The 226,810-nt window shown below is 58.9% G+C and carries 210 protein-coding genes and 6 tRNA genes (2 of these 216 only partly in view); 116 read left to right on the top strand and 100 right to left on the bottom strand.

Annotated elements, in window-relative coordinates; translation table 11 throughout:
• Positions 1-270: the 5' end (the start) of a 23S rRNA pseudouridine(955/2504/2580) synthase RluC gene (rluC, locus tag ACJ8J5_RS10830; RefSeq protein WP_025302408.1), read on the bottom strand. Its footprint begins 690 nt before the window's first position; only the first 270 of its 960 coding nucleotides appear in the window; it begins with the start codon at positions 268-270; its stop codon lies beyond the left edge, outside the window.
• 552 nt (positions 271-822) lie between these two features.
• Between rluC and rne the strand changes: the two genes are divergently transcribed.
• Entirely contained in the window at positions 823-4,236 is a 3,414-nt protein-coding gene (gene rne, locus ACJ8J5_RS10825; protein WP_342096117.1) for a ribonuclease E, read from the top strand.
• A gap of 60 nt (positions 4,237-4,296) precedes the next feature.
• Here rne and ACJ8J5_RS10820 read toward each other — a convergent pair whose 3' ends face one another.
• Positions 4,297-4,584 (bottom strand): putative quinol monooxygenase, encoded by a 288-nt coding sequence (locus ACJ8J5_RS10820; RefSeq protein WP_025302406.1) that lies wholly within the window; start codon positions 4,582-4,584, stop codon positions 4,297-4,299.
• A gap of 213 nt (positions 4,585-4,797) precedes the next feature.
• On the opposite strand from ACJ8J5_RS10820, the gene pyrC reads away from it, so the two are divergent.
• The 8 genes from pyrC to ACJ8J5_RS10780 all read left to right on the top strand — a co-directional run bounded on the left by pyrC (position 4,798) and on the right by ACJ8J5_RS10780 (position 10,370).
• The gene (gene pyrC / locus ACJ8J5_RS10815; protein ID WP_342096116.1) at positions 4,798-5,844 is read left to right on the top strand and encodes a dihydroorotase; all 1,047 of its coding nucleotides are present in this window, start codon (positions 4,798-4,800) and stop codon (positions 5,842-5,844) included.
• Between the two features lie 75 nt (positions 5,845-5,919).
• Positions 5,920-6,159: a DNA damage-inducible protein I gene (dinI, locus tag ACJ8J5_RS10810; RefSeq protein ID WP_033638037.1), complete on the top strand. Its 240-nt coding sequence runs from the start codon at positions 5,920-5,922 to the stop codon at positions 6,157-6,159.
• Between the two features lie 130 nt (positions 6,160-6,289).
• On the top strand, positions 6,290-6,568 hold the full coding sequence (locus tag ACJ8J5_RS10805; RefSeq protein WP_004927809.1) for a hypothetical protein: 279 nt from the start codon (positions 6,290-6,292) through the stop codon (positions 6,566-6,568).
• 201 nt (positions 6,569-6,769) lie between these two features.
• The gene (bssS, locus tag ACJ8J5_RS10800; RefSeq protein WP_004927812.1) at positions 6,770-7,024 is read left to right on the top strand and encodes a biofilm formation regulator BssS; all 255 of its coding nucleotides are present in this window, start codon (positions 6,770-6,772) and stop codon (positions 7,022-7,024) included.
• Positions 7,025-7,164: 140 nt separating this feature from the next.
• The gene (solA, locus tag ACJ8J5_RS10795) at positions 7,165-8,280 is read left to right on the top strand and encodes an N-methyl-L-tryptophan oxidase (protein WP_173889891.1); all 1,116 of its coding nucleotides are present in this window, start codon (positions 7,165-7,167) and stop codon (positions 8,278-8,280) included.
• 216 nt (positions 8,281-8,496) lie between these two features.
• The gene (locus ACJ8J5_RS10790; RefSeq protein ID WP_025302402.1) at positions 8,497-9,123 is read left to right on the top strand and encodes a LuxR C-terminal-related transcriptional regulator; all 627 of its coding nucleotides are present in this window, start codon (positions 8,497-8,499) and stop codon (positions 9,121-9,123) included.
• A 122-nt stretch (positions 9,124-9,245) separates the two neighbouring features.
• Positions 9,246-9,362, top strand: a complete 117-nt coding sequence (locus ACJ8J5_RS10785) for a DUF2770 family protein (RefSeq protein ID WP_004927822.1) — start codon at positions 9,246-9,248, stop codon at positions 9,360-9,362.
• A 3-nt stretch (positions 9,363-9,365) separates the two neighbouring features.
• On the top strand, positions 9,366-10,370 hold the full coding sequence (locus tag ACJ8J5_RS10780; protein ID WP_414104614.1) for a zinc-dependent alcohol dehydrogenase family protein: 1,005 nt from the start codon (positions 9,366-9,368) through the stop codon (positions 10,368-10,370).
• On the opposite strand, the gene ACJ8J5_RS10775 is transcribed toward ACJ8J5_RS10780, so the two are convergent.
• The gene (locus ACJ8J5_RS10775; RefSeq protein WP_049205122.1) at positions 10,318-11,376 is read right to left on the bottom strand and encodes an AI-2E family transporter; all 1,059 of its coding nucleotides are present in this window, start codon (positions 11,374-11,376) and stop codon (positions 10,318-10,320) included. The two genes, ACJ8J5_RS10780 and ACJ8J5_RS10775, sit on opposite strands and share 53 nt — an antisense overlap.
• Before the next feature lie 441 nt (positions 11,377-11,817).
• Here ACJ8J5_RS10775 and ACJ8J5_RS10770 point away from each other — a divergent pair, with 441 nt between their 5' ends.
• Both ACJ8J5_RS10770 and ACJ8J5_RS10765 read left to right on the top strand, forming a co-directional pair.
• Positions 11,818-12,372, top strand: coding sequence for a cytochrome b (locus tag ACJ8J5_RS10770; RefSeq protein WP_004927830.1), 555 nt, complete (start codon positions 11,818-11,820; stop codon positions 12,370-12,372).
• Positions 12,373-12,395: 23 nt separating this feature from the next.
• Complete coding sequence (locus ACJ8J5_RS10765; protein ID WP_016928208.1) at positions 12,396-12,974, top strand: YceI family protein; 579 nt, start codon at positions 12,396-12,398, stop codon at positions 12,972-12,974.
• 47 nt (positions 12,975-13,021) lie between these two features.
• Here the strand turns inward: ACJ8J5_RS10765 and trhO are convergent, their stop codons facing one another.
• Together trhO and ACJ8J5_RS10755 are read right to left on the bottom strand one after the other, a co-directional pair.
• Positions 13,022-14,089 carry an oxygen-dependent tRNA uridine(34) hydroxylase TrhO gene (gene trhO / locus ACJ8J5_RS10760; RefSeq protein WP_025302399.1) on the bottom strand — a complete coding sequence of 356 codons (1,068 nt, stop codon included), beginning with the start codon at positions 14,087-14,089 and terminating at the stop codon, positions 13,022-13,024.
• A 119-nt stretch (positions 14,090-14,208) separates the two neighbouring features.
• A complete protein-coding gene (locus tag ACJ8J5_RS10755) occupies positions 14,209-14,364 on the bottom strand; it encodes a histidine kinase (RefSeq protein ID WP_225735595.1) in 156 nt (51 codons plus the stop codon).
• A 264-nt stretch (positions 14,365-14,628) separates the two neighbouring features.
• Here ACJ8J5_RS10755 and ACJ8J5_RS10750 point away from each other — a divergent pair, with 264 nt between their 5' ends.
• The 4 genes from ACJ8J5_RS10750 to ACJ8J5_RS10735 all read left to right on the top strand — a co-directional run bounded on the left by ACJ8J5_RS10750 (position 14,629) and on the right by ACJ8J5_RS10735 (position 19,400).
• Positions 14,629-15,549: a Kdo(2)-lipid IV(A) acyltransferase gene (locus tag ACJ8J5_RS10750; RefSeq protein WP_025302397.1), complete on the top strand. Its 921-nt coding sequence runs from the start codon at positions 14,629-14,631 to the stop codon at positions 15,547-15,549.
• A gap of 101 nt (positions 15,550-15,650) precedes the next feature.
• Positions 15,651-15,935, top strand: coding sequence for a YciI family protein (locus ACJ8J5_RS10745; RefSeq protein WP_025302396.1), 285 nt, complete (start codon positions 15,651-15,653; stop codon positions 15,933-15,935).
• Positions 15,936-16,134: 199 nt separating this feature from the next.
• Positions 16,135-17,373, top strand: a complete 1,239-nt coding sequence (mdtG, locus tag ACJ8J5_RS10740; RefSeq protein WP_197780632.1) for a multidrug efflux MFS transporter MdtG — start codon at positions 16,135-16,137, stop codon at positions 17,371-17,373.
• A gap of 473 nt (positions 17,374-17,846) precedes the next feature.
• A complete protein-coding gene (locus ACJ8J5_RS10735; RefSeq protein ID WP_414104613.1) occupies positions 17,847-19,400 on the top strand; it encodes a peptide MFS transporter in 1,554 nt (517 codons plus the stop codon).
• 50 nt (positions 19,401-19,450) lie between these two features.
• Here ACJ8J5_RS10735 and ACJ8J5_RS10730 read toward each other — a convergent pair whose 3' ends face one another.
• The 4 genes from ACJ8J5_RS10730 to ACJ8J5_RS10715 are packed head-to-tail and all read right to left on the bottom strand — an operon-like array spanning position 19,451 to position 21,012.
• Positions 19,451-19,849, bottom strand: a complete 399-nt coding sequence (locus tag ACJ8J5_RS10730) for a VOC family protein (protein ID WP_038875445.1) — start codon at positions 19,847-19,849, stop codon at positions 19,451-19,453.
• Positions 19,840-20,268 carry a YeeE/YedE family protein gene (locus ACJ8J5_RS10725; protein WP_084826413.1) on the bottom strand — a complete coding sequence of 143 codons (429 nt, stop codon included), beginning with the start codon at positions 20,266-20,268 and terminating at the stop codon, positions 19,840-19,842. Before ACJ8J5_RS10725 ends, ACJ8J5_RS10730 begins: the two co-directional genes overlap by 10 nt.
• Positions 20,269-20,270: 2 nt before the next feature.
• Entirely contained in the window at positions 20,271-20,705 is a 435-nt protein-coding gene (locus ACJ8J5_RS10720; RefSeq protein WP_060440216.1) for a YeeE/YedE family protein, read from the bottom strand.
• Positions 20,695-21,012, bottom strand: a complete 318-nt coding sequence (locus ACJ8J5_RS10715; protein WP_048233328.1) for an ArsR/SmtB family transcription factor — start codon at positions 21,010-21,012, stop codon at positions 20,695-20,697. The genes ACJ8J5_RS10720 and ACJ8J5_RS10715 overlap by 11 nt, the downstream gene beginning before the upstream one ends.
• Before the next feature lie 137 nt (positions 21,013-21,149).
• On the opposite strand from ACJ8J5_RS10715, the gene ACJ8J5_RS10710 reads away from it, so the two are divergent.
• On the top strand, positions 21,150-21,944 hold the full coding sequence (locus tag ACJ8J5_RS10710) for an AraC family transcriptional regulator (RefSeq protein WP_060419560.1): 795 nt from the start codon (positions 21,150-21,152) through the stop codon (positions 21,942-21,944).
• Here the strand turns inward: ACJ8J5_RS10710 and leuA are convergent.
• Positions 21,901-23,583 (bottom strand): 2-isopropylmalate synthase, encoded by a 1,683-nt coding sequence (gene leuA, locus ACJ8J5_RS10705; RefSeq protein WP_149572250.1) that lies wholly within the window; start codon positions 23,581-23,583, stop codon positions 21,901-21,903. The two genes, ACJ8J5_RS10710 and leuA, sit on opposite strands and share 44 nt — an antisense overlap.
• A 209-nt stretch (positions 23,584-23,792) precedes the next feature.
• Between leuA and ACJ8J5_RS10700 the strand changes: the two genes are divergently transcribed.
• Positions 23,793-24,170, top strand: a complete 378-nt coding sequence (locus tag ACJ8J5_RS10700) for a MysB family protein (protein WP_414104611.1) — start codon at positions 23,793-23,795, stop codon at positions 24,168-24,170.
• Positions 24,171-24,203: 33 nt separating this feature from the next.
• On the top strand, positions 24,204-24,749 hold the full coding sequence (locus ACJ8J5_RS10695; RefSeq protein WP_414104610.1) for a GNAT family N-acetyltransferase: 546 nt from the start codon (positions 24,204-24,206) through the stop codon (positions 24,747-24,749).
• 6 nt (positions 24,750-24,755) lie between these two features.
• Here ACJ8J5_RS10695 and ACJ8J5_RS10690 read toward each other — a convergent pair whose 3' ends face one another.
• From ACJ8J5_RS10690 to ACJ8J5_RS10680, 3 genes are all read right to left on the bottom strand, one after another.
• Positions 24,756-24,953 carry a YceK/YidQ family lipoprotein gene (locus ACJ8J5_RS10690; RefSeq protein WP_414104647.1) on the bottom strand — a complete coding sequence of 66 codons (198 nt, stop codon included), beginning with the start codon at positions 24,951-24,953 and terminating at the stop codon, positions 24,756-24,758.
• 211 nt (positions 24,954-25,164) lie between these two features.
• Positions 25,165-27,723, bottom strand: a complete 2,559-nt coding sequence (gene mdoH, locus ACJ8J5_RS10685) for a glucans biosynthesis glucosyltransferase MdoH (protein WP_084826418.1) — start codon at positions 27,721-27,723, stop codon at positions 25,165-25,167.
• A complete protein-coding gene (locus ACJ8J5_RS10680) occupies positions 27,716-29,284 on the bottom strand; it encodes a glucan biosynthesis protein G (RefSeq protein ID WP_170310507.1) in 1,569 nt (522 codons plus the stop codon). Before ACJ8J5_RS10680 ends, mdoH begins: the two co-directional genes overlap by 8 nt.
• A 259-nt stretch (positions 29,285-29,543) precedes the next feature.
• Between ACJ8J5_RS10680 and mdoC the strand changes: the two genes are divergently transcribed.
• The 4 genes from mdoC to ACJ8J5_RS10660 all read left to right on the top strand — a co-directional run bounded on the left by mdoC (position 29,544) and on the right by ACJ8J5_RS10660 (position 33,585).
• Entirely contained in the window at positions 29,544-30,674 is a 1,131-nt protein-coding gene (gene mdoC, locus ACJ8J5_RS10675; RefSeq protein ID WP_060419569.1) for a glucans biosynthesis protein MdoC, read from the top strand.
• A 304-nt stretch (positions 30,675-30,978) separates the two neighbouring features.
• On the top strand, positions 30,979-31,203 hold the full coding sequence (locus tag ACJ8J5_RS10670; RefSeq protein ID WP_060440221.1) for a hypothetical protein: 225 nt from the start codon (positions 30,979-30,981) through the stop codon (positions 31,201-31,203).
• Between the two features lie 283 nt (positions 31,204-31,486).
• Positions 31,487-33,208: a potassium/proton antiporter gene (locus ACJ8J5_RS10665; RefSeq protein WP_015377414.1), complete on the top strand. Its 1,722-nt coding sequence runs from the start codon at positions 31,487-31,489 to the stop codon at positions 33,206-33,208.
• A gap of 248 nt (positions 33,209-33,456) precedes the next feature.
• Entirely contained in the window at positions 33,457-33,585 is a 129-nt protein-coding gene (locus ACJ8J5_RS10660) for a hypothetical protein (RefSeq protein WP_016928228.1), read from the top strand.
• Between the two features lie 62 nt (positions 33,586-33,647).
• Here the strand turns inward: ACJ8J5_RS10660 and ACJ8J5_RS10655 are convergent, their stop codons facing one another.
• From ACJ8J5_RS10655 to cho, 5 genes are all read right to left on the bottom strand, one after another.
• Complete coding sequence (locus ACJ8J5_RS10655; RefSeq protein ID WP_256376330.1) at positions 33,648-33,779, bottom strand: hypothetical protein; 132 nt, start codon at positions 33,777-33,779, stop codon at positions 33,648-33,650.
• Positions 33,780-33,848: 69 nt separating this feature from the next.
• On the bottom strand, positions 33,849-34,352 hold the full coding sequence (locus ACJ8J5_RS10650) for a YlaC family protein (RefSeq protein ID WP_043141770.1): 504 nt from the start codon (positions 34,350-34,352) through the stop codon (positions 33,849-33,851).
• 123 nt (positions 34,353-34,475) lie between these two features.
• Positions 34,476-34,775 carry a sigma-S stabilization anti-adapter protein IraP gene (locus tag ACJ8J5_RS10645; protein ID WP_025302380.1) on the bottom strand — a complete coding sequence of 100 codons (300 nt, stop codon included), beginning with the start codon at positions 34,773-34,775 and terminating at the stop codon, positions 34,476-34,478.
• A 184-nt stretch (positions 34,776-34,959) separates the two neighbouring features.
• Positions 34,960-35,056, bottom strand: a tRNA-OTHER gene (locus ACJ8J5_RS10640).
• A 112-nt stretch (positions 35,057-35,168) separates the two neighbouring features.
• Positions 35,169-36,017 carry an excinuclease Cho gene (cho, locus tag ACJ8J5_RS10635; RefSeq protein WP_049205152.1) on the bottom strand — a complete coding sequence of 283 codons (849 nt, stop codon included), beginning with the start codon at positions 36,015-36,017 and terminating at the stop codon, positions 35,169-35,171.
• Between the two features lie 216 nt (positions 36,018-36,233).
• Here cho and ACJ8J5_RS10630 point away from each other — a divergent pair, with 216 nt between their 5' ends.
• From ACJ8J5_RS10630 to ACJ8J5_RS10595, 8 genes are all read left to right on the top strand, one after another.
• The gene (locus ACJ8J5_RS10630; protein WP_080271250.1) at positions 36,234-37,439 is read left to right on the top strand and encodes an efflux RND transporter periplasmic adaptor subunit; all 1,206 of its coding nucleotides are present in this window, start codon (positions 36,234-36,236) and stop codon (positions 37,437-37,439) included.
• Complete coding sequence (locus tag ACJ8J5_RS10625; RefSeq protein ID WP_043141772.1) at positions 37,436-39,373, top strand: MacB family efflux pump subunit; 1,938 nt, start codon at positions 37,436-37,438, stop codon at positions 39,371-39,373. Before ACJ8J5_RS10630 ends, ACJ8J5_RS10625 begins: the two co-directional genes overlap by 4 nt.
• A 3-nt stretch (positions 39,374-39,376) precedes the next feature.
• Positions 39,377-40,744: a TolC family protein gene (locus ACJ8J5_RS10620; protein WP_060447416.1), complete on the top strand. Its 1,368-nt coding sequence runs from the start codon at positions 39,377-39,379 to the stop codon at positions 40,742-40,744.
• 414 nt (positions 40,745-41,158) lie between these two features.
• Positions 41,159-42,661, top strand: a complete 1,503-nt coding sequence (proP, locus tag ACJ8J5_RS10615) for a glycine betaine/L-proline transporter ProP (protein WP_025302375.1) — start codon at positions 41,159-41,161, stop codon at positions 42,659-42,661.
• Positions 42,662-42,759: 98 nt separating this feature from the next.
• Positions 42,760-43,686 carry a LysR family transcriptional regulator gene (locus ACJ8J5_RS10610; RefSeq protein WP_025302374.1) on the top strand — a complete coding sequence of 309 codons (927 nt, stop codon included), beginning with the start codon at positions 42,760-42,762 and terminating at the stop codon, positions 43,684-43,686.
• A 110-nt stretch (positions 43,687-43,796) separates the two neighbouring features.
• Positions 43,797-45,425, top strand: a complete 1,629-nt coding sequence (locus tag ACJ8J5_RS10605; RefSeq protein ID WP_197780640.1) for a GMC family oxidoreductase — start codon at positions 43,797-43,799, stop codon at positions 45,423-45,425.
• A gap of 169 nt (positions 45,426-45,594) precedes the next feature.
• Positions 45,595-45,720: a hypothetical protein gene (locus tag ACJ8J5_RS10600; RefSeq protein WP_414104609.1), complete on the top strand. Its 126-nt coding sequence runs from the start codon at positions 45,595-45,597 to the stop codon at positions 45,718-45,720.
• A gap of 105 nt (positions 45,721-45,825) precedes the next feature.
• On the top strand, positions 45,826-46,095 hold the full coding sequence (locus tag ACJ8J5_RS10595; protein ID WP_025302371.1) for a hypothetical protein: 270 nt from the start codon (positions 45,826-45,828) through the stop codon (positions 46,093-46,095).
• A gap of 67 nt (positions 46,096-46,162) precedes the next feature.
• On the opposite strand, the gene ACJ8J5_RS10590 is transcribed toward ACJ8J5_RS10595, so the two are convergent.
• The 3 genes from ACJ8J5_RS10590 to ACJ8J5_RS10580 all read right to left on the bottom strand — a co-directional run bounded on the left by ACJ8J5_RS10590 (position 46,163) and on the right by ACJ8J5_RS10580 (position 47,554).
• Positions 46,163-46,714: a hypothetical protein gene (locus ACJ8J5_RS10590; protein ID WP_025302370.1), complete on the bottom strand. Its 552-nt coding sequence runs from the start codon at positions 46,712-46,714 to the stop codon at positions 46,163-46,165.
• Positions 46,680-46,961 (bottom strand): hypothetical protein, encoded by a 282-nt coding sequence (locus ACJ8J5_RS10585; RefSeq protein WP_025302369.1) that lies wholly within the window; start codon positions 46,959-46,961, stop codon positions 46,680-46,682. The genes ACJ8J5_RS10590 and ACJ8J5_RS10585 overlap by 35 nt, the downstream gene beginning before the upstream one ends.
• 140 nt (positions 46,962-47,101) lie before the next feature.
• Positions 47,102-47,554, bottom strand: coding sequence for a PaaI family thioesterase (locus tag ACJ8J5_RS10580; protein ID WP_025302368.1), 453 nt, complete (start codon positions 47,552-47,554; stop codon positions 47,102-47,104).
• A gap of 237 nt (positions 47,555-47,791) precedes the next feature.
• Here ACJ8J5_RS10580 and ACJ8J5_RS10575 point away from each other — a divergent pair, with 237 nt between their 5' ends.
• Complete coding sequence (locus ACJ8J5_RS10575) at positions 47,792-49,132, top strand: anaerobic C4-dicarboxylate transporter (protein WP_025302367.1); 1,341 nt, start codon at positions 47,792-47,794, stop codon at positions 49,130-49,132.
• A gap of 176 nt (positions 49,133-49,308) precedes the next feature.
• On the opposite strand, the gene ACJ8J5_RS10570 is transcribed toward ACJ8J5_RS10575, so the two are convergent.
• From ACJ8J5_RS10570 to ACJ8J5_RS10560, 3 genes are all read right to left on the bottom strand, one after another.
• Positions 49,309-49,394 (bottom strand) — tRNA-Leu (locus ACJ8J5_RS10570).
• Positions 49,395-49,404: 10 nt separating this feature from the next.
• Positions 49,405-49,478: transfer RNA gene (locus ACJ8J5_RS10565), tRNA-Cys, on the bottom strand.
• A gap of 548 nt (positions 49,479-50,026) precedes the next feature.
• Positions 50,027-50,920 (bottom strand): LysR family transcriptional regulator, encoded by an 894-nt coding sequence (locus ACJ8J5_RS10560; RefSeq protein ID WP_368906567.1) that lies wholly within the window; start codon positions 50,918-50,920, stop codon positions 50,027-50,029.
• Between the two features lie 104 nt (positions 50,921-51,024).
• Between ACJ8J5_RS10560 and ACJ8J5_RS10555 the strand changes: the two genes are divergently transcribed.
• Both ACJ8J5_RS10555 and ACJ8J5_RS10550 read left to right on the top strand, forming a co-directional pair.
• Positions 51,025-52,212, top strand: a complete 1,188-nt coding sequence (locus tag ACJ8J5_RS10555) for an isochorismatase family protein (RefSeq protein WP_201260719.1) — start codon at positions 51,025-51,027, stop codon at positions 52,210-52,212.
• A 453-nt stretch (positions 52,213-52,665) separates the two neighbouring features.
• Positions 52,666-52,851: a hypothetical protein gene (locus ACJ8J5_RS10550; protein WP_406903145.1), complete on the top strand. Its 186-nt coding sequence runs from the start codon at positions 52,666-52,668 to the stop codon at positions 52,849-52,851.
• A 148-nt stretch (positions 52,852-52,999) separates the two neighbouring features.
• Here the strand turns inward: ACJ8J5_RS10550 and ACJ8J5_RS10545 are convergent.
• From ACJ8J5_RS10545 to uvrY, 4 genes are all read right to left on the bottom strand, one after another.
• A tRNA-Gly gene (locus ACJ8J5_RS10545) sits at positions 53,000-53,075 on the bottom strand.
• Between the two features lie 144 nt (positions 53,076-53,219).
• Positions 53,220-53,768 (bottom strand): CDP-diacylglycerol--glycerol-3-phosphate 3-phosphatidyltransferase, encoded by a 549-nt coding sequence (gene pgsA / locus ACJ8J5_RS10540; RefSeq protein WP_004927937.1) that lies wholly within the window; start codon positions 53,766-53,768, stop codon positions 53,220-53,222.
• A gap of 58 nt (positions 53,769-53,826) precedes the next feature.
• The gene (uvrC, locus tag ACJ8J5_RS10535; protein WP_025302361.1) at positions 53,827-55,659 is read right to left on the bottom strand and encodes an excinuclease ABC subunit UvrC; all 1,833 of its coding nucleotides are present in this window, start codon (positions 55,657-55,659) and stop codon (positions 53,827-53,829) included.
• Positions 55,652-56,308, bottom strand: a complete 657-nt coding sequence (gene uvrY, locus ACJ8J5_RS10530; RefSeq protein ID WP_004927947.1) for a UvrY/SirA/GacA family response regulator transcription factor — start codon at positions 56,306-56,308, stop codon at positions 55,652-55,654. The genes uvrC and uvrY overlap by 8 nt, the downstream gene beginning before the upstream one ends.
• Positions 56,309-57,010: 702 nt before the next feature.
• Between uvrY and ACJ8J5_RS10525 the strand changes: the two genes are divergently transcribed.
• Both ACJ8J5_RS10525 and ACJ8J5_RS10520 read left to right on the top strand, forming a co-directional pair.
• Positions 57,011-57,235 carry a DUF2594 family protein gene (locus ACJ8J5_RS10525; protein WP_004927950.1) on the top strand — a complete coding sequence of 75 codons (225 nt, stop codon included), beginning with the start codon at positions 57,011-57,013 and terminating at the stop codon, positions 57,233-57,235.
• Between the two features lie 121 nt (positions 57,236-57,356).
• A complete protein-coding gene (locus ACJ8J5_RS10520; RefSeq protein ID WP_025302360.1) occupies positions 57,357-57,698 on the top strand; it encodes a GlpM family protein in 342 nt (113 codons plus the stop codon).
• 17 nt (positions 57,699-57,715) lie between these two features.
• Here ACJ8J5_RS10520 and ACJ8J5_RS10515 read toward each other — a convergent pair whose 3' ends face one another.
• Together ACJ8J5_RS10515 and ACJ8J5_RS10510 are read right to left on the bottom strand one after the other, a co-directional pair.
• Positions 57,716-58,147, bottom strand: a complete 432-nt coding sequence (locus ACJ8J5_RS10515) for a hypothetical protein (protein WP_025302359.1) — start codon at positions 58,145-58,147, stop codon at positions 57,716-57,718.
• 170 nt (positions 58,148-58,317) lie between these two features.
• Positions 58,318-58,632 carry a hypothetical protein gene (locus ACJ8J5_RS10510; protein ID WP_127146676.1) on the bottom strand — a complete coding sequence of 105 codons (315 nt, stop codon included), beginning with the start codon at positions 58,630-58,632 and terminating at the stop codon, positions 58,318-58,320.
• A gap of 542 nt (positions 58,633-59,174) precedes the next feature.
• Here ACJ8J5_RS10510 and ACJ8J5_RS10505 point away from each other — a divergent pair.
• Positions 59,175-59,534, top strand: coding sequence for a hypothetical protein (locus ACJ8J5_RS10505; protein ID WP_025302358.1), 360 nt, complete (start codon positions 59,175-59,177; stop codon positions 59,532-59,534).
• Positions 59,535-59,574: 40 nt separating this feature from the next.
• Here ACJ8J5_RS10505 and ACJ8J5_RS10500 read toward each other — a convergent pair whose 3' ends face one another.
• From ACJ8J5_RS10500 to ACJ8J5_RS10485, 4 genes are read right to left on the bottom strand one after another with little or no spacing between them, the layout of a single operon-like run.
• The gene (locus ACJ8J5_RS10500; RefSeq protein ID WP_025302357.1) at positions 59,575-60,843 is read right to left on the bottom strand and encodes an NAD(P)/FAD-dependent oxidoreductase; all 1,269 of its coding nucleotides are present in this window, start codon (positions 60,841-60,843) and stop codon (positions 59,575-59,577) included.
• Positions 60,836-61,096: a (2Fe-2S)-binding protein gene (locus tag ACJ8J5_RS10495; protein WP_025302356.1), complete on the bottom strand. Its 261-nt coding sequence runs from the start codon at positions 61,094-61,096 to the stop codon at positions 60,836-60,838. The genes ACJ8J5_RS10500 and ACJ8J5_RS10495 overlap by 8 nt, the downstream gene beginning before the upstream one ends.
• Entirely contained in the window at positions 61,093-62,217 is a 1,125-nt protein-coding gene (locus ACJ8J5_RS10490; protein WP_167325000.1) for an NAD(P)/FAD-dependent oxidoreductase, read from the bottom strand. The genes ACJ8J5_RS10495 and ACJ8J5_RS10490 overlap by 4 nt, the downstream gene beginning before the upstream one ends.
• On the bottom strand, positions 62,217-63,164 hold the full coding sequence (locus ACJ8J5_RS10485) for a 4-hydroxyproline epimerase (protein WP_147823352.1): 948 nt from the start codon (positions 63,162-63,164) through the stop codon (positions 62,217-62,219). The genes ACJ8J5_RS10490 and ACJ8J5_RS10485 overlap by 1 nt, the downstream gene beginning before the upstream one ends.
• A gap of 389 nt (positions 63,165-63,553) precedes the next feature.
• On the opposite strand from ACJ8J5_RS10485, the gene ACJ8J5_RS10480 reads away from it, so the two are divergent.
• The 5 genes from ACJ8J5_RS10480 (at position 63,554) to ACJ8J5_RS10460 (ending at position 69,851) form a co-directional block, all read left to right on the top strand.
• A complete protein-coding gene (locus ACJ8J5_RS10480) occupies positions 63,554-64,408 on the top strand; it encodes an AraC family transcriptional regulator (protein WP_025302353.1) in 855 nt (284 codons plus the stop codon).
• Between the two features lie 208 nt (positions 64,409-64,616).
• Positions 64,617-65,537 (top strand): dihydrodipicolinate synthase family protein, encoded by a 921-nt coding sequence (locus ACJ8J5_RS10475; RefSeq protein WP_049204282.1) that lies wholly within the window; start codon positions 64,617-64,619, stop codon positions 65,535-65,537.
• A 54-nt stretch (positions 65,538-65,591) separates the two neighbouring features.
• Positions 65,592-67,208 carry an aldehyde dehydrogenase (NADP(+)) gene (locus tag ACJ8J5_RS10470; RefSeq protein WP_414104608.1) on the top strand — a complete coding sequence of 539 codons (1,617 nt, stop codon included), beginning with the start codon at positions 65,592-65,594 and terminating at the stop codon, positions 67,206-67,208.
• 44 nt (positions 67,209-67,252) lie between these two features.
• On the top strand, positions 67,253-68,818 hold the full coding sequence (locus ACJ8J5_RS10465) for an APC family permease (protein WP_025302350.1): 1,566 nt from the start codon (positions 67,253-67,255) through the stop codon (positions 68,816-68,818).
• Positions 68,819-68,837: 19 nt separating this feature from the next.
• On the top strand, positions 68,838-69,851 hold the full coding sequence (locus ACJ8J5_RS10460; RefSeq protein ID WP_025302349.1) for an Ldh family oxidoreductase: 1,014 nt from the start codon (positions 68,838-68,840) through the stop codon (positions 69,849-69,851).
• A 45-nt stretch (positions 69,852-69,896) separates the two neighbouring features.
• Here ACJ8J5_RS10460 and ACJ8J5_RS10455 read toward each other — a convergent pair whose 3' ends face one another.
• The 3 genes from ACJ8J5_RS10455 to ACJ8J5_RS10445 form a co-directional block, all read right to left on the bottom strand.
• Positions 69,897-70,577, bottom strand: coding sequence for a hypothetical protein (locus tag ACJ8J5_RS10455; protein WP_025302348.1), 681 nt, complete (start codon positions 70,575-70,577; stop codon positions 69,897-69,899).
• Between the two features lie 177 nt (positions 70,578-70,754).
• Positions 70,755-71,183 carry a universal stress protein gene (locus ACJ8J5_RS10450; protein ID WP_025302347.1) on the bottom strand — a complete coding sequence of 143 codons (429 nt, stop codon included), beginning with the start codon at positions 71,181-71,183 and terminating at the stop codon, positions 70,755-70,757.
• 180 nt (positions 71,184-71,363) lie between these two features.
• Positions 71,364-72,080: a LuxR family transcriptional regulator gene (locus ACJ8J5_RS10445; RefSeq protein ID WP_025302346.1), complete on the bottom strand. Its 717-nt coding sequence runs from the start codon at positions 72,078-72,080 to the stop codon at positions 71,364-71,366.
• Between the two features lie 334 nt (positions 72,081-72,414).
• On the opposite strand from ACJ8J5_RS10445, the gene ACJ8J5_RS10440 reads away from it, so the two are divergent.
• The 7 genes from ACJ8J5_RS10440 (at position 72,415) to ACJ8J5_RS10410 (ending at position 79,507) form a co-directional block, all read left to right on the top strand.
• Positions 72,415-73,944 carry a 3-hydroxyacyl-CoA dehydrogenase NAD-binding domain-containing protein gene (locus ACJ8J5_RS10440; RefSeq protein WP_414104607.1) on the top strand — a complete coding sequence of 510 codons (1,530 nt, stop codon included), beginning with the start codon at positions 72,415-72,417 and terminating at the stop codon, positions 73,942-73,944.
• A 9-nt stretch (positions 73,945-73,953) separates the two neighbouring features.
• On the top strand, positions 73,954-75,165 hold the full coding sequence (locus tag ACJ8J5_RS10435; RefSeq protein ID WP_060432848.1) for an acetyl-CoA C-acyltransferase: 1,212 nt from the start codon (positions 73,954-73,956) through the stop codon (positions 75,163-75,165).
• A 15-nt stretch (positions 75,166-75,180) separates the two neighbouring features.
• A complete protein-coding gene (gene hemA / locus ACJ8J5_RS10430; RefSeq protein WP_015377390.1) occupies positions 75,181-76,392 on the top strand; it encodes a 5-aminolevulinate synthase in 1,212 nt (403 codons plus the stop codon).
• Positions 76,389-77,561 carry an MFS transporter gene (locus ACJ8J5_RS10425; RefSeq protein WP_043141814.1) on the top strand — a complete coding sequence of 391 codons (1,173 nt, stop codon included), beginning with the start codon at positions 76,389-76,391 and terminating at the stop codon, positions 77,559-77,561. The genes hemA and ACJ8J5_RS10425 overlap by 4 nt, the downstream gene beginning before the upstream one ends.
• The gene (locus ACJ8J5_RS10420; protein ID WP_060432846.1) at positions 77,554-78,273 is read left to right on the top strand and encodes an enoyl-CoA hydratase-related protein; all 720 of its coding nucleotides are present in this window, start codon (positions 77,554-77,556) and stop codon (positions 78,271-78,273) included. The genes ACJ8J5_RS10425 and ACJ8J5_RS10420 overlap by 8 nt, the downstream gene beginning before the upstream one ends.
• 123 nt (positions 78,274-78,396) lie before the next feature.
• On the top strand, positions 78,397-78,963 hold the full coding sequence (locus ACJ8J5_RS10415) for a GNAT family N-acetyltransferase (RefSeq protein ID WP_043141821.1): 567 nt from the start codon (positions 78,397-78,399) through the stop codon (positions 78,961-78,963).
• The gene (locus tag ACJ8J5_RS10410; protein ID WP_147823346.1) at positions 78,947-79,507 is read left to right on the top strand and encodes a hypothetical protein; all 561 of its coding nucleotides are present in this window, start codon (positions 78,947-78,949) and stop codon (positions 79,505-79,507) included. The genes ACJ8J5_RS10415 and ACJ8J5_RS10410 overlap by 17 nt, the downstream gene beginning before the upstream one ends.
• 111 nt (positions 79,508-79,618) lie before the next feature.
• Here the strand turns inward: ACJ8J5_RS10410 and ACJ8J5_RS10405 are convergent, their stop codons facing one another.
• The gene (locus ACJ8J5_RS10405) at positions 79,619-79,921 is read right to left on the bottom strand and encodes a putative quinol monooxygenase (protein WP_147823345.1); all 303 of its coding nucleotides are present in this window, start codon (positions 79,919-79,921) and stop codon (positions 79,619-79,621) included.
• A gap of 384 nt (positions 79,922-80,305) precedes the next feature.
• Here ACJ8J5_RS10405 and ACJ8J5_RS10400 point away from each other — a divergent pair, with 384 nt between their 5' ends.
• Together ACJ8J5_RS10400 and ACJ8J5_RS10395 are read left to right on the top strand one after the other, a co-directional pair.
• Positions 80,306-81,619, top strand: a complete 1,314-nt coding sequence (locus tag ACJ8J5_RS10400; protein WP_025302337.1) for an MFS transporter — start codon at positions 80,306-80,308, stop codon at positions 81,617-81,619.
• Positions 81,620-81,693: 74 nt separating this feature from the next.
• Complete coding sequence (locus ACJ8J5_RS10395) at positions 81,694-82,197, top strand: DedA family protein (protein ID WP_173889920.1); 504 nt, start codon at positions 81,694-81,696, stop codon at positions 82,195-82,197.
• A 220-nt stretch (positions 82,198-82,417) separates the two neighbouring features.
• Here ACJ8J5_RS10395 and ACJ8J5_RS10390 read toward each other — a convergent pair.
• Positions 82,418-82,493, bottom strand: a tRNA-Lys gene (locus ACJ8J5_RS10390).
• A 349-nt stretch (positions 82,494-82,842) separates the two neighbouring features.
• Here ACJ8J5_RS10390 and cycA point away from each other — a divergent pair.
• Positions 82,843-84,243, top strand: coding sequence for a D-serine/D-alanine/glycine transporter (cycA, locus tag ACJ8J5_RS10385; RefSeq protein WP_043141829.1), 1,401 nt, complete (start codon positions 82,843-82,845; stop codon positions 84,241-84,243).
• Positions 84,244-84,291: 48 nt separating this feature from the next.
• On the opposite strand, the gene ACJ8J5_RS10380 is transcribed toward cycA, so the two are convergent.
• On the bottom strand, positions 84,292-85,215 hold the full coding sequence (locus tag ACJ8J5_RS10380) for a DMT family transporter (RefSeq protein ID WP_049204275.1): 924 nt from the start codon (positions 85,213-85,215) through the stop codon (positions 84,292-84,294).
• 67 nt (positions 85,216-85,282) lie between these two features.
• Between ACJ8J5_RS10380 and ACJ8J5_RS10375 the strand changes: the two genes are divergently transcribed.
• Positions 85,283-85,858 (top strand): helix-turn-helix domain-containing protein, encoded by a 576-nt coding sequence (locus tag ACJ8J5_RS10375; protein ID WP_350430459.1) that lies wholly within the window; start codon positions 85,283-85,285, stop codon positions 85,856-85,858.
• A 117-nt stretch (positions 85,859-85,975) separates the two neighbouring features.
• Positions 85,976-86,449: a helix-turn-helix domain-containing protein gene (locus ACJ8J5_RS10370; RefSeq protein WP_414104606.1), complete on the top strand. Its 474-nt coding sequence runs from the start codon at positions 85,976-85,978 to the stop codon at positions 86,447-86,449.
• Here ACJ8J5_RS10370 and ACJ8J5_RS10365 read toward each other — a convergent pair.
• Entirely contained in the window at positions 86,433-87,356 is a 924-nt protein-coding gene (locus tag ACJ8J5_RS10365; protein WP_414104605.1) for a LysR family transcriptional regulator, read from the bottom strand. The genes ACJ8J5_RS10370 and ACJ8J5_RS10365 overlap by 17 nt on opposite strands.
• 68 nt (positions 87,357-87,424) lie before the next feature.
• Between ACJ8J5_RS10365 and ACJ8J5_RS10360 the strand changes: the two genes are divergently transcribed.
• The 4 genes from ACJ8J5_RS10360 (at position 87,425) to ACJ8J5_RS10345 (ending at position 90,263) form a co-directional block, all read left to right on the top strand.
• Complete coding sequence (locus ACJ8J5_RS10360; RefSeq protein ID WP_414104604.1) at positions 87,425-88,042, top strand: LysE family translocator; 618 nt, start codon at positions 87,425-87,427, stop codon at positions 88,040-88,042.
• 78 nt (positions 88,043-88,120) lie between these two features.
• Positions 88,121-88,720 carry an NAD(P)H:quinone oxidoreductase gene (gene wrbA / locus ACJ8J5_RS10355; RefSeq protein WP_141969672.1) on the top strand — a complete coding sequence of 200 codons (600 nt, stop codon included), beginning with the start codon at positions 88,121-88,123 and terminating at the stop codon, positions 88,718-88,720.
• Positions 88,721-88,956: 236 nt separating this feature from the next.
• Positions 88,957-89,271, top strand: coding sequence for a hypothetical protein (locus ACJ8J5_RS10350; RefSeq protein ID WP_016928271.1), 315 nt, complete (start codon positions 88,957-88,959; stop codon positions 89,269-89,271).
• 191 nt (positions 89,272-89,462) lie between these two features.
• On the top strand, positions 89,463-90,263 hold the full coding sequence (locus ACJ8J5_RS10345; protein ID WP_015377376.1) for a DNA/RNA non-specific endonuclease: 801 nt from the start codon (positions 89,463-89,465) through the stop codon (positions 90,261-90,263).
• A 49-nt stretch (positions 90,264-90,312) separates the two neighbouring features.
• Here ACJ8J5_RS10345 and ACJ8J5_RS10340 read toward each other — a convergent pair whose 3' ends face one another.
• From ACJ8J5_RS10340 to ACJ8J5_RS10330, 3 genes are read right to left on the bottom strand one after another with little or no spacing between them, the layout of a single operon-like run.
• Positions 90,313-93,393: a MexW/MexI family multidrug efflux RND transporter permease subunit gene (locus ACJ8J5_RS10340; RefSeq protein WP_414104603.1), complete on the bottom strand. Its 3,081-nt coding sequence runs from the start codon at positions 93,391-93,393 to the stop codon at positions 90,313-90,315.
• Between the two features lie 10 nt (positions 93,394-93,403).
• Positions 93,404-94,489, bottom strand: a complete 1,086-nt coding sequence (locus tag ACJ8J5_RS10335; protein ID WP_197781485.1) for an efflux RND transporter periplasmic adaptor subunit — start codon at positions 94,487-94,489, stop codon at positions 93,404-93,406.
• Positions 94,486-94,914: a DoxX family protein gene (locus ACJ8J5_RS10330; protein ID WP_060432839.1), complete on the bottom strand. Its 429-nt coding sequence runs from the start codon at positions 94,912-94,914 to the stop codon at positions 94,486-94,488. The genes ACJ8J5_RS10335 and ACJ8J5_RS10330 overlap by 4 nt, the downstream gene beginning before the upstream one ends.
• A 144-nt stretch (positions 94,915-95,058) precedes the next feature.
• On the opposite strand from ACJ8J5_RS10330, the gene soxR reads away from it, so the two are divergent.
• Positions 95,059-95,529, top strand: a complete 471-nt coding sequence (gene soxR / locus ACJ8J5_RS10325; RefSeq protein WP_060432838.1) for a redox-sensitive transcriptional activator SoxR — start codon at positions 95,059-95,061, stop codon at positions 95,527-95,529.
• Between the two features lie 7 nt (positions 95,530-95,536).
• On the opposite strand, the gene ACJ8J5_RS10320 is transcribed toward soxR, so the two are convergent.
• Positions 95,537-96,631, bottom strand: coding sequence for a LysR family transcriptional regulator (locus tag ACJ8J5_RS10320; RefSeq protein ID WP_197769773.1), 1,095 nt, complete (start codon positions 96,629-96,631; stop codon positions 95,537-95,539).
• On the opposite strand from ACJ8J5_RS10320, the gene ACJ8J5_RS10315 reads away from it, so the two are divergent.
• Positions 96,618-96,878, top strand: coding sequence for a DUF1471 domain-containing protein (locus tag ACJ8J5_RS10315; protein WP_173889796.1), 261 nt, complete (start codon positions 96,618-96,620; stop codon positions 96,876-96,878). The genes ACJ8J5_RS10320 and ACJ8J5_RS10315 overlap by 14 nt on opposite strands.
• A 157-nt stretch (positions 96,879-97,035) precedes the next feature.
• Here the strand turns inward: ACJ8J5_RS10315 and ACJ8J5_RS10310 are convergent, their stop codons facing one another.
• From ACJ8J5_RS10310 to ACJ8J5_RS10300, 3 genes are all read right to left on the bottom strand, one after another.
• Positions 97,036-97,428: a hypothetical protein gene (locus ACJ8J5_RS10310; RefSeq protein ID WP_254599096.1), complete on the bottom strand. Its 393-nt coding sequence runs from the start codon at positions 97,426-97,428 to the stop codon at positions 97,036-97,038.
• A 27-nt stretch (positions 97,429-97,455) separates the two neighbouring features.
• The gene (locus ACJ8J5_RS10305) at positions 97,456-97,671 is read right to left on the bottom strand and encodes a hypothetical protein (protein ID WP_016928277.1); all 216 of its coding nucleotides are present in this window, start codon (positions 97,669-97,671) and stop codon (positions 97,456-97,458) included.
• 216 nt (positions 97,672-97,887) lie between these two features.
• A tRNA-Ser gene (locus ACJ8J5_RS10300) sits at positions 97,888-97,975 on the bottom strand.
• 228 nt (positions 97,976-98,203) lie between these two features.
• On the opposite strand from ACJ8J5_RS10300, the gene yccA reads away from it, so the two are divergent.
• Positions 98,204-98,863 carry an FtsH protease modulator YccA gene (gene yccA / locus ACJ8J5_RS10295; RefSeq protein ID WP_004928091.1) on the top strand — a complete coding sequence of 220 codons (660 nt, stop codon included), beginning with the start codon at positions 98,204-98,206 and terminating at the stop codon, positions 98,861-98,863.
• Between the two features lie 111 nt (positions 98,864-98,974).
• A complete protein-coding gene (gene tusE / locus ACJ8J5_RS10290) occupies positions 98,975-99,304 on the top strand; it encodes a sulfurtransferase TusE (protein ID WP_004928095.1) in 330 nt (109 codons plus the stop codon).
• A gap of 34 nt (positions 99,305-99,338) precedes the next feature.
• On the opposite strand, the gene yccX is transcribed toward tusE, so the two are convergent.
• Positions 99,339-99,617 carry an acylphosphatase gene (yccX, locus tag ACJ8J5_RS10285; RefSeq protein WP_025302318.1) on the bottom strand — a complete coding sequence of 93 codons (279 nt, stop codon included), beginning with the start codon at positions 99,615-99,617 and terminating at the stop codon, positions 99,339-99,341.
• A gap of 93 nt (positions 99,618-99,710) precedes the next feature.
• Here yccX and rlmI point away from each other — a divergent pair, with 93 nt between their 5' ends.
• Positions 99,711-100,901 (top strand): 23S rRNA (cytosine(1962)-C(5))-methyltransferase RlmI, encoded by a 1,191-nt coding sequence (gene rlmI, locus ACJ8J5_RS10280; RefSeq protein ID WP_025302317.1) that lies wholly within the window; start codon positions 99,711-99,713, stop codon positions 100,899-100,901.
• Positions 100,902-100,961: 60 nt separating this feature from the next.
• A complete protein-coding gene (gene hspQ, locus ACJ8J5_RS10275; protein ID WP_004928104.1) occupies positions 100,962-101,279 on the top strand; it encodes a heat shock protein HspQ in 318 nt (105 codons plus the stop codon).
• Positions 101,280-101,339: 60 nt separating this feature from the next.
• Here the strand turns inward: hspQ and ACJ8J5_RS10270 are convergent, their stop codons facing one another.
• The gene (locus ACJ8J5_RS10270) at positions 101,340-101,753 is read right to left on the bottom strand and encodes a CoA-binding protein (RefSeq protein ID WP_334273920.1); all 414 of its coding nucleotides are present in this window, start codon (positions 101,751-101,753) and stop codon (positions 101,340-101,342) included.
• A gap of 256 nt (positions 101,754-102,009) precedes the next feature.
• Between ACJ8J5_RS10270 and ACJ8J5_RS10265 the strand changes: the two genes are divergently transcribed.
• Entirely contained in the window at positions 102,010-102,675 is a 666-nt protein-coding gene (locus ACJ8J5_RS10265) for a DUF2057 family protein (RefSeq protein WP_060432832.1), read from the top strand.
• A gap of 123 nt (positions 102,676-102,798) precedes the next feature.
• Positions 102,799-103,257: a methylglyoxal synthase gene (locus tag ACJ8J5_RS10260; protein WP_016928284.1), complete on the top strand. Its 459-nt coding sequence runs from the start codon at positions 102,799-102,801 to the stop codon at positions 103,255-103,257.
• A 33-nt stretch (positions 103,258-103,290) separates the two neighbouring features.
• Here the strand turns inward: ACJ8J5_RS10260 and helD are convergent, their stop codons facing one another.
• Positions 103,291-105,345 carry a DNA helicase IV gene (gene helD / locus ACJ8J5_RS10255; protein ID WP_334273921.1) on the bottom strand — a complete coding sequence of 685 codons (2,055 nt, stop codon included), beginning with the start codon at positions 105,343-105,345 and terminating at the stop codon, positions 103,291-103,293.
• Positions 105,346-105,511: 166 nt separating this feature from the next.
• On the opposite strand from helD, the gene ACJ8J5_RS10250 reads away from it, so the two are divergent.
• Both ACJ8J5_RS10250 and yccS read left to right on the top strand, forming a co-directional pair.
• Positions 105,512-105,964, top strand: a complete 453-nt coding sequence (locus ACJ8J5_RS10250) for a YccF domain-containing protein (RefSeq protein WP_089180747.1) — start codon at positions 105,512-105,514, stop codon at positions 105,962-105,964.
• A 26-nt stretch (positions 105,965-105,990) separates the two neighbouring features.
• Positions 105,991-108,126: a YccS family putative transporter gene (yccS, locus tag ACJ8J5_RS10245; RefSeq protein ID WP_334273922.1), complete on the top strand. Its 2,136-nt coding sequence runs from the start codon at positions 105,991-105,993 to the stop codon at positions 108,124-108,126.
• A gap of 4 nt (positions 108,127-108,130) precedes the next feature.
• Here yccS and ACJ8J5_RS10240 read toward each other — a convergent pair whose 3' ends face one another.
• Positions 108,131-108,787: a TfoX/Sxy family DNA transformation protein gene (locus ACJ8J5_RS10240; RefSeq protein ID WP_197811375.1), complete on the bottom strand. Its 657-nt coding sequence runs from the start codon at positions 108,785-108,787 to the stop codon at positions 108,131-108,133.
• A 229-nt stretch (positions 108,788-109,016) separates the two neighbouring features.
• On the opposite strand from ACJ8J5_RS10240, the gene sulA reads away from it, so the two are divergent.
• On the top strand, positions 109,017-109,523 hold the full coding sequence (gene sulA, locus ACJ8J5_RS10235; RefSeq protein WP_025302310.1) for an SOS-induced cell division inhibitor SulA: 507 nt from the start codon (positions 109,017-109,019) through the stop codon (positions 109,521-109,523).
• Between the two features lie 356 nt (positions 109,524-109,879).
• Entirely contained in the window at positions 109,880-110,959 is a 1,080-nt protein-coding gene (gene ompA, locus ACJ8J5_RS10230) for a porin OmpA (RefSeq protein WP_015377358.1), read from the top strand.
• A gap of 105 nt (positions 110,960-111,064) precedes the next feature.
• Here the strand turns inward: ompA and matP are convergent, their stop codons facing one another.
• On the bottom strand, positions 111,065-111,523 hold the full coding sequence (gene matP, locus ACJ8J5_RS10225; RefSeq protein WP_004928138.1) for a macrodomain Ter protein MatP: 459 nt from the start codon (positions 111,521-111,523) through the stop codon (positions 111,065-111,067).
• A gap of 210 nt (positions 111,524-111,733) precedes the next feature.
• Between matP and ACJ8J5_RS10220 the strand changes: the two genes are divergently transcribed.
• The 4 genes from ACJ8J5_RS10220 to fabF all read left to right on the top strand — a co-directional run bounded on the left by ACJ8J5_RS10220 (position 111,734) and on the right by fabF (position 116,260).
• Entirely contained in the window at positions 111,734-113,482 is a 1,749-nt protein-coding gene (locus ACJ8J5_RS10220; RefSeq protein ID WP_334273923.1) for a Lon protease family protein, read from the top strand.
• Between the two features lie 68 nt (positions 113,483-113,550).
• Positions 113,551-114,069 (top strand): bifunctional 3-hydroxydecanoyl-ACP dehydratase/trans-2-decenoyl-ACP isomerase, encoded by a 519-nt coding sequence (gene fabA / locus ACJ8J5_RS10215; RefSeq protein ID WP_004928144.1) that lies wholly within the window; start codon positions 113,551-113,553, stop codon positions 114,067-114,069.
• A gap of 389 nt (positions 114,070-114,458) precedes the next feature.
• Complete coding sequence (locus ACJ8J5_RS10210; protein ID WP_099817386.1) at positions 114,459-114,986, top strand: winged helix-turn-helix transcriptional regulator; 528 nt, start codon at positions 114,459-114,461, stop codon at positions 114,984-114,986.
• Positions 114,983-116,260: a beta-ketoacyl-ACP synthase II gene (gene fabF / locus ACJ8J5_RS10205; RefSeq protein WP_043137608.1), complete on the top strand. Its 1,278-nt coding sequence runs from the start codon at positions 114,983-114,985 to the stop codon at positions 116,258-116,260. The genes ACJ8J5_RS10210 and fabF overlap by 4 nt, the downstream gene beginning before the upstream one ends.
• Before the next feature lie 64 nt (positions 116,261-116,324).
• Here fabF and rmf read toward each other — a convergent pair whose 3' ends face one another.
• From rmf to rlmKL, 6 genes are all read right to left on the bottom strand, one after another.
• Positions 116,325-116,495 (bottom strand): ribosome modulation factor, encoded by a 171-nt coding sequence (gene rmf, locus ACJ8J5_RS10200; RefSeq protein WP_004928150.1) that lies wholly within the window; start codon positions 116,493-116,495, stop codon positions 116,325-116,327.
• Positions 116,496-116,765: 270 nt separating this feature from the next.
• Entirely contained in the window at positions 116,766-117,326 is a 561-nt protein-coding gene (pqiC, locus tag ACJ8J5_RS10195; protein WP_043137613.1) for a membrane integrity-associated transporter subunit PqiC, read from the bottom strand.
• Positions 117,323-118,969: an intermembrane transport protein PqiB gene (gene pqiB / locus ACJ8J5_RS10190; RefSeq protein WP_025302305.1), complete on the bottom strand. Its 1,647-nt coding sequence runs from the start codon at positions 118,967-118,969 to the stop codon at positions 117,323-117,325. Before pqiB ends, pqiC begins: the two co-directional genes overlap by 4 nt.
• Entirely contained in the window at positions 118,956-120,272 is a 1,317-nt protein-coding gene (gene pqiA, locus ACJ8J5_RS10185; protein ID WP_071826107.1) for a membrane integrity-associated transporter subunit PqiA, read from the bottom strand. The genes pqiB and pqiA overlap by 14 nt, the downstream gene beginning before the upstream one ends.
• Before the next feature lie 73 nt (positions 120,273-120,345).
• Positions 120,346-122,250 (bottom strand): ABC transporter ATP-binding protein, encoded by a 1,905-nt coding sequence (locus ACJ8J5_RS10180; RefSeq protein ID WP_025302303.1) that lies wholly within the window; start codon positions 122,248-122,250, stop codon positions 120,346-120,348.
• Positions 122,251-122,255: 5 nt separating this feature from the next.
• Entirely contained in the window at positions 122,256-124,382 is a 2,127-nt protein-coding gene (gene rlmKL, locus ACJ8J5_RS10175) for a bifunctional 23S rRNA (guanine(2069)-N(7))-methyltransferase RlmK/23S rRNA (guanine(2445)-N(2))-methyltransferase RlmL (protein WP_142002247.1), read from the bottom strand.
• 103 nt (positions 124,383-124,485) lie between these two features.
• Here rlmKL and ACJ8J5_RS10170 point away from each other — a divergent pair, with 103 nt between their 5' ends.
• Positions 124,486-125,589, top strand: coding sequence for a YcbX family protein (locus ACJ8J5_RS10170; RefSeq protein WP_004928168.1), 1,104 nt, complete (start codon positions 124,486-124,488; stop codon positions 125,587-125,589).
• A gap of 6 nt (positions 125,590-125,595) precedes the next feature.
• On the opposite strand, the gene ACJ8J5_RS10165 is transcribed toward ACJ8J5_RS10170, so the two are convergent.
• Together ACJ8J5_RS10165 and pyrD are read right to left on the bottom strand one after the other, a co-directional pair.
• Positions 125,596-126,144, bottom strand: coding sequence for a cell division protein ZapC (locus tag ACJ8J5_RS10165; protein ID WP_004928171.1), 549 nt, complete (start codon positions 126,142-126,144; stop codon positions 125,596-125,598).
• 176 nt (positions 126,145-126,320) lie between these two features.
• On the bottom strand, positions 126,321-127,331 hold the full coding sequence (gene pyrD / locus ACJ8J5_RS10160) for a quinone-dependent dihydroorotate dehydrogenase (protein ID WP_019454516.1): 1,011 nt from the start codon (positions 127,329-127,331) through the stop codon (positions 126,321-126,323).
• A gap of 258 nt (positions 127,332-127,589) precedes the next feature.
• On the opposite strand from pyrD, the gene ssuE reads away from it, so the two are divergent.
• The 5 genes from ssuE to ssuB are packed head-to-tail and all read left to right on the top strand — an operon-like array spanning position 127,590 to position 131,901.
• A complete protein-coding gene (ssuE, locus tag ACJ8J5_RS10155) occupies positions 127,590-128,168 on the top strand; it encodes an NADPH-dependent FMN reductase (protein WP_043137622.1) in 579 nt (192 codons plus the stop codon).
• 24 nt (positions 128,169-128,192) lie between these two features.
• On the top strand, positions 128,193-129,158 hold the full coding sequence (locus ACJ8J5_RS10150; RefSeq protein WP_049295343.1) for a sulfonate ABC transporter substrate-binding protein: 966 nt from the start codon (positions 128,193-128,195) through the stop codon (positions 129,156-129,158).
• A 19-nt stretch (positions 129,159-129,177) separates the two neighbouring features.
• On the top strand, positions 129,178-130,326 hold the full coding sequence (gene ssuD, locus ACJ8J5_RS10145; RefSeq protein ID WP_414104601.1) for an FMNH2-dependent alkanesulfonate monooxygenase: 1,149 nt from the start codon (positions 129,178-129,180) through the stop codon (positions 130,324-130,326).
• Positions 130,327-130,336: 10 nt separating this feature from the next.
• Positions 130,337-131,131, top strand: a complete 795-nt coding sequence (ssuC, locus tag ACJ8J5_RS10140) for an aliphatic sulfonate ABC transporter permease SsuC (RefSeq protein WP_414104600.1) — start codon at positions 130,337-130,339, stop codon at positions 131,129-131,131.
• Entirely contained in the window at positions 131,128-131,901 is a 774-nt protein-coding gene (gene ssuB, locus ACJ8J5_RS10135; RefSeq protein ID WP_025302296.1) for an aliphatic sulfonates ABC transporter ATP-binding protein, read from the top strand. Before ssuC ends, ssuB begins: the two co-directional genes overlap by 4 nt.
• Before the next feature lie 52 nt (positions 131,902-131,953).
• Here ssuB and pepN read toward each other — a convergent pair whose 3' ends face one another.
• Positions 131,954-134,572 (bottom strand): aminopeptidase N, encoded by a 2,619-nt coding sequence (gene pepN, locus ACJ8J5_RS10130; RefSeq protein ID WP_173889783.1) that lies wholly within the window; start codon positions 134,570-134,572, stop codon positions 131,954-131,956.
• A 337-nt stretch (positions 134,573-134,909) separates the two neighbouring features.
• On the opposite strand from pepN, the gene ACJ8J5_RS10125 reads away from it, so the two are divergent.
• The 5 genes from ACJ8J5_RS10125 (at position 134,910) to ACJ8J5_RS10105 (ending at position 142,550) form a co-directional block, all read left to right on the top strand.
• Entirely contained in the window at positions 134,910-136,610 is a 1,701-nt protein-coding gene (locus tag ACJ8J5_RS10125; protein ID WP_414104599.1) for a GGDEF domain-containing protein, read from the top strand.
• Between the two features lie 255 nt (positions 136,611-136,865).
• Entirely contained in the window at positions 136,866-138,071 is a 1,206-nt protein-coding gene (gene pncB, locus ACJ8J5_RS10120) for a nicotinate phosphoribosyltransferase (protein ID WP_025302293.1), read from the top strand.
• Between the two features lie 213 nt (positions 138,072-138,284).
• On the top strand, positions 138,285-139,685 hold the full coding sequence (gene asnS, locus ACJ8J5_RS10115) for an asparagine--tRNA ligase (RefSeq protein ID WP_004928205.1): 1,401 nt from the start codon (positions 138,285-138,287) through the stop codon (positions 139,683-139,685).
• 301 nt (positions 139,686-139,986) lie between these two features.
• Entirely contained in the window at positions 139,987-141,114 is a 1,128-nt protein-coding gene (gene ompC, locus ACJ8J5_RS10110) for a porin OmpC (protein WP_281041561.1), read from the top strand.
• Between the two features lie 245 nt (positions 141,115-141,359).
• The gene (locus ACJ8J5_RS10105; protein ID WP_049204255.1) at positions 141,360-142,550 is read left to right on the top strand and encodes an amino acid aminotransferase; all 1,191 of its coding nucleotides are present in this window, start codon (positions 141,360-141,362) and stop codon (positions 142,548-142,550) included.
• Between the two features lie 77 nt (positions 142,551-142,627).
• Here the strand turns inward: ACJ8J5_RS10105 and ACJ8J5_RS10100 are convergent, their stop codons facing one another.
• The 7 genes from ACJ8J5_RS10100 to cmoM form a co-directional block, all read right to left on the bottom strand.
• The gene (locus tag ACJ8J5_RS10100; RefSeq protein WP_414104598.1) at positions 142,628-143,275 is read right to left on the bottom strand and encodes an MBL fold metallo-hydrolase; all 648 of its coding nucleotides are present in this window, start codon (positions 143,273-143,275) and stop codon (positions 142,628-142,630) included.
• Between the two features lie 64 nt (positions 143,276-143,339).
• Positions 143,340-143,888, bottom strand: a complete 549-nt coding sequence (locus ACJ8J5_RS10095) for a YcbK family protein (RefSeq protein WP_025302289.1) — start codon at positions 143,886-143,888, stop codon at positions 143,340-143,342.
• Between the two features lie 180 nt (positions 143,889-144,068).
• Positions 144,069-145,877, bottom strand: coding sequence for a L,D-transpeptidase (gene ldtD / locus ACJ8J5_RS10090; RefSeq protein WP_025302288.1), 1,809 nt, complete (start codon positions 145,875-145,877; stop codon positions 144,069-144,071).
• A gap of 219 nt (positions 145,878-146,096) precedes the next feature.
• On the bottom strand, positions 146,097-150,545 hold the full coding sequence (mukB, locus tag ACJ8J5_RS10085) for a chromosome partition protein MukB (protein ID WP_197835898.1): 4,449 nt from the start codon (positions 150,543-150,545) through the stop codon (positions 146,097-146,099).
• Positions 150,542-151,270: a chromosome partition protein MukE gene (gene mukE, locus ACJ8J5_RS10080; protein ID WP_004928226.1), complete on the bottom strand. Its 729-nt coding sequence runs from the start codon at positions 151,268-151,270 to the stop codon at positions 150,542-150,544. The genes mukB and mukE overlap by 4 nt, the downstream gene beginning before the upstream one ends.
• Positions 151,251-152,573 carry a chromosome partition protein MukF gene (gene mukF / locus ACJ8J5_RS10075; protein WP_004928228.1) on the bottom strand — a complete coding sequence of 441 codons (1,323 nt, stop codon included), beginning with the start codon at positions 152,571-152,573 and terminating at the stop codon, positions 151,251-151,253. Before mukF ends, mukE begins: the two co-directional genes overlap by 20 nt.
• Complete coding sequence (gene cmoM / locus ACJ8J5_RS10070) at positions 152,570-153,355, bottom strand: tRNA uridine 5-oxyacetic acid(34) methyltransferase CmoM (RefSeq protein WP_025302286.1); 786 nt, start codon at positions 153,353-153,355, stop codon at positions 152,570-152,572. Before cmoM ends, mukF begins: the two co-directional genes overlap by 4 nt.
• 151 nt (positions 153,356-153,506) lie before the next feature.
• On the opposite strand from cmoM, the gene elyC reads away from it, so the two are divergent.
• A complete protein-coding gene (gene elyC / locus ACJ8J5_RS10065; protein WP_089180742.1) occupies positions 153,507-154,280 on the top strand; it encodes an envelope biogenesis factor ElyC in 774 nt (257 codons plus the stop codon).
• Between the two features lie 7 nt (positions 154,281-154,287).
• On the opposite strand, the gene ACJ8J5_RS10060 is transcribed toward elyC, so the two are convergent.
• The 6 genes from ACJ8J5_RS10060 to cspE form a co-directional block, all read right to left on the bottom strand.
• A complete protein-coding gene (locus ACJ8J5_RS10060) occupies positions 154,288-155,184 on the bottom strand; it encodes a YcbJ family phosphotransferase (protein ID WP_197815249.1) in 897 nt (298 codons plus the stop codon).
• 149 nt (positions 155,185-155,333) lie between these two features.
• Complete coding sequence (kdsB, locus tag ACJ8J5_RS10055; RefSeq protein WP_025302283.1) at positions 155,334-156,083, bottom strand: 3-deoxy-manno-octulosonate cytidylyltransferase; 750 nt, start codon at positions 156,081-156,083, stop codon at positions 155,334-155,336.
• A complete protein-coding gene (locus ACJ8J5_RS10050) occupies positions 156,080-156,262 on the bottom strand; it encodes a Trm112 family protein (RefSeq protein ID WP_004928237.1) in 183 nt (60 codons plus the stop codon). Before ACJ8J5_RS10050 ends, kdsB begins: the two co-directional genes overlap by 4 nt.
• A 296-nt stretch (positions 156,263-156,558) precedes the next feature.
• Positions 156,559-157,785, bottom strand: a complete 1,227-nt coding sequence (locus tag ACJ8J5_RS10045) for a winged helix-turn-helix domain-containing protein (RefSeq protein WP_049204253.1) — start codon at positions 157,783-157,785, stop codon at positions 156,559-156,561.
• Positions 157,786-157,898: 113 nt separating this feature from the next.
• Entirely contained in the window at positions 157,899-158,120 is a 222-nt protein-coding gene (locus tag ACJ8J5_RS10040) for a cold-shock protein (protein WP_004928241.1), read from the bottom strand.
• 222 nt (positions 158,121-158,342) lie between these two features.
• On the bottom strand, positions 158,343-158,552 hold the full coding sequence (gene cspE, locus ACJ8J5_RS10035; RefSeq protein ID WP_004928244.1) for a transcription antiterminator/RNA stability regulator CspE: 210 nt from the start codon (positions 158,550-158,552) through the stop codon (positions 158,343-158,345).
• A 525-nt stretch (positions 158,553-159,077) separates the two neighbouring features.
• Here cspE and hglS point away from each other — a divergent pair.
• Positions 159,078-160,484 carry a 2-oxoadipate dioxygenase/decarboxylase HglS gene (gene hglS, locus ACJ8J5_RS10030; protein WP_414104597.1) on the top strand — a complete coding sequence of 469 codons (1,407 nt, stop codon included), beginning with the start codon at positions 159,078-159,080 and terminating at the stop codon, positions 160,482-160,484.
• A 2-nt stretch (positions 160,485-160,486) separates the two neighbouring features.
• Here hglS and lpxK read toward each other — a convergent pair whose 3' ends face one another.
• The 9 genes from lpxK to ansB all read right to left on the bottom strand — a co-directional run bounded on the left by lpxK (position 160,487) and on the right by ansB (position 172,790).
• Complete coding sequence (gene lpxK, locus ACJ8J5_RS10025) at positions 160,487-161,467, bottom strand: tetraacyldisaccharide 4'-kinase (protein ID WP_151428743.1); 981 nt, start codon at positions 161,465-161,467, stop codon at positions 160,487-160,489.
• The gene (msbA, locus tag ACJ8J5_RS10020; protein WP_025302279.1) at positions 161,467-163,215 is read right to left on the bottom strand and encodes a lipid A ABC transporter ATP-binding protein/permease MsbA; all 1,749 of its coding nucleotides are present in this window, start codon (positions 163,213-163,215) and stop codon (positions 161,467-161,469) included. The genes lpxK and msbA overlap by 1 nt, the downstream gene beginning before the upstream one ends.
• A 35-nt stretch (positions 163,216-163,250) precedes the next feature.
• Entirely contained in the window at positions 163,251-165,515 is a 2,265-nt protein-coding gene (locus tag ACJ8J5_RS10015) for a ComEC family protein (RefSeq protein WP_442520478.1), read from the bottom strand.
• A 282-nt stretch (positions 165,516-165,797) separates the two neighbouring features.
• Positions 165,798-166,082 carry an integration host factor subunit beta gene (gene ihfB / locus ACJ8J5_RS10010; protein ID WP_004928264.1) on the bottom strand — a complete coding sequence of 95 codons (285 nt, stop codon included), beginning with the start codon at positions 166,080-166,082 and terminating at the stop codon, positions 165,798-165,800.
• A 62-nt stretch (positions 166,083-166,144) separates the two neighbouring features.
• Complete coding sequence (gene rpsA, locus ACJ8J5_RS10005) at positions 166,145-167,818, bottom strand: 30S ribosomal protein S1 (protein WP_004928267.1); 1,674 nt, start codon at positions 167,816-167,818, stop codon at positions 166,145-166,147.
• Between the two features lie 184 nt (positions 167,819-168,002).
• On the bottom strand, positions 168,003-168,692 hold the full coding sequence (cmk, locus tag ACJ8J5_RS10000; protein ID WP_004928270.1) for a (d)CMP kinase: 690 nt from the start codon (positions 168,690-168,692) through the stop codon (positions 168,003-168,005).
• A gap of 262 nt (positions 168,693-168,954) precedes the next feature.
• On the bottom strand, positions 168,955-170,241 hold the full coding sequence (gene aroA, locus ACJ8J5_RS09995; protein WP_173889777.1) for a 3-phosphoshikimate 1-carboxyvinyltransferase: 1,287 nt from the start codon (positions 170,239-170,241) through the stop codon (positions 168,955-168,957).
• 114 nt (positions 170,242-170,355) lie between these two features.
• Entirely contained in the window at positions 170,356-171,441 is a 1,086-nt protein-coding gene (serC, locus tag ACJ8J5_RS09990; RefSeq protein WP_025302275.1) for a 3-phosphoserine/phosphohydroxythreonine transaminase, read from the bottom strand.
• A 302-nt stretch (positions 171,442-171,743) separates the two neighbouring features.
• Positions 171,744-172,790, bottom strand: coding sequence for an L-asparaginase 2 (gene ansB / locus ACJ8J5_RS09985; protein WP_127146691.1), 1,047 nt, complete (start codon positions 172,788-172,790; stop codon positions 171,744-171,746).
• A 148-nt stretch (positions 172,791-172,938) separates the two neighbouring features.
• On the opposite strand from ansB, the gene ycaO reads away from it, so the two are divergent.
• The 4 genes from ycaO to pflA all read left to right on the top strand — a co-directional run bounded on the left by ycaO (position 172,939) and on the right by pflA (position 179,381).
• Positions 172,939-174,702 (top strand): 30S ribosomal protein S12 methylthiotransferase accessory factor YcaO, encoded by a 1,764-nt coding sequence (gene ycaO, locus ACJ8J5_RS09980; RefSeq protein ID WP_060432817.1) that lies wholly within the window; start codon positions 172,939-172,941, stop codon positions 174,700-174,702.
• Positions 174,703-175,162: 460 nt separating this feature from the next.
• Positions 175,163-176,023, top strand: coding sequence for a formate transporter FocA (focA, locus tag ACJ8J5_RS09975; protein ID WP_060432816.1), 861 nt, complete (start codon positions 175,163-175,165; stop codon positions 176,021-176,023).
• A gap of 54 nt (positions 176,024-176,077) precedes the next feature.
• The gene (gene pflB, locus ACJ8J5_RS09970; protein ID WP_414104596.1) at positions 176,078-178,360 is read left to right on the top strand and encodes a formate C-acetyltransferase; all 2,283 of its coding nucleotides are present in this window, start codon (positions 176,078-176,080) and stop codon (positions 178,358-178,360) included.
• A gap of 280 nt (positions 178,361-178,640) precedes the next feature.
• The gene (gene pflA / locus ACJ8J5_RS09965) at positions 178,641-179,381 is read left to right on the top strand and encodes a pyruvate formate lyase 1-activating protein (protein ID WP_015377324.1); all 741 of its coding nucleotides are present in this window, start codon (positions 178,641-178,643) and stop codon (positions 179,379-179,381) included.
• A gap of 47 nt (positions 179,382-179,428) precedes the next feature.
• Here the strand turns inward: pflA and ACJ8J5_RS09960 are convergent, their stop codons facing one another.
• Complete coding sequence (locus ACJ8J5_RS09960; RefSeq protein WP_033637849.1) at positions 179,429-180,580, bottom strand: MFS transporter; 1,152 nt, start codon at positions 180,578-180,580, stop codon at positions 179,429-179,431.
• 163 nt (positions 180,581-180,743) lie between these two features.
• On the opposite strand from ACJ8J5_RS09960, the gene ACJ8J5_RS09955 reads away from it, so the two are divergent.
• Positions 180,744-181,109, top strand: a complete 366-nt coding sequence (locus ACJ8J5_RS09955; protein ID WP_147823326.1) for a DUF1801 domain-containing protein — start codon at positions 180,744-180,746, stop codon at positions 181,107-181,109.
• 53 nt (positions 181,110-181,162) lie between these two features.
• Here the strand turns inward: ACJ8J5_RS09955 and serS are convergent, their stop codons facing one another.
• From serS to lrp, 5 genes are all read right to left on the bottom strand, one after another.
• Positions 181,163-182,455, bottom strand: a complete 1,293-nt coding sequence (gene serS, locus ACJ8J5_RS09950; RefSeq protein ID WP_025302270.1) for a serine--tRNA ligase — start codon at positions 182,453-182,455, stop codon at positions 181,163-181,165.
• 109 nt (positions 182,456-182,564) lie between these two features.
• Entirely contained in the window at positions 182,565-183,851 is a 1,287-nt protein-coding gene (locus ACJ8J5_RS09945) for a replication-associated recombination protein A (RefSeq protein WP_048796507.1), read from the bottom strand.
• Positions 183,852-183,918: 67 nt separating this feature from the next.
• The gene (lolA, locus tag ACJ8J5_RS09940) at positions 183,919-184,530 is read right to left on the bottom strand and encodes an outer membrane lipoprotein chaperone LolA (protein ID WP_414104595.1); all 612 of its coding nucleotides are present in this window, start codon (positions 184,528-184,530) and stop codon (positions 183,919-183,921) included.
• A gap of 197 nt (positions 184,531-184,727) precedes the next feature.
• Entirely contained in the window at positions 184,728-188,366 is a 3,639-nt protein-coding gene (locus tag ACJ8J5_RS09935; protein ID WP_414104594.1) for a DNA translocase FtsK 4TM domain-containing protein, read from the bottom strand.
• A gap of 120 nt (positions 188,367-188,486) precedes the next feature.
• Positions 188,487-188,981 (bottom strand): leucine-responsive transcriptional regulator Lrp, encoded by a 495-nt coding sequence (gene lrp / locus ACJ8J5_RS09930; protein ID WP_004928318.1) that lies wholly within the window; start codon positions 188,979-188,981, stop codon positions 188,487-188,489.
• A 98-nt stretch (positions 188,982-189,079) separates the two neighbouring features.
• Between lrp and ACJ8J5_RS09925 the strand changes: the two genes are divergently transcribed.
• The 8 genes from ACJ8J5_RS09925 to infA all read left to right on the top strand — a co-directional run bounded on the left by ACJ8J5_RS09925 (position 189,080) and on the right by infA (position 197,044).
• Complete coding sequence (locus tag ACJ8J5_RS09925) at positions 189,080-189,478, top strand: hypothetical protein (RefSeq protein WP_414104593.1); 399 nt, start codon at positions 189,080-189,082, stop codon at positions 189,476-189,478.
• A 158-nt stretch (positions 189,479-189,636) separates the two neighbouring features.
• A complete protein-coding gene (gene trxB / locus ACJ8J5_RS09920; RefSeq protein ID WP_049204246.1) occupies positions 189,637-190,608 on the top strand; it encodes a thioredoxin-disulfide reductase in 972 nt (323 codons plus the stop codon).
• Between the two features lie 74 nt (positions 190,609-190,682).
• Complete coding sequence (locus ACJ8J5_RS09915; RefSeq protein WP_414104592.1) at positions 190,683-191,570, top strand: LysR family transcriptional regulator; 888 nt, start codon at positions 190,683-190,685, stop codon at positions 191,568-191,570.
• A gap of 93 nt (positions 191,571-191,663) precedes the next feature.
• Positions 191,664-192,281 carry a glutathione transferase GstA gene (gene gstA / locus ACJ8J5_RS09910; protein ID WP_049204244.1) on the top strand — a complete coding sequence of 206 codons (618 nt, stop codon included), beginning with the start codon at positions 191,664-191,666 and terminating at the stop codon, positions 192,279-192,281.
• Between the two features lie 175 nt (positions 192,282-192,456).
• Positions 192,457-194,223 (top strand): heme ABC transporter permease/ATP-binding protein CydD, encoded by a 1,767-nt coding sequence (cydD, locus tag ACJ8J5_RS09905; protein WP_173889534.1) that lies wholly within the window; start codon positions 192,457-192,459, stop codon positions 194,221-194,223.
• Between the two features lie 2 nt (positions 194,224-194,225).
• A complete protein-coding gene (gene cydC / locus ACJ8J5_RS09900; protein WP_414104591.1) occupies positions 194,226-195,965 on the top strand; it encodes a heme ABC transporter ATP-binding protein/permease CydC in 1,740 nt (579 codons plus the stop codon).
• 29 nt (positions 195,966-195,994) lie between these two features.
• The gene (gene aat / locus ACJ8J5_RS09895) at positions 195,995-196,720 is read left to right on the top strand and encodes a leucyl/phenylalanyl-tRNA--protein transferase (protein ID WP_127146696.1); all 726 of its coding nucleotides are present in this window, start codon (positions 195,995-195,997) and stop codon (positions 196,718-196,720) included.
• Between the two features lie 105 nt (positions 196,721-196,825).
• A complete protein-coding gene (gene infA / locus ACJ8J5_RS09890) occupies positions 196,826-197,044 on the top strand; it encodes a translation initiation factor IF-1 (protein WP_002211347.1) in 219 nt (72 codons plus the stop codon).
• 205 nt (positions 197,045-197,249) lie between these two features.
• On the opposite strand, the gene clpA is transcribed toward infA, so the two are convergent.
• Together clpA and clpS are read right to left on the bottom strand one after the other, a co-directional pair.
• A complete protein-coding gene (clpA, locus tag ACJ8J5_RS09885) occupies positions 197,250-199,529 on the bottom strand; it encodes an ATP-dependent Clp protease ATP-binding subunit ClpA (protein ID WP_025302261.1) in 2,280 nt (759 codons plus the stop codon).
• 27 nt (positions 199,530-199,556) lie between these two features.
• Positions 199,557-199,877 carry an ATP-dependent Clp protease adapter ClpS gene (gene clpS, locus ACJ8J5_RS09880; RefSeq protein WP_004928347.1) on the bottom strand — a complete coding sequence of 107 codons (321 nt, stop codon included), beginning with the start codon at positions 199,875-199,877 and terminating at the stop codon, positions 199,557-199,559.
• Positions 199,878-200,232: 355 nt separating this feature from the next.
• Here clpS and cspD point away from each other — a divergent pair, with 355 nt between their 5' ends.
• The gene (gene cspD, locus ACJ8J5_RS09875; RefSeq protein ID WP_004928349.1) at positions 200,233-200,454 is read left to right on the top strand and encodes a cold shock-like protein CspD; all 222 of its coding nucleotides are present in this window, start codon (positions 200,233-200,235) and stop codon (positions 200,452-200,454) included.
• 87 nt (positions 200,455-200,541) lie between these two features.
• On the opposite strand, the gene macB is transcribed toward cspD, so the two are convergent.
• Both macB and macA read right to left on the bottom strand, forming a co-directional pair.
• Positions 200,542-202,488 carry a macrolide ABC transporter ATP-binding protein/permease MacB gene (macB, locus tag ACJ8J5_RS09870; protein ID WP_414104589.1) on the bottom strand — a complete coding sequence of 649 codons (1,947 nt, stop codon included), beginning with the start codon at positions 202,486-202,488 and terminating at the stop codon, positions 200,542-200,544.
• A complete protein-coding gene (gene macA, locus ACJ8J5_RS09865; protein WP_414104588.1) occupies positions 202,488-203,603 on the bottom strand; it encodes a macrolide transporter subunit MacA in 1,116 nt (371 codons plus the stop codon). The genes macB and macA overlap by 1 nt, the downstream gene beginning before the upstream one ends.
• A gap of 195 nt (positions 203,604-203,798) precedes the next feature.
• Here macA and ACJ8J5_RS09860 point away from each other — a divergent pair, with 195 nt between their 5' ends.
• Positions 203,799-204,752, top strand: coding sequence for a VirK/YbjX family protein (locus ACJ8J5_RS09860; protein WP_414104587.1), 954 nt, complete (start codon positions 203,799-203,801; stop codon positions 204,750-204,752).
• A gap of 14 nt (positions 204,753-204,766) precedes the next feature.
• Here ACJ8J5_RS09860 and ACJ8J5_RS09855 read toward each other — a convergent pair whose 3' ends face one another.
• Positions 204,767-206,428, bottom strand: coding sequence for an ATP-dependent endonuclease (locus tag ACJ8J5_RS09855; RefSeq protein WP_414104586.1), 1,662 nt, complete (start codon positions 206,426-206,428; stop codon positions 204,767-204,769).
• A gap of 187 nt (positions 206,429-206,615) precedes the next feature.
• On the opposite strand from ACJ8J5_RS09855, the gene ACJ8J5_RS09850 reads away from it, so the two are divergent.
• The 5 genes from ACJ8J5_RS09850 (at position 206,616) to ltaE (ending at position 213,413) form a co-directional block, all read left to right on the top strand.
• Entirely contained in the window at positions 206,616-207,512 is an 897-nt protein-coding gene (locus ACJ8J5_RS09850) for a lysine exporter LysO family protein (RefSeq protein ID WP_033646639.1), read from the top strand.
• Between the two features lie 180 nt (positions 207,513-207,692).
• The gene (gene hcp / locus ACJ8J5_RS09845) at positions 207,693-209,342 is read left to right on the top strand and encodes a hydroxylamine reductase (RefSeq protein WP_414104585.1); all 1,650 of its coding nucleotides are present in this window, start codon (positions 207,693-207,695) and stop codon (positions 209,340-209,342) included.
• A gap of 56 nt (positions 209,343-209,398) precedes the next feature.
• A complete protein-coding gene (gene hcr, locus ACJ8J5_RS09840) occupies positions 209,399-210,400 on the top strand; it encodes an NADH oxidoreductase (protein WP_414104584.1) in 1,002 nt (333 codons plus the stop codon).
• A 199-nt stretch (positions 210,401-210,599) separates the two neighbouring features.
• Positions 210,600-212,321 (top strand): ubiquinone-dependent pyruvate dehydrogenase, encoded by a 1,722-nt coding sequence (gene poxB, locus ACJ8J5_RS09835; protein ID WP_049295331.1) that lies wholly within the window; start codon positions 210,600-210,602, stop codon positions 212,319-212,321.
• Positions 212,322-212,396: 75 nt separating this feature from the next.
• On the top strand, positions 212,397-213,413 hold the full coding sequence (ltaE, locus tag ACJ8J5_RS09830; RefSeq protein WP_414104583.1) for a low-specificity L-threonine aldolase: 1,017 nt from the start codon (positions 212,397-212,399) through the stop codon (positions 213,411-213,413).
• 29 nt (positions 213,414-213,442) lie between these two features.
• On the opposite strand, the gene ACJ8J5_RS09825 is transcribed toward ltaE, so the two are convergent.
• The gene (locus tag ACJ8J5_RS09825) at positions 213,443-214,138 is read right to left on the bottom strand and encodes an N-acetylmannosamine-6-phosphate 2-epimerase (RefSeq protein ID WP_414104582.1); all 696 of its coding nucleotides are present in this window, start codon (positions 214,136-214,138) and stop codon (positions 213,443-213,445) included.
• Positions 214,135-215,691, bottom strand: a complete 1,557-nt coding sequence (locus ACJ8J5_RS09820) for a PTS transporter subunit EIIC (protein WP_043137742.1) — start codon at positions 215,689-215,691, stop codon at positions 214,135-214,137. Before ACJ8J5_RS09820 ends, ACJ8J5_RS09825 begins: the two co-directional genes overlap by 4 nt.
• A gap of 167 nt (positions 215,692-215,858) precedes the next feature.
• Between ACJ8J5_RS09820 and ACJ8J5_RS09815 the strand changes: the two genes are divergently transcribed.
• Positions 215,859-216,686 carry a MurR/RpiR family transcriptional regulator gene (locus ACJ8J5_RS09815; RefSeq protein ID WP_025302249.1) on the top strand — a complete coding sequence of 276 codons (828 nt, stop codon included), beginning with the start codon at positions 215,859-215,861 and terminating at the stop codon, positions 216,684-216,686.
• Here the strand turns inward: ACJ8J5_RS09815 and ACJ8J5_RS09810 are convergent, their stop codons facing one another.
• A complete protein-coding gene (locus ACJ8J5_RS09810; protein ID WP_049208096.1) occupies positions 216,687-217,034 on the bottom strand; it encodes a DUF1294 domain-containing protein in 348 nt (115 codons plus the stop codon).
• Between the two features lie 150 nt (positions 217,035-217,184).
• Here ACJ8J5_RS09810 and ACJ8J5_RS09805 point away from each other — a divergent pair, with 150 nt between their 5' ends.
• Both ACJ8J5_RS09805 and ACJ8J5_RS09800 read left to right on the top strand, forming a co-directional pair.
• On the top strand, positions 217,185-218,624 hold the full coding sequence (locus ACJ8J5_RS09805; protein ID WP_025302247.1) for a DUF2867 domain-containing protein: 1,440 nt from the start codon (positions 217,185-217,187) through the stop codon (positions 218,622-218,624).
• Between the two features lie 158 nt (positions 218,625-218,782).
• Positions 218,783-219,793 carry an NAD-dependent epimerase/dehydratase family protein gene (locus ACJ8J5_RS09800; protein WP_004928393.1) on the top strand — a complete coding sequence of 337 codons (1,011 nt, stop codon included), beginning with the start codon at positions 218,783-218,785 and terminating at the stop codon, positions 219,791-219,793.
• Here ACJ8J5_RS09800 and ACJ8J5_RS09795 read toward each other — a convergent pair whose 3' ends face one another.
• Complete coding sequence (locus ACJ8J5_RS09795) at positions 219,794-220,630, bottom strand: N-acetylmuramoyl-L-alanine amidase (protein WP_043137752.1); 837 nt, start codon at positions 220,628-220,630, stop codon at positions 219,794-219,796.
• Between the two features lie 185 nt (positions 220,631-220,815).
• Here ACJ8J5_RS09795 and ACJ8J5_RS09790 point away from each other — a divergent pair, with 185 nt between their 5' ends.
• On the top strand, positions 220,816-222,330 hold the full coding sequence (locus ACJ8J5_RS09790) for a DUF3300 domain-containing protein (RefSeq protein WP_414104581.1): 1,515 nt from the start codon (positions 220,816-220,818) through the stop codon (positions 222,328-222,330).
• 49 nt (positions 222,331-222,379) lie between these two features.
• On the opposite strand, the gene ACJ8J5_RS09785 is transcribed toward ACJ8J5_RS09790, so the two are convergent.
• A complete protein-coding gene (locus tag ACJ8J5_RS09785) occupies positions 222,380-222,703 on the bottom strand; it encodes a heavy metal-binding domain-containing protein (protein WP_004928400.1) in 324 nt (107 codons plus the stop codon).
• Between the two features lie 159 nt (positions 222,704-222,862).
• On the opposite strand from ACJ8J5_RS09785, the gene ACJ8J5_RS09780 reads away from it, so the two are divergent.
• The 6 genes from ACJ8J5_RS09780 to artJ (ACJ8J5_RS09755) all read left to right on the top strand — a co-directional run.
• Positions 222,863-223,405, top strand: coding sequence for a lipoprotein (locus ACJ8J5_RS09780; RefSeq protein WP_049205965.1), 543 nt, complete (start codon positions 222,863-222,865; stop codon positions 223,403-223,405).
• Between the two features lie 264 nt (positions 223,406-223,669).
• Complete coding sequence (artP, locus tag ACJ8J5_RS09775; RefSeq protein WP_142590589.1) at positions 223,670-224,398, top strand: arginine ABC transporter ATP-binding protein ArtP; 729 nt, start codon at positions 223,670-223,672, stop codon at positions 224,396-224,398.
• Positions 224,399-224,430: 32 nt separating this feature from the next.
• Positions 224,431-225,162, top strand: a complete 732-nt coding sequence (gene artJ, locus ACJ8J5_RS09770; RefSeq protein ID WP_049295325.1) for an arginine ABC transporter substrate-binding protein — start codon at positions 224,431-224,433, stop codon at positions 225,160-225,162.
• Positions 225,163-225,171: 9 nt separating this feature from the next.
• Positions 225,172-225,888: an arginine ABC transporter permease ArtQ gene (gene artQ, locus ACJ8J5_RS09765; protein WP_025159684.1), complete on the top strand. Its 717-nt coding sequence runs from the start codon at positions 225,172-225,174 to the stop codon at positions 225,886-225,888.
• Entirely contained in the window at positions 225,888-226,556 is a 669-nt protein-coding gene (gene artM, locus ACJ8J5_RS09760; RefSeq protein ID WP_025302241.1) for an arginine ABC transporter permease ArtM, read from the top strand. The genes artQ and artM overlap by 1 nt, the downstream gene beginning before the upstream one ends.
• A 199-nt stretch (positions 226,557-226,755) precedes the next feature.
• Positions 226,756-226,810, top strand: partial view of an arginine ABC transporter substrate-binding protein gene (artJ, locus tag ACJ8J5_RS09755; RefSeq protein ID WP_015377297.1) — the start only. The gene runs 680 nt beyond the window's last position; 55 of the gene's 735 nt are visible here — the first part of the coding sequence; it begins with the start codon at positions 226,756-226,758; its stop codon lies off the right edge, out of view.

Here is a 226,810-nt window from a genome sequence, read left to right as displayed (position 1 = left end):
TGCGGCCACTTTATCCAGCTTCGCCGACACCGGCGCCTCTTCGCGCTCGGCTACGCGCACCGGTGGTACGCGCACCACGTCGCCGGCCGCCAATTTGTATTCGACCTTGATGCGCCCTTTATTAACCCGCACCTCGCCTTTACGCACGATGCGATAAATCATGCTCTTCGGCACGCCTTTCAGGCGAGCGAGCAGAAAGTTGTCGATTCTCTGACCGGCTTCGTCGTCGGAAATCGTGATGAATTGTACTGCTGGATTGTTCGTTTTCATGGTGCGGGATTCTAAATAGAGCGCGTGAATAGCGCCACATCTTTTTCTGTGCTTAACTGTCTCTCTGACGGCGGGCGAAACACCAGCGGACAATAAGGCAGCAAGCCGATTTGAACGTTTGCGATTTCTTCCGCAGTTAAGGAAAAGTCACCTTGCTATAACGGCATCAGCAGTGGAATAATGCAGTCACTTTCCGCGTTGATTCTCGTTAAACAGGGAAAACGGTGGAATTATAAAATTTGTCTGATTGCGCAAAAACGCAGCAATGGCGTAAGACGTAATGCGAAATCAAACAATTAGCGGGCTGCGGGTTGCAGCTTGGCCGGCAAATGGAATCAGATCTGTCGACGTAAATCAGAGGCTATTCCCCTAGTAAAAGTGCTGTCTTTCACAAAGAAAAGCAGGCTTACCGAGATAATGCGCCCCTATGCAGGCGACAACCGTGAGGTTGACGGCTTTGCGAGAAGACACGGGGCTTTCGGTTTAACTCCGGCCATGAGGTTATTTTGCCCGCAGCTTTGTCGATAATGTAAAAATAACGAGTAAGTTAAGATGAAAAGAATGTTGATTAACGCAACTCAGCAGGAAGAGTTGCGTGTTGCCCTCGTAGATGGACAGCGGCTGTATGATTTGGATATCGAAAGTCCGGGTCATGAGCAGAAAAAAGCGAATATTTACAAAGGCAAAATCACCCGCATTGAACCAAGTCTTGAAGCAGCGTTCGTGGACTACGGCGCAGAACGACATGGTTTCCTCCCTCTTAAAGAAATCGCCCGCGAATACTTCCCTAGCAATTACTCTTCCCATGGCCGCCCGAACATCAAAGATGTGCTGCGCGAAGGCCAGGAAGTCATCGTTCAGGTAGACAAAGAAGAACGTGGCAACAAAGGCGCCGCCTTGACCACCTTCATCAGCCTGGCGGGCAGCTATCTGGTGCTGATGCCGAACAACCCGCGCGCCGGCGGTATTTCTCGCCGCATCGAGGGTGACGATCGTACCGAGCTGAAAGAAGCGCTCTCTTCGCTGCAACTGCCAGACGGCATGGGCCTGATCGTTCGCACCGCGGGCGTAGGCAAATCCGCCGACGCGCTGCAGTGGGATCTCTCCTTCCGTCTGAAGCACTGGGAAGCGATTAAAAAAGCCGCCGAAGGCCGCCCTGCACCGTTCCTGATCCACCAGGAAAGCAACGTTATCGTGCGTGCCTTCCGCGATTATCTGCGCCCGGACATCGGCGAAATCCTGATCGACAACCCGAAAATTCTCGATCTGGCCAAAGAGCACATCGCTGCGCTGGGCCGCCCGGATTTCAGCAGCAAAATCAAACTGTACAGCGGTGAAATTCCTCTGTTCAGCCACTATCAGATCGAATCGCAGATCGAATCCGCCTTCCAGCGCGAAGTGCGCCTGCCGTCCGGCGGCTCGATCGTCATCGACAGCACCGAAGCGCTGACCGCCATCGACATCAACTCCGCACGCGCAACCCGCGGCGGCGACATCGAAGAGACGGCGTTCAACACCAACCTGGAAGCGGCGGACGAGATCGCTCGCCAGCTGCGCCTGCGCGACCTCGGCGGCCTGATCGTCATCGACTTCATCGACATGACGCCGGTACGCCACCAGCGCGAAGTGGAAAACCGCTTGCGCGACGCCGTGCGTCAAGACCGCGCGCGCATCCAAATCGGCCGCATCTCCCGCTTCGGCCTGCTGGAAATGTCACGCCAGCGCCTCAGCCCGTCGCTGGGTGAGTCCAGCCACCACGTGTGCCCACGCTGTAACGGCACCGGTACCATCCGCGACAACGAATCGCTGGCGCTGTCCATCCTGCGCCTGATCGAAGAAGAAGCGCTGAAGGAAAACACCAAAGAAGTTCACGCTATCGTGCCGGTTCAGGTCGCTTCGTACCTGCTGAACGAAAAGCGCGAATCCGTCAGCGCGATCGAAAAACGTCAGGGTGGCGTGAAAGCCGTCATCGTGCCGAACGATGAAATGCAAACCCCGCACTACTCGGTGCTGCGCGTGCGCAAGGGCGAGGAAACCTCTACCCTCAGCTACCTGCTGCCGAAACTGCACGAAGAAGACATGGAGCGTCCGCTGGAAGATGCGCCGATGGAACGCAAGCGTCCGGAGCAACCGGCCCTGGCTTCCTTCTCCCTGTCCGCCGATGTGCCGCCGCCGGCTGAAGAACCCGTCGCCGTTGCCAAACCTGTCGCTGCAGCCGCCAAGACTAAAGCCGCAGCGCCGGCCGCCGCTAAACCGGGCTTCCTGGGCCGCCTGTTCGGTGGTCTGAAGAACTTGTTCGCCGGTGAAGAACAACCTGCCGTCGAAGAAGCCAAACCGGCCGAAACGCCGAAGGCGGAAGGCAACGGTGAGAACCGTCGTCAGGATCGTCGCGGTCAGCGCCGTCAAGGCACCGGCCGTAAAGAGCGCGGTGAGCGTAGCGACCGTGGCGATCGCCCGGACCGCGGCGAGCGTAAAGAGCGCGGTGAAGGCCGTGACAATCGCGAGCGCGATAACCGTGAACCGCGTGAGAACCGTGAAGGCCGTGAATCGCGTGAATCCCGCGATGAACAGCGCCGTAACCGCCGCAACCAGCAGCAGAACACGCCGGTAGCGGAGGAAACCGCTTCGGAAGAAGGTGCTAAAGCGCCGCGCGAAGATCAGCAGCAACGCCGTGAGCAGCGTGCTGAACGCCAGCGTCGTCGTCAGGAAGAGAAACGTCAGGCTCAGCAGGAAGTGAAAGCGCTGGAAAGCGTTGACGCAGTCGAGAGTACCGACGAAGAGCAGGAAGAGCGCCAGCAGCAGAACATGCAGCGCCGTCAGCGCCGCCCTCTGTCGCAGAAAGTGCGTATCCTGTCTGCGGAAGAAGAGCTGCAGCGTGCAGCGGAAGAGCTGTTGGCGCCGAAAGCGCCGGTAGCGAAAGCCGAAGACGCGCAGCCGACCGCCGACGATAGCGTCAAGCTGTTGCCGGAAACCGTTGCCGCACAGCCGGAAGACGATGCCCAGGGCGAAAGCCGCGGCAACGGCGAAGGCATGCCGCGTCGTTCCCGTCGTTCACCGCGTCACCTGCGCGTCAGCGGCCAGCGTCGCCGTCGTTACCGCGATGAGCGTTACCCGCTGCAATCCCCAATGCCGTTGGCGGGCGCGTTCGCTTCGCCGGAAATGGCATCAGGCAAAGTATGGGTAAGCTACCCGGTCGCTCAGGTTGAAGAAGCCGAAGTGCAAACCGAAGCCGTAGAGCAGGCGCCGGTTGTCACCGCAGCGGTTGAACAGCACAGCGTTACCGTGGAAGACACTCAGACCGCGGCCAGCGTCAACGGACCGGCACCCGAAGCCGCCGTTGAAACTGCTAGCGTTACCGTAACGGAAGAAGCTGCAGTCGTAGCACCGGTTGTAGCCACTCCGGCCGAGGAAATCCCGGCGCCGGTGGAAACCGCCCCAGCAGCTGTTGCAGTTGAACAGCCGAAAGTGGAAGAGACTGCCCCTGCAGTGGAAGCCGAGCCGATAGCTGAAACCATAGCTGTAGAGCCAGTGGTTGAACCTGTGCCAACGGAAGACGAGCCTGTGGTCGAAGTTGCACCGGTGGTAGAAGCCACGCCAGCGGAAGAAACGCCAGTGGTAGAAGCCACGCCAGCGGAAGAAACGCCAGTGGTAGAAGCCGCACCTGCGGCAACCTCCGTGGAAGTTGCTCCGGTCGAAAAAGCCCCAGCGCCAACCGCCGCAGAACCTGCACCTGCAGTTGCGCAGCAGCCGGCGCCGGTGAAAGCCGTGCAGGACGCGCTGTACAAACACATCGCCACTGCGCCGATGACTAAAGCGCCTGCGCCAGCCTACGTGCCGGAAGAACGCAAGCACAGCAACTGGCAGCGCCCTTCCTTCAACTTTGAAGGCAAAGGTTCAGCCGGTGGTCACTCGGCAGTGAGCCAGGCCACCGCGCCTGCCACAAAGCCGCAGCCGGTTAACGAATAAGTTAATCTGCACCCCTAAAAAAACCCGCCGACGGCGGGTTTTTTCTTGCCTGTAAAAAGCTCAGGCGATCTTTTTCAGTTTCTTGATGTCCAGAACATCCAACTTGCCGTCAAGTCGACTGACGAACTGCTGAAAATGCGCCGTCTCATTATGCTTATCCAGCGCTTCGCTGCTGGCCCAACGCTCAAAGAACACGAAGGTGCCCGGCTTTTCCAGATCGCGATGCAAATCATATTGCAGGTTGCCCAGCTCCTGGCGGCTCGGCTCGAGAATGTCGTGCACCGCTTCACTGACTGCGGCCTCAAATCCCGCTTTCGCTTGCAGGGTGGCGATAACGCGTACTTCCATTGTTTTCTCCCTTTCCACTTGATGAAAGTCGACGGTATTGGCGTCGGCATCGTTGAAATCCTTGTCACTATGCGCCTGCTGCGCCGTTGATTTCAACTTGTCGCCAACAAACAGATGCATCTGCGGCACTTTCCGCTTATCCTTACACCCCGGCGTGAATAAACCCATTATTCGCTTTTCATTAGACGTATTTGACCGCCGGAGCCTAGCTAGATGACCGCACAACCTCAAGTTCTGAAAATCCGCCGCCCAGACGACTGGCATATCCACCTGCGTGACGATGAGATGCTGAAAACGGTGGTGCCCTATACCAGCCAGGTATTTGGCCGGGCGATCGTGATGCCGAACCTGGTTCCGCCCGTGACGACCGTGGCCGCCGCACGCGCCTACCGCGATCGGATTCTGGCGGCGGTGCCGCAGGGTCACAACTTCACTCCGCTGATGACCTGTTACCTGACCAACTCTCTGGCGGCCAGTGAACTGGTCAGCGGTTTCGAGCAAGGGGTGTTTACCGCCGCCAAGCTGTATCCGGCCAACGCCACCACCAACTCCAGCCACGGCGTCAGCGACGTGACCGGCATTTACCCACTGTTCGAGCAAATGCAAAAAATCGGCATGCCGCTGCTGATCCACGGTGAAGTGACCGATCCTGCCGTCGATATTTTCGACCGCGAGGCGCGCTTTATCGAACAGGTGATGGAGCCTATCCGCCGTCACTTCCCGGAGCTGAAAATCGTCTTCGAGCACATCACCACCAAAGAAGCGGCACAGTACGTGCAGGCAGGCAACCGTTTCCTCGGCGCCACCATCACGCCGCAACACCTGATGTTCAACCGCAACCACATGCTGGTCGGCGGCATTCGCCCACACCTGTTCTGCCTACCGATCCTCAAGCGCAACGTCCATCAGGAAGCGCTGCGTCAGGCGGTTGCCAGCGGCTCGGACCGTTTCTTCCTCGGCACCGACTCCGCGCCGCACCTCAAGCATCGCAAAGAGTCCAGCTGCGGCTGTGCCGGCTGCTTCAATGCGCCGAATGCCATCCCGGCTTACGCAGCGGTCTTCGAACAGCTCGGCGCACTGGAGCACTTCGAGGCTTTCTGCTCGCTCAACGGCCCACGCTTCTATGGCCTGCCGCTCAACGAAGACTTCATCGAACTGCAGCGCGTGCCAACCACCCAACCGGAAGAGATTACCCTCGGCAATGAATACGTGATCCCCTTCCTGGCGGGTGAAACCCTGAACTGGTCGCTGAAAGACTGATATTTTTGCATCGCCCTCTTGCCCTCGCACTCGGTTAACTGTATAAATAAACAGTAAATCGCTTCGGGGGCAATTATGCGTGTTGAAGTCACTATAGATAAAACCCGGCCGCTGCCGTCGGGCGCCATTGAGGCGCTGACCGGTGAACTGGGCAAACGGGTCAATCGCCAGTTTCCAGACGCCGTCGTTCATGTACGTTATGCCGGCGCCAACGGGCTCTCCGTGCTGGGGGGCGCCAAAACCGATCGGGATCTGATCGAGGAAATCCTTCAGGAAACCTGGGAAAGCGCGGACGAATGGTTTAGCGCAGAATAACACTGCAATGCTGTTTTTGCCGGGGGTCGCTCTCCGGCTTTTTTGTTTCTGGCGCCCTGCCCATTCATCGCTTACCCTTACTCTGAAACAAAATCTGCCTCAGCGCTGTATTTAACGCAAAGGAGTAAGCATGGCCCCGGACAAGGTGAAATCCGAAGACGCAATGACGTTTGGCGAACTGCTGGCGCTGATTGCCGATCAGAAAAGGCGCTTGAACGTACTGGAAGTAGCTTTCTCTTATCTGGCCTTCAGCCTGGATGACAAAGCCAACCAACGGCTGATCCACAGCCTGAAGCTGGAATCGCACAGCCAGAATCGTGATGCCGAAACGCAAAAGCATTTCGCCCATTTGGCCGAAGAGCTGGAAAAATGTCTGCATGGTGCATCGCCACCTGCCGACGCGGAATAACGCGCTGCGCTTGACTCGTCCACTGCTGCACCTGCAAATTTGTAGAATAATTGTTCAAATAAATATTTATTTTGCAAATTTCGGTGACAACCCCCTCCACCGATGAAAGCGGATGCGTATACTGTAATTGCTCTCATGATGATGAGCCGCATTGATCCTCGTTAGTCACTCACGGTAGTTACTACTCAATAAGGGGTCTTTATGGACAGAAATGATGAAGTAATTCAGACGCACCCGCTTGTCGGTTGGGATATCAGTACTGTCGACGTTTACGACGCCATGATGATACGCCTTCATTACCTGTCTTCACTAGACCAAACGCCCGAAGAAGCCCAAGTAGACCGAACGCTTTGGCTGACTACAGATGTCGCCCGTCAATTAATCAATATCTTAGAAGCCGGCATCGCCAAGATTGAAGCTACGGATTACCAGGATCTTGATCGCAGAAAACATTGATTTATCGTCTCCTAACCTCTAAGGCGCCGTGACCATTCCCGGCGCCTTTTTCTTTGCCTTTCATCGTTCAATCAGTGCATTGCGCCCGCCAACCTTTTATCATGGGGCGATAAGAAATCGCTATCAGAGAGGGTGGGTACGTGGAATATGATTTGATTGTGGTGGGCAGCGGTTCCGTCGGCGCAGCGGCAGGCTATTACGCCACGCGGGCCGGCTTGAAAGTGCTGATGATCGACAGCGCCATTCCCCCGCACCGCAACGGCAGCCATCACGGCGATACCCGCATCATCCGTCACGCTTACGGCGAAGGCGAAAAGTACGTGCCGCTGGTGCTACGCGCCCAGGCGCTGTGGAATGCGCTGATTCAACAATCCGGCGAGGAACTGTTTCAGTCGTGCGGCGTCCTCAATTTGGGGCCGCAGCACTCCGACTTCATTCGCAATGCTCAGCAGAGCGCGCAAACATTCCGTCTGAATGCGCAAACCCTCAGCGCCGAACAGATCGCTCAACGCTGGCCGGAATTCCGGGCCCCGGAAGGTTATGTCGGCGTGTTCGAGCCCGACGCCGGCTTCCTACATGCTGAGCTGGCGATAGCCACTCTGATCAAGCTAGCAAAAGAAGCCGGCTGCAGCCAGTTGTTCAACTGCCCGGTCAGCGCGGTGGAGCCTATCGATGGCGGCGTTGAGGTCATCACCGGCGAAGGGCGTTTCACGGCGCGAAAAGCGGTGATCACCGCCGGTACCTGGGTCAACGCGCTGTTGCCGCAGTTACCCGTCGCGCCACTGCGCAAAGTCTTCTCCTGGCATCAGGCAGATGGCCGCTACAGCGTGAACAATCGTTTCCCGGCCTTTACCGTCGAAGCGCAAGACGGCACGCACTATTACGGTTTCCCGGCGGATAACGACGGCCTGAAAGTAGGCAAGCACGACGGCGGCCAGCCGATGGATGCCCCCGAGCAGCGCAAACCCTTCGGCAGCTACGCCAGCGACGGCACGGAAGTTTTCTCCTTCCTGCGGCAATTTTTACCGGGTGTAGGCGTATGTTTACACGGCGAAGCCTGCAGTTATGATATGAGCCCCGACGAAGACTTTATTATCGATACGCTGCCGGATTGCGATCGCCTGATGGTTATCAGCGGATTGAGCGGCCACGGCTTCAAGTTCGCCAGCGCGTTGGGTGAGATTGCCGCGCTGTTCGCGCAGGACAAAGCGCCGCCGGTCGACGTCTCCAGCTTTGGTCTGAAACGATTTAGCTAAGCGAAGGATTTCTCTGTCCAGGTTGCCGTCGTGCCCTGGACAGCAAAATTTAGCGGTTACAATTTATTAACCTGCTAACTCTTTTAAATACCAAGTAAAAATCCTGATAACGGAAATTTCTTATATTCAGCATTTGAATTTCCGAATTGAACACTTGCAGTGTAAGTCCTATTTTACAGAAGATATGCTCCATCGGCTTTCAACAAGGACGTCACCATGAAACTACTTGTCGTGGACGAATGCTGCTTCACCCGGGTCGGTATAGCCAGCTACTTTGCTGATAGTGGGATTACGACGATCAAGTGCTGCCACAGCATTGAATACGCTACGCCGCTGTTGGCCAGCTTTCAGCCGAGCCACATTCTGGTGAACCTCAGCAACCAGTGCCGTTATAACGAAGCAGACGCGCAGCTGCTGGCGTTTATGGAAGCCAGCCAGTCTGCCTTGCTGTTTATCTATCTCGATACGCCTTACCCTTACAGCGAAACGCCAATGCGCATCGCCGATAACGCCTTTCTGTTCAATAAAAGCATTCTGCCACTCACTTTACGCACGCTGCGCGAAAATCCGCTGGCGCTGGCCGATGACGGCGAAGAGCGTTCCTTGTTCAGTCCGCAGGAACTGACGGTGATGAAATATTGGATGGCGGAGATGCCCAACTACCGCATCGCGAAAAAGCTGCAAATCAGCTCGCATACGGTGTACGTGCATAAGCGTCACATCACGGAGAAGATCAACGCGCGCAACCGGCTGGAGTTCTACTCGCTGTATAACGTGCTGCGCTATTTCTACCCGCCGAGCACGCCAACAAATTCGACGCCGCTGGCGCTGCTGGCCGTGTAACCTCAAGCCTGCGATAACGCAGGCTTTTTTATCGCCTCTCTTCCCGCACTCACGCGCGGCGCGCTGTAAAAGACGCCGAGAAAAGGACTATAATCAAAGGTCCCTTTCTTCAGGCAGCTGAAATGTTAAACCGAATACTGGCGGCTATCGTCAACAACGTGCGTGAGCACCTGGTGCTGTACCTGTGTCTGTGGCTAGTGCTGCTGGCGTTGGATGTCTATTTCTTCTTCGTCATGTAATCCATGCCGCCGTTATTTCCCCGATTGAGCTTCAACCGCTTCGGCGATCCCGCCCAGGTGCTGGAATTGCAGCAGATGAGCAGACCGCTGCTGCGCCCCGGACAGCGGTTATTGCAGATGCGCTATGCCCCGATCAACCCTTCCGATCTGATCCCGATCCACGGCCAATACGCGCACCGCATCGCCCTTCCTCAGGTGCCGGGATATGAAGGCGTGGGCGTCGTCGTCAACCCGCAGAATGGGCATTCAACGGGCCGCCGCGCGCTGGCGGTAGCGGGTAACGGCAGTTGGCAAACGTTCGTCACGCTGCCTGAAGATCGGGTGATCTGGGTGCCGGACGACATCGACGACGCCTGCGCAGCGCAAATCTATATCAACCCGCTCACCTGCTGGGTGCTGTTGACGCAATGGCTGCCGCTCAACGCCGGCGACTTACTGCTGCTCAACGGCGGCGGTTCCGCCGTTAGCCTGCTGTTGGCGCAGATGACGGCGCTGCGCGGCATTCGTCTGGCGGTCGTGGTGCGCAACACCGCTCATCGCCAGGCGTTACTGGCCGCCGGCACCTGGCGCGTTATCGAAGCGTCGCAGCTGGTGGAAATGACGAATTTTGGCGCCCGTGCGGCCATCGACTGCATCGGCGGCGAAGACGGATTGCAGTTGGCGCGGGCGGTCCGCACCGGCGGCGATTTTGTAGCGCTGGGCCTGCTTAGCGGCCGCCAGGTAGACTGGCGGCGCGTGGTGGACGAGTTAAAGCTGCGGGCTTCGCTGTTCCACTTGCGCAAATGGAACGCACAGGCGGCACCGGCGCAATGGCAGACGGCGTTTTATCAGTTATTCCAGCTGTTGCGACGCGGCCAGCTGGCGCTGCGCCCACCCGCCGCGATTTATCCTTTGCCTCACTACGCAGCGGCGCTGCACCACGCCGCCCAGCCCGGCGTGAATGGCAAAATATTCCTCACTCCGGCGCCGCCGGAGGCTGGCGCGGCGGGCGACCGTCCCCCAGGATAACCGCCAGCCGATAGCCGTCTTCGGTGGTCTCCAGCGCGATGCGCGCCACGATCGTCAGCGGCACCGACAGCAGCATGCCCACCGGGCCGAGCAGCCAGCCCCAGAAGATCAGCGACAGGAACACCACCAGCGTCGACAGCCCCAGCCCGCGCCCCATCACGCGCGGCTCGAGGATATTGCCGATCACCATGTTGACAGCGATAAAGCCACCCGCCACCACCAGCGCATCACCCAATCCGTTGAACAACAGCGCCTGAATCAGCGGCGGAATGGCGGCCAATACCGAGCCAATGTTGGGAATGTAGTTAAGCAGAAACGCCAGCAGCCCCCAGATAAAGGCAAAACGCACGCCGACCGCCGCCAGGAAGATCCAGACGATCACCCCAGTGGCCAGGCTGATGATGGTTTTAATCACCAGATAACGCGTCACGCCGTCCAGCGCCCGCCGCACCGCGGCGAGCCCCTCGTTCGGCTTATCCAGCGCCTGCTGCAGCTTATACGGCAGCAGTTGCACTTCGAACAGCATAAACACCACGGTCATCAGCAGCAGGAAGACGTTGGTCATGGCGCCAGACAGGTGCCCCAGCATGCGGGTGACCAGATTCATCGCCGCGCTGGGATCGACATACTGCAGCATCGCTTCGCTGGAGAGACTGATATTGAAGCGATCGGCGTAATGCTGCAGCTCGCGCAGCTTCTCGATCATCATGCCGCGGTACTGGGGCAGCGAGCGGGCGAACTCGTTCAGCGAAGCACCCAGCATGCCGATAAACAGCATCACGACCACGATCACCGCCGTCACCAGCAGCGTCACACCGACGATACGCGGCACTCGTCGGCGTTCCAGCATCGCCACCAGCGGGTTCAGCACCATGGCGAGGAACACCGCCAGCAAAAACGGCACCACGATGTCGGCGGCGGCTTTCACCCCGGCCAAAATGATCACCAACATCGCCAGCAGGACGGCCAGACGCAGGCTACTGTCGGTCACACGGGTTCGGCCCATGACGTTTCCTTGTTATTTCACTGGGTTAACCGGCCACCAAGAGCCGACTCTTGGCGCTAATGGTAGCAAAGTCCACCGTCACGCCGCAGAGGATTTCGCCTAACCGTTCGAAAAAATTAATCTTTCCGCCCTGCTCTTTGCCGCAAGAAATAGTCATAACGTTTGCCAACAAATAATTCCACCGAGCAACTCATGGACGATTTACGTAAAATGACAAAAGCTGACATTAATAGATAATAAGCCTAATTTTCAACAACTAGCACAACCACCCATGAGGGAAATAATATCATCTTCAACGATTTATCTGATGAAGCCCGAACATCTCAAACAAATTCACTGACTAATATTTCTAAGAAGTAACATAGTTAAATTTATTATTGATTTTATGTTTCCTAAAGTTTAATTATTGCAGCCAGCCAATCGGTAATCGAAGGAAACAGGATGCTCTGGAAAAATACCGCCGATCGTTTCGGCCATGTGTCAGTGTTAATCCACTGGCTGGTGGCGCTGACGGTGTACGGCATGTTCGCACTCGGTCTGTGGATGGTTACGCTGGGCTATTACGACGTCTGGTACCATCAGGCGCCGGAGATCCACAAAAGCATTGGCACGCTGCTGTTCATCGTGATGGTGATCCGCGTGATCTGGCGCTTTGTCTCGCCGCCACCCAAGCCGCTGGCCAGCTATGGTCGCCTCACTCGCGTCAGCGCTATTCTCGCGCATCTGGCGCTGTATGCCGTGCTGTTCGGCATTCTGATCAGCGGCTATCTGATCTCGACCGCCGACGGCCAACCGATCAGCGTATTCGGCTGGTTCGACGTGCCCGCCACCGTCACCGGCATGGCGGAACAGGCCGACACCGCCGGCGCCATACACCTTTACCTGGCCTGGGCCGTGGTAGTGCTTTCGGTACTGCACGGGCTGGCCGCGCTTAAACATCACTTTATCGATCGTGATGTCACTTTGAAACGGATGCTGGGTAGCAGCGCCGATTAACCTTTGGATTTATGGAGATTGCTATGTTGAAAAAGACCGTATTGGGCCTGACCGCAGGCGCCCTGCTGCTGAGCGCCGGTTCCGCACTGGCGGCGGACTACAAGATCGACAAACAGGGCCAGCACGCCTTTATCGAGTTCCGCATCCAGCACCTGGGCTACAGCTGGCTGTATGGCAGCTTTAAAGACTTCGACGGCGGCTTCACCTTCGACGAAAAAGATCCGTCCAAGGACAAGGTCAACGTGACCATCAATACCGCCAGCGTCGACACCAACCACGCCGAGCGCGACAAGCACCTGCGCAGCGCCGAGTTCCTCAACGTGGAGAAGAACAAGCAAGCCAAGTTTGAATCCACCGAAGTGAAAAAAAGCGGCGACGGTTATGCGGTGGTCGGCAACCTGACGCTGAACGGCGTGACCAAGCCCGTTACGCTGGACGCCAAACTGATTGGCCAGGGCAACGATCCGTGGGGCGGCTACCGCGCCGGCTTTGAGGCCAACGGTAAGATCAAGCTGAAAGATTTCGGCATCACCACCGATCTGGGCCCGGCGTCGCAAGACGTTGAGCTGATCATCTCCGTAGAAGGCGTACGCGAGAAATAAATAAAAAAAAGCCCGGTTTGGCGGCCGGGCTTCTCATTTCCTCAGGCTCAGCGGGCTGGGCCTTCTTCTTCCGGTGCCGGAATGTGCATCGTAGTCTGCAACAAGCCTTTTGACTTATTGAAGATCTTGACGCCGTTTTCACGGCCGGCACGGCGCGCGCGTTGCTCTTCGCGCGGCAGCTTCAGCTCTTCGCGGCAAATCTCGCTACAGCACCCTTCAAATTTGGCGGCGCAGCTCGGGCACTGAATGAACAGCAGATGGCAACCGTCGTTCTTGCAGTTGGTATGGGTGTCGCACGGCGCTCCACACTGGTGGCAGTTGGCGATCACATCGTCGGAGATGCGCTCACCCATACGCTCATCGAACACGAAGTTTTTGCCGATAAACTTCAGCGGCAACCCCTGTTCTTTCGCTTTGCGGGTGTACTCGATAATCCCGCCTTCCACGTGGTAGATGTTTTTAAAGCCTTTGTGCAGCATATAGGCGCTGGCTTTTTCACAGCGAATGCCGCCGGTGCAATACATGACAATATTCTTGTCTTTACTGTCCTGCAGCATCTCCACCGCCATCGGCAGCTGATCGCGGAAAGTATCCGACGGCACCTCAATGGCGTTTTCGAAATGGCCGACTTCGTACTCATAGTGGTTGCGCATATCGACGAATACCGTATTCGGATCGTCTATCATCTGATTGACGCGATCGGCCTGCAGATACTCGCCGACGTTGCTTGGGTCGAAGCTCTCGTCATCGATGCCGTCGGCCACGATGCGCTCACGCACCTTGAGGCGTAGTACCCAGAAGGATTTGCCATCGTCTTCGAGCGCAATATTCAGGCGTACCTGATCCAGCGCCGGGTGCGAGGCGAACAGCGCGGCTTTGAACGCGTCGAAGTGATGCTGCGGCACGCTGATCTGCGCGTTGATGCCCTCTTTCGCCACGTAGATGCGGCCGAACACCTTCAGTTTTTCGAACTGAACGTACAGGCTGTCGCGAAACGCTTTGGGATCGTCGATGGAGAAGTATTTGTAAAAAGAAACTGTGGTGCGCGGCTCGGTTTCCGCCAGCATGCGCGCCTTCAGTTCCTCATTAGAAATTCGGTTATGTAACACTGGCATGGTGTACTTTCCTGTCTTTCGGGAGGTGACTGATTATCGCGCGCCGCCTGCCGGCCCGCGCGCGGCGCATATCATACCCGAAAAACCGCCGCCGCGCAGCCCTGGCGCCAGCGCCCCGTTCAGTGTCCGTCGCCTTCGGTAAACGCAGAAGCCACTATGCCGAGCGCCATCATCACGCCGGCGAGCGCCAATATCGCGTTCACCTGCAGATGCGCGCCAACGCTGCCGACCGTCGCGCCCAAAACCAGCAGCCCCGCACTGATCCATGGTGCCAAAATATTTACCCTCTGAATAATTACCAGTAATAATATCGCCATTATCTTTGGCAGGAAAGATTGTGGAAAAATTCGGCATTCGATGCATATTTAACGCCCAAAGAGGGATTTTAATGCGTTGTGTTTTCCCGGATCGCCAGAAAAATGCCACAATAGTCGCAAACAAACGGCAGAAACGAACCTTGCCGCCGAGCTCACCCGGCTGCCAGACCATGCGATGACTCTGTCATTACACTTAAACAACCGTATTCAAACAGAGAACCCATGACTCAAGTTCCTACTTTCAATCGTTCCTTATTGCATCCGCGCTATTGGCTGACCTGGGTCGGCATCGGCTTGCTGTACCTGCTGGTGTTGCTGCCTTACCCCGTCATCTACTGGCTCGGCACCTCGATTGGGCGATTTTCCATGCGCTTTCTCAAGCGACGCGTCGCTATCGCCCAACGCAACCTCGAGCTCTGTTTTCCCGACATGCCGCAGGCCGAACGCGATGCGCTGGTGGTAAAGAATTTCGAATCGGTCGGCATGGGGCTGTTTGAAACCGGCATGGCGTGGTTCTGGCCCAACTGGCGCATCGAGCGCTGGTTCAAGGTCAGTGGCCTGGAGCACATCCAACAAGCGCGCGACAACCAGCAGGGCGTGTTGCTGATTGGCCTGCACTTTTTGACGCTGGAGCTGGGCGCGCGCATCTTCGGCATTCACAACCCGGGCATCGGCGTTTACCGCCCGCACGACAACAAGCTGATGGACTGGCTGCAAACCTGGGGCCGCATGCGTTCCAACAAATCGATGCTGGACCGCAAAGACATCAAAGGCATGATCCGCGCCCTGAAACAGGGTGATATCATCTGGTATGCGCCGGATCACGACTACGGCCCGCGCAGCAGCGTTTTCGTGCCGCTGTTCGCGGTGGACAAGGCTGCCACCACCACCGGCAGCTACGTGCTGGTGCGGATGGGTAAACCGGCGATCGTTCCGTTCACCCCGCGCCGCCTGCCGGACGGCAAAGGGTATGAGCTGATTATGCAACCGGCGGTGGAAAACTTCCCGCTGGATAACGAACTCGAGGCCGCCGCCTTTATGAACAAAGTGGTGGAGAAAGAGATCCTGATGGCGCCGGACCAATACATGTGGCTGCATCGCCGCTTCAAGACCCGCCCGGAAGGCGAGCCTTCGCTCTACTGATCAAGCCAACCCGCCACCGGCGGGTTTTTTATTGCGCGCCTCTTGAGAATCGACGGCGAGGGTGGGATGGTAAAGCCTTTGCCGCCCACCCTGGAGCCGTTATGTACATTGTCAGCCTGACCTACCATCGCCCAATCGCCGACGTAGACAGCCACCTTGAAGGCCACATCGCCTGGCTTAAAAAATATTTTCAGGACGGTACCTTCATCGCCTCCGGCCGTAAGAATCCCCGCACCGGCGGCGTGATCCTGGCCAAGGGCATTGACCGTGCGCAGTTAGACGCCATCCTGGCCGAAGATCCCTTCAACGCCGTAGCCCACTACGAGGTCACCGACTTTAGCGCCACCACCACCGCCGCCGGTTTCGAGGCGCTGACCGGACTATAAAACGCTGTAAATTCCGCGCGCTAAGCGCGGAATAAGGTTTAAACGTCATTTTTAAAACTTTATTTCATTTTTCGCCCAATCTTTGTCCCCTCGTTTGCCGTCGCTGCGCTTGCGGCACATACTTACCAGGCTAACTTTCACGTTTTGCCCCTTCATCTTGCCGCTGGCAAAACGCGTCACCTTTCGGCAGTGGACATTTATGGCTTCGGCAGCAGAACCCGTTAACTGGAAACGCAACCTTTTCGTCGCCTGGCTGGGATGTTTTCTCACCGGCGCCGCCTTCAGCCTGGTGATGCCGTTTCTGCCGCTGTACGTAGAGACGCTGGGCGTTACCGGCCATCAGGCACTCAACATGTGGTCCGGTCTGCTGTTCAGCATCACCTTCCTGTTTTCCGCCATCGCCGCGCCGTTTTGGGGCGCCCTGGCCGATCGGCGCGGCCGTAAACTGATGCTGCTGCGTTCGGCGCTAGGCATGGCGATCGTCATGGCGCTGATGGGCATGGCGCAAACGGTCTGGCAGTTTCTCGCGCTGCGCGCAGTGCTGGGGCTGCTCGGCGGATTCATCCCCAACGCCAACGCGCTGATCGCCACCCAGGTGCCGCGCAACCGCAGCGGCTGGGCGCTCGGCACCCTGTCCACCGGCGGCGTCGGCGGTGCATTGATAGGCCCATTGATCGGCGGTCTGCTGGCCGATCTGTACGGCCTGCGCCCGGTGTTTTATATCACCGCCGCAGTGTTATTCGTCTGCTTCGTACTGACGCTGCTGTATGTCAAAGAACAATTTACCCCGGTGCAAAAACGCGACATGTTGCACGCAAAACAGGTGTTCGCCTCGCTGAAGAACCCGAAACTGGTGCTCAGCCTGTTTGTCACCACCATGATCATCCAGATCGCCACCGGCTCGATTGCGCCGATCCTGACGCTGTATGTGCGCGATCTGGCCGGCGCCACCCACAATCTGGCGTTTATCAGCGGGCTTATCGCCTCAGTGCCCGGCGTCGCGGCATTGATGAGCGCCCCGCGGCTGGGCAAGCTGGGCGATCGCATTGGCCCGGAACGCATTCTGGTCTTTATGCTGATCGTCTCGGTGCTGTTACTGATCCCGATGGCGTTCGTGCAGACGCCGTGGCAGCTCGGGGTACTGCGTTTTCTGCTGGGGGCGGCCGACGGCGCGTTGCTGCCGGCGGTACAGACGTTGTTGATTTACAACTGCACCAATCAGGTGGCCGGCCGTATTTTCAGCTACAACCAGTCGTTCCGCGATGTTGGCAACGTCAGCGGCCCGCTGCTCGGCGCCGCAATCTCCGCCGGCTACGGTTTTCGCGCGGTCTTCGCGGTCACCGCGCTGGTGGTGCTGTTCAACGCCGGTTATTCCTGGTGGTGTCTGCGGCGACGGCCGAGCTATAGGCGGGAAGACACGCTGCAGGAAGAGTCATAGCTGCATTTATCGCCACTTTCCGCCGTTGGTCAGATCAACGGCGCGTTTCCCCTACTTTTAATAATGCTTCCTTCAGGCCTGTGAACTTTCGCCCCGCTCAGAACATTCTTATCTCAACATCTTGTTTATCAACAATTAATTAACTTTCAGCGCATAAAACCCGCTGTCAATCATATTCCCGCCACAACCAACAGAAAAACCAGAAAAGGAGATGCTTGTCGACTTTTCGTCTAAAAAATGGGATACAGGTACTAGACAAAACCAACGACCAGTTATCAAATGGTTAAATAATATCACGCCAGATGTGAACCATCGGCCAAGTGAAAAAAGGTCAGCACGCTTTCCACGGTTTATCAGCGTTGCAGCCGCGGTTTTGTCGGGTAATCCGCATTGGGCGGATCGCCTTCATTAAATACACATACAACCACAGTACGGGCTGCAGCCATGCAGCGCCTTTTTATTGGGAAATCGTTATGCAATCCTCTGTCAATAAGTCAGAAAGCCGGACCTTCTTCGGCCATCCCTATCCGCTGGGTTCTCTGTTCTTCACCGAAATGTGGGAACGCTTTTCGTTCTACGGCATCCGTCCGCTGCTGATCCTGTTTATGGCCGCCACCGTGTACGACGGCGGCCTGGGTCTGGCGCGTGAGAACGCGTCGGCGATCGTCGGCATTTTCGCCGGCAGCATGTACCTGGCGGCACTGCCGGGCGGCTGGCTGGCGGACAATTGGCTCGGCCAACGCAAGGCCGTCTGGTACGGTTCTATCCTGATCGCCCTCGGCCACCTGTCGATCGCCCTGTCCGCGGTGATGGGCACCAACCTGTTCTTCATCGGCCTGATGTTCATCGTGCTCGGTTCCGGCCTGTTCAAGACCTGTATCTCGGTGATGGTCGGCACGCTGTACAAGAAAGGCGATGCGCGCCGCGACGGCGGTTTCTCGCTGTTCTACATGGGCATCAACATCGGTTCGTTCATCGCCCCGTTGATCTCCGGCTGGCTGATCAAATCACACGGCTGGCACTGGGGCTTCGGCATCGGCGGTATCGGGATGCTGGTGGCGCTGGTGATTTTCCGGGTGTTCGCCGTACCGGCGATGAAACGCTATGACCGCGAAGTGGGCCTGGATTCCACCTGGAACAGCCCGGTCGCGAAGAAAAAAGGCGTCGGCGCCTGGCTGCTGGCATTGGCGGTGGTCCTGGCTGCGGTCATCGTACTGATCGCTCAGGGCACCATCGTCATCAACCCGGTCGAGGTAGCCAGCGTGCTGGTTTACGTCATCGCCGCGTCGGTCACCCTGTATTTCATCTACCTCTTCGCCTTTGCCGGCCTGAGCCGCAAAGAGCGTGCACGCCTGCTGGTGTGCTTCATCCTGCTGATCTCCGCCGCGTTCTTCTGGTCGGCGTTTGAACAGAAGCCGACCTCGTTCAACCTGTTCGCCAACGATTACACCAATCGCATGGTCGGCGGTTTCGAGATCCCGGCGGTGTGGTTCCAGTCGATCAACGCCCTGTTCATCATCCTGCTGGCACCGGTGTTCAGCTGGGCCTGGCCTGCGCTGGCACGCAATAACGTGCGCCCGAGCAGCATCACCAAGTTCGTGATCGGTATCCTGTGCGCCGCCGGTGGTTTCGGCCTGATGATGCTGGCCGCTCAGAATGTACTGAGCAACGGCGGCGCCGGCGTATCGCCGATGTGGCTGGTGGGCAGTATCCTGATGCTGACGCTGGGTGAGCTGTGCCTGAGCCCGATCGGGCTGGCCACCATGACGCTGCTGGCGCCGGAGAGAATGCGCGGGCAAATGATGGGGCTGTGGTTCTGCGCCAGCGCGCTGGGCAACCTGGCCGCCGGCCTGATCGGTGGCCACGTCAAGGCCGACCAGCTGGATATGCTGCCGGATCTGTTCGCTCGCTGCTCCGTCGCGCTGCTGATCTGCGCCGCCGTGCTGATCGTGCTGATCGTGCCGATTCGCCGCATGCTGGAAAATACCCAGTCCAAGAGCGTGCAAAAACCGGCGACCAACGCCTGACGGATAACCCGTTTTTATCTCGCAAACCGGCGCTCGAGGCGCCGGTTTTTTTATGCTTGCCAGGCCTGATGTTGCAGGACCACCCGGTAGCCGTCAGGATCTTCAAAGGTTTGCCCCGCCCTATCCCAATAGGGGTTATAGGCGACGACCGCCAAGAATCCCGCCGCCCGCATCCGCTCACACCCGGCTCGCCATTCGTTCTCATCCGGCAGGTAAAACACCAGCAGATGATCCTGCGTCGGCGCCTGCCCGACCCGCACCCCGCGATGCTGCGTGAACTCCAGATGGTAGGCATGCTGCGGATGCCCGATCATAATGCCGTCAAAGCCCTGATGATCGACAAACTCGCCTAGCCTTTCAAACCCCAACCCGCGGCAATACAGCGTGGCAATCTCTTGCAACCGATCGGTCGGGCGCGCAATGCGCAGCACCGCCTTGGCTATCGACATGAACGCCTCCACCTCATGATAATCTCATACAGCGCCATGCCCGCCAGCATCGCCAGCAGGAACGGCCATACCCGTTGTATTTCCGCCCCCGCCAACACCCAGGCCGGGCCAGGGCAAATGCCCGCCATGCCCCAACCGATGCCGAACAGCGCGCTGCCCACCAGCAAACGGCGATCCACACGCCCGGCGGCCGGGATCTGCAGCGGTTCCCCCAACAGGCTCCGCTGGCGTCGGCGCGCCCACATAAAGGCCGGCGCCGCCACTGCAATCGCCCCAACCATCACCAACGCCAGCGAAGGATCCCACTGACCGGTAATATCGAGAAACGCCAGTACTTTGGCCGGATTGGCCATGCCGGCGATAATTAACCCCAGACCGAAAATCACGCCGCTCAGCAGCGCCAACAGAGACTTAAGCATCTTCAGCCTCCCAGCAGATGGCGCATCAGCCACACGGTCGTAAAGCCCAGCAGCATAAACACCGCCGTGGCGGCCAACGATCGCGGCGCCAACCGCGCGACGCCGCACACGCCGTGCCCGCTGGTGCAGCCGCTGCCCAACCGGGTACCCACCCCCACCAACAGCCCCGCGATCGCCAGCCAGCCGCTGCCGGCCGCGATCTCACCAGGAGGCAAAGCCGCCGCAGCAGCATACAGCCAGGGAGAAATCAGCAACCCGCCAAGAAATGCGGCGCGCCAGCCCCGCTCCCGGCCGCCCGCGCTCAATAAGCCGCCGGTAATGCCGCTGATGCCGGCGATGCGGCCGTTGAACAGCAGCAGCAGCGCTACCGCACCGCCGATAATGGCCCCGCCCGCGAGCGCGGAATAGGGCGTGAAGTGTTGCCAGTCAATGGTCATCTCGGTTCTCCGGCTGTGGGCAATACAGTTGATACAGGGTCGTTAGCAGCGCCAGCGCTTTGGCATCGGCCACCGCATAGTAAATTTGCTTGCCGGCTCGCCGGGTGGAGACCAGCCCCTCCTCGCGCAGCACGCCAAGCTGTTGGGACAATGTCGGCTGGCGGATAGCCAGCGCCTGCGCCAGCTCGCTCACTGCCATCTCGCCCTGACTGAGCCGGCACAGCAGCAGCAGCCGATCTTCATTGCCCAAGGTGCGCAGCATCGCGCCGGCCTGCGCCGCCGCCTTGCGCATCGCGTCAATATCCATCCCCCCTCCAATCAGTTTATAAAATTATATAATATCATTTTATAAACTATTCATCTGCCGCGTGCCACAGGCTGGTGTGGAACCGCGCCGCATGGCATGCTGTCATCCCCCTTTTTGCCGCGCGGAGGCCGCTAACGATGCTGCTGTTTCATGACGTTCTGCCGGCCGATCAGCCCGTCCGGCCGTTGGCCAAGGATTATCGCCACGGCGACAGCGAGCCGGATCACTACCATAACTGCGCGCAGCTGATTCACAGCCTGAGCGGCGTAGTGCAGGTCACGACCCGGCTCGGCAGTTGGGTGGTGCCACCCGGCCGCGGCGTCTGGGTACCGGCGAAAATGATGCACAGCCTGCGCATCACCGGCCAGGTGGCGGCCAGGACGCTGTTTGTCGATCCGTTGGCGCGCGCCGATCTGCCGGCCCAATGCCAGGTGGTGCAGGTTTCGCCGCTGTTGCGCGAGTTGATTATCTGTGCAATGGAGATTGCGCCCGGCTATCCAAGCGGCGGGCGCGATGAGCGCGTGATGGAACTGATCCTGGATGAGTTGAGAATGCTGCCGATCCTGCCACTGCACCTGCCCGAACCGCGTGAGGCCTCACTGCTTGCCTTGTGCCGCCATATTCAGGCCACGCTGGCGCAGCCCTGGACGCTGGAACAGGCGGCCGCTCAGCTCAGCGTCAGCGGACGCACCCTGTCGCGGCGCTTCCAGCGAGAAACCGGGCTGCATTTTAGTGATTGGGTGCGGCGCGCCCGTTTGCTGGCGGCGTTGAACGCGCTGGCGACCGGCCGCTCGGTGTTGGAAGTGGCGCTGGATCTTGGCTATGACAGCCCCAGCGCGTTCAGCGCCATGTTCCGCCGGTTATTGGGGGTCGCGCCCAGCGACTATTTCAGCCGGACCGCGCCGACGACAGATAGCGCCCGGCAACGTTAAACAGCGCCTGCAGTGAGGCGCTGGCGGAGTCAACGTCGATGCCAACGCCGTAGGTCGCCTCACCTTGCGGCAGCGCACAGCGGATATAGGCCACCGCTCGGCTATCACTCTGATGCCCCAGCGTGTGCTCGTGGTAATCCTCGATCGCCAGCGGCAAGCCGAAGCGCTGACGCAGCGCATCCACCGCGCTGGAAAGCAGACCGTTGCCGGCCCCCTGCAGACGCAGTGTCTCTCCCTCGCAGGCAACTCGCGCGTTGAAGCTGTAGGCCTCTACCCCATGACTTTCCGTCTGGTAGCTCAACAGCTGCAAGCACGGCTGCTCCACCAACCCATAGGTGTCGCGGAATAAGCGCCACAGCTGTGCGCCGCTCATTTCCTTCCCGCTGCCGTCGGTCGCACGCTGCACCACCTGGCTGAAATCAATCTGCAAACCGCGCGGCAACGCGAGCCCATGATTTTGTTCCAGTAGCCAGGCAGCCCCGCTTTTACCGGACTGGCTGTTGACCCGGATCACCGCCTCATAGCTGCAGCCGACATCGGCAGGATCGAGCGGCAGGTAAGGCACTTGCCACCAGCCATCTTGTCGCAGCCGTTGCGCGGCGAAACCTTTTTTGATCGCATCCTGATGCGAACCGGAGAAGGCGGTAAACACCAGCTCACCGGCATAAGGATGGCGAGGATGCACCGGCAGCTGATTGCACTGCTCCACCACTTCCACCACCTGTTTCAGGCGGCTGAAGTCCAGGCCCGGCGCCACGCCCTGGGTATAGAAATTCAACGCCAGCGTGACCAGATCGACGTTGCCGGTACGCTCTCCGTTGCCGAACAGGCAGCCTTCGACCCGATCGGCACCGGCCAGCAGCGCCAGCTCCGCGCAGGCCACGCCGGTACCGCGATCGTTATGCGGATGTACGCTGATCGCCACATCGGCGCGACGGCTGAAGTGACGGCAGAACCACTCAATCTGATCGGCATACACATTGGGCGTACTCACCTCCACCGTCGCCGGCAGATTGATGATCATCGGCCGCTGCGGCCCCGGTTGCCACACCTCCGCCACCGCCTCGCAGATCTCCAGCGCGAACTCTAATTCAGTAAAACAGAAGGTTTCCGGCGAATACTCGAAGCACCAGGCGGTATCGGGCTGAGCCTCGCAATGCCGGCGAATGCGCCGCGCGCCGTTCACCGCCAGCGCCACGGTTGCGGCCTTATCCTGACGGAACACGATGTCGCGAAACATCGGCGCCGTGGCGTTGTACAGATGCACGATTGCCCGTGGTGCCCCCAGCAGCGCCTCGAAGGTACGATCGATCAGATCGTCTCGCGACTGCGTCAGCACCTGAATCGTGACGTCGTGCGGGATCAGTTGCTCGTCGATCAGCGTGCGCACAAAATCGAAATCCGTTTGCGACGCCGAAGGGAAAGCCACCTCAATCTCTTTGAAACCGCACTGCAACAACAATTGATAGAATTCGCGCTTGCGCGCGTTATCCATCGGCTCCGCCAGCGCCTGGTTGCCGTCGCGCAGATCGCTGGAGCACCAGCGCGGCGCCTGCCGCAGGGTACGCGAAGGCCACTGACGATCCGGTAATGTCACCGGCGGGAACGGTCGGTATTTGCTTGAAGGGTCGATTAACATGGGCTTCTCCTGGCAACTGAGTGAACGATAGCGCCATTATTTCCCGCCATCGCCTCCTCTTCTCCCGCTTTGCGGACAACCGTCGTCGCAAAGCGGACAACAAAAAAATTTGCATCCTGCGCCAGTGAGACAACAATTAGTTTTGACGTTTATCCCACCGCACCGGCAATGCGCCGGGCGCTCTACTCTCATTGTCAACGGAGGCGAACATGAGCCTGTATGCAACCCTGGAAGAAGCCATCGAGGCCGCACGTGAAGAGTTTATCGACACCGCCGAAGGCGGCGGCGATGACGAACCGCCGGTGCCGCAGCAGTTCAATCTGCAAAAGTACGTGATGCAGGATGGCGACACGATGTGGCAGGCCGAGTTCTTCGAAGAAGAAGGCGAAACGGTGGAATGCCTGCCGCTGCGCAGCGGTGCGGCGGCGCAGGCGATATTCGACGGTGACTACGACGAGGTGGAGATCACCGCCGAGTGGATAGACGAAAATACCCTGTACGAATGGGAAGAAGGCGACTTCCAGCTCGAGCCGCCGCTGGATACCGAAGAAGGCCAGACCGCGGCCGATGAATGGGATGAACGTTAACCCGCACCACGTTTTTATCGCCAAGGAGGCAGTATGATTATCCGCCGGGCCCGCCCTACCGACTACCCCGCCATTTTACAGCTGCAGGGGGAAAACGTGCCGGAAGCGCTCGACGAGCGCCACAAACGGCAGGGATTTATCGTATCGCGCATGAATGAGGCGCAGCTGACGGCGATCAACCGCGGCATCGGCATACTAGTGGCCGAACAGGAGAACCAACTGGCCGGGTTCGTTTGCCTGATGCCCGCCGACGTGCAACCGCGGCCGCCGGTGGTGGATGCGATGCTGGCGACGCTCGCCACGCAGTCCTTCGCCGGGCGGGCGCTGAGTGAGCAGCGGGTGTTTCTCTACGGCCCGGTTTGCCTCGACGCCGCCTGGCGCGGCAAAGGCGTGCTGAAACGCCTCTACGCCGCCGTCAAAGCGCACACCAGTCATGACTACGACGTGGGCGCGCTGTTTATCGACGACGACAATCCGCATTCGTTGGCCGCTCATGTGCAAGGGTTGGGCATGACGGCGCTGGTGCCTTTCCATTGTGGGCAGAAAGGCTATCAGCTGGTGGTGTTCGCCACCCGCTGAGCAGGTTTATTCATAGGGGCCGTGCTGCGCATCGAACGGTAGCATAAAGGTGTCCACCACCATCGACAGCGGCACATCTATCACCGTGACATAACGCCAGGACGTATCGCGCAAATCCCACTGCACGCCGGGATAGTACTGGTGGCCATGCCCCGCACCGGGCACGGTGCGGCTGATGATGCTGCCGCAACCGGTTAAGACCATCACGCCGGCCGCCACGCAGGCCAGCCGAAGGTAGGAAGAGAGCTTCACGACATTGACTCTGAGCAAAGGGTTGTTTCGCGAGTGAACAACGCATCGGCCGCAGTCTACCACAGTTCCCTTTCTCCACCGGTACCGGCGCGCGTAAGCAAAAGGTAAAAAAAACGGGGAACGCGCCATGCGCATTCCCCGTCTGAGCGTTACCGTTCAGCGATTAACGTCGGCCCGTTGGGTGTGCCAGCGGGTTGTGCGGCAACTGCTGATAGTGCTCACGCCAGGCAGCGCCTTCCGGCAACAGCCAGACGCGCTGGTGCAGACGAGCCAGCGTGACCGGATCGCTCAGCAGCTCCAGACGTTTGCCCTTCACCAGCTTCTCCGGCCCCAGCTGCAGCGCTTCGTTCACCCGCTCCTCGCGGTTGCGATCGAGGGTAGCGCGCAGATGGTGACGCGCCGTCGCCAACGCCGTCGCCAGCGCGTTGAAGGACGGGTTGACCACCGCATGCATAAAGCCGTTGGTCAGCGCGCGGTTGCGGTTGAGATGCAGGTACTCTTCCGTCGCCAGCAACTCGCGCGGCGGGTTGTACTCTTCCGGGATCAGGAACAGCTTGGCGCGTTTGCTCTTCATGCCCAGCGTCGCGCGGCTCGACAGCACCGACACGAACGGCGACAGGATCAGCGAGAACACGATCGGCGCCAACCACCACAGGAAGCGCAGATCCAGCCACGCCATGCCGCCGGCCCACACCAGGCCCAACAACATCTGCGAACCATGGCGGCGGAACGCTTCGCCCCAAGGCGTATCGTCATCGTCACGCTGCGGCGAATTCCACACCACTTCCCAACCGAGGAAGGCGCTCACCACGAACACGGTATGGAACAGCATGCGCACCGGCGCCAGCAGCACCGAGAACAGCATTTCCATCAGCATCGAAATGAACAGACGGAACGCCCCGCCGTACTCTTTCGCACCCTTGGCCCAGATCAGCACGATGCTGAGCAGCTTCGGCAGGAACAGCAGCACCAGCGTGGTGGAGAACAGCGCTATCGCCAGCTCGGGCCGCCACTGCGGCCAGACCGGGAACAGCTGCCGCGGCTGCAGGAAGTATTGCGGCTCCATCAGGGTGTGCACCACCTGCAATGCGGTGGAGAGCGCCAGGAACATGAACCACAGCGGCGCCGACAGGTAGGACATGACGCCGGTCAGGAACACCGCGCGGTGCACCGGGTGCATGCCTTTCACCAGGAACAGGCGGAAGTTCATCAGGTTGCCGTGGCACCAGCGACGGTCGCGTTTCAGCTCGTCCAGCAGGTTTGGCGGCAGCTCTTCGTAACTGCCCGGCAGATCGTAAGCGATCCACACGCCCCAGCCGGCGCGGCGCATCAGCGCCGCTTCAACGAAGTCGTGCGACAAGATTGAACCGGCGAAGGAACCCTCGCCCGGCAGCGGCGCCAGCGCACAGTGCTCGATAAACGGCTTCACGCGGATGATGGCGTTATGGCCCCAGTAGTGCGACTCGCCCAGCTGCCAGAAATGCAGGCCGGCGGTAAACAGCGGCCCGTAAACGCGGGTAGCGAACTGCTGCACGCGCGCATACAGGGTATCCATACCGGACGCCTTCGGCGCGGACTGGATGATGCCGGCGTTCGGGTTGGCTTCCATCAAACGCACCAGCCCGGTGAGGCATTCGCCGCTCATCACGCTGTCGGCGTCCAGGATCACCATGTAGCTGTACTCACCGCCCCAACGACGGCAGAAGTCGTCGATGTTGCCGCTCTTGCGTTTTACGCGACGACGGCGGCGGCGATAGAAGATGCGGCCGTGGCCGTCGACATCGCGGCACAGCTCCATCCACGCCTTTTGCTCCGCCACGCAGATGTCCGGATCGTAGCTGTCGCTCAGCACGTAGATATCGAAGTGTTCCAGCTGACCGGTGGCGGCAACGGACTCATAGGTCGCACGCAGGCCGGCGAACACGCGTTCGACGTCTTCGTTACAGATCGGCATGATCAGCGCGGTGCGGTGTGCCGGGTTGATCGGCTCATCGCCCTTGATGGTGGAGGAAATACTGTATTTGTCTTTACCGATCAGCAGCTGCAGGAAGCCCATCAGCGCGGTCCAGAAACCGGCCGAGACCCAGCAGAACAGTACGGCGAACAGGATCAGAATGCCGGTTTGCAGCACATAAGGCAGCAGCTGCAGCACCGACTGCATCAGATCCTGATCCAGCATGGCGATAGGATCGATCAGCGCCCAGCCCTGATAAGGCAAGATGGTTTTCATATACCAGGTGGCGATGCCGGTCTGCACCAGCATCAGCACCAGCAGCACATAGCGGCGCATGGAACCGACAACGCGCCAGCGGTTCTCGGCCTCGGCCTCCTCTTTGGTGGCGTGCCGATTGTGCGGCGAACGCCCCAGCAGAGAATCCCAGAAGCGCGCCACCGGGTTGGTACGCCAGGCTTCCGGGAACATGGTGGTTCGTTTGATCGGCGGCGTCGCCTTCAGAATGGCGCGCCCTTCGGCGTCGGTGTCGAAATCGTCATCGCTGACCGCATCCGGCCAGGCGCTTTCGATGCGCGGTTTGACCGAGGCCAACGCCACGTCATCCGCCGACAGGCTGTTGACGTTGGCGTCGGCGGCGCCCATCTGCCGATGGAGCGCCTCCAGTGCCTGAGCGTCATCCGCCGTGTGAGGGTTGAGCGCCTCCGACCGCTCGGCGGTCAGAGGCAGCGCCGCAAGATAATCCTGGGCGGGTTGAGTAGGCTTATTCATTGGCAGGTAGCTGATAGCTCCAGGTTTCCGACAGAGTCTTATCGCCATTGACCAGCGCTGCGCGCATTTCTACCGGCTTCTTGTCGTCTTTTACTTTCAGACGTACCGTCAGGCGCCAGCCTTTGGTCACTGGGTTATAGCGGACGTTGTTTTCTACCATTTCACCGTTGTCGCCGATGCTGATCTGAGAAGCGACTGGAGTGTTGGCGTCCAGCCCTTTCAGCACCGGGCCGACGAAGTCGACCAGGAAGGCCACGCTGCCGTCAGGCTCGCGAATCAGGTTGGACTGCTTCACGTCACCGGTCGAACGCATGGTCCGCGCCACATAGGCGATGTCTTGCGAATGCAGTTTGTCTTCGTCGCGGGTGAAGTTCAGACGGTAGCTCAGCGTCAGCGGCTTTTTGGCTTCCGGCAGCGTATCCGGTGTCCAGAACGCCACGATATTGTCGTTGGTTTCATCCGCCGTCGGGATCTCCACCAGCTCGACCTTGCCTTTACCCCAGTCGCCCTTCGGTTCGATCCAGGCGCTCGGGCGCAGATCGTAACGATCGTCCAGATCTTCGTAATCCTTGAAGTTGCGGCCGCGCTGCAGCAGACCGAAGCCTTTCGGGTTCTCGACGGTATAGGTGCTGACGGACAGGTGTTTAGGATTGTTCAGCGGGCGCCAGATCCACTCGCCGTTGCCGGCATGGATAGACAGACCGTTGGAGTCGTGCAACGCCGGGCGATAGTTCAGCGTCGGCGATGGCTGGTTCGGCCCGAACAGGTACATGCTGGTCAGCGGCGCCAGGCCCAGTTTGCCCACCTTGTCGCGCAGGAACACTTTAGACTCGACGTCCACGGTGGTGTCGCGGCCCGGGATCACCGTGAAACGGTAAGCGCCGGTGGCGCGCGGGGAATCCAGCAACGCGTAGATCACCAGGTGTTTGTCGCCCTGCTTCGGACGCTCAACCCAGAATTCGCGGAAACGCGGGAACTCTTCGCCAGATGGCAAAGCGGTATCGATAGCCAGGCCGCGAGCGGAAAGCCCGTAAACCTGCCCTTTACCCACCACGCGGAAATAGCTCGCGCCCAGCAGGCTCATGATCTCATCGTTTTTGTCGGCGCTGTTGATCGGGTAGATCACCTTGAAGCCGGCAAAGCCGAGGTTTTTCACCGATTCAGGGTCGTGTTTGACCGAACCGAAGTTGAAGTAATCCGGGCTGTACTTGATCTGTTTTACGCTGGTGGAGGTGACTTCATTGATTTTCACCGGCGTGTCGAAGTACATCCCCTGATGATAAAACTCAAGCTTGAAAGGGGTTTTCAGCTTGCTCCAATAGGCTTTATCGTGATTGAACTGAATCTGCTGATAGTCTGCGAACTTCATCTCGCGGAACTGAGAAGGAAGGTTGCTCTTCGGGGCTTCGAAACCTTTCGCGGCCAGATCCTGCGCCTGCTTGGCCACATCATCAATAGAAAAGGCCCATGCCGGCGAACTGAACAGCGTGAACAATACGGTAGCACCTAACCAACGAACGCTCGCGGCGCGTGGTTGTCCGGATAATATATTAACTAGCACATCCCCCCCTATTCGTGTGCTCAAATCATTTAAATCCATATTAATGGATTACTCAGCTTTCCGACAACATGATAAATGGATGGTTCATGTTTACGGCTCATTGTTTAAGCAGCTGATGGAACACCAGCGTAGCAAGCCGCGCAACAAGACGCTATGGAAAAATGCGGGGGGCTATAGTAGGGTTTCGGATAACAATTTAACGTTTGACGACTTATTAAGCGTGTTAATGAGCACCCGATTAAATCACCAGCGGTAATCTATGACTAAAGGCAGCAAACAGCGCGAGTTTTTCCTCGATTCGATCCGAGCCTATTTGATGTTGCTCGGGATTCCGTTTCACCTCTCCCTGATTTATTCCAGCCATGCCTGGGCGGTGAACAGCGCGTCCCCCTCCTTCTCGCTCACGGTGCTGAACGACTTCATCCACGCTTTCCGCATGCAGGTGTTCTTCGTGATATCCGGCTACTTCTCCTACATGCTTTACGAGCGCTACGAGCGCCACCAGTGGCTGAAGGTCAGGCTGGAGCGGGTGGCGATCCCGCTGTTAAGCTCCATCCCGCTAATTACGGTGCCGCAGTTTTTCATGCTGAAATATTTCACCGATAAATTAAACGGCTGGGATGAATTTTCTCTCTATCAGAAAATAAATGTAACAGTTTGGGAATTGGTTTCTCATCTGTGGTTCTTATTGACGCTGTCGTTGTTAACCTGTGCCTGCTTTTATCTGTTCCGTAAAATCAAGCGTCAAACTCGTGAGCATATTCCGGCGTTAATAAACAGACTGCGCGGATTAGGAAACATCTCACTGTGTTTCTTTATTTATGCGGTATGCTATTCGGCCGCGCACCGTATTATTTTAATTGTCGCGCCGCAGCTATTATCCAACGGCCTGTTCAATTTCGTGGTGATGGAGACGATGTTCTACCTGCCGTTCTTCATCCTCGGCGCTTATGCGTTTAAGTACGTGTGGCTTAAGGAGATTTTTCTGCGTCGCTCGCCGCTGGCGCTGCTCGGCTCGCTGCTGCTGTTTATCGCATATATGCTGAATCAAAAGCTGTTGGCGCACAGCAGCTATATGTTCGAACTGGAAGTGGTGATCAAAACCCTAATGGGGATCCTGATGACCAACGTGGTGTTCTCTTTCGGGCATAACCTGCTGAATTATCACTCGCCGCGCATCACCTATCTGGTCAATGCCTCACTGTTTATATATCTGGTGCACCACCCGTTGACCCTGATATATGGCGCTTTCGTGACGCCTTATATCGGCAACAACCTGTTGGGATTCTTGCTGGGCCTGCTGTTTGTGTTCTCGCTGGCCTTCGCTTTATATGAACTGCACAAACGTATTCCGGTGCTGCGCTTCTTGTTCTCCGGTAAGCCGCAATAACCTTGCGCCCCTGCAAACCCGATCGTTTGCAGGGGTTTCCTGTCATCTTGCCGTCGTGCAAAAAGCCTATACTGGTGGTTTGCATGCAAAGCACACATTGCTCAGCCTGGCGCCGTCCGTTAGGGCAAAGTGATACGGCTGAATACATACCCTAATCGTTATAACTGCGATGCATAAGTAGAAATCCGGATCCCTGCCTTACGGTAGTGATTGGGCTCAACACCCCCGAAGGGCTGCGCGATCGTTTAATTCATTCGATGGCGTTAGCTGCATCTCCCTTCCGTCACGACAGAGAGGATTTTGAATGACTGATAAGAAGACCCCGGCTCAGGAAGCCGAAGTGGAAAACGCCACCCTGCTGAAGATCCTCGGCAGGCTGCTGTCCGCGCTGGACGCCTCAATCAGCGGCAAAGAACGCAGCATTTTGGTCACTGAACTCTCCAACTTCAATCTCGACGGCATTTCCGAAACGGAAAGCAAGTTGGCCAGCGAGCTGATCAAACGGGCGCTGGAATCGCTCGACCACTAACCCTACCGCGCCTGCAAACCATTAAGCCTGCCTGCGCGGGCTTAATGGTTTTTCCCTCAGCCACGATCGGCCATTGTTGCCAAAGCCGAAATACAGCAGCCTGATAATGTTGGATAAAAGGCAGGATTCTCTCTCTTCTCCTCACTTTCTTCGGTTAATCACACCAAAGGGCAATAATTGATCGGTTGTTTTCGCAATCAGCCTTGGCGTTTTACCCACTAAACACGCTATCATCGACACACGCGCAGTGCCCCCTATCCCCCAGCCTCAGGAGAACGATATTTTGGATGCCAGCACCATTAACAGTTTGTTCGTCATCGGTGCCGTGCTGGTGGGGGCAAGCATTCTGCTCAGCTCATTTTCTTCCCGGCTCGGCATTCCGATCCTGGTGATCTTCCTGGCGATCGGCATGTTGGCCGGCGTCGACGGCCCCGGCGGCATCGTCTTCAGCAATTATCCGGTCGCTTATCTGGTCAGTAACCTCGCGTTGGCGGTGATCCTGCTCGACGGCGGCATGCGCACCCGGGTCAGTTCGTTCCGCGTGGCACTGTGGCCAGCACTGTCTCTCGCCACCGTCGGCGTGGTGATCACCGCCGGCCTAACCGGCATGGCCGCCGCCTGGCTGTTCAACCTCGATCTGCTGCAGGGCTTGCTGATCGGTGCCATCATCGGTTCCACCGACGCCGCCGCAGTCTTCTCGTTGCTGGGCGGCAAAGGGTTGAACGAACGCGTCAGCGCTACGCTGGAGATCGAATCCGGCAGCAACGATCCGATGGCGGTATTTCTCACCATCACGCTGATTGCGATGATCGCCGCCGGGGAAACCGCGCTAAGCTGGACCTTCCCGCTGCATCTGATGCAGCAGTTCGGCATGGGCATCGTCTTCGGTCTCGGCGGCGGCTGGCTGCTGCTGACGCTGATCAACCACATCAAGCTGGCGGACGGTCTCTACCCGCTGCTGGCGGTGAGCGGCGGCATTCTTATTTTCGCGCTGACTACCGCGCTGGACGGCAGCGGCATTCTGGCGGTGTACCTGTGCGGTCTGCTGCTGGGCAACCGTCCAATCCGCAACCGTCACGGCATCGTGCAAACCTTCGATGGCCTGGCCTGGCTCAGCCAGATCGGCATGTTCCTGGTGCTCGGTCTGCTGCTCAACCCGCATGAGCTGCTGCCGATCGCCATCCCTGCCCTGCTGCTGTCGCTGTGGATGATCCTGTTCGCGCGCCCGCTGTCGGTGTTTATCGGTTTGCTGCCGTTCCGCAGCTTTACCCTGCGCGAACGCGGCTTTATTTCCTGGGTTGGCCTGCGCGGCGCGGTGCCGGTGATCCTGGCGGTGTTCCCGATGATGGCCGGGCTGCCCAACGCCCAACTGTTCTTTAACGTGGCGTTCTTCGTGGTGCTGGTTTCCCTGCTACTGCAAGGCACCACGCTGTCATTCGCCGCCAAAAAGGCCAAGGTGATCGTGCCGCCGGCGCTGACGCCGATCTCCCGCGTTGGGCTGGACGTACACCCGGAAAACCAGTGGGAACAATTCGTTTATCAGCTTTCGGCGGAAAACTGGTGCGTCGGTGCTGCGCTGCGTGAACTGAAAATGCCGCCTAATACCCGCATCGCCGCCCTGTTCCGCGGCAAAGAGCTGTTGCACCCTAGCGGCAGTACCCGGCTGCGCGAGAACGATATTTTGTGCGTCATCGGCCATGAGCACGACCTGCCGATCCTCGGCAAGCTCTTTAGCCAGGCACCGGCAGTGACGCTCGACGAGCGCTTCTTCGGCGACTTTATCCTGCAATCCGACGCCCGTTTGAGCGACATCTCACAGGTTTATGGCCTCAACCTGCAAGACGACGTGGACGAGCAGCAGACGCTGGGGCAGTTCGTCATTCAGCTGATCGGCGGCGAACCGGTGATCGGCGACCAGGTGGAGTGGGACGGCCTGACCTGGACCATTGCAGAAATGGACGGCAATCAAGTCAGCAAGATAGGCGTCAGGATCGTGACCGACTGACGCTGCCGCACAGCGGCGCTATCAGATGAGGGAACTTCTGGCCTTAAGAACGTTCTTAATCACTATCACGATGTATGCGATTCGGTGCCGCTGAATTATATCCCTTTGATATAAAAACTTAACAGCGGCGCCCACAGGGATTAAGGGTGTGAACGGCAAGACTCGATTTCTTTCGGTGATGATGCTCATGGCGCTGGGTGTAGCGGCAGCCGATCTCAGCATCGCCGGTTTGGTCCATAGACTTTTAATTGGATAATTTTAACGTGACGCAGCAGGAACAAGAAAAAGACATTCTGGGGAAAATACTGGTGACGGTGTCCGCGCTTTGCCTGATTCTGGTGGCGGCGTTCCTGATCTGGGGATTCGTGCTGGATTGATGCCACGCGACGCTCAGACATAAAAAAAACCGCCGCGGCGGTTTTTTTTATGGGTCAGGCGATCAGATCTTGCAACCTTCGCAGTCCGCTTCGTCTTCGAGGATTTCAGGGACCTCTTTTACCTTCTGCGCCGCTTTTTCTTCGGCTTTCGCCAGTTCGGCATCGATATCAAAATCGAAAATATCATCACTCATCGCTTGGTCCTTATTCTGCTTCATGTTCAAACGCTGAGTATAATCGACAAGCCGCCGGCCGGAAACCTTTCAGTTTGCCGCCGCCAGCTGCGGTGGCTCATCCTGCGGCTTTTTTCCGTATGCCATATCGTACACGTCGTAGAAGTCGATTTCGCCCTTGTTGCCGATGATGACTCGCATCTTCTGTTTCAGCGCGGCGCCGATGGAGGGCTCATCCAGCAATTGCTGCACCGCATAAGGCGACAGCGCGCGGGTGAAGTACCATTCGCCATTGTAGCAAACCCGCAGATCCAGCACCCCGATGTCCTCGAAACGGTACACCGGCCGGATCTCGATCAGCAGCATGGCGAACATGAACAGCACGAAGGCGGTGAAGCCCAGGAAGGCATACACCCCCATGTACGGCACCTGATACATCACGGCGATCACCGCGAAGTAACCGGCGAACATGGCAAGGCACAAATAGCGGTGAGTACGGGCGAATTCGCTGTTGAAGCGCGGCTTGCCGTCACGCCCTTCGCGCCGATTGATCTGCTCAATCTCTTTAACCAAGATGCTTTTAATCGCGTCCATCGTTACAACCTTATGCTGGAAACAGCATTGCCATCAAATCTCGCTGCTAAAAGTAACACAAGTACAGTTTTGCCGGGTAGATCAGTTAGCCAACTTAATGACGGCAACTGTTATAGTTCGGCTTCAGCGCGGCTGAGCGGCCTTGCCTTGCGCAAACATGAACATGCGCTGGGCCACATCGTCGGCCTGCTTGATTTTCTGCTTTTGCGGTTCGTTGCTGCGTTGAATGGCGCGGGCGTAGGCGATTTCATGGGCCTGATCGATCATCGCGATGATCCGATCACGTTCGGTCTTCTCCATATTGCCTAACATGGTAGTGATAATCGCCTGATAAGCGTTGGACGCGGCGGTCAGCGCTTTCTCTCTCGCCTCGAGGGCGGCGACGCGTTGCAAGAGTTCCTGCAGTTGATCGGAGTGAGACATATCGACCTCCTGTTGCCGGGCAGCAAGCCTGCCTGATTACAGTTTAGCAAAGGATCGAAAGAGAAAGAGGAAGGAAAGCCAGCGGTTACGGTAAAGCACACCCGAAAATCCCAACGAGGAGCCGATAGTGCAAATCAACCCGGGTGCGCTTTACGGTAAGCGCGATGAGACGAAGAAAGAAAGCTGGCGCGCTATGCAGGACTCGAACCCGCGTCTATCAATTTTCAAGCCAAAACAAGCCATTATAAAACCAATCACTCTGCCAACTGAGTTAATAGCGCGTTCCTTCGCTTCGGGGCGCCATTATCCATAACAACATTATGGATTCAAGTTTTTTTAGCATAATGCCCTGACTTTACGGATAAATCTTAGGTTATCACCAGCATGATGGCCTTACGGCAGCTCAATAATCGGGTAATCGCCAGCGATGAGCGGCTTGCACAAAATCTTGTAGCCATCGCTGTCGAAATGGCTGGCCGCGCTCTGTAGCTGCTCCGCCTGCGCCAGATCGCCGACCGAGCCCAGATAAAACCAATTGTGGATCACATGGTACTGACGCAGCGTCTCGCCCTGCTCCTCCAGCGCCACGCGCCCGGCGAACGGCCAACAGGCGATGCGCAACTGCTCAAGCGCCGCGCCGAGCCGCAGCGCATGCTCCTGCGCCGACTCCACGCCACAGCAGGCGCCCGCGCACTTGCGCAGGCTGTAGCGGAAACAGGCTCGCCCTGCCGGCAGCTTGTCGATCCCCAGCTTGCCGTAACATAAACGATGCTCATCGGCGATGGCGCGCAGCTTTTCCAGCGCGGCGTGGCGATTGGCAAACAGCCCGTAGAGGTGGGGCGTGACGGCGAAGTCGATCTCTTTGGCGTGAGCAATCGTCACCGCATCTGCCTGCAAGCGCAGCGCGCACAGCTGTTTCGAACGCCGCAGACGTTTGTTGAACAGCGGCTGTTGCTGTTTGATCAATTGCGCCTCCAGCAGCAATGCCCCCAACTCGCCTGCGGTCTCGATAAAGCTGATGCGCCGGGTTTGGCGCAGCATTTTAGCCTCGTCCTGCGCGCGGAAGTGCGCCATCACCCGGCTGCGTATATTGACGCTTTTACCGATGTAAAGCGGCAGGCTCTCGCTTTGACCGTGAAACACATACACACCCGGCCCTTTGGGCAACGGCGCCAGGCAGGCGCGCAGGTGCTCCGGGTATTGGTAAATGTCGAGTTCTGGCTCGAGGCGGTTTGGCATCATGGCGGTGGTGTTATCCTGCTGATGAATGAATACTGGTTTTTTACCCAGTATAACGCCCAACGCAGCCGGTTGCACACGTGGTGGATAATAACTCGCCGTGATCTTTAGCGGGAAAGCCTTTACTATCCCCTTTCCAGCGGGAAAGCGCCTCACGTTTAGCGCCAGTTCAAGCTGGCGCTGCCATGATGGCAGACTAGAACCGCCGCTTTTATCGTTATGGAAAACCTGGGTATGTCATCACTGAAACTCCCCTCCCGCCGTCTGGCGTTGATCGCCGCCATCGTTTTCATCGCCGTCGCCGTCGCGCTGGCCATTTTTTGGCAACGCCCGCCTCAACAGGATTACGTTACCGCGCCGGCCCGCCTGGGCGATATCGAAAACGCCGTGCTGGCCACCGGGCGGCTGGATGCCATCGAACGCGTCAACGTCGGCGCCCGCGTCTCCGGCGAAGTCAAATCGCTGAAGGTCAAGCTGGGCGATCGCGTCACTAAAGGGCAACCGATCGCCGACATCGACGATCTGCAACAGCGCAACGATCTGCGCAACGCCGAGGCAGCGCTGAACGTAGTCAAAGCCAATATGTTAGCCAAACAGGCCTTGCTGAAACAGGCGGAGTCGCGTTTTAAACGCCAGCGCCGCATGCTGAACGACGAAGCCAGTTCGCGGGAAGACTTCGAGACCGCCGAAGCCTCGCTCGCCACCACTCGCGCCGATCTGCAGGCGCTCAATGCGCAGTTGGTGCAATCGCAGATCGAAGTCGAAAAGAAAAAAATCGATCTGGGCTATACCCGCGTGGTTGCGCCGATGGACGGCATTGTTATCGCCGTGGTCACGCAGCAGGGACAAACGGTCAACTCCAGCCAAAGTGCACCGACCATCGTCAAGCTGGCGCGGCTGGATATGATGACCATCAAGGCGCAGATCTCCGAAGCCGACATCACCCGCATTTCGCCGGGACAAAAGGCGTACTTCACTATTTTCTCCGATCCGGATAAGCGGTACGACGCCACGCTGCGCACCATCGAGCTGGCACCGGAATCGGTGATGAAAGACGACTCGCTCGCCGGGACCAGCTCTGCTTCCGGCTCCGGCACCTCGAACGCCTCGGTCTATTACAACGCGCTGCTGGACGTGCCCAACCCGGAAAACCGCCTGCGCATCGCCATGACCGCGCAGGTGTCCTTGCTGCTCGGCGACGCGAAGAACACCCTGCTGGTGCCGATCCAGGCGGTGCATAAAATCGATGGCCAAGAGCAGCAGGTGCAGGTGCTGACCCAAGACCAGCGGCTGGAAACGCGCAAAGTGACCACCGGCATCACCAACAACGTCGACATTCAGATCCTCAGCGGCCTGAAAGCCGGTGAAACCGTGGTGCTGTCGCAGCCCGCCGCCAAATCGGCTGAGGATGGCATCTTCCTGTGAACGCGATCATCGAACTAAAAGGCATCAGCCGAACCTACACCAACGGCGGCCAGGCGCTGACGGTATTGAAAGACATCGATCTGACCATCGCCGCCGGCGAGCTGGTGGCGATCATCGGCGCCTCCGGTTCCGGCAAATCGACGCTGATGAACATCATGGGCTGCCTCGACGTGCCGGATCGCGGCGACTACTACATCAGCGGCCAGAACGCCGCCCACCTGTCGCCGGACGAACTGGCCCGCCTGCGCCGCGAGCATATCGGCTTTATTTTCCAGCGTTACCACCTGATGCCCGATCTCAGCGCGCTGGGCAATGTCGAAATCCCGGCTATCTACGCCAACGCCCGGCGCGATCAGCGGCGGCAGCGGGCGGCGCAATTGCTGGCGCGGTTGGGGCTTGAGGGACGCGAAGACCACAAACCCGGCCAGCTTTCCGGCGGCCAGCAGCAGCGCGTCAGCATCGCCCGTTCGCTGATCAACGGCGGTGAGATCATCCTGGCGGACGAACCGACCGGCGCGCTGGACACCCAATCCGGCCAGGAAGTGCTGGCGATCCTGAGCGAACTGAATCAGCGCGGCCACACCGTGGTGATCGTCACCCACGATATGAAAGTGGCGCAACATGCGCAGCGCGTCATCGAACTGCAAGACGGCAAGATCATCGCTGACAGTGGCCGCAAGTCGGCGCCCGGCGCATCGCTGCCGCCGCCGAACCGCAGCCGGCAAAGCGGCTGGCAACGCCTGATCGACCGCACTCGCGAATCGCTGCACATGGCGTTGAAGGCGATGAACGCTCATCGTCTGCGCACCGCGCTGACCATGACCGGCATCATCTTCGGCATCGCCGCCGTGGTCACGGTAGTGGCGCTGGGCGAAGGCGCCAAACAGCGCACGCTGGAAAACCTCAAAGATCTCGGCACGAATGTGGTAAGCATCTATCCGGGCCGCGATTTCTTCGACGACGCCATCGACAGCATCCGCACCCTGGTGCCGGCCGATGCCGACGCGCTGGCACAGCAAAGCTTCGTCGACAGCGTCAGCCCGGAAGTAGACGCCTCCGACAGCATCCGTTTTCGCAGCAAGTCCGCCACTGCCTCGATCACCGGCGTCGGGCGCGACTATTTCCGCGTTAACGGCGTCGAGCTGTTACAAGGCGTGACTTTCCGCGACGATCGTAATGCGCTGCAGGAAGTGATCATCGACGACAATGCGCGCCAGGCGCTGTTCGGCGATTTCGGCGTCGAGCCGCTCGGCCAGATCGTGTTTCTCGGCTCGGTGCCGGCCCGGGTGATCGGTGTGGCTAAAAGCAATCGCAATTACGCGCCCAATCGCATCACTGTATGGATGCCCTACAGCACTGTCATGTATCGCATGGTAGGCAAACCGACGCTCAGCGGCATCACCGTTCGCCTAAAGGACAATGTCGCCAGCGAATCGGCCGTCACCGCTATCACACAGCTGTTGACCCAGCGCCACGGCGTAAAAGATTTCCGTTTGTACAACTTCGATAAAATCCGAAAGTCCATCGAACGCACGTCAATGACTTTTAGCCTGCTGATCCTGATGGTGGCATCAATCGCGCTGGTGATCGGCAGCCTGGGGGTGATGAACATCATGCTGGTCTCGGTGACCGAACGCACCCACGAAATCGGCGTGCGCATGGCGGTCGGCGCGCGGCGCAGCGACATCATGCAACAGTTCATGATAGAGGCGGTGCTGGTCTGTCTGATCGGCGGCGCATTGGGCATCGCGCTGTCGTTCGCCGCCGGGTCGCTGTTCACCTCGCTGGCGGGCGGTATGTTCACCGCCATCTATTCCTGGCAAGCTGCCGCGACGGCGTTTTTCTGTTCAACTTTAATCGGCATGATCTTCGGTTATCTCCCCGCCCGTAAAGCGGCAAGGATGGATCCGGTCGTTTCATTGGCCAGCGAGTAACCCATGAAAATTTTATCTCCCCTGGCGCTAAGCCTCGTCGCCTTGCTCACCGCCGGCTGCGGCAACGCCCTGAAAAGCGACTACCGGGCGCCGCAGGTCAACTATCCGACGAGCTGGCAGCACGACGCCCACAACGCCGCGCCCACGCCGTTCGACTGGCGCGATTTCCACGATCCTGAGCTCGATCGCTGGCTGCAACAGGTGATGGCGAGCAATAACGATCTGGCCGCCGCCGTACTGCGCGTTTACCGCGCGCAGCTCGAGGCGGAACGCGTCGGCATCAGCACCGCGCCCGGCATCAGCGCCTCATTAGGCAGCGGTATCAATCGCCCGCTGTCCGAGTCCTCCGCGTGGAATAAAACCAGCAACGCGTCGCTCACCACCAGCTATGAAGTCGATCTGTGGGGCAAGCTGGCGCGCCAGCGCGACGCCGCCGAGTGGAGCAGCCAGGCTTCCGTGCAGGATCTGCAGGCGGCGCGCCTGAAACTGTTGGCCGACGCCGCCACCAACTACTGGCGCATCGGTTTTCTCAATCAACAAATCAGCGTCAGCCAGGCGAGCATCGCCTATGCCAAAACGACGCTGCGGCTGGCCAACGCCCGTTATCAGGCCGGCAGCATCTCGGCGCTGGACGTAGTGAACGCGGAACAAAACTTGCTGGCGCAGGAACGCAGCCTGCTGGCGTTACAACACGATCGTCAACAGGCGCTGAACGAGCAGGCGGTGCTGCTGGGCGCGCCATCAGGCCAGGCCACCATCGCGCCCGTGCGCCTGCCGACGACGGCGATGCCGCAGATCAACACCGGCATTCCCGCTAGCGTCCTGAGCCGTCGCCCGGATCTCAGCGCTCAAGAGCTGCGGTTGCGCGCCGCCCTGGCCAACGTCGATGAAAAACGTCTGCAATACTATCCTGCGTTCAGCCTGACCGGTTCACTGGGCGCCAGCAGCAGCGCGCTGCTGGAATTCCTGCGCAACCCGACGGGCAGCCTCGGCGCCGGCCTGACGCTGCCGTTCCTGCAGTGGCGGCAAATGGGCGTGGAGATCAAGATCGCCCGCAACGATTATGAACAGCAAGTTCTGGCCTTCAAGCAGGCGCTGTACAAAGCGATGGGCGATGTGAACAACGCGCTGTCACTGCGCACGCAGCTGCTGGCGCAGGAGACGCAGTTGCGCGCCTCATTGGCGTTGGCGCGTAAATCGGAACGGCTGAACGAGGTGCGTTACCGACAGGGCGCCGTCACCATTACCGACTGGCTGAATGCTCAGGAACAACGCCGTCAGGCGGAACTGTCGGTGGATGAAAACCGCTTCGCGCAGTACCAGAATCTGGCGAAAATCTATCTCGAATTCGGCGGTTCATCGGTACCTTAATCCAAACTGCCTGGCCAGTGGGTCAGGCGTTTTTTTGACGGCAAACACATCAATTTTTCCTGTTTTATCTCCCGTACTCTCTATACTTAAAACATGAGCAATTAGACGAAAAATCGTCAAATCGCACATTTATTAGACCATTCTCGCACCAAATCGGTGCAAACACTTAAGTTAAACTGCTGGATTTGATCGCCGCAAGATATAACGTTAAGCTATAGATGCAAAATAATTAGTCACCTAAATGACATAACCTCGGCATAAACGACGGTATTTTGTGATCCACATCCCAACTTAAATGTGGATAATGAATCGTCTTGAACCGCGATTCGATTAGCCGATTTGATAACTCGAAAACAACAGTGAACGGAGATTACGCTTTCACGAACAACGAATAATTCATTAAGGGATGATTATATGAAGTTAAGAAAAAAACGACATAAACCGATGCACATTAACGACATCACCATCATCGATGACAGCAAACTCAAGAAGGCGATCACCGCGGCGGCCCTGGGTAACGCGATGGAGTGGTTCGACTTCGGCGTATACGGCTTTGTCGCCTATGCGCTTGGCCAGGTCTTCTTCCCCGGCGCCTCTCCCGGCGTGCAAATGATCGCCGCACTGGCAACCTTCTCCGTGCCCTTCCTGGTGCGTCCACTCGGCGGTCTGTTCTTTGGTGCCATGGGCGATAAGTTCGGTCGCCAGAAGGTTCTCTCGGTCACCATTATCATTATGGCGGTCAGCACCTTCTGTATCGGCCTGATCCCGTCCTATGCATCGATCGGCATCTGGGCCCCGATCCTGCTGCTGCTGGCCAAACTGGCGCAGGGCTTCTCCGTCGGCGGTGAATATTCCGGTGCGGCGATCTTCGTCGCCGAATACTCGCCGGACCGCAAACGCGGCTTTATGGGTAGCTGGCTGGACTTCGGCTCCATCGCCGGCTTTGTGATGGGCGCAGGTGTAGTGGTGCTGATCTCCAGCATCGTCGGCGAAGCCAACTTCCTCGACTGGGGCTGGCGTATCCCGTTCTTCATCGCCGCGCCGCTCGGCCTGATCGGCCTCTACCTGCGCCATGCGCTGGAAGAAACCCCGGCGTTCCAGCAGCACGTGGACAAGATGGAGAAAGAGGATCGCAACGCCATCGAAAATCCGCCAAAGACCTCGTTCAAAGAGATCGCGGCCAAACACTGGAAAAGTTTGCTGGTGTGTGTCGGTATCGTGATTTCCACCAACGTGACCTATTACATGCTGCTGACTTACATGCCGAGCTACCTGTCGCATAACCTGCACTACTCGGAAGATCACGGCGTTCTGATCATCATCGCCATCATGATCGGCATGCTGTTCGTGCAACCGGTGATCGGCCTGACCAGTGACCGCATCGGCCGTAAGCCGTTCATTATCGGTGGCAGCATCGGCCTGTTGGCGTTGGCGATCCCGTGCTTCATTCTGATCAACAGCAACGTCATCGGCCTGATTTTCGTCGGCCTGCTGGTGCTGGCGGTGCTGCTCAACTCCTTCACTGGGGTGATGGCCTCCATCCTGCCGGCGATGTTCCCGACGCACATCCGTTACAGCGCGCTGGCGATTTCGTTCAACATTTCGGTACTGATCGCCGGTGCGACGCCGACCGTTGCCGCCTGGCTGGTGGAAGCGACCGGCAACCTGTACATGCCGGCCTACTACCTGATGGTCGTTGCAGTGATCGGTCTTATCACCGGTCTGTACATGAAAGAAACCGCCAACAAGCCGCTGCGCGGCGCGACGCCGGCCGCCTCTGACCGCTCCGAGGCAAAAGAGCTGCTGCAGGAAACCTACGACAACATCGAACAGAAAGTCGAGGACATCAACGCGCAGATCGCCGAACTGGAAAAGAAAAAACAGATCCTGATCGACCAGCACCCCAAACTGGACTGATTCGCTCTGACAAGCAAAAAACCACCCATCCGGGTGGTTTTTTTGCCTGCCGTGCAGAGAGTGGTAACTTGACCCGGCGGATGCCGAAGGAGAGATGAATGAATCAGTTTCAGGAGATGGCGACCTATATCGCCGTGGTCGAGGCCGCCAACATCAGCGCCGCCGCCCGCCGCTTGGGCACCACCAAGTCGGTGGTCAGCAGACGCATCCAGCAGTTGGAGACGCGCCTTGGGACTGTGCTGTTCGAACGCGGGAAAACGCTTGGGCTGACCGACGCCGGCCACCTGTTCTATCAGCGCGCCGTTCTCATATTAAGCGAAGTGAGCGATGCCGAAGAGTCGGTGCGAACACTGCACGGCCAACTGCAGGGCCCGCTGCGGTTAACCGCGCCGATGGCGTTCAGCATCCGCTATCTGGCACCGCTGTTATCCACCTTTATGGCACAGTACCCGAGCCTCAATCTGGACGTGGAGTACAGCGATCGCCTGGCCAATCTGAATCAGGAGAATTTCGATGTCGCCATCCGTATCGGCCCCTTGGCGGATTCCGACCTGATCGCGCAGCGCATCTGCGCCAACCGCCATTTGATTTGCGCCAGCCCAGCCTATCTTGCCCAGAAAGGCACGCCGATGCACCCGCAACACCTGCAACAGCACCAGGGGTTGCTGTATATTCAGCGCGAACCGACCGGCATGCTGCAGCTCCCCATCGAGGGCGAAATCCGGTCGTTTCGTATCGGTAAACGGCTGCGCACCGATAACGCTTTTCACCTGTTGGCGGCGGCTAAAGCCGGTTTGGGCCTCGCCATCCTGCCCGCATTTATCGCCGCCGACGCGATACGCGCGGGGGAACTGCGCATTGTGTTGGCCGCCTATTCACCCGACGGCGGCGACATTTCCGCCGTCTATCGCCGTTCAAAACGCGCATCCCCCAAGATCAAGGCGCTGGTGGACTTTCTGAGTGAACACATTGGCCATACGCCCAGTTGGGAAACCGCACTCTCCTCTTTCCTGACGTCAACCTGAAAGGTTCGCAGAACGCGAACCCGAGGTTCGAATTTCGCCTGCTTGTTGCTTGTGCTTCAGGGTTTTAGTCTGCAGAACACACACTTTCTGCCCGCTCTGGAGACTCTGCCATGAAAGACTTATCACGCCGTCAGCTGATATCAAAAACGCTTGTCGCTTCAGCCGCCGCCACGCTCGGCGCTTCCACATCGGTTTCCGCATTATCGGCGCAATCACAACCGGCCCAACGGACCAGAGAGACATCCCCTACTTTCGACGTAGTCATCGTCGGCGGCGGTTCCGCCGGCGCGGTGATGGCGGCTCGCCTCAGCGAAAACCCTGCGCGCCGGGTCCTGCTGTTAGAAGCCGGGCACAGTTACGCGCCCTACGATTATCCGCGCCTCATCGCGGACAGCGACGTCCTCGGCGCCAATGGCAACCCGGAGTTCGAATGGGGATACCGGACAGAACCCGGCTATGTCAGCCACGCGATCGGCGCTATCCGCGGTAAAGTCTTGGGTGGCAGTTCAGGCGTCAACGGTGCCGTGGCGATCCGCGCCCGTCCGGAAGATTTCAACCGCTGGGATCTGCCGGGATGGGGCTATCAGGACCTGCTGCCCGCCTTCAAAAAACTGGAGACTCGTCATGGCCTGCACGACCGCGCAATCCATGGCGATAGCGGCCCTTTTCCCGTCGTGCAACTCACATTGGATGACATCACGCCAATGCAACGCGCTTTCGTCGCCGCCACGCGCGCCAACGGCTATGACGCGATTGACGATTTTGATGGCCCTTCAGCCAATGGCGTCGGCCCCTACCCGATGAATATCGTCAACGGCGTACGCGTTAACACCGGCATGGCCTATCTGGATGAGAAAACCCGCGCCAGAGACAATCTTACCCTCCGTGCAGATACGCTGGTCGACCGCGTGATATTTGACGGGCAGCACGCGATCGGCGTCCGCCTGGCCAGCGGCGAAGAAATCCATGCCGCTGAAGTGATCCTGAGCGCGGGAACCTACGGTAGCGCCGCCGTTTTGATGCGATCCGGCATCGCGCCTGCGCAACAGTCGAAGCGTCTGGGGATCCCCGTCGTCGCCGATCTCCCCGTCGGCGAAAACCTGGTCGATCACCCCTTTTATTACAATGCCTACGCCGCCCGCCCCGATGTCATCGGCAGCCAATCGCCGGTTATCGGTGCCAAGCTGTGGACCCACAGCAGCCAGGCGGAACCGGGAGAGCTCGATCTGCACATTACCGCGACGCATCTGTTTCCTCATGACCAAAGCCCTACCGGCGTCGGTTTTGTCTTGGCGGTGGCGCTGACTCGGCCACAATCCACCGGACGAGTCTGGCTGGAAAGCCGCGATCCAGCGGCAGCCCCTCACATTGACCTTAACTTCCTGGCGCAAGAGAGCGACCGCGTTCGCTTGCTGGAGGGGGTTAAACTGGCGCGAAAAATAGGGCAAACCGCTCCGCTGTCTACGCTTATCCACAGCGAGCTTGCGCCCGCTGCAGACAGCGACGAGGCCATTCTTGCCTCGATGGTGGCGACGTTGGATACCTATCATCACCCGACCTCTTCCGCGCCGATGGGAAATGCCGGCGAACCGAAGGCGGTCGTTGACCTTCAGGGCCGCGTACACGGCGTATACGGGCTTCGGGTCGTCGACGCATCCATCTTCCCCGACGTTCCCTCCGTCGCCACTAATGTGACGACGATCGCCACCGCCGAGCATATCGCCCGACACTACGCCTGACCGTTTGGCGGCAAGATAGGCTGTTGAAACCCGGCCGGTCATCCTGATGGCCGGCCTTCGCCATTCCGCAGCGGCACAATCGAAATAACGGCGGCACATTTTATCCTGCCGGGAAACGATGTTACCCTCGTGGCCACCGTCACCTCTGCAAAACATTCTCATGGGAAAAATGGATCTTCCCGTCATCATCGGCATCCTGGTTATGCTAACCCTATGGCTCGGCGCGCTCTTCAACATCGGCGATCTCAGCCTCACCATTTCGCGCCTGTTTCACTGGTTCGAAAGCCAACGTTGATAACCTGGGTTCGCGATAACGCAGGCAGCGAGCAAACATCGGCTATGATTGAAAGACGTTACGTCATTTTCCGAGACTGTCGCGCGCGATAAAGAGGACCGCATCATGACCGACTATGGATTCTACAATCAAATCCTGACCCGGCTGGCCGCCAATCACCCCGGCACGCTGGATGAGAAAACCTACGAACTGTGGAAGCAGGACGCCACCAGCCCGCACGCCTTCGCCGATCCCTTCGCCTATCTCAAAACCAAGGGGCTGATACAGGCCTATGTGATGAGCGACATCGACGAGAACAACTATGATATCGACCCGCATCAAACGCGGATCACCGCCGCCGGCCTTGAATTCATTCGCAACGGCGGGTTTAAATAAGGGGGATACGCGCCAACAAAAAACCGCCAGACGGCGGTTTTTTTACTCTAAAAGCACCCGGACCGGCTCAGGCGGGGAAAGGCCGATAAAAAATGCGCAGCACTTCGTTATCACCCTGGCGTAAAAAACCGCCTTCCGGCTGCCAGCGCAGATCGCGCGCCAGATTGAGATTTTCCCAGCCGACCGCGCCCCCCACGCCGATGCAAAGATTTTTATTGCCTGCGGCAAATCCCGCACCGGTACCGATCATGGCATGCAGCAAACGGGGCGCAGCCGCGTCGCGCAGGGAGAATATGCCGATAAAACATCCCTGCGGCGCGCGCAGCATATCGGCCATAGTGCGGATCTCGGTATCATCCGGGCTAACGAAATGTTTGTATTGCTTATCGAACACCGTCTGCCACAACTGCTTGTATTTCGCCTTGCTGAGCGCGCCAGAACGGTGAGCACAAAGCACCACCGCATCCCAGCACATCTCCCCGCTGAGCGAAAGATACTCTTCCGTATCGGTTTGCGGCTTATCGGCGTAATGCCGTGCAAATTCGGCCGCATTCAAATGCGGCGGCACGGCCTGTTTGGCAACGTCACTCTTGTAGCGCTTGAAATTCAACCAATGCATGGGGACTGTCCTCTTCACCCTCTAGATTAATGAACCTGAAGCCGTGGATGAGACGAGCCATCAAATCCAGAGCGTCGTCGGCGATGGCGGTTTCGTCGTCATTCAGCCCCTGTTCCACCGAGCGCTCAATCGCGTTCATCACCGCCGGAGCGCTGGTTTCTTCCCCCTGCGCCACCACGTCTAATACGGCTTTGCCGATCGCCAGACAAAGCTCATGATCAAACTCAACCTCTTTATACGGCTGCATAACCACCCCGATAAATTTTTACCCAAGAATACTAGACCACAATGGCGTATCGCGCCTGTCATCGTAGCGCAGCAAGGTATGCAGCCGAAGAGAAATGCATCAGGCCCCGGGTTGATAGCCCGAAGCCCGATAAAGGCAGGTTATTGCGGGGCTTGATCGGTAGGACGAATGATAAAACACGTGGCGGTTGCCGAGGCCAGCAGCTTCCCTTCAGCCGTTTTGAGCGTGCCTTCGGCGAAAGCGACATTTTTCGACGCATAGACCAGACGCCCCTCGGCGATCAGATCACTCTCCTTTGGCACCGGGCGCAACATTTTAACCTGCAGATCGACGGTGCCATAACCAATCCCTGCGCCCAGCGTACTGTGCACCGCGCAACCGGTCACCGAGTCCAATACCGTAGCGGCGAAACCGCCATGTACGCCCCCCAACGGATTCAGATGGCGCCCGTCTGCTCGCGCCACAATACGGATATACCCCTCTTCAACCGCGTCCGGTTTCATGGGCACCGTTTCAGCGATTGAAGCCGGTGGAATTTTGCCGGCCATCGCAGCCTGTAATAACGCCAACCCCGTCATTTTTGTCGGATCCATTGCTCTCTCCTCTGGTGGTGAACCGGTTATATAGGAGAGGTCTGACCTCTTGACTTGCTTTTTCGTGCTGATGTCGTCAGCCGCCTGCTCTTCAGATTCTCTGAACGTGACCGCCATCACTCTTTAGAGTTAATAACCACAATTTTTTAGCGCCTTTAGATTTAAAACAACTTTCTGCTGTAAACGCCGCCGGAAACTGAACGCAGTTAAGTTCAACATTATTAAGGCGTATCTATCATGGATTTCTTTCTGCAATTAGCGGTTATATTGGCATGCTTGCTGTATGGGGCGCGTAAGGGCGGCATTGCGCTGGGGTTACTGGGCGGTATCGGTTTGATGATCCTGGTGTTCGGCTTTCACCTGCAGCCCGGCAAACCGCCGGTAGACGTGATGCTGGTGATCATCGCGGTGGTGGCGGCCTCCGCCACCCTGCAGGCCTCAGGCGGGTTGGACGTCATGCTGCAGATCGCCGAGCGGATGCTGCGGCGCAACCCGCGTTATGTCTCGATCATCGCACCGTTCGTCACCTGCATTCTCACGATCCTGTGTGGCACCGGCCATGTGGTCTACACCATCTTGCCAATCATCTATGACGTGGCGATCAAAAATAACATCCGCCCGGAACGGCCGATGGCGGCCAGCTCGATCGGCGCGCAGATGGGCATTATCGCCAGCCCAGTCTCAGTGGCGGTCGTTTCACTGGTGGCGATGCTCAGTAGCTACACCTTCAATGGCCGCCATCTGGAATTCCTCGATCTGCTGTCTATCACCATACCTTCCACCCTGTGCGGCATTCTGGCGATCGGCATCTTCAGTTGGTTCCGCGGCAAAGACCTGGACAAAGATCCCGAGTTCCAGAAATTCATCTCGGTGCCGGAGAACCATCGCTACGTTTATGGCGACGCCGCCACCCTGCTGGACCGGGTATTACCGCGCAGCAACTGGATCGCCATGTGGATTTTCCTCGCCACTATCGCCCTGGTGGCGGTGCTGGGAGCCTTTTCCGACCTGCGGCCCAGCTTCGGTGGCAAGCCGCTCTCCATGGTCCTGGTGATCCAGATGTGTATGCTGATGGCCGGGGCGCTGATCGTCATCATTACCCGCACCAACCCGGCGTCTATCTCTAAAAACGAGGTGTTCCGTTCCGGCATGATCGCCATCGTGGCGGTGTATGGCGTCGCCTGGATGGCGGAAACCATGTTCGGCGCGCACCTGGCGCAGATAGAAGCCACGCTGGGCGTGCTGGTGAAAGAGTACCCTTGGGCCTATGCGCTGATCCTGCTGCTGGTGTCGAAATTCGTCAATTCGCAGGCCGCCGCACTGGCGGCGTTGGTGCCGGTGGCGTTGGCAATCGGCGTCAACCCGGCCTATATCGTCGCTTCGGCGCCGGCCTGCTATGGCTACTATATTTTGCCAACCTACCCCAGCGATCTGGCGGCGATCCAGTTCGACCGCTCCGGCACCACCCGCATCGGCCGCTTCGTGATCAACCACAGCTTTATTCTGCCCGGCCTGATCGGCGTCAGCGTCTCCTGCGTCTTCGGTTGGATCCTCGCCGCGGCGTTCGGTTTCTTATGAGTTGTACTTCGGAGCCCTGCTGGGCTCCCTGCAAGCAGGATGACAATCCAAGGGGATGGGTATGATAAGAAAGGAAAAATGCAGGTGTAATACGAATTCCAGAAACAAAAAAACCGCCTCTCGGCGGTCTACGACATTACTACTTATTGCTTTGATTATTCGGTATTTTTATTCCCTGGTACCCGGGGCGGGACTTGAACCCGCACAGCCATAAGCCGAGGGATTTTAAATCCCTTGTGTCTACCGATTTCACCACCCGGGCTCGGGAAAGTTGGAGGCGCGTTCCGGAGTCGAACCGGACTGGACGGATTTGCAATCCGCTACATAACCGCTTTGTTAACGCGCCTTTATTCTGTTTGCCTTTTCAGGCCAAAGCCGGTGATTCACCCACTTCGTTTTGTTCTTTTGGTTGGCGATGTTGAAATCGCTTATCCTAATCATCTGATTCTTAAGTAATTTATTTCGTTACCGCCGAATCGATGGACTGCATTATGGACTAAACCCCCCACCTTGGCAACCCCCCGAAATAGCAAAAAGTTCTCTAACGCTTTCAACTGCTTATTTTGTGGGCGCACTGTTCACAATGCCGACGGAAAGGCAAGCGGAATGTTGATTTTATATGCGTCGGCTCGGGAATTCACGGGCAAATCGGATCTTTTTTTCTCTACAGGAATCGCTTACCCGCGCCCTCCCCGGCTTTTCATTTGCTTATGATCATAGGGTAGCGTGCAAAACATCATCATGGGGACATCGCGCAATCTTCGGCCCACACGCATAGAGTCGCCGGCAACAGTGAGACAGACTATCTGCCCGTCACACCTTCTGCTTTCCCTGACCGCAATTCCTCGCCCCTGACAGCGATTGCCGCATCGTTCGACAGATACATCAAGTCGGCTAAAGCCGGCTACCGAGTTCGAGTAAGAAATCGACAGCCAGTCTGTTTCGGGCAGAAGCATGACGCGCCTTTTCATACACTACAGACAACGGCGCGCCGACGCTGTCAAACTCGTTCAGCACGGTGACAAGCCTACCTGCAGCTAACGCCGGTGCCACAACGTAATGCGGCGCCTGGAGAATGCCCTGCCCACCTTCGGCCAATGCCAGCAGCACGGCGACGTGATCGCTGGCCAGTGGTCCGATAGGAAAGTGGCGATATGCTTCCCCGGATCGGGAGAATGTCCAGGTACGAAACTGGCCGCTATTGGCCATGATATAGCGTAGGCAAGCATGTTCGCCAAGATCGCTGGGGAAACTGGGTGCACCATGCCGCTGCAGATAAGCCGGTGCCGCAACGGTCAGGAAACGATGTGGCGGCAAAGCGCGCGCAACCAGACGAGAATCCGGCACTTCGCCCAACATAACAGCCAGATCGAAACGTTCGGCCGTCATGTCAACATGTCGGTCGGTCAATGTCAGCTCGATATCTAGTCCCGGATGGGCAACCAGCCACTCGCTGAGTGCCGGCGCAACCACGCATTGACCAAAACTCACCGGTACACAAATCCGCAGTTTTCCGCGCCACGGTTGGGCGCTACCACCCAGCAGACTGCGTCCGTCTTCAATGGCCGTCATGCCTTGCCTGCAAACGTCGAAGAAAACTTCGCCATCGCCGGTCAATGTGATCTGCCGCGGTGAGCGGTGGAATAATTTCACGCCAAGTTCTGCTTCCAGACGCGCCACCGACTTGCTCACCGCAGAAGGCGTAATACGCAGCACACGTGCAGCGCGCGTGAAGTTACCGGCTTCGGCGGCTCTGACAAAGGTGCTGATATCACTGAATGGATCCATTCTTATTATTCCCTTAATTCACAGTAACTTTGATTATAAAGGCATTATCATTCCTGTTCATCATCCATATAGTTATTCCTCCACTAACTGATGAGGGATACAACATGTTGAAATTTACCAACGGTCTGTTTTCGCGACTATGTTTGCTTTCTACTATGGCTGTAACGGCAAGCCAAGCCGCAGCAGCTGTGGCTACCACAGCGCAACACTTAATACCGCAACAGCAGCCGAGAGAAGAGCGTGCGGCGCTGGTCATGATCGAGTTCGTCAATGAGTGGCTGGATCCGCAAGGTAAGTTGCATGGTTTGATCCAGGACAAGCGATCGCTCGCCCGTTCCCAGGAAGCGGGCAAACGCGCCCTGGAGGCTGCTCGCCAGGCGGGGATGCCGGTCATTCACGCTACGCTGCAACTGTCGCCAGACTACCGTGAAGTCGGGCGCAAACCATTTGGGCTACGCGGCGCCATCCCCAAAGCCGGCACCTGGCAAAAACAGGATAAAGGCTGGCTGTTCTATCCACCATTCGCTCCGCGATCAAATGAGTTTGTCATCAGCGGGCGTGCGGGTGCCAGCGCATTCGCCGCCTCCGATTTGGACAACTATCTGCGCGGGCAAGGCATTACCCGGCTGTACCTGGCCGGTTACGCCACCCACGTCTGCATCGAGTCCACATTACGCGCCGCACACGATCTGGGCTATGAGCCAGTGATCCTCAGCGACGCGACGGCCGCTTTCACCACTCAGCAACAGCAACACGTTCTGAACGACGTAGTGCATCATTTTGGCTGGGCCATGATGACACAAGCGTTTATCGAAACTCTGTCTTTCGGCGATCAGACAGCACTGAAAGCGAGCTCCACCACTGCCCCGGCGCCCGCACCGGAAAGAGTCCAATCGCTACGTCTGCTGACGGCCCCAGGCCAGAAAATCCCCGGCGTCTCCGGCGCTGTGCAAACACAGAGTGGCCTGCTGTTTCTCAGTGGCCATGTCCCAGTAACTGCTGACAACAAAGTCCCTTTAGGGCTGGAGAAGCAATTGGAATTGGCATTCAAGAATTTGAACGACACACTGCAGCATGCGGGCAGTTCACCCGAAAATATTGTCAGAATGACGCTGTACGTGCGCAATTATCGTCCCGATCAGTTGGCCACAATTCGCAAGATCCGCGATCGTTGGCTCAAAGGGCATGAATCCGCCAGCGCCTTGATCGGCGTAGAAACTCTGTTCCGACAAGATGTGCTGGTCGAAATCGATGCGGTTGCTGTACCCGCCGCGTCTCAAACCGCAGTCTGACCTCGTTCGTTGACAAGTTGGAGGGAAGAAGGTTATCGCACCGCCGTTTTATTAAATACAGCGGCGCGATAAAATGACGGTCACCTCCAAACTCACCGTAGCAGGAGGAATATTGATCCCAGAGCTTGCTGAGACATAATGTGGCCGTTCATGGACCCATTGCGAAATGACCAAGAAGTCAAATCGGTTACGCACTCAGTCCTCCGCAAGCAGGGAGCCTCAGCGCATCAGCAATCGTTCTCCATCGGCCGACACCGCCATGAAAGTTCGCGATAATCTCATTGGCGTCCGCAGACCTCGATCGGAAATAATGAGCGACTTCACGAACCAACTCAAGATCCAAAGCGTTGTCTGCATCAGTAATACTGAGCTTCATACCATTGACGAAAGGCACAGGGTTCATATTGTAAGCTTCAGACAGCCGCCACCCGCTCCCCGGAGCCAGAAGACACCATGGTTGCGCAAGTGATCTTCTGTGTTCGAGACAAGGATATTGAGAACGATCGGCGGCCAACGTTCACACAGGTCGACATAGGTCTGCAAACCCTGCTGAATAGGGATTTCGGCCACTTCCAGAGGCCGCCCCGAGCCAACATCGTCACCATCAACAGCCTGCTTCTGGGTATCGCCGGACAGTAAAAACGGCAGCACAGGCTTCGCGCTCGCATCGATAGACTAAAAGTGTTGGCTGGGACTGGATCCAAGCGAGTGGATTTAGAGTGCAAAAAAGGGGCCGAAGCCCCTTTCTCATACCTGCCGAATCACGAGGATTCAACAGGCCAATGTTTGGAGCGGGAAACGAGGCTCGAACTCGCGACCTCAACCTTGGCAAGGTTGCGCTCTACCAACTGAGCTATTCCCGCATTACCAGAACTGACTGATTTCTTTGCTATCTTTCGGCAATTCATCGTTGTCGTCTGATGCGATGCATTCTACTTACCTGACGTGATGAGTCAATAAAATTGTTGGCGCATCACGATCGTTTGCCGATTTTTGCAGCGTATCGATCACGGTTCCAGCAGATCGTTGCGTGCCGCGTTCAAATATTGGAACATCGACCAGAAAGTCAGCACCGCCGCGATATACAGCAAACCAATCGCCACATACTCTACGGAGCGATCCGGCCGCCACAGCAAGCCCACCAGCGACATCATCTGCGCCATGGTTTTCACTTTGCCAATCCAGGACACCGCCACGCTGCTGCGTTTGCCAATTTCCGCCATCCACTCACGCAGCGACGAAATGATGATTTCACGGGCGATCATGGTGGCCGCCGGCAGCGTGATCCACCAGCTGTGGTAGTGCTCCGCCACCAGCACCAGCGCCACCGCCACCATCACTTTGTCCGCGACCGGATCCAAAAACGCCCCGAAGCGCGTTGTTTGTTTCCAGCGGCGTGCCAAGAAGCCGTCAAACCAGTCGGTGACGGCGGCAAACACAAAGATAACGGCGCAAACCATCGGAGCCCAGTTGAACGGCAGATAAAACGCCAGCACAAAGAATGGGATCAGAACTACGCGAAACAGGGTAAGCCAAGTCGGTATATTCAATTGCATAATGCTACGGTAACTATCTGGCTAGAGTGGAAATTAAGAGTATGTTGCTACATTGCCCTCAGTGTTTCAATGCATTGTAGATCTTTTCTGCCAATGCTTGTGAAATACCCGGCACTTTTGCAATTTCCTCCACGCTGGCGTTCAACAAAGGTTGCAGTCCGCCCATATACTTCAACAGCACCTGGCGCCGTTTCGGCCCTACGCCTTCAATCAGCTCCAATGCGCTGGTATTTCTGACTTTCGCCCTTCTCTGCCGGTGACCGGTAATCGCATGATTGTGCGAATCGTCGCGGATGTGTTGGATCACATGCAGCGCCGGCGAATCCGGCGGCAGAGAAATTCCCTCGCCTTCCGGGACGAAGAACAACGTTTCTAACCCGGCCTTGCGGTCGGCGCCTTTGGCAATGCCGATCAGCAATGGCTTATTCTTGTCCCAGGTGACGTTCAGCGATTTGAATACCTCGATCGCCATGCCGAGTTGCCCTTTACCGCCGTCGATGAAGATGACATCCGGGATCTTTTTCTCTTCCAGCGCCTTGCCGTAACGGCGCTTCAGCACCTGCGTCATCGCCGCGTAGTCATCGCCAGGCGTGATGCCGCTGATATTATAGCGCCGATACTCCGCTCGCACGGGGCCGTTACCGTCGAACACCACGCACGAAGCCACGGTCTGCTCGCCCATGGTATGGCTGATATCGAAGCACTCCATGCGGTTGATTTCCGTCAGGTTCAGCACCTTGGCCAATTCCGCCAGCCGCTGATGAATAGTCGACTGCTGCGACAGCTTGGTCGTCAACGCCGTTGCCGCGTTGGTGCGCGCCAGCTTCAGATAACGGGCGCGATCGCCGCGCGGTTTGCTTTGAATTTGGATCTTGCGCCCCGCCAACTCGGAGAGCGATTCCGCAAGCAGGTCTTTTTCCGGCAGGCTGAAATCCAGTAAGATCTCGCCGGGCAGCGTGCGCGCCTGGCTGCCTTGCAGATAGAACTGGCCAACAAAGGTCTGCACCACCTCGCTCATCTCCGTACCACCCGGCACTTTAGGGAAATAGCTGCGGCTGCCCAGCACCTTGCCCTGTCGGATGAACAGCACGTGCAGGCACGCCATACCGGCATCGAACGCCACGCCAATCACGTCCAGATCGTCGCTGTCGCCCGACACGAACTGCCGCTCCGTGACGCGGCGTACGGCCTGAATTTGATCGCGAATGCGCGCCGCCTCTTCGAAATTAAGCAGTTTGCTGGCTTCTTCCATGCGCGCAATCAGCTGGTGCAATACCTGTTGATCTTTGCCTGAAAGGAACAGCCGCACGTAGTCCACCTGCTGCCGATATTCTTCTTCACTCACCAGGCCGGCGACGCAAGGCCCCAGACAGCGGCCGATCTGATACTGCAGACACGGACGTGAACGGTTGCGATACACGCTGTTTTCGCACTGGCGGATCGGGAACAGCTTCTGCAGCAGCGCCAGCGTTTCGCGTACGGCGTAAGAGTTGGGAAAAGGCCCGAAATATTCGCCCTTGGCGTGTTTGGCGCCGCGATGCACCGCCAAACGGGGATGGGTATCCGCGCTGAGAAAAATCAGCGGATAAGATTTATCGTCTCGCAAAAGAACATTATATCGCGGTTGGTACAATTTAATGTAGTTATGTTCCAACAACAGCGCTTCCGTTTCGGTATGGGTAACCGTTACGTCTATTTGCGCGATATTTTTAACCAGCGTCTCGGTCTTACGGCTGCTGACCTGCTGCCGAAAGTAGCTGGCGAGACGCTTTTTCAGGTCTTTGGCTTTACCGACGTAGATCACCGTCCCCGTGGCGTCGTACATACGATAGACGCCGGGTTGGCTGGTGACGGTACTCAGGAAGGCTTTGGCATCAAAACGATCATTCACTGCTTAACAACGTCTCCGCATTGAACAATCCATGTCGGATGGCCAGGTGAGTCAATTCGACGTCGCCGCTGATATTCAGTTTGCTGAACATGCGGTAACGGTAGCTGTTCACCGTTTTTGGGCTGAGACTCAGTTGCTCCGAGATCTCATTCACTTTTTTGCCTTTGGTTATCATCAACATGATCTGTAACTCGCGTTCAGACAGGCAGCTGAACGGCGTTTCAGCCTGCGGCTCCAGCTGACTCAAGGCCATCTGCTGAGCGATGTCAGACGCGATATAGCGCTGCCCCGCATGCACGGAACGCAAGGCGTTAATCACTTCTTGCGGCGCGGCGCCCTTGCTCAGGTAACCGGCGGCCCCCGCCTGCATCACCTTCGCGGGCAAAGGATTTTCAGTATGGATGGTCAACATGATGACTTTGACGTCGGGCGCATAACGCACAATCTTGCGCGTGGCTTCCAGCCCGCCAATGCCCGGCATATTCATGTCCATCAGCACGATATCGACAGCGTTGCCACGGCACCATTTTACGGCGTCTTCACCGCACTGGGCCTCACCGACAACTTTTATACCTTTGATATCTTCAAGAATGCGTCGTATCCCTGCGCGCACCAGTTCGTGGTCATCAACAAGAAGAACGCTAATCAAGGAAAAATCTCCAAAAAAAGGGAGTAACGCAATCGGCCTCTGTTTTCGCCAGAGATATTACTTGTTTTTCAGACAAGAATGAACACAGATTAATACATACTTTCGAATAACTTTGCGGAGCAGAGCTGATTTTTCAATTTTAGCCGTCTATGCCGCCGATAAATCGTCACGTCGGAAAACATCAGGCGACGAAAATAATTCCGCGGCGCTGTACCAGACACAGGATAGCGCGACAATCATGCTGCGAGTGAGAAATCTGTGTAAGCAATCACGACATGAATAATATTAACACGGCTATTGGCTATTTGTAATCATTTGATATTTAAAGGCGTAGCAAAATCCGCTGCCAACGCGGGTCTGGCAACCCACGGTCGAAACTATTATTCCCGGCAAACGCCGCTAAAATCGGTGTACTACGCTCCAAATAATTATAATAACCCCATCGTTCAACAATAACGTGCCGGACAAATACTTGTTAACCACCTCGAAATAACTTGCCGATAGAGGATGATTCGGACAAGCAATGAGCGAACGTTGCCCACCCGAGTGACCGGAGCAAGCCCGGTGCAGATGATGGACGCATGCTATGCTATACTCCGCGCCCAGTTAAATTCGCCACCGCGCGCGACAACTGTTTAGCCCACGCGCGGTGCGCCAAAGCAGCTTGTATCAGGCTACGGCCTCAAAAAATCAGGAGAGAAAATGAGCAACGTTGATTTCACTACGTCTGCAAACCCGGAAATCTTGGCGACCGAGGTTGCCTGCCTCAAAGCTACGCTGACGCTGATCCTGAAGTCGATCGGCCAGGCCGACGCCGGGAAAGTCATCATCAACATGGAACGTTTCATTGCCCAGATTGAAGATCCGACTCAGGCGGAAATCTTCAAGAACAGCATTCAGCAAATCAAGCACGCTTACCGCCAGTAAACGTTGCCTCTCAGACCCGCGTTTCATGCGGGTCTGTTTTTCCCCGCGCTACGCAACACGCCATTGATCTTGCACAGACTTTCGGGCAGTGTGTTGACTTTCCCCCACACCCGAGACCGTTATGGGCATCCTTGTCAAAGCGCTGATCGGCGCGCTGGTCGTGGTTCTGATTGGCCTGTTGGCCAAAACGCGCAACTATTATATCGCCGGTTTAGTCCCGCTCTTCCCCACTTTTGCTTTGATTGCGCATTATGTTGTCGGCAGCGAACGTTCAATAGCGGCGCTAAAAACGACGCTGATTTTCGGCATGTGGGCGGTGTTGCCCTACCTGGTGTATTTGATTTCGCTGTATTTCCTGATTAACAGTCTGCGGCTGTCGTTAGCGCTGGGCGCGGCGGTACTGTGCTGGATTGCAGCGGCGTGGCTACTCATTACGCTGTGGGGATGGTGGCAAGGGCGTTAACGCCCTTGCCGGAAATGTTACGGCCGCCCTGCCTGCAAAACGAAGCCTCTCTGCCGATCGCCCGCGATACGCAGATAGCGGCTTTCACCGGCGCGCAGCGTCATCGGTACACTGCCGCCGGTCTCACGCCAAATACACAGATTATTCTCGATCATATCTTGCCCGATACTGACCGTAATATTGCCTGGCGGCACGCGAAATTCTGCTTTCTCTTTCGACCCCAGCGAAGCGGCGAACTCCCCATTCACATAGACGCCGGTGCGACAGCTCCCCGCTAGCATTCCGCTGTCGCGCACCACCACTACCGTAGCGTAAGGCGTATCCGGGATATTCTGATAGAGCATCAGACGGCTTGGGGGCGGCAATTCAGCCTGTTGCGGCGGTACGACTTGAGTCGCACATCCCGTCAACAGTGCAGAGGCAAATAACAACGCGGCGTAATGCTTCATCCTTGGCTCCTGAAGAAAATAATGCTTATCGTAACAAGAGAATAGCTGTCTCCAGTAGCATTCATACTGCAGAGACGAAAAAATCGGATAACTTCCCACTCACCCACAAACCGGCAGGAATAAGAAGATTCTGCATTAAAGCTATTGAAATAAAGGCGATTCTTGCAGATTTAAAACTTGACCATGCCACGTTGGATATCTGCCGCAAAAGCACCACTGACGTAACTGAAACCATCCTGTGTGACGTAAACTCGGGTATGACCGGTCTCTGATAACACCGCCACCATATATCCCAGGCTGATCATTTCATGTGATGGAACGTTCATTGGGGTTAGAAATCCGCGTCCGCGGCACCACTGATAAAAGCGAGTTCGCCCATATCCCAACACGGCCCCCACATCGGAGAGGTGCTTGAAAGTATCATAATCCTCTGATGGTGAAGGTAAACCGTCATGACTTTCAGGCGTTTTCTTTATCCCAGACAAAATAAACTCCTTTTTTGACGCTGTCGCGTACGATTACCCTTCCTCTAAAATGAATTTAAAAAATCCAAATTTAAAATGCAAATGAATTCCCTGTAACTAAAAGCCTTCCCCAGAAAAAACCCGAAAATAAAACCCCAATAAAAAAACAGAAATAAAAAAATAGAGTATTAATACCGAGTATTAAATCCTTGGCATGGGTAAATATCCTAAATAAAAATAATAGTCAGGCAAGATAAGAATATACTTAGCATGCGTATTATTTCACTCATCAAAACGATGCAATTGCGCTCGGATCATTACGGCATAAAAAGAATGAATAAAACCAGCACCACATCGACCCACCTTCGTCGTGTGGTCGCAGATCCCTACAGACTTCCCCAATGTGCCACATCCTCTCTCAACGCGGCACTTCCTCAATCATACCTAAACAATAACCATTATCATTTCCAATTATTCCGCCAGTTTATTACACTTTCCTACCTCGCCAGTTAGGAACATTCCTAGTCGGAGAGCCTCAGGACAGAGAAAGAGTTAGGGACACCATGAAGAATTACCGTTGTTTGATTGTTTTGCCGCTTTTGATGATGACCGCCTGCACCCAATGGGAAAGGCCCGGCGCGGTCGAGAGTACCCGGGATGCCGAATATGCCGAATGCCGCAGCCGCGGCTACGATCGTTTTCCGCCGGACGTGGTGCGGGACGTGGAGTTCAGCTACGAAAACAAATACATCCCTTGCGAGAAAAATAAGAAAGATTGCCCATCGGGATACCGCTATGACAAAGAGCCGTCGATTAAGACGGTGCAGACCGACCGCAATCAGTCCGCCCGAAACGCCACCATCGAAGCCTGTATGTACAGCAAAGGTTGGCGAGAGAAAACCTACTATTGGCCGCAATGGTGATGTGGCGGCGTTTGCCTAGGGTGACATGCCGCTAATCCATTCAGCCGTCGTCATCACTTCGGTTCAGCCCCAGCGCAACCAGTGTTTCCGCCCTGACCGGCGTTAAAGGCACACGCGGCGGTGGCAAAGGCCAGCCCAAAAGCTGCCTCGCCGCCGCCGCGCAGACTTTACCCTGGCATGCCCCCATGCCACAGCGGCTACTTAGCTTAGCCGTGTTCCAATCCGGCTGATGGCGGACCTGTTCCAGCGCGACGTCTTCGCAGCGGCACAGCAGCGTCTGCGGTTTGGCCAGAGAATTCATGCGTTCATCGAGCGTAAAAGCGGCCGCTGTCGCCGTGGCGAAACGCCGCCACCGCTGCCGCTGCGCCATCATAAAATCGGCTTTTTCCTTCTGGCCGGTGGCGGCATAACCGGCGATGGCGCCTTCGGTGAGCGCCAATTCACTGCCGCCGATGCCGGTACATTCCCCGGCGGCATAAATTTGCGCCTGGCTGGTTTGCTGACAATGATCCACCGCTACGGCACCGTGTTCTATCCGACACCCCAGCAGCATGGCCAACTCAATGTTCGCCACCAATCCAAAACCGCAGGCTAACCTGTCGCAGGCGATCGTTCTTTGCCGCCCACCGTTATTGACGTGCACCGAGGTTAAACGGTCTTGCCCCAACGCCGCCAGCACCCGGCTACCGGCACGATAACGATGCGGCATCAGAGAAAACGCCTGATGCAGCTTGGCTGGCCAGCGCCACAAGCCGCCCGCAAACGCCGCCAACCGCCAAAGCGGTGCCTGCTCAGCCACCAGCACCACCTCGCCGCCGGCCTGTTTTACGCTGTTCGCCACCGCCAACAGCAGTGGACCACTGCCTGCTATCACTACTCGCTCACCGCGGATTGTCAGCCCTTGCTTGATTTGCGCCTGTAGACCACCGGCGCCGGTCACCCCCGGCAGCGTCCAGCCGGGAAACGGCAACAGGAGTTCACGAGCGCCATTGCATAAAATCAACTTTTGATAGCGAATCACGCCACAGCCTTCGGCATCTTCATATGCCAATCGGTTAGCGCCACACTGCGCCACCAGCTTGCAGCCGGACTGCAGCGCAATATTTTCCTTCGTCACCACCGCCTGCCGATAGCGGTTCGCCATTTCAGGCAATGCCACCTGCGGTCCATCGCGCCAGATTTGTCCGCCTGGATGTGGATTATCATCAATCATTCGTACCTGACCACCACTTTCCGCAGCGGCCAGCGCCGCCGCCATGCCGGCCGGCCCAGCGCCGACGATCAGCACCTCACAGTCGAAGTTACTCATCATCGCTCCTCTCGATGCGCATGCCGGCTTGGCACAGCGTCTGGCACGCCAGGCGACGCAGACCGTTAATGGTCACCCGGCACTCCTGACAAATGCCCATGCCGCAAAAGGGGGCCCGTGGTTGGTGTGAAATCGACAACCGGCAACGATCGTCACCGCACAGGCTGAGTGCCGCAGCAACGCTGAGGCCAACCGGCACCCGCCGGTGCTCTCCATCGATACTCAACGAGAGCGTATTTTGTCTTTCATTCATACAGGCAGCTCCTCGACGGCAAACGCGCGCGCCGCCAAATAGGGGGAATCATCAATCTCCGGCGTTTGCCGGCCGATCTGCGCAGTAATCAGCGCGGCACTACCAAGGGCGGTTGTGACACCCAATCCCTCGTGCCCCAGCGCCAACCACAGCCAGGAATGCCGCGGATGTGCGCCCAACAACGGCAGCCCGTCTGCAGAAGCAGCGCGCAGCCCGGCCCAGCAGCGAATGATGTTCATCTGCGCCAGTGCGGGCAAGAAATGCTGCGCACGCTTGAGCATCGCCGCCAACACTGGCATGTCCAACGCCGAATCGACGGCATCGAACTGGCGGGAAGAGCCGATCAGCCATTGTCCGGTGGGCCGTGCCTGCACATTGAATGCCACCGACGTACCGTCGCTGGCATGCGCGCTGGCGCCATATCCCAACTCCACCAGTTGATGCCGCACCCGCGGCGGGTAGCGATCGGTGATCGCCAGATGGCCCTTCTTGGCGTGCAGCAAAGCCTGCGGCAATAGGCTATTGGCCCTAAGGCCACAGGCCAGGACTACCAGTGGCGCAGCCAGGCGCCTGCCATCCGCCAGCCTCACTGCCCCTTCCTCCAGTGCTGTCGCTTCACCATGTACCACTTCGATCGCCGCACTACCGTCGTCCAACAGCCAGCGAGCCACGAGCGGCGCATACACAATGCCGTCGGCCGGCACCCGCAGCCCACCGGCCAGGCCGTGCCGCAGCATCGGCTCCACGGCGGCGATCTGCTCCGCCGTCAGCAGTTCCGCAGTCACACCCTGCTCCGCCAGCCGCGCCCGCTTTTGTTCGGCAATGCCCATTTCATCCGTTTTATCCGCCAGCCATAGCGTTCCGCAGCCGCGCCAGGCACACGCTTGCGGCATCCGCCCCGTCACTTCACGCCATAACCGCAGCGAATAAGCGCTCAACGCCAGCTCAGCCGGATTATCGTCCATGCATACCAGATGCCCCATGCCGGCGGCGGTCGCACCTGCGCGACGATCGTCCACTACCGAGACACGATACCCTTCCCGCGCCAACCGCCAGGCACAGGCAGCGCCGATGATGCCGGCGCCGATCACGATGACATCTGCTTTCTGTCCGGTGCCCATCAGCGTATTCCCCAGACAAAGGGATCGCGTTCGTCGAGCAGCAGTTGGCTATCGGCACACACATAGGCCTGCCCGCGAATAAAAGGAGTAATACGTTCGCCATTCCAGCGGTAATAGGCCTGGAATTCGCTACCGATCACGCTGACCTGCCGCCACTGCGTTTCCGGTGGCAGTTTGCCGTCCGCCGCCAGACACGCCAGTTTGGCGCTGGTACCGGTACCGCACGGAGAACGATCATAGGCTTTGCCGGGGCACAACACGAAGCTTCGGCTGTCGGCCTGCGGATCGTCACCGAACAGTTCGATATGGTCTATCACTCCGCCGTCTTCACCGCAGATGCCCGCCTGTTCCAATGTCTGCCGCACCGCCCAGGTGAACGCGGTCAATGCCTCCAGATTTTGTCTATCGATAGGTAACGGCGACTCGCCGATCAGGAAGAACCAGTTACCGCCCCAGGCGATATCCCCCGTCACCGGCCCGTATCCCCCAACCTCAAGCCGCACCTGGCGACGGTAACGATAAGCCGCCACGTTCTCCACCGTGACGCTGCCGTCGTCATGCAGCGTGGCGTTTACCGTGCCGACCGGGGTCTCGATGAGATGGCTCCCGGCGTGGATCCGCCCCAGGTGCGCCAGCGAAGCGATCAGCCCGATAGTGCCGTGCCCGCACATACCCAGATAGCCGTTGTTGTTAAAGAAGATCACCCCAGCGGTGGCCTGCGGCGAGCAGGGGCGACACAGCAGCGCCCCCACCAGCACGTCATTGCCGCGCGGTTCGAGCATCACCGCGCAGCGCCAATCGTCATAATGTTGCGCGAAACGCGCCCGCCGTTCCGCCATGCTGCCCTCGCCGAGATCGGGAAACCCTTCCACGATCAGACGTGTCGGCTCTCCGCCGGTATGAGAATCGATCGCCCGCAAAGCGGTGATATGCGCAGAAAGTGCCATCGGCGTCTCCTGAGTTAATGAGATGTTACCAATGGCATTAGCCTGAACGAATGTGGGCATGGCGGCTTGATGCGTTTCGGCGCGGCGAATGAAGAAATCAGCACAGTGATAAAAGTCAGGTCTGACGCGGCGCGGGTATACGCTTAACGAATGCCATAATAATGACTTATTTATCATATTGTTATTTCCATGCTAAACCTTTGTGTAGCGAGAAACACCGCAGTTTTCAAGCAACTGCCAAACACCGCCCGGCAAAAGTATGCGGCAATCCGCATATTTAGCAGCCGGCCGGAAATAGCGCTTGCTTCGTTACAGAAAAGTTAATATTGATGCGAAAGTGCCAACCTGGCCCGCCTGTTTTTCCGGCTAACGACCGAAAAGGGACTGTTATGCGATCCACTTCAGACTATCAGCCTCCGGTTTCTCTCTCGCCGCCTTCGCTTGTTGGGTTGCCGGAGCAGGAGGACGTTTTTGCCGTCGAACATCTGTCGCGTCTGTGCGACGGACTGGCGCAACAGCGCCCGAACAACCTGCGCGATCTGCTGAATACACTGGCGCTGATCGCGCCGTTGCTGAACGCGATCCCGAACGTGGTGTTCTTTATCAAAGACGCCCAGGCTCGCTACCTGCTGGCCAACCTCACGCTGGCCAAGCGCTGCGGTTTCAAAACCGTCACGCCGCTGCTGGGCAAGACCTCCGCCGACGTTTTTCCCGCTCAGCTCGGATCCGGCTACACCGAGCAGGATCTGCGGGTATTGCGCCACGGCGTGCTGATCCAGGATCAACTGGAGATGCACCTGTACAATGGCCGAGAAACCGGCTGGTGCCTGACGCAAAAGCTGGCGCTGTATGACGCGCAGGGAAGAATCATCGGTATGGCGGGTATTTCTCACGACCTGCAGGAGGCCAGGGCCAATCACCCGGCCTACCAACGGCTGGCGGCGATCGACGTGCATATCCGCCGCCACTACGCGCGACCGATCGCGCTTGAAGAGCTGACGGCGCTGACCGGGTTGTCGGTGGCGCAGATTGAACGCTACTGCAAACGTATCTTCCACCTCACCCCGCGCCAGATGATCCATAAAGTGCGGCTGGAAAAGGCCACGGAACTGCTGGCCGGCGATCTGCCAATCACCGACATCGCGCTACAGTGCGGCTATACCGATCACAGCGCCTTCAGCCGTCAGTTCAAAGCGATGACCGGCTCCACGCCGCGCGATTTCCGCCTGACGCTTTCCGCTTAACGCGCTGATTTACCTGGTTACCTCCCTCTCCTCACGGCGCACCGGCGCCTGGTTTTTTCATGCCCGCTTTCCGCCGCCATTGTGCCAATTTCGTCGCGGCAATCGGCGAAAAGCGTCAAGCCTCCCTGCGCAATACCGGTCAATCTGTCGGTGAGCCTTACTAAAGATTCACTTTTCATTAACACTTTCGGACGACAGGACAAACACTATGAGCCATAAAGCCATAAGCTGGAGCGGCGTATTCCCGGCGGTGACGACCCAGTTCCGCAACGATTTCTCTCTGGACCTCGACGCCACCCATACGGTGATCAAAAACCTGGTGCGCGACGGCGTCTCCGGTCTGGTGGTGTGTGGCACCGTCGGTGAAAACACCTCGATGACGATGCAGGAAAAGCTGGCGGTGATCGAAGTGGCGAGAGACGCCGCCGACGGCAAAGTGCCGGTGATCGCCGGCATCGCCGAGTTCACCACCGCCTTCGCGCAGAACATGGCGCGTGAAGCGCAAAAGGCCGGTGTCGATGGCATTATGGTGATGCCGGCGCTGGTTTATTCCGCCAAGCCGCACGAAACCGCCGCGCACTTCCGCAGCGTCGCCGGCGCGACCGATCTGCCGATCATGGTCTACAACAACCCCCCCATTTACAAAAATGACGTCACACCCGACATCCTGACCTCGCTGGTCGACTGCGAGAACATCGTGTGTTTCAAAGACTCCTCGGGCGATACGCGCCGCTTTATCGACCTACGCAACGAAGTCGGCGATCGCTTCGTGCTGTTCGCCGGGTTGGACGATGTGGTGCTGGAAAGCATCGCCGTCGGCGCGCAAGGCTGGATCTCCGGCATGTCCAATGCTTTCCCGCGCGAAGGGGAAACCCTGTTCCGTCTGGCTAAGGAAAAGCGCTATGAGGAAGCATTGGCGCTGTACAGCTGGTTCATGCCGCTGCTGCACCTCGATGCCCGCCCCGATCTGGTGCAATGCATCAAGCTCTGCGAACAGCGGGTTGGCCGCGGCAGCGCCGTCACTCGCCCACCGCGCCTGGCGCTGCAGGGGGAAACGCTCACCGAGATCAATGCCGTGATCGATAAAGCGCTGGCCACTCGTCCGGCGCTGCCGAACGTCGGCCTGTAACGCCTTCACCGCCCGGCCAGGCCGGGCGTCGCTCTTTATTTACCGGGGGAACCCATGCCCAACGAACGCCACGTCGCCATCAGCGGCCAACAATTTATCGGCGGCCAGCGCCGCGCCGCAGGGGAAGCTGCGCTGCTCAGCCTGCGCGCCGACGACGGTCAGCCGACCGGCTACCGCTTCCACCAGGCCACGGCAGCAGAAACCGCCGCCGCCGCCGAAGCCGCCGCCGCGGCCTTTGTGCCCTATTCGCAACTCAGCTCCGAGCAACGCGCGAACTTTTTGGACACCATCGCCGAGGAGCTAGAGGCCTTGGACGAAACCTTCTTCGCCCTCGCCACACAGGAAACGGCCCTGCCGGCGGCGCGCTTGAGCGGCGAACGCGCCAGAACCAGCGGTCAGATGCGGCTGTTCGCCACGCTGCTGCGGCGCGGCGATGTCGAAGGCGTGCGCATCGACTGCGCGCTGCCGCAGCGTTCCCCCCTGCCGCGCCCCGATCTGCGTCAATACCGCACGGCGCTCGGCCCGGTGGCGGTATTCGGCGCCAGCAACTTCCCGCTGGCGTTCTCCACCGCGGGCGGTGATACCGCCGCCGCGCTCGCCGCCGGCTGCCCGGTCGTGTTCAAAGCGCACAGCGGCCATATGATTACCGCCGAGCTAACCGCTCAGGCGATCGAGCGCGCACGGGAACGCACGGGGATGCCCGCCGGCGTCTTCAACATGATCTTCGGCAACCGCGTAGGGGCCGATTTGGTAAAACACCCGGCGATTCAGGCGGTGGGATTCACCGGCTCGCTGCAAGGCGGCCGGGCGCTGTTCGATCTGGCGATGCAACGTCCCCAACCTATTCCGGTCTTCGCCGAAATGTCGAGCATCAACCCGGTAGTGATCCTGCCCAAGGCGCTGGCGCGGCGCGGGCAGCACATCGCGCAGGAACTGGTCTCTTCCTTCACGCTCGGCTGCGGTCAGTTCTGCACCAAGCCCGGCGTGATCGTCGCGCTGCGCGGCGCCGCCTTTGATCGGTTAACCGAAACGATGAGCGCCCTGGTCAACGCCGCCGAGCCGCAGCCGATGCTGAATGCCGGCACCCTGGAGCACTACCGTCACGGGCTGGCGGCCCTCGATGCCCACCCGGGTATGCGGCGGCTGGCAGGCCGAAGCGAAACGCCTGCTTTTCGGGCGGCGGCGCAGCTTTATCAGGCGGAGGGGGCGCTGTTGCTGCAGGCCGACCCGCTGCTGCAACAGGAGGTCTTCGGCCCGGCCAGCATCCTGGTGGCGATGGATAACGAAGCGCAGCTGCATGCGGCGCTAACGGCATTGCAAGGCCAGTTGACCGCCACGCTGCTGGCGGACGACGACGATCTCGATATGGCCGCCGGGCTAACGGCACTGTTGGCGCGCAAAGCCGGTCGGGTGCTATTCAACGGGTACCCGACCGGGGTGGAAGTGTGCGACGCCATGGTGCACGGCGGCCCTTACCCGGCGACCAGCGACGCACGCGGCACCTCGGTAGGCACGCTGGCGATCGAGCGCTTCCTGCGGCCAGTTTGTTTGCAAAACACCCCTGCTGCGCTGTTGCCGCCGGCGCTGCAGGACGCCAACCCGCTCAACCTGCTGCGACTGGTTAACGGCGCTTACACCCGAGATCCCCTGGTTTCACCTGCCCAACATTAGCCCGGCCGCATCTGCCTGCCACTCAATAACAAAAGGGTAATACCATGACAACCCAAGGCAAATTCAAGAAGCAGCTTACGCTCACCGATCTGACGTTCATCGGTCTGGGCGCCATCTTCGGCTCCGGTTGGCTGTTCGCCGCCAGCCACGTCTCCTCTATCGCCGGCCCGGCCGGCATCTATTCCTGGCTGATCGGTGGCCTGGCGGTGCTGCTGCTCGGCATCGTCTACTGCGAGTTGGGCGCCGCTCTGCCGCGCGCCGGCGGCATCATTCGCTATCCGGTATTCTCGCACGGTGAACTAATGGGTTACCTGCTGGGGTTTATCACGCTGATCGCCTTCTCCAGCCTGATCGCCATCGAAGTCGTCGCCGCCCGGCAGTACGCTGCCGCCTGGTTCCCGTTCCTCAGCCAGCCGGGGTCCGGCGATCCAACAGCGATCGGCTGGCTGGTGCAGCTGGCGCTGCTGTGTTTTTTCTTCGCGCTCAACTACTACAGCGTCAAAACCTTCGCCAAATCCAATAACCTGATCAGCGTGCTGAAGTTTCTGGTGCCCCTGCTGGTGATCGTGGTGTTGTTCAGCTTTTTCAAACCGGAAAACCTGCACAGCCAGGGCTTTGCCCCTTTCGGTTCCGCCGGGGTTGAGGCCGCCATTTCCGCCGGCGGCATCATCTTCGCCTACCTCGGCCTGACGCCGATCATTTCGGTCGCCAGCGAGGTGCAAAGGCCGCAGCGCACCATTCCTATCGCGCTGATCCTGTCGGTGGTGCTGTCCACCATCATCTATGTGCTGCTGCAGATAGCGTTTCTCGGCAGTATCCCTAGCGAGATGCTAAGCGGTGGCTGGGCCGGCATCAGCCAACAGTTCTCCCTGCCGTTCCGCGACATCGCCATCACGCTGGGCATGGGATGGCTGGCGTTTCTGGTAGTCAGCGACGCGATCGTTTCGCCGAGCGGCACCGGCAACATCTATATGAACGCCACGCCTCGCGTGATCTACGGTTGGGCGCGCGCCGGCACCTTCTTCAAACTGTTCACCCGGGTGGATAGCGAGTCCGGTATCCCGCGTCCGGCGCTGTGGTTGACCTTCGCTCTCTCGGTATTCTGGACGCTGCCATTCCCGTCCTGGGAAAAGCTGATCGGCGTGGTGTCCGCCGCACTGGTGTTGAGCTACGCCATCGCCCCGGTCACCGCCGCCGGGCTGCGGCGCAATGCGCCCGATATGCCGCGTCCGTTCCGGGTGCGCGCTTTCTGCGTGCTCGGCCCGCTGTCGTTTATCATTTCGGCGTTGATCGTCTTCTGGTCCGGCTGGGACACCGTCTCCTGGCTGCTCGGCTTGCAGATCCTGATGTTCTTCATCTATATCCTGTTCAAAAATCAGGTGCCGACCCACGCCGTTAGCCTTCGGCAGCAAATTTGGTCCTCGTTGTGGCTGATCGTCTTCTATGCGCTGGTGATCGGGCTTTCCTACCTCAGCAGCTTCGGCGGCATCGGCGCTATTGCCCATCCGTGGGACACCTTCACCATGGCGGTGATTGCGCTGGCGATTTACTACTGGGGCGCCTATACCTGTTTACCCCAGGCCAATTTTATCGGCGATGAAGAAGAATGAACCCAGGGGGGACATCGAGATGACATCCATGCACGTTCTGTCGTTGGAACAGGCTTATCAACTGGCGCTGCGTACGCTGCGCAGCAACGGTTTCAATCAGGCACATGCCGAAGCGGTGGCGCAAAATGTCACCCAGGGCGAACGCGACGGCTGCGCTTCTCACGGCTTATACCGGCTGTTGGGCTGCGTGCGATCGTTGCGGGTAGGCAAGGTCTCTGCCGATGCGGTACCCAAGTTGTTCGACCAGGCGCCGGCCATCTTGCGTGCCGACGCCGGCGGCGCGTTTTCCCTGCTGGCCTACCGCACCGCTCTGCCGGCCTTTATCGGTAAGGTGCGCGCCAATGGCATCGCCGCGCTGGCGATCAACCGCTGCGTGCATTTCTCCGCGCTGTGGGCCGACATAGAACCGCTAACCGAACAGGGGTTGGTGGCCTTAGCCTGCACACCCAGCCACGCGTGGGTGACGCCGGCCGGCGGTTCGCGTCCGCTGTTTGGCACCAACCCCATCGCCTTCGGCTGGCCACGCCCGGATCGGCCGCCGTTTTTATTCGATATGGCCACCAGCGCGGCGGCGCGCGGCGAAATCGAACTGCACCACCGCGCTGGCACCCCGCTGCCTGAAGGCTGGGGCATTGATAAGGCAGGCAATCCGTCCACCGATGCCGCCAGCGTGTTGGAGGGCGCGATGCTGACCTTCGGTGGGCATAAGGGCTCGGCGCTGGCGGCGATGGTTGAATTGCTGGCAGGGCCGCTGATCGGCGATATGACCAGCAAGGAATCGCTGGCCTATGACAACGGCACCGGTTCGTCGCCTTACGGCGGTGAGTTGATCATCGCGTTGGATCCCGAGCGTTTTCTCGGTGCGGATAAGGCGAAATATTTCGCCGGAGCAGAAGCGATGTTTGCCGATATGCAGGCGCAAGGCGCACGCATCCCCGGCGAGCGGCGTTATCGACAACGGCGGCAGAGCGAGCAATACGGCGTGGAAATTCCCAGGACATTGTACGACGAAATAATGGCGCTGTGCGATTAGCGCCGGATTGATGCCCCGCGCCGGCAACCCGGCGCGGGGAAAGGCTTATCCAGCCTGAGCCAGATCGCTGTGCAGGCGCTTGCGCCACACCGGTTTGGTGTCCCAACGGGCGAAGTGTTTCGCCTCTTTACCCGGCTGCACCTGATGCCACATGTCTTCTTGCCACCGGATCGGTTCCTTTCCTCGCAACGTTGGACGGGTCTGTTTAATCGTCCGTTGCAAGACGCTCGCTTCTTCCGCAGAAATGTTCGGCGCCTGTCTGGCGGCGTCCAGCGCACGGCTTCCCAGCGGCGCCATCACCTGATACAACACGTTGACCTGCTGCAGCGTCGCTTGCTGATTAGTGCTCATCCCCTTACCCGACCAACCGTCGAAGTTTTCACCGGGATCGTCCCCCTGCGCACGATACTCATTACCAGGCCCCTCGACGATGTTCCATCCTTGCCAGGTCACCAGAGTGTGTAATCCATCGCGATCCTGCAGGTTTTTATTCTTGATCTGTGTGATCACCTCGGCACGGTTTGGCACACCGATCAGGTTCATAAACTCGTCCAGCGCGTTCCAATGCTGCCCCGCCACCAGACCATTCCAGACATTACGCAAACAGTTCCAAGGAATGGTGTGATGCCAGGTCAGCGTGATAAGCGGTTTGGTTGACGCATGTTGCCAACGGCTCGGTTCACTGCCCCGATCGCCTCTAATGATCCCATCGACTTCTAATGGCATAGCTGCCCCTCTTCTGGCTGAGATGAAGAATATGCGCAAGGCCGGTGACCCGGGTGGCATAAAAACGTCAGCTAAAATCGTAGCAGCTCACACTGAGATGGCAATAAAACGCAAGGCACGCTCTGCCGCAGACCGGCAACCGCAGAGCGCGCCCGAAAACGGTGGGCTTAAGAGGGATTATCTGACCACCATCACCGAAATATTGGCATGGCGAACGATGGCGGCGGCGTTAGATCCCAGCAGATAGGTTTTCACGCTCGGGCGCCGTGAACCGATAATGATCAGGTCGGCGTCGATCTCTTCCGCCAGTTCCAACACCTGATCGCGCGCAGAACCGAAGCTGACGGTGTAATTAAGGCGATCCAACGGCAGATCGATTTCCGACATGATTTTCTTCAGTTTGTCCACCGCCTTCACCTCCGCCTGATTCTCAAATTCCTTGAGACCGAACGAATAGGCAGTAACAAAAGCCGAGGCATCCGGTAGCGCATGGAAGAAATGCACTTTAGCGCCGGACATCTTCGCCAAATATTCCACATGCTTCAGCGCATGCTCGGTCAACAGATCCTCTTCAATATCGATCGGCACTAAAATAGTCTTGTACATATCACATCCTTTCTATGTAAACCGGGTGCCAACAGAATACTGCCGCGTACGGGCGCGGTGAATCGCTTTATCACGCTTTTGTGATCGGGGGGTAAATACTGATAAGGATAGCTTTTAATTTAACAAAATATAAACATCACACCGATAACGGATAGGCGATTAATTATTTATTTCTCGAGATTAAATCAGCTGTAAATAAACCGCTTTGGCGGTGGCGGCGGTCTTATTGGCGACAGAAAGTTTTTTAATCGAGTTGCCTATGTGGAAATTGATCGTGCGCTCGCTCACCCCCATCAACAGCGCGATCTCTTCCGCCGTTTTCCCTTCGCTGCACCAGCGTAAAATGTCTTTTTCGCGCAGCGTCAGCACGTCTTTTATCGCGTCGTCGTTCACCGATATCAAGGCTTCACGCAGCGTTTTATGGGCGGTTTGCGCCAGCCAAAGGAAAAAGGTTTCATTTGCCGCACGCGCTTGTGGCGTTTGCTCCGGTAGCGCTGTGCCGGCAAACGTCAGGATCCCCAGCCTGCCATAGCAATCCTTGACCGACTGCGACCAACCGGCGCACAGGCCAAACTGCGCCATACGTCGCCAAAGCGTCGGCCGATCGTGATAAAAACGTTCGTCCCACTGGAACTGCAGCGTGGAATGGTGAGCGCGCTCAATGACCGGATCCTGCAAATACACCCGCTGCCGCCGATAATCTTCGAGATACTCTGCTGAAAAATTACCTTCGATCAGCATCTTGGGGCGGCTGGCCGGATAACAGGAAAACACGATGTAGGAGAAATAATCAAACCCCAACGCCTCGGCGCAGGGCCCCAGTTGCGTCAGAAAGCATTCGCGATCGGCCAGGCTGCCAATCACCTCCGCCATGAGCCGTTGAGTGCGGGTATCCATAACGCAGGTTCTCCATATAGCGATGCCGATTATCGATAGGTCAGACTCACTATAGAATATCGCCGCCCGGCGCCAGTAGCCGTTTCATATAATAAAAAATACCAACGCTATAACGAAAACAGCTATTCCCCTCAAAATAAGCCTTTTTATTGCGCCGAACAGGAAAACTACGCGAATAGCATAATCCCTTCAGGACGTAAACCTGTCATTTCTACCGTTAGACAGCCAGGACACCGCCAATTACTTTCCAAACAGGCACCCGGTGCCGCCGTAAATCCAAAGAGATAATAAGCATTTGCGAATTTCGCATGGCATACAGTGACGGGGATTTTCTATGGCAGAAAGTAATGCGGCAATTCAATCGGCTGCGATTATCGGCGCGGGAACGATGGGCAGAGGCATCGCTTATCTTTTCGCGCAAAAAGGCATTCGTACGGTGCTTTATAATCGCAACGGCAATACCCTCAATCAGGCTCGCGAATATATCGCGCAAGACCTGAACAAGAAAGTCGAACAGGGCAAGATCGCGCTGCAGGATAAAAGCTCAGTGCTGGCCAATCTGGTGTTCTCGACGGCGCTTGTGGCTATCGCCGACAGCGAGTTGGTGATAGAAACCATCGCCGAGCATGAACAAACCAAACTTGAGGTGTTGGCGGCCATCGCCGCGGTGGTCAAGCCCGATACGCTGATCGCCACCAATACCTCCTCACTGTCGCTTAACAAGCTGGCAACCGCGGTGACGCACAGCGAGCGGTTTATCGGTTTGCACTTTTTCAACCCTGCGCCGCTGATGAAACTGATTGAAATCATCCCGGCCTACTTTACCGCACACGCCACCACGGAACGTTGCCGTCAACTGGTGGCCGCGTTGGGGAAACGCGATGTCGTCTGCCAGGCCACGCCGGGGTTTATCGTTAACCGCATGGCCCGCCCCTACTACCTGGAAGGGTTCCGCCTGTTGGAAGAACACGTGGCGCGCGCGCCGCAGATCGACCGTGCCCTCAAGGCCGGCGGACACTTCCGCATGGGGCCGCTCGAGCTGACCGATTTTATCGGCCAGGACATCAACTATCAGGTCAGCCGGCAAATCTGGCAGGACATGCAATACGACCCGCGCTATACCCCCGGCCATCTGCAGCGTTCGCTGGTCGATGCCGGTCTGTTGGGGAAAAAGAACGGCCGCTCCTATTTTACCGCCGAAGAAACCGCCCCGCCAGTGACGGCCGCCATCGATGCAGACGTCGAGACGCTGCGCGTTTACGGCGAACACCCTTTTTTTACCCTGTTGCAACAGCGAGCCGCACGTCAGTGGCCACAGCTGCGCGTGGAACAACGGCCGGCCTTACCGAGCCTGGGGCCGGCCGTCCAGATCAATGGCGCATTCACCGTCAGCATCACCGATGGCCGCACGGCGAGCCAGTTAGCCGAGCAGACGACGGCTGACGCTTTTGTGGTCGACATCGCCCTGAACTACGCCGACACGGCGTATCTGGTTGCGGCGCACAATCGCTATGCCTCTGCGGCCAATAAGGCGCTGTTTTTACGCCTGCTGCACACTGCGATCCCGCAGGTTGAATTTATCAAAGATTCCCCGGCGCTGATCGTCGCTCGCGTCCTCAGCAGCCTGATCAATGAGTCGGTGATCATGGTGGAAAGCGGCGTCTGCAGCCGGGAAGACATTGATGTCGCCGCCGTCGCGGGCGTTAACTACGCCGGCGGCATTTTCGACTGGCTCGGCAAACTGGGGGAGAAAAACGTCAGGACGACGCTGAGCAATCTGGCGCAGCTGCTGCACGCAGCGCGCTATGCGCCGCATTACACCCTTCTGCACGCCGCGCAACCGGCGCTGACGACCACGCCTTGAGGAGCCATGATGAACATTAACGATGACGGCGTTTATCTGATCGACGGCACGCGCACGGCGATCGGCGCCTATGGCGGCAGCCTGGCGCATACCCGCCCCGACGACATGGCGGCGACGATCATTCGCGGCCTGCTGCAGCGCCATCCGGCGGCGGAAGCGAATCTGGACGAAGTGGTTCTGGGCTGCGCCAATCAGTCCGGCGAAGACAACCGCAACGTCGCCCGCATGGCAACGCTGCTTTCCGGGTTGGACCCGTCGGTGCCGGCCATCACCCTCAACCGCCTTTGCGCATCCGGGTTGGATGCGGTGATCTACGCCGCGGCGAAAATCCGCAGCGGTCTTAGCGAACTGGTTTTGGCCGGCGGTGTGGAAAGCATGAGCCGCGCACCCTATGTGCTGAGCAAGGGCGAAACGCCGTTCGACAAAGGCGTGAAGCTGTATGACACCACGTTGGGATGGCGCTTCGTCAATCCGCGGCTGGCGGAGCGCTACGGCAGCGACCCGCTGGGCATCACGGCGGAAAACGTGGCCCAACGGCAACATATCTCACGCGAGGAACAGGATCTGTTCGCGCTGGCCTCGCAGCAAAAGGCCCGCCGGGCGATCGACAGCGGCCGGCTGGCGCGGGAAATCACGCCCGTGGACGTGCCGGCGGATCGTAAAAACACCCGCACATTCGCGCAGGATGAATTTCCCCGGCTCAGCACGTTGCAACAGCTGCAGGCGCTGAAACCGGCGTTCTCCGCCGGCGGTTCGGTCACGGCGGGCAATGCTTCCGGCATCAACGACGGCGCCGCCGCGCTGCTATTGGCTTCCGGTCGCTACGTGAAACGCCAGGGCTGGCAACCGCTGGCGGAGATCGGCGACAGCGCGGCCGCCGGCGTTGAACCGGCGCTGATGGGGCTGGGGCCGATCGCCTCCACCGAGCGCTTACTGCAGCGCGGCGGGTTCACCTTGAACGACTTCGACATCATCGAGATTAACGAAGCGTTCGCCTCACAGGTTCTGGCGGCGCTGAAACACTGGCGCATCGACGCCAACGACGCGCGGGTCAACCCGAACGGCGGCGCCATCGCGCTCGGTCATCCGCTGGGGATGTCCGGTGCGCGCCTGGTGCTGTCGGCGGCGCTGGAATTACGCGACCGACAGGCAAGCAACGCATTGGTGACGATGTGCGTCGGCGTCGGTCAGGGCCTGTCATTAAACCTTAAAGCCGTTTAACACAAGGAACATACGATGAGCGTACTGAACATTCTTGAAGAAAAGCTGGCGGAAACCAAAAAACAGGGGCGTTTTCGCGAGTTTCTCAACCTTGAACGCGGCGTGCAGGACAAACCCTGGGCCACCAGCCACGGGCACCACGGCGAGCGCCGTCTCAACGTCTGGTGCTCGAACGACTATCTGGCAATGAGCCACCACCCCAAAGTGCTGCTGGCCACCACCGACGCGGTTAACCGGGTCGGGCTGGGCACCTGCGGCGCCCGCAGCATTTCCGGCACCTCGGTCTACCACAGCGAGCTGGAAACGCTGCTGGCCAGCGCCTACGGCAAAGAGTCGGCGCTGCTGTTCACCACCGGTTTCGGCGCCAACGACGCCACCTTATCCACCCTGTGCGACGCCATTCCCGATCTGATCGTGTTCTCCGACGAACTGAATCACGCCTCGATGATTTACGGGATTCGCTACAGTAAAGCGGAGAAAAAAATCTTCCGCCACAATGATGTAGCACACCTCGCCGAGCTGCTGCAGGCCGCCGATCCGGCGCGGCCAAAGCTGATTGCCTTCGAATCGCTGTATTCCATGGACGGTGACTTTGCTCCCCTGGCGCAGATCGTGGCGCTGGCGGAACAGTATCAGGCGCTGACCTATCTCGACGAAATTCATTCGGCCGGCGTGTATGGCGAACGGGGATTGGGCTATGCCGAACAGCTGGGCCTGTTGGATAAAATCACTATTATCCAAGGCGGATTCGGCAAGTCTTACGGTGCGGCGGGTGGCTATATCGCCGCGCCCCGCTCGGTGGTGGAAGCGGTGCGCAGTTGGGCCCCGGCATTCGTCTTCAGCACCTCGTCACCGGCGCCGGTGGTAGCCGCCGCGTTGGCCAGTTTTAAATACAACCTCGAGCATGACACCCAGCGCAAGCACCTGCTGGCGATCGTCGATCACCTGAAAACCGGCCTGCGCGCCGCCGGCATCCCGCTGGTGTCGGCAGACAGCCATATCCTGCCGCTGCTGGTCGGCGATCCGCACCGCAACAAACACATCAGTAAAGTGCTGCTCGATGAGCATGATATTTACGTGCAACCGGTCAATGCCCCGACGGTGCCTGCAGGCAGCGAGCGACTACGGGTAACGCCGACCTCGGCACATTCCCATGCCGACGTGGAGACCTTCCTGGCGGCACTAGGCCGGGTCTGGGCAGCAAACGATCTGCGGAGGGCAGGATGAAGTTAGCGGATTATAACGGCCATCTGATCACGCTCTGCCTGATGGCGACCGGTACCTTCGCCATCGGCACCGACGCTTTTATCGTCGCCGGCGTACTCAGCGATATTTCCGACACCTTTGCCGTCAGCCCCGCGCAAGCGGGGCAGTTGATATCGGTATTCGCGCTGGCCTATATGCTGTTCGCCCCCCTCACCGCCTGGCTGCTGGGCAACGTCAACCGCAAGCATATCCTGCAGTTGGCGCTGGTGCTGTTCATCGCCGGCAACCTGGCCTGCGCCTGGGCCACCAGCTATCTGCAGATCGCGTTCGGCAGAGTGCTGGCGGCATTGGGGGCGGCCTGTTACACGCCGCAGGCCGCCGCCGCCGCGGTGGGACTGGTGGCGGAAAAACGCCGCGGCCTGGCTATTTCCATCGTCTATGGCGGCATGACGTTGGCTATTGCGCTCGGCATTCCGTTCGGTACCTTTCTCGCCAAACTGATCGGCTGGCGTGAAATCTTTCTGTTCATCGCCCTGCTGGGGGCGATTGCGCTGCTGGGCCTGTCGTTGGCGCTGCGCGCCATTGCGCCATCGGGCAAGCATTCGCTGAAAGAGCGGCTCGCCCCGCTGCGGCAAAAGGCGGTGCTGACTACGCTGCTGATCACCTTTTTTGCCGTTTGCTCGGAACACATCGTCTACAGCTACGTCAGCGTGTTGCTGAAAAACACCCAGTTCGGCCCTGAGGCGATCCTGCCCCTCGCGTTGCTGGTGTTCGGCATTGGCGCGGTGATCGGCAATTTTGCCTCCGGCGCGTTAACCGATGCCCTCGGCAGCAAGTTCGTGCTGCTGTTTTCCGTGGCGATCCAGACGCTGTCTCTGTTTTTGCTGGCCTTTTATGTCACCTCGCCCTGGTGGGTACTGGCCATCTTCCTCGTCTGGGGCATTACCGGCTGGATGTACCTAGTACCGATCCAGCATCACCTGTTGTCGCTATCGAAACGCTTTGGCGCGCTGACCGTGTCGCTCAACAGCTCGGTGTTGTACGCCGGCATCGCGGCGGGCGGGATGCTGGGCGGCCTGACGCTCTACGCGCTGCCGGCCTATTACCTGCCGCTGTTTTCGCTGCCGCTCGGCGCCATCGCCCTGCTGCTGACGCTGTTGTTTTTCCGGGGAGAAGCCAGCGATGAGTGAAGTTCTTCCGGTGCTTTATGAGCGCCATGGCGCGCAGGTTGCGGTCATCACCCTTAATCGGCCGGAAAAAAAGAACGCCATCAACCTGCAGATGGCCGAGTTGATCCGCACCTACCTGCGGCGGGCGGATAACGATGACTCGGTGCGAGCGATCGTGCTGGCCGGCCACCCGGCGGTATTTTCCGCCGGCATGGATATCAACGCCTTTCATCAGGGTGAACTGCCCATCGTCACGCCGGAGGGGTTTGGCGGGCTGATCCATGCACAGATTGCCAAGGTGATCATCGCCGCCGTTGACGGCATCGCGTACGGAGGCGGATTTGAGCTGGCGCTGGCGTGCGATCTGCTCGTCGCCGGCCAGAACGCACGCTTCAGCTTCCCCGAAACCGGGCTCGGGTTAGTCGCCGCACAAGGTGGGTGCGCGCGCTTGCCGACGCGTATCTCCCCCTATGTCGCGCTCGACTGGCTGCTGACCGGCAGAACCGTCGGCGCACAGGAGGCGCTGTCACACGGCGCCATTTCCCGTATCAGCGAGGGGACGGCCCGGGAAGAAGCGCTGCGCATCGCCGAACAGATCGCCGGAAAAGATCTTGCTGCCAGCCAAGCGGTGAAGGCCATCGTGCGCCAGGGGCTGGCACGGCAAGAAGCCCCCTCATTCGATTTTCAACAAGGCCCGGTCGAGCGCCTGCGTCAGGCCGCCGCCCGCCGATAATGCCCCTGCCGGTTCGTCTGAACCGGCATTTCCCGTTTGTCCTCCACCGCTCATTTTACGCAGCCCGCCTCTCGGCGCTGGGTTACACTGCCGGTAGTCCTAATGCGCTGATAAGGAAAAATAATGCGCCTTTTGCCTCTGCAGACCCCCAGACTGATCCTGCGCCCGTTCACGGCCGACGATCTGCCCCACTTTACCGCCTACCGCAGTCACCCTGACGTGGCGCGCTATCAAAGCTGGAGCGACTACAGCGCCACCGATGCGCAGGCCTTTTTCGAACGGCAACGGCAGCTCGCGTTCAACCGTGACGACAGCTGGTTCCAGCTGGCGGTCGAGCGCCGTGAGGACGGCGCGTTGCTCGGCGATGTCGCGGTGCATTTCTTCGATGAGGGGCGCCAGGCTGAACTGGGCGTGACCTTCGCGCCCAGCCACCAGCGGCAAGGGCTGGCGCGCGAGGCGCTGAGCGCCGTCATCGCTCTGCTGTTCGGGCCGTTGGCGAAGCACCGTATTACTGCGGTGGTGGACACGCGTAATCTTGGCGCCGCCACGCTGTTCGGCAAGTTGGGTTTTCGCCGCGAGGCCTATTGGCGGCAAAACGTGTTTTTCAAAGGCGCATGGGGCGACGAATTCGGCTTTGCCCTGCTGCAAAGCGAATGGCGGGAGAATGCAAGGCATGACGCTGCTGAATAAATACCTTGGGCAATACCAGTTCTCGGAACGGCATGCGATCGCCATCGCCGCGCCGCAGGCTCGGATCCTGGCGGCCGTGGCCGCCTACGATCCCAAGCATGATCGTTTCTTCCGCAGCATGATAGCGCTGCGCGAATTGCCCGCGCGGCTGATGCCACGCGATAAGCCCAGCCCGCCGCCGTTTGGCCTGCATAATTTTTGCCTGCTTGAGCAGGATGACAGCGCGTTGGTCTATGGCCTGATCGGCCGCTTTTGGCAGGCTGAGTACGGTCTGGAGCAGGTCGCTGACGGAGCGGGCTTTCTGGCCTTCGCTCAGCCCGGCGTCGCCAAACTGGCGCTGGGGTATGTCGTGAGTCCCCTCGAGGGTGGGCGCTGCCGTCTGGTGACGGAAACGCGCATCTTCTGCCCCGACGACGCCAGCCGGCGGCGGTTTACCCCGTATTGGTATGCTATTCGCCTGGTGAGCGGGTTGATAAGACGCCGCATGCTGCGCGCCATTAAAACCGCCAGCGAAAAGCGGGTAGTGAATCATTCACCAAGCTGATTCATTTAAGAGCATTCTTAGAGAATGAAAATCATTATCAGCCTATTTTTTAATCACAACAAGATAGTAGTGAGAAGCCATTGACCCCGCCCCCTGCGGGGATTTTTTCGCCTATTTATCGCCTGTTTCAGGAAACGCCTGCATAAACAGGAAGGTGCAAGGCTTGCGCTGATACTGATTGATCTGCGGCACCAGCCGGGTGAAATGCTCGGTCTGACAATGCACGTCCAGGGCGGCGCGGTCCGGCCAGCTTTCGATAAAAATAAAGTGCCCGGGATCCTGCTGGTCGATGCACAGTTCATAACTGATGCACAGCGGCTCTTGACGGGTTTTCGCCACCAGCTCGCGATACCATGGCATAACGGTGTCAATGTGTTCCGGATGGATAAAATCTTCAGCGATGACCTTCAGCATGTTGCGCTCCTGCATTCTGTTTTGCCGTGCTTCACCTTATCGTCCTCACTCCCGAGATGAAAGCGCCCTACTCCAGGTCTATCACCGGGTTGCCAATTCGGTGATAACGCACACAGATCTCGATCAAAACGCTTGAACGCGCCATAGCCCTGTGTGAACGTTTGATTAACAAAAAAGCAACACACCATTCACTATGGTGATGTCTGCATCAACCTGCCGACCCGATACGCGGCATTTTTTTCGCCCTTAAAGGCCTGACCATTAGTCCTTTAGACCTTTATATCTCACGAAGAAAATCCGCTGTGACCGTCGTGTTGAGGGCAACGGCGCCAGGACGGTCCTTATGACCGACGCTTGTCATTCTCAGAAGAGAGGTTATCGCCAGTGAATCACGCCACCTATGCCGTTCCAGCGCTCAACGCCGCCATCCGCAAAACCTGGCGCAGACTGGTGCCCTTGATGTTCGCCATGTACTTCATCGCGTTTATCGACAGGGTTAACGTCGGCTTTGCCAAGGACGCGATGGCTATCGACATCGCGCTGTCGCAATCCGCCTTCGCATTGGGCGCCGGGATATTTTTTGCCGCCTATGCGCTGTTCGGCATCCCGGCCAATCTGCTGATGAACCGCTGGGGCGCCAAACGCTGGCTTAGCGCCACCACCGCACTGTGGGGGGCGCTGTCGGCCTGTACCGGGCTGGTGACCAACGAACAGCAATTTATCATCCTGCGGTTTCTGCTGGGGATCGCCGAAGCCGGCTTTTACCCTGGCATCCTGTTGCTGGCGTCGATCTATTTTCCCAATAAGGTGCGCGCCTCGGTCATTGGCATTTTCGTGCTCGGCGTGCCGGCGGCCCTGACGCTCGGCTCACCGCTGTCGGGGGCATTGCTGGAGATGCACGGCGTGTTGGGTAAACCCGGCTGGTTCTGGATGTTCGTGCTGGAAGGGCTGCCGGCCGTCGCCCTCGGCGTCTTCGCCTTTTTCTATCTCGACGATAACCCTCGGCAGGCTCGCTTTTTGACCGAGGAAGAACGCACGGCATTGGTCACACAGTTGGCTGACGAACAGCAGCAGACTGAAACCAGCAGCGTCAAAGCGGCAATGAGAAGCGGCACCGTTTGGCATCTGGCGTTGATCTACGGCACCCTGCAAATCGGCGTGTACGGCCTGATGTTTTTCCTGCCGTCGCAGGTCGCCTCGCTGATGGGCACCCATCTCGGTTTCAAGGCCTCGCTGGTGGCCGCCATTCCCTGGGCGTTCTCCGCGCTGGGCGTCTATTTCCTGCCGCGCTATGCCGACAGAAAAACCGCCAGAAGATTACCGATCGCCGTGGGGTGCATGGTCGCGGCAGCGCTGGGGTTGGTCGTTTCTTCCTATGCCGGCCCTCTGCTCGCTATCGTCGCCCTGAGCTGCTGCGCAGTCAGTTTCCTGGCGGTACAGCCGATTTTCTGGACGTTTCCCGCGCAGGTGCTCACCGGCCCGGCGCTGGCGGCCGGCATCGGTTTTTGCACCACGCTCGGCGCCGCATTCAGCTTCTTAGCCCCGCTGATCCGCACGGAGGCGGAACAGCGTTTTCACAGCCCGCATGCCGGGCCGCTGGTGCTGGCCGCCTTTTCACTGCTGTGCGCCACGCTGTTGTGGGCGCTCAGAAACCGGCGCGCCGACGTGAGCAAGCAAGACGCAGAGATTGCCGGATAGCGGCGCGTTATTTAGCCATTATTGAACCTGCGGATGGGACACTGGCACTCAGCCCTCTCCCCCGCAGGTATGAAATGGATGAATTGACGCACATTATCGCTAAATACAGCCCGGAACCGGAGATGTTGCTGCTGCTGATTTGCCTGTTCGCGCTGGGAAAATCCGTGATCGTGGTGTCTTCCGCCTTGCCGCCCGCCTCGGTGACGCTGCTGGTAGGCATCCTTGCAGGCAAACACACGCTGCCCCTCGGTGCCGTTTGGGCGGCCATCGCCCTCGGCGCCACGTTGGGATCGATCTTGTCGTTCCACGGCGGCGCGCTGCTGTGCCGCCACGATCTTGGCCGCCGGCTGCCGGCACGCTTTCACACTCCGCTGCACAAAGCGCAACGTTCCTTGCAAAAGCGCGGGCTACCGCTGCTGTTCGCCTCGCGTTTCCTGGCGGTGATGCGCTACACCGTGCCGCTGATGGCCGGCATGCTGCAACTGCCGGCGAGGCACGTCTATGCCACCGCCGCGCTTTCAGCCGCCGTTTGGGCACTCCTCTTGATGTCGGCCGCGCATTTATTCCCCGCTTCTTGACCTGAAAGATTCTTGGGCAAATACCCCATCCCTGCGCCGACGTTGCGCCAGCGCACAGCCTCCCTTGCCGTATAAAGTACGGTGCAACATCGCAGTTTGCGCCAGATCACCTTTCTGAACATCAGTCGAAAAATGCGAATTTTTTTGCAGAATGCGCGCTTAAAACGGCGCCATGAGGGAAAAAACAGAGAAAAGTCTGTGCGTAACACGCTGATTTGGTTGGTGGGTCGTACAGGGTTCGAACCTGTGACCAATTGATTAAGAGTCAACTGCTCTACCGACTGAGCTAACGACCCAACGCGATAAATTGTCCTCCTCGCCAGTGCCGCTGTCAAACGCTTCCACTCATTACTTTTTCTCATGCGATTTTTACAACTCTTTGTTTAATCAACGAGATAAGCCGCATAAGGTCTGTTAATCCCACCTTTTGAAGAGTAATCTTCCGCTCCCTGAACGTCCGATTTGCCTCCTCCGTGTAAAGATTGATCGACTTTTATCCCACGTATAAATGTTGTAAACATGTTGCACAAAGGTGGCGTTATTGCACTACCTTACTAAAGCCGGACCAACCGGATAAATGTATAAAAAAGAGCCACTTCAGAGCTCACGACTTCACTAATGACAGGTAAAACAGGACATCATCAGATGGTAGATCACTCTAAAATAGCGACTGACGCGACGCCCGCTTCAGAAGATCATCTACGGCGAAACCTTACTAACCGACATATTCAACTGATCGCCATCGGCGGCGCCATCGGCACCGGTCTGTTTATGGGCTCCGGTAAAACCATCAGCCTGGCCGGCCCTTCGATCATCTTCGTGTACATGATCATCGGCTTTATGCTGTTCTTCGTGATGCGCGCCATGGGTGAGCTGCTGCTGTCTAACCTGGAATACAAATCGTTCAGCGATTTCGCCGCGGATCTGCTCGGCCCGTGGGCGGGTTTCTTCACCGGCTGGACCTACTGGTTCTGCTGGGTGGTCACCGGCATCGCCGACGTTGTGGCGATCACCGCCTACGCCCAGTTCTGGTTCCCCGGACTGTCACAGTGGATTGCTTCACTGCTGTGCGTGCTGTTGCTGCTCGGCCTTAATCTGGCGACGGTGAAAATGTTCGGCGAAATGGAGTTTTGGTTTGCGATGATCAAAATCGTCGCCATCGTCGGGCTGATCGTCGCCGGGCTGGTGATGATCGCCATGCAGTTCCAATCGCCGACCGGCACCGTGGCCTCATTCACCCATCTGTGGAATGACGGCGGCATGTTCCCGAAAGGCATCAGCGGTTTCTTCGCCGGCTTCCAGATCGCAGTATTCGCCTTCGTCGGCATTGAGCTGGTGGGCACTACCGCCGCGGAAACCAAGGATCCGGAGAAGTCATTGCCGCGCGCCATCAACTCGATTCCGATCCGCATCATCATGTTCTACGTGTTCGCCCTGATCGTCATCATGTCGGTGACGCCGTGGAACTCCGTGGTGCCGGACAAGAGCCCGTTCGTTGAACTGTTCGTGCTGATTGGCCTGCCGGCCGCGGCCAGCGTGATTAACTTCGTGGTGCTAACCTCCGCCGCCTCCTCCGCCAACAGTGGGGTATTCTCCACCAGCCGCATGCTGTTCGGGCTGGCGCAGGAAGGCGACGCGCCGAAATCGTTCGCCAACCTGTCCAAGCGCGCGGTGCCGGCCAACGGCCTCACCTTCTCCTGCATCTGCCTGCTGGGCGGCGTGGTGCTGATTTACCTGATCCCGAACGTGATGACGGTCTTCACCCTGGTGACCACCGTATCGGCGATTCTGTTCATGTTCGTCTGGACCATCATCCTGTGCTCGTATCTGGTTTACCGCAAACAGCGCCCGGCGCTGCACCAGAAATCGATCTACAAGATGCCTGCCGGCAAGCTGATGTGCTGGGTATGCATGGCGTTCTTCGTGTTCGTGCTGGTGCTGCTGTCGCTGCGCGAAGACACCCGCCAGGCACTGATCGTCACCCCGCTGTGGTTCATCGTGCTCGGCCTGTCTTACGTGTTCCTGCGCAAGAAGAAAACCGCGTGATGCAAAAAGGGGCGGATCTCTCCGCCCCTTTCTTTCTACGCCTCTGCGCTAATCCGCTTCCGTCGCCACCGCTGCTTTCCCCTTGCGCCGTATGCGCAGCTCGCTGACTACCACCCCAATCACGATCAACGCGCCCCCCAACAACGCCACGCCCGGTAAACGTTCACCGGCGAGCCGCCCGACAATGCCCGCCCAGACCGGTTCGCCGGCGTAAATCACCGTGGCCCGCGTCGGCGAAACGCTGCGCTGCGCCCAGTTCATAGTCAGCTGAATCAAGGCGCTGGCCAGCCCCAGCCCAATGGCGCTGTACAGCAGGTAATCCGAATACGGCGGCGGCGACTCGCCGGTCGGCACCATCATCAAAAACGAGGCCAGCGAGGCGGTCGCCAGCTGCACAATGGTCACCCGGCGGATATTGACCTTACCGGCGAAGGCGCCGATCAGGATGATCTCTGCCGCCATGCCCAGCGTGCCAGCCAGCGTCAGCATTTCGCCAAGGCTCAGCGTCATGTCCGTGCTGCTCGGTGCCGCCAGCAGCATCAGGCCGGTAAAGGCCAGCAGAATACCGATCCACGACATGATGCCGGGGAACCGCCCCAGTACCAGCCATTGCAATAGCGGCACGATCGGCACGTACATGGCGGTGATGAACGCCGATTGGCTGCTGGTAATCGTCTGCAGACCGACGGTTTGCATGCTGTAGCCAAACATGATCGCCAGCCCGATCAGTACGCCCGCCTTCAGTTCATACAGGGTCAGGCCGCGCAGAACGCGCAGCGAAAACAGCGTCAACGCCAGCGTGGCGGTGGCGAAACGCAGACCGACGAAAAAGAACGGCCCGCTGACTTGCATCGCGTGATGCACCGCCAAAAAGGTGCCGCCCCAGATCATGGTGATGAAAATCAACACCGCTTCCGGCAACCTGATTTGCGGAACCACGGCGGAAATAAAGGATTTTTTTGCTGCTGACACCGGCTTGCCCTTCCTGCTGAGTGCAATATAATGCACAGATCCTGCCAGTATGAGATAAAGTCCGGCGATGAGCAATACGGCGCATAACGCGAAAACCGATCCCCCCAAGGTGCTGCAGTACCTGAGCAGCAATCTGCGCGGCTACCGCCAACAGGCGGGCCTGAGCCAGATGGCGCTGGCCGAACTTTCCGGCGTCAGCCGCCGCATGCTGGCGGGCATCGAGGCCGGCGATCGCAACGTCAGCCTGGCGGTGCTCGACAAGATCGCCGCTGCCCTGAAGATTTCGTTCACCGATCTGATCCAGGCGCCGGAAGCGCGCGGCAACCATCTGGTGGGGGAACTGGCCTGGCAAGGCGCGCAACCGGGCAGCCAGGCGCTGTTCGCCGCCAGCGTGCCGGCGCGCCAACGGGCCGAGCTGTGGGAATGGACGCTGATGCCGGGCGAGCGCTATGACTCGGCGCCGGACGCGGAAGGCTGGAATGAAATGATCTACGTGATTGCCGGTACCCTGACGCTGGAGTTGGAACAAGGCACGCTGACGCTCAGCGCGGGCGCCGCACAAACCTTCAACAGCGATCAACGCTACGCCTACGCCAACCACGGCGATCTCCCGCTGCGCTTTATCCGCAACGTCGCCTTCTGACTGCTCGCCAGCCCGCGCCGGCGGCGGGTGTCGTGTCGCTGTCGTGCCGCTGTCGTGGCGCAGCTACCCCGCCCGCCCTACACTGAATGACAGTGACAGCGAACTCAGGGGTGCACCATGCAAAAGTATCGCATCAGGCCATTACGTCTGGAAAAAGGCTGGTCGCAGGAGCAGTTGGCGACCATCGCCGGCCTCAGCACCCGCACCGTACAGCGGATTGAAAACGGCGAACAGGCCAGCCTGGAAACCTTGACCGCGATCGCCGCCGCGCTGGGCGTGCAGGTCAGCGATCTCAACGCACAGCCGCAACAGACGACAATGGGGGAGGAGACGCCTGACGAACAACGTCTTCGTCGCCAGGTCGCGGCAGAAGGCAAACTGCTGAGCATAGCGGTGCGTTTCGCCGTCATCGGTGCGATATTGCTCGCTGTCAACGTCTTTACCCATCCGCACTATCTCTGGTCGCTGTGGGCGATCGGCGGCATGAGCCTCGCGCTGGTCATGCGGGCGGTGCGCACTCTGCTGCTTCGTAACGTCTTCAGCCGCTGGCAGGAACAGCGGCTGGCGCAAAAACTCAGGCGTCTGCCGTGAGCCTCAACCACTCGGCCAGCCGAGCCAGCGCGCTGCCGGGCACGATCGGCTGCGGCGACAGCAGGTAATAGCCGCTGCCGTCGGGTATAAAACCGAACGGCGCGCTCAACAAGCCGGCGGCCAGATCGTCTCGCACTTGCAGCCACGGGCCCATCGCAATGCCAAGACCGGCGACCGCCGCCTGCAGGCTGAAATAGAAATGATCAAAGCGCTGCTCTGGATGCCCCACCAAGGCCATCCCCTGTTGCTGCGCCCAATGCCACCAGGCATCCGGCCGGGTGGCGGCATGCAGCAGCTTCGCGCCGGGCCGCAAACTCAGCAGGCTGCCCTCAGCGGTCGTCATCCTTGCCAATGCCCCGGGTTGGCACACCGGCCCAACCTTTTCACTGAACAGCGCCAGGCTATGCACCTGCTTTCCCCAATCGAAGTCATTGCGCCTGATCGCCGCCGTAATGCCGTCATGGAACGAAAACGGCCCGCCACCGGCCACCAGTTGTAAGTTGATGTCCGGGTGCGCCTGCTGAAAAGCCGGCAGACGTGGGATCAGCCAACGCATCAATAAGGTCGGTTCACAGGACAAGACCAGCGGCGCGTCGAGCGCCTGCTGACGCAGTTCCAGCGCGGTATGATCCAGAATGCCGAAGGCCTGCTGCGTCGCCTGAAACAGCTTGCGCCCCGCCGCCGTGAGCAGTACCCGCCGATGGCGGCGCTCAAACAACGCCACGCCCAGTTCCTCTTCCAGCGCCCGCACCGCCCGGCTGACGGCGCCATGCGTCAAATTCAGCCCCTGCGCCGCCTGCGTAAAACTTTCCAGCCGCGCGGCGGCCTCGAAGCAGCGCAGTCCGCCCAACGGCAACGGCCTGCCGGTTTTGCGTGAGTTTTTCTCACCGATATTGTCACTATTCATCGTTTGTCACCGAGAAAAATTACTCTTATAAATCAGTCACTCTATTGTTAAACATCGCAAGGATAACTATGACTGAACTCATCGCTGTCGTCACCATTACTTTACTCGCCGTGATAAGCCCAGGGCCGGACTTCGCCATGGTCTCGCGCAACAGTCTGCTGCTCTCACGCCGCGCCGGCATATTGACCGCCTGTGGCATCGGCGCCGGCGTACTGGTTCATGTCAGCTATACGCTGATTGGCGTCGGCGTGTTGATTCAACAATCGCCCTGGTTGTTTAACCTGCTCAAAGGCATCGGCGCCGCTTATCTGATCTATCTCGGCTTTACGCTGCTGCGCAACGCGGCGCATCAGGATGCCACGCCCAGCACCGCGTCGGCCGCCATCAGCGATTTCGGCGCGCTGAAAACCGGCTTTTTCACCAACGCGTTAAACCCGAAAACCACCATTTTCATCGTCAGCCTATTCATGCAGGTCGTCTCTCCACACACCCCGCTCGGTGTACAAATTGGCTATGGCCTCTTTATTGCCGCCGTCCATGTGTTCTGGTTCGCTGCCGTTGCGCTGCTGTTTTCCGCGCCTGGCGTCAATGCGCGCTTTTTGCGCTTGCGCCGCGGCATCGACCGCACCTTTGGCGGGTTGCTGATCGCCTTTGGCACCTTGCTGGCGATCGCCGGCATCAGGTAACGCCGCGACGCCAAGTTCGTCATTCGCTTCTATGCTTATCAAGGGTTTTTGTGAATCATCTGAGCGGGAGTACGGAACATGACGAAAGTGTTGGTGCTTTATTACTCAATGTACGGCCATATCGAACACCTGGCGCAGGCGGTGGCCGAAGGCGCGAATCGGGTTAACGGCGTGGACGTGACGATTAAACGCGTGCCGGAAACCATGACGCCGGAAGCCTTCGCCAAAGCCGGAGGCAAACAACATCAGCAGGCGCCGGTCGCCAGCCCGCAGGAACTGGCGGACTATGACGGCATTATCTTCGGCACACCGACCCGCTTCGGCAATATGGCCGGGCAGATGCGCACCTTCCTCGATCAGACCGGCGGCCTGTGGGCTTCCGGCGCGTTGTACGGCAAGGTTGGCAGCGTCTTCTCCTCCACCGGCACCGGCGGCGGACAGGAACATACCATCAGCTCGACCTGGACTACGCTGGCGCACCACGGTTTCATTATCGTGCCGATCGGCTATGCCACGCAGGAACTGTTTGACGTTTCGCAGGTGCGCGGCGGCACCCCATATGGCGCCACCACCATCGCCGGCGCCGACGGCTCGCGGCAGCCGAGTAACGAAGAGCTGACCATTGCCCGCTACCAGGGCGAACACGTGGCAAAAATCACCGCCAAGCTGAAAAGTTAAGCACCCTCCAGCCCCCGTGATTCAAAGGGCCGCGCATTCGCACGGCCCCATCTTGTTGCCAACCCGCCGCAAGGTTAGAATGCCCCTCCCCCGGCCATTCAGCGTCTGAAGGCCAGGCCCGAATTCGTTCTGCCCGTCGCTCATCCGCTTTCAGCCCGAGGACGGGCGTTCTGTTTTTTGCGCACAGCGAAGGGAATAAGTCAGTGTCTAAAGATTTTGATGAACTAATAAGAGACATGGATCTTATTATTGAAAATGTAGACAGCTTCAAGGCTCTGGCTCCGCGCGCGCCCGAGCCGGCTCCGGCCCCGCCGCCGCCGGTTCATCACTACGACTCGTTCTGCGAAAACATCGCGCTAAAAGTCGTCTTGAAGGTGCTGCTGTCTTCGGTGGACAAGATAGTCAAAGTACAGATCGCCAACAAGGTCGAGCAGGAAATCGCGCAGATCGAACAGCAGGTGGTGCGCGCCGGCGGCGGCCCGGTATCACCGGACGATCTGGCGCAGATGACGCATTACGTTCGCCGCACGGTCAACGACCTGCTGGAGTAATCCTCCCCCCTTTGAAACGGCGTCTGTTGGACGCCGTTTTCATTTCTGCCGCATTTCACGTGCGGCTTGGCTGTACCATGACTGACACATTCACAACATGAATATGTTGCATTGTTGTATTCGTTTCACTGCGATAAGTTTATTTTACTGTAAATATATACAGTGTTTTTTAACTTATTGAGGATATGAATATGCGCTTTAACAACAAGATGTTGGCCCTGGCCGCCCTGCTGTTCGCCGCTCAGGCGTCGGCCGACACGCTCGAATCCATCGACAACTGCGCGGTCGGCTGCCCGACCGGTGGCAGCAGCAACGTGTCTATCGTGCGTCATGCTTATACGTTGAACAACAACAGCACCACCAAGTTCGCCAACTGGGTGGCCTATCACATCACCAAAGACACACCGGCCAGCGGCAAGACGCGCAACTGGAAAACCGATCCGGCGCTCAACCCGGCGGACACGTTAGCGCCCGCCGATTACACCGGCGCCAATGCGGCGCTGAAGGTCGATCGCGGTCATCAGGCGCCGCTGGCTTCGCTGGCGGGCGTTTCCGACTGGGAATCGCTGAACTACCTGTCCAACATCACGCCGCAAAAGTCCGATCTTAACCAGGGCGCCTGGGCGCGGCTGGAAGATCAGGAACGCAAGCTGATCGATCGCGCCGATATCTCCTCGGTCTATACCGTGACCGGGCCGCTGTATGAACGCGATATGGGCAAACTGCCGGGCACCCAGAAAGCGCATACCATCCCCAGCGCCTACTGGAAGGTGATTTTCATCAACAACAGCCCGGCGGTGAACCACTATGCCGCCTTCCTGTTCGATCAGAACACGCCGAAGGGCGCCGATTTCTGTCAATTCCGCGTGACGGTGGACGAGATCGAGAAACGCACCGGCCTGATCATCTGGGCCGGTCTGCCGGACGACGTGCAGGCTTCGCTGAAGAGCAAGCCCGGCGTCCTGCCGGAGTTGATGGGCTGCAAAAACTGACGAAAAAACCCGCCGAGGCGGGTTTATTTTTCATACGGGCGCCGGCGGTTTATTCCGTCAGCGCCTTTTGCGCGGCGGCCAACTCACGCTGCCGGGGCGACGCCACCGCATGATCGCGCGCCAACAGCGTGTACACCGTCGGCAGCACGAACAGAGTAAACAGCGTGCCCACCAACATGCCGGACACGATCACCAGCCCCAGCCCGAAGCGGCTGGCGGCACCGGCGCCGCTGGCGAACAGCAGCGGGATCAAGCCGAACACCATCGCCCCGGTGGTCATCAGCACCGGCCGCAGGCGAATTTGCGCCGCCTGCAAAATCGCGGCGCGCCGCGTCAGCCCCTGATGCATCTGCAGTTCGTTGGCGAACTCCACCATCAAAATACCGTGCTTGCTAATCAGCCCGATCAGGGTCACCAGCCCGACCTGGGTATAGATATTCATCGTGGCGTAACCCAACGCCAGCGGCAGCAAGGCGCCGCAGATCGACAGCGGCACGGTGATGAGGATGATCAGCGGATCTTTCAGGCTCTCGTACTGCGCCGCCAGTACCAGGTAAATGATCACCAACGCCGCCAGGAACGCGAACGCCAGCGCGCTGCCTTCCTGGGTATATTGGCGCGAATCCCCCTGCCAGTCATGGCTAAAGTCGGCCGGCAACGCATTCGCCTGCCGTTCGAGGAAGGCCACCGCTTCGCCCATCGAAACGCCGGGGGCGGGAATGGCCTGCAGGGTGGCGGCGTTCTGCTGGTTAAACTGAGTCAGCTTGTTCGGTTCGACCTTAACGGCCACCGATACTACGGTGGAGAGCGGCACCAGCGTATTGTCCTGGGTGCGGACGTACTGCCGCGCCAGCGCCTGCGGCGTCAGCCGCTGTTCGCGCAGACTTTGCGGGATGACGTCATAGGCGCGCCCGTCCATGCCGAAGCGATTGAGGTAGTTCTCCCCCACCAGCACCGCCAGCGATTCGCCGATGTCGCTCATGCGGATCCCCAGACTGTTGGCCTTGGCGCGGTCGATATGCACCTCCGCCAGCGGGTTGTTGTAGTCCAGATCGCTGTCCACCACCATAAACAGGCCGCTGTTTCTGGCGTTCTGCTTCACCTCTTCCAGGGTGCGGTACAGCTGCGGGTAGTCCTGCGGCGTACGCAGCACCATCTGCACCGGTAGCCCTCCGGTGGAACCCGGCAACGCGGGCAGTTGGAAGGCGAAAATGCTGGTGCCTTCGACGTCGTTCACCGCCCGTTGCAGATCGGCCTGCACCGCCGACGCCGAACGCTGGCGCGCCTGCCACAGCGTCAGGTTGATGCCGCCAATGCCGGACGCCGTGCCGTCGCTGCCGTTGATGATCCAGCGGCTTTCGGTTTCCGGCATGCGGTTGTAGACCTCATCCAGCTTGTAAGCAAAGCGTTCGACATAGTTCAGGTTGGCGTGCTGCGGCGCCTTGATGGCGGTCAGTACGATGGCCTGATCCTCGGTCGGCGCCAGCTCGCGCTGCGGCATCAGGTACAACAGCGGCAGGCTGATCATCACCAACAGCGCCAGCGTCCCAGTCAACCAACGGTGGTGCAGCGAGAAGTCCAGCGCGCGCGCATAACGCCGCGTCAGGCCGCCGAAGAACCACTCGGCGGCGTGCGCCACGCGCCCTTCGCTCTGTTTGGCCGGCAGCAGGAGCGAGCTCATCACCGGCGACAGCGTCAGCGCCACCACGCCGGACACCACCACCGCCCCGGCCAGCGTCAGCGCGAACTCGCGAAACAGCGCGCCGGTCAGCCCGCCCATCAGGCCGATCGGCGCATAGACCGCCGCCAGCGTCAGCGTCATGGCGATCACCGGCCCCGCCACCTCGCGTGCGCCGATCATCGCCGCCGCCAGCGGCGTTTTCCCCTCTTCGATATGGCGATGTACGTTCTCCACCACCACAATGGCGTCGTCCACCACCAAACCGATCGCCAGAACCATCGCCAGCAGCGTCAGCAAATTGACGCTGAAGCCGAAGGCCAGCATCAGCCCTGCAGCGCCAAGGATCGACAGAGGAATGGTCACCACCGGGATCAACACGGTGCGCAGCGACCCCAGACACAGATAGATCACCGCCACCACGATCGCCAGCGCTTCGAGCAGGGTATGCACCACTTCATCGATCGAGGCCTGAATAAAGCGCGCGGTCTCGAACGCCAGCGCCATCTTCACGCCCGGCGGCTGCATCTTGTCGATCGCCGGCATCAGGTGACGAATACCGTCGACGATCACCAGCGGGTTGCCGGTCGGCGTAGGGAAGACGCCGAGGAACACCGCTGGTTCGCCATCCATCAGGGCACTGGTTTCGGTGGCCGCGGCGCCTAGCTCCACGGTGCCAACGTCTTTCAAGCGCACCAGGCCGTTGCCGTCGTTGCGCACCACCAGATTGCGGAACTCTTCCACGCTGGTGAGATCGGTATTTACCCGCACGTTGGCAACCACGTACTGCCCTTTTACCTTGCCCGGCGCCGCCTGGTAGTTGTTGCGCCGCACCGCGTCGGCCACGTCGGCGGCAGTCAGGCCGCGGCCGGCCAGCCGATCGCTGTCCAGCCACAGGCGCATCGCCATTTTTTGCCCGCCAAACACTTCCACCTTGGCGACGCCGTCGATGGTGGTGAACATCGGCTCCACCACCCGCGTCAGGTATTCGCTCAGCGCCGGTGTGGACAGCGTTTTACTGGAGAAACCGACATAGGCCACGGCAGTAGCTTCACCGGCGGACCGCTCAATCACCGGATCGTAAGCCTGCTCCGGCAGCTTGTAGCGCACCTGGTTGACCTTGGCCATCACTTCGGTCAGCGCCTGGGTGGAGTCGCGGTTCAGCGCCATACGCACCGTCACCACGCTGCGCCCCTGCACCGACGAGGAAGAAAGGTAGTCAACGCCCTCGACGGACGACACCGCCTGGGCGATTGGCTGCGTGACAAAGCCCTGCATCAGCTCGGACGACGCGCCGGGATAGTCGGTGCTGATGGTAATGGTAGAGTTTTCCAGCAGCGGGTATTGGCGGATCGGCAGTTTGCTGAGCGCCAGCGCGCCGAACAGCAGGATCAGGGTGCTGACCACCAGCGCCAGCACCGGCCGGCGCACGAACAGATCGGTAAATGTCATCGGTCTCTCCTCAGGAACCGGCCGGGGCGGCGTTCAGGGTATCCTGCGCCACCGGCTCGGCCGCCATGCCGTCGCTCAGCTTGAGCTGGCCCGAAGTCACCACCCGATCGCCTTCCTGCAGGCCGCTGACTATCTCGACGCGCCCGTCGTTGCGCTCCCCCACGGTGACCGAGGCGCGCTTGACCGTCATGCCCTTTTCACCCTGCTGCGCCAGAAACACGGTATCGCCGTACGCCGTATAGGTCAGCGCCGTTTCCGGCACCGTCAGCACCGCCACGCGTTGCCGCTGCGTGACGCGAATGCCCGCGTACATGCCCGCCTTCAGCAATCCCTCACTGTTGCTCAACGTCGCCTGTACCTGCACGGTGCGGGATTTGCCGATCATCGGGTCGATAGCGGTAATGGCGGCGGGGAAAGCGCGATCGGGATACGCCCCAACCTGCACCGACACCGCCTGCCCCAACGCCAGCCCGGCGCTGCTTTGTTCGTCCAGCGAGAAATTGACGCGCAGCGTCTCGGCGTCCACCAGATTCGCCACCGCCTCGGCGGCGTTGAGGTATTGCCCTACATGCACGCGGCGAATGCCGATGGTGCCGGAGAACGGCGCTCGGACCGCCTTTTGCGCAATTTTGGCCTGCGTTTCCTGCACCGCACCGAACGCCATATCCCGCTCGGCCAGCGCGTCGTCCAGCTGTTGCCGCGCGGTAGCGTTGAGGTTCATCAGCTTGCGCATGCGCGCCAGCAGGAGATCGGCATTGCGCAATTGCGCCTGCAGGCGCACCAGCTCAGCCTGCTCGACCGCATCGTTGAGCTGCACCAGCAGTTGCCCCTGCCGCACCGATTGGCCGGATTCGAACAGAATGCGCGTGATGCGGCCGCTGGTCTCTGCCGCCACTTCCACCTGGCTGGCCGCCTCCAGCTCGCCCACGCCGGCATAGCTGCGCGCCGCCTGCTCACGCAGGGCGGGCGCCAGCGCCACTTTAACCGGCGGATAGGCCGGCGCGCCTTCGCTTTGTCGCGCGGTGGAACGCATCGCAACGGCGGCGACGGCGAGTGCCGCCAGCAGCGCGGCAATAATGAGGTATCGTTTCATCATGACTCCTCGCAGACATCTGCCAGACGTTGGCGCAATCGGCTGGCGATGGCCGTCACCCACAGGCCGCCGATCACCGAGATGTGTTCCAGCGCGAAGTAGAGGGAAATTTGCATCCTGGGAGCGGACATATTCCAAAAGGTGTGTACGATCGCGATAGTCAGGATCAGGAATACCGACAGCATGCCGGCGCCCAGCCACACCCACCGGTTCAGCAGAATCAATACCGAACCTGTCAGCAGCACCGCCGCTGACGCCAGGTTGAACAGCCAGGCCGGATGCAAACCGGCAGCGCGCATTTCCGCCAGGCTCCCTTCGATGTCGAACAGCTTGGCGAGCCCCGACGAGATGAAAATCACCATCAAGCACAGGCGTGCGAGCAGCCAAAGCCAATAACTGTCCAGAGCGGTGTTGATAAAGCGTTGCATAACGATTTCTTCCTGATTTTACAGCCAAAGCCATCCTTTTCCCCGATAAGACGGGGGCAGGTCTCGAGAGATGCCGGTTGCCAAACCCGGCAGGCTGAACTATAAAACCTCAGGTTAACTTTAGGTCAAGTTAAGGAAGATAAAATGGCAAGAAATGAACCGATTGACGCCAATCGGCTATTGACCGTCGGGGAAGTGGCGAAACGCAGCGGCGTGGCGGTATCCGCGCTGCACTTCTACGAGAGTAAAGGGCTGATTCAGGCGACGCGCAACGCCGGTAACCAGCGCCGCTACACGCCGGTGGTGTTGCGCTATATCGCGGTGATCAAAATCGCGCAAAGCGCGGGCATTCCGCTGGAGGAGATCCGCGCCACGCTGGGGCGTTTTCCCACCGGCAGCAAGCTAACCGCCGAACAATGGGGGATTTTATCCTCCTCCTGGCGCAAAACGCTGGATGAACGCATACAGCGGCTGACGGTGCTGCGCGATCATCTCGACAGCTGTATCGGCTGCGGCTGCCTGTCCCTCGCCGACTGCCCGCTGCGCAACCCAAACGATATATTGGGCCAGCAAGGAGCCGGCGCGCATATTTTCGAACACCCGGATGGGCAGTGATAAGCAGCTAGGCAACCGGCATCGTTGAGAGGCGGCGATTGGCTTCGGCGAATACCGCGACGCTGTGATCGATAAACGCCCGCACCGGCGGCAACAAGCCTTTGCCACTGGTGAACACCAGATGAACAATGCTGTTCGGCGCACGCCACTGCGGCAGCAGGCGCAGCAGTTGACCCGTTCGCAATTCGTTGGCACACAAATGGATCGGCAAAAACGCTACGCCCATCCCGGCAATCGCCGCACTATGCAACGTGCTGTAATCCCCGCAACACAGCCGGGGTACATGTACGAAAGAACGTTTATTGCCTGCATTATCCTCGAATTCCCATCGTTCGCGATCCAGCCACTCTCCCATCGATAACGTCGGCAAGCTGGCCAGCTGTTCGAACGACTGCGGCAAGCCGCCGGCTTTCTCCACCAGCTGTGCGCCGGCGACCAAAATGCGTTGCCGCACGCCAAGATCGCGTTTAATCAATGATTGATCCTGGTCGAAATGACTCGTAATGCGAAACGCCACATCGATCTTTTCATTGATCAGATCCACATGGCGCTCATGGATCAACAGTTGTACGCGTACGTCCGGGTAACGCGTCATAAAATTCAACAGCAGATGGGAATTATAATACTGCATCAAACCGGGCGGTGAACTGATGCGCAGGCAGCCGCTCACTTCGTCCCGAGCACGGGCGACGATGGCCTCAGTCGCCTCCAACCGCTCGATAATCGCCTCACACTGCCGATACACATCGCGGCCAATATCCGTAACACGGAAACTGCGCGTCGAACGTTCGATTAATCGCGCACCGTAACTCGTCTCCAGGCGAGACACGCATTTGCTGAGTTTGGACTTGGCTTCGCCGCTCGCCCGCTCCGCTGCGGCGAAACCACCGTGTCGCACCACCAAAGCAAACAATTGAAGATCGTTCAAATCCTGCATGCCCCCCCCCTTATTGTTCCCATTTTGGAAACGATGCATTACGCTTTCAGGCACTACCGCGCTGGCACCTTGCTGCTTATCCTTTAGCATAACGAAACAAAAAGATTCAACCATAGCAAATGACAAGCGTATTGTGCTTGAGGAGAACATCATGAAGAACGTCATGTTGAAAACGATGCTGCTAGGCGCTTTTGTCTTTTCAGGTGCAACAGTCGCGGCAACGCAAATCAATAGTCAACAGGCGGACGCCCTGACGCCGCGCCAGGTGATTACCGTTAGCGGTGCCGCGAATCTGAGCGATGCGGAAAAGATGTTGGCAGACAAAACCGACAAGGCTGGTGCCCGTTATTACAAAATCATCGCGATCGTAGGTAATAACAAGCTGCACGCCAGCGCAATGACTTATCAATAACGAACCCTGGCAGCGGTAACTGCCGTTTTTTTGCACCACCCCATTCATCATGGATAAATAATGTTCAACGTGGCCGAAGTGTTGATTTCATCCTGCGTCACACCATCGCGCTGATAAGGGTAATAATAAGCGCCCAGGCCGATGATGAAGTAACTGTTCAGGCTGCCGCCGACGGTGACATGAAACAGTTAGGTGGCGCTGCCGCGATCGACATTGGAGGGCGACAACACCACCGGCGAACTCGACGCGTCGCGTTTGACCAGGCGTAACCCCCCTCTTGCGCGCCGCCCTCGTTGGCATTTGTCAGCGCGCTGGCTTCGGAGGCCAGCAGGTTATTGCTGGACAGAAACATCTCGACGGCGCGATCGGCAATGCCCTCCTGCCGCATATTCTGGCAGTTGATATTCAGCGAGAACGGCGTGTAACCGGGTTGGTGGTTATTCAGCCCCTGCGCCATGCGCATTTTAGGCAATCTGACCGTCAGGCCGGCGTTGCGGGGGGAGTAGAGAGGCAGCGAAGAAGCACAATGGGGCGCGCTCGTGGCAAACACGCCCCAGATACCGATTAGAAGCGAGGACTATTTTACCGACATATCCGTACGGACGATGCCATGGTTTTTCATCACCTCTTCCATGGTGAGGTTCTCGTCGTACGGCGTATCGTCCACCACGACGTCTTGCGGGCGCACATAAGGTTTGGTCGCACGCTTGAACATCCACCACCACACGAACACCAGGAAAGCGCCGGACTTCAGAAAGATCATGGTCCATAAGGCGACTTGATACCAGTTCATCTCTGTCTCCATAGAGCATTAAGCGAAAATAGATAAGGCGGCGTTGATTATCGCGCCGGTCACGCCTGACACGAGCAGCCGACCTTGATAAACGCATAATCTCACCGATGCGTGGCCCTTATCAATAGCCGATCGCGTTTCCTGGAAAGGCTTGCCGTTTTCTCCGCACGCAAAAGCAAAAAACCCCGTGCTCAGAGAGCACGAGGTCAGAATGTATGGCGGAGGAGCAGAGATTCGAACTCTGGAACGGTTTCCCGTCGACGGTTTTCAAGACCGTTGCCTTCAGCCACTCGGCCACCCCTCCGCAACGACGCGCACTATAAACAGACCTTATTCGCTTGTAAAGCCCGGGCGCGTTCAACCGCGCGAAAAATCAGCGAAGGCGCGGCAAACGGCGAACAAACACGCGTCCACATCCCCGCTGTTGCCGTAATGATAACTAAGGGTAAAGATTGGTAAACAAACTTTAATCAACCGCTTGCGCTGCCTATTATCGGGATTATTTTGTGATGGCTTGATAAGAGAGAGCATTATGGACCGCATTGTCGTCTCATCTTCTTCGCGCGACTCGCTGCTCAGCACGCATAAAGTCCTGCGTAACACCTATTTCCTGTTATCCCTGACCCTGGCCTTCTCAGCCCTGACCGCCACCGCCAGCACGATGCTGGGGCTGCCGGCGCCGGGCTTGCTGCTGATGCTGGTTGGCTTCTACGGCCTGATGTTCCTGACCCATAAACTGGCCAACAGCCCAGCGGGCATCTTGGCGGCGTTCGCGCTGACCGGTTTCATGGGATATGCCCTCGGCCCAATCCTCAGCTCGTTCCTGAACGCCGGCGCGGGCGACCTGATCATGCTGGCACTGGGCGGCACCGCAGCGGTGTTCTTCTGCTGCTCGGCGTATGTGCTGACCACCCGTAAAGACATGTCGTTCCTGTCTGGCATGATGATGGCCGGTTTTGTGGTGCTGCTGGTGGCGGTGATCGCCAACCTGTTCCTGCAGATCCCTGCCCTGCACCTGGCCATCAGCGCGCTGTTCATCCTGTTCTCCGCCGGCGCGATCCTGTGGGAAACCAGCAACATCATTCACGGCGGCGAGACCAACTACATTCGCGCCACCGTTAGCCTGTACGTGTCGCTCTACAACATGTTCATCAGCCTGTTGAGCATTCTGGGCTTCGCCCGCAGCAACTGATCCCATGTTACACCTGCCTTCCAGGCCCCGCTCCGGCGGGGCTTTGTTTTTTGCGGCTGAAAAAATTTGCTAAACTGGCGGCCGTTCCGAATTATCCGTTATCGAGGCAGTATGTTGGAGTTTGAAGGTCAGGTTATTGACACTGACGCGCAGGGCTATCTGAAAAACAGCGCCGACTGGCATGAAGGCCTGGCGCCGCTGCTGGCCGCGCAGGAAGAGATCGTGCTCACCGAAGCACACTGGGAAGTGGTGCGCTTCGTGCGCGACTTCTATCAGGAATTTAATACCTCACCGGCTATTCGCATGCTGGTCAAAGCGATGGCACAGAAATACGGCGAAGAAAAAGGCAACAGCCGCTATCTGTATCGCCTGTTCCCGAAAGGACCGGCCAAACAAGCCACCAAGATCGCCGGGTTGCCCAAACCGGTAAAATGCATCTGACCGCTCCGCCCGCAGCGCCGCTGCAGGCGAGCGTTTAATAGCGAATGCCGAACCCATCGTAGTCAGCCACGCCGTGTGGCTCCACCAGCACGCGTTCGACGCGCGCGCTGCGCGGGCCGCCCTGTTTCAGCCACTCCACCAGCCTATCCACCTGCGCCTGTGTGCCGCAGGCCACCACCTGGACACTGCCGTCATCAAGGTTACGCGCATAGCCGGCCACCCCCAACGCCTCGGCCTGCCGCTGAGTGGAATAGCGAAACCCCACCCCCTGCACCACGCCATACACATACGCAGCAATGCAAACTTGTGTCATAATCGCCCCCTTAATTAAGTTTTCGTTATGGCATTGCCGTGCCTTTGCACCGCCGTGTCACTCTTTCTATCCTAGCTGGCAGCATTATTAATTATGACCGTACGCCTGTTTCTCGCCAAAGGACGTGAAAAGTCCTTACTCCGCCGTCACCCTTGGGTGTTCTCCGGTGCCGTTCAACGCGTTGAGGGCAAAGCCCACTCCGGTGAAACCATCGATATTCTCGACAGCCAGGGCAAATGGCTGGCTCGCGGCGCCTATTCGCCCGAGTCGCAGATCCGCGCACGCGTCTGGACTTTCCAGCAGGATGAAGAGATTAACATCGATTTCTTTATTCGCCGCCTGCAGCAAGCGCAAAGCTGGCGAGATTGGGTCGCACAGCGCGACGGTCTGGACGGATACCGTCTGATCGCCGGCGAATCCGACGGCCTGCCGGGCATCACTATCGATCGCTTCCAGAATTTCCTGGTGCTGCAGCTGCTGTCCGCCGGTGCCGAATACCAGCGCCCGGCCCTGCTTTCCGCCCTGCAGCATTGCTACCCGGAATGTTCGATTTACGATCGCTCCGACGTTGCGGTGCGTAAAAAAGAAGGCCTGCCGCTGGCGCAGGGCCCGGTGCTGGGCGATCTGCCGCCGGAACTGCTGCCTATCACCGAGCACGGCATGAAGCTGCTGGTGGACATTCAGCAAGGGCACAAGACCGGTTTCTACCTCGACCAGCGCGACAGTCGCCTGGCGGCGCGGAACTACTCTGCCGGCCGCCGGGTGCTGAACTGCTTCTCCTACACCGGCGCCTTCGCCGTTTCCGCTCTGATGGGCGGCTGCGCACAGGTGATCAGCGTGGATACCTCGCAGGCAGCGCTGGACATCGCCAAACAGAACGTCGAGCTCAACAAGCTCGATCTGAACAAGGCGGAGTTCGTTCGTGATGACGTGTTCCAACTGCTGCGCAACTACCGCGCTCAAGGCGAAAAATTCGATCTGATCATCATGGATCCGCCTAAATTCGTCGAGAACAAGAATCAGCTGGCCAGCGCCTGCCGCGGTTACAAGGACATCAACATGCTGGCGCTGCAGTTGCTGAATCCAGGCGGCATTCTGCTCAGCTTCTCCTGCTCCGGCCTGATGCCGACCGACCTGTTCCAGAAAATTTTGGCCGATGCCGCTGTAGATGCCGGACGTGATGTACAATTTATAGAACAGTTCCGCCAGGCTGCCGATCACCCGGTGATCGCCACGTATCCTGAGGGGCTGTATCTGAAAGGCTTCGCTTGTCGGGTGATGTAACTTGAAATGCGCTGCCTTGCCCCCATATATGAGCAAGGCATTGTTTCTCAGGAGGTCATCATGATTGCCAGCAAATTCGGTATCGGACAACAGGTTAGGCATAAACTGCTGGGGTATTTGGGCGTCGTGATCGATATCGACCCGGAATACTCTTTAGAACAACCCAAAGCTGACGAGATAGCGGCGAACGACGAACTGCGTTCCGCCCCTTGGTACCACGTGGTGATGGAAGACGAGGAAGGCCAACCGGTGCATACCTATCTGGCGGAAGCGCAGCTGGATGGTGAGCCCCAGGAAGCGCACCCCGAGCAACCATCGCTGGATGAACTGGCGGAATCCATCCGTCACCAGTTACAGGCGCCACGTTTGCGCAATTGACCGCGCCAAGACCTGAGAAACCCCGAGAGGGCCCGGCATCGCGCCAGGCCCTTTTTTTATTTAGCGCTCCAGCCCTAAACGCGGGATTTCGATTTTCGGGCAGCGATCCATCACCACGCGCAGCCCGGCCTGTTGCGCCAGCTCCGCCGCCTGATCGTTAATCACGCCGATCTGCAGCCACAGCGCCTTGGCGCCGATCGCTATCGCCTCTTGCGCCACGCCGTAAGCCGCCTCCGAATTGCGAAACACATCAACCATATCCACCGGCTGTGGGATAGCGGCCAGCGTGGCATAAACCGGCTGCCCCAGCAGCGTCTGCCCCGCCAGTTTTGGGCTGACCGGGATCACTTGATACCCTTGCGCCAACAGATACGCCATCACCCCATAGCTGGGCCGCGACGGGTTATCGCTGGCGCCCACCAGCGCGATGGTTTTCACCTGCTGCAACAGCAGGGCAATCTCTTGATCTTGCATCTTCAACTCCCGTTTATCACTGCGTCACTTTCCATTTCGAGTGTAACCGATCGGCATTCGCTCGGTTAAACGCTAATGCGAAGGAAACTTCACCGTAATCTTATGGTCAGAGGCTGTCGCGGTTCAGCTGCGCACGGTCGTGTCTAAACGCGATAAAATATGTAAAAATGTAAACAAAATACCCGATTGAAAAATTTTGACACAACCTATGCCGTGTTCAACACTTAGAGCTACGTCACTTTATAAGGAGATAATGATGAAATTTGGTCTGGTGGTTGCGGCGTTGCTCAGCATCAGTATGCCTGCCGCGGCTACGACCCTGAAACTCTCCCCGGACATCGACCTGCTGGTGGTCGACGGCAAGAAAATGACAGGTTCGTTGTTAAAAGGCGCCGACAGCCTTGAACTGGACGGCGGGCAGCACCAGCTGCTGTTTAAAGTGACCAAAACCGTACGTTCCGGCCAGCATACACAGGCCTATACGTCCCTGCCGCTGGTTGCCACCTTCAATACGCAAAAGATTAGCCAAGTGGCGATCGAACTGCCGCGCATCGAGAACGATCGTGATGCGCAACGCTTTGACAGAACGTTGAATTATCTGGTGGTCGATAAAGACGGCAACGCCCTGCCTTTCCGACATGATGCGCTGCATCCCGACAGCGTCACCTTCAATACCGATTTGGAAAAGGTGATGACCGATTACAACCGCCAGAACCGCCCGGCCTCCGTTCCGACCTTTGTTCAGGCGAACGCAGGCAATCCCTCAGCCCTCGCGTTGGCCGGCGCGCCGCTGAACGCCCCGACGGTAACGTTGAAAGGTGAAAACGTGTCGGAACAGATGTTGCAATACTGGTTCCAACAGGCCGACAAGGAAACACAGAAACGTTTTCTGCGCTGGGCCAATAAACAACCGATTCGCTGATCCCTTCCGGCGTCTTTCCCCGTAAAGGCGCCTTTTCTTCGCATTTTCAGGCACAAACGCTAGGCAGTGAAAAACAGTTTCAGTAATCTGTCGCACATCCCCCGATGAGCGAAGGACACCGAGATGGAATTGACTACCCGCACTATCGCCGCGCGCAAACACATTGCGCTGGTGGCGCACGATCACCGCAAACAGGCCCTATTGGAGTGGGTAGAAAGCCACAAGACTATTCTGGCGCAGCACCAGCTGTACGCCACCGGCACCACCGGTAATCTGATCCAGCGCGCCAGCGGCATTCCCGTCACCAGCATGCTGAGTGGCCCGATGGGCGGCGATCAGCAGGTTGGCGCACTGATTGCGGAAGGCAAGATAGACATGCTGATCTTCTTCTGGGACCCGCTGAACGCGGTGCCGCACGATCCGGACGTGAAGGCGCTACTGCGGCTGGCGACAGTATGGAATATTCCGGTGGCCACCAACCGCTCGACCGCCGATTTTCTGATCGACTCTCCGCTGTTCAAAAACGAGGTGGAGATCGCCATCCCCGACTATCAGCGCTACCTGCAAGACCGCCTGAAATAATCCTCACGGCCTGGCTGGCGCCAGGCCTGATGCCTACGGTTTTTTCTGCACCGGTACGCCAAGATCCTGCAGGTGTTCGACGAACACCGAAGGGCGTTCACGATCCTGCAACAGCCATACCTGATGTTTGGCGCGCGTCAACGCGACATACAATAGACGGCGCTCTTCGGCATCCGGGAAATCCTCCGGCTGCGGCAGTAGCACCTCTTCCAACACCGACTCGCGCGCCACGGCGGGGAAGCCGTCACGCCCCTCATGTAAACCGGCAATGATGACGTATTCCGCCTGCTGCCCTTTGCTGGCGTGGATGGTCATAAACTCCAGATCCAGCTTGGGCCAGCGGGTGCCCGCCTTCGCCAGCGCTTCCGGTTTCAGATGATGGTAACGCGCCAGCACCAGGATGCGCTCATCCGGCTTGGCGTAGCCGCTCAGTTTATCCAGCAAGGGCTCCAGCTGCTCGTGCGGCAGGATCGCCACCGACTTTTTATTGCCCTTGCTCAAGCTGTTGAGCGGTTTTTTCAGCTGGTGCGGGTTTTGCTGCACGAACCGGTTGGCCACCTCGCCGATACGTTCATTGAAGCGATAGGTGGTATCCAGCGCGCACTGCGCGCCTTCGCCGAAGTTCGTGGCGAAGGCCGTGGTTAACGTCAATTCTGCGCCGCTAAAGCGATAAATCGCCTGCCAGTCATCCCCCACCGCAAACAGGCAGGTCTGCTTGTTCTGTCGGCGCAATGCCGCCAGCAACAGCGCACGCTGCGGTGAGATATCCTGAAACTCGTCGACCAGAATATGTTTCCACGGGCTGACGAAGCGCCCCTTGTCGAGAATGTTGACCGCCTGATGGATAAGGCCGGAGAAGTCCACCGCCCCTTCCTCTTTCAAGGCGCTTTTCCAGGCTTTCAGCAGCGGCGCCATCAGCCGGATACGTTTTGAGAACAGATCGCGGATGTCTTCATCCGCCTGCTCAATCATTTCCGCCTGGCTGCCGCCGTGCATGCGCATCAGCCCCAACCAGCGTTCCAACCGGCTTGCCAGGCGATCCGCCAGGCGCTTATCCTGCCAGAAGTCGCCTTCCGGCACTTCCCATTCCAGCTCTTCGGTCAACCATTGACGCCACCCCTTGGCCTGCGCTTTCTTCTCCGCGCACTGTTGGCGCCAATGGGTAATCAGCAGCTCTTTGCGCGCTTTGGCATCGGTTTCCAACCGGCTGATGGCCGGGGCCTTGCGGCTGCCTTGTTGAATGATTTGCAGCGCCAAGGCATGGAAGGTCTTGGCCTGAATGCCGACATCACCCAAACGTTCTTTGATGCGGTCGTTCATCTCGCCAGCGGCCTGGCGGCCGAAAGCCAACAGCAAGATTTGGCCCGGCTGCGCCTCCTGACGGCGCAGCAGCCAGCCGGCGCGCGCCACCAGCACCGACGTTTTGCCGCTGCCGGCCCCCGCCAATACCAGAACGGAATCCTCGCCGTTGACCACCGCGCGGCTCTGGGAGTCATTGAGCGGTGAGCTTTCGACGGTCTGGAAGAAGTCGTGATGTTGCTCCAGCATGCGATCGGTCCACTGCCGGTTGCGTTGTTCGACGCTGTGTAGCCCCTGCTGCAGCCATTGCAGACACAGTTGGTAATCGGCCCGGCAGTTATCGAATTCCTCCAGACGCGTCACCGGCATCGGCAACGCGGAGAAAGCCTCACTGATTTGCTGTTGCAGCTTGCCCAGCTCAGACTTTTTGAACCATTTATCTTGCTGCTCTATGCGCTGAATCTGTGCCACCTGCTGTTGCAACACGCCGGCACTGACCTCACTCATTTCGGCGCTCCACTGCTGCCACGCCTGCTGCAGATAGTGATAAAAACGTTGCGTTTCCTGCCATTCGGTGCCGTGCAGCCGCACCACTTTTTCGTCCGGCAATTCAAATTCCAGCTCGCCCCAGACGATACCCCGCTTGCACCTGACCTGAATCAGTTGATTGAAGGGGATCAGGTATTCATGTTTTTCCCCGCTCACCTCAACGCCGGCGTGCAGCAACCGCACGCGGTTATAAGGGTGCTGAGCCAGGTGTTTCCCCAGCGATGTCGCTTTAAGTTCCATATCGTCGCGCCATGACTATGTTGAGATTAAATAACGGATATCTGCCAGTTTACCTGCGATAAGCAGTGGCACTCTAGCGCTAAAAAAAGGGTAGAATAGATTTTGCGTTTTTATCGTGAATACGCCCGCATCGCGGTTTGGCTATCATTAGAGCAGAATGACGTCTATGCGTACTGTACTGAATATTCTTAATTTTGTGTTGGGCGGTTTCTTCACCACGCTAGGCTGGCTTATTGCTACGGTGTTCAGCGTGCTGCTTGTCATCACACTGCCGCTTACCCGCTCCTGTTGGGAAATCACCAAGCTGTCGCTGGTGCCGTTCGGCAACGAAGCGATGCACGTCGATGAACTGTATCCGGAAAAAAGCAATGCGCTGCTCTCCGCCGGCGGCTCGCTGCTCAACATTATTTGGCTGGTGCTGTTCGGCTGGTGGCTGTGCCTGTCACACATCGCCGCCGGTATCGTGCAATGCGTTTCAATCATCGGCATTCCGGTCGGTATCGCCAATTTCAAAATAGCCGCCATCGCGCTGTGGCCGGTGGGGCGCCGCGTCGTCTCGGTAGAAATGGCTCAGCAAGCCCGTATTGAGAATGCTCGCCGCCACTATCATCAGCGTTAATTTTTTCTCCGTTTGAGGAGTTTTTCGTGCGCTCTTTTGCACCCGCAGTTCGTCGTTATACCTACAACAGCAACCTGTTGTATCACTTGCGCATCCTCATTGCGCTGATCGGCACCACCGCCGTTCCCTGGTGGCTGGGCATACCCAAGCTGACCATCCCGCTAACGCTGGGCGTGGTGGCAGCAGCCCTGACCGATTTGGATGACCGCCTGGCCGGCAGGTTACGCAACCTGCTGATCACGCTGGTGTGCTTCTTTGTTGCCTCCGCCTCGATCGAGCTGCTGTTCCCTTATCCCTGGTTGTTCGCCCTTGGCTTAACCACGTCGACCTGCGGTTTTATCCTGCTCGGCGCCTTGGGGCAGCGTTACGCTACCATCGCCTTCGGCGCGCTGCTGATCGCGGTTTACACCATGCTCGGCACCTCGATGTACGATGCCTGGTATCAGCAACCGCTGCTGCTGGTGATCGGCGCGCTGTGGTACAACCTGCTGACGTTGGCAGGCCACCTGCTGTTCCCGATCCGGCCGCTGCAAGAGAACCTGGCGCGCTGTTACGATCAACTGGCCAACTATCTGGATGCCAAAGCCAATCTGTTCGATCCCGACGCCGAACGCGACGCCGACCTGCCATGGATGGATGTCGCAATGGCCAACAGCGCCTTGGTCGCGTTGCTTAACCAAACCAAAGCCTCGCTGCTGACGCGCCTGAAAGGCGATCGTGGCCAGCGCGGCACCCGCCGCACCTTGCACTACTATTTTGTCGCGCAGGATATCCACGAGCGTGCCAGCTCTTCCCACGTTCAGTACCACGCGCTCAGCCGGCAATTTCGTCACAGCGACATTTTGTTCCGCTTCCAGCGTCTGCTGAGCATGCAGGCACGCGCCTGCCGCCAATTGGCACAATCGATCCTGCTGCGGCAAAAGTACCAGCACAACCCGCGCTTTGAACCGGCTTTCAGCCGCATTCAGGAGGCGTTGGCGCGCATCGCCGAAACCCAGGGCAATAACGAGCAGACCAAGGCGCTGGCGCATCTGTTGAAAAACCTGCATGCGATCGATGCGCAGCTGGCCAATATCGAATCAGAGCAGACGCTGGCCAGCGGGCAAGCGGAAGAGAACAGCCTGGCCGACGACCGCTTAACCGGCTGGAGCGATATTCAGCTGCGCATCAGCCGCCATTTGACGCCTCAGTCGGCCCTGTTCCGCCACGCGATCCGCATGTCGGTGGTACTGTGCGTGGGTTATGCCTTCATCCAGTTCACGGGTATGCAGCACGGTTACTGGATCCTGTTGACCAGCCTGTTCGTCTGTCAACCGAACTACAACGCTACCCGCCGACGCCTGGCGCTACGCATCATCGGTACCCTGGCCGGTATCCTGATCGGCCTGCCAATCCTCTATTTCGTGCCGTCATTGGAAGGGCAACTGGTGTTGATCGTCATCACCGGCGTTCTGTTCTTCGCTTTCCGCACCGTACAATATGCCCACGCGACGATGTTCATCACGCTGCTGGTGCTGTTGTGTTTTAACCTGTTGGGCGAAGGATTCGAAGTGGCAGCCCCGCGCGTTTACGATACCTTGCTGGGCTGTGCCATCGCCTGGGCGGCAGTCAGCTTTATCTGGCCGGACTGGAAGTTCCGCCAACTGCCGGCGGTGGTGGATAAAACGCTGAATGCCAACTGCCGTTATCTGGACGCCATTCTGGTGCAATACCACCAGGGTAAGGATAACGGCCTCGCTTACCGCATCGCGCGACGTGATGCCCACAACAGCGATGCCGAACTGGCTTCGGTCATCTCCAACATGTCCGCCGATCCCAAAGCCGACAAAGCGCTGCAGGAAGCCGCCTTCCGCTTGCTCTGTCTGAACCACACGCTCCTGAGCTATATCTCCGCATTGGGGGCGCACCGCGAGCGGCTGAATACCCCGGCCACGCTCGATCTGCTCAATGACGCCGTGTGTTACGTGGACGGCGCCTTGCATCAGGAAGAACGGAACAGCCAGCGCATTGCGCAGGCGTTGGAACAGCTGGCGGAGCGCATCAGCAAAGCCGTTCCGGAACCTGAAAGCAAAGAACAATTGGTCTTGCAGCAGGTGGGATTGGTGCTCGAGCTGCTGCCAGAGCTCACCGCGCTGCATGCCCAAATCAATAAGGCAGCCTAACTATTCAGGGCCCGTTCGATGGGCCCTGAATAACCGGCTCATGCCCATGGCGGCGCATCGCCATCGTATGATCGAACCAACGCACTAGCTCGCTGCGTAATTCGGCCGGCAACGCCGCCTGATGATAACCGGCTATCGCCCCGCCCAGCGACAGCAGCACTCGTAGCCCCAAATTAGTCTGCTGTTTCAATAAACGGAGATAGCTGCGTTTGGCGCCATGCAGCCGCAGGTCATAAGCGTTGCGAATGCCCGCTCGCCACAGCAGACGTTCCATATTAACGTCAATATTCGGCAATGCCTTCAGTCGGACGTGATCGCCAGCCTTAAGCCGCTGCTCCCGGCGCGCCTCCCTGACAGCCTGCCAGGCCAGCCCCACCAGCTCGTTGCGTTCCCGCCACAGCGACTCGTCAACCCAGTAATAACGCAAAGTGATGGGCGCTCCACGCTTGGAGTAGACCATATTGACCATCCCTCTGGCACGAAAGGCCGGTTCCATGCTCGCCGTAGCCCGCAAGTACAGCTCGCCGTCCGCTATCACCGCAAACATTACCCCCTCGGCCAGCAGGCCGTAGCCACCAAACTGTGACCGTGTTGTGATGGCTCCCAGCGCCGCAAAGCAATTTTTAGCCTGCGCGATTCTTCTCGTCGACATCCTTTTCATAGCGTTCCTCCTTTTTAGGTTCTGGCCGTATTATTTCTCTCATCAATGAAAAAAGTAACGTGAACAACTAATTAGAAAAATACGCACTATCCGCCCGCCTGCCAATCACAAAAATCATCGGTACAAAAAATGATCGCAATTATGCGAGCCGCTACGAAAATTTGGGTTGATCTTATCCTAAATCAGGGATACTGTATAAACATACAGTAACACGACGGGCGGGAACTTTATGCGTACTCAATCACTCTACCAACCTCATTTCGGCCATGGCTCTTATACAGCGCGCAATGTTGCGAAGAACACGGATGTCGGCAAAGAAAATGGCTTGATCAGTGAACTTGTTTACAACGAGCGCCAGCCCGCAGTGGCCCAATTGCTGTTGCCCCTGCTGCAACAACTGGGCAAACAGTCTCGCTGGCTTCTGTGGCTGACGCCGCAGCAAAAATTAAGCAAACAATGGCTGCAGCAATCCGGCCTGCCTGTAGATAAGATGATGCAATTGAGCCAGATCAGCCCGGTGAATACGGTCGAGGCAATGGAAAAAGCGCTGCAAACGGGAAATTACAGCGTGGTTCTCGGCTGGTTGCCTGAGCTAACGGAGGAGGATCGTCTAAAATTAAGACGTGCGGCAGAATTGGGTAATGCCTATGGGTTTATCATGCGGCCTCAACGTGACATTAACCCGACTCACGGACACTGTTCCACCCTAAAAATTCACTCTTCTTTGTATCATTAAGTAAATTTAGGATTTTTCCCATCATTTTCGCCCCCCCTAAGCGGAACCTTTGCGTGGGAAGGCACAAAGCTAGTCCGGCTGCGGTTTGGCAAGCAAAAATGCTCGATGAATCGCCGTTTTTTTAGGCAAAGAATGTTAGCAAATATGTACGATTCCGCGTTTTTTTTTAGAGCCTTATCACATCACACTTGTAACTTTCGCGCCACGTTGTAGACTTTACATCGCCAAGGTTGCTCTATAACGTCAGAAAAACTGGCGAGTAACAAACGAGGGCTTAAACCTTGGCGAAGGAATTTAACCAAGGGCTTAAACAGCTTTAAAGCTCATTGCCTATTTGGATGATAACGAGGCGCAAAATGAAAAAGACAGCTATCGCATTAGCAGTGGCACTGGCAGGTTTCGCTACCGTAGCGCAAGCCGCTCCAAAAGATAACACCTGGTACACCGGTGCTAAACTGGGCTGGTCCCAGTACCACGACACTGGTTTCTACGGTAACGGTTACCAGAACGGTATCGGCAACGGCCCAACCCACAAAGATCAGCTGGGTGCCGGCGCGTTCCTGGGCTACCAGGCAAACCAATACCTGGGCTTCGAGCTGGGCTATGACTGGCTCGGCCGCATGCCTTACAAAGGCAGCGTGAACAACGGTGCTTTCAAAGCGCAGGGCGTTCAACTGGCCGCTAAACTGAGCTACCCAATTGCTGACGATCTGGACATCTACACTCGTCTGGGTGGTATGGTATGGCGTGCAGACTCCAAAGCTAACTACGGCCGTACTGGCCAGCGCCTGAGCGACCACGACACCGGCGTTTCTCCGCTGGCTGCTGTTGGTGTTGAATACGCACTGACCAAAAACTGGGCTACTCGCCTGGATTACCAGTTCGTAAGCAACATCGGTGACGCAGGTACCGTTGGCGCACGTCCAGACAACACCATGCTGAGCCTGGGCGTTTCTTACCGCTTCGGTCAGGATGACGTAGTTGCTCCAGCACCAGCTCCAGCTCCGGCTCCAGTTGTTGAAACCAAGCGTTTCACTCTGAAGTCTGACGTGCTGTTCAACTTCAACAAGTCTACTCTGAAAGCAGAAGGCCAGCAGGCTCTGGATCAGCTGTACACCCAGCTGAGCTCCATGGATCCTAAAGACGGTTCTGTAGTTGTTCTGGGTTACACCGACGCCGTTGGTTCTGACCAGTACAACCAGAAACTGTCCGAACAGCGCGCACAAAGCGTTGTTGACTACCTGGTCTCCAAAGGCATCCCGTCAGACAAAATCTCTGCACGTGGTATGGGTGAAGCAGATGCAGTTACTGGCAACACCTGTGGCTACAAATCTGGCCGCGCTACCAAAGCTCAGATCGCTTGCCTGGCACCAGATCGTCGCGTAGAGATCGAAGTTAAAGGTATCAAAGACGTTGTAACTCAGCCTCAGGGCTAAGTTTACTCGCCTAATAAAAAACCCCGCCTAGCGGGGTTTTTTTTCGTCCTATTGTTGTTGCCACAACCCTTCAAGGCCAAACGCCACAAAGGCGCTCTCACGCACTTACTTGGGATCTTTGCCAAGAATCGCCTTCAAGTCTTCTTTCAACGATGACATCTGGTTTGCATACTTTTCTTTGCGTTCAGCGTCTTCGATAAGTTGCACGACGGTTTCCGAAAGCGTAACGCCACGGCGGCGCGCCAGGGCAGCTAATCGTTGCCAAACCAAAAACTCCAGATCGATAGATTTTTTACGCGTATGCTGATGTTCTGCGTTAAAATGACGTTTGCGGCGGGCGCGGATTGTTTGCTTCATCCGGTTATCCAGTTCCGGATTCATATGAGCGGCAATCCATGCAAGTACCTTTACCGGCTCATTTTCCAGCTTCAGCAGCTCGTTAACCGCTTCCTGAGCAGCGCTGTTTTCAATGTAGCGGGTAATAAGCTCCCCTTCCCGGTGCTTCTTCACCAGGTACTTCCATTTCCAACCGCTCTCTAGATTTTCCAGTTGCTGATATTTCATCTTGAGCTCTTCAGTGACCGCGTAACTTCAAATAAGCATAACAGCTTTGCGCCGAATTTCCCCGGCAATTAAGCCGTCTTTTAGACTGTTTTTTGCACAGTCACCGCGTGATGTCAAACTCCCTGATGCCAACTGGCACTCCGCATGTATCAAGCCGCCGTTATTCTTGTATAATCGCCCTTTCCCTTTTTAACGATTGCATCTAACACTTTGACCAATAACCGACTTGAATGGCAATCTTTATTGCCGGACGTAACGCCTTATCAGGCGATATTTGATACCGCCGCTCAGTTGGCACCCGTGCCCTTTTCCGCCATTCAGCCTCGGCTGGAAAATGCCCTGACGCTATTTTGCCACCCTCAATCGCCACCGCGTTTCATGCTGTTGAAAGCGCAAGAAACGCGAGAGTATCTGGAACTGGTTGCTAACGCCGTCAAACCCCTGCTGCCGAAAAACACGGCATGCTGCGGCAGCCACTATGTCATTCACGATGGCAAGGTCAGCGTAGAACCGGCCAGCCGTGGCGATGAACCTTTCGCCGCCGGCGGTGCTTGCCTGTTCCAGGAGTGGATTGAACCGGAACAGCTGTTTGGCTGCGTACGGATCCACAATGGCGACATTACCCTACAGCCGGGTCTGGTGCACCAGGCCAACGGCGGCATTCTGATTCTGTCGGCACGTGCGCTGCTTGCTCAGCCGTTACTGTGGCTGCGGCTGAAGCAGATGATCGGCCAGCGTGAGTTCCATTGGGTTTCGCCAGACGAAACCCGCCCGCTGCCGGTAGCCATTCCACCGATGCCGCTGGATCTTCGGCTGATTGTGGTCGGCGATCGTCACGGCCTGGCCGATTTTCACGATATCGAGCCTGAGCTGAGTGAACAAGCGATCTACGGTGAATTCGAAGACGACCTGCAGCTGACTGAAATTGATGATATGACGCAGTGGTGCGGCTACGTCAACGGCGTGATTGCCGACCAGCAGTTGCCGATGCTGGCGACCGACGCCTGGCCGCCGCTGATCGTTCAGGCAGTGCGTTACAGTGGCGACCAGGGCATCCTGCCACTTTCGCCGGTTTGGCTTGGCCAGCAACTGTCCGAAGCCGCACTGTATGCCGAAGAGGACTGCATTACGGCCAAAGCGCTTGAAGCGGCGTTAAATGCCCGCGAATGGCGTGAAAGCTATCTGGCCGAGCGTATGCAGGATGAGATCGAGCTGGGTCAGATCCTGATTGAGACCGAGGGCGAAGTGGTCGGGCAGATCAACGGTCTGTCAGTCCTGGATTATCCGGGCCATCCACGCAGCTTTGGTGAACCGTCGCGCATCAGTTGCGTTGTGCATCTCGGCGACGGCGAGTTCACCGACGTCGAGCGCAAAGCCGAACTGGGCGGCAACCTGCATGCTAAAGGCATGATGATCATGCAGGCGTTCCTGATCGCCGAACTGGATCTTGATCAGCAACTGCCCTTCTCCGCTTCCATCGTCTTTGAGCAATCTTATGGTGAAGTGGACGGTGACAGCGCCTCGCTGGCTGAGCTGTGCGCATTGATCAGCGCCCTGTCACAGCAACCGATCACCCAGCAGATCGCCGTCACCGGCTCCGTCGACCAATTTGGCAACGTACAGCCGATAGGTGGCGTTAACGAAAAGATCGAAGGTTTCTTCGAGGTTTGTTTACGCCGCGGCCTGACGGGCAAACAGGGCGTCGTCTTGCCCGCAACCAATGTGCGCCACCTGTGCCTGCGCCAGGATATCGTCGACGCGGTACGCGAAGGGCAATTCCATCTGTGGGCGGTAGAGAGCGCGGCGGAAGCCTTGCCTTTGCTCACAGGTTGCCTCTACTCTGACGAACAACAGCCGAATTTGTTGGCGGCCATTCAGGAACGGATTGCGCAGGTGAGCCTGCAGGAACGCCGCCGTCCGTGGCCGCTACGCTGGCTCAACTGGTTCAACCACGGCTGATCGGACTTGTTCAGCGTACACGTGTTAGCTAACCTGCGTCCTTCATTAAAATAAGGCTTACTGAGAACATGGTAGATAAACGCGATTCCTATACGAAAGAAGACCTCGAAGCATCCGGCCGTGGCGAGCTGTTCGGCGCCGGTGGCCCACCGTTGCCGGCGGGTAACATGTTGATGATGGACCGCGTGGTCAAAATGACCGAAGACGGCGGGACTCACAACAAAGGTTATGTGGAAGCGGAACTGGATATTAATCCGGACCTATGGTTCTTCGGTTGCCACTTTATCGGCGATCCGGTCATGCCTGGCTGCCTGGGCCTGGATGCGATGTGGCAGCTGGTCGGTTTCTACCTCGGTTGGCTGGGTGGCGAAGGCAAAGGCCGCGCGCTGGGCGTCGGTGAAGTCAAGTTCACCGGCCAGGTGCTGCCAACCGCGAAGAAGGTAACCTATCGTATTAACTTCAAACGCGTCATTACCCGCAAACTGATCATGGGCGTCGCCGATGGCGAAGTGCTGGTTGACGGTGAAGTGATCTATACCGCCACCGATCTGAAAGTGGGCCTGTTCAAAGATACCACCGCGTTCTAATCACGCTGACGAGAAGGCGGCCACTGCCTTCTCTCTAACGTTCTTCGCATGCCATCACGTCGAAACGTGATGGCATTTCTTTCTCTTATCCTTCCCGGCTTTCAAAGACCATCCGCATCTTCTTTTAGCCGCCGTCGGCGTTATGGAATATCTCATCACGTTGGCATTGATGCTGGGTGTACCTTATTTCATCACCCTTCACCGCCATAGGTCTCTACCCTATTCTTACCCGAAGCGGCCAAAGCAATAGGCAGCCTGAAAGACGGCCTCCCTCACTCCCCGCATCAGTGCAATAGCGCTTTTTTTGCATCCGGTTATTCTCTTGCCCCTCAAGATCCTCTAACATGACTAGCATAGTAACTACAATTATTGTACTTAGTGAGAAAGGTATGCAAAAAACCCGCTTTAGCGATGCACCTTGCCCCGTCGCGCGTTCATTAGATCGCGTCGGGGAATGGTGGAGCATTCTGATCCTGCGTGATGCCTTTCAGGGGTTGTCCAAATTCGACGAATTCCAACAAAGTCTGGGGATGTCACCCACGCTACTGGCGCGTCGCCTGAAGGATTTGGTGGCCCACGGCATTCTGTATAAAGAACGTTATCAAACGCGGCCGGTGCGCTATCACTACCTGCTTACTGAGCGCGGCAACGATTTTCTCCCGGTGTTGGCGGCGCTCTCACAATGGGGCAACAATCATCTGACCGACGGGGACGTCAGCGCCCTGTTGGTCGACGGACGCAACAATCGGCCGATCCAAGTCCAGTTGGTCAATCGTGATACCCAACAGCCGGTGCCGCCGCAGTTCATTACGCTGGCGCCAGGGCCGGCGGCAAGCGATGGCATATATCAACGCGCCGAACTGATGCGGCAGCGGCGCCTCGCCGATTTACCCGAATTTACCAAGGAGCCATCATGAGCAATTGTCGTATCGTCATTACCGGCATGGGCGCCGTTTCACCGCTAGGGTGCGGTGTTGAAGCCATCTGGCAACGTTTGTTAAAAGGAGAATCCGGCATTCGAGCGTTGCCTGACGAGATCGTTGCAGATTTACCGGTCAAGGTCGGAGGACAAGTCCCGGCGCTGGCGCAAGATGCTGAAGCGGGCTTCAACCCCGACGCCTCCGTCGCCCCCAAGGACCAAAAGAAAATGGACCGCTTTATCCTGTTTGCTATGGCGGCGGCGGATGAAGCCATTCGTCAGGCCGGCTGGATAGCCGATACGGACGAAAAACAAGAGCGCACAGCCACCGTCATTGCCTCGGGTATTGGCGGTTTCCCGGCGATTGCCCAGGCGGTGCGCACAACCGACAGCCGCGGCGCCAAACGGCTGTCGCCGTTCACCATCCCCTCATTCCTGGTCAATCTGGCGGCCGGCCACGTTTCAATCAAACACCACTTCAAGGGGCCGATTGGCGCGCCGGTCACCGCCTGTGCCGCCGGCGTGCAAGCCATTGGCGACGCAGTGCGTATGATCCGCAATGATGAGGCCGATATCGCCGTGTGCGGCGGTACCGAAGCCGCTATAGATACCGTCAGCCTGGGCGGGTTCGCCGCCGCGCGCGCCATGTCCACCGCGCCGGCCGAATTGGCGCAACAGGCCTCTCGGCCCTTCGACAGCGCCCGGGACGGATTTGTCATGGGGGAAGGCGCCGGCATGCTGGTGATTGAAACGCTGGAACACGCGCTGGCGCGCGGCGCCACCCCGCTCGCGGAAATCGTCGGCTATGGCACCAGCGCCGACGCCTACCACATGACATCCGGCGCTGAAGACGGCAACGGCGCCTATCGGGCGATGAAAATCGCGTTGAAGCAGGCGAACGTCGTTCCCGAGGAGGTACAGCATTTAAATGCGCACGCGACATCGACACCCGTAGGGGATTTGGGCGAAATCAACGCCATCAAACACCTGTTTGGCACGGCCGGGACTGTCGCCGTGACCTCAACAAAATCAGCGACGGGGCACCTGCTGGGCGCCGCCGGCGGGCTGGAAACCATCTTTACCGCCTTGGCTCTGCGCGATCAGATAGCCCCTGCCACGCTAAATCTGGATAACCCCGATCCGGCGGCGGCAGGCTTGCATCTGGTCGCGAAACAGGCGGAATCGATGAATATGACCTACGCCTTATCAAACGGCTTCGGCTTTGGCGGCGTGAATGCGAGTATTTTGCTGAAGCGCTGGCAGGATAAATAAACGCCTGAAACAAAAACCTCCGCCAAAGGGCGGAGGTTATTCCTTTTATTTGACAGGGAGCCGCTTAAGCGGTCACAGCCCTGTCTTCCATGGCTTCTCGCCAACCTCCCAGCCATTGAGACCGGGCGTCCACCGATGATTGGTAGGGACAATGTTCCCTGGAACGCCCTAAAATACCTGCCTGATACCCTCTCGAATGCGCCCTTTCCAGACGATCGCGTTTCTGTCTCTTCATGCCTCGTTTCCCTCATTTTGGTCTGGTGGAAAGAAAACAATGGCTGCTTTTTGCGCAGCCACGAGTAATCAATAGCGCTAAAAGAAGAGAAGATCAATGCGCAAAATTCACGCCAATGTCATATTTGTGAGCTACGCCCGAGGAAAGTGCTAAGTGGCTGATCTGCCGGGGAAGGAGTTAACCAGTTGAAATGAAATAGAAATCCCTGCCAGCGAGAAAAAACGAATTTCCACGGCGACAGGGATTAGACGATTTTAGACCAAATTATGACTAAATGCCGCCCATCTGTGCGGCGATAGCCTGGGCTTCCTGCTGCCACCCCTGCGCCAGAGTGCGCACCAGGGCATCATAGCCGTCTTCACCCTGTTTCAGCTCCAGGCTGAAAGGCCGTTTGATCAAGCGCCCCTGGCGGTTCAGCACCCACTCGCCGCGAATGATCGCCTTGCCGTCAAAACGGCCGTGGAAGCCGCTGATGGTCACGTTCAGCACATCCTGATCGCTGCTCATCGGCTGCGAAGAGACCACCCAACCCGGCAGCGCGCTGCTCAGGTTGGTGACCAGCGTTTGCTGCAGCTGCTGGTCGAGCGGGCTGGCCCACAGGTTGTTCTGGGCTATCACATACTGCACGTCGTTGGTCTGATACACCACGCCGCTCTGCGCCAGATAATCCGCCACGCTCACGTGCTCCAGCCACAGCTGGCGCGTGGAGGCGCCGCTGCTGCTGGCCGCGGCCGGCGCGCCCAGCGCCGGCAACTGATAGTAAGTCTTCTGTGGCGAACTGCTGCAGGCGCTGAGCAACAGCGCCAGGGCTACCGGGATCCATTTCATCATTTCGTGGCCTTCTTCGGCTGAGGGTCATTACTGCCGGCGGCTTCAAACACCAGCGCGTTACTCTTCTCATTCAGGGTGCGCAACACCGGTTGCAGCTCACGCAAGACCTGATCGAGGCGCTGCATGTCGCCCACCATCTTGTTGTAAGCCGGCGAACCTGGCTGGAACCCTTTCATGCTGCGGTTCAACTCCAGCAGCGTTTTCTGCATGTCCTGCGGCAGCGCCTGCATCTCTTTGCTGGCGATGATGTCGTTCAACGACTTCATGGTCTGCTGCGTCGACTTCATGGTTTTCTGACTTTCCGCCAGCGTCTTGGTCGCCTCGTTGATCATCGGATTGATCGGCATCGCGTTGATCTTGTCCAGCGTCTGCATCAGTTTCTGCTGGATCTGCGCCAGACCGCCGCTGGTGGTTGGCATCAGCGGATAACCAAACAGCTCGCGCGGCCCTTTCCACGGTTTCTCCTGCGGATAGAAGTCGAGATCGATATACAGCGAACCGGTCAGCAGGTTGGCGGACTTCATCGAGGCGCGCATGCCGCGGGACTCGGCGTCTTTCAAGTGCCCTTCGATATCGAAGTTGCCGCCCAGCTGTTTCTGGAAGCGATCCGGCTCGATGCGGATCAGCACCGGAATGCGGTAATCGTTATCCAGACGCTGCGCCATGCCGTCTTTATAGAACGGCACCTGCGCCACCGTACCCAGACGGATGCCGCGGAACTCGACTGGCGCGCCCGGCTGCAGGCCGCGTACCGAGTCGGAGAAGAACAGCAGGTAATCCTTATGTACGGTATACAGCGAATCCTGCGTGCTGCGCTGGTTGTCGAACAGCTGGTACTCCGCCTTCTCTTTCGCCAGTTCGCCACGATCCCAGCCGTCCGGCACGTCGAAGCTGACGCCGCCGCTGAACAGCGTGGTCAATGATCCCATCTCTACCCGCATGCCCTGCGCCGACATGTCAAACGCCACGCCGCTGTCTTTCCAGAAGCGCACGTTGGTGGTGACCAACTGATCGTAAGGCGCGGTGATGAACAGCTGATAGCGCATGGCGCGCGCTTTGGGATCGAAATAGCTGGTTTCCACCGACCCGACGCGATAACCGCGGAACAGCACCGGATCGCCGGCGTTAAGCTGGCCTGATTTCTCGCTGTCCAGCACGATACGCAGCCCTTTGGCATCCGGAGAGGCCAGCGGCGGCGCGTCGAGCAGCTGGTAGTTGTCTTTACCGTCTTTGCCTTTGTTGCCCGGCTGCAGTTCGATATAGGCGCCGGAGAGCAGCGTCCCCAACCCGGAAACGCCTTCACGGCCGATCTGCGGCTTCACCACCCAGAAGGCGGAATCCTGGCGCAGCAATTTCTCCATGCCGGAATTAAGACGCGCCTGCACCATCACCTTGCTCAGGTCATCGCTCAACGTGACGGTTTCCACCACGCCGACGTCAACGCTGCGGCTTTTGATTTTGGTTTTACCCGCTTCCAGCCCTTCCGCCGTCGTAGTCACCAGCGTCACTACCGGCCCCTGATGGCTAAAGTGGTAAAACAGGATCCAGGCGCCGATCAGCGCGGTCACGATGGGAATGATCCACACCGGCGACCAGCGTTTGATCTTCTCGACGTCCGCGACGCTATGATTATTTTCCGTCACCTTGCGGCTCCTTGTTGATTGTTTCACTTGCGCGATCCCAGGTCAGCCGGGGATCAAATGTCATGGCGGCGAACATGGTGAGGATCACCACCAGCGCGAACAGCACGGCGCCCGTCGCGGGATAAATGCTCATCAACTGCCCCATTCGCACCAACGCCGACAACACGGCGATCACAAACACGTCGATCATTGACCAGCGGCCAACGAACTCGACCACTTCATAAATCAGGTGCATGCGCTCGCTGTCGGCGCGCGGTTTCTTCCTGCCGTTGGCGTCCCAACACAGCCAACCGATCGCCAACATTTTCAGCGACGGCACCATGATACTGGCGATGAAAATCACCATCGCTACCGGATAAGAGCCGTCCCCCCACAGCAGGATCACCCCCGCCATGATGGTGGAGTTCATTTTGTTACCCAGCGCCTCGGTCACCATGATGGGCATCAGGTTGGCCGGAATATACAGCATGATAGAGGTCACCAGCAGCGCCAGCGTCCACTGCAAGCTGTGGCGGCGACGCACGTAGCCCTTGGTGTGGCAGCGCGGGCAGCTCACCTGATCGGCCGGCAGGATCGCCGTGCAGCACGCGCAGGAGCGCACGCCCTGGCGCATGCCGGTGCGTCCTACCGTCAGCGGGCGATCGAGACGCGGTGCCGGTTCGATGTCCTGCCACAGCCAGCGCCGATCCACGCATTGGAAAGCGCGCACCTGCAGCAGGCAGAACAGACAGTAAGGCACGAAGCTACTGCCGATACCGATATCGCCATAGGCCATCAGCTTGACGAAGCTGACCAGCACCCCGGCGAGGAAAATCTCCACCATGCACCAGGTTTTGAACTGGAACAGCACCCGGGCCATCCACTCTTTCAGTCCCAGCGGCAAACGCACTTTGGCGCACAGCAGGATGATCGCCACCATGCAAAATGCCGGGATCAGCTGCACGAACACCATAAACAAGGTGGCCATGCTGGCGTAGTCTTCCGCCACCATGACTTCCGGGATTTGAATCAGCCGGATTTCGTTGCCGAGGCCGGCGACGCGCATGTTGATAAACGGGAAAATGTTGGCCAGCACCAGCATGAACAAGGCGCTGAGCGCGTAACCGATCGGCCGCTTGCGCGGTTCGTCCCAGCGGGCGCTGAGCGTGGTTTTGCAGCGCGGGCATACCGCTTTGCTGCCATAGGCCAGCGGCGGTAGCGCCACCAACATGTCGCACTGCGGGCACAGCATCAGGTTATCCTGCTGCGCCGCCGAAGGTGCGGAATGACTATGCTGCTGATGATTGTTGTGGGAACACACCATATTCCTCCTCAATAACGTTGCTCACCGGCACGTCGATACCGCCCGCAGCAGCGCGCGGGCGGTATCGCAACGGTCAGCCGTTTTTCATCGCTTCCAGCTCTTCCCAACGGGCGAAGGCCTGCTCGAGCGCCTGCTCGGCGTTAGCCAACGCCGTCAGCACTTCTTGCGTTTCGCTGTGCGGCCGCGTGAAGAAGTCGGCATCGCTCATCTGCGCCTGCAGCGCTTCGATTTCCGCTTCCAGCTGTTCGAGCCGCTGCGGCAGCTGTTCCAGCTCACGCAGCAGGTTGTAACTCAGCTTGGCCGCCGCTTTCTTCGGCTGTTCGGCCTTTTTCTCCGCCGCCGGTTTGCTCGCGCTCGGCGCCGCCTGACGAATCGGTTTCGCCGTCGCGCGCTGATGATGCGCATCGTAGTAACCGCCGACGAAGGCCTTGATCACGCCATTGCCTTCGAAAATCCAGCACTCGGTCACCGAGTTGTCGACGAACTGACGATCGTGGCTGACCAGCAGCACGGTGCCCTGATAGCCGTCGATCAGCTCTTCCAGCAGCTCCAGCGTTTCGACGTCAAGATCGTTGGTTGGTTCATCGAGGATCAGCAGATTGCTCGGTTTCAGAAACAGCTTAGCCAACAGCAGGCGGTTACGCTCACCGCCCGACAGCGCCTTCACCGGCGTCATCGCTCGCTTCGGGTGGAACAGGAAGTCCTGCAGGTAGCCCAAGACGTGGCGAGGGCGGCCGTTGACCATTACTTCCTGTTTACCTTCCGCCAGGTTGTCCATCACCGTGCGCTCAGGATCGAGATCGGCGCGGTGCTGGTCGAAATAAGCCACTTCCAGCTTGGTGCCGCAGTGCACGCGGCCGCTGTCGGCTTTCAGCTGACCGAGCATCAGTTTCAGCAGCGTGGTTTTGCCACAGCCGTTCGGCCCCACCAGCGCAATCTTGTCGCCGCGCTGCACCTGAGCGGAGAAACCGCGCACCAGCACTTTTTCGCCAACCTGATAATTGACGTCTTCCAGCTCGAATACGATTTTGCCGGAACGGGTCGCCTCTTCCACCTGCATCTTGGCGGTGCCCATCACTTCACGGCGCTCTGAACGCTCGACGCGCAGCGCCTTCAGCGCACGCACGCGGCCCTCGTTACGGGTACGGCGCGCTTTGATGCCCTGACGGATCCAGACCTCTTCCTGCGCCAGCTTGCGATCGAACTCGGCGTTTTGCAGCTCTTCCACCCGCAGCGCTTCTTCTTTGCTCTGCAGGTACAGATCGTAGTTGCCCGGCCAGGAAACTAGCTTACCGCGATCCAGATCGACGATGCGCGTCGCCATGTTGCGGATAAACGAACGGTCGTGCGAGATGAAGACGATGCTGCCGTCGAACTCTTTCAGGAAGCCTTCCAGCCAGTCGATGGTTTCGATATCCAGGTGGTTGGTCGGTTCGTCGAGCAACAACACGCGCGGCGAGCTCACCAGCGCGCGGCCCAGCGCCGCTTTGCGCAGCCAGCCGCCGGACAGCGAGGAAAGCTCGGCGTCGCCGTTCAGCCCCAGCTGCAGCAGCACTTCGCTGATGCGGCTGTCGAGCTGCCACAGCCCCTGGTGATCGAGGATCTCCATGATTTGCGCCATGCGCGCCAGGTTTTTCTCGCTCGGATCGCTTTCCACCAGGTGAGAGATCGCGTGATAGGCCTTCAGGTGTTCCGCCTGCTCCGCGACGCCTTCCGCCACAAAGTCGAATACGCTGCCGCCGATATTGCGCGGCGGATCCTGTTGCAGACGCGCCACGATCAGATCCTGTTCGTAGATCACCCGGCCGTCATCCAGCGGGATCTCTTTGCCTAGGATCTTCAGCAGCGTGGATTTGCCGGCGCCGTTGCGCCCGACCAGACACACGCGCTCGTTGTCTTCGATATGAATTTCGGTGTTGTCTAACAATGGCGCATCGCTGAAAGAGAGCCAGGCGCCGGACATGCTGATTAACGACATAGTAATTATTTTCCTTCGCCGGCGTGAGTCACCAGCCAGCAGTTGTGGATCTGACGGTTACGGGCAAAATCCTGCGACAGCGTCTTGGCGGTGATCTCTTTCGCCTCCAGGCCCAGCGCACTCAGCCCTGCCATATCCATTTGGAAACCGCGCTTGTTGTTCGAGAACATGATGGTCCCGTTGCGGCGCAGCAACCGTTTCAAATCTTTCATCAGCGCTAGGTGATCGCGCTGCACGTCAAAGGTGTTCTCCATCCGCTTGGAGTTGGAGAACGTCGGCGGATCGATGAAGATCACGTCGAACTGTTCATTGGCATTGCTCAGCCACGACAGGCAGTCGGCCTGGATCAGCCGATGCTGGCGGCCGGTCAGGCCGTTGGCGCGCAGGTTCTTCTCCGCCCATTCCAGGTAGGTGCGCGACATGTCCACCGTGGTGGTGCTGCGCGCGCCGCCCAGCCCGGCATGCACGCTGGCGGTGCCGGTATAGGCGAACAGGTTGAGGAAGTCCTTGCCGCCGCTCATCTCGCCCAGCATACGGCGCGCGATGCGGTGATCGAGGAACAGGCCGGTATCGAGATAGTCGGTCAGGTTGACCCACAGCTTGGCGTTATACTCTTCCACCAGCAAGAACTCGCCCTTCTGCGCCAGTTTCTCGTACTGGTTTTTGCCCTTCTGCCGCTCGCGGGTTTTCAGGATCAGCTGATTCGACGGCAATTCCAGCACCGCCAGCGTCGCGTTGATCACATCGAACAGGCGCTGACGCGCCTTCTGCGCATCGACGGTTTTCGGCGGCGCATACTCCTGCACCACCACCTTGCTGCCGTAACGGTCCACCGCGACGTTGTATTCTGGCAGATCGGCATCGTACAGGCGGTAGCATTCGATGCCTTGTTGCTTCGCCCACTTGTCGAGCTTCTTCAAATTCTTGCGCAGACGGTTGGCGAAATCTTCCGCCACCTGCACGCCGCCGGTAGCGTTGCCGGCCGGGCTTGCCGCCAGCTGATAGTTTTTCTGCACGCACTCCAGCGGGCCGTTCTTCGCCTTAAACTGGCGCTCGGCGCGCAGCTGCAGGCAGCTCAACAGCTCCGGCGAGGCGCTGAACAGCGAAAGCAGCCAACCGCCAAAGGCGCTTTTCATCACGCGGCCCAGCATGTTGTGCAGCGCGATCAGCGCCGGTTCGCTTTCCAGACGCTCGCCGTACGGCGGGTTGCTGATCACCGTGCCGTGCGGGCCTTCCGGCAGCGGGTTGGTCAAGCGCGCGACGTCGCCGACGTTGAAGGTGATCAGCTCGGCGACGCCGGCGCGGCGGGCGTTGCCGCGCGCCATCTCAATCACCCGACGATCGATATCGGAACCGAAGAAGCGAGAGGTAGTTTCCTGCAGGCCGCGGCGGGCACGAACCTGTGCTTCGGTGGTGACTTCACGCCACAGTTCGGCGTTGTGACCATTCCAGGCGCTGAAGCCCCAGTGTTGACGGTGCAGGCCCGGCGCGCGATCGGCGGCGATCATCGCCGCTTCGATCAACAGCGTGCCGGAGCCGCACATCGGATCGAGCATCGGCGTGCCCGGCTGCCAGCCGGAACGCAACACGATGGCGGCCGCCAGGTTTTCCTTCAACGGCGCCTGGCCGGTGAGATCGCGGTAGCCGCGCTGGTGCAGGCCTTCGCCGCTCAGATCGAGCGCCACGCTGGCCATATCGCGTTGCAGGAAGACGTTAACGCGAATGTCCGGCTGCTGTTTGGCAACCGTCGGGCGTTGGTCGAGCTTACGGGTGAAGCTGTCAACGATGGCGTCTTTCACCTTCAGCGCGCCATACTGGCTGTTGCGGATCTCTTCGTTCACGCCGCTGAAATGCACGGCGAAGGTTTTATCCACGCCAAAAATGCTCGGCCAGTCAATCGCCTGCACGCCGAGGTACAGATCCAGGTCGCTGTGCACGCGGAATTCGTTCAGCGGCAACAAAATGCGCGAAGCCAGGCGACTCCACAGCAGGCTTTGGTACAGAAGACGATCGTCACCCTGAAAATGTACCCCGCCCTGCACCACTTTGCAGTCGTGAGCGCCAAGCGTTTCCAGCTCGCTTTTTAACAGTTCTTCCAATCCACGCGCCGTGCTGGCAAACAGAGAGTTCATATCGTACTTATCACCAAAAAGAAAATTGTTGCGCATTATAGCTAATCCGCACCGCTTGTCATAAAGTTGCTCCCTTCTATTTAATCATCGTACGGAGATAAGGGTGATCACGCTTTCCAGACTCTACGTCCATCCGGTTAAATCACTGCGCGGCTTGCAGCTTTCCTACGCCCAGGTCGGCAGCAGCGGTCTGGCCTTTGACCGCAACTTTATGATCACCGAACCGGACGGCACCTTTATTACCGCGCGCCAATATCCGCAGATGGTGTTGTTCACGCCGGCGCTGTTGCCGGACGGGCTGTTTCTGACCGCGCCGGACGGTGAAAGCGCCGCTATTCGCTTCAGCGACTTCGCGGCCGCACCGCAGCCGACCGAGGTGTGGGGCAACCATTTCACCGCGCTGATCGCGCCGGATGAGATCAACCGCTGGCTGAGCGGCTACTTCCAGCGCGACGTGCAGCTGCGCTGGCTGGGGCCGGAGCTGACCCGCCGGGTCAAGAAACACCCTGAAATCCCGCTGACGTTTGCCGACGGCTACCCTTATCTGCTGATTAACCAAGCCTCGTTCAACGACCTGCAGCAGCGTTGCCCCGGCAGCATCAAGCTGGAACAGTTCCGCCCCAATCTGGTGGTGAGCGGCGCTACCGCCTGGGCTGAAGACGGCTGGCAGGTGATCCGCGTCGGCGATGTGATGTTCGATCTGGTGAAACCCTGCAGCCGCTGCGTGCTCACCACCGTCAGCACCGAGCGTGGCCGCAAGCACCCGAGCGGCGAACCGCTCAGCACGCTGCAAAAATTCCGCTCCGCCGACAACGGCGACATCGATTTCGGCCAGAATATGATCGCGCGCAACAGCGGCATCATTCGCGTGGGCGATACGGTGGAAGTGCTGTCGACCAAGCCGCCGCGCCCTTATGGCGCCGGGAAAGTGGTAGAGAGCGTGCAGGCGCCACAAGACAGCGCGCACAGCGTCACGATCGAATATGAAGGCAAGGTGTTTACCGGCAATAACCAGCAGATCCTGCTCGAGCAGTTGGAACAGCAAGGCATCCGCGTACCTTACTCCTGCCGCGCCGGGATTTGCGGCAGCTGCCGCATTACGTTGTTGAGCGGTGAAGTCGCGCCCCTGAAGAAAAGCGCGCTGGGCGACAACGGCACCATCCTGTGCTGCAGCTGCATCCCGAAAAGTGATTTGACGTTGGCGTAATCCGCCTTATACCGCCCTATCGTAAGCCGGGGCGGCGCTTTCATCCTGCGCGCAGGGTTTCAGCCGGTCGTGCATCACCTTGATGGCGTCACCCAATACCATGGTACGGCCAGCGACCGTCAGCTGATTTTGCGCCAGCAGGCACAGGCTGGCGTTATCCCCGGCCTCCACCACCAGCAAGCGCGCTTCCGCGCCGCTCTCCATCACTTTCACCGCCGCCAGCTCGCCATTTTTCGGCTGCAGCGGGTAATGCTGCTGCGAGAAATGCCAGCTCTTTGGCATCAGCGGTTTCAGGAAGCGATAGGCGACCAGCGCATTCAACACCAGCTCGGCGCGCTGTTCATGGCTCAGCTTGACCTGCTTGCACTGTTCTTCATAGGTGAAATAAAGGGCGGCGTCATCCACGCAAAAAGCGCATTCATCAAAGGCGTCCGGCGTTAACATTTTGGCCGGGAAACGTGAACGAAAGATCATACCATTAGCTAAATCCAGCATTAGCCGATCGTGTTCGGCATCAAAATACCAACGCCAATTATCGTCAGGTTTTATCTTCATTTCGTATCCTTCTCGCTGCCTATGCCAATGCCGCACTCACCCTAAAAGGCGATTTTATCACCGATAAAATAGCTTAAACATCGGATAATTCCGCGAACGATATTTATGCTAACGAACAAAATATAGACGAGCCGGGGGCAGAAATAAACCCCCGGAATAAAATGAGAGGAAAAATATTAGATATGGGTAACGATATCTTTAATCAAACGCGGGCCGTGATAGATAAATCCGGAATAAATTTGCAGCAGGCTCGCGCCGGCCTCCATTTTTTCGCGCGCCGCCGTCAGCGAATCAATGCCGCCTACGCCGATAATCGGCAGGCGCCCCTGCAGTTCGGTGGAGAGACGACGGATCACTTCGGTGCTGCGTGATTGCAACGGACGCCCGCTTAACCCGCCCGCTTGTTCGCAGTAATTCAACCCCTGGATCAATTTTCGATCCAACGTGGTATTGGTGGCGATCACGCCATCGATATTATGCCGCACCAGGCTATCGGCAATTTGGATCAATTCTTCTTCTGAAAGATCCGGCGCGATCTTTACCGCCACCGGCACATATTTGTGATGCCGCGCATGTAATTCCTGCTGCTTATTTTTAATCGCAGCCAAAAGATCGTCCAGCGCTTCGCCATACTGTAAGGATCGTAACCCCGGCGTATTCGGTGAAGAGATGTTAATCGCGATATATCCGGCATACGGATAAACTTTATCCATGCAGATCAAATAATCGTCTTTTCCCTGCTCGACCGGCGTGTCTTTATTCTTGCCGATATTGATCCCAAGAATGCCGCCGAAATGGGATTTCTTAACGTTTTCAACCAGATTGTCCACGCCATGGTTATTGAACCCCATGCGGTTAATCAGGCCTTCCGCCTCAACCACGCGGAACAAGCGCGGCTTATCGTTGCCCGGTTGCGGACGCGGCGTCACGGTGCCGACTTCCACATGGCCGAAGCCCATCGCGCCGAACGCATCGATGCATTCGCCGTTTTTATCCAGACCGGCGGCCAATCCCAGCGGGTTTTTAAACGACAGCCCCATGCAGCTGACCGGTTTGGTCGGCACGGACTGACGGACAAGAAACGCTAATGGGGTGCCGGTAATACGGCTGAGCTGACGAAAGGTCACTTCGTGTGCGCGCTCCGGATCGAGCTGGAACAACGCTTTCCTGATGAGGGGGTAGTACATGGACTCTCCTGATTTCCCGGTTGCAAACCGGGGGCGTATTATCCGGTATCCCCCGCCTAATTGGAATTGATTAAAGGCAAAAAAAGCCGTTTTTACGCAATCGTTTTCCCACTTCACCGCCAAATCGGCGCCAATCCGCTTTTGCGCATATCCAAATCAAAAAATGAGATTTAAACAACGCGCCCGGTTGCTGGTAGGTTTAAAACACTTCCCATTGATTTTCTAATTAAACCTAACTTTTAGTTATAAGGAGTGGCAATGCGCGTTATATCACTGGCCGGTAGCCCACGTATCCCATCACGTTCCGCCGCGCTGCTCTCGCTGAGTCAGAACTGGCTGCGGCAGCAAGGGGTGGAAGTGACGGCCTATACCCTGCACGACTTTGACGCCGAAGACCTGCTGTACGCCAACTTCAACAGTCCGGCGATCAAGGCGTTTGCCGAGCAGCTGGCGCAGGCCGACGGCCTGCTGATTTCCACGCCGGTTTATAAAGCGTCGTTCTCCGGCGCGCTGAAAACCCTGCTGGACCTGCTGCCGGAACGCGCGCTGGATCATAAGGTGGTGCTACCGCTGGCGACCGGCGGTTCCGTCGGCCACATGCTGGCGGTGGACTATGCGCTGAAACCGGTGCTAGCGGCGCTGAAAGCGCAAGAGGTGCTGCACGGCGTGTTTGCCGACGACAGCCAGATCCAACTGACCGGCGAAAGCGCCACGCTCACCGACGCCGTGGCCGCCCGGTTGGAAGAGGCGCTCGCCAGTTTCTATTTGGCGCTTGGCCGCCGCAAACCGCCCGCGCTGCGCGTCGCCTCGCCGCTGACGGCGCGTCAAACCGCCTGACATGCCTGGAAAAGGAGGGCCTGAATGAAACAACGCAACGCTTTGCGACGTTGGCTGAGCGCCGCGGCCTTCACCGGCCTGCTGTCGCTGGTCTGGGCCAACGCCGCCGTCGCGCAGGATCCGGCGCAATTTCGCATCGGTTACCAGAAAGGATCGGTGAGTCTGGTGCTGGCGAAAAGCCACCGGCTGCTGGAGGAACGCTTCCCCGCCACCCGCATCAGTTGGATTGAATTTCCCGCCGGCCCGCAGATGCTGGAGGCCTTGAACGTCGGCAGCATCGATCTGGGCAGCACCGGTGATATTCCGCCGATCTTTGCGCAGGCCGCCGGCGCGGATCTGCTGTATGTCGGCGTTGAGCCGCCCAAACCGAAGGCCGAAGTAATCCTGGTGCCGGAAAATAGCCCGATCAAAACCGTCGCCGATCTGAAAGGCCATAAGGTCGCGTTCCAGAAAGGATCCAGCTCACATAACCTGCTGCTGCGATCGCTGCAAAAGGCCGGACTGAAATTTACGGATATCCAGCCCGCCTATTTGACGCCCGCCGATGCGCGCGCCGCATTCCAGCAGGGCAACGTCGATGCCTGGGCTATCTGGGATCCTTATTATTCCGCCGCGCTGCTGCAGGGCGGCGTGCGGGTGCTCGGCGACGGCACCGATCTGAACCAGACCGGTTCCTTCTATCTGGCGGCGCGCCCCTATGTCGAAGCCAATGGCGCCTTTATCAGCCAGGTCCTGACGGTGCTAACCCAGGCCGATGCACTCACCCGCAGCGACCGGGCGCAAAGCGTGACCCTGCTGGCCAACGCCATGGGGCTGCCGGAACCGGTGATCGCCAGCTATCTGGATCACCGCCCTCCGACCGCCATCACACCGCTCGATGCGCATACGATCGCCGCGCAGCAGCAAACCGCCGACCTGTTTTACGCCAACCGGTTGGTGCCGGTGAAGGTCGACATCTCGCAACGCATCTGGCGCCCAAGCGCGCAATAAATACGGGGGAACATTGACGATGAGCCTGAACGTTTTCTGGTTTTTACCCACCCATGGCGACGGCCACTATCTTGGCAGCGCGCAGGGCGCTCGCAGCGTCGATCACGGTTACTTGCAGCAGATCGCCCAGGCGGCGGATCGGCTGGGATTCGGCGGTGTGCTGATCCCCACCGGTCGCTCTTGCGAAGACTCCTGGCTGGTGGCCGCCTCGTTGATCCCGGTCACCCAGCGGCTGAAGTTTTTGGTCGCGTTGCGGCCGGGCATCATCTCCCCTACGCTGGCGGCGCGTCAGGCGGCGACGCTGGATCGCCTGTCCAACGGGCGCGCGCTGTTCAATCTGGTCACCGGCGGCGATCCGGAAGAGCTGGCGGCGGAGGGGTTACATCTCAGTCATGAAGAGCGTTACGAGGCCTCGACCGAGTTCACTCATATCTGGCGCCGGGTACTGGAAGGCGAAACCGTCGATTTCGACGGCAAGCATATTCAGGTGAAAGGGGCCAAGCTGCTGTTCCCACCGGTGCAGCAACCGCGTCCGCCGCTCTATTTCGGCGGATCCTCCGCCGCCGCGCAGGAGCTGGCCGCCGAACAGGTAGAAATGTACCTCACCTGGGGAGAGCCGCCGGCGCAGGTCAAAGACAAGATCGAGGAAGTACGCGCCAAAGCGGCGGCAAAGGGCCGACAGGTGCGTTTCGGCATCCGTCTGCATGTCATCGTGCGGGAAACCACCGAAGAGGCCTGGCGCGCCGCCGATCGGCTGATCGCGCACCTCGATGAGGAAACCATCTCCAACGCGCAGCAGGCCTTTGCGCGCTTCGACTCCGTCGGCCAACGGCGCATGGCGGCGCTGCACGGCGGCAAGAAGGACAACCTGGAGATCAGCCCGAACCTGTGGGCCGGCATCGGCCTGGTGCGCGGCGGCGCCGGCACCGCGCTGGTGGGCGATGGCCCGACGGTCGCCGCACGCATGCAGGAATACGCCGATCTGGGCATCGACACCTTTATTCTCTCCGGCTATCCGCATCTGGAAGAGGCCTACCGCGTCGGCGAACTGCTGTTCCCTCACCTCGATCTGGCGCAGGAAGAAACGCCTGCGCGCCTTCAGCCGGTGCGTCCGCAGGGCGAAGTGGTGGCCAACATCTATGTTCCGCAAAAAGTGTCGCAGAGCTGAGGAGGCCCCGATGGCTAAGAACGCGCAACGCATCCTGTATCGGCTGGCCCCCTGGGCGCTGCCGCTGGCGCTGGTGCTCCTCTGGCAGGTCGCCGTCGAAACCGGTTGGCTGTCCAACCGCATTTTGCCGGCGCCCAGCGCGGTGCTCGCCGCCTTCTGGCGCCTGAGCCAAAGCGGCGAGCTGTGGCAGCACTTGAGTATCAGCAGCCAGCGCGCATTGATCGGCTTTGGCATCGGCGGCAGCATCGGACTGATCCTCGGTTTTATTACCGGGCTGTCGCACTGGGGCGAACGTCTGTTGGACAGCTCGGTGCAAATGATCCGCAACGTGCCGCACCTGGCGCTGATCCCGCTGGTGATCCTGTGGTTCGGCATCGATGAATCCGCCAAGATCTTTCTGGTGGCGCTCGGCACGTTGTTCCCGATTTATCTCAATACCTATCACGGCATCAAAAACATCGATCGCGGCCTGCTGGAGATGGCGCGCAGCTACGGTCTGAGCGGTTTTCGCCTGTTCACGCAGGTGGTGCTGCCGGGCGCATTGCCGTCGATTATGGTCGGCGTGCGTTTCGCTCTCGGCTTCATGTGGCTGACGCTGATCGTCGCCGAAACCATCTCGGCCAATTCGGGCATCGGCTACCTGGCGATGAACGCGCGTGAATTTCTGCAAACCGACGTGGTGGTAGTGGCGATCGTGCTGTACGCCCTGCTCGGCAAGCTGGCGGACGTGGGCGCGCAGCTGCTAGAGCGCGTCTGGTTACGCTGGCATCCGGCCTATCAACTGAAACAGGGAGAAGCGCTATGACCCTTCCCGCTCGCCTTGCCCAAGGCACGCCGGTGACGCTGGAATCCATCGGCAAACGTTACGGCAACCGCACCGTGCTGGACAATATTCAGCTGCGCATTTCCGCCGGGCAGTTCGTGGCGGTGGTCGGCCGCAGCGGCTGCGGCAAGAGCACCCTGCTGCGCCTGTTAGCCGGCCTGGAACAGGCCAGCAGCGGCGCGCTGCTCAGCGGCAACGCGCCGCTTGCCGCCGCCAAAGAGGATACCCGGTTGATGTTTCAGGATGCGCGCCTGCTGCCGTGGAAAACGGTGATCGACAACGTGGGCCTGGGGCTGCGCGGCCACTGGCACGACGCGGCGCTGCAGGCACTGGACGCGGTCGGTTTGGCGGATCGCGCCCGCGACTGGCCGGCGGCGCTGTCCGGTGGACAAAAGCAGCGGGTCGCCCTGGCGCGCGCGCTGATCCACCGCCCCCGCCTGCTGCTGCTGGACGAACCGCTCGGGGCGCTGGATGCCCTGACGCGCATCGAGATGCAAGGGCTGATAGAGACACTGTGGCAACAGCACGGTTTTACCGTACTGCTGGTGACGCACGACGTCAGCGAAGCCATCACGCTGGCGGATCGGGTGATCCTGATTGAAGAGGGCCACATCGGACTGGATCTGAGCATCGATCTGCCGCGGCCACGCCGCAAAGGTTCGGCCAGGCTGGCGGAACTGGAAGCTGAAGTGCTGGAGCGGGTATTATCACCGCCGGTCACCGCGGCCAGTTCACGCCAGGCGGCGAATTGAACGAAAAAAGGGACGGCGCAGGCCGTCCCTTATCTATATCAGCGTGAAAAGATCAGGCGTCGAGCGCCTTACTGATCTTCTCGTACAGATCGCCGGACAGGTTTTCCAACCCTTTCAACTGTTCCAGCGCCTTGCGCATCAGCGCCTGGCGACCCGCGTCGTAACGCTTCAGGCGAATCAGCGGTTCAATCAGGCGCGCGGCGATCTGCGGGTTGCGCTGGTTGAGATCGCTGAGGATCTCCGCCAGGAACTGATAGCCGCTGCCGTCCGCGGCATGGAACGCCGCCGGGTTGCCGGAAGCGAAGCCGCCAATCAACGAGCGGGTGCGGTTCGGGTTGCTCAGGCTGAACGAGCGGTGTTGCAGCAGCGCGCGCACCTTGCTCAACACGTCTGCCGATGGGCTGCTGCCCTGCAGCACGAACCATTTGTCCATCACCAGGCCATCCTGATGCCAGCGCTCGTCGAACGCCGCCAGCAGCGCATCGCGGCACGGCAGCTGGGCCGCGACCGCAGCAGACAGCGCCGCCAGCGAGTCGGTCATGTTGTCCGCCTGGCGATACTGTTCGCTCACCAGCTGGTCCGCCAGCACCACATCTTCGCCGAACGCCAGATAGCCCAGGCATACATTGCGCAAGGCGCGCTTGGCGATCTCGGCGTGCTCCACGCGGTAGCCGTCGGTCTTGTTGGCGTGATACACCGCCAGCCACTCATCGGCCAACTCCCGCGCCAGGCAGCGTACGATCGCTTCGTGCACCGCGGCGATCGCTTCTGGATCGATAGTGGCGAACAGCTCGGCGATTTCGTTCTCCGACGGCAAGGTCAGGATCTGCGCCGCCAGCGCCGGATCCAGTTTTTCGTCCAGCAGCACCGCGCGGAACGCATCGGCCACGTGCAGCGGCAGCGACAGTGGCTGCTTCTGCTGGTGCCGCGCCACGTTCAGTTTGATGTAGGTCGCCAGCAGGCTCTGTGCCGCATCCCAACGCGCAAATTCATTGCGTGCGTGCTGCATCAGGAAGGTCAGTTGCTGATCGCTGTACGGATAGTCCAGTTTCACCGGCGCGGAGAACTCGCGCAGCAGCGAGGGCACCGGCTTGTGCGCCACGCCGTCGAACACGAAAGTCTGCTCCGCTTCGGTGACGTTCAGCACATTGTTGACCGGCAGCCCCCCCTTTTGTAAGGGAATGACGTTGCCTTCACTGTCGTACAGTTCGATATCCAGCGGGATATGCAGCGGCAATTTCTCCGGCTGATCGGCGGTCGGCGCGGTTTTCTGACTGACATGCAGGCGATATTGCTGGGTTTCCGCATCGTACTCGTCGCGCACCGTCAACAGCGGCGTGCCGGACTGGCTATACCAACGGCGGAAGCGCGACAGATCCACGTTGGACGCGTCCTCCATCGCCTGCACGAAGTCATCGCAGGTAGCGGCGCTGCCGTCGTGGCGTTCGAAATAGAGCTGCATCCCTTTCTGGAAGTTCGCTTCCCCCAGCAGGGTGTGCATCATGCGGATCACTTCAGAACCTTTTTCATACACCGTCAGGGTGTAGAAGTTGTTCATCTCGATCACTTTGTCCGGGCGGATGGCGTGCGCCATCGGGCTGGCGTCTTCGGCGAACTGCGCGCCGCGCATTACGCGCACGTTATCGATGCGGTTGACCGAGCGCGATCCCAGATCGGAACTGAACTCCTGATCGCGGAACACCGTCAGCCCCTCTTTCAGGCTGAGCTGGAACCAGTCTCGGCAGGTCACACGGTTACCGGTCCAGTTGTGGAAGTATTCGTGGCCAATCACCGCTTCGATGTTCAGGTAATCCTTGTCGGTGGCGGTTTCCGCCTTCGCCAGCACATATTTGGAGTTAAAGATATTTAACCCTTTGTTCTCCATCGCGCCCATATTGAAGAAATCGACCGCCACGATCATATAAATGTCGAGATCGTATTCCAGACCGAAACGGGTCTCGTCCCACTTCATCGAGTTCTTCAGCGACGTCATCGCCCAGTCGGCGCGATCCAGATTGCCGCGATCGACGAACAGCTCCAGTGCGACCTTACGGCCTGAACGGGTGGTGAAGCTGTCGCGCAGCACGTCGAAGTCCCCCGCCACCAGCGCGAACAGGTAGCAAGGTTTCGGGAACGGATCCTGCCATTGCACCCAGTGGCGGCCATCGGCCAATTCACCCTGGCCAATGCGGTTGCCGTTTGACAGCAGGAACGGATAGCGCGCCTTGTCGGCCACGATGCGAGTGGTAAAGCGCGCCAGCACGTCCGGGCGATCCTGGTAATAGGTAATGTGGTGGAAGCCTTCGGCTTCGCATTGCGTGCACAGCGCATCGCCGGACAGGTACAGCCCTTCCAGCGCGGTGTTTTTCGCCGGGTGAATGTCGTTGACGATGGTAAGAGTGAATTGTGCCGGCAACTCATCGATGATCAGCTGGTTATCCTGCTGACGGTAGGCGCTCCACGGTTGGCCGTCGACCTGAATGCTCACCAGCGTCAGATCTTCACCATCCAGCACCAGCGGTGCACCGGCCGTGCCCTGACGTTTGATTTTACTGACGGCGGTCACGCGCGTGGTTTCCGCGTCCAGACTGAAGTCCAAATCGATATCGGTCGTGGTGTAATCGGGCGCGCGATAGTCGTGGCGGTATTTTGCCTGTGGCTGTTGTGTCATAAAAACCCTTAAACATCTCAGTGAGTTATAGGTGCCAGGCCGCTCTTCCCCTTCGTACCGCAGCCGGTGTGTTTCCCGGCAGCGCGCGGCGGGCCTGAATTGTGAATAAACTGTATCACAGCTGGCCGAAAAGCCCAGAGCCGCCGGGCGACCACGATAGAGAAATCAGAGGCAAATCATAAATCGTCCGTCTGGCGGCAGCGCGGGTGACCAATGGCCAAATAAAAATCAGCATTTAATGCTAAAAAACCACCATCGGGGGGCGCCGGCATAGTTGAGGCGGCTCAGGCGGCATGGTGGTATAATTGCGGCATCAGGCCCAGGGATGACTCGCACTATGAAAATCAAATACGCAATCTATTTTTTTACCCTGTGCCTGATGACCTCCTTCTCTCTGTTCATCGTCGATGAGCTGCTTGAAGCCCATACCGATTACCGCGACAACCAACTCAACCTGTACAAAATTGATCGCGCCAAAGAAATCTCCGAAGCCTTCCAGGCGGCGCTGCAGGCTCACCGTCTCAAACGATTGAGCCTGATCGATCCTCAGATCACCCGCGCGCAATGTTTGTCCGCCGATCGGGTGGCGCGCGAGAGAATCACCCGGATCCGCGAACATCTGGACGATGAGGTCGCCAGACAGCTCGGGGTTCGGCAAAAAATTGCCGCGCTGTCGATGATCGGCCTGATGGAACAGTTGCTGGATAATGACAACCTGCAGCTTTCGCAGATCAATAACACCAACGCTAATCTGTTCAACATCAACAGCGCCTATTACATCTCGCAAACCAGCAAGAGCTATTACCGTTATACCTACGATACCCGGATGGTGGATACCGACTCCTTTATGTTTCTCGAGGCCATCCGTCTCAATAACCGGCTGAATATGTCACTGACGGAATTGAGCGATCAGATTATCGACGTCAATGTAAGCCCGCTGGTTCGCAAAGACGCCTATCTGAAGTCCATTCAACTGACCGGCGTGCTGAACGCCCTGAGCACCCGATTGATCTTCATGAAGATCAACTACGACGATGGACAAATCACCGACATCGTCAATGCGTTGCTCGCCCAGGTGTCCGCTGAACGCCTTCAACAGATTACCGATGGGCTGTACACCGCTATCGATACCCACAAGCCCTATCCCACAGCGCTTATCTCGCGCTATGTCGACGATGTGAGCGGGCTTTCGCAGGCGCTGTATCAGCGCAGCTTCGAATTGGAAACCCTCGCCTCGCGCCACAAGATTTATGACAGCCAGACGACCATTTACGGCATGATCGCACTTGCCGGCCTGGTGGTATTGCTGTTCATTTTGCCGGCGCTGGTGTTCTGCACCAGCATCAACCGTTGGCTGACCAAGACCCACAACAATATCGTACGGCTGTCGCGCGGTGAGATGAATATCGATCGCAACGACGCCTTCTACAGCCAGGAACTGATCGCCATCAGCGACGCCATTCAGCAGCTCAGGCAATACCAGTTGGACAAGGTCTCGCTGGAGAGCGAGAAACAACTGCTGATTAAAGAGCTCGAGGCCTCTTCCTTCCTCGATCCGCTCACCAATATCTACAACCGTCGTAAATTCTTCCTTGAATCTCAGCTGCTGGGCGACGGCAGCTACCCGCAGGCCTTTTGCCTGATCGATATCGACAACTTCAAACAGCTCAACGACAGCTACGGCCACGACGTGGGCGACCGGGCGCTGGTGGCATTCGGACACCTGCTGCAACGCGCGTTCCGTGCCAGCGACATTTTCTGCCGCTACGGCGGCGAAGAGTTTGCGGTGCTGCTGGGTAACTGTTCGTTGGACAACGCGCGGGACATCATGGAGCAATTGCGCGCCCGCACTCATCGCCTGACGCTACACCTGGCCGACGGACGGCAAGTGCATTTCACCACCAGCTGCGGCATCGCGCCGGTCAACGCGTTCACCGCACTGCAGGCGGCGATCAAACAGGCGGACGAAGCGCTCTATTTTTGCAAAAAGAGCGGCAAGGATCGGGTCAGCGTGCATACCGAAGCCGGCTTTATCTGATTCGCTGTTTAAAATAATTAACATTATAATTTTTATGACTAATTAGGGTAAGTCATTCACCTTACAGGCATATCTGGCTTTTTTTTCTCCCCGTCGCCGCCAGGCCGTCATAAAGGCACGTTTAATCCTCGACCCGCTTTGGTGATTTATGGTGTGATGCAGCTTCAATAACAGGATAATCCGGGTATACTCCACCCCCACTTTTATGATTATCCGGATTTGGACACGCGCCTGACGAGGATGCTGTAACGCGCTATGACTCAATACGCTTCCCCGATTTTGACATCACTGCTTGATACCGATGCTTATAAGCTTCATATGCAGCAAGCAGTGTTCCATCGCTATCCCGCGATCAGCGTGGCGGCGGAATTCCGCTGCCGCGGCGACGAACTGTTGGGCGAATATGCCGACGAGATCCGCGCGCAGGTGGCGCTGATGAGCCGGCTGGCGCTGACCGACGCCGAATTCGCTTATCTTTCGGGTCTGCCCTTCTTCCGTCAGGATTACCTGAACTGGCTGCGCACGTTCCGCTACGATCCGCAGCAGGTCACCATCGACAACCGCGACGGAAAACTGCACATCCGCATCGCCGGCCCCTGGCGTGAAGTGATCATGTGGGAAGTGCCGTTGCTGGCGGTGATCAGTGAAGTGGTGCACCGCCGGCGCTCGCCGCTGGCGACGCCGGAACAGGCGGTGGCGCATCTGCAAACCAAGCTGGCGCAGTTCAAGGCGCTGGCGGGCGATCTCGACCTTTCGCGCTTCAAGCTGATGGACTTCGGTACCCGTCGCCGTTTCTCTCAGGGCGTGCAGCAGGCCATCGTCAGCACCTTGCAGGCCGAATTCCCGTACCTGTCGGGCACCAGCAATTACGATCTGGCTCATCAGCTCGGCCTGGCGCCGGTCGGCACGCAGGCGCATGAATGGTTCCAGGCGCATCAGCAGATAAGCCCGGTGCTGGCCAACAGCCAGCGCGCCGCATTGCAGGCCTGGCTGGATGAATACCCGGATCAGCTCGGCATCGCGCTCACCGACTGCATTACCATGGATGCCTTCCTGCGCGACTTCGGCCCGCAGTTCGCCGAGCGTTATCAGGGTCTGCGCCACGATTCGGGCGATCCCGTCGAGTGGGGTGAAAAAGCCATTGCCCACTACGAAAAACTGGGCATCGATCCGATGAGCAAAACGCTGGTGTTCTCGGACAACCTGGATCTGGAAAAAGCGCTGGCGCTCTATCGCCACTTCTATCAGCGCATCAATCTCAGCTTCGGTATAGGCACGCGCCTGACCTGCGATATTCCGGGCGTTAAGCCATTGAATATCGTGATCAAGCTGGTCGAATGCAAAGGCAAGCCGGTGGCTAAACTCTCCGACAGCCCCGGCAAGACCATCTGCCAGGACCAGGCTTTCGTCAGGGCCCTGCGCAAAGCCTTCGATCTGCCGCTGGTGAAGAAAGCCAGCTGAACCGCCTCTATATAGAAAGAAAGCCGGCCTGGTTCACGCGCCGGCTTTTTTGTTTTTATCCCGACCGCCCTCTTTTCAGTCAGCCGCAATAAATGTTGCGCCAATCCGATGATTTCTGCTTGTGCTCTGCACCGCGGCAAGTAACATAGCCATTACCCCCATATTCTTGGGTTGTAAGCTATTTCTAAACCAAATTATTAAAGAGAGAAATCTATGAGCGTAGTGCCTGTAGTCGACGTACTGCAAGGTCGTGCTGCGGTTGACAGTGAAGTCACCGTACGCGGCTGGGTACGTACCCGGAGAGATTCAAAAGCTGGTATCTCCTTCCTGGCCGTCTATGACGGTTCCTGCTTTGATCCGTTACAGGCCGTCGTTAATAATTCTCTGCCGAATTATCAGGATGAAGTGCTGCATCTGACTACCGGTTGTTCGGTTGAAGTCACCGGCAAAGTCGTCGCTTCACCGGGCGAAGGCCAGAGCTTCGAACTGCAGGCTACCGCGATCAAAGTGGTCGGCTGGGTCGACGATCCGGACACTTACCCGATGGCGGCCAAACGTCACAGCATCGAATACCTGCGCGAAGTGGCTCACCTGCGCCCGCGTACCAACCTGATCGGCGCCGTGGCGCGCGTGCGTCATACGCTGGCGCAGGCGATTCACCGCTTCTTCCATGAAAATGGCTATTTCTGGGTGTCCACCCCGCTGATCACCGCCTCCGATACCGAAGGCGCCGGCGAGATGTTCCGCGTGTCCACGCTGGACCTGGAAAACCTGCCGCGCACCGACAAGGGCGCCGTCGACTTCAGCGAAGACTTCTTCGGTAAGGAAGCCTTCCTTACCGTTTCCGGCCAGCTGAACGGCGAAACCTACGCTTGCGCGCTGTCGAAGGTTTACACCTTCGGCCCAACCTTCCGCGCCGAAAACTCCAACACCAGCCGCCACCTGGCGGAATTCTGGATGATCGAGCCGGAAGTGGCCTTCGCGACGCTGGACGACGTTGCCGGCCTGGCCGAAAGCATGCTGAAGTATGTGTTCCAGGCGGTGCTGGATGAACGCGCCGACGATCTGAAATTCTTCGCCGAGCGCGTGGATAAAGACGCTATCGCTCGTCTGGAGCGTTTCGTTTCTTCCGATTTCGCCCAGGTGGACTACACCGACGCCATTGAGATCCTGCTGGCCTCGGGCCAAACCTTCGAAAACCCGGTTTCCTGGGGTATCGATCTCTCTTCCGAACATGAACGTTACCTGGCGGAGAAACACTTCCAAGCGCCGGTGGTGGTGAAAAACTACCCGAAAGACATCAAAGCGTTCTATATGCGCATGAACGAAGACGGCAAAACCGTTGCGGCCATGGACGTGCTGGCACCGGGCATCGGCGAAATCATCGGCGGCTCGCAGCGTGAAGAACGCCTCGACGTGCTCGATCAGCGTCTGGAAGAGATGGGTCTGAATAAAGAAGACTACTGGTGGTATCGCGATCTGCGCCGCTACGGCACCGTGCCGCATTCCGGTTTCGGCCTGGGCTTTGAACGTTTAATCGCCTATGTCACCGGCGTGCAAAACGTGCGCGATGTGATTCCATTCCCACGCACGCCACGTAACGCAAGCTTCTAATTTATACGATCACTCGTTTTTTAAACGATTTCGTTACAAAACAAAGGCCAGCCTCGCTGGCCTTTCGCATTTTTTAATATTGACGCACGTCACAAAGTTCCCGAAAAATTACATTTGGTTACACATACTTTCCTTTTGCAACCTGATTGGGACATTGGTATCATTTTCGTCCTAGATTAACCCGCCTGTGAATGGAACACTGCGTTCAGACACAGGACGACACCAATCTATCAACAATAGTTCCCAAAGAATTATTGGCGGCAGTGGCAAAGGTGTCCGAATAACACCAATGAGGGTAATAATGATGAAGCGCAACATTCTTGCAGTGGTTATCCCGGCTCTGTTGGCTGCTGGTGCAGCAAACGCAGCTGAAATCTACAACAAAGACGGCAACAAGCTGGATCTGTACGGCAAAGTTGACGGTCTGCACTACTTCTCCGACAACAAAGGTGATGACGGCGATCAGACCTATGTTCGTTTCGGCTTCAAAGGTGAAACTCAGATTACTGACCAGCTGACCGGTTACGGCCAGTGGGAATACAACGTCCAGGCTAACCACTCCGAATCTCAGGGCACCGAAGGCACCAAAACCCGTCTGGGCTTCGCCGGTCTGAAATTCGCTGACTACGGCTCCTTCGACTACGGCCGTAACTACGGCGTACTGTACGACGTGGAAGGCTGGACCGATATGCTGCCAGAGTTCGGTGGCGATACCTACACCTACACCGACAACTTCATGACCGGCCGTACCAACGGCGTTGCGACCTATCGTAACAACAACTTCTTCGGTCTGGTTGACGGTCTGAACTTCGCTCTGCAATACCAGGGCAAAAACCAGAACGACGGTCGTAACGTCAAGAAACAAAACGGCGACGGCTGGGGTATCTCCTCTACTTATGACATCGGCGAAGGCGTAAGCTTCGGCGCTGCATACGCTTCCTCCAACCGTACCGACGATCAGAAACTGCGTTCCAACGAGCGTGGCGACAAGGCTGATGCATGGACCGTGGGTGCGAAATACGACGCCAACAACGTTTATCTGGCGGCGATGTACGCAGAAACCCGTAACATGACCCCGTTCGGCGGCGGTAACTTCGGTCCAGGCTGTGCAGCTACCGATGACAAGTGCGGTGGCTTCGCGAGCAAAACTCAGAACTTCGAAGTGACTGCTCAGTACCAGTTCGACTTCGGTCTGCGTCCAGAAGTGTCTTACCTGCAGTCTAAAGGTAAAAACCTGAACGTCCCAGGCGTAGGTTCTGACCAGGATCTGGTTAAATATGTTTCTGTTGGTACCACTTACTACTTCAACAAAAACATGTCCACCTACGTTGATTACAAAATCAACCTGCTGGATGACAACGAGTTCACCAAAGCAACCGGCACCGCTACCGACGATATCGTAGCTGTTGGTCTGGTGTACCAGTTCTAAGTTGTCTCGCTTAACGGCGGTTTACCGTCGGCTAAGTTAAAAAAACAGGGCTTCGGCCCTGTTTTTATTTGTGTCTTCCGGTAACGTTTTATCCTGCAGATTTCCCCTTCCCCATCATTTTTTCTGTCGAATCCTTCCCGTTCACAAGATCGCGGTGTTTTTATCGCAAACGGTTGGCAAAGCCGATAACTGGCGCTACCCTGATGCTTCTGTCTGCTTAACTCCGAGATTTGGAAGCACCTGACATGTTTGAAAAAATCACCGCCGCACCCGCCGACCCGATCCTGGGCCTGACCGACATTTTCCGCGCCGACGCCCGCCCGAATAAAATCAATTTAGGGATTGGCGTTTATAAAGACGAAACCGGTAAAACCCCGGTGTTAACCAGCGTAAAGAAAGCTGAACAGTATCTGCTGGAAAATGAGACCACCAAAAACTATCTCGGCATTGAAGGCATCCCGGCGTTTGCCAGCTGCACGCAAGTGCTGTTGTTCGGTAAAGAGAGCCCGATCGTCGCCGATCGTCGCGCGCGCACCGCACAGACGCCAGGCGGCACCGGTGGCCTGCGCGTGGCGGCAGACTTTATCGCCAACCAGACCAGCGCCAAGCGCATCTGGATCAGCAACCCAAGCTGGCCGAACCACAAGAACGTCTTTAGCGCCGTGGGCCTGGAAGTCCTGGAGTATGCCTACTACGACGCCGCCAACCACGCATTGGATTTCGACGGCCTGCTGAACAGCCTGAAACAGGCCCAGGCCGGTGATGTGGTGCTGTTTCACGGCTGCTGCCATAACCCGACCGGTATCGATCCAACGGCGGAACAGTGGGCACAGCTGGCTGAGCTTTCCGTGGCCAATGGCTGGCTGCCTCTGTTCGACTTCGCCTACCAGGGCTTCGCCAAAGGTCTGGAAGAGGATGCGCAGGGCCTGCGTATTTTCGCCGCCAAACATCAAGAGCTGATTGTCGCCAGCTCCTACTCAAAAAACTTCGGTCTGTACAATGAGCGCGTCGGCGCTTGCACCATTGTAGCTGCCGATGCCGAAACCGCCGATCGCGCCTTCAGCCAGGTAAAAGCGGCTATTCGCGCCAACTACTCCAACCCGCCGTCACACGGCGCCGCCGTTGTCGCCACCATTTTGGGTAACGATGCGCTGCGCGCGATGTGGGAGCAGGAGCTGACCGACATGCGCCAGCGCATTCACCGCATGCGTCAGCTGTTCGTGAACACCCTGCAGGAAAAAGGCGCCCAACAGGACTTCAGCTTCATCATCCAGCAGAATGGCATGTTCTCCTTCAGCGGTCTGACCAAAGAACAGGTGCTGCGTCTGCGCGAAGAGTTTGGCGTCTACGCCGTGAACTCAGGCCGGGTGAACGTGGCCGGCATGACGCCGGACAACATGGCACCGCTGTGTGAAGCCATCGTCGCCGTGCTCTAAATGCATCGACACAGGTCATAAATCATAAAAAAAGGGCGCTCTATGCGCCCTTGATTATTTCTGCCGGGAAATAATCGCTACCACACTGCCGGCTCTTCGCGCAGGAACGGGTTGGTCTGGCGCTCGTGGCCAAAGGTCGACATCGGGCCGTGGCCAGGAATAAAGCGCATATCGTCGCCCAATGGCAGCAGCTTGGTGCGAATAGAGGCGATCAGCGCCTGATGGTCTCCACGCGGGAAGTCGCTGCGCCCTACGCCACCGTTAAACAGCACGTCGCCCACCAGCGCCAAACGCGCTTGCTCATTGATAAAGACGATGTGGCCCGGCGTATGCCCGGGGCAGTGCAGCACCTTGAGCGTCATTTCGCCCACCTGCATGTCATCACCTTCTGACAGCCAGCGAGTCGGCGTCAGCGGCGCACACTCTTCCAGCCCGAACATCCGGCTCTGCGCCGGCAAACCATCCAGCCAAAAAGCGTCTTCTTTATCCGGGCCGTAAATCGGCACCTGATAATGGTCCGCCAGCTCCGCCGCCGCACCAACATGATCCAAATGGCCGTGGGTCAGCAAGATCTGAGTGATCATCACCCCCTGCTGCGCGACTTCCGCTTTGATTTTTTCCGCTTCACCGCCAGGATCGACCAACGCCGCTTGCTGCGTGTTTTCACACCAAATCAGGCTGCAGTTCTGGCTAAAAGCGGTAACGGGAATAAGATGGTATTTCATAAGGCTCCAACGACAATAACGCCGCTTCCGCAAGGGGCGGCGTTATTCACTGACGGCACAGCGGTTACCAGGTCCGAACCGGGCCGGTATCGATGTGTACGAAGTTGCTACGTGGGTAATATCCTACACCACCGGCGCGCATTTTTAACGCCGCTTTACGGATATTACTCAATTGGATACCTTCGATATGGAAATCCATCGCCTGGCCCTTGGTGTGGTAGCTGTGCTTGGCCACGCCGCGGCTGTGTGCGCGCAATTCGTTGTTGGTATCTACGGAACGGTATCCGGAGATCAGCTGCACCGGCTTGCTGGTGCCCAGCAGCCCCTGCAGACGATAAAGGTGATCAAACAAGCGGGGATCGATCGATTTAACCTTGTTGGCGCGATAATCGCGGAACAGATGATTTAACCGCACCAACTCTTCTTTATTGTAACCTTTGCCGTCAAAGAACTCGGCTTTAATAGATTCACCGGTATTCAGGTTATTCAGCACTAAAATACGCGGTCGAGCGGTGGAAAGACTGGCAAACGCCTGCCCTGGAAGCAGCGCTATGCCCATAGCAGCGCCACCTAGCGCCAGCCATTTACGGCGGTGATGATCAATTTTGTCCATGACTCTGTTAAACCCGGCAAGAATGTCAAAATAAATGCACAAAGCAGCGCACTGTCCGAACCATAACCGCCTGCGTATGCTGAGTCAACCCGCGATACGCCTAGGTTTACAGGCCCCCGGCTACGGGGGCCTGCGGTATAGCCAAACATTCTGACCGTTATTTATTTATAATTACTGCATTTACTGCATTAATTTTTTGGCCTGAGCCAAAATTTGTGCGCCCGATCGCACCGTATTATCATAATTGTAAATATCTGTACGGAATTGCGGTTGGCCGTCATCCGAAACCCAGGCGGTCAGATAATACAGTTTTACGGGAATACGCTGGCGAATATTCACATAAGTGGTATTCCCCTCTTTCAGCGTGGAAGACACGCGGCTGTTGTTCCAGCCGGCGTCCTGCAGCAGCATATTCGCCAAATCGGACGCCTTATTCACCCTCACGCAGCCGGAGCTGAGCGCGCGGATGTCTTTCTGGAACAGGCTGTGGTTCGGAGTATCATGCAGGTAGATAGCGTCCGAACTCGGCATATTGAACTTGAAACGCCCCAGCGAGTTGGTCGCTCCCGGCGCCTGACGGACGCGATACGGGAAGTTACGCGCAGAGACCATGCTCCAGTCGATCATAGACGGGTTGATCACTTCTGCATCGTTGCTCCAGCCCGACAGCACGGTGTAGCCGTGTTTCTGGAAATAGTTACCGTCGCGCATCGCCTTCGGCACGATATCCTCACGCACTAGCGTGGTCGGCACGTTCCAAGGCGGGTTGACCACCACGTTGTTCAACGCGCTGCTCATCAGCGGCGTCTTGCGGCTCGGCCGCCCGACGATAACGCGGGAGGACAACACTTCGTTGCCGTTCTGATAGTAGGTCAGCGAGTAATTGGGAATGTTCACCATAATGCCAGTGCCGACATGCCCCGGTAAAATTCGCAGACGTTGGATATTCAACGCCAACAGCGCGGCACGGGTTTTCGGTGACACGTTGAGCCACTCGCGAGTGCGCACGCCGATCACGCCGTCCGCCGTCAGCCCCTGCCATTTCTGGAAGCGCTTGACGCCCTCCGCCAGCTCGTCGGTATAGAGATTGTCGCTCACCACGCTGCCGATCTGCGGCGGCGTCTGTTCCGCGGTCAGCTCCGTCACCGGCGCCGCCGATGGGCTGACCGTCACGCGGCTTTTCTCTTCGTCTACCGTCAGCCCGCCGTCGTCGGGCTCATTGCTCTTCGCCGAGACCACCGCCGGTTCCGCTTCCGCTTCCGGCGCCGAGGTGGCCAGCATACCGGTGCGCGTCAGGATCTCACGCAGCGCCGGGATATCATTGCTCATTTGGCCTGGGCGCAGGCTCGGGCCACTGCCCACCTGGGGCCAAGGGCGATTGTCCGCCAGCAAGTCGCGCAGCGCCTGATGCATCTTGGCGTATTGCGGATGTTGCGGCGCGAGCGAATTCACGTAGCTCAGGGTACGCGCCTGGCGCACCGCCAGCTGCCACTGATTAATCACTGCGGTGGGCGGCAAGCCAAGCTTGTAGGGAATATTGCTGTACAGCCAGTTGTTGCCGTTGGCGCCGATCGCGGACACGAACTGCAAATAGCCCAGCATCGCATCGGACAACACCACATCGCGGCCCACTTCATTGAGCGCCGGATCGGTCAACATCTTCACCCACTGGGTGAACTGCGGCTGCACGCCGGACATCGCCAGCTCGGCCAGCTGCTGCTGAAACTGCTGAACGGCTTCGCGATCCTGCCACATCGGCTGCATATGGTTCGCCGCATACAGCGGCGCCAGCGTGGACAGGTAGTGCAAATCCATGCCGCGCGGCAACGCGGCCAGCAGTTCAGAACGGCTCTGCGCAACGGACATGCCTGCTGATGCCACTGGTAACGCCGCTACGGTGGCCGATGCGGAAAACGACGACACAAGACTACAGGCGATAGCGCCACTCAGCGCCAAACGTCGTAGAGAGTTTCCCTTTTTAAGCAACATCCCTTGCCCCCTGTATGCTCACAAAAAAACGTCAAAAACTGCATATAGTTTCAGTATACAAACAGAAAGGCCGTTTCGCCCTGCGGGCGTCGAATTACTGTTTATCTGATTAAACTAACCGCTTTTCAACGGATAAAAAAGCAGGACTATCATCCACGCGTACAAAAAAATAGCCACCCTACGGCGGCTATTTTCGGATTTTTAGGGCGTTTTTCTACCTTACTGCGTTTCAACCGACGCAGTGCCCAGCGCCGGCGGCTCGCCGGCAAAACCGCGCAACCCCACCACGTGCACATGCTCGTGGTTCTGGAACACCTTACGCACCAGTTTATAGGTGGTGCCCTTCTCTGGACTGATGTTTTCCGGCGCCGCGATGATGAGCTGCATCTCCAAACGGTCGCACAGTTCGAACAGCGTGGCGATCGACTTGGCATCCAGACGCGCCGCTTCATCGAGGAACAGCAGGCGACACGGCGAGATGTCTTTGCCGCGCAGACGGCGGGACTCTTCTTCCCAGCTCTGTACCACCATCACCAGAATTGACATCCCAGTACCGATGGCTTCACCGGTGGACAACGCGCCGCTTTCCGCACGCAGCCAGCCGTCGGAGCCACGGTACACTTCCACTTCCATCTCCAGATAGTTGCGGTAGTCCAGCAACTCTTCGCCGATGGTCTGTGGCGTGCGCTGCCCCATGTCGATCTGCGGATTCAGGCGCTGGTAAAGCTTGGCCAACGCTTCGGAGAAGGTCAGGCGGTTACTGTTAAACAGATCCTGATGTTGTTCCTGTTGCTCAGAGAGCACGTCCAACAGGGTGGCGTGCGCTTCTCGCACATTGACGTTCAGGCGCACGCTCTTCACCTGGCCGAAGGAAACGGCCTGCAGCCCCTGGTTCAGCATGCGAATACGGTTCTGTTCGCGCTGAATGGTTTTGCGAATGATGTTGGCCACGCTTTTCGAACTGATCGCCAGCTTCTGCTCGCGCGCGGTCAGCTCTTCGGTTAGACGGCCCAGCTCGATCTCCATCTGCTCGATGGCCTCGACCGGATCGTCGGTGCGAATGATGTCCTGACGGATACGCTCGCGCAGGTGTTGGTACACCGCGATATAGAACTGAATCTTGCGCTCCGGCCGCTTCGGATCTTCCGACAGGCGCAGCACGTCTCGCAGGTGTTCGTTGTCCGCCACGGCCAGACGCAGCGCACCGAGCGCCTTATCCGACATCGAACGCAGCTCGTCGCCATCCATATACGCCAGCTCGCGGCGATGCAGGCGGCGTTCCACGCCATTGTCTTTCACCAGACGCATCACCGCGCACCAGCCCGCCTTGGCGGTCACCACCTGCTCGCGCAGCTGATGATAGTCGCGTTCCAGCTTGCGCAGTTTCTTCTGCAGGCCATCCATTTCGGCTTCGCAGAAGGTCAGCTGTTTCTCCAACTGATTGCGACGAGCACGGTTGTTGCTCAACGCCGTATGCAGCTCGTCGCGGCGCTGGCGCGCACGCGCTTCGGCGTTGGCGTCGGCCTGCACGCCGATATCTACCAGCTCCTGGCTCAGCTCTTTCAGCATGTCGCGCTTGGCGTCATACGAACTTTTCAGCGAGGCCAGCACCTGGCTGTACTGGGTGAACTGGGTTTGATACTGACGCAGCTGTTCACGGGCACGGGCGCGTTCGGCTTCCGCCTGCTCCAGGCGCTGACGCAGCTTGTCGTTGAGATCGTTGTTGGCATTCTGCATGCCGGCGGAGTCGGTATAGCTGAAATGCGCGCGGCGCTGCACCACTTCCGTCAGCGCGAACGCCTGCTGTTTGGCCTGGCGCTGCACGCTTTGCGCCTGCGCGTAGTCCTGCTGCAGCTGTTCATGCTGCTGCGGATCGCTCTGCAGCACCGACAGCAGCGGCTCCAGCTTGGTCAGCGACACGCCGTGCTGCTGAATATGACGCGCGGCGTCCTGCGCCTCTTCCAGCTCTTCGCGGATCTCGTCGACGCGATCCTGCAGCGTTTCATCGTTCAGCAACGATACCAGCGGCATCAGGCGGTTGAGCGCGGAAATGCCCTCTTTGGCCTGATCGTACTGCTGACGCTGCTGCTGGTTCTGCGCTTCGTGATTGTTCAGCGCGCGTTCGATTTCGCCACGGCGGGCGCTCAAACCGCGGATCTCCGCTTCCGGATCGGCGTCGAACGCCACCGCCAGATGGGTGCCGATAAAGCGGCTGAAGGCCTGGTGTGAACGCTGGGTTTTCTGCACGTCGAACGACAACGTGGCGTAACGCTCCGCCAGCGTTTCACGCTCGGCATGCAGCACTTCCAGACGGTTTTCGCGCGCCGCGCGGCCGAACAACGGCACTTCCGGATAACGAGAATAACGCCACTGGCGATCGGCGATCTTCACCACCACCGCTTTGTCCTGCTCTTCGACGGCGAACACGCTGTCATCGAACGACTGCGGATCCCCTTCGATCAGGTAAAGATCTTCCGGGCAATCTTCCAGCCCTTCCAGCATTTCGCGCACCAGCGACAGATCCGGCACCACGATGGCGTGGCGCGAAGGGCCGTACAGCGCCGAGAAGTAAGGCGCGTCGTCGATGGTGACATCATCGTAAATTTCCGACAGCAGCACGCCGCCGAAACGTTCGGCCAGCGTGACCAGGCGTTGATCTTCCGCGCCGCCCGGCTGGCTGAGACGTTCGATCTGCGCTTCCACTTCACGTTTGCGGGCCGCCACTTCGTCGCGCTCGACGGTGGTTTCCCGCTCGCGCTCCAGCAGCTGCTGCATGTATTCGGTCACCTGCTGGCTGTTTTCCAGCGGCTCTCCGCTCTGATCGCTGAGCTGGCCCAGGGCGTCCTGCGCCGCCAGCCACACCGGGGCACGCGCCGTCAGCTCACGGATGCGCTGCTGGATCTGCTCCTGTTCCTGGCGCATCTCCATACGGCGTTCACCGGCTTCGCTGACGTTCTGCGACAGCGCTTCCAGGCGCTCTTCAAGCTCCTGTTGCAGCATGTCGAGATCGTCCGGCTGGTACTCTTGGCCATGGCGTTTGCAAAATTCGTTCAGCAGGCGTTCGGCGTCCTGCTGCGAGCGCAGGCGCTGTTCCAGTTCGCTCAGGCGCAAACGCAGCGGCTGAACGCGCTCGGCGAGGTGTTGCTGCGAAGGCCAGTCGCGCAGCAATTCGCGCGCGCACTGCCAGGCTTCGCTGCGGCTGACCTGGCCGGCAATTTTACCCACCAGCTGATAGGCCTGTTCGAACTGGCCGTGTGCGGCGTCGGCCACGCTCAGCTTCTGTTCCAGCATCAGCAACGCTTCGGTCGCTTCCTGCTCGCGGGCCTGGAAGGTGTCCAGCCACTGTTCTGCGTTGTCGGCGGTCAGGTCCGGCAGTTGGCACAGCGCGCGCGCGCGCTCCAATGCCTGCAGCGCCTGTTGGTACTGAATGGCGCGGGTCTGCTGCACGTCGAGCGCCTGCTGGTAGTCGGCCAACTGGCTCTTCAGTTCGTCCACTTCCAGCTCGGCCGCTTCGGCGCGCGCCTCGTTTTCGGCCTGCTGCTCGCTCGCCTCGGCCACCACTTCGTTCTGCTCTTCCAGACGGTAGGTCAGCTCTTCCAGATCGGCTTCATAGCGTTCGATCTTCTCCTGCTGACGCATCGCCGTCTGCACCAGATTCAGGTGGTCGCTGGCGGCCTGGTAATCGGTTTCCAGATCGGATTCGGCGCCGCTCTGTTCGCTCAGCTCGCGCGCCATTTCCACATGGCGATACTGTTCGGCGGCCAGCTGCTTGCGGCTGCCCAACAGATCGCTGCGCAGCGCCAGCGCGCCGTCCAGATGGATGCGGCGTTCGTTGGCGTGGCGCATATAGTCCGCCGCCACATAGGAGGTGGCCTCGGAGATCAAATGCTTGAACAGGTCGCGATCCGACTGGGTGACGCGGATCGCTTCCAGCGTCATGCGGTTTTCGCGCAGCGCCGCTTCCATGTCCTGGAACGCCTTGCGCACGCCGCTGTTTTCCGGCAGCAGGTAATCGCGCAGCGAGCGGGTGATGGCGCTGGAGATACCACCGTACAGCGACGCTTCAATCAGACGGTAGAATTTGCTGCGATCGGCGGACGAACGCAGGCGTTTCGGGATCACGCCCAGATCGAACATCAGCGAGTGGTAATCGGTGATGGAGTTGAACTGCTTGAACTGCACGCCCTCCATCTCTTCCACGCGCTCTTTCAGCTCTTGCAGCGACAGCACGCGCGCCTGGCGATCGCCCACGGTCTGGGTCAGCAGTTCGGTCGGCTGTACCGCGGTCGGCAGGCCCTGGATGGTGAAAGGTTTGATGTCGACCTTACGATCGCGCCCTGCCACCTGCTGCAGGCGCACACCGACCACCACGCGCTGGTGGCGCGAGTTGACGACGTCGAGGGTGGAGTAACACACGCCGGCACGCAGCTTGCCGTGCAAGCCTTTGTCGCGCGAACCGCTGGTGGCGCCCGCTTCGGTGGTGTTACGGAAGTGCAGCAGCGTCAGGTCGGGGATCAGTGCGGTGACGAAGGCCGCCATGGTGGTGGACTTCCCCGCCCCGTTACCGCCGGACAGCGTGGTCACCAGCTCATCCAGATCAAAGGTACGGGCGAAGAAACCGTTCCAGTTAACCAGCGTCAGCGAGCGAAATTTACCGCGTTCAATCATTCCTGTTCATCCTCTGCACCGTCAGGAGCGTTATCAACCTGCTGATCCTCAGCGTCATTCTCATCGTTCAGCGACAGGCTGGTTTCAACCGGCATCGCCTCGCCGTCGCGAATCATGCGCAGCTGCGCTTCACGCGGATCGTCGCCGCTGCGCACGTCGGCGCCGAAGCGGAACACCGCCTCGGTAATGCGGAACTTGCTGCTGTCATTGCCCATGAAATAGACCATGCCGAGGCGGCGCAGGCGGTTCAGCGAGGTGCGCACCTTCTCGTGCAGCTTCTGCCGATCGAGATCCGAACCGGTGGAGCGCTGGTTGACGAACTTCAGCAGCTTGTTCTCATCCGCCAGGCTCAGCAGCTCGTCGTACAGCTCCTGATGGCTGAAAATGCCTTCGTGCGCCAGGCGCTCGGGGCTGAGATACAGGTAGCACAAGATCTTGCCGACCATCATATCCAGCTCGGACAGCACCGAACGCGGGATCAGCGTGGTGGAGCGCGGGCGCAAATAGAAGAAACCTTCCGGCGCCCGAATCAGCTCGACGCTGTAACGGTTGTAAAATTCTTCCAGCTCATCCTGGAAATCCATTAAAAAGGCGTGGTTGTCCAACTCATCGATACCGATGTGACGACCCGCGCGCAGTTGGCTATCCAGCGCCGGGAACAGCGAGTTGGACAACGCTTTGGCCAGCTTGACTGGCATTACTTGTTCAATATTTGTCGATGACATGGGCCTGGACCTTGGCTCCGTAATCATTGATTGCCTGCCATTCCGCCGGCAACCCTGAGAAATCTGCTTCAGCCACACCGAGGCGCACTGCCTGGTCGACCACTAAACGTGCCACGTCGAAATGACGCGCACGCGGGTATTGCGCCAGGTAATCGCGCATCACCGCTGCAAGATTGAGCGGCATCTGCTGTTCCTGGTACACCTTCAGCGCCTCTTCGATCATCGCCGCCAGCTGTTCGCGAATTTCGCTGAACTCTTCGAACTCCAGATCCGGCGGCAGTTCCCCGGTCACTTCCTCGCTGCGCAGCGCCAGTTCTTCGTCGCGCATGTCCAGCAGACGATCGGCATTGGCATGGGTCAGCGCCCACGGGTGGTCGAAATAGGTTTGCACCGACTGGCGCAAGCGTTGGGCGAACACGCGGTTTTTATCCATATCGATAGCGGTACGGATAAATTTATGTACGTGGCGATCGTAACCGATCCACAGGTCGATCGCCTGCTGACCCCAGCTGATGATGCGATCCAGCTTGCTCTGCAGATCGAACACCAGCTTGTCGACGAAGCCGAGCTCCACGTTGCCGAGGGTTGCGTCCTGGATGCGCAGCAGATTGGCCTGCAGCTTGTCGCCCGCCGCATCCAGCGTATCCTGCAGTTCGCGCAGGGTGCCCGAGGTTTCCGACAGCAGCATTTCGCAGCTGGAGATCGCCGCCCGCCAGTCTTTGCTCAGCAGCGCCGCGATGTCGTTTTTCACGCTCTGCTGCTGCTCGTCCATCACACGTTGCGTCATGTCGATGCTGTCGAAGATTTCCGCCACCGAATATTTCAATGGCGCGAACACGTTGCGATGCCAATGGAAATCGTCGCCGCCCTCGTCGGCGGCATCGGCGGCGCGTTTGAGTTCCTGCGCCACGATCGACAGCTGCATCGACAGACGCAGCGTGGAGAATTCGCGTTGGCGAATATAGTAATCGGTAATGCCGATACCCAGCGGCGTCAGGCGGTAAATCGCGTTGCCGTCCGCCAGTTCGCTGGTAAAGCGGTTCAACAGGCGCTGGCGCACCATGTCGTTGATCGCATTGTTGGCGCGCATCGCCACCGTTTCATGCGTCTGTTCAAAACCCTTGCTGACATGGCGAAATGCATCAACCAGCTCACCTTCGCTCATCTCGCCGTCCAGCCGTTCGCCATTCAGGGTGGCGATAGCGAGCAGAAATGCGAGACGCTCCGTAGGGAGCGAAATAGAGAAATCATTTTTCCGTGCCCAGGCGACCAGTTCGGGTACTGTCTGGGAAAATTCACTCATAGTTCGTCCTTCAGGTTTGGTTTATGCGCCATGACGTGAATATAGCGCCCCAAACTCACGTACGGCTCCTGCCGGCAATAGTGCTGTTCAAGCGCCAGTAACTCTTCAAATTTTTGTGTTTGCAGCTGTCTGCTCTGCAGGTAGTCGTGAAACACCCGCACGCCGGTTTTGCCGCTGATGCGCATGCCCAGCTGTTCCAGCCAGCCGTAGACCAATAGCGGATCGTGCGGATATTGTGGCGACAGCGAACGCTTGCGGCGCCGTCTGACTTCGGGATCCACCAGTTGGAAGTTACCCAACACCACGTTACGCATCAAGAGACCGTTAGCGTTGAAGAACATCAGCGACAGCGCGCCACCCGGCGTCAGACAGTCGCACAATGCCTGCAGTGCCGCTTCGGGTTCTGCGATCCATTCAAGCACTGCATGAAACAATATCAGATCAACCGGCTGTTCCAAATGTTGAGCGATATCCTGCGCAGAACTTTGTACGAATTGCATGTTCTGGCTCACACCTTTCTGCTCCGCCAGCTGCGCGGCGCGCTGGATCATCTCACCAGAAAGATCGCACAACAACACCTGATGTCCTAATTCTGCCAGTTGGCAGGCCATATGGCCTTCCCCGCCCCCGGCGTCAAGGATGCGCAGCGGCCGCTGCGGCAACTGCGCCAGCAGCCCGGTCAGATCCTGCCAAACCACCGCCTGGCGGATTTTTCCTTTCGTGGTGCCGTAAATATTACGCGCAAATTTTTCAGCAATATCGTCAAAATTGCGATCCTGCATGGACAACGGCTCCGCTGATCTCATTCTTGCGGCGGCAAAGCGCACGCCCATTCAAACCTGCTATTTTGGCACAGACTGGCTTAGAATGTATCTTCTTGCGGCCTGTTTATGCCTGGATGCCGCTTTTTCACCCAAAAGGATCTGATTTTCGATGCTGTTCAACCTGAAAAAGTTCTTTGGCGCCCTGCTGATGCCGCTACCGCTGTTGATGCTGCTGATGGGGCTGGCGCTGTTACTGCTGTGGTTCACCCGTTGGCAAAAAAGCGGTAAGACGATTTTCACGCTGAGCTGGCTGTTTTTACTGCTTTTCAGCCTGCAACCGGTGGCCGACCGACTGCTGCGGCCGATCGAAGCCGAATACCAGACTTATCACGGCAACGATCCGGTCAGCTACATCGTGGTGTTGGGCGGGGGCTATACCTACAATCCCGACTGGGCACCTAGCTCGAACCTGCTCGGCAACAGTCTGCCGCGCGTGACGGAAGGCGTGCGGCTCTACCTTGCGCATCCCGGCGCCAGGATGGTGTTTACCGGCGCGTCCGCCGGACGCATGCAAAGCAACGCCGCCACGGCGGCGCTGGTAGCCGAAAGCCTGGGCGTGCCGCGCAGCGATATGGTGATTTTGAGGGAACCGCGCGATACCGAGGAAGAAGCCGCTCAGGTCGCCAAGTTGGTCGGCGAGCAACCGTTCATTCTGGTGACCTCCGCCAACCATCTGCCGCGTGCCATGCGTTTCTTCAAGGCTAAAGGCCTGCACCCGATCCCAGCACCGGCCAACCAGTTGGCGATCGACTCGCCGCTGAATATCTGGGATCGCGCCACACCGTCGTCGATGTTCCTCGGCCATACCGAACGTGCCTGGTATGAAACGCTGGGCAGCCTGTGGCAGTGGCTGAAAGGCGCGGATAGCGCCGGCGCCGAGTAAAACCCGTTCAACCGGCCAGCCAGGGCAGCAGCTGTTGCGACGCATAGTCGAACGGCCGCCGCTCCAGCTTGCCGGTATGGATCAAACGCCCTACCGCTTCCCACACCACGTATAGCCAGCGCCGCGCAAGGAAAGCGTCGGCGACCGGCGCCCGCTGCAGATAGCTGAACAGCAGTTGGCTGGGCATGCCCGGCTCGCAAAGGCGGAAAAGATCGTATTCGCGCGGCGCCCACAGCACCACACCGGGATTGAGCATCGCCAGCAGTTGATCGCTTTTGGGATCTTTCAGCATACTGCGCAGCGACAGGTTGCCGTGCACCAGGACGCAGGGATCGTCGAAGCCGACGAAGAAATGAGTCAGCGCTTCGCGCGTGCGATACAGCAAACGCCGATCCGCCATGGTCAGCTGCGGGGTAGTGAGATTGGCCACCGTCGCCCACAGCACTTCAACCCGCTGTTGATACCAACAAAACCAGTCGTTCTCCTGCGTGCTGTCAACGCTGCCGACGCTGCCGTGACTGTCGATGCGGTGCCAGGCCAATACCCCGTCGACGATCTGCTCCATCAACATGTTCCAGCGATCCGGCGAACGCGTCGGCGCTTCGGCCGACACGCCGCGCAGGCGTTCGATCAGCAGGATTTCCGTATACGGCGCCTGGTGGGTGCACACTACGCCGTACACCGTCGGCAGGCGAATATCCCCGTCGCGCGCCAACATCGACAACTTATACGCCTCCTGTTGGGCAATACCCTGACAGATAAAACTTTTCGCCATCAGCGGGATGGCGTTGCCCTGCCGATCGTACAGCGAATACATATGCGCATAAGGCTGCTCGCTCACCCGCTCCAGCCGGCTGATGGACTCACCCAGCACAATGCTCAGTTCTGCGCGTAACTGCTCCATAAGGCATTCACCTCAGGCTAATATGGGGGATGCGTAACATCATCGAACGGTGAGCGGAAAAATTCTTCAACGCAGATCAACAAAACGGGGATCAATAGGGGAGGTATTACATCGTCGGCGCGTTGCGCGCCGCGCCGACGAAATCAGGCTCAGGGTTGAATGCTGTCGCGCACGCGCTGGAGATCTTCCGGCGTATCGACCCCCACGCTCGGGATCGCTTTCGCGACCGCCACGTGGATTTTTTCACCGTACCACAGCACGCGCAGCTGTTCCAACAGCTCGATCTGTTCCAGTTGGCTCGGCGCCCAGCTGACGTAGCGGCGCACGAAACCGGCACGGTACGCATAGATGCCGATGTGACGCAGCAGGCTGTCGCCGATGCTCTCTTTCGACGCAGCGAAACGTTCGCGATCCCACGGAATGGTGGCGCGTGAGAAATAGAGTGCGTAGCCCTGTGCGTCCATTACGACCTTCACCGCGTTGGGGTTGAAAGCCTCTTCCGCGCTCTCGATCGGCACTGCCAACGTCGCCATGCCGGCCTGGCTGCCCGCCAGATTCTCTGCGACCTGACGCACGATCACCGGTGGGATCAGCGGTTCGTCGCCCTGCACGTTAACGATGATCTGGTCGTCGGCAAAGCCGTAGTGCGCGATCACTTCCGCCAGACGCTCGGTGCCGGAATGGTGATCCGGGCTGGTCATGCACACTTCGCCGCCGGCGGCTTCCACCGCTTTGGCGACCTCAAGGTGATCGGTCGCCACGATGACGCGGCTGGCGCCGGACTCACGGGCACGCTCCATCACGTGCACCACCATCGGCTTACCGTGAATATCGGCCAGCGGTTTGCCCGGCAAACGGGTTGAGGCGTAGCGGGCGGGAATAATAGCGATAAAACTCATGCGTGCTTCTCGTCCAGCGACAGCGCACGCGCTTCATTTTCCAACAGCACCGGGATGCCGTCGCGCAGCGGGTAAGCCAACCCGTCCGCTTTGCACACCAGCTCCTGGTTTTCTTTATTGAAATAGAGTTTGCCGTTGCATACCGGGCAGGCAACGATTTCGAGTAAACGGTGGTCCATGCATCCTCCGCAAGGGGATTGGTCATCTGGGAAAGGCAGTGAGGATAGCATAACGCCCGGCCTCAGGTTAATCATCGGCGGCACCAACCCGCCGATATTTCCTCACCGCGCCGGCGCAACAGCTTGAACTGCGGCGCATCCCGGCGTAGAATTTTGTGATACAAATCACAAAAAGGTAGTAATACGTGATCAAACGTCTGCATAAAATCATCGCTCTGTTCGCTAACTTCAGCCACTGAGCCCCTTTGTAACGAGCGACGCTTAACTTCGTTTTACCCCACCGACGGCGTCGCTCGTTATCCCACTTCCCAGCCGGCACCCCATTCAGCGGCCAACACCGCCGGAATGTCGCCCAGCGCGACGCGTTGTGCACCGTGCCATTTGGCCGTGCGCGCGATGGCCTGTCGGATATCTTGCGTTCTCTGTTTGCCGAAGCGCACCTGCGGTTCCGCATGGAAGCTGATGATCTCGAAGATGCCCTGGCGACGGTGCGCCTTGGCGTCAATCCGCCCCACCAGCTCGCCACGATGCAGCACCGGCAAGGTGAAGTAGCCATAGCGACGTTTTTCTTTCGGCGTGTAACACTCTAGCCGATAGTCAAAGTTGAACAGCTCGAGCGCCCGACGGCGATCCCACACCACCGGATCAAAAGGCGAAAGCAGGCTGGTGACCGTCGATTTGAGTTTGCCCTGCTCCGCCAGCGGCAGCAATTCCGCCAGTGATTCATGCACATAGAATTGTCCTTCCAGCCCCTCTACCTGCACCGGCGTAATCTCGCCCTGTTCCTGCAGCGCTGCCAGCAAGGCTTTTGGCGCCACGCGCTTCAGCCGATAGTAGTCCGCCAACCACTCGGCGCGGAAAATGCCCAGATAGCGGCAGGTGCGGCACAGCATCTGCCGGCGCGCCTGCTCCACAGGCAGCGTATGGCGCGCATCGTCCCAGGCCGGCAGCAGCCTTTCGGTCAGATCGTAAACCCGGTGGAAGTTGCGACGTTCGGCCACCATCAGCTTGCCGGCGGTAAAAAGAATTTCCAGATGACGTTTCTCCGGTTTCCAGTCCCACCACCCGCTGTTGCCCTTCTTCTCGGCGCTGAAATCGGCGGAGCGCACCGGCCCCTGTTGTTCGATGTGCCGCAGCAGGTTGTCCATCGCGGCCTGGTGCTGCTGCACCCAGGCGGCGGAGTATTTCCAGCCCATATCATGCGGCGCCAGCATGCGGTGGCGCAGCAGGCCAAAATCTTCGATCGGCAGGAAACAGGCCTCGTGCGCCCAATACTCGAACAGCTTGCGGCCGGCGAGCGCCTGCTCAAGCCACTCCGGCTGATAGGCTCCCAAACGGCTGAACAGCACCAGATACGGGCTGCGAGCAACGACGCTAATGGTATCGATTTGTAACAACCCCATGCGCTGGATCGCACTCAAGACGTCATCGGGCCGAGCCTGGCGTTTAAGCGGAGAAAGCAGCCCCTGGGCGGCAAGGTGCAGCGCGCGAGCGGCGGTAAGGGAAAGGGTCGGGATGGTCATCCTGATATCCGTGGCGAGTAGGCAATGGCCTGATAATAGTGGATATCGCGGGATTTATCTTCGCCAGTGCTTGCGGGTGGCGACACCGGCACTGGCGAGGAAGGTGGGTGCGATCAGAACGCGATAACGTCTGCCGCGGACAGCCCATGCGAGCTGCGATAGATCGAGAACTCAACGTTCTGACCTTCGTTCAACGACTTATTTTTGGTGTTGGCGATAGCGTTGCGATTGACATAGATTTCGTCGCTGCCATCTACCGGTGAAATAAAACCATAGCCTTCGGCCTGATTAAACCATTTCACACGGCCCATTTTTAACACAGTATTTTTAAACATAACTTATATCCTTTTACTTGAGCATCCTTGACAACGTCATTTTTTATATTGTCTGGACGCTACCAGCCCATCCTAAAGTTTTTCGTAACAAACCTCTCGTGAGCAAAAAATTAAAAAACCCGCACGAAGGCGGGCTTGTTGAACTTAATATCTTCCGCATGATTCAGCGCTGAGGCATCACCATGGTTGTATTAAGATCTCCTATACGCGTTCCCTGTCTTCTTACAGAGCAACTACGTTAGCGGCAGCCGGCCCGCGCGGGCTGTCCTGGATGGTGTACTCGACGCGCTGGCCTTCAGCCAGGGTCTTGAAACCGTCGGTCATAATAGCGGAGAAGTGTACGAATACATCTTTGCCGCCGTCGTGCTGCTCAATGAAACCAAAACCTTTGCTTTCGTTGAACCACTTAACTTGACCCGTCTTCTTAGACATTACTTTTACCTTTAAATATATTTACAAAACCTGCCATAAGAGGCAATTGTGGCCATGTCAGAAACATTACTTATGGGAGGTACTTAGAAGGTTCGTCTTTGAAGCGGAATCGGATGATAACGTTTTTGGAGGAACTGCTTAACTCTAAACTCGAACATAAATAGGTCTGGATTACAGGCCGACTTGCATTTACTCATAAAAATGATGAATGCACAAGAGGTTTATTGCCTTTAATTCATAAATACGCCGAATTTATTTTTATCCCCATGAATATACATGACTTAATTTAACGCTCGCCGCGGCCGATCCACCGCGTTCTTCTCCTCACCGAGGCATCGTTTGCCCGTCCGTGCGCTACAAATGAGAGCTAACGCATAAAACTCTAATATGCTTGCCACGTCTATAACAAATCCCAAATCAGATGGCTAAACTTGAGGGGAAAACAAGGCAGACGGCTTTTTCGCCAGCACTTTTGCCGCTAAAAACACGATTTTTCAGATTATGCTGAATCAAGGAGCTATGCGCATGACCGCCCAGCAGTTCGTTTCACCTAATGAAATCCGCGCCAGATTCTCTCACGCGATGTCGGACATGTACCAAAAGGAGGTACCGCTGTACGGCGATCTGCTGGAGCTGGTGGCGGAAACCAACCGACAGGTTCTGCGCGAAGATGCCGCACTGGCTCATCAACTGCAAATCACCGGCGAGATCGAACGCCTTGCGATGGAGCGCCACGGCGCGATCCGGGTCGGCACTGCTGGCGAACTGGCCACCCTGCGCCGTCTGTTCCGGGTGATGGGCATGGCGCCGGTCGGTTACTATGATCTGTCTGTGGCGGGCGTTCCCGTGCACTCGACCGCCTTTCGCGCCGTACACGAAGACGCGCTGCAGGTCAGTCCGTTCCGCGTATTTACCTCCTTGCTTCGCCTGGAGCTGATAGAAGATCCCGCGCTGCGTGAGCTGGCCGAAGGCTTGCTGGCGCGCCGCCGTATCTTTACCGATCGCGCGTTGGAACTGATCGCGTTGCAGGAAGCGCAAGGCGGGCTAAATGAAGTACAGGCGCAAGAATTTGTCGAACAAGCGCTGGAAACCTTCCGCTGGCACAACCAGGCGACGGTCAGCGCCGAAGAATACCGGCAGCTACACGATCAGCATCGCCTGATCGCCGACGTGGTGGCGTTTAAAGGGCCGCATATCAATCATCTGACACCGCGCACGCTGGATATCGATCGCGTTCAACAGGCGATGCCCGCCCGCGGTATTACGCCCAAAGCGGTCATCGAGGGCCCGCCTCGGCGCCGTCGCGCGATCCTGCTGCGCCAGACCAGCTTCAAGGCGTTAGAAGAACGCGTCGATTTCGTTGAGCGCGACGGCCGCGTCGTCGCCGGTCATCATACCGCGCGGTTCGGCGAGATCGAACAGCGCGGCGTGGCGCTGACGACGAAAGGACGCGAACTTTACGATCGTCTTCTGCAGGCCACCAACGATGCGCTGCAGACGCCGCCGAGCGAGAAAAATGCCGAACGCTATTATCAGCTGCTGGAAGAAAACTTCCGGGCATTTCCGGATGATTACGCCACGCTGCGCGAGCAACAGCTGGCCTGGTTCCGCTATTTCCCGACCGAATGCGGCCTGGCGGCCAAAGAATCGCTGGATAAGCACAGCACCCTGGAGCAACTGATCGAGAAAGAACACGTTCGCTTCCAGCCACTGGTGTATGAAGATTTTCTGCCGGTCAGCGCGGCGGGGATTTTCCAGTCGAATCTGGGGGACAGCCGCCACGCGCAGTACAACGCCGCTTCCAGCCGGGCAGCGTTTGAACACGCGTTGGGCAGTGAGGTGATCGACGAGCTGGCGCTGTATCAGCAAACCCAGCAGCGTTCGCTGGAAGCCTGCGCGCAAGCCCTGGGGCTTGTCACGCTGGCGTCCTGAGGTTACTTAGCCAGTAGAGACTCGATATCCTGCAGCAGTTGCTCAGCCTGAGCGGAAGGTAGCACCGCATCAACCGGTAAATACCACCAATTAGGCTGGGCAAAGGCGCGGCATTTCACCGCGTCCTTCTCCGTCATCAGCAGCGTTTGCTCTGCATTAACCAACGCCGCCAGCTGCGCCTGCTGATATTCCTGATGATCGGCAAACGCCACTTCCTGCACCACCTCGACGTTCAGCTTTTCCAACGTCGCGAAGAAACGCGGCGGATGGCCGATACCCGCCATCGCCACCACGCGCGGCAGCTCGGCCGCCGGACGACGTTCACCGCTCAGCAGGTTCACTGCGTCACGCGCCTGCAGACGCATAGCAATTTCTCCGGCCTGCGCCACGCCGCCATTGGCGACACGCGCATCGACGCTGCCAAGCCGCGCAGCACGCTCACGCATCGGTCCGGCCGGCAACCACCAGCCGTTACCGAACCGACGCACACCGTCGATGACCACCAGCTCGAAGTCACGCTGTAAAGCATAGTGCTGCAAGCCGTCGTCGGTGATGATCACATCCAGCGGCTGTTGTTGCAGCAGAGCCTGCACCGCCTCGGCGCGCTTGGGCGCGATCGCCACGGGCGCCCCGGTACGCTGATAAATCAGCACCGGCTCATCCCCCGCCTCGCGGGTCGATGTATTCTGACCCAGCACCAGAGGATAGACCGCCGACTTGCCGCCGTAGCCGCGCGACACCACCCCAACGCGGTAGCCCCGCTGCTGCAGGTGTTCCACCAGCCAGATCACCATCGGCGTTTTGCCGTTGCCGCCGGCGGTGAGATTACCCACCACCACCACCGGCACCGGCGAACGCCAACTTTTACGCAGGCCGCAGCGGTAACTGAGGCGGATCAGCCAGCTGAACAGGCCATACAGCCACGAGAGCGGCAATAGCGCCAGATAAAGCAACGAACCGCCGGACCAGATGCGCTCAATCATTATTGACCAAACTGCATGCGGTGCAGTTGCGCATAGGCGCCCTGCCGTTCAAGCAACTCGGTGTGTTCGCCGCGTTCAACAATGCGACCATCTTCCACCACCAGGATCTCGTCCGCCTTCTCAATCGTCGACAGGCGGTGCGCGATCACTAATGAAGTACGGTCTTTCTGCAACTCGTCCAGCGCAGCCTGAATGGCACGTTCGGACTCGGTATCCAGCGCAGACGTCGCCTCATCCAGGATCAGGATCGGGCAGTCGCGCAGCAACGCACGCGCGATGGCGATACGCTGACGTTGGCCGCCGGACAGCATTACGCCGTTCTCACCGATCACCGTATCCAGGCCGTTCTCCATCTTGTTGATGAAGTCCATTGCGTACGCCATTTCGGCCGCTTTCTCAATCTGCTCGCGGCTATATTCACTCTCGCGTGCATAGGCAATGTTGTTGGCGATGGTGTCGTTGAACAGGTGCACGTTTTGCGAGACCAGCGCTACCTGATTGCGCAGCGAGGCCAGGGTATATTCGCGCAAATCGTGGCCATCCATCAGGATTTCGCCTTCTTGGATATCGTAGAAACGCGTCAACAGGTTGGCGATAGTGGATTTACCCGAACCGGAACGGCCCACCAAGGCGACGGTCTTGCCTTCGGCGATTTTCAGGTTGATATCACGCAGCGCCGGCGTTTCCTTGGATGGGTAGTAGAAAGTGACGTTGCGGAATTCGATATCGCCTTTCGCACGCTTCACTTCGCGGGTGCCGGTGTCTTTTTCCTGTTCCATGTCCAAAATGGAGAACAGCGTCTGGCATGCCGCCATCCCGCGTTGGAACTGGGCATTGACGTTGGTCAGCGACTTCAGCGGGCGCATCAGCGCGATCATCGATGAGAACACCACGGTAATGGTACCGGCGGTCAGGGTTGCCATCACGCTTGGGAAGCTGGCGGCAAACAGCACGAACGCCAGCGCCAGCGAAGCGATCAGCTGAATGATCGGATCGGAAATCGAAGACGCGGAAACCAGTTTCATGCCCTGTTGACGCATGCGGTTGCTGACCGAGTTGAAGCGCTCGGTTTCCACCTGCTGGCCACCGAAGATCAGCACTTCTTTATGGCCTTTCAGCATCTGTTCGGCGCTGGTGGTCACCTGCCCCATCGTGTTCTGCATGTTCTTGCTGATGTTGCGGAAACGCTTGGAGACCAGGCGAATAGCGATGGAGACGATCGGCGCCAGCACGATCAGGATCACCGACAGCTGCCAGCTGTAGTAGAACATCATGATGAACAGGCCAATGATCGAAGCCCCTTCACGCACCACGGTCACCAGCGCGCTGGACGAGGAGGAAGCTACCTGCTCGGAATCATAGGTAATGCGTGACAGCAAAGTCCCGGTGGACTGTTGATCGAAGAAGGCCACCGGCATTCTCATCATGTGGCCAAACAGGCGGCGACGCATCTGCATCACCACCATGCCGGAAACCCAGGAAATGCAGTAGCTTGAAACAAAGCTGGTTACGCCGCGCATCAGCATCAGCGCGATGACGGCCAACGGCATCCACACCAGCACGCTGCTGTCGGTTTTTCCAAACCCATCGTCCAATAGCGGTTTAAGCAGAGACAGCATCAGCGTGTCCCCCGCTGCGTTCATAATCAACGCAATGGCGGCCACAATCAGCCCGGTCTTAAAAGGAGTGATCATCGGCCAGAGTCGACGGAATGTCTGCCAGGTCGAGAGATCTTTATCATTCATCATGCAAATACCAGCATCGGAAGAAATAGCGGCCTATTTTACTCATTATCACCCTCTACGCCAAACCGCTGATGGTACCAACGGGGCATTAATTGTTCGCGAAAGCCTTTAATTTGCCAATCGTTGTCGAAAAAAAGTACCGATAACTGGCCGGAGCGCGTCGTATCGCGCCATATAATGCCATTTGCCCGGTATCTGGCGACCACTTTACGCGCCGGCAAACGCCATTTGTTGTAACGAGATGCTGACGCCAATGCCGCCTGAGGATTGACCGCGCGCAGAAACGGCGGCGTGGAAGAGGTTCTGCTGCCATGGTGCCCCACCTGCAACACCGTAGCCGCCAAGCGATCGCGCCGTAACCGGAGCAGCTGCGCCTCCGCCTTTTTTTCCGCGTCGCCGGTAAGCAGCATGCTGTGTTTCCCGTCGTCGATACGGATCACGCAAGAGTCGTCATTACCCGGCTTTTTACGCGTTTTCGGCGGCCACAGCACTTCGAATTGCAACCCCTGCCAGCGCCAGCGCTCACCGGCGACGCAGGGCAAGTGCCCCTCCCCGCGCATCGGGCTGCGCACCGTAGCCTGTGGAAACACCCGCCGCACAGCAGGCACCCCACCGGTATGATCGAGGTGGTCATGGCTGATAATGATCTGTTCCAGTTCAATACCCCGCCAGTTCAGCATTGGCAAAATATGCCGCTCGGCGGCGCTGCCACCCGGCCAACGATCGCCGGTATCGTACAGTATTCCTTTGCCGTTTCGCTCAATGACCACCGCCAAGCCGTGCCCAACATCAAGCATATCGACTCGCCAGCGGTAAGCCGGTTCTTTTTCCCGCCACAGCACGCAGCATATCGCTATCGTCGCCAGTCCCGACGCATAACGCCGCCACCAATGAAAGCGCCAACAGACGACGATGAGCCATCCCGCCGCGCTGGCCAACAGCGAAGCCGCGCCCAAATCCACCCAGCCGCGTTGCAGGTAATGCAGCGGCACAAATACCCACTGCAGCGTGAAGTCCGCCAGCCACCATAGCCCGTAGCTTAACGAGGGAAAGAAGCCAAACATCACCGCCAGCAAAATCAGCGGCACCGTTACTAAGGAGACAATAGGTACCGCCCACAAATTGGCCGGCAGCGAGGTCAGCGTCAGGCCCAGAAACAGCGCGGCCTGCATCGGCACCAGCAGCAACGTCATGCCGAGCTGAATATGCAGCCAACGCACCGGTGCCCAATACCAGGTCGAACGAAATCGCTCGCCGAGCGGTGCCCATTCGAACCAAAAAATCAGGCACCCCACCGCCAGTACCGACAGCCAGAAACTGTCTGACAAGACCGCCAGCGGATCGCACAGCAAAATAAGCCCGACACACCACAGCCACACCTGCCAGGAAGAACAATGAACGCCGCGCAAGCGCAGCAGCATCCACAACGTCATCGCCAACGCGGTGCGTACCGCCGGCGGCTGGGCGCCTACCAACCAGACATAGATCAGCGTCGCTACCCAGCCCGCGACCAGCGGAAAGCGATAGCCAATTAGATGAGAAGGAAGAAAAAACTGCAGCGCACGCAATGTAACCCAGAACAAGATGGCGACCATCGCCACATGCAACCCTGAGATCGCCATCAAGTGTGCGATGCCGGTTTTCAACATCAGCATGCGCAAAGCCTGCTCCAGCGCGGTTCGCTCCCCAAATGCCAACGCCAGCAATACAGCCTTGTAACGCAGCTCGCCGATATTGGTTTCCGCATGGCTGATTATGCGCTGGCGTAGGCCGCAATCGCCATCCAGCAAACGAGCCTGCCTGACTTGCCCAGTCAACGGCTGGCGTTGTGCGATCGCCCACCGTTGGCTGTCGAAGCCGCCTTCATTGAGTTTGCCATGTACCGGCCGCAAACGCAGTTTCAATTGCCAACGCTGCCCGGCGCACAGGCGCTGCTGTTCCGGGGCCCATAGCGTGGTAAACGTCAATGCAGGTACCAACCAATGACCATCTATCCGCTCGATGCGCATCAGCGCCTGTTTACTGGCGGCGGGCTTCAGCGCGATGCTGCTAACCTGCACCACCGCCGTCACATCCGGCCCGCGACTTAAGCGCTCCACTTGCCCAATCAGGCTTCCGGCGTTGAAAACCGCCCACGCGAACCCCAATCCCAGGCAGGCCAAATAACGGCAGAACGGCCAACGAATGCGCAGCAGTAAACCGGCAACAAGCAGCATCGGCCACAGCTGCCATTGCTCAGGCAACTGCGGTAAAACCAGCAGCGGCAGGATGCCGCAGATAACGGCGAATATCGCCAGATCCAGCGAAATTTTGATCGCTCTTCTCCCATCGGCTCCGCCATGAGCAAAAGCGCGTCATGGCAAGCAAGCAGGATCATTCAGCCGACATGTCACCGCCAGCGGGCTTTAATGAAGATGCGGTGAACATGGCAGGATAAGAGAGATCTATGCAGGAGCCACATCGTAAATGCGGCGCGGTGCGCAATTCCTAAGCGGAGCAGGGAGAACCGCAGGCGAAAAAAAACGGCGCCTTAAAGGCACCGTTTTATATTCTTTTCAAGCAACAACGCTATGAGCAGTCAGCGACTAGCCATAGATATTGGCGCGGTCACGCAACTCTTTGCCTGGTTTGAAGTGAGGAACGTACTTGCCGTCCAGCTCAACTTTGTCACCGGTTTTCGGGTTGCGACCTACACGCGGGGCACGGTAGTGAAGAGAAAAACTGCCGAATCCGCGGATCTCAATGCGTTCGCCCTCGGCCAGCGTAGCGGCCATGTGCTCAAGCATCTCTTTCACTGCATCCTCAACGGCCTTCGCCGGAATATGAGATTGCTGGCCAGCAAGTCTTTCAATAAGTTCAGACTTGGTCATAGTACCTCCAAGCTTTGCAGCTAAACTACCGTATCGGGGCGGTCAGAAACCGCCCCCCGTCATTACTCGCCTTTAGCCGCTTTGAAAGCTTCAGCCATTGCGTTAGAGAAGTTGCCTTCTTCCTGTTTGTTGTTAACAGTTGCGATGGCGTCTTTCTCGTCAGCTTCGTCCTTAGCACGTACGGACAGGCTTACAACGCGGTTCTTACGGTCAACGCCGGTGAATTTAGCTTCAACTTCGTCACCTACGTTCAGAACCAGAGTTGCATCTTCAATGCGGTCGCGAGAGGCTTCAGATGCACGCAGGTAACCTTCTACGCCGCCTGCCAATTCAACTGTAGCACCTTTGGCGTCAACTGCAGTGACTTTACCAGTAACAATAGCACCTTTCTTGTTCATAGACAGGTAGTTATTGAACGGGTCTTCAGCCAGCTGCTTCACGCCCAGGGAGATACGCTCGCGCTCTGCGTCAACTTGCAGAACAACCGCAGCGATTTCGTCGCCTTTCTTGTATTCACGTACTGCTTCTTCGCCTGCAACGTTCCAGGAGATGTCAGACAGGTGAACCAGGCCGTCGATGCCGCCGTCCAGGCCGATGAAGATACCGAAGTCAGTGATAGACTTGATTTTACCTTCAACGCGGTCGCCCTTGTTGTGGGTCTCTGCGAACTGCTGCCATGGGTTGGATTTGCACTGCTTCAGGCCCAGGGAGATACGACGACGTTCTTCATCGATGTCCAGAACCATCACTTCCACTACGTCGCCCACGTTAACAACTTTGGACGGATGGATGTTTTTGTTGGTCCAATCCATTTCAGAAACGTGTACCAGACCTTCAACGCCTTCTTCGATTTCTACGAAGCAGCCGTAATCAGTCAGGTTGGTTACACGACCAGTCAGCTTGGTGCCTTCTGGGTAACGTTTCGCGATAGCAACCCATGGATCTTCGCCCAGCTGTTTCAGGCCCAGGGAGACACGAGTACGCTCGCGGTCGAACTTCAGCACTTTAACAGTGATTTCATCGCCAACGTTGACGATTTCGCTTGGGTGCTTAACGCGTTTCCAAGCCATGTCAGTGATGTGCAGCAGGCCGTCTACGCCGCCCAGATCAACGAATGCACCGTAGTCAGTGAGGTTCTTAACGATACCTTTGACTTCCATGCCTTCCTGCAGGTTTTCCAGCAGTTGATCGCGCTCAGCGCTGTTCTCGGATTCGATAACCGCACGGCGAGAAACGACAACGTTGTTGCGCTTCTGATCCAGCTTGATGACTTTGAACTCAAGCTCTTTGCCTTCCAGGTGCAGAGTGTCACGTACCGGACGCACGTCAACCAGGGAACCTGGCAGGAACGCGCGGATGCCGTTCAGCTCGACGGTGAAGCCACCCTTCACTTTGCCGTTGATAACACCGGTTACAGTCTCAGCTTCTTCGTAGGCTTTTTCCAGCGTGATCCAAGCTTCGTGACGCTTAGCTTTCTCACGGGACAGCAGGGTTTCACCGAAGCCGTCTTCAACAGCATCCAGAGCAACGTCAACTTCGTCACCAACCTGGATTTCCAGCTCGCCCTGGGCGTTTTTGAATTGCTCAGCCGGGATGGCAGACTCAGATTTCAGACCGGCGTCAACCAGTACGATATCTTTGTCGATAGCAACAACGACGCCACGAACGATGGAACCCGGGCGGGTTTCGATTTCTTTTAAGGATTCTTCAAAGAGTTGAGCGAAAGATTCAGTCATGTTGTTAATCTTCAGGGTTCTTTAGTTTAACGTCCATTTAGCGTCCCGCCGAATGGGGTTGTTTCACATACCCCGCCATTGGCTCCATGCCGACAGGGTTTAAGGTTACAGGGGTAAAATTTTACCCGATATATTGCGATACCGCTATGACAAATATGACAAAAAGCCAATAGCGCCGCCGCGCTTATTGCTGCGGCAACGCCAACACTTTCTGTGCATACGTCAACGCCTGCCGGATCACTTCTTCGATCGACATACTGGTAGAATCCAGCACGAGGGCGTCAGAAGCAGGCACCAGAGGCGCGATAGGCCGATTACGGTCACGGTCGTCCCGTTCCTTTATCTCGGCTAAAAGACGTTCAAAGTTAACATTAAAGCCCTTCTCCTGCAACTGCAGCATGCGGCGGTGTGCGCGCTCCTCCGAGCTGGCGTCGAGGAAAATCTTGACCGGCGCGTCCGGGAACACCACCGTGCCCATATCGCGACCGTCGGCAATCAGGCCGGGCGCTTCGCGGAATGCGCGCTGGCGGCGCAGCAACGCCTCGCGCACGCGAGGAAACGCCGCCGCTTGCGACGCGGTGTTGCCGACGGTTTCGGTGCGGATCTCATTGCTGACGTCCTCACCTTCCAAAATCACCTGCAGCTTGCCGTCCTGGGCAACGAAGCGAACGTCGAGATGTGCGGCCAGCGGAACCAGCGCTTCCTCAGAAGTGATATCCACCTGATGATGCAACGCCGCCAGCGCCAGCACGCGATAGATCGCGCCGGAATCCAGCAAACGCCAACCAAGGGACTCGGCCAACGCTTTACACAGCGTGCCTTTGCCTGCGCCACTTGGTCCATCAACGGTTATCACCGGGGCTGTAGCCGTCATTTCTCTCTCCTTCAGGTAGAAAACCTCACAGAGACACGGCGCGCTTCGACTCGAAGCCCGTGCGCTCTGCCACCTGCCCAATCAGGGGCAAATACGGTGGCGTATTATACGCTGCCCTACGGCAATCTGTTACCCTGGAACTGTCCGGTTGTTGAAAATAAGCGCACAACCGCGAAAAAGTATAGAAGAAACGCCGGTCGCCGAAGGTTAAAAACGATAAAGGCCCACAAAGGGGCCTTAAAATAAACGATTTGACGGGTTACTACGCCGGCTGGCTGATGCGCGCCAACTGCTCGAAATAATCCGGGAAGGTTTTCGCGGTGCATTTCGGATCGAGAATGGTGACCGGGGTATCCGACAGCGCCACCAGCGAGAAGCACATCGCCATGCGGTGATCGTTGTAGGTACCGATCTCGGCAAACTGCAGTTTGGCCGGCGGCACGACGTGAATGTAGTCTTCGCCCTCGTCCACTTCCGCCCCCACTTTACGCAGCTCGGTGGCCATCGCCGCCAGACGGTCGGTCTCCTTCACCCGCCAGTTGTAGATATTGCGGATGGTGGTCGGCCCCTCGGCGAACAACGCCGCGGTGGCGATAGTCATCGCCGCGTCCGGAATGTGGTTCATGTCCATGTCGATGCCGTGCAGTTCACCGCGGCTGCACTCGATGAAATCGTCGCCCCAGGTGATGCGCGCGCCCATTTTCTCCAGCACATCGGCGAATTTGGTATCGCCCTGCACGCTATTGCGGCCGATGCCGGTCACGCGCACGGTGCCGCCTTTGATCGCCGCCGCCGCCAGGAAGTAGGAGGCGGAAGAAGCGTCGCCCTCAACCAGATAATCGCCCGGCGCGATATACGTCTGGCGCCCTTGGATATGGAACACCCGGTAGTTGTCGTGGCTCACCGATACGCCGAAGGTACGCATCAGATGCAGCGTGATGTCGATGTACGGCTTGGAAACCAACTCGCCCTTGATGTGGATCTGCGTATCCTGCGGCGCCAGCGGCGCGGTCATCAGCAACGCGGTCAGGAACTGGCTGGAGACGCTGCCGTCAACGGTGACGTCGCCGCCCAGGAAGCCGCCGCGCAGGCGAATCGGCGGGTAATCGGTCTGCTCGAGATAATCAATCTGCGCCCCGCCCTGGCGCAACGCGTCCACCAGATGGCCGATCGGGCGCTCTTTCATGCGCGGTTCACCGGTCAACACCACGTCGCCTTCGCCGAGGCACAGCGCCGCCGCCAATGGGCGCATCGCCGTACCGGCGTTGCCGAGGAACAGTTCCAGCGGCTGGCCGGCCACCAGCGGCCCGGCCACGCCGGTCACTTCGCACACGGTACGATCGGCGGAAAGTTGATAGTTCACACCCAACGCCTGCAACGCGTTCAGCATATGACGCACGTCGTCGCTGTCCAGCAGGTTAGTCAGCCGGGTCGTGCCTTTCGCCAGCGCCGCCAGCAGCAGAGCGCGGTTAGAAACGCTCTTCGAGCCGGGTAAGTTGACGGTGCCATTGACCAGGGCGACCGGTTGTAACGTCAGGGAATCCACCATGTGAACAAAACTCTCCAATTCTGATAAACGAAACGGCTCCGGAATAATGCCGGAGCCGCTTTAATGCAAAAGGACAACAGCCTGAGGCAGCCCGCGCCTGGCGGGCTGACGGAATCAACCGTGACGACGTTCGAAGTCGGCCATGAAGTCGGTCAGCGCCTGCACGCCGGCCAGCGGCATCGCATTGTAAATAGAAGCGCGCATGCCGCCAACTACCCGGTGGCCTTTCAGCGCCTGCAGGCCGATGGCCTCGGCTTCGCTGAGGAACACTTTGTCCAGCGCCGCATCGGCCAGTTGGAACGGCACGTTCATCCACGAGCGGTTGGCGATGGCCACCTGGCTGCGGTAGAAGTCGGATTTATCGATGGTCGCGTACAGCAGCTCGGCCTTGGCCTGATTGCGTTTTTGCATCTCCACCAGGCCGCCCTGCTCTTTCAGCCATTTGAACACCAGCCCGGACAGGTACCAGGCGAAGGTCGGCGGGGTGTTGAACATCGAATCGTTCTCGGCCAGCACGGTGTAGTCGAGGATCGACGGCACTTCTTTGCGCGCCTTGCCCAGCAGATCGTCACGCACGATCACCAGCGTCAGGCCGGCCGGGCCGATATTTTTCTGCGCGCCGGCGTAAATCACGCCGAAGCGGCTGACGTCGAGCGGGCGGGACAGGATGGTCGAGGAGTAATCGCCGATCACCACTTTGTCGCCGAAGTCCGGCGTTTCATCGATGGCCACGCCGTCGATGGTCTCATTCGGGCAATAGTGCACATAGGCCGCGTCGGCGCTGAGTTGCCACTCTTTCATCGGCTTGATGCCGCTCAGGCCGTCGATGCGGGTTTTCACGTCGATGACGTTCGGGGTGCAATACTTTTCTGCTTCCTTGATGGCGCTGTGCGCCCAATAGCCGCCGTCGATATAGTCAGCGGTGACCTTGTCGCCCAGCAGGTTCAGCGGCAGCGCGGCAAATTGTGCGCGGGCGCCGCCGTGGCAAAACAGCACCTTATAGTTGGAGGGGACTTTCAGCAGATCGCGCAGATCCTGTTCCGCCTGCTCGGCAACGGCGATGAATTCTTTGCTGCGGTGACTGATCTCCATCACTGACGTGCCCAGGCCGTGCCAGTTGCACAGTTCCTGTTCCGCACGACGCAACACTTCCACCGGCAGCATCGCCGGGCCAGAGCTAAAATTATAAACCTGAGTCATTTCCCCTCACCACATTCACTGTTCGCCGCAGAAAAGCGACCTGTCGAAAAGATGCCCGAAGTTAACGCTCGCGTTAACCAACCCATCGGTTTTATCACTCACGCCCCATGGCTGCAACGCTTATTCGCCCGCCGGCGGCAAACGGTCGCGCCGGATGATGACAGGCTCTGCGGCCATCGCGATTGTTTGGACGATAAAACCCTGCGACATGGGGAAATTCAGCGGGTTAACGCGGTGCTTTATGCTGTATTCAGCCGAGATGGCTGCGGGAACCCGGTCGGCCCCCGCAGGAGAGAAAACGATCAGTACTGATTGAACATCTGCTGGATTTGCTTCGCGTCTTTGGCTTGCGTCAGCGCGAGCTGCAGCAAAATGCGCGCTTTTTGCGGATTCAGCGTGCCGGCGGCCACGAAGCCGTACTTGGCGTCGTCCACTTCCGCATCTTCGGTAGTGGCGCCGGTCGGTACGCGCGAAGAACGCACCACCGCCACGCCGTTGTGTGCCGCCGTCGCCAGTGTGTCGAACACCGTTTTATACAGGTTGCCGTTGCCGACCCCGGCGCTGACGATGCCCTGGTACCCTTCGGCGATCAGCGCCTTGACCGGCGCATCGGAGGCGTTGGCGTAGTTGTAGACGATGCCGACCTTCGGCAGTTCGTTCAGCTTGCTGACGTCGAACGGCGTATCACGGGTATGCTTGCGCTGCGGTGAGCGCTGGTAATCGACCTTGCCGTTGTGGATATACCCGAGCGGGCCAAAGTTCGGCGACTGGAAGGTCTGCACGGCGGTGGTATTGGTCTTGGTGACGTCGCGCGCGTCCAGCACGGTGTCGTTCATCGCCACCAGCACCCCGCGGTTGGCCGATTGCGGATCCGCCGCCGTCACCACCGCATTATACAGGTTGAACGGACCATCGGCGCTCATCGCCGTCGCCGGTCGCATCGCCCCGACAAGCACCACCGGCTTGTCGCACTTCACCGTCAGATCGAGGAAGTAGGCCGTCTCTTCCAGCGTATCGGTGCCGTGGGTGATGACGAAGCCGTCGGTTTTGCCGCAGTCGGCGTCAATTTTCTTCACCAGCGTCAGCCAGACCTGATCGTTCATGTCCTGCGAGCCGATGTTCACCACCTGCTCCCCCTGCACGTTGGCGATATCTTTCAGCGCCGGCACCGCATCGACCAGCGCCTCGACACCCAGCTTGCCCGCGGTATAGTTAGATTTCGTCGCCGAATCGCCGCCACCGGCGATGGTGCCGCCGGTCGCCAGCAGGGTGATGTTGGGCAGCGCCAGCGCCGAGGCGCTGACGCCGGTCAACAAGAGGATTAACACGCTGAGTTTCACTGATTTCATTAGATTTCTCCGTGACAGATAACTCGCTGAATTATGGCCTTTATCCTTAAAAAAACTGTGACTTTGCCACCGCTTTAGGAATACGTGGAGCTCCAGCGTAAAACCCCGTATCATTGCGCGTTTTTAGTACGCGCAAAAAGTGAAGACAATGACGCAAACTTTTATCCCCGGTAAAGACGCCGCTCTGGAAGACTCCATCGCCCGTTTCCAGCAGAAACTGAGCGACCTCGGTTTCAACATCGAAGAAGCCTCCTGGCTGAATCCAGTGCCGCACGTGTGGTCGGTGCACATTCGCGATCGCGATTGCCCGCTGTGCTTCACCAACGGCAAAGGCGCCAGCAAAAAAGCCGCGCTGGCCTCCGCGCTGGGTGAATATTTCGAGCGCCTGTCCACCAACTACTTCTTCGCCGATTTCTATCTGGGCAAGCAGATCGCCGAAGGCGACTTCGTGCACTACCCGAATGAGAAATGGTTCCCGATCCCGGCGGACGATACGCTACCGGCCGGCATCCTCGACGAGCGTCTGCACGCCTTCTACGATCCGCAACAAGAGCTGAGCGCCAGCGATCTTGTCGATCTGCAATCCGGTAACGCCGATCGCGGCGTGTGTGCGCTGCCGTTTACCCGTCAGTCCGACCAGCAAACCGTGTACATCCCGATGAATATCATCGGCAACCTGTATGTTTCCAACGGCATGTCCGCCGGCAACACCGCCAACGAAGCGCGGGTGCAGGGCCTGTCGGAAGTGTTCGAGCGCTATGTGAAAAATCGCATCATCGCCGAATCCATCAGCCTGCCGGCGATCCCGGACGAAGTGCTGAATCGCTATCCGGGCGTGGTGGAAGCCATCGCCAAACTGGAAGAGGAAGGTTTCCCGATCCTCTCCTATGATGCCTCGCTGGGCGGCAACTACCCGGTAATCTGCGTGGTGCTGTTCAACCCGACCAACGGCACCTGCTTCGCCTCGTTCGGCGCGCACCCGGACTTCGGCGTGGCGCTGGAGCGCACGGTAACCGAGCTGCTGCAGGGCCGCAGCCTGAAAGATCTCGACGTGTTCACCGCACCGACCTTCGATGACGAAGAAGTGGCGGAACACACCAACCTGGAAACGCACTTCATCGACTCCAGCGGCCTGATCTCCTGGGATCTGTTCAAGCAGGATGCGGACTATCCGTTCGTTGACTGGAGCTTCAGCGGCAGCACGCAGGAAGAGTTCGCCACCCTGATGAGCATCTTCGACAAAGAAGACGCGGAAGTGTACATCGCCGACTACGAGCACCTGGGCGTCTACGCTTGCCGCATCATCGTGCCGGGCATGTCCGATATCTACCCGGCAGAAGACCTGCTGCTGGCCAACAACAGCATGGGCGCGCACCTGCGCGATACGCTGCTGGCGCTGCCGGGCAGCGAGTGGGAGCCGGAAGAGTACCTGGCGCTGATCGAGCAGTTGGACGACGAAGGGCTGGACGACTTCACCCGCGTACGCGAACTGCTGGGCATTGCCAGCGGCAAAGACAATGCCTGGCATACCCTGCGCGTGGGCGAGCTGAAGTCGATGCTGGCGCTGGCGGGCGGCGATCTGGATCAGGCGCTGATCTGGACCGAATGGACGCAGGACTTCAATGCCTCGGTGCTGAGCCCGGCGCGCAGCAACTACTACCGCTGCCTGCAAACGCTGCTGCTGCTGGCGCAGGAGCCTGAACGCGAAGCGGCGCAGTACTACACCGCGTTCGTGAAGATGTACGGCCAGGAAGCGGTCGACGCCGCCTCCGCCGCCATCAGCGGTGAAGCGCGCTTCAACGGGCTGTTCGCCGTCGATGCCGATCTGAAGGCGCTGCCGGCCCACCAGGCGCTGCTGGCGGCCTACGAGAAGCTGCAGGCGGCCAAACGCCGCCACTGGGCCAAGGCCTAAGCATCATCAGGGGTACTGCCACTTTGGGAGTACCCCTGCTGCCAAACGCCGCACTTCGCTGCGGCGTTTTCATTTTTGCGGTGTATTTCAACGCATTCGCTTTTATTTTCTCGCGGGAAAATTGGCGGTTAAACGACCATAAAAATAAATAAACCGTCAATTGTTGCCGGACGGTGAAATAATAATTAACCGATAATTAAACTTTCAGCGCTGCGCGGCGACAAAACGCCTAAAAATTTAACTTTACCCTACGCCGTCCACCCGGTGAATTCAAAAAATTTTGCAAACATTAAAAAAATGTTTTTACTTAAAAATCAATAAATTAACCATAAAAACCACACAAAAAACACGTCATTTTGCCGCTCTACTTCCCCGCCTTATGATCCAAATCAAATTTTCCCCTATACTGCTTTGCTAGTATCTCATTGCGTTGTTTTAACCCTTAAGAGCGAGAGTTAGTTTGAAAACTGACAGCCCCTTCGATCTGATTTTACCTGCGGCCACGGCGAAAATCGCTGAAGATGCCGGCGTGTATAAAGCCACCAAACATCCGCTGAAAACGTTTTATTTGGCGATCACCGCCGGTGTCTTCATTTCCATCGCCTTCGTCTTCTACATCACGGCGACCACCGGTACCGCCGGCGTGCCTTTCGGGCTGGCGAAACTGGTTGGTGGCATCTGCTTCTCTCTCGGGTTAATGCTGGTGGTGGTGTCGGGCGCCGACCTGTTCACCTCTACCGTACTTATCGTCATCGCCAAGGCCAGCGGCCGTATCAGCTGGGGCCAGCTGGGCGCCAACTGGCTGAACGTTTATCTCGGCAATCTGATCGGCGCGCTGTTCTTCGTGGCGCTGATCTGGTTCTCCGGCGAGTATATGGTCGCCAACGGCCAGTGGGGCCTGAATGTCCTGCAAACCGCAGACCATAAGCTGCATCACACCTTTATCGAAGCCGTGTGCCTCGGCATTCTGGCCAACCTGATGGTCTGCCTGGCGGTCTGGATGAGCTACTCCGGCCGTACCCTGACAGACAAGATGCTCGCCATGGTGCTGCCGGTCGGTATGTTTGTCGCCAGCGGCTTCGAACACAGCATCGCCAACATGTTTATGATCCCTATGGGCATCGTGGTCAAACACTTCGCCACGCCGGAGTTCTGGCAAGCCGTAGGGGCGGTACCTGAGCAATTCGCTCATCTGACAGTAAGCAACTTCATCATCGACAACCTGATTCCGGTCACCATCGGCAACATCATCGGCGGCGGCCTGTTGGTTGGGTTGACTTACTGGGTAATTTATCTGCGCGGGGGCCGCGAGCAGCACTAAGCTGTGAGTTACCACGCGCAGAGTTAGAAATCCACAATCAAAGGTAGGTGTACAATGACCGAACTTAACGAGAAATTAGCCAACGCTTGGGAAGGTTTCAGCAAGGGTGACTGGCAGAATGAAGTCAACGTTCGTGACTTCATCCAGAAAAACTACACGCCTTATGAGGGTGACGAATCCTTCCTGGCTGGCGCTACTCAAGCCACCACCACCTTGTGGGACAAGGTTATGGAAGGGATCAAACTGGAAAACCGCACTCACGCGCCGGTTGATTTCGACACCAACGTTGCTTCAACCATCGTTTCTCACGACGCGGGTTACATCGCCAAAGAGCTGGAAACCATCGTGGGGCTGCAGACCGACGCCCCTCTGAAACGCGCGCTGATCCCGTTCGGCGGTATCAAAATGGTCGAGGGTTCGTGCAAAGTGTACGGCCGCGAACTGGATCCGCAGCTGAAAAAAGTGTTCACCGAATACCGTAAAACCCACAACCAGGGCGTATTCGACGTTTACACCAAAGACATCCTGAACTGCCGTAAATCCGGCGTGCTGACCGGTCTGCCAGATGCCTACGGCCGTGGCCGCATCATCGGCGACTACCGCCGCGTGGCGCTGTACGGTATCGACTTCCTGATGGCCGACAAGCTGAACCAGTTCAAATCGCTGCAGGAAAAACTGGAAAACGGCGAAGATCTGGAAATGACCATCCAGCTGCGCGAAGAGATCGCTGAACAGCACCGCGCTCTGGCTCAGATCAAAGAGATGGCCGCCAAATACGGTTACGACATCTCCGGCCCGGCCACCAGCGCGCAAGAAGCGGTGCAGTGGACCTACTTTGGCTACCTGGCCGCGGTGAAATCCCAGAACGGCGCCGCCATGTCCTTCGGCCGCGTGTCCACCTTCCTCGACGTGTTTATCGAGCGCGACATCAAGGCGGGCAAACTGACCGAAGAACAAGCGCAGGAACTGATCGACCACCTGGTGATGAAACTGCGTATGGTGCGCTTCCTGCGTACCCCTGAGTACGATGAGCTGTTCTCCGGCGACCCAATCTGGGCAACGGAATCCCTGGCCGGTATGGGCGTAGACGGCCGTACCCTGGTCACCAAAAACAGCTTCCGCTTCCTGAACACCCTGTACACCATGGGGCCGTCTCCGGAGCCGAACATGACCATCCTGTGGTCTGAGAAGCTGCCGCTGAACTTCAAGAAATTCGCGGCGAAAGTGTCCATCGACACCTCTTCCGTTCAGTACGAAAACGACGACCTGATGCGTCCTGACTTCAACAACGATGACTACGCCATCGCTTGCTGCGTCAGCCCAATGATCGTCGGTAAGCAAATGCAGTTCTTCGGCGCCCGCGCCAACCTGGCGAAAACCATGCTGTACGCCATCAACGGCGGCGTTGACGAAAAACTGAAAATGCAGGTCGGCCCGAAAGAAGCGCCGATGATGGACGAAGTGCTGGACTATGACAAAGTCATGGCGCGCATGGACCACTTTATGGATTGGCTGGCCAAGCAATACGTGACCGCGCTGAACATCATTCACTACATGCACGACAAGTACAGCTACGAAGCTGCGCTGATGGCGCTGCATGACCGTGACGTTTATCGCACCATGGCTTGCGGCATCGCCGGTCTGTCCGTTGCGGCCGACTCCCTGTCCGCCATCAAGTACGCGAAAGTCACCACCATTCGCGACGAAGACGGCCTGGCTATCGACTTTAAAGTGGAAGGCGAGTATCCACAGTTCGGTAACAACGACGCCCGCGTCGATGACATCGCCTGTGACCTGGTGGAACGTTTCATGAAGAAAATTCAGAAACTGCGCACCTACCGCAACGCGGTACCGACTCAGTCCGTACTGACCATCACCTCCAACGTGGTATACGGTAAGAAAACCGGTAACACCCCGGATGGCCGCCGCGCCGGTGCACCGTTCGGCCCAGGCGCCAACCCGATGCACGGCCGTGACAAGAAAGGCGCAGTAGCCTCCCTGACCTCGGTAGCCAAACTGCCGTTTGCCTACGCGAAAGACGGGATCTCCTACACCTTCTCTATCGTGCCTAACGCGCTGGGTAAAGACGACGACGTGCGGAAAGCCAACCTGGCGGGCCTGATGGATGGTTACTTCCATCATGAAGCCTCCATCGAAGGCGGTCAGCACCTGAACGTCAACGTAATGAACCGTGAAATGCTGCTGGACGCGATGGAAAACCCTGAGAAATACCCTCAGCTGACCATCCGCGTCTCCGGTTACGCCGTGCGCTTCAACTCGCTGACCAAAGAGCAACAGCAGGACGTCATTACTCGTACCTTCACTCAAACGATGTAATACGCCAACCGGGCGGGAAACCGCCCGGTGCCAACGACAGGGCCGGTTCTGCCGGCCCTTTTCTTCCACCGCTCTCCCCTGACTCTGTGCGAGTCTGTTTTGCCGGACATCTATACTGAATGGATAGCCGGCAAAACAGTTATCCGGCAACTGACCGGCCGACAGGCATCATTACCCCCGGTGGCGGCTCCACCCGCTGCTGCATCGCAGATACCTGGCCGGCGGCCACGCGCCTATTTTTAGACTGCGTTTGACAGTCAATATTGGAGAAAACCCCGCAATGTCAGTAACTGGTCGCATCCACTCCTTCGAATCCTGCGGCACCGTCGATGGGCCCGGGATCCGCTTTATCGTCTTCTTCCAGGGCTGCCTGATGCGCTGCCTCTATTGCCATAACCGCGACACCTGGGATACCCACGGCGGCAAAGAAGTGACCGTCGAAGAGCTGATGAAAGACGCGGTGGCCTACCGCCACTTCATGAACGCCTCCGGCGGCGGCGTGACCGCGTCCGGCGGCGAGGCGATCCTGCAGGCTGAATTCGTGCGCGACTGGTTCCGCGCCTGCCACGCCGAAGGCATCAATACCTGCCTGGACACCAATGGCTTCGTGCGCCGCTACGATCCGGTGATTGACGAGCTGCTGGACACCACCGATCTGGTGATGCTGGATCTGAAACAGATGAACGACGAGATCCACCAGAACCTGGTCGGCGTCTCCAACCACCGCACGCTGGAATTCGCCCGCTACCTGGCGAAACGCAACCAGCGCACCTGGATCCGCTACGTGGTGGTGCCGGGCTGGTCAGACGACGACAAATCGGCGCACCTGCTGGGTGAGTTCACCAAGGACATGACCAACATCGAGAAAATCGAGCTGCTGCCCTACCACGAGTTGGGCAAGCACAAATGGGTGGCGATGGGGGAAGAGTATAAGCTGGACGGCGTTCATCCGCCGAAGGCAGAGACCATGGATCGCGTCAAAGGCATCCTGGAAAGCTACGGCCACAAAGTCATTTACTGATTGGCGCAGCGCAAAGAAAAACCGGCTCATGGCCGGTTTTTTTATGCTCAGGCGGCGGCGAACGGCGTGTGATGGTGATCCGGCTTCTGCTTCTTCAGCAGCATCAGCAGGTAAACCAGCGCCACGGCGGCGATCATCACGAACAACACGCGATCGGAGTAGTTTTGCATCAGCAGCGCCGTCATCGACGGGCCCAGCAGGCTGCCGATGGTGTAACTCATCAGCAGTGCCTGGTTCATCGCCACCAACTCGTGCGGCAGCGCCTTCTCGCAGGCCCAGGACATCGCCACCGGGTACAGGGTAAAGCCGGCGCAGCCGAGGATGAACAGCGAAGGCGCCATGGCGTAGTTACCGAGCATCGCCACGCTGGCGAGGATCACCACGAACACCTGAATGCGCAGCACCAGCAGGCGCCCGTAACGATCGGCCAGGCGCCCGACCGGCCATTGGCCGACGATGCCGGAGCTGACCAGCAGCGCCATCCAGTAACCGACGTTGGCATCGCTCATGCCCTGATGGGAGAGGTACAGCGGCATCAGGCCGTACAGCGAACCGAGCACGATGCCGGAAATGATGCAGCCGTTGATACCGAGGCGCGCGCTGCGGCGTCTCAGCATTGTCCACACCGCCGCCTGCTGCGGCTCGTCTTCATGGCGGTTGACCCGTGCAAACAGCATCGGCAACATCGCGCTGATCACAATGGCGGTCACCCACGGCACCACGTGCAGCAATTCCGTCGAGGTCATGCTCAACAGCAATTGGCCGGTCACCGTACCGAGGTAATAGACAATCATATAGGCCGCCAGCAGCTGGCCGCGGTTGCTGAGATTGCCGCTGCGCAACAGCGCGCTCTCCACGATCACCCAAATCCAGGCGCAGCCGACGCCGGCGAAGAAGCGCCAGCCCAGCCAGCTCCAAAAATCGATCGACAGCACCATGCCGGCGGTCGCGGCGGCGAACACCAGACAAGAAAGATGATAGCTGCGGGTAAAGCCGACGCGCTGAATCAGTTTGCCCGCCACCAGCGTGCCCAACAGGTTGCCGCTGAAATAAGAGGAGCTGACCATTCCCACCTGCCAGGTTGACAGCTGAGCATGGGTTAACCAAAGAGGCACGAGCGTATTCAAAACGGCAATGGATACCGTGAGCAGCAAGAGGCCGCAGAGCAATAAGAGCACTGGGCGAGAGTATGCGGACATAGTGAGATTGTGACCGAACGCGCAATGAGAGTGCGCGCATCATGCCACTGGCGATAAAAAAGTCAATCGCCTCTTATCATTCCACCGCACGATTTGTTTCCGGCTAACCGGCTGAAAAAGCGCTATGCTCAGCGCAGAGCGGATTTAACGATGAGGAGGCAAGATGGATCACGCAAATGATGCGGCGGTAGAAGCCCTGCTGGCGGATATCGGCAGCACGCACGGTGAGCTGCTGGCCATTGTGCAGCAGGTACGTCGGATCGCCGCGACGAGCGGCAGTGGCGTCACCGAATCGGTCAAATACGGCGGCATCATGTTCTCGCATACTCAATTTTTCTGCGGCGTTTTCGCCTACCGCAATCACGTCACGGTGGAGTTCGGCCACGGCTACCGGATGGCAGACAGCCATCATCAGCTCGAAGGCAACGGCCAGTATCGGCGGCACATCAAGCTCCACTCGTCCGGCGAGGTGAAAAGCAAACATCTTGCGGACTACATTCAACAGGCTTACGCGCTGACGACAGACTGAATTCTCAACATAAAAAAAGCGCCCGCAGGCGCTTTTTTCTCGTAGTTTGCCGTTTAGCCGATGTATTCCAGGCCGCCCATATAAGGACGCAACACTTCAGGCACCTGAATGCGACCGTCGGCCTGCTGGTAGTTTTCCAGCACCGCCACCAGCGTACGGCCGACCGCCAGGCCGGAACCGTTCAGCGTGTGGACCAGACGCGGCTTCTTGTCGGCCTTGCTGCGGCAGCGAGCCTGCATGCGGCGCGCCTGGAAGTCCCACATGTTGGAGCAGGACGAGATCTCGCGGTAGGTGTTCTGCGCAGGCAGCCACACTTCCAGATCGTAGGTCTTGCAGGCGCCGAAGCCCATGTCGCCGGTGCACAGCAGCACCTTGCGGTAAGGCAGGTTCAGCAACTGCAGCACTTTTTCCGCGTGGCCGGTCAGCTCTTCCAGGGCATCCATCGAATCTTCCGGACGGACGATCTGCACCATTTCGACCTTGTCGAACTGGTGCATGCGGATCAAACCGCGGGTGTCACGGCCGTAAGAACCGGCTTCCGCACGGAAGCATGGCGTGTGCGCGGTCATCTTCAGCGGCAGAGTTTCCTCTTCCACGATCTCGTCGCGCACCAGGTTGGTCAGCGGCACTTCCGCCGTTGGGATCAGCGCGTAGTTGCTGCTGTCGGCTTCTTCTTCCAGCGGACGGGTATGGAACAGGTCTTCGCCGAACTTCGGCAACTGGCCGGTGCCATACAGCGTGGCGTGGTTGACCAGATAAGGCACATAGGCCTCCAGGTAGCCGTGCTGCTCGGTGTGCAGATCCAGCATGAACTGGGACAGCGCGCGGTGCATGCGGGCGATTTGCCCTTTCATGACCACAAAGCGCGAACCGGTCAGCTTAACCGCGGCGGCAAAATCCAGCCCGCCGGCCATTTCGCCCAGATCGACGTGATCGCGCACCGCGAAGTCGTACTGGCGCGGTTCGCCCCAGCGGGTCACTTCCAGGTTTTCGCTGTCGTCTTTACCATCCGGCACGGCGTCGTCCGGCAGGTTAGGCAGCGTCAGGGCGTAATCGCGGATCTCGCTCTGCAGCGTGTCCAGCTCTGCCTTGGCGGCATCCAGCTTGTCACCCAGCTCGTTCACTTCGCGACGCAGCGGCTCGATGTCTTCCCCACGCGCTTTGGCCGCGCCGATGGATTTCGATCGGGAGTTGCGTTCCGCTTGCAGCGTTTCAGTTTCTACCTGCAGAACTTTGCGGCGTTCTTCCTGCGAACGCAGCAGATCCAGATCGAGTTTAAAGCCTCGGCGAGCCAGTTTGACGGCGACTGCGTCTAGCTCATTACGCAGCAGATTGGGATCGAGCATGCTAATCCTGTGCTTGTTGTTATTGAAAGAAGTGTTGTTGTTCTATGCGGCTGATTTATAGCCGCATAAAAGAAGAGTGATACCCGCTAACCTTACCGCAACGGCCTCGCTAGCGGTAGCGTTTTGTCGGGCTATTTTGATCCTGCTCAGCCAGCCATGCCAACTTTTCGCCGATTTTCCCTTCCAGCCCGCGCGAGGTCGGTTGATAGTAGCGCGTATGGGCCATTTCGGGCGGGAAATAGTTCTCGCCGGCGGCGTAGGCGTTGGGTTCGTCGTGGGCGTAACGGTACTCCGCCCCCAGCCCCATCTCCTTCATCAGCTTGGTCGGCGCGTTGCGCAGGTGCTCCGGCACGTCATAATCGGCCTGCTCTTTGGCGTCGCGCATGGCGGCCTTGAACGCGGTGTAAACCGCGTTGCTTTTCGGCGCACAGGCCAGGTAAACGATCGCTTGCGCGATGGCGCGCTCGCCCTCCGCCGGCCCCACGCGGGTGAAACAATCCCAGGCGGCGATCGCCACCTGCATGCCGCGCGGATCGGCGTTACCCACGTCTTCAGAGGCAATCGCCAACAGACGGCGCGCCACATAGAGCGGATCGCCGCCGGCGGTAATGATGCGCGCATACCAGTACAGCGCGGCGTCCGGCGCCGAACCGCGCACCGATTTATGCAGCGCGGAAATCAGGTCGTAATAACGGTCGCCCTTGTTATCGAAGCGCGCGCTGCGCTCGCCCGACACCTCTTTCAGCAGCTCCGGCGTCAGCACCCGCACGCCTTTGGCGTCGATCTCCGCCATGTCCGCCATCATTTCCAGGCTGTTCAGCGCCCGGCGCGCGTCGCCGCCCACCAGCTCCGACAGCAGGCGGCGCGTTTCCGCGGGCAGTTCGACGTTCTGATTGCCAAAGCCGCGCGCCTTGTCGCTCATCGCCTGATCCAGCACCTGGCCGATATCTTCGGCGGTCAGCGCCTTCAGCAGGTAAACGCGGGCGCGGGACAACAGCGCCGAGTTCAGTTCGAACGACGGGTTTTCGGTGGTGGCGCCGATAAAGGTGATGGTGCCGTCTTCGATGTGCGGCAGGAAAGCGTCCTGCTGGCTCTTATTGAAGCGGTGAACTTCGTCGACGAACAGGATAGTGCGGCGGCCGGCGTCGCGGTTTTGCCGCGCCCGCTCAATCGCCTCGCGGATCTCCTTGATGCCGGAGGTCACGGCGGAGATCCGTTCGACATCCGCCTGACCGTAACGGCCGATCAGCTCTGCCAGCGTCGTCTTCCCGGTGCCCGGCGGCCCCCATAAAATCATCGAGTGCAGTTGCCCGGCCTCAATGGCGCGCGGCAGCGGCTTGCCGGCGGCCAGCAGGTGCTGCTGGCCGATATACTGCGCCAGCGTGGTCGGCCGCATACGCGCGGCCAACGGCTGGAACTCGTTTTGGGAAAAATCGAGCGACAGATTATTACTCACTTGCACCTCACTGGCGCTGGTCGTCCAGCGTCACCCCCTTCGGCGGGGTAAATTTGAATTTGGCCGGATCGGCGGCGACGTTCTGCTGGCTTTTCAGCGTATAAGCACTACGCTGGCCATCCTGCTCCACCGCGGCAAAGCTGCGAATGGTACCGCTGTTGGTCACGCTGATGGCGAACTGCTTCAGGTTGCCGCTGGCGGACTTCGGCGTCAGCTCGAAATCATCGCCCTTTTGCTTCACGTTGTACTGCTTCCAGTCGCTGGCGTTATTGCGGGTGATCAGCATAAACGGCGTATTGCCGGTGGCGTTCTTCAGCCAGGTCGCCGTCACCTGCTCGACGAACGGGTTGTAGAACCACAGGGTCTGGCCATCGGAAACCAGCACGCTCTCATCGGGTGACGTCATGTGCCAGTTGAACAGGTTCGGCCGCTTCACCCACAGCTCACCTTCGCCCTGTTGCACCGCGGCGCCTTCGGCGCTGGTCACGGTTTGCGAGAAGCTGGCGTGGAAACTGTTCACCTTCGCCAGGCGACTTTGCAGATCCTGTACGGCATCGGCCAGCACGGAGGTAGAAGCGAATCCCGAAAGCAGACAGCAGGCAACTAACAGTTTTTTCATTATTCCAGATACCTTATGAAATGCGTTAACCGCAGGGCGACGCCATGCGGGTCAATCAACCCTTTACTCCGTTACTTTACCTGAAGCCGGCAATCGGCCGGTAGGCCAATGTTCCGAGAAGAAACGGGTTTACGCTTCTTTGCACAAGGGCCGCTTAAGCGGCCCTTTCTTATTGAATTGCAATGGCTAAACGACCATCAATCGTGCCGCGGCGGCGCCAGCACCTCGCGGTTGCCGTTGTGCCCCTGTTCGCTGACGATGCCCTGCGCCTCCATCTGTTCGATGATGCGCGCGGCGCGGTTATAGCCGATGCGGAACTGGCGCTGTACGCCGGAGATGGAGGCGCGGCGTTTATCCACCACGAAATCCACCGCCTGGTCAAACAACGGATCCAGCTCTTCGTCGCCGTCTATCCCGCCGCCGGCACCGCCCTCGCCATCTTCGCCACCGCTGAGAATGCCCTCTTTATATTGGGGCCGCTCACGCGCTTTCCAATCCTTGACCACCGCGTGCACTTCCTGATCGCGCACGAATGCGCCATGTACGCGCACCGGGATCGAGGAGTTCGGCGCCAGATAGAGCATGTCACCCATACCCAGCAAGGACTCGGCGCCCCCCTGATCGAGGATGGTGCGGGAGTCGATCTTGCTCGACACGGTAAAGGCGATACGCGTCGGGATGTTGGCCTTGATCAGGCCGGTGATCACATCCACCGAAGGACGCTGGGTCGCCAGCACCAGATGGATACCCGCCGCACGCGCTTTCTGCGCCAGGCGAGCGATCAACTCTTCGACCTTCTTGCCGACCGTCATAATCAGATCGGCGAATTCGTCGACCATCACCACGATGTACGGCTCTTTCTCCAACACCGGCGGCGTGATGTCCATGCTGTCGGTCGGTTTCCAGAACGGATCCGGGATCGGGCGACCCATCGCTTCGGCCTGATCGACGCGCTCGTTGTAGCCGGCCAGGTTACGCACGCCCAAGGCAGACATCAGCTTGTAGCGGCGTTCCATCTCACCCACGCACCAGCGCAGCGCGTTGGCGGCGTCTTTCATGTCGGTGACCACATCGGTCAACAGGTGCGGAATACCTTCGTAAACCGACAGCTCCAGCATTTTCGGGTCGATCATGATAAAGCGCACTTCTTTCGGCGTGGCCTTATACAGGATGCTCAGGATCATGGCGTTGACCCCGACCGATTTACCGGAGCCGGTAGTACCAGCGACCAGCAAGTGTGGCATTTTGCCCAGATCGGCCACCACCGGTTCGCCGGAGATGTCTTTACCCAATACGATGGACAGCGGCGACGGGTTGTCGCGGAAGGCCGGACAATCCAGCACTTCGCGCAGATACACCGTTTGCCGCTTGGCGTTCGGCAGCTCCAGACCGACATAAGGCTTACCGGGGATCACTTCCACCACGCGCACCGCCGAAGTCGACAGCGAGCGCGCCAGATCGCGCGACAGGTTGGAAATGCGCGCCGCTTTGACACCCGGCGCCAGATCCAGCTCGAAGCGGGTGATGACCGGCCCCGGCAGGATGTCCACCACGTCGGCTTTTACGCGGTAATCGGCCAAACTGGCCTCCACCAGGCGCGCTTTCTGTTCCAGCGCGAAGGAGTCGACCGGCTCCACCTCTTTCGGCGCTTCGGTCAGCAGATCCAGCGTCGGCAGCGGCGTGGTCGGCTTCTGCAGCGGCTGATCGTTGCGCATCAGGAACGGGTGAATCAAGCTGTCCATCGCCGGGTGCGGCTCGGCCGGAGCTTGCTGAGGCTGCTGCTGCACCGGTTGCTGTGGCTGCTGATATTGCTGCTGTGACGGCTGTTGATACTGTTGTTGTTGCGGCTGCTGATAAGGCTGCTGCTGCGGCTGCTGGTATTGATGAGGTTGAGCAGCCGGCGCCGCAGGCTCAAACTGGCCGAACGGCACGTCGTCCTCTTGCTCGCTTTGCTGTTCAATGCGCTCTTCAAGCTGCGGGGACAGCGTGAACATCGGCTCACTCGGGCCATCGTCCACCAGATCCGCCATCGGCGAGAAGCTGAAAGCATTGCGGGTATCGACCGGGCTGGCGGCCGGCGCCTGCGGGGCGGTCTCTTGCTGGCCATAACGCGCCTGCTGCTGCTCGGCGAATGCCTGACGCAGCGCAGCCTCTTGCCGCGCCTCTTCATCGTCCTGTTCGACTTCACCGTAACGTTGGTTCTGTTGTTCGGCGAACGCCTTGCTCAACTCGGCTTCCTGCTGAGCATTTTCATCATCCTGCTCCGGCTCGTAGCTTTCGCCATAGCGCTGGCTTTGCTGCGTGGCGAACGCCTGGCGCAGCGCGGCTTCTTGCAGCGCCTCTTCTTCCTGCGGATTCACCGCCGTCGGCTGTTGAGGCTCCGCCTGACGCTGTTCCTGCTCGGCAGCACGCTGCGAAGGCAGCTTGATACCGTAGGAAGCCAGTTCACGACGGGTAGGAATACGCACCGGATTCGGCCGCGGCAACTCAGGGCCGATACCCTGTTTAACCTGCGAATTGCCGTCGCTGGTCGCCGTGAAGGCCGGCATAAAGGTCGCCGCCGCGGCGCCCGCAGCAGCGGCTGCCGCCATATCCAACTGCGGCTTGGCGCCAGTGGCGCTGAAACCGTCCGAACCACCGATGTCGACGCTGTCGCGCTGCGCGTCAGTAAAATCAAAGGGAGAACGCGCTGCCGACTGCGGGGCCGGCTCTTGCCAGTTGCCGAGACGCGGCTCATTGTCATCCTGATAAGGATCGACAGGGCGCGTCATCTTCGGCGCAGGCGTTTCTTCCGGGATTTCGAAGGAATACAGCGGCGGCGTGGCGTCTTGCGCCGGGGCGCTCACCGGGTGCTGATTGACCGAGGCCGGCACGGCAGGCGCCACCGTTACCGACGGCGCCTGCGTGGCGATCGGTGCAGCAACGGGCTCGTGGATCTCTGCCGTCACCACCGGTGCAGGCGAAGCCGCCGGCGCGATTGGCGCGGCGTCGGCTTCAACCTCGCCATCGTCGGCTCGCAGGCCGCTAAGCAACGGATCGGCGGCGTCTTCCGCCGCTTTGGCGCTCTCTGTAACCGAAGGCGCGGAGAACAGCACGTCGTCATCGGCGGCCGCGGCTCCGGCGGCGGTCGCGGCAACTGCGGCTGCGGCGCCCTTCCCGGTCTGTTCAGACTCGTCGTCAACGTAACGCTCGTCATCCTCTAAATAGCGTTCTTCGCGACGCGAGCGATTGGTCATCACCGTCGCGACGCCCAACACCGCCCCGCCGATCTTCTCGGCGATCACCAGCCAGGACCAGCCGGTAAACAGCGTCAGCCCCGCCGCCCACACACACAGCAGCGCCAGCGTGGCGCCGATGCCGTTGAACCACGGCAACATGGCGTTGCTCAGCAGGCTGCCGATCACGCCGCCGGAAGCGAAGTAATAGAGATCGTCAACGTTCAGCGCCGCCAACCCGCAGGAGGTGAGCACTAACGCCAAAGTACCGATCAGGCGCAGCGAGAGCGCAAAATAGTCGACATAATCTTTGTTGCCGCGTTGGCGATAGGCTGCCCAGCACAAGATCAACATGATCGGCGGTATCGCGTAGGCGAGCACCCCGAAGGTGAAGAACAGCGTGTCGGCCAACCAGGCCCCAACACCGCCGCCCAAATTGTGAATCGGCTCATGCCACGCGGTCTGCGACCAGCTGGGGTCAGACGGATTGAAACTGACCAGCGCAGCCATGAGGTAAACGGCAAAAATCGCTACCACGATAAGCGCAGCCTCCAGCAAACGCCGGCCACTGCTGAGTCTTCTCAGGGTAACTTCTTTATCTTCTGTATATTCCTGGCTCAAGAAAGGCTCTCCAGGTTCCTGTTAGCTGACATAGCAACAGCGCCGAGAAGCTTCCCCGGCGCCGAAACTGTATGAATAAACAGGAGTGTAACCAATTTAATCAGGTTTTGCACCTGCACCTTACCGTGTTTTGATAACCAGACGGTTACTCTGTTTCACTTCTTCCATCACTACGTAGGTACGGGTGTCGTTGACCCCCGGCAAACGCAGCAAAGTTTCGCCCAGCAGTTTACGGTAAGCCGACATGTCCGGTACGCGGGTTTTCAACAGGTAGTCGAAATCACCGGAAACCAGATGACACTCCTGAATCTCTTCAAGCTTCTGCACTGCCGAGTTGAATTGCTCAAACACATCCGGCGCGCCGCGGTTCAGCGTGATCTCCACGAAAACCAGCAGGGACGCATCCAGATAATGCGGGTTAAGCAATGCGGTATAGCCATGAATGAAACCCTGGCGCTCGAGACGGCGCACGCGTTCTAAACATGGTGTCGGGGATAGCCCCACGCGCTTCGAAAGCTCGACGTTCGAAATACGCCCATCCTTCTGCAGCTCATTCAGGATGTTGCGGTCGATACGGTCAAGATCTTTACCCGGGCGTTTCTTGTTGTCTGCCATTATTATTGTCTCTCTTATTTTCTTCCGTGCACTTGCCACACCCTAGCCAACGTCAATGTGTAAGGGTTCGTTCCAAGCGAAGACCCGATGCCTGTCATATGCTTCTTCACTACCATCATTCCACGCCGCGCAGCCTGTCTGTCCAACCCCGCGCAACGCCGGTAACGACGTTTAGGTCGAGAAAAAATCAGCAAACGCTTGCGCGCCCTGCTCCGCACATCCACCGCGCATTGCCGCTTCGCGGCGCAAATTACGTACGATTTTCTGGTGTTACGGGGATAATTTCTTCTTCCTATGATGTTTTCGCAAATGCGCAGCGGATTGTCAAAGTAAAAGAAGCAAAATCAGAACAACGTACCGTCACGAAAAGTCTGCATCCCATTTATGGTTATGAATCGCTGGCAGATAAACCCCGGCAGGGAGTGGCCGATGTCACAGAATGCGCCGTTTTTGCGCGGTTGGCGATTCAGCGGCCGAATGCAGCTTTGATAAGGTAAATTTCTGCGTTCGGCGTACGATTTGCCGACAGCGGGTGCATTAATAGGCGACAACTATCATACAAATCGTTAACAACGTCGCCCGGCGCTTTTTTTACTGCGCCATTTTCCCTACAATCGGCTTCATTGTCCGCCATTGTGGAATAAAGAGGTTATTCATGGGCACGGCTAAACATAGCAAATTACTGATTCTGGGCTCCGGCCCGGCCGGTTACACCGCCGCCGTCTACGCGGCGCGCGCCAACCTGAGCCCGGTGCTGATCACCGGTCTGGAGCAAGGCGGCCAGCTGACCACCACTACCGAAGTGGAAAACTGGCCGGGCGACGCCGAAGGCCTGACCGGTCCGGCGCTGATGGAGCGCATGCGCGAACACGCGGAGAAGTTCCAGACTGAGATCGTCTTCGATCATATCAACAGCGTCGATCTGCAGCAGCGCCCGTTTCGCCTGTTCGGCGACAGCGGCGAATACAGCTGCGACGCGCTGATCATTGCGACCGGTGCCTCCGCCCGCTACCTTGGCCTGCCTTCCGAAGACGCCTTCAAGGGCAAAGGTGTTTCCGCCTGTGCGACCTGCGACGGTTTCTTCTACCGTAACCAGAAAGTCGCCGTGGTCGGCGGCGGCAACACTGCCGTTGAAGAAGCGCTGTACCTGTCCAACATCGCCGCCGAGGTTCACCTGATCCACCGCCGCGACAGCTTCCGTTCAGAGAAGATCCTGATCGACCGGCTGATGGAAAAAGTGAAAAGCGGCAACATCGTGCTGCACACCGACCATACGCTGGACGAAGTGCTGGGCGATGAAATGGGCGTGACCGGCGTGCGTATCCGCAGCACCAAAGCGGAAAACGAAACCCGTGAACTGGAACTGGCCGGCGTGTTCATCGCCATCGGCCACAGCCCGAACACCGGCATCTTCGGCGGCCAGCTGGAGCTGGAAAACGGCTACATCAAGGTGCAGTCCGGCATTCACGGCAATGCGACCCAAACCACCATCCCCGGCGTCTTCGCCGCTGGCGACGTGATGGATCACATCTACCGTCAGGCAATCACCTCCGCCGGCACCGGCTGTATGGCGGCGCTGGACGCAGAGCGTTACCTGGACGGCATCGCCGGCGCAGAAGTCTGCTAAGACGTTCTCTTCATCAGCAAAAAGCGGCTCTCGAGCCGCTTTTTTTGTCTTCAGCCCCAGGAGGATGCACGCCGATGCATAATCTTCTTCACTGGCGCTTGCTGGTTGCCGTCGCCGACAACGGCACCATCACTCAGGCTGCGGCGCTCTGCGGCATGACGCAGTCTGCCGCCAGCCAGGCCATCGCTCAACTGGAGACGATGCTGAGCACCCGGCTTTTGGTGCGCCAGCCACACAATGTCGTCCTGACCCAAAGCGGCCTGCAGATCGTCGCCCATGCCCGCACGATGTTGGAAGGACTGCGGGCCATTCAACAATGCGCGCAGCAAGCCGGTAACGCGCACGCGGGCAAAATACGCCTGGCCAGTTTCCCGTCGGCATTTAGCAAGCTGTTGCCGCCGCTGCTGCGCAAGTTTCGCCGTCTGTATCCCGACATTGAGCTGATTACGCTCGAGGGCACCGACCACGAAGTGGAGAGCTGGTTAACATCGGCAACGGCAGACATCGGCGTGGTGCTCAATCCGGCACCGGAGCGGCTGTGTTTCCCTTTGGGGGAAGACACCTGGTTAGCGGTCGTGCCCAGCGCGCACCCGCTGGCGCGAGCGCGGCGGCCGGTGGCGCTGGATGCCCTGTTCCGGCTGCCTTTCATCCTGGCGACCGGCGGATGTGATGTGAATGCGCAAAGTTTGGCGCAGCAGTCGGGCCTGGCACTGGCCGATATCCGCGCCACCGTCAGCGATTGGCAAACGGCGTTGACGCTGGTCAGAGAAGGCACGGGCGTTGCGCTGATGCCCGCGTCGGTGATCCCGCCCGATGCGCTCGGAGTTTGCGCTCTACCGCTCGTTGCGCCGGTTTATCGTCGTTTCGGCCTGGCCTGCTCATCCGAGGCGGCGGCCCTACCGCCCGTCCAAACCCTGCTGAATTATCTGCGCGAACAGGGGCAAACCCTGGCCAGTCGCTGAGCTAATAGCGGCTTTCTGAAATTTCCATTTTCCCGCCGACATCCGCGTCGGCATGCTGTGGCAAGCGTTCTCATTGACCCACAAGGAAATAGCATGAAGCTGTATTTTGCTCCCGATGCCTGCTCGCTGGCCCCACATATCGTCCTGCGGGAATTAGCGATCCCTTTCACCCTGGTCAGGGTAAACAATCGCAGCAAGCGCTGCGCCGACGGTGAGGATTTCTATCGCATCAACCCAAAAGGTTACGTCGCCGCCCTGCAGCTGGACGACGGCAACGTGATCACCGAAGGCCCCGCCATCGTTCAATACCTCGCCGACCAGCGCCCAGAGAGCCGGCTGGCACCGCCACCGACGGCCTTTGAGCGGGTAAGGCTGCAGGAATGGCTTAATTTCATCACCAGCGAGATCCATGCCGGTGCCGCCCCCTTGTTCAATGATGCCCTGCCCGAAGATGCCAAGGCGTTGCTGCGCGACAAGTTGAGACGGCGATTGGGTTATCTCGCGCAAGCGTTGGCACAACAAACTTACCTATTGGGAACGTATTTCAGCGTCGCTGACGCTTATCTGTTTACCGTGTTGCGCTGGATGGCGCGCTTCGAGATTTCGCTGAGCGAGTGGCCACCGCTCCAGCATTATGTGACGCGGATCGCAGAGCGAGCGTCGGTGCGCGCCGCTCTGGAAGCCGAGGCCACGAGTGAGCAAGTCAAATAGTCGGTAACGCGTCTGTTATAGCCACATTTGGCCGCTTTATTATTTTCAGTCTGCCGGGTGACGAGGTAACATGGGACCTCGCTTGTTTGTCGCCGATTGCGCCAAACACTATTATTTAACAGTACGTTAACCCAGCCTGTAACAAACGGGCACCGGCGACGCAGACGCATATCTGATGAAAAAAAACAGACAGCAACAGTTAACCCGTTGGCTTAAAACCCAGAGTTCGTTGGCGCAGCGTTGGCTGCGCCTTTCCATGCTGTTGGGGCTGTTCAGCGGCCTGCTGATCGTGGCGCAGGCGTGGCTGTTGGCCAGCCTGCTGCACGCCCTGATCATCGAACATACCCCGCGCGAACAGCTGATCCCTTCGTTTATCTGGCTGGCCGTCGCGTTCGCATTGCGGGCGCTGTTGAGCTGGCTGCGGGAACGGGTCGGTTTCCTGTGTGGCCAGGTGATCCGTCAGCGCATGCGCCAGCAGGTGCTGGATAAACTGCAGCAGCTCGGCCCGGCCTGGATCCAGGGCAAACCGGCGGGCAGTTGGGCCAGCATCATCGTCGAGCAGATCGAGGATATGCAGGACTATTACTCGCGCTATCTGCCGCAGATGTATCTGGCAGTCTTCATCCCGCTGCTGATCCTGATCGCCGTCTTCCCGATCAATTGGGCCGCAGGCATCATTTTGCTGGCGACCGCGCCGCTGATCCCGCTGTTCATGGCGCTGGTCGGCATGGGAGCCGCCGACGCCAACCGCCGCAACTTCGTGGCGCTGGCGCGATTGAGCGGCAACTTCCTCGACCGCCTGCGCGGCCTGGACACCCTGCGGTTGTTCGACCGCGCGCAGGCCGAAACGGCGCAGATCGCCAAATCCTCCGAAGACTTCCGCAGCCGCACCATGGAAGTGCTGCGTATGGCCTTCCTCTCTTCCGGCGTGCTGGAGTTCTTCGCTTCGATTTCCATCGCCGTGGTGGCGGTGTACTTCGGCTTTTCTTACCTCGGAGAACTCAACTTCGGCAGCTACGGCCTCGGCGTAACGCTGTTTTCCGGTTTTCTGGTGCTGATTCTGGCGCCGGAGTTTTTCCAACCGCTGCGCGATCTCGGCACCTTCTACCATGCTAAAGCGCAGGCGGTCGGCGCGGCGGAAGCGCTGGAAACCTTCCTTAGCGCCGAAGGCGAGCAGATGGGCAACGGCACGCGGCAACTGCCCGCCGATCAACCGCTGACGCTGCAGGCGAACGCATTGGAAATCCTGTCGCCGAACGGCGTACTGCTGGCCGGGCCGCTGAGTTTCACCCTGCAACCGCAGCAGCGCGTAGCGCTGGTCGGGCTGAGCGGCGCCGGCAAAAGCTCGCTGCTCAATCTGCTGCTCGGCTTCCTGCCCTACCGCGGCTCGTTGACCGTCAACGGCATCGAACTGCGTGAACTGTCCGCAGAAAACTGGAGGCAACAGCTGAGCTGGGTCGGTCAGAACCCACACCTGCCGGCGCAAACCTTGCGCGCCAATATCCTGCTGGGCTGCCCGCAGGCCGACGAAGCGCAGCTGCAGCAGGCGGTGGAACTCGCCTACGTCAGCGAACTGCTCCCTTATCTGCCGCAGGGGCTCGACACCGAAGTGGGCGACAACGCCGCCCGCCTGTCGGTCGGCCAGGCGCAGCGCGTGGCGGTCGCCCGGGCGCTGATCGGCCCGCGCCGCTTGCTGCTGCTGGATGAACCGGCCGCCAGTCTCGATGCCCACAGCGAACAACGGGTGATGCAGGCGTTGAATGCCGCTTCGCATCAGCAAACCACCCTACTGGTCACGCACCAGTTGGAAGACACCGAAGACTACGATCAGATCTGGGTGATGGATAACGGGCGCATCGTGCAACAGGGCGATTACGCCACCCTCAGCGCCCAGCCGGGCCTGTTCGCCACTCTGATCGCCCATCGCCGCGGGGAGCTTTAATCATGCGCGTTTTGCTGCCGTTTTTGGCGTTGTATCGCCGCCATAGCCTGCTGATTAGCCTGGGCATCCTTTTGGCGATCGTCACCCTGCTGGCCAGCATCGGCCTGCTGGCGCTTTCCGGCTGGTTCCTGGCCGCCTCTTCGCTGGCCGGATTGGCGGGCCTGCTGACCTTCAACTACATGCTGCCGGCCGCCGGCGTGCGCGGCGCGGCGATCTTCCGCACCGCCGGGCGCTACGCCGAGCGCGTGGTCAGCCACGACGCCACCTTCCGCGTGCTGTCGCACTTGCGAGTGTTCACCTTCAGCAAGATCCTGCCGCTGGCGCCGGGCGGCATCGCTCGCTTTCGCCAGGCCGACCTGCTCAACCGCCTGGTGGCGGACGTGGACACGCTGGATCACCTTTATCTGCGGGTGATCTCGCCGCTGATCAGCGCGGCGGTGGTGATCCTGGTGGTCACCTACGGCCTGAGCTGGCTGGATCCTGCGCTCGCCCTGACGTTGGGCGGCATTCTGTTGCTGCTGTTGCTGCTGGTGCCGCCGGTGTTCTACCGCGCCGGCAAACCGATCGGCGGCCAACTCACCGCGCTGCGCGGCCAATACCGTACCGACCTGACCGCCTGGCTGCAGGGGCAGGCGGAGCTGGTGGTGTTCGGCGCCGTCAACGACTTCCGCCAGACGCTGAACGCCACCGAACTGCTGTGGCAACGCCGCCAGTGGCAGCAGGCCTCGCTGAGCGGCAAGGCGCAGGCGCTGATGATCCTCGCCAGCGGTCTGACGGTGACGCTGCTGCTGTGGCTGACCGCCGCCGGCATCGGCGGCGATACCCAGCCCGGAGCCCTGATCGCGCTGTTTGTCTTCGCCGCACTGGCGTCGTTCGAAGCGCTGATGCCGGTCGCCGGTGCCTTCCAGCACCTCGGCCAGGTGATCGCCTCCGCCACGCGGGTCAAACAGATCATCGATCGTCAGCCGGAGGTCACCTTCCCTGCCGTCGGCCCGGCCGCGGCCGATCGCGCTCAGCTCAGCCTGCAGCAGCTGAGTTTCACCTATCCCAATCAGCCGCAGCCGGTGCTGCGCGACGTCACGCTCGAGGTCGCGGCCGGCGAACACATCGCCTTGCTCGGCCGCACCGGCTGCGGCAAGTCCACCCTGCTGCAGCTGCTGACCCGCGCCTGGCGCACCGACGGCGGCAAAATTCTGCTCAACGGCGAACCGCTGGAGGATTATGATGAAACCACGCTGCGTCGGATGACCACGGTCGTCAGCCAGCGAGTGCATATCTTCAGCGATACGCTGCGGGAAAACCTGCGGTTGGCCGCACCGAATGCCGACGACGCTCGCCTGAGTGACGTACTGCAGCAGGTTGGGCTGGGCAAATTGCTGGACAGCGACGGCGGGCTGAACGCCTGGTTGGGCGAAGGCGGCCGGCAGCTGTCCGGCGGCGAACAGCGCCGACTGGGTATCGCCCGCGCGCTGCTGCATCCGGCCCCGCTGCTGCTGCTTGACGAACCGACCGAAGGGCTGGACGCCGAAACCGAACAGCAGATCCTGGCGCTGCTGCGCCGGCATTGTCAGGGCAAGACGCTGATCCTGGTGACGCACCGTTTGTACGGCCTGGAACATCTCGACCGCATTTGCGTAATGGATGACGGCCAAATTGTCGAACAGGGCGATCACGCCACCCTGATGCGCCAGCAGGGCCGCTATGCACGCTTTCGCAACCGTATCAGCAACCTGGCGCCGTAATCGGCCCGTAGAGGACGCAGAGACCCTGTATGCGCATCGTTAAGCTTTCCCCCCAGTCGCTGGCGTTTCCCTCGCCTGAGGGCGCCCTGCGCGATCCCAACGGCCTGCTGGCGATCGGAGGCGACCTCACGGCGCCGCGACTGTTGGCAGCCTACGAGCGCGGCATCTTCCCCTGGTACTCGCCGGGGGAAGCGATTCTGTGGTGGTCACCCGATCCGCGTGCGGTGTTGTTCCCTGCCGAGTTTCATCTCAACCGCAGTCTGAAACGCTTTTTGCGCCACGATCCGTTTCGCATCACGCTCAATCACGATTTCGCCGCGGTGATCGCCGCCTGCGCCCACCGGCCGGATGAAGGCACCTGGATCGGCCCGGAGGTACAGCGTGCCTATCAGCATCTGCATCGCCTCGGCTACGCACACTCGGTGGAAGTATGGCAGGATGATCAACTGGTCGGCGGCATGTACGGCGTGGCGCAGGGCGCGTTGTTCTGCGGCGAATCGATGTTCAGCCGCGTCACCAACGCCTCAAAATGCGCATTGATGGCCTTTTGCCGCCATTTTGCCGCTTATGGCGGGGAATTGATTGACTGCCAGGTGCTGAACGCTCACACTGCCCGCCTTGGCGCGCGTGAAATTCCGCGCCGTCAATTTTTGCAGCAGCTCAGCACCCTTCAACGACGGCCTTTGACGTCGGCGTGCTGGGCGCCGCAAGTCATATCCCCACAGCCGGTTGAACCGCCCTCTCCAGTAAACTAATTGATGGAAACGGTGCAATGTTCACCGACACATCTTTACATAATGGGGGTTTTTCGGCATTATCTTGCCGGTTAAAAACTAAGGTAGTTAGACCTAGAGGATTCGATGGCCAAAGAAGACAATATTGAAATGCAGGGCACCGTTCTTGATACGCTGCCGAACACCATGTTCCGCGTTGAATTGGAAAACGGGCACGTGGTAACCGCACACATCTCCGGTAAAATGCGTAAAAACTATATCCGCATCCTGACGGGCGACAAAGTCACTGTAGAGCTGACCCCGTACGACCTGAGCAAAGGCCGCATTGTCTTCCGTAGCCGTTAATCGGCTCACCGCGCGCCACATGCTGGCGGCATCGAGGATGTAATCCCTCGGGAGCCCTTTCCGTTTACCCCCGCAGCGACGTTACACAACGGGTTGCAGGTGCGCAGGTAAACTGAGAGGGCTCACTCGTTTCTGTTGTACGGTGAATCTCACCCATAAAAAAAAGCGATGCCGAAGCATCGCTTTTTCTTTGCCTGAAGCGGCCTTAATGCACCGCACCCTCGTCCGCCTTGCGCTTGGCGGCACTGAGGAAGTGGTAGGTCAGCTGTTTCTTGTCCTTGTCCAGCTCGACCTTCACGGAACCGCCGTCCACCAGCGAACCGAACAGCAGCTCGTTGGCCAACGGTTTCTTCAGGTTTTCCTGCATGACGCGCGCCATCGGACGAGCGCCCATCGCACGGTCGTAGCCCTTCACCGACAGCCAGTCGCGTGCTTCGTCGCTCACTTCCAGCGAGACGCCCTTCGCATCCAGCTGCGCCTGCAGTTCGACGATAAACTTGTCGACCACCTGCTGGATCACCTCGGTAGACAGATGGTTGAACCAGATGATGTTGTCCAGACGGTTGCGGAACTCTGGCGTAAACACCTTCTTGATCTCTTCCATCGCGTCGGTGCTGTTGTCCTGCTGCACCAGACCGATCGATTTGCGTTCGGTTTCCCGCACCCCGGCGTTGGTGGTCATCACCAGGATCACATTGCGGAAGTCCGCCTTGCGGCCGTTGTTGTCGGTCAGCGTGCCGTTGTCCATCACCTGCAGCAGCAGGTTGAACACGTCCGGGTGCGCCTTCTCGATCTCATCGAGCAGCACTACCGCATGCGGATGCTTGATCACCGCATCGGTCAGCAGCCCGCCCTGATCGTAACCGACATAGCCCGGAGGCGCGCCGATCAGACGGCTGACGGTATGCCGCTCCATGTACTCGGACATGTCGAAACGCAGCAGCTCGATATCCATCGCCTTGGCCAACTGTACGGTGACCTCGGTTTTCCCGACCCCGGTCGGCCCGGCGAACAGGAAGGAACCGACCGGCTTGCGCTCGTGGCCCAGACCGGCGCGGCTCATCTTGATGGCTTCCGTCAGCGCTTCGATCGCCTGATCCTGGCCGAATACCAGCATCTTCAAACGATCGCCCAGGTTTCTCAGCACGTCGCGATCGCTGGCCGACACGGTTTTCTCCGGGATACGAGCGATGCGCGCCACCACGGATTCGATATCGGCCACGTTGACGGTTTTCTTGCGCTTGCTGGCCGGCATCAGTCGGCTGCGGGCGCCCGCCTCGTCGATCACGTCGATCGCTTTGTCCGGCAGATGACGATCGTTGATGTATTTCACCGACAGCTCCACCGCGGCGCGGATCGCCTTGGCGGTATAACGCACGTCGTGATGCGCTTCATATTTGGTCTTCAGGCCGTTGATGATCTGAACGGTCTCTTCCGCCGTCGGTTCGGTGATATCGATCTTCTGGAAACGGCGCGCCAAAGCGCGATCCTTTTCGAAGATGTTGCTGAACTCCTGGTAGGTGGTCGAGCCGATCACCCGGATCTTGCCGCTCGACAGCAGCGGTTTGATCAGGTTGGCGGCATCCACTTGCCCACCGGAAGCCGCACCGGCGCCGATGATGGTGTGAATTTCATCGATGAACAGGATGCTGTTCTGATCCTGTTCCAGCTGCTTGAGCAGCGCCTTGAAGCGTTTCTCGAAGTCGCCGCGGTATTTGGTGCCGGCCAGCAGTGAACCGATATCCAGCGAATACAGCGTGCAGTCCGCCATCACTTCCGGCACGTCGCCCTGCACGATACGCCAGGCCAGGCCTTCGGCGATGGCGGTCTTGCCCACGCCGGATTCGCCGACCAACAGCGGGTTGTTTTTACGACGACGGCACAGCACCTGAATCGCGCGCTCCAGCTCACGATCGCGGCCGATCAACGGATCGATGCCGCCCACACGGGCCAACTGATTGAGGTTGGTGGTGAAGTTTTCCATACGGTCTTCCCCTCCGGACTGCTCTTCGTTCACCGGGTTTTCCGCATTCGGCGCTTGGCCCGGCTCGTCTTTACGCGTGCCATGTGAAATGAAGTTCACCACGTCGAGACGGCTGACGTCGTGCTTGCGCAGCAGATAGGCCGCCTGCGACTCCTGCTCGCTGAAGATGGCCACCAACACGTTGGCGCCGGACACTTCACTGCGGCCGGAAGATTGCACATGGAAGACCGCGCGCTGCAACACGCGCTGGAAGCTGAGCGTCGGCTGAGTGTCGCGCTCTTCTTCGCCGGCGGGCAGCGTCGGTGTGGTTTGTTCGATGAAGGCTTCCAGCTCCTGGCGCAACGCGGCCAGATCCACCGTACATGCCTCAAGCGCTTCTCGCGCGGCAGGGTTGCTCAGCAACGCCAGCAACAGGTGCTCCACGGTCATAAACTCGTGTCTGTGCTCACGCGCCCTGGCGAAAGCCATGTTGAGACTGAGTTCCAGTTCTTGATTGAGCATAAGCACCTCCCCAATAGATTGCCTTATTCAGGCTTTTTCCAGCGTACAAAGCAACGGATGCTCGTTCTCCCTTGCGTACCGGTTCACATGGACGACTTTGGTTTCCGCCACCTCGGCGGTAAAAACACCACAGATCGCCTTGCCTTGATAGTGGACCGTGAGCATCAGTTGCGTTGCGCGTTCAATATCATAAGAAAAGAACTTTTGCAGAACGTCAATCACAAATTCCATCGGTGTGTAATCGTCGTTGTTAAGTATAACTTTATACATAGACGGCGGTTTTACCGCATCGATTTGTTTTTCTTCGGCCAAGTGTTCAAAATTTAGCCAGTCGTTGTTATTGCCCATCGCTGCTCATCTTCTCTGCTCTGCCCTCTGATATGGGGGCAGGTTTCGGTTATTCAAAGTGGGGATAGTTACTATTTTATCATCTTCGGCATCGTCCCGCCGCACTGTAACGTGCGCAAAAAAACGGGCCAATTGTGACTGAATCGTGGCAATAGCGTTACCTGCTTCAAACTTTGGTGAACTGCTCCCCGCCGACAAAAGCCGATCCCTTGACGCCCCGATCATTTGCTCTAGAGTGTAAATTCGTGGCTGGTGGTCTTTTAACCACCCCTTGTCCACCCTGCTACCCACCTACGGCGGGTGCGAATTCAGTTATTCATCTCACTTAAAATAGCGTTGCGAGGGATGTAAAAGCATGGAGACGGGTACTGTTAAATGGTTTAACAACGCCAAAGGCTTTGGCTTCATCTGCCCAGCCGGCGGTGGCGAAGATATTTTCGCGCATTACTCCACCATCAAGATGGATGGTTACAGAACGTTGAAGGCAGGCCAGCAGGTCAGCTTCGACGTGCATCAAGGGCCAAAAGGGAACCATGCCAGTCTTATTGTGCCGGTGGAAAGCGAGGCGCTGTCCTAAACGCTTCCGGCAGCGTCGCGCTGCATTGACCCTGACTGCGATAAAAATGCCAGCCGCCGTGTGACTGGCATTTTTTATGCCTTTTACTTACTCGCGCGCCAGCGCATCGATCGGATTCAGCCGCGCGGCATTGCGCGCCGGCAGATAGCCGAACACCACGCCGATACCGGTGGAACAGAGGAACGCGCTCAGCAACGCCGCCGGCGGGAAGCTGATCTGCCAGCCCGGCAATACCAGCTGCACCGCCAGGCCGATGGCGAACGACAGCGTAATCCCCAGCGCGCCCCCCACCAGGCAGACCAACACCGCCTCGATCAAGAACTGCTGCAACACGTCGCCGGAACGGGCGCCCACCGCCATGCGGATGCCAATCTCGCGCGTGCGCTCGGTCACCGACACCAGCATGATGTTCATCACGCCGATGCCGCCGACCACCAGCGAAATCACCGCCACCAGCGTCAGGAACAGCTGCAGCGTGCGGGTGGTTTTCTCTGCGGTTTGCACCAGGCTGTCCATGTTATAGGTGAAGAAGTCCTTTTTGCCGTGGCGCAGCGTCAACAGGCGCGACAGCTGCTGTTCCGCTTCCTTGCTGTCGTAGCCGTCGCGGATGCGCACGGTGATCGAGTCGAAATAATTGTTGCCCATCAGCCGGTTGGCCATGGTGCTGTAAGGCACCCACACGTTCAGCGTCTTGCTGCTGCCGAACATCGACTGCTTCTCCTTGGCCACGCCAACCACCGTCGCCGGCATGTTGCCCACCAGGATCACCTCGCCCACCACGTTTTTCTGGTGCGGGAACAGCCGCCGTTGGGTATTGGCGTCGATCACCACCGTCTGCGCCTGCGACTGCACCTGCATCGGATCGATGCCGACGCCCTGGGTAAAGCTCATGCCGTACACGCGGAAGAACTGCTCGCTGACGCCGTTGACATTGGCCGCCGCATCGACGTTGCCCAAGCGCAGCCGCATGCTGCTGCTGATGCTCGGCGATAGCGCGCTGATATACGGCTGTTCGCGCAGCGCATCGAGATCGCCGTATTTCAACGATTGCCGGTAAGTCGGATCGTCGTCGCCGAAGTCCTTGCCGGGGTAGATGTCGACGGTGTTGGTACCGATGGATTTGATGTCCGCCAGCACCATCTGCTTGGCGGCGTCGCCGATCACCAGGATCGACACCACCGAGGCGATGCCGATAATGATGCCGAGCATGGTCAGCGCGGTACGCATCTTGTTGGCCGCCATCGCGCGCCAGGCCATCACCAGCGCTTCGCGAAAACGACCGCCCATCTGCCGCCAGGAAGGCGCGGCGGCGGCCAGCGCCAGCGGCTTGGCCTGGGTATCCTCCGGCGGCGCCGGGCGCGAGTCGGCAATGATTTCGCCGTCGCGGATCTCGATGATCCGCTCCGCCTGGCGCGCCACCGCCGGATCGTGGGTCACCAGGATCACCGTGTGGCCCCGGGCGCACAGCTGTTTGAGGATCGCCATCACCTCTTCGCCGGAGTGGCTGTCGAGCGCACCGGTCGGTTCATCCGCCAGGATCACCTGCCCGCCGTTCATCAACGCACGGGCGATGCTGACGCGCTGCTGCTGACCGCCGGAAAGCTGGCTTGGCCGGTAGTTGACGCGCTCCCCCAACCCCAGGCGCCGCAACAACGCCTCCGCCCGTTCGCGCCGCGCCGCTTTGCCCAGCCCCGCGTACACCGCCGGCACCTCGACGTTATGCGCCGCGCTCAGGTGCGGCAGCAGATGATAACGCTGGAAAATAAAGCCGAAATGCTCGCGCCGCAGCTGCGCCAGCGCATCGTCGCTCAGCGTCGCCACATCCTGCCCGGCCACCCGATAGACCCCGGCGCTCGGCTTGTCCAGACAGCCGAGAATATTCATCAGCGTCGATTTGCCGGAGCCGGAGGCCCCCATGATCGCCACCATTTCACCGGCGTCGATGCTCAGACTGATCCCCTTCAGCACCTCCACCGTCTGCTCGCCGGAACGGTAGCTGCGGCGAATGCCGCTCAGCTGCAACAGCGCCGCCATCAGCCGGCCTCCACGCCGCCGCGGCTGACGATCACCTCATCGCCCGCCTCAAGCCCGCTGAGGATCTGCACGTCGATATTGTTGCGCAGGCCGATAGCCACCTCGCGCTTCTCTTCCTTGCCCTGTTTCAGCACCGAGACGTGGTAACGGTTGTCGGCGATCTGATCGCCCAGCGCCGCCAGCGGGATCACCAGCGCCTGCTCGACGCCGGCCAGCTGAATATGCACCTGTGCCGTCATTTGCAAGCGCAGCAGCCTTTCCGGGTTGGGCACTTCGAAACGCGCATAATAGAAGATGGCGTTGTTGACCTTTTCCGGCGTCGGCTGAATGTCTTTCAGCACGCCGTCGAAGCGCCGGGTCGGATCGCCCAGCACCGTGAACCAGGCCTTCTGACCCGGCTTGAGGTTAATGACGTCGGCCTCCGAGACCTGCGCCTTCACCAGCATGGTGCCCAGATCCGCCAGCGTCAGAATGTTCGGCGCCTGTTGCGCCGCGATCACCGTCTGGCCCTGCAGCGTGGTGATCTGCACCACGTCGCCATCCATCGGCGCTTCGATACGGGTGTAGGCCAGATTGATCTTGGCGGTATCCAGGCTGGCCTGGTTCCGGGCGATCTGCGCATTGATGGTGCCTACCTGCGCTTTCTTCACCGCCAGCTGTGTCGCCGCCTGATCCAGATCCTGACGCGATACCGCCTGCAGTTTGGCCAGCGCCTGGTTGCGCCGCAGCGTGACCGCCGCCAACTGCTGCTCGGCCTGTGCCTGCAGCAGCTGCGCATGCAGCTCGCGCAGCGTCGCCTCGCCTTCGCGAATGCTGTTCTGCGCCTGTTGCGGATCGATAACCCCCAGTAACTGGCCTTTCTTCACCTTGTCGCCGATTTCGACATACAGCTTTTCCAACTGCCCGCTAACCTGCGCGCCGACGTCGACCTTACGCACCGCGTCCAGCTGGCCGGTCGCCAACACGTTCTGCTGCAGATCACGCTGGGTGACCTTTACCGTTTTGAAATCGGTTGGCGCCGGATGGCGAAAGTGCCAAACGGCCGCCGCGACCATCGCCGCAATGACCGCCAGAACGAGTATCCAGCGGCGTTTATGTCCTTTAAACCCTGTCAAAATTGGCCTGCCTGTGCTTGTGAATATCGGCCGCCCCTTGCGGCGGCGGAGCTAAATTAGCATGCAACGTAGGGAATAACTAAACCTTAGCTCAACACAATGTGGAGACACGCCTGGTTACAGTTCAGCATTGAACTCCCGTTTAGTGAAACCTTGATGAAATAGCGCCATTCAACACAAGCCAAGGATTTCATCATGTCACAGCTCAGCTACCCACTCGCCTCCGCCCAGCCGCTTAACGGCTGGCAACTGATGACGGCGCTGATCAATGGCGAAATGGCGCCGAGCAATGCCTGGAAAAAAACCTCGTTTCGCCTGAAGTTTCTCGGCCGTTCGCTGTTCAACTGGCGCACCACCAGCGGCCTGCTCAACACCCTGGCCAGCAACCCGCTGCTGGAAGAAATCCTGAGCGCGCAGCCGAACCTGCCGTGCAAACTGCATCGCCCCTACCTGGCGGCCAACATGAGCAAGATCGAATGCCTGTTCGCCCTGCGCGATCATTACGATCTTATCGTACAGCGCATGCCGCTGAAGATGCGTCTCGGCCACCTCGGCCCGAATTCTTTCGTGTTGGCCAGCGCAATGGGCAAGAACGAAGCGCCAATCACGCTGGAGCTGGCGGCGATCGACAAACTGAATAAGGAAGGGGAAGCCACGCTGCTGCTGCGCAACGCCAACGGCGTGATGCTGGCGGAGATCACCTTTGCGCTGATGCATTATCAGCAGCAGCCGACGCTGTTCATCGGCGGCCTGCAGGGCGCAAACCATGAGGTGCCGCACGCAGAAATCCAGCACACCACCAAAGAGTGCCACGGCCTGTTCCCCAAACGTCTGGTGCTGGAAGGCATCTGCACGCTGGCGCGGCACCTCGGCATCCGCCAGATCGTAGCCGTCGGCAATGCCACCCATATCTATCAAAACTGGCGTTACCAGAGTAAGAAGAAGGACCAACTGCACGCCGATTACGATCAGTTCTGGCTGTCGATGGGCGCCAAACCGCTCGACAGCGGCTATTTCCTGCTGCCCGAGCGCATCGCCCGCAAACCTATCGAAGAGATTGCCAGCAAGAAGCGCGCCGAGTACCGCCGCCGCTATCAGCTGCTGGACGAGCTGGAACAAGGGCTGGCGGCGCATTTCTGCACCCGATAACGCCCGGCGGGCCGTCAGTCCGCCCGGCCGCGCGCCAGCCAGATTACCCGTGAGAACATTTTCTTCAGCAGCGGCGGCACCGAGTCCGTGCCCCATTCGCCGGCCTGCATCGCGACCTCAATAGCCAGATCCGGCTTCGACGAGTGGTGAACCGCTTTCAGGATCACCTTACGCACCGGCATCTGCGCGTTGAGCGGCACCGACGCCATTCGGTGATAGACCGGGCCGAACCCTTCGCGGAACATGAAGTGCTCCATGTCCGGCGCCGGCAGCGCGGTCAGCCGATCGCGTTCGTTGTCTTCATGATTGTCCAGCAGGCTGCGTACGGTGTTGGCGTACTTTTTGCCCGCTTCGTCGCCGTCCACCAGCGCATGCCACTCGATGCCCATGCGGCGGGCGAAGCGCAGCAGCGGCTTCAGGCCGCACTGGGCGAATTCGATGACCCTCACCCCTTCCGCCTCGAAATGGTAGCCGCACTGGCGCGCCAGCTCGTTCAGCAGCCACACTTCGGTCTCGCCTTCCACCAGCAGCCAGCAGCGGGCGAACAGCGACGACGGCCGGTTGAAACGGATGTGAAACGCGATGCGCCGCCCGTCTTCGGCGCTCAGCCCGCGCGGCCCGAGACGGTAGGTCGCGACCCGCCCCGACTCGCGCACCAGCCGGCAGACGTGCTCCACCGGCACCAGCGACACCAGTTCGCTGGAGTTGGTGGTGGTGATGCGCTGCAGCGGCAGCTGATTGAGCAGCCCCCAGGCCACCGACAGCATGATCGGGTGCAGGCGAGTTTCCGGATCCTCCACCAGCAGCAGCGGCCGGGCATGAGGATCCAGCTTGACGTCGCCCTTGGCCTGCAGCAGGGTGGAAAACATCCCCAGCAGGATCAGGCGCATGCTGCGGCTGTTCGGTTCGGCAACCATACGGTTGATACCGTCCAGCGCGCGCCAGGCATCCTGCTCCGGCTCCCCGCCGCGGCGGCGGCGCGGCCGCGCCACCTGCGAACTCTGCTCGGCAAAATAGTGCTCCAGCAACTGCTGCATGGCCGCCAGTCCCTGACGCAGCTCGCCGTTGGTCAGCTTCTGCGGATTGCGCACCAGCTCGCGCGTCAGCTGATCCAGCTGCTGCGCCAGCGCCTGGGTATCGGGTTTACGTTCATCGCCGAGGCTGCTGGGGCGCAGGCGGCGAATAAAGCGCGCGTCGCGCAGGCGCAATACCGGATGAATGCGGATAATGGCGTGGGCCAGCTGTTCGATATGGTGCAATTGAAAGGCGTTGCCGTCAGCATCGAGAAAACCGCGCCAGGTGCACACCGTGCCGTCGTCGGCCAGCTCGCCTTCGCAGCGGTAATGAATGCGGCTCAGGCCATCCTCGCCCTTGACCCACAGCGGCGTCAGGTGGCGATAGCGCGGCAGGTGCGCATGGCCGATGTCTTTTTCGCAGAAGGTGAACACCACCTGCAGGTGGCGCTCTTTGGCCGACTCTTCACCGGGGGGGAAATGGAAGTCGTGCGCTTCAAACCGATACAGCTTCTGCTCCGGCGCCAACAGCAGCGTCAGCGCATCCAGCAGGCTGGATTTACCCCAGGCGTTTTCGCCGAGCAACAGCGTATTGTCGTCCAGCATCAGAGACAGCCGGTTAATGCCGCGAAAACCTACAATTTCGATACGCTCCAAGAACATCCGCCGCCTCCCGTGCGCGCCGTCGCCTCTTCAATGAGGTGACCTTCACAGAGCATGGTCAAAAAACCCCTTGCAGGTCAAGCGGCCAACGTCAAATCTGCCGCTTTACTCCGGCCGGGCTTTTGGTTAGCGTGTGCTCCTCGCCGCCGTTCGGCGCGCTTCAAAACTCAAGGACACAAGCTGCACCATGTACTCAGGACTGTTGATTATTCTGTTACCGCTGATTGTCGGTTACCTCATTCCCTTACGCCATCGCCCGCTGCTGGTGCTGATCAACCGGCTGCTCAGCTGGATGGTGTACGTGATCCTGTTTTTCATGGGCATCAGCCTGGCGTTTATGGAAGATCTCAGCAGCAACCTGGTGCTGATCTTCCAGTACAGCGCGGTGTTCTTCTTCTGCATTCTCTGCGCCAATCTGCTGTTGCTGGCGCTGCTGGAGCGGCGCATGCCGTGGCGCAGCAGCCATAAACAGGAAAAGCTGCCTTCGCGCATGCACATGGCGCTGGAGTCGCTCAAGCTGTGCGGCGTGGTGCTCGGCGGCTTCCTGCTCGGCCTGACGCAGTGGCAATGGCTGCAGTTCGCCCATAAAGGCAGCGAATATGCGCTGATCTTCCTGCTGTTGCTGGTCGGCATTCAGCTGCGCAACAGCGGCATGACGCTGCGCCAGATCGTGCTTAACCGCCGCGGCACGCTGGTGGCGTTGGTGGTGACCGTCGCGTCGCTGGCCGGCGGCGCGCTGGCGGCTCAGCTGCTGGGGTTGCCGGTCAAGGCCGGGCTGGCGATGGCCTCCGGCTTCGGCTGGTACTCGCTGTCCGGCATTCTGATCACCGACGCCTACGGCCCGGTGATGGGCAGCGCCGCGTTCTTCAACGATCTGGCGCGCGAGCTGGTGGCGATCATGCTGATCCCGACGCTGGTGCGCCGCAGCCGCTCCACCGCCCTCGGCCTGTGCGGCGCCACCTCGATGGACTTCACCCTGCCGGTGCTGCAGCGCAGCGGCGGGCTGGACATGGTGCCGCCCGCCATCGTGCATGGCTTCCTGCTGAGCCTGCTGGCGCCGGTGCTGATCGCCCTGTTCTCCTGATCCTTTCCCCTGGGGGCCGGCCGGCCCCCAAAGCGTAATAATTCCCATCCGCACGGCAAAATTGCGCTAAATCAAACTTGCCCGCAGTAGTCGCACAAAAGCCTTTTGCAACCCCGATCGCCGATCTATGCTTTTAAACAAGCATTATAAATGCAACTTTAAAAATAAAAGGAAGCGACTATGTTCTGTGTGCAATGTGAACAAACCATCCGTACCCCGGCAGGCAACGGCTGCTCGTATGCTCAGGGCATGTGCGGCAAAACGGCGGAAACCTCCGATCTGCAGGATCTGCTGGTGGCGGCGCTGCAGGGACTCTCCGCCTGGGCGCTGCAGGCGCGTTCGCTGGGCATCGTCGACCACGAGATCGACAGCTTCGCCCCGCGCGCCTTCTTCTCCACCCTGACCAACGTCAACTTCGACTCCCAGCGCATCATCGGCTACGCGCGGGAAACCCTGCTGCTGCGCGACTCGCTGGCCGCCCGTTGCCGGCTGCTGGATGCCGGCGTGCGCGTCGATCACCCGATGGCGGCGCTGCAGCTGGCCGGCAACGATATGCCTGCGCTGCTGCTGCAGGCGGCGCAGTTTGCCCTCAACAGCGACAAGGCCGAGGTCGGCGACGACGTACACGGTTTGCGCATGCTGTGCCTGTACGGCCTGAAAGGCGCGGCGGCCTATATGGAACACGCGCACGTGCTCGGCCAGTTCGACGAGCAACTCTATGCCGACTACCACGCCTTTATGGCCTGGCTCGGCACCCGGCCGCGCGACGTCGACACCCTGCTGAACAACGCCATGGGCATCGGCAAGATGAACTTCAACGTGATGGCGATCCTCGATCGCGGTGAAACCCAGGCCTACGGCGATCCGCAGCCCAGCGCAGTCAACGTGCGCCCGGTGGCCGGGAAAGCCATTCTGATTTCCGGCCACGATCTGAAAGATCTGCGCATGCTGCTCGAACAAACCGAAGGGCAAAACGTCAACGTCTACACCCACGGTGAAATGCTGCCAGCGCACGGCTATCCGGAACTGAAAAAATTCAAACATCTGGTGGGCAACTACGGCAGCGGTTGGCAGAACCAGCAGACGGAATTCGCCAAATTCCCCGGCCCGATCGTGATGACCTCCAACTGCATCATCGATCCTAACGTCGGCAACTACGGCGATCGCATCTGGACCCGCAGTATCGTCGGCTGGCCGGGCGTCAACCATCTGGAAGGCGACGACTTCGGCGCCGTGATCCGCCAGGCTCAGGGCATGAACGGCTTCCCTTACACCGAGATTGAGCACCTGATCACCGTTGGCTTCGGCCGCCAGACGCTGCTGAACGCCGCCGACACGGTCATCGACCTGGTGTCGCAGAAAAAACTGCGCCACGTCTTCCTGGTGGGCGGCTGCGACGGCAGCCGCGACGAGCGCAGCTACTTCACCGACTTCGCCCGCAGCGTGCCGCAAGACTGCCTGATCATGACGCTGGCCTGCGGCAAGTACCGTTTCAACAAGCTGGACTTCGGCACGCTAGAAGGGTTGCCGCGCCTGCTGGACGTCGGCCAGTGCAACGACGCCTACTCCGCCATCATGCTGGCGGTCAAGCTGGCGGATACGCTCGGCTGCAGCGTCAACGAGCTACCGCTCAGCCTGGTGCTGTCGTGGTTTGAACAGAAGGCGATCGTCATTCTGCTGACGCTGCTGTCGCTAGGGGTGAAAAACATCGTCACCGGCCCGACCGCGCCGGGCTTCCTGACCGACAACCTGATGACGATCCTCAACGAGAAATTCGGCCTGCGTCCGATCACCACCGTCGAGCAGGATATTGCAGCGCTGCTCGCCTGATGCCGTTACGTTATGGGGCCGCCTGCGCCGGCCCCTTTGTTTTTTGAGGTGCCCCGATGACTCAACCCACTCCGCTTTGCCCGAACCGCATGCAGGTGCATTCCATCCAGCGTGAAACCGCCGACGTCTGGACGCTGAACCTGATCTGCGACGTTTTCTACCCTTACCAGGCTGGCCAGTTCGCGCTGGTCAGCATTCGCAACAGCGAAGAGACGTTGCGCGCCTATACGCTCTCCTCCTCGCCCGGCCAGAGCCGCTTTCTCAGCATCAGCGTGCGCTGCCTGCCGGAGGGCATCGGGTCGCGCTGGCTGACGCAAGAGGTCAAGCCCGGCAACACGCTGTGGCTGTCCGACGCGCAGGGCGAATTCAGCTGCGAGCGCCACCCGGCCGATCGTTATCTGATGCTGGCCGCCGGCTGCGGCGTGACGCCGATCGTCTCGATGTGCCGCTGGCTGACCGCTAACCGTCCGGCCTGCGATATCGCCGTGATCTTTAACGTACGCACCCCCGCCGACACGATTTTCGCCGATCAATGGCGCGCGCTGTGTGCCGCCTATCCGCAGCTGCGCCTGACGCTGATGGCCGAGCAGGATCTGCAACCCGGCTACCTCAGCGGCCGTATCGATGAACATGCGCTGCGGCAGGCGGCGCCGGATATCGCCGAACGCACGGTGATGACCTGCGGCCCTGCACCCTACATGGATCAGGTGGAGCAGCTGTGTCGCCGGCTCGGCGTGCCGGCCGAGCATTTCCATAAAGAGCAGTTCCACACGCCGACGGCGCAGGCCGACACCACCGAAGGACTGACGCTGCGCGCCGCGCGCCCGCTGCGCGAATTCCGCGTGCCGGTCGGCAGCACGCTGCTGGCGGCGATGGAGGCCAATGCCCTGCCGGTCAACGCCGCCTGCCGCGCCGGGGTGTGCGGCTCGTGCAAAACCCGCATCCTCGAGGGCGACTACACCACCACCAGCACCATGACGCTGAGCGCGGAAGAGATAGCGCAAGGCTACGTGCTGGCCTGCAGTTGCCAGTTGCAGGGTGACGTCACGCTGGCGTGATCCCCTGGCCCCATCGCCGCGATGGGGCATTTATCGGCAAGTTCCCCGTGGCCAGCCCAGTTACACTGCTTCCCGTCCTACGCTCTTTACCCTTCCTGACCGCATCTCGTCCACAGCCGGTAAGCTATGCTTGCAGTTGTTCTGCTGACACTCACCGGATCGAGTCCACATCGTTTTTCAAACCATGTTTGGGGGAACCATGAAGCAAACCGTAGCCACACTGATCGCCAAAACGCTGGATCAAGCCGGCGTAAAACGCATTTGGGGCGTAACCGGCGATTCGCTCAACGGCCTCAGCGACAGCCTGCACCGCATGGGCACCATCGAATGGCTGGGCACCCGCCATGAAGAGGTGGCCGCCTTCGCCGCCGGTGCCGAAGCCCAGCTCACCGGCCAGTTGGCGGTGTGCGCCGGTTCCTGCGGCCCCGGCAACCTGCATCTGATCAACGGCCTGTTCGACTGTCACCGCAACCATGTGCCGGTGCTGGCGATCGCCGCACACATTCCTTCCAGCGAAATCGGCAGCGGCTACTTCCAGGAAACCCATCCGCAGGAGCTGTTCCGCGAATGCAGCCACTATTGCGAACTGGTCTCCAACCCGGAACAGCTGCCGCGCGTACTGGAGATCGCCATGCGCAAGGCGATCCTCAATCGCGGCGTCTCGGTGGTCGTCTTACCGGGCGACGTGGCGCTGCGCATGGCGCCGGAAGACGCGACGCTGACCTGGCATACCCCGGCGCTGCCGCTGGTGCAGCCGCCGATGAGCGAGTTGAACAAGCTGGCAGAAACGCTGAACAAGGCGAAGAACATCACCCTGATGTGCGGCAGCGGCTGCGCCGGCGCGCACGATGAAGTGGTCAAGCTGGCCGAGCTGCTGCAGGCGCCGGTGGTGCACGCGCTGCGCGGCAAAGAGCATATTGAATGGGACAACCCCTACAGCGTCGGCATGACCGGGCTGATCGGTTTCTCTTCCGGCTACCACGCGATGATGAACGCCGACACGCTGGTGCTGCTCGGCACCCAGTTCCCCTATCGCGCGTTCTACCCCACCAACGCCAACATCATTCAGATCGACATCAACCCCGGCAGCATCGGCGCGCACTGCCCGGTCAATATGGCGCTGGTGGGCGATATCCACACCACCCTCACCGCCCTGCTGCCGCAGCTGGAGCCCAAGCGCGACCGGGCGTTCCTCGACAAGGCGCTGGAGCATTATCGCAACGCGCGTAAGGAGCTCGACGGGCTGGCGACCGCCAACGACGACCAGCCGATCCACCCACAATATCTGGCGCAGCAGCTCAGCCAGTACGCCAGCGACGACGCCATCTTCACCTGCGACGTCGGCACGCCGACGGTGTGGGCCGCCCGTTACGTGAAAATGAACGGCAAGCGTCGCCTGCTCGGCTCGTTCAACCACGGTTCGATGGCCAACGCCATGCCGCAGGCGATAGGTGCCCAGGCCACCGCGCCGGATAAACAGGTGATCGCCATGTGCGGCGACGGTGGCTTCACCATGCTGATGGGGGATTTCCTGTCGCTGGCGCAGCTCAAATTGCCGGTGAAAATCGTGGTGTTCAACAACAGCGTGCTGGGGTTCGTGGCGATGGAGATGAAGGCCGGCGGCTACCTGACCGACGGCACCGATCTGCATAATCCGGACTTCGCGGCGATCGCCAACGCCGCCGGCATCAAGGGCATCCGCGTGGAAAAAGCGTCGGATCTGGACGGCGCGCTGCAGGAGATGTTGGCGCATCCCGGCCCGGCGCTGCTGGACGTGGTCACCGCCAAGCAAGAGCTGGCGATGCCGCCGCAGATCAAGTTCGAACAGGCGAAGGGCTTCAGCCTGTACATGCTGCGCGCCATCATCAACGGCCGCGGCGACGAAGTGGTCGAGCTGGCGAAAACCAACTGGCTGCGCTAAGCCAGCTGCCCCGGTGAAATAAAGGGTATATGATGCCATGTACCCTTTTCCTCTCCCTTATATTCCAGGAACCCTATGCTTATCGATCTACGCAGCGACACCGTCACCCGCCCCAGCGCCGCCATGCGCCAGGCGATGGCTCAGGCAGAGGTCGGCGACGACGTCTACGGCGATGACCCGACGGTCAACGCGTTGGAGGCCGAGGCGGTGCGCCTGTCGGGCAAAGAGGCGGCGCTGTTTTTGCCCAGCGGCACCCAGGCCAACCTGGTGGCGCTGCTGAGCCACTGCCAGCGCGGCGACGAGTATCTGGTCGGCCAACAGGCGCACAACTATAAATACGAGGCCGGCGGCGCAGCGGTGCTGGGCAGCATCCAGCCACAGCCGATCGAGGCTGACGCGGACGGCACGCTGCCGCTGGACAAGCTCGCCGCCGCCATCAAACCCGACGATATCCACTTCGCCCGCACTCGGCTGCTGAGCCTGGAAAACACCATCAGCGGCCGAGTTTTGCCGCAGGCCTACCTGCAGCAGGCGTGGCAATTTACCCGCGAGCGGCAGCTGGCGCTGCATATCGACGGCGCACGCATCTTTAACGCCGCCGTGGCGCTGAACCTGCCGCTGAAAGAGATCGTGCAATACTGCGACACCTTCACCATTTGCCTGTCAAAAGGATTGGGCGCGCCGGTCGGATCGCTGCTGTGCGGCAGCGAGGCTTTCATCCAACGCGCGCTGCGCTGGCGCAAGATGACCGGCGGCGGGCTGCGCCAGGCCGGCATCCTGGCGGCGGCCGGTCTTTACGCTTTGGAGCATAACGTCGCGCGGCTGCGCGAAGACCATGACAACGCGGTCTGGCTGGAGCAACAGCTGCGGCAGATCGGCGTAGAGATCGCCGATCCCGGTGCGCAGACCAACGTGCTGTACCTGCGCCAACCGCCGGCGCTGGCGGCCAAACTCGGTCCGTGGATGCGCGAACGTGGCGTGCTGATCAGCAGCGGCCCGCTGACACGCATTCTGACCCACCTCGACGTCAGCCGTCAGGATCTGCAGCGGGTGGTCGAGCTGTGGCGGGAGTTTCTTCAGCAGCACGCCTGATTTCCCTCCCCGGTGCGCCGAGGAGCCTCTTATCGCCCGCCGATGGCGTCGACAAAGCGGCTGGTGATCTGTTGCGGGCGGGTAATGGCGCCCCCTACCACCACCGCATGCGCCCCCAACCTCAGGCAGCGCGCGGCCATCGCCGGCGTTTCGACATTGCCTTCGGCGATGACCGGCACCGATACCGCCGCCAGCACCGCACGCAGAAAGCTGAAATCGTTATCCGCCAATCGGGCGCCCCGGCTTTCAGCGGTATAGCCGTACAGCGTGGTGCCCACACAGTCGAAGCCCAGCCTGGCGGCCTCTTGCGCCTCCTCCAGAGTGGCGATGTCCGCCATCAGCAACAGCCGGGGATACCTGGCGCGGATCGCGGCGACCAACGCCGCCAGCTGCAACTCCCCCGGCCGCGGGTGGCCGGTGGCGTCCAGCGCGATCATCTGCGGCGCCGCCGCCATCAACTCATCGATTTCGCGCAGGGTCGGCGTGATATACACGTCGCTGCCCGCATAATCGCGCTTTATGATGCCGATGACCGGCAGCGCCACCGTGCGCATGATAGCGTTGACGTCTTCGACGCCGTTGGCGCGGATCGCCGCCGCGCCGCCTTGCTCGGCCGCCAGCGCCATGCGCGACATGATAAAATCGCTGTGCAGCGGCTCGTCGTCCAGCGCCTGGCAAGACACCACCAGGCGCCCCTCAATCTGCTGCAAAATGGAAAGCGTCATAAATCCAACAACTCCTCGACTTCGTTTTTAATGATGGTGACGTGCGGGCCGTAGATCACCTGAACACCGTTGCCGCGAACGATAACCGCCCGTGCGCCGCTGGCCTTCAGCCCGCTTTCGTCCAGCAACCGGCTCTGCTTCACCGTCACGCGCAACCGCGTGGCGCAACAATCCAGTTCGACGATATTCTCTTTGCCGCCCAGCGCCGCCAGCACCTGCTGCGAGCGTTCGGTGCCCGTCATCACCGCTTCCGGCGCAGTTTCCGCCTCGCGCCCCGGCGTTTTAAAGTTGAAGCGCAGGATCAGGAAACGGAACGTGAAGTAGTACAGAAAGAACCAAGGCACACCGACCAGCGGGACGTACATCCAGTGGGTTTTCGCTTCACCCTGCAGCACGCCGAACAGCATGAAATCGATAAAGCCGCCGGAGAACGTCTGGCCGATGGTGATATGCAGGATGTGAGCGATCATGAACGCCAGGCCGTCGAACAGCGCGTGCACCACGTACAGCGCCGGCGCGACAAACAGGAAAGAGAATTCGATAGGTTCGGTGATGCCGGTCAGAAACGAGGTCAGCGCCGCCGACAGCAACAGTCCGCCGACGCGTTTGCGGTTCTCGGGACGCGCACTCTGGTACATCGCCAGGCAGGCACCGACCAGGCCGAACATCATGGTGATAAAACGGCCGGACATGAAACGCGCCGTGCCAATGTAGAACTGCTGAGTATTCGGGTCGGCCAACTGGGCGAAGAAAATGCGTTGTGTGCCTTCCACCAGCTGTCCGTTGATCACTTCGCTGCCGCCAAGCGCGGTGGTCCAAAACGGTAGATAGAAGATGTGATGCAGGCCGAACGGCCCGAGCATGCGCAATACGAAGCCGTAGATAAAGGTCCCGAGATAGCCGCTGGCGTCTACCAGACCGCCCATGCCGAAGATCAACTGTTGGAAATGCGGCCACACCACCGTCATCAGGGCACCGACCGCCATCGCCGCCAGCGAGCTGACGATCGGCACAAAGCGCGAGCCACCAAAAAAACCCAGGAACGGTGGCAGCGCTATCTTGTTATAGCGGCCGTGCAGATACCAGGTCACCAAACCGATGACCACTCCGCCGAACACCCCGGTCTCCAACGTCTGGATCCCGAGAATCGTTCCCTGCCCCACCGCGCCCGCGTTCTGCGTGGCCAGCGTACCGTTGATTTTCAACAGCGCATTGATGGTGGCGTTCATTACCAGATAGGCGATCAGCGAAGCCAGCCCCGCCGTGCCCTTGTCGCTTTTGGCCAGCCCCACCGCCACGCCGACCGCGAACAAGACCGCCAGGTTGGCGAACACGATAGCACCGGCACTGGCCATCACGGTAAATATACTTTGCAACCAGCCGACATCGAGGAAGGGATACGCCTCGACGGTATTGGGATTGGACAGCGCACCGCCGATCCCCAACAGCAGGCCGGCCGCCGGCAGCACGGCGATCGGCAGCATGAACGACTTGCCGAACAGCTGGGCTTTTTCGAACCAACCGCCGGAGCGCGGCAATTCTGGTGTTGACATAAATTTTCCCCCGACATCATTTTTATGATGAAAATTTTTACCACATTAAAATTAATTTAATGAAAATTTTATTCATAACGATGATCGGCTTCACAATCCGTCGATTTCACTGGCGAGCCGCGGCGTCTTTCCGCCACAATAGAAACGGGAATACTCAGAAAGGTAACGTGATGAATACAGGCAACTTGTTATTGCGGCTGCGGCAGGATTTGGCGGGGTACAGCCCCACGCTGCAAAAGCTCGGCAACTATCTTCTTGCGGAGCCTTCCCGCGCCGTTTACCTGACCATCACCGAACTGGCGCGTGAAAGCGCCACCAGCGAAGCCAGCGTCACACGGCTGTGCCGCCATCTCGGCTGCAAAGGCTATACCGAATTTAAAATGGCGCTGGCCCTCAGCTTGCAACAAAGCCAGCCGGAAGCGGCGACGCGCCAAAGCGCGGCGGAAAATTTGGTGGAAGAGAGCGTACAGGCGCTGCGGGATACCGGCGCGCTGTTGGATCCGCAGGCGCTGCAACAGGCGGCGGATAGCCTGCAACGTTGTGCTTCGGTGCAGATTTACGGCGTCGCCGCCAGCGCCATCATCGGCGACTTCCTGCACTACAAGCTGTTGCGCCTCGGCAAACCGGCGCAGCTGTTCAGCGACATGCACCGGGCAGCGATGAATGCAGCCTCGCTGAGTGAGCGGGATCTGCTGATCGTCATCTCCAGCTCCGGCTCAACCAAGGACGTGCTGCATGCGGTGACGTTGGCCAAAGGGCGCGGCGCACGCGTGATCGCCGTCAGCAATACCCAACGCAGCCCGCTGGCCAAGATGGCGGATACGCTGCTGGTGGCGGCTAAACCGGAAGGGCCGCTGACCGCTGGCGCCCTGCCGGCCAAGGTCGGCGCCATGCTGCTGGTGGAGTTGATGATCGCCGAACTGACTCAGCGCGATCCCGCCTACGCTCAGGCGATGCAGGCCACCGCCAGCGCGACTCTGCCGCTGCTGCTGTAATCAGAAGATCCAGCGGCCGTAAACCCAGTACCACAGCCCCAGCACCGCCGCCAGATTGAGCGCCACGCTGAGGATGAACCAGGTTTTAAACGGCTGCTTCTGGGTTTTGTGGCGAAACAGCTGCTGTGCCGCCAGTGCGCCCAACCAGCCGCCCAGCGCGCCGAACAGCAACAGCGTCGCCTCCGGCACCCGTCGCCACCCTTTGCGCGCCGCCAGCTTATCGCCGCCGTAGATCAGAAACGTCAGCAGGTTGGCCAGCACCAACCACATCCACACCGGATGCGGCGAGAACAAACTGGCGATCAGCGCCAGACCCAGCAGGGCGTAACAAATCACATTGAGCTTCATGGCATCCGGTTTTTCGTGCGATAAGGGGCGCGTAGTGTGAACCTGCGTCAGGATGGATGCAACCGACTTATACCCATACAAAATGTGCATTTAAACCCTGAATTTGGCATCCTGTCGTTCTGCCAATCCTCTACCGCACAAGGCGGCCCGATGACACCCCAACGCGTACTGGTTCTTGGAGCCAGCGGCTATATAGGCCAGAACCTGATCCCGCACCTGATCGAACAGGGGCACCAGATTACCGCCGCCGCGCGGCGCATCGAGTGGCTGCAGGAGCAGAACTGGCCGCAGGTCAACTGCCTGTATGTCGATCTGTACCGCCCGGAAACTCTGAGCGCGGCGCTGTGGGAAATCGATACGCTTTACTATCTGGTGCACGCGATGGGCGACGGCGACGACTTTATCGAGAAGGAACGCCAGGCGGCGGAAAACCTGCGCGACGCGCTACGCAATGCCTGCGTCAAACAGGTGATCTTTCTCGGCGCGCTGCAGCCGAACGACGACAGTTCGCCGCACCTGGCGGCCCGCCGCCTGACCGGCGAGATCCTGCGCCAGAGCGGTGTGCCGGTGACCGAGCTGCGCGCCGGCATCATCGTCGGCCCCGGTTCGGCGGCGTTCGAAGTGATGCGCGACATGGTCTATAACCTGCCGGTGCTGACGCCGCCGCGCTGGGTGCGCTCGAAGTCCTCGCCGGTGGCGCTGGAGAACCTGCTGGTTTACCTTGCCGATCTGCTGGCGCACCCGGCGGAGGAACACCGCATCTTCGACGTCGCCGGGCCTGAATACCTCAGCTATCAGGATATGTTCAAACGCTTTATCGCCATCAGCGGCAAGCGGCGCTGGCTGATCCCGATCCCCTTGCCGACGCGACTGATTTCAGTGTGGTTCATCAGCCTGATCACCTCGGTGCCGACGCCGATCGCGCGCGCGCTGATCCAGGGCCTGAAGCACGATCTGCCCGCCGACGGCAAACCGTTGCAGGCCCTGATCCCGCAACGTCTGCACACCTTCGATCAGGCGGTCACCGCCACGCTGCAGCGCGAACTGGAGGTGGTCGATTCCGCCGACTGGGGCTACGATCCGGCGGCGCGGGCCCGCTGGCGCCCCGGCTACGGCTATTACCCGAAACAGGCGGGGTGTTCGCTCGACACCGCCGCTTCCAGCCAGGCGCTGTGGCAAACGGTGCAGCAGTTGGGGGGCGAGGAAGGCTATTTCTACGCCAATATCCTGTGGCGGATCCGCGCCCGCATGGACGACATGATCGGCAACGGCGTGGTCTATGGCCGCCCGGCGCGCGCGACCCTGGCGCTGGGTGACGAGATTGACGGTTGGAAAGTCATCACGCTGAAACCGCTGCGGCAACTGGCGCTGTTGTTCGGCATGAAGGCGCCGGGGCTGGGGCGGCTGAGCTTCACCATTACCGATCGCGGCGATCGCCGCACGCTGGACGTGCGCGCCTGGTGGCATCCGGCCGGCTTCAGCGGGCTGCTGTATTGGTTCGCCATGATGCCCGCACACCTGTTCATTTTTCGCGGCATGGCGAAGCGCATCGCGACGTTGGCCGAGAACCTGGACCGCCAACAGCGCTGAATGCCGTTCATTTGTCGATCAACCGCACAGTTTGCCGCTGTGCTTCGGGGCTTTCCGATTGCATAGCGCACGAAATCACGGAAGAATGGCATCTTATTTGCTGGGAGCGCCGCAAGCGCCCGCCGGTATTCCGATTTTGGGTGAGAATAGAGTCCGTTATGAAGGTATTGGTCACCGGTGCCACCAGTGGGTTAGGCCGTAACGCCGTTGAATATCTGCGCCGCCAGGGCATCAAAGTGCGCGCCACTGGCCGCAACCAGGCGATGGGCGGCCTGCTGGAAAAAATGGGCGCTGAGTTCATTCATGCCGATCTCACCAACCTGATCTCTTCGCAGGCCAAAGCGATGCTGGCGGACGTCGATGTGCTGTGGCACTGCTCCAGCTTTACCTCGCCCTGGGGCACCGAAGAAGCCTTCGAACTGGCCAACGTCCGCGCTACCCGCCGCCTCGGCGAATGGGCGGCGGCCTATGGCGTGGCGCAGTTCATTCACATCTCTTCCCCGGCGATCTATTTCGACTACCACCATCACCGCAACGTAACCGAAGACTTTCGCCCGCAGCGTTACGCCAACGAGTTCGCGCGCAGCAAGGCCGCCGGCGAGCAGGTGATCCAGCAATTGGCGCTGTCCAATCCGCAGACCCATTTCACCATTTTGCGCCCGCAGGGCCTGTTCGGGCCGCACGACAAGGTGATGCTGCCGCGGTTGCTGCAGATGATCAAACGCTACGGCAACCTGCTGCTGCCGCGCGGCGGCGCGGCGATGGTGGACATGACCTATCTGGAGAACGCGGTGCACGCCATGTGGCTGGCGACGCTAAAAGAAGATACGCCGTCCGGCCGCGCCTACAACATCACCAACCAGCAGCCGCGTCCGCTGCGCACCGTGGTGCAGCAGTTGATCGACGATTTGGGCATGAAGTGCCGCATCCGCTCCGTCCCCTACCCGATGCTAGACATGATGGCGCGCGGCATGGAGCGCCTGGGCAGCAAAAGCGAAAAGGAGCCGGTGCTGACCCACTACGGCGTCGCCAAACTCAACTTCGACCTCACGCTCGATACCACCCGCGCGCAGCAAGAGCTGGGCTATCAGCCGATCGTCTCGCTGGAAGAAGGCATCGCGCGCACCGCCCGCTGGCTGAAAGATCACGGCAAACTGCACGGCCTGTAATCAACGCGCCGCGCCGTACTTCACCAGCAGCGCATCGATAATCGCCTCACTCTCTGCATCCGGCTTACCGCGAACATCGTCGGGCCGGAAATGCATCTGAAATGCCGCCAGCACATTGCGCTGCTGCCGCGCATCCCACGACGGGTCGATCGCGTAGCCGTAACGCGCCAGCTTTTCGAGCAGCGGCGCCATCGGTACCGGCGCATGGCGATCGCGCCCCGCCAGCAACCGCTGCACGTCCCGTTCATCCGGCCAGGCGCCGATGCCGGCCTGCGCCAGCTGCCGCCAGGGGAACAGCGGGCCGGGATCCTGTTTGCGCTGCGGCGCGATGTCGCTGTGCCCCACCACGTCCTGCGGCTGAATGCCATAGCGTTGGATGATGTCGCGGCTCAGCGGGATCAGCACGGCGATCTGCTCCGCCGTATAAGGCTGCCAATGGGTGAACAGCATGCTGCGGGTGAATCCCTTGTTGACGATTTCGATGCCGATCGAGGTGTCGTTGAGGTTGCTGCGGCCGCGCCAGGCGCTGGCGCCGGCATGCCAGGCGCGCATCGCTTCCGGCACCAGCCGATACACCGTCGGTTTGCCGTGTTCGCGCTGCGGGTGCGCCGGCAACAGGTAGTGTGCGCTGACGTGTTCATCGGTCAACGTTTTCAGCGATGAATGAAAGTCTTCCGCCGTATAGTGCATCACCAGAAACCGAATGCGCTGATCGGCGCCCTGCGCCTGATGCAAGGTTTCGAGCTGGTAAGCGCCACGATCGACGAGCGTGTCCTGCTGCGGATTTTGGCATCCCGCCAACAGCGCGGCGGCGATGATCCCTGGCCAAATTTTCACTTATCCTCCTGATTGACGTCCGTGAGATGTAACGCGACGCGATTGACCTGTATCCAATCATCACGTTCGTCGAGAAATGATGACAGACAACGCCGATGTGCAAGCGAGTGTTGCTCCCGACTGGCGGCCTTTCCCGCCCATGATAGTCTCAAAGTATCATCTGCGCCGAAAGAGCGGAGTCGAACATGTTGACGCCACGCTATCTGTCCTGGTTGCTCTGTGCCGCCATGCTGCCGCTCAGCGGCTGCGATCGGCAAAAAGTCGCTGACGCGATGGGGGCAAGCGCACCGTCCCCGGCCGCGCCCATCGCGAGTGCCAGTACGCCGGCCTACACGCCGCTGACTGCCGACCAGCTGTACCAGTTGGTCAGCCCGGTGGCGCTGTTCCCCGACAAGCTGCTGGCGCAGGTGTTGGCCGGCGCGGGTTATCCTGACCAAATCAACACCGCGGATGCCTGGCTGGCGCAAAACCGCGGGTTGCAACCGGCGGCGCTCAGCTCGGCGGCCGACGCTCAGCCCTGGGATCCCAGCGTGCGCGGCCTGGTGCAATTCCCCGACGTGCTCGATCAAATGGCGAAAAACATCCCCTGGACCACCGCCCTGGGCAGCGCCTACCTGAACGATCCCACCGACGTGATGAACGCCATTCAGGTGATGCGTCAACGGGCGGCCAGCCAAGGCACGCTGAAAAACACCCCGCAGCAGCGCATCGTCGTGGCCCCCACCACCCGTTACGTTGAGCAGCAGCCCTATCGCCAGCGCGTGGTAGCGGCGCCGGGCGAAACCATCGTCATCGAACCCAGCCAGCCGGATACGGTTTACGTCCCACATTACGATCCCTGGGTGGCCTACGGCACGCCGATCCCAGCCTATCCGAGCTATCGGTATCAACCTTCGGGCTACAGCGGCGGCGACATGTTGGCGGCCGGCGTGATCAGCTTCGGTGTCGGCATTGCGGTCGCCTCATTGTTCAATCAGCACAACAGCGGCTGGCACAACTGGGATATGCGCTGGGACGATCGACGCCAACCGGTGGTCTACCGCGATGCGCCCTACGTATCGCATTCCACCACCGTGGTGAATCGCGTCACCAACATCAATCAATATAACAACGTGAACAATGTGAATCGCAGCACCCATACAGTGAATAACTACAACAATACGACCGCCGCACCGACGCCGCATTTCAACCCGCCGACGCCTAACGCGCAGCCGCGCGTCGCGCCTGCGGCCCATGCGCCGATGACCCTGCCGACCTTTGCGCACACCCAGCCGGTAGCGGCCGCGCCGCACGTGCAACAATCGGTCAACGCGCCCCATGTACAGCAGCCGATGAGCATGCCAACGTTCACGCATGCCGCGCCGGCAGCGCCCCACGCGCAGCAGCCGATGGCCGTGCATGCTGCGTCGGTACGGACGCCTCCGATGCAGACCGCCGCGCCAGTGCATCAATCCGCCGTGCGGCCACAGGTTCAGGCCGCGCCGCACGCTGCGCCGCCGATAGTTCGTGAACCGGCAGCGCCACAGCATCCGACGATAGAACGCCCGTTGGCAGTGCCGCAAGCGCGCATCATGCCGCATCCAGCCCCGGCGCCGCAGATCCATCAGCCGCCCGTTCAGCCGATGCCGCATCGCCAAGCGCCGGCGCCGGTGAAACCGCAGGAACACCGCCCGATCGTCGAGCAGCACAAGGTGGGATGAACCTACAGGATGTCGCCCCGGCGGAACGGCCGGGGCGCAGGGAATGGCGTTAGCGGCTGACTTTCACCGCGGTGCCGCTGACGGTCACCATCAGCATGCTGCCGTCTTTACCTACGGTTTCATAATCGATATCAATGCCGACCACCGCGTTGGCGCCCAGCTCTTTTGCCTGATCTTCCAGCTCTTCGAACGCAATCAAGCGCGCCTTGCGCAGCTCTTTCTCATAAGCGCCCGAGCGGCCACCGACGATATCGCGCACGCCGGCGAAGAAATCACGAAAAATGTTGGCGCCGAGGATCGCTTCGCCGGTGACGACGCCGCAGTATTCGGTGATGGTGAACCCTTCCAGGGTCGGGGTAGTTGAAAGCTGCATCAGAACTCCTTGTTTGATTAATTCAACGTATCTATGACCAGAAGATTGGCGTTATGTTCGCTTAATCAATGGCACGCAGTACGAATGCAAGGCCAAAAAACGCATTTATACTGTAAGCTATCGGTCTTCATGGTAGAGACTTTCACATAAGGTAATAAGATGAAAACAAAAACGATTGCGGCTGTTTTACCCTTAGCGCTGTTGCTGAGTGCCTGTACCACGGTGGAACCGGCATACAAGGATATCGGCACCCGCAGCGGCAGCTGTGTGGAAGGCGGCCCGGATACGGTCGCGCAAAAGTTCTATGACCTGCGCATCCAGCAAGGCTCCAGCCTGCCGGACAGCAACCGCCTGGCGCAGCTGCAGCCTTATCTGAGCAAAGTGCTGTATCAGGATCTGGTCAGCGCCGCTCAAAATCCGGGCAAGCATCAGATAACCGGCGATCTGTTCTCCGGCAATGCGCAAGGGCCAAGCAGCGCCTCCGTCGCCAGCGCCTCGACCATTCCTAACACCGATGCGAAAAATATTCCGCTGCGCGTCGACTTAAGCTATCAAAAAGACGCCAACAGCACCGTGAACTGGCAGGACGAAGTGCTGATGGTGCGCGAAGGTACCTGCTGGGTGGTTGATGATATTCGCTACCTGAATGTTCCAGCACATGCCACCAACGGCAGCGTGCGCCAGGTGCTGGAAAACCAGTAACCCGCGATACCCCGGCCGACGCGGGCTTGCCGCGTCGGTCATCCCCGCCGTCAGTCAACAGCTCAAATTTCGTCCAATAGAAAAAATTTCGCTACCGATATCACAGCCTGCGCCACAAATCCCCTCCCTCGGCCTGAGTCGCGGTATCTTGTGCTAATCTTTTACTTTCCCGCCGCACACTCATAAATTTTAACGCACAAAGATTGCATAAGTATTCTGTGGAAGTTAACATTTGCGGCATCAATGTCTATTCAATTCTGGCGCATGAGTATTCAACTTAACGGTATCAATTGCTATTACGGCGCTCACCAGGCGCTGTTTGACATCACGCTGGATTGTCCAGCTGGGGAAACCCTGGTGCTGCTTGGCCCAAGCGGCGCCGGGAAAAGCTCATTGCTGCGGGTGCTAAACCTGCTGGAAATGCCGCGTTCGGGCCAACTGCAGATCGCCGGTAACCAATTCGACTTCAAACAGGCGCCGGGCGAGAAAGCCATTCGCGAACTGCGTCAAAACGTCGGCATGGTTTTCCAGCAATACAACCTGTGGCCTCACCTCACTGTGGTCCAGAACCTGATCGAGGCGCCTTGCCGCGTACTGGGTCTGACCAAAGCTCAGGCGATGGAGCGCGCCGACAAGCTGCTCAAGCGTCTGCGCCTGACCGACTTCGCCGATCGCTTCCCGCTGCACCTTTCCGGCGGCCAGCAGCAGCGCGTGGCGATCGCCCGCGCCCTGATGATGGAACCGCAGGTGCTGCTGTTCGATGAACCGACTGCGGCGCTGGATCCGGAAATCACCGCTCAGATCGTTAGCATCATTCGCGAACTGGCCGGCACCGGCATCACGCAGGTGATCGTCACCCACGAAGTGGAAGTGGCGCGCAAGACCGCCAGCCGCGTGGTGTACATGGAAAACGGCCACGTTGTGGAGCAAGGCGACAGCAGCCACTTTGCGCAGCCACAGACCACCGAGTTTGCCAACTACTTATCACACTAACAATTAACTTGCTGTAATTTGGGGATTTTGCGATGAAAAAACTAATAATCGCCGCCGTTCTGGCCGGCATCAGCGTTTCCGCCTCCGCAGCCGAAACCATCCGTTTCGCTACCGAAGCCTCCTATCCTCCATTTGAATTTATTGACGCCAGCAACAAGATTCAGGGTTTTGATGTCGATCTGGCCAACGCACTGTGCAAAGAGATGCAGGCCGAGTGCACCTTCACCAACCAGGCGTTCGACAGCCTGATCCCTAGCCTGAAGTTCAAGCGTTTCGATGCGGTCATGGCCGGCATGGACATTACGCCAGAACGTGAAAAGCAGGTGCTGTTCACTAAGCCGTACTACGATAACTCGGCGCTGTTCATCGCGCAGAAAGGCAAAATCGCCGACGTGGCGGCGCTGAAAGGCAAGAAGGTGGGCGTGCAAAACGGCACCACCCACCAGAAATACCTGACCGACAAGCACCCGGAAATCACCACCGTGCCTTACGACAGCTACCAGAACGCCATTTTAGATCTGAAGAATGGCCGCGTTGATGCGGTGTTCGGCGATACCGCGGTGGTCAACGAGTGGCTGAAGCAGAATGACGCGCTGGCGGCAGTGGGCACCAAAGTGACGGATAAAGACTACTTCGGCACCGGCCTCGGCATCGCGGTGCGCCAGAAGAATACCGATCTGCAGGGCAAGTTCAATGCCGCTCTGGACAAGATTAAGCAGGATGGGACCTATGAAACCATCTACAAAAAATGGTTCCAGCAGTAATACGCCCCGATGAATGAATTACAACCTTTAGCAAGCGCCGCCGGCATGACCGTCGGCCTTGCCGTTTGCGCCCTGATCCTCGGGCTGATTCTGGCGATGCTGTTCGCCGTATGGGAATCGTCCCGCTGGAAAGCGGTCAGCTGGCTCGGCACCGCCTGGGTGACCGTGCTGCGCGGCCTGCCGGAAATCCTGGTGGTGCTGTTTATCTATTTCGGCTCGTCGCAGTTGCTGCTGATGCTCTCCGACGGCTTTACCCTCAACCTCGGTCTGTTCCAGTTGCCGATTCAGTTGGCGATAGACAATTTCGAAGTCAGTCCGTTCCTGTGCGGGGTGATCGCTCTGGCCCTGCTCTATTCCGCCTACGCTTCGCAGACGCTGCGCGGCGCGCTCAAAGCGGTGCCGCAGGGGCAGTGGGAATCCGGCCAGGCGCTGGGACTGGGCAAGGCGGCGATCTTCTTTCGCCTGATCATGCCACAGATGTGGCGCCACGCCCTACCCGGCCTCGGCAACCAGTGGCTGGTGTTGCTGAAAGACACCGCGCTGGTGTCGCTGATCAGCGTGAACGATCTGATGCTGCAAACCAAGAGCATCGCCACCCGCACCCAGGAGCCTTTTACCTGGTATGTGATCGCGGCGGCCATCTACCTGCTGGTGACGCTGTTCAGCCAATACGTCATCAAACGCATTGAGCTGCGCGCCACGCGCTTTGAGCGGGGGCCGGTCTGATGATTGAGTATTTACCGGAAATCCTCAAAGGGCTGCACACCAGCCTAACCCTGACCGTCGCCGCGCTGATCGTCGCGCTGCTGCTGTCGCTGCTGCTGACGGTGATCCTGACGCTGAAAACGCCGATCCTGACGCCGCTGGTCAAGATCTACGTGACGCTGTTCACCGGCACGCCGCTGCTGGTGCAGATCTTCCTGATCTACTATGGCCCCGGCCAGTTCCCGGCGATCCGCGACTACCCGTGGCTGTGGAACCTGCTGTCGCAGCCCTGGCTGTGCGCGATGATTGCGCTGGCGCTGAACAGCGCGGCCTACACCACGCAGCTGTTCTATGGTGCGGTGCGCGCCATTCCCGCCGGGCAGTGGCAGTCGTGCGAAGCGCTGGGCATGTCGCGCCGGCAAACGCTGCGCATCCTGTTGCCGTTCGCCTTCAAACGCGCGCTATCGTCTTATTCCAACGAAGTGGTGCTGGTGTTCAAAAGCACCTCGCTGGCCTACACCATCACGCTGATGGAAGTGATGGGCTACAGCCAGCTGATGTATGGCCGCACCTACGACGTCATGGTGTTCGGCGCCGCGGGCCTGGTGTACCTGTGCGTCAACGGCCTGCTGACGCTGCTGATGCGGCTGGTGGAGCGCCGCGCGCTGGCGTTTGAGCGCCGCAACTGAGACCGCCTCTCCCCATGAGCCCCGCCATCGTGCGGGGCTTTTTTTATCTCTGCAGCAATATTTAATCATTTATATTGCATTTTAATTCACTCAATGGCAGGGTTATCAGCAGGCGCACACGCAAAAAACTCTGGCGATTACCAGTAAAAACAAACGATAGCGAATAATCACTTTCAGGATCCAGACAGGAGCTCTACGCATGAAAAAACTGCTGCTTGCCGCGACGATGTTGGCCGGGATGACCTTTAACGCCA

This window comes from Serratia sp. CY43202, assembly GCF_052168755.1.
In the GTDB taxonomy this organism is placed as follows: Bacteria; Pseudomonadota; Gammaproteobacteria; order Enterobacterales; family Enterobacteriaceae; genus Serratia; species Serratia bockelmannii.
The sequence above is the reverse complement of the archived record's forward strand: the minus strand, read 5'-3'. Positions and strand labels throughout refer to the sequence as shown.

What these genes read in the sequence shown, in the direction of transcription:
- rne (WP_342096117.1), top strand. Translation starts at nt 823, where the DNA reads ATGAAAAGAATGTTGATTAACGCAACTCAGCAGGAAGAGTTGCGTGTT.
- ACJ8J5_RS10820 (WP_025302406.1), bottom strand. Translation starts at nt 4,584, where the DNA reads ATGGAAGTACGCGTTATCGCCACCCTGCAAGCGAAAGCGGGATTTGAG.
- pyrC (WP_342096116.1), top strand. Translation starts at nt 4,798, where the DNA reads ATGACCGCACAACCTCAAGTTCTGAAAATCCGCCGCCCAGACGACTGG.
- dinI (WP_033638037.1), top strand. Translation starts at nt 5,920, where the DNA reads ATGCGTGTTGAAGTCACTATAGATAAAACCCGGCCGCTGCCGTCGGGC.
- ACJ8J5_RS10805 (WP_004927809.1), top strand. Translation starts at nt 6,290, where the DNA reads ATGGCCCCGGACAAGGTGAAATCCGAAGACGCAATGACGTTTGGCGAA.
- bssS (WP_004927812.1), top strand. Translation starts at nt 6,770, where the DNA reads ATGGACAGAAATGATGAAGTAATTCAGACGCACCCGCTTGTCGGTTGG.
- ACJ8J5_RS10790 (WP_025302402.1), top strand. Translation starts at nt 8,497, where the DNA reads ATGAAACTACTTGTCGTGGACGAATGCTGCTTCACCCGGGTCGGTATA.
- ACJ8J5_RS10785 (WP_004927822.1), top strand. Translation starts at nt 9,246, where the DNA reads ATGTTAAACCGAATACTGGCGGCTATCGTCAACAACGTGCGTGAGCAC.
- ACJ8J5_RS10780 (WP_414104614.1), top strand. Translation starts at nt 9,366, where the DNA reads ATGCCGCCGTTATTTCCCCGATTGAGCTTCAACCGCTTCGGCGATCCC.
- ACJ8J5_RS10775 (WP_049205122.1), bottom strand. Translation starts at nt 11,376, where the DNA reads ATGGGCCGAACCCGTGTGACCGACAGTAGCCTGCGTCTGGCCGTCCTG.
- ACJ8J5_RS10770 (WP_004927830.1), top strand. Translation starts at nt 11,818, where the DNA reads ATGCTCTGGAAAAATACCGCCGATCGTTTCGGCCATGTGTCAGTGTTA.
- ACJ8J5_RS10765 (WP_016928208.1), top strand. Translation starts at nt 12,396, where the DNA reads ATGTTGAAAAAGACCGTATTGGGCCTGACCGCAGGCGCCCTGCTGCTG.
- trhO (WP_025302399.1), bottom strand. Translation starts at nt 14,089, where the DNA reads ATGCCAGTGTTACATAACCGAATTTCTAATGAGGAACTGAAGGCGCGC.
- ACJ8J5_RS10750 (WP_025302397.1), top strand. Translation starts at nt 14,629, where the DNA reads ATGACTCAAGTTCCTACTTTCAATCGTTCCTTATTGCATCCGCGCTAT.
- ACJ8J5_RS10745 (WP_025302396.1), top strand. Translation starts at nt 15,651, where the DNA reads ATGTACATTGTCAGCCTGACCTACCATCGCCCAATCGCCGACGTAGAC.
- mdtG (WP_197780632.1), top strand. Translation starts at nt 16,135, where the DNA reads ATGGCTTCGGCAGCAGAACCCGTTAACTGGAAACGCAACCTTTTCGTC.
- ACJ8J5_RS10735 (WP_414104613.1), top strand. Translation starts at nt 17,847, where the DNA reads ATGCAATCCTCTGTCAATAAGTCAGAAAGCCGGACCTTCTTCGGCCAT.
- ACJ8J5_RS10730 (WP_038875445.1), bottom strand. Translation starts at nt 19,849, where the DNA reads ATGTCGATAGCCAAGGCGGTGCTGCGCATTGCGCGCCCGACCGATCGG.
- ACJ8J5_RS10725 (WP_084826413.1), bottom strand. Translation starts at nt 20,268, where the DNA reads ATGCTTAAGTCTCTGTTGGCGCTGCTGAGCGGCGTGATTTTCGGTCTG.
- ACJ8J5_RS10720 (WP_060440216.1), bottom strand. Translation starts at nt 20,705, where the DNA reads ATGACCATTGACTGGCAACACTTCACGCCCTATTCCGCGCTCGCGGGC.
- ACJ8J5_RS10715 (WP_048233328.1), bottom strand. Translation starts at nt 21,012, where the DNA reads ATGGATATTGACGCGATGCGCAAGGCGGCGGCGCAGGCCGGCGCGATG.
- ACJ8J5_RS10710 (WP_060419560.1), top strand. Translation starts at nt 21,150, where the DNA reads ATGCTGCTGTTTCATGACGTTCTGCCGGCCGATCAGCCCGTCCGGCCG.
- leuA (WP_149572250.1), bottom strand. Translation starts at nt 23,583, where the DNA reads ATGTTAATCGACCCTTCAAGCAAATACCGACCGTTCCCGCCGGTGACA.
- ACJ8J5_RS10700 (WP_414104611.1), top strand. Translation starts at nt 23,793, where the DNA reads ATGAGCCTGTATGCAACCCTGGAAGAAGCCATCGAGGCCGCACGTGAA.
- ACJ8J5_RS10695 (WP_414104610.1), top strand. Translation starts at nt 24,204, where the DNA reads ATGATTATCCGCCGGGCCCGCCCTACCGACTACCCCGCCATTTTACAG.
- ACJ8J5_RS10690 (WP_414104647.1), bottom strand. Translation starts at nt 24,953, where the DNA reads ATGGTCTTAACCGGTTGCGGCAGCATCATCAGCCGCACCGTGCCCGGT.
- mdoH (WP_084826418.1), bottom strand. Translation starts at nt 27,723, where the DNA reads ATGAATAAGCCTACTCAACCCGCCCAGGATTATCTTGCGGCGCTGCCT.
- mdoC (WP_060419569.1), top strand. Translation starts at nt 29,544, where the DNA reads ATGACTAAAGGCAGCAAACAGCGCGAGTTTTTCCTCGATTCGATCCGA.
- ACJ8J5_RS10670 (WP_060440221.1), top strand. Translation starts at nt 30,979, where the DNA reads ATGACTGATAAGAAGACCCCGGCTCAGGAAGCCGAAGTGGAAAACGCC.
- ACJ8J5_RS10655 (WP_256376330.1), bottom strand. Translation starts at nt 33,779, where the DNA reads ATGAGTGATGATATTTTCGATTTTGATATCGATGCCGAACTGGCGAAA.
- ACJ8J5_RS10650 (WP_043141770.1), bottom strand. Translation starts at nt 34,352, where the DNA reads ATGGACGCGATTAAAAGCATCTTGGTTAAAGAGATTGAGCAGATCAAT.
- ACJ8J5_RS10645 (WP_025302380.1), bottom strand. Translation starts at nt 34,775, where the DNA reads ATGTCTCACTCCGATCAACTGCAGGAACTCTTGCAACGCGTCGCCGCC.
- cho (WP_049205152.1), bottom strand. Translation starts at nt 36,017, where the DNA reads ATGATGCCAAACCGCCTCGAGCCAGAACTCGACATTTACCAATACCCG.
- ACJ8J5_RS10630 (WP_080271250.1), top strand. Translation starts at nt 36,234, where the DNA reads ATGGAAAACCTGGGTATGTCATCACTGAAACTCCCCTCCCGCCGTCTG.
- ACJ8J5_RS10620 (WP_060447416.1), top strand. Translation starts at nt 39,377, where the DNA reads ATGAAAATTTTATCTCCCCTGGCGCTAAGCCTCGTCGCCTTGCTCACC.
- proP (WP_025302375.1), top strand. Translation starts at nt 41,159, where the DNA reads ATGAAGTTAAGAAAAAAACGACATAAACCGATGCACATTAACGACATC.
- ACJ8J5_RS10610 (WP_025302374.1), top strand. Translation starts at nt 42,760, where the DNA reads ATGAATCAGTTTCAGGAGATGGCGACCTATATCGCCGTGGTCGAGGCC.
- ACJ8J5_RS10605 (WP_197780640.1), top strand. Translation starts at nt 43,797, where the DNA reads ATGAAAGACTTATCACGCCGTCAGCTGATATCAAAAACGCTTGTCGCT.
- ACJ8J5_RS10600 (WP_414104609.1), top strand. Translation starts at nt 45,595, where the DNA reads ATGGATCTTCCCGTCATCATCGGCATCCTGGTTATGCTAACCCTATGG.
- ACJ8J5_RS10595 (WP_025302371.1), top strand. Translation starts at nt 45,826, where the DNA reads ATGACCGACTATGGATTCTACAATCAAATCCTGACCCGGCTGGCCGCC.
- ACJ8J5_RS10590 (WP_025302370.1), bottom strand. Translation starts at nt 46,714, where the DNA reads ATGCATTGGTTGAATTTCAAGCGCTACAAGAGTGACGTTGCCAAACAG.
- ACJ8J5_RS10585 (WP_025302369.1), bottom strand. Translation starts at nt 46,961, where the DNA reads ATGCAGCCGTATAAAGAGGTTGAGTTTGATCATGAGCTTTGTCTGGCG.
- ACJ8J5_RS10580 (WP_025302368.1), bottom strand. Translation starts at nt 47,554, where the DNA reads ATGGATCCGACAAAAATGACGGGGTTGGCGTTATTACAGGCTGCGATG.
- ACJ8J5_RS10575 (WP_025302367.1), top strand. Translation starts at nt 47,792, where the DNA reads ATGGATTTCTTTCTGCAATTAGCGGTTATATTGGCATGCTTGCTGTAT.
- ACJ8J5_RS10560 (WP_368906567.1), bottom strand. Translation starts at nt 50,920, where the DNA reads ATGGATCCATTCAGTGATATCAGCACCTTTGTCAGAGCCGCCGAAGCC.
- ACJ8J5_RS10555 (WP_201260719.1), top strand. Translation starts at nt 51,025, where the DNA reads ATGTTGAAATTTACCAACGGTCTGTTTTCGCGACTATGTTTGCTTTCT.
- ACJ8J5_RS10550 (WP_406903145.1), top strand. Translation starts at nt 52,666, where the DNA reads ATGGTTGCGCAAGTGATCTTCTGTGTTCGAGACAAGGATATTGAGAAC.
- pgsA (WP_004927937.1), bottom strand. Translation starts at nt 53,768, where the DNA reads ATGCAATTGAATATACCGACTTGGCTTACCCTGTTTCGCGTAGTTCTG.
- ACJ8J5_RS10525 (WP_004927950.1), top strand. Translation starts at nt 57,011, where the DNA reads ATGAGCAACGTTGATTTCACTACGTCTGCAAACCCGGAAATCTTGGCG.
- ACJ8J5_RS10520 (WP_025302360.1), top strand. Translation starts at nt 57,357, where the DNA reads ATGGGCATCCTTGTCAAAGCGCTGATCGGCGCGCTGGTCGTGGTTCTG.
- ACJ8J5_RS10515 (WP_025302359.1), bottom strand. Translation starts at nt 58,147, where the DNA reads ATGAAGCATTACGCCGCGTTGTTATTTGCCTCTGCACTGTTGACGGGA.
- ACJ8J5_RS10505 (WP_025302358.1), top strand. Translation starts at nt 59,175, where the DNA reads ATGAAGAATTACCGTTGTTTGATTGTTTTGCCGCTTTTGATGATGACC.
- ACJ8J5_RS10500 (WP_025302357.1), bottom strand. Translation starts at nt 60,843, where the DNA reads ATGAGTAACTTCGACTGTGAGGTGCTGATCGTCGGCGCTGGGCCGGCC.
- ACJ8J5_RS10495 (WP_025302356.1), bottom strand. Translation starts at nt 61,096, where the DNA reads ATGAATGAAAGACAAAATACGCTCTCGTTGAGTATCGATGGAGAGCAC.
- ACJ8J5_RS10490 (WP_167325000.1), bottom strand. Translation starts at nt 62,217, where the DNA reads ATGGGCACCGGACAGAAAGCAGATGTCATCGTGATCGGCGCCGGCATC.
- ACJ8J5_RS10485 (WP_147823352.1), bottom strand. Translation starts at nt 63,164, where the DNA reads ATGGCACTTTCTGCGCATATCACCGCTTTGCGGGCGATCGATTCTCAT.
- ACJ8J5_RS10480 (WP_025302353.1), top strand. Translation starts at nt 63,554, where the DNA reads ATGCGATCCACTTCAGACTATCAGCCTCCGGTTTCTCTCTCGCCGCCT.
- ACJ8J5_RS10475 (WP_049204282.1), top strand. Translation starts at nt 64,617, where the DNA reads ATGAGCCATAAAGCCATAAGCTGGAGCGGCGTATTCCCGGCGGTGACG.
- ACJ8J5_RS10470 (WP_414104608.1), top strand. Translation starts at nt 65,592, where the DNA reads ATGCCCAACGAACGCCACGTCGCCATCAGCGGCCAACAATTTATCGGC.
- ACJ8J5_RS10465 (WP_025302350.1), top strand. Translation starts at nt 67,253, where the DNA reads ATGACAACCCAAGGCAAATTCAAGAAGCAGCTTACGCTCACCGATCTG.
- ACJ8J5_RS10460 (WP_025302349.1), top strand. Translation starts at nt 68,838, where the DNA reads ATGACATCCATGCACGTTCTGTCGTTGGAACAGGCTTATCAACTGGCG.
- ACJ8J5_RS10455 (WP_025302348.1), bottom strand. Translation starts at nt 70,577, where the DNA reads ATGCCATTAGAAGTCGATGGGATCATTAGAGGCGATCGGGGCAGTGAA.
- ACJ8J5_RS10450 (WP_025302347.1), bottom strand. Translation starts at nt 71,183, where the DNA reads ATGTACAAGACTATTTTAGTGCCGATCGATATTGAAGAGGATCTGTTG.
- ACJ8J5_RS10445 (WP_025302346.1), bottom strand. Translation starts at nt 72,080, where the DNA reads ATGGATACCCGCACTCAACGGCTCATGGCGGAGGTGATTGGCAGCCTG.
- ACJ8J5_RS10440 (WP_414104607.1), top strand. Translation starts at nt 72,415, where the DNA reads ATGGCAGAAAGTAATGCGGCAATTCAATCGGCTGCGATTATCGGCGCG.
- ACJ8J5_RS10435 (WP_060432848.1), top strand. Translation starts at nt 73,954, where the DNA reads ATGAACATTAACGATGACGGCGTTTATCTGATCGACGGCACGCGCACG.
- hemA (WP_015377390.1), top strand. Translation starts at nt 75,181, where the DNA reads ATGAGCGTACTGAACATTCTTGAAGAAAAGCTGGCGGAAACCAAAAAA.
- ACJ8J5_RS10425 (WP_043141814.1), top strand. Translation starts at nt 76,389, where the DNA reads ATGAAGTTAGCGGATTATAACGGCCATCTGATCACGCTCTGCCTGATG.
- ACJ8J5_RS10420 (WP_060432846.1), top strand. Translation starts at nt 77,554, where the DNA reads ATGAGTGAAGTTCTTCCGGTGCTTTATGAGCGCCATGGCGCGCAGGTT.
- ACJ8J5_RS10415 (WP_043141821.1), top strand. Translation starts at nt 78,397, where the DNA reads ATGCGCCTTTTGCCTCTGCAGACCCCCAGACTGATCCTGCGCCCGTTC.
- ACJ8J5_RS10410 (WP_147823346.1), top strand. Translation starts at nt 78,947, where the DNA reads ATGACGCTGCTGAATAAATACCTTGGGCAATACCAGTTCTCGGAACGG.
- ACJ8J5_RS10405 (WP_147823345.1), bottom strand. Translation starts at nt 79,921, where the DNA reads ATGCTGAAGGTCATCGCTGAAGATTTTATCCATCCGGAACACATTGAC.
- ACJ8J5_RS10395 (WP_173889920.1), top strand. Translation starts at nt 81,694, where the DNA reads ATGGATGAATTGACGCACATTATCGCTAAATACAGCCCGGAACCGGAG.
- cycA (WP_043141829.1), top strand. Translation starts at nt 82,843, where the DNA reads ATGGTAGATCACTCTAAAATAGCGACTGACGCGACGCCCGCTTCAGAA.
- ACJ8J5_RS10375 (WP_350430459.1), top strand. Translation starts at nt 85,283, where the DNA reads ATGAGCAATACGGCGCATAACGCGAAAACCGATCCCCCCAAGGTGCTG.
- ACJ8J5_RS10370 (WP_414104606.1), top strand. Translation starts at nt 85,976, where the DNA reads ATGCAAAAGTATCGCATCAGGCCATTACGTCTGGAAAAAGGCTGGTCG.
- ACJ8J5_RS10365 (WP_414104605.1), bottom strand. Translation starts at nt 87,356, where the DNA reads ATGAATAGTGACAATATCGGTGAGAAAAACTCACGCAAAACCGGCAGG.
- ACJ8J5_RS10360 (WP_414104604.1), top strand. Translation starts at nt 87,425, where the DNA reads ATGACTGAACTCATCGCTGTCGTCACCATTACTTTACTCGCCGTGATA.
- wrbA (WP_141969672.1), top strand. Translation starts at nt 88,121, where the DNA reads ATGACGAAAGTGTTGGTGCTTTATTACTCAATGTACGGCCATATCGAA.
- ACJ8J5_RS10350 (WP_016928271.1), top strand. Translation starts at nt 88,957, where the DNA reads ATGGATCTTATTATTGAAAATGTAGACAGCTTCAAGGCTCTGGCTCCG.
- ACJ8J5_RS10345 (WP_015377376.1), top strand. Translation starts at nt 89,463, where the DNA reads ATGCGCTTTAACAACAAGATGTTGGCCCTGGCCGCCCTGCTGTTCGCC.
- ACJ8J5_RS10340 (WP_414104603.1), bottom strand. Translation starts at nt 93,393, where the DNA reads ATGACATTTACCGATCTGTTCGTGCGCCGGCCGGTGCTGGCGCTGGTG.
- ACJ8J5_RS10335 (WP_197781485.1), bottom strand. Translation starts at nt 94,489, where the DNA reads ATGATGAAACGATACCTCATTATTGCCGCGCTGCTGGCGGCACTCGCC.
- ACJ8J5_RS10330 (WP_060432839.1), bottom strand. Translation starts at nt 94,914, where the DNA reads ATGCAACGCTTTATCAACACCGCTCTGGACAGTTATTGGCTTTGGCTG.
- soxR (WP_060432838.1), top strand. Translation starts at nt 95,059, where the DNA reads ATGGCAAGAAATGAACCGATTGACGCCAATCGGCTATTGACCGTCGGG.
- ACJ8J5_RS10315 (WP_173889796.1), top strand. Translation starts at nt 96,618, where the DNA reads ATGAAGAACGTCATGTTGAAAACGATGCTGCTAGGCGCTTTTGTCTTT.
- ACJ8J5_RS10320 (WP_197769773.1), bottom strand. Translation starts at nt 96,631, where the DNA reads ATGACGTTCTTCATGATGTTCTCCTCAAGCACAATACGCTTGTCATTT.
- ACJ8J5_RS10305 (WP_016928277.1), bottom strand. Translation starts at nt 97,671, where the DNA reads ATGAACTGGTATCAAGTCGCCTTATGGACCATGATCTTTCTGAAGTCC.
- yccA (WP_004928091.1), top strand. Translation starts at nt 98,204, where the DNA reads ATGGACCGCATTGTCGTCTCATCTTCTTCGCGCGACTCGCTGCTCAGC.
- tusE (WP_004928095.1), top strand. Translation starts at nt 98,975, where the DNA reads ATGTTGGAGTTTGAAGGTCAGGTTATTGACACTGACGCGCAGGGCTAT.
- yccX (WP_025302318.1), bottom strand. Translation starts at nt 99,617, where the DNA reads ATGACACAAGTTTGCATTGCTGCGTATGTGTATGGCGTGGTGCAGGGG.
- rlmI (WP_025302317.1), top strand. Translation starts at nt 99,711, where the DNA reads ATGACCGTACGCCTGTTTCTCGCCAAAGGACGTGAAAAGTCCTTACTC.
- hspQ (WP_004928104.1), top strand. Translation starts at nt 100,962, where the DNA reads ATGATTGCCAGCAAATTCGGTATCGGACAACAGGTTAGGCATAAACTG.
- ACJ8J5_RS10270 (WP_334273920.1), bottom strand. Translation starts at nt 101,753, where the DNA reads ATGCAAGATCAAGAGATTGCCCTGCTGTTGCAGCAGGTGAAAACCATC.
- ACJ8J5_RS10265 (WP_060432832.1), top strand. Translation starts at nt 102,010, where the DNA reads ATGAAATTTGGTCTGGTGGTTGCGGCGTTGCTCAGCATCAGTATGCCT.
- ACJ8J5_RS10260 (WP_016928284.1), top strand. Translation starts at nt 102,799, where the DNA reads ATGGAATTGACTACCCGCACTATCGCCGCGCGCAAACACATTGCGCTG.
- helD (WP_334273921.1), bottom strand. Translation starts at nt 105,345, where the DNA reads ATGGAACTTAAAGCGACATCGCTGGGGAAACACCTGGCTCAGCACCCT.
- ACJ8J5_RS10250 (WP_089180747.1), top strand. Translation starts at nt 105,512, where the DNA reads ATGCGTACTGTACTGAATATTCTTAATTTTGTGTTGGGCGGTTTCTTC.
- ACJ8J5_RS10240 (WP_197811375.1), bottom strand. Translation starts at nt 108,787, where the DNA reads ATGAAAAGGATGTCGACGAGAAGAATCGCGCAGGCTAAAAATTGCTTT.
- sulA (WP_025302310.1), top strand. Translation starts at nt 109,017, where the DNA reads ATGCGTACTCAATCACTCTACCAACCTCATTTCGGCCATGGCTCTTAT.
- ompA (WP_015377358.1), top strand. Translation starts at nt 109,880, where the DNA reads ATGAAAAAGACAGCTATCGCATTAGCAGTGGCACTGGCAGGTTTCGCT.
- matP (WP_004928138.1), bottom strand. Translation starts at nt 111,523, where the DNA reads ATGAAATATCAGCAACTGGAAAATCTAGAGAGCGGTTGGAAATGGAAG.
- fabA (WP_004928144.1), top strand. Translation starts at nt 113,551, where the DNA reads ATGGTAGATAAACGCGATTCCTATACGAAAGAAGACCTCGAAGCATCC.
- ACJ8J5_RS10210 (WP_099817386.1), top strand. Translation starts at nt 114,459, where the DNA reads ATGCAAAAAACCCGCTTTAGCGATGCACCTTGCCCCGTCGCGCGTTCA.
- fabF (WP_043137608.1), top strand. Translation starts at nt 114,983, where the DNA reads ATGAGCAATTGTCGTATCGTCATTACCGGCATGGGCGCCGTTTCACCG.
- rmf (WP_004928150.1), bottom strand. Translation starts at nt 116,495, where the DNA reads ATGAAGAGACAGAAACGCGATCGTCTGGAAAGGGCGCATTCGAGAGGG.
- pqiC (WP_043137613.1), bottom strand. Translation starts at nt 117,326, where the DNA reads ATGATGAAATGGATCCCGGTAGCCCTGGCGCTGTTGCTCAGCGCCTGC.
- pqiA (WP_071826107.1), bottom strand. Translation starts at nt 120,272, where the DNA reads ATGGTGTGTTCCCACAACAATCATCAGCAGCATAGTCATTCCGCACCT.
- ACJ8J5_RS10180 (WP_025302303.1), bottom strand. Translation starts at nt 122,250, where the DNA reads ATGTCGTTAATCAGCATGTCCGGCGCCTGGCTCTCTTTCAGCGATGCG.
- rlmKL (WP_142002247.1), bottom strand. Translation starts at nt 124,382, where the DNA reads ATGAACTCTCTGTTTGCCAGCACGGCGCGTGGATTGGAAGAACTGTTA.
- ACJ8J5_RS10165 (WP_004928171.1), bottom strand. Translation starts at nt 126,144, where the DNA reads ATGAAGATAAAACCTGACGATAATTGGCGTTGGTATTTTGATGCCGAA.
- pyrD (WP_019454516.1), bottom strand. Translation starts at nt 127,331, where the DNA reads ATGTACTACCCCCTCATCAGGAAAGCGTTGTTCCAGCTCGATCCGGAG.
- ssuE (WP_043137622.1), top strand. Translation starts at nt 127,590, where the DNA reads ATGCGCGTTATATCACTGGCCGGTAGCCCACGTATCCCATCACGTTCC.
- ACJ8J5_RS10150 (WP_049295343.1), top strand. Translation starts at nt 128,193, where the DNA reads ATGAAACAACGCAACGCTTTGCGACGTTGGCTGAGCGCCGCGGCCTTC.
- ssuD (WP_414104601.1), top strand. Translation starts at nt 129,178, where the DNA reads ATGAGCCTGAACGTTTTCTGGTTTTTACCCACCCATGGCGACGGCCAC.
- ssuC (WP_414104600.1), top strand. Translation starts at nt 130,337, where the DNA reads ATGGCTAAGAACGCGCAACGCATCCTGTATCGGCTGGCCCCCTGGGCG.
- ssuB (WP_025302296.1), top strand. Translation starts at nt 131,128, where the DNA reads ATGACCCTTCCCGCTCGCCTTGCCCAAGGCACGCCGGTGACGCTGGAA.
- pepN (WP_173889783.1), bottom strand. Translation starts at nt 134,572, where the DNA reads ATGACACAACAGCCACAGGCAAAATACCGCCACGACTATCGCGCGCCC.
- ACJ8J5_RS10125 (WP_414104599.1), top strand. Translation starts at nt 134,910, where the DNA reads ATGAAAATCAAATACGCAATCTATTTTTTTACCCTGTGCCTGATGACC.
- pncB (WP_025302293.1), top strand. Translation starts at nt 136,866, where the DNA reads ATGACTCAATACGCTTCCCCGATTTTGACATCACTGCTTGATACCGAT.
- asnS (WP_004928205.1), top strand. Translation starts at nt 138,285, where the DNA reads ATGAGCGTAGTGCCTGTAGTCGACGTACTGCAAGGTCGTGCTGCGGTT.
- ompC (WP_281041561.1), top strand. Translation starts at nt 139,987, where the DNA reads ATGATGAAGCGCAACATTCTTGCAGTGGTTATCCCGGCTCTGTTGGCT.
- ACJ8J5_RS10105 (WP_049204255.1), top strand. Translation starts at nt 141,360, where the DNA reads ATGTTTGAAAAAATCACCGCCGCACCCGCCGACCCGATCCTGGGCCTG.
- ACJ8J5_RS10100 (WP_414104598.1), bottom strand. Translation starts at nt 143,275, where the DNA reads ATGAAATACCATCTTATTCCCGTTACCGCTTTTAGCCAGAACTGCAGC.
- ACJ8J5_RS10095 (WP_025302289.1), bottom strand. Translation starts at nt 143,888, where the DNA reads ATGGACAAAATTGATCATCACCGCCGTAAATGGCTGGCGCTAGGTGGC.
- ldtD (WP_025302288.1), bottom strand. Translation starts at nt 145,877, where the DNA reads ATGTTGCTTAAAAAGGGAAACTCTCTACGACGTTTGGCGCTGAGTGGC.
- mukB (WP_197835898.1), bottom strand. Translation starts at nt 150,545, where the DNA reads ATGATTGAACGCGGTAAATTTCGCTCGCTGACGCTGGTTAACTGGAAC.
- mukE (WP_004928226.1), bottom strand. Translation starts at nt 151,270, where the DNA reads ATGTCATCGACAAATATTGAACAAGTAATGCCAGTCAAGCTGGCCAAA.
- mukF (WP_004928228.1), bottom strand. Translation starts at nt 152,573, where the DNA reads ATGAGTGAATTTTCCCAGACAGTACCCGAACTGGTCGCCTGGGCACGG.
- cmoM (WP_025302286.1), bottom strand. Translation starts at nt 153,355, where the DNA reads ATGCAGGATCGCAATTTTGACGATATTGCTGAAAAATTTGCGCGTAAT.
- elyC (WP_089180742.1), top strand. Translation starts at nt 153,507, where the DNA reads ATGCTGTTCAACCTGAAAAAGTTCTTTGGCGCCCTGCTGATGCCGCTA.
- ACJ8J5_RS10060 (WP_197815249.1), bottom strand. Translation starts at nt 155,184, where the DNA reads ATGGAGCAGTTACGCGCAGAACTGAGCATTGTGCTGGGTGAGTCCATC.
- kdsB (WP_025302283.1), bottom strand. Translation starts at nt 156,083, where the DNA reads ATGAGTTTTATCGCTATTATTCCCGCCCGCTACGCCTCAACCCGTTTG.
- ACJ8J5_RS10050 (WP_004928237.1), bottom strand. Translation starts at nt 156,262, where the DNA reads ATGGACCACCGTTTACTCGAAATCGTTGCCTGCCCGGTATGCAACGGC.
- ACJ8J5_RS10045 (WP_049204253.1), bottom strand. Translation starts at nt 157,785, where the DNA reads ATGACCATCCCGACCCTTTCCCTTACCGCCGCTCGCGCGCTGCACCTT.
- ACJ8J5_RS10040 (WP_004928241.1), bottom strand. Translation starts at nt 158,120, where the DNA reads ATGTTTAAAAATACTGTGTTAAAAATGGGCCGTGTGAAATGGTTTAAT.
- cspE (WP_004928244.1), bottom strand. Translation starts at nt 158,552, where the DNA reads ATGTCTAAGAAGACGGGTCAAGTTAAGTGGTTCAACGAAAGCAAAGGT.
- hglS (WP_414104597.1), top strand. Translation starts at nt 159,078, where the DNA reads ATGACCGCCCAGCAGTTCGTTTCACCTAATGAAATCCGCGCCAGATTC.
- lpxK (WP_151428743.1), bottom strand. Translation starts at nt 161,467, where the DNA reads ATGATTGAGCGCATCTGGTCCGGCGGTTCGTTGCTTTATCTGGCGCTA.
- msbA (WP_025302279.1), bottom strand. Translation starts at nt 163,215, where the DNA reads ATGATGAATGATAAAGATCTCTCGACCTGGCAGACATTCCGTCGACTC.
- ihfB (WP_004928264.1), bottom strand. Translation starts at nt 166,082, where the DNA reads ATGACCAAGTCTGAACTTATTGAAAGACTTGCTGGCCAGCAATCTCAT.
- rpsA (WP_004928267.1), bottom strand. Translation starts at nt 167,818, where the DNA reads ATGACTGAATCTTTCGCTCAACTCTTTGAAGAATCCTTAAAAGAAATC.
- cmk (WP_004928270.1), bottom strand. Translation starts at nt 168,692, where the DNA reads ATGACGGCTACAGCCCCGGTGATAACCGTTGATGGACCAAGTGGCGCA.
- aroA (WP_173889777.1), bottom strand. Translation starts at nt 170,241, where the DNA reads ATGGTGGATTCCCTGACGTTACAACCGGTCGCCCTGGTCAATGGCACC.
- serC (WP_025302275.1), bottom strand. Translation starts at nt 171,441, where the DNA reads ATGACTCAGGTTTATAATTTTAGCTCTGGCCCGGCGATGCTGCCGGTG.
- ansB (WP_127146691.1), bottom strand. Translation starts at nt 172,790, where the DNA reads ATGAAATCAGTGAAACTCAGCGTGTTAATCCTCTTGTTGACCGGCGTC.
- ycaO (WP_060432817.1), top strand. Translation starts at nt 172,939, where the DNA reads ATGACGCAAACTTTTATCCCCGGTAAAGACGCCGCTCTGGAAGACTCC.
- pflB (WP_414104596.1), top strand. Translation starts at nt 176,078, where the DNA reads ATGACCGAACTTAACGAGAAATTAGCCAACGCTTGGGAAGGTTTCAGC.
- pflA (WP_015377324.1), top strand. Translation starts at nt 178,641, where the DNA reads ATGTCAGTAACTGGTCGCATCCACTCCTTCGAATCCTGCGGCACCGTC.
- ACJ8J5_RS09960 (WP_033637849.1), bottom strand. Translation starts at nt 180,580, where the DNA reads ATGTCCGCATACTCTCGCCCAGTGCTCTTATTGCTCTGCGGCCTCTTG.
- ACJ8J5_RS09955 (WP_147823326.1), top strand. Translation starts at nt 180,744, where the DNA reads ATGGATCACGCAAATGATGCGGCGGTAGAAGCCCTGCTGGCGGATATC.
- serS (WP_025302270.1), bottom strand. Translation starts at nt 182,455, where the DNA reads ATGCTCGATCCCAATCTGCTGCGTAATGAGCTAGACGCAGTCGCCGTC.
- ACJ8J5_RS09945 (WP_048796507.1), bottom strand. Translation starts at nt 183,851, where the DNA reads ATGCGGCCGACCACGCTGGCGCAGTATATCGGCCAGCAGCACCTGCTG.
- lolA (WP_414104595.1), bottom strand. Translation starts at nt 184,530, where the DNA reads ATGAAAAAACTGTTAGTTGCCTGCTGTCTGCTTTCGGGATTCGCTTCT.
- lrp (WP_004928318.1), bottom strand. Translation starts at nt 188,981, where the DNA reads ATGGCAGACAACAAGAAACGCCCGGGTAAAGATCTTGACCGTATCGAC.
- ACJ8J5_RS09925 (WP_414104593.1), top strand. Translation starts at nt 189,080, where the DNA reads ATGCTTCTTCACTACCATCATTCCACGCCGCGCAGCCTGTCTGTCCAA.
- trxB (WP_049204246.1), top strand. Translation starts at nt 189,637, where the DNA reads ATGGGCACGGCTAAACATAGCAAATTACTGATTCTGGGCTCCGGCCCG.
- ACJ8J5_RS09915 (WP_414104592.1), top strand. Translation starts at nt 190,683, where the DNA reads ATGCATAATCTTCTTCACTGGCGCTTGCTGGTTGCCGTCGCCGACAAC.
- gstA (WP_049204244.1), top strand. Translation starts at nt 191,664, where the DNA reads ATGAAGCTGTATTTTGCTCCCGATGCCTGCTCGCTGGCCCCACATATC.
- cydD (WP_173889534.1), top strand. Translation starts at nt 192,457, where the DNA reads ATGAAAAAAAACAGACAGCAACAGTTAACCCGTTGGCTTAAAACCCAG.
- cydC (WP_414104591.1), top strand. Translation starts at nt 194,226, where the DNA reads ATGCGCGTTTTGCTGCCGTTTTTGGCGTTGTATCGCCGCCATAGCCTG.
- aat (WP_127146696.1), top strand. Translation starts at nt 195,995, where the DNA reads ATGCGCATCGTTAAGCTTTCCCCCCAGTCGCTGGCGTTTCCCTCGCCT.
- infA (WP_002211347.1), top strand. Translation starts at nt 196,826, where the DNA reads ATGGCCAAAGAAGACAATATTGAAATGCAGGGCACCGTTCTTGATACG.
- clpA (WP_025302261.1), bottom strand. Translation starts at nt 199,529, where the DNA reads ATGCTCAATCAAGAACTGGAACTCAGTCTCAACATGGCTTTCGCCAGG.
- clpS (WP_004928347.1), bottom strand. Translation starts at nt 199,877, where the DNA reads ATGGGCAATAACAACGACTGGCTAAATTTTGAACACTTGGCCGAAGAA.
- cspD (WP_004928349.1), top strand. Translation starts at nt 200,233, where the DNA reads ATGGAGACGGGTACTGTTAAATGGTTTAACAACGCCAAAGGCTTTGGC.
- macB (WP_414104589.1), bottom strand. Translation starts at nt 202,488, where the DNA reads ATGGCGGCGCTGTTGCAGCTGAGCGGCATTCGCCGCAGCTACCGTTCC.
- ACJ8J5_RS09860 (WP_414104587.1), top strand. Translation starts at nt 203,799, where the DNA reads ATGTCACAGCTCAGCTACCCACTCGCCTCCGCCCAGCCGCTTAACGGC.
- ACJ8J5_RS09855 (WP_414104586.1), bottom strand. Translation starts at nt 206,428, where the DNA reads ATGTTCTTGGAGCGTATCGAAATTGTAGGTTTTCGCGGCATTAACCGG.
- ACJ8J5_RS09850 (WP_033646639.1), top strand. Translation starts at nt 206,616, where the DNA reads ATGTACTCAGGACTGTTGATTATTCTGTTACCGCTGATTGTCGGTTAC.
- hcp (WP_414104585.1), top strand. Translation starts at nt 207,693, where the DNA reads ATGTTCTGTGTGCAATGTGAACAAACCATCCGTACCCCGGCAGGCAAC.
- hcr (WP_414104584.1), top strand. Translation starts at nt 209,399, where the DNA reads ATGACTCAACCCACTCCGCTTTGCCCGAACCGCATGCAGGTGCATTCC.
- poxB (WP_049295331.1), top strand. Translation starts at nt 210,600, where the DNA reads ATGAAGCAAACCGTAGCCACACTGATCGCCAAAACGCTGGATCAAGCC.
- ltaE (WP_414104583.1), top strand. Translation starts at nt 212,397, where the DNA reads ATGCTTATCGATCTACGCAGCGACACCGTCACCCGCCCCAGCGCCGCC.
- ACJ8J5_RS09825 (WP_414104582.1), bottom strand. Translation starts at nt 214,138, where the DNA reads ATGACGCTTTCCATTTTGCAGCAGATTGAGGGGCGCCTGGTGGTGTCT.
- ACJ8J5_RS09820 (WP_043137742.1), bottom strand. Translation starts at nt 215,691, where the DNA reads ATGTCAACACCAGAATTGCCGCGCTCCGGCGGTTGGTTCGAAAAAGCC.
- ACJ8J5_RS09810 (WP_049208096.1), bottom strand. Translation starts at nt 217,034, where the DNA reads ATGAAGCTCAATGTGATTTGTTACGCCCTGCTGGGTCTGGCGCTGATC.
- ACJ8J5_RS09805 (WP_025302247.1), top strand. Translation starts at nt 217,185, where the DNA reads ATGACACCCCAACGCGTACTGGTTCTTGGAGCCAGCGGCTATATAGGC.
- ACJ8J5_RS09800 (WP_004928393.1), top strand. Translation starts at nt 218,783, where the DNA reads ATGAAGGTATTGGTCACCGGTGCCACCAGTGGGTTAGGCCGTAACGCC.
- ACJ8J5_RS09790 (WP_414104581.1), top strand. Translation starts at nt 220,816, where the DNA reads ATGTTGACGCCACGCTATCTGTCCTGGTTGCTCTGTGCCGCCATGCTG.
- ACJ8J5_RS09785 (WP_004928400.1), bottom strand. Translation starts at nt 222,703, where the DNA reads ATGCAGCTTTCAACTACCCCGACCCTGGAAGGGTTCACCATCACCGAA.
- ACJ8J5_RS09780 (WP_049205965.1), top strand. Translation starts at nt 222,863, where the DNA reads ATGAAAACAAAAACGATTGCGGCTGTTTTACCCTTAGCGCTGTTGCTG.
- artP (WP_142590589.1), top strand. Translation starts at nt 223,670, where the DNA reads ATGAGTATTCAACTTAACGGTATCAATTGCTATTACGGCGCTCACCAG.
- artJ (WP_049295325.1), top strand. Translation starts at nt 224,431, where the DNA reads ATGAAAAAACTAATAATCGCCGCCGTTCTGGCCGGCATCAGCGTTTCC.
- artQ (WP_025159684.1), top strand. Translation starts at nt 225,172, where the DNA reads ATGAATGAATTACAACCTTTAGCAAGCGCCGCCGGCATGACCGTCGGC.
- artM (WP_025302241.1), top strand. Translation starts at nt 225,888, where the DNA reads ATGATTGAGTATTTACCGGAAATCCTCAAAGGGCTGCACACCAGCCTA.